We start from the raw sequence: 230,686 nt of genomic DNA, 5'->3' as shown, positions 1-230,686 counted from the left end.
CGCCGCGCTTAGCCGAGTAAGGGATATTTCTTCTCCAGGAGTCCTCCGCTTTGGCGGACAGCTCTTCTCCTTCGCCAAGCTGCACATAAGCAAGCCGGATGACTAAGGCTGCAAATAATACACACAGCAGCATCAATAATATGAACAGTCTTCGTCTGACCGTCACTTTCGAAATTCTCATTGTACTAGCCCCCTGTTCCTTCCAGACTCATCACAAGGATATTCAGGACAAACAGGGGATAGAACAAGCTATGGAGAATCGGAAGCGGTATCCTCACCTTCTTCCTCTACGAGATCAGGATCCGGGCTGTTCGGCGGGCTCAGGACCAGATGAACGGTTCTCTTGCCGTCGGTCTCCCTTACCTCTTGAGATACAACGTAGCCCTCACCCTCGATCGTAACAGCAATACCCATCACTGAGAGAAGCTCCAACGCTTCCCGCAAGGATTGGCCGGTAAGCACAGGTATACTTAGCTGCTGCTGGTCTTCAGTCAGAAGATACATCGGTTGTCCTTGCTTAAGTGCGCTCCCGGCTTTCGGGAATTGAGAAACCAGGGATTGGCCATGGCCCAGTGTAGCGTAAGAAATCCCTTTACTCTTCAAGGTATCCTTCGCATTCTGCAGGGACATCCCCGTCAAATCAGGTGTCTTGACGCTGCTGGACTGCGTTTTCTGGCTTCCTGTCTCCGTCCTGTGAGCCTTGTCCTTGGGCACGCCCAAATACTGAAGCGTCTGGCTTGCAATCTTCTGGAATACCGGAGCAGCCGCAGCCCCGCCGCCAAGCTCGGAGTTCTTCGGCTCATCAATCAGAACTATAATGGCGACCTTAGGATCATCCACCGGCGCATAACCGATAAATGAAACTACTTGTTTGGTGTAGTCATATACACCTTTAACGACCTTTACCGCCGTCCCGGTCTTCCCGGCTACACGGTAACCGTCAATATAAGCATGCCGGCCGGTCCCAATCTTCTGGTCCGATACGACCTGTTCCAGATAGCTTCCGACTTCCTCCGCTTTCTCCGAAGTGAGCACTTGCCGGACTTCCTTGACCGAGGTTTTCATCGTTTCACCGGTCTGCGGATCATTAATCGATTTGACGATATGAGGCTCCAGCAGCTTCCCTCCGTTTGCTACGGCAGAAATAGCTGCCAATTGTTGCAGCGGGGTTACGAGCAATTGCCCGTGTCCGTAGGCCATCGCCGCAAAGTCGGCCTGCTGTACCGGCGTTACTTGCCCCTTCGCCTCTCCGGGCAGCTCGATTCCTGTCTTGCTGCCGAAGCCAAAATGATCGACGTATTGCTTCAACATTTCAGGACCGAGCATCTCATATCCCAGCTTGACAAAGGCAACGTTACTCGAGCGCTTAACCCCTTCCAGGTAGCTGATTTCTCCCCAGCCGGCGCGCTTGAGGTCATGGATGGTCTGGCCCGGCACACGGATGCTGCCTGATTTGTAAGTGGCATCCGGATTGAACAGCCCTTCCTGGACAGCCCCCGCCAAAGTAACGATTTTGAAGGTGGATCCGGGTTCATAGACGGATTTGATCGCATGATTGTAGAAATTTTTCTGTTCTACATCCTCCCAGTACGAGTTGGGATTATAATCAGGGAGGTTGGCCATCGCAAGGATCTCCATCGTATTCGGATCAGCTACTATAGCCGTCATACTAATCGGCTGCAGATCGGCAAAGGCCTCCTCCATCGCTTCCTGAACATAATACTGGATCGTATAGTCGATGGTCAGCTGGATGTTCTTTCCGTCCTTCTCCGGCGTATAGATTTCACTGGCCTTCGGAATTTCAATTCCCCGGCCGTCCCTCTTGTACTCTATTGAACCGTTCTGCCCTTTCAGCTCCTCGTCAAAATAAGCTTCCAGTCCGGAGACAGCCTCCCCCTCCCGACTCAAATAGCCAAGCACATGCGACGCCAGATTGTTCTCCGGATAATAGCGCTTCTGTTCCTTGATCAGATAGATTCCGGAGTCCTCCAGTTTATGTTCTTCCTTCAGCTGCTCGCTGAATGCAGCAACCTGATCACGAAGCTCCTGATCGATCTTCCAGCCTTCATTGCGCACCTCGCGCTGGGAATAATATTCGCCATCCTTCTTCGTGGCCGACACAAGCTGCTCCAATTCGGCCTTGTCCTTGCCAAGCAGCTCGTGAAGTCCATTCACCACGTCATCCTGAATGCCGAACTGCTGGATGAGCTTGGGATTGATGGCTACTGTATAAGCCGGGGCATCCACGGCAAGCACATTCCCGTTGCGGTCCGTTATCGTTCCCCGTGAAGCAGGCAGGATCTTCTTCGTGGACCATTGCTGTTCCGCATGCTCCTGCCAGAAGTCAGCCTGAACCACTTGCAGCATAAACACTCTTATCATGATTAAAGCAAAAAAGAGGGTAATACATCCCCCTATCAGCAGTGTGCGCAGCCGTATTCTTTTAAGCATCATAACAACCCCTTTTGGAATCAGAATTATTTACGGGCTGTCGTCATATCCTCCGAAGTACCGCCTGCATCCGTAGTAGCCGGCACTTCAATCTGAAACATATTCATATCCGGCTTCACATAGCCAAGCTTGGCAGCCTCGGAAGGGATGGACTCCTCAAGTCGTTCCTTTTGAACGGTTAACTCTTTCACTTCCAGCGTCATGGTTTGAATTTCCGAATTCATATTGTACAGCTGCCGCTTGATATTGTACAGATTCGCATTTTGCCACAGCAAACCAGCCATGACCGCCACACAAAAAATAACCGTCATGATATAGAGAAGCTTCTCGCGAACGGGCAGCGATGTACGACGGGTGACTACCTTGGTAGTCTCACGATAACGCGGAGATTGATAACTGCGCTCGGCAGCGCGTTCCTTAACCGCCAAGTTTCCTCTTGTATAAGCCATGTTATTTTTCCTCCGCTCTCGTCTCAAGTTTTTCTGCAACACGCAGCTTTGCCGAACGCGCTCTCGCATTCATGTCCAATTCTTCAGGCGAAGCCACAATGGGCTTCCGGTTAATCAACTTCAATTGCCCCTGTCCCCCGCATACACACATCGGGAAATCAGGCGGGCAAGTACATTTCTCAACATAACTCGCCAGGATTTGCTTGCAAATCCGATCTTCAAGTGAATGGAAGGTGATCACCGAAACCCGGCCCCCCGGCGCCAAACAGCGGACTGCCGCATGCAGGCCCTCCTCCAGCGCGCCAAGCTCATCATTAACGGCGATTCTAAGCGCCTGAAAGCTTCGCTTTGCCGGATGTCCTCCGGTTCTTCTTGCTGCTGCCGGAATTCCTTCCTTGATCAGCTCCACAAGCTGTCCGGTGGTCTCAATCGGGGTGTTCGCTCTTGCTTCGCCAATAACGGAAGCGATCCGTCTAGCGAATTTCTCCTCCCCATATTGGAACAATATCCGAGAAATTTCGCGTTCCGGCCATTCATTAACAATCTCACGGGCCGTCAATGCTGCGGATTGGTCCATTCTCATGTCCAGCGGCGCATCCGCATTGTAGCTGAATCCGCGTTCGCCTTCATCAAATTGAGGAGAAGACACGCCGATATCGAACAAGAATCCGTCAACCTGGGGAACCCCGTTCACTTGCGGTACTCCGTCTACTTCTCTTAGCTTCTGTTCAATATATCTGAAATTGCTCTTCACGAGCGTCAGACGCGGATCATCGGGAGCAAGATTTCTTCTTGCATTATCCAGCGCCCAGTCGTCCTGATCAAACGCAATCAGCCTGCCGCCTTCTCCCAGCCGGGACAAAATGACCGAGCTATGCCCGCCGCCTCCTAATGTACAATCGACATAAATGCCATCCGGCTTGATGCGCAGCCCTTCTGTTGCTTCCTTTTTAAGCACCGTGATGTGATGGAACAAGACTTACGCCTCCAGACGTTAAAAACCTATACTTCGTAATCAAAAGTTGACTTATTGAACAACCTCTTACAATTCAAAATTAAAATCCACCAGCTTCTCAGCAATCTCGTTAAAGGTATCCTCGGATTGCTGGAAGTACTGCTGCCATGTTTCCAGGCTCCAGATTTCAACCCGATTCGACACGCCGAGAACAACACAATCCTTCTCCAGCTTGGCGTACTGCCTAAGAGTTCCGGGTAAATTTACCCTTCCCTGTTTATCCCATCCGCATTCGGTGGCCCCGGAGAAAAAGAACCGGGTGAACGCACGCGCATCGGACTTCATTAATGGGAGCGCCTTGAGCTTCTGCTCCATCACTTCCCATTCTGCTTGCGGGTAGACGAACAAGCATTGATCCAAGCCGCGGGTGACGACAAAAGAGGTCCCGAGGAGATCACGAAACTTAGCCGGGATAATAATCCGGCCTTTCTCATCAATGCTATGTTGGAATTCCCCCATAAACATTGTTGTGTCTCACTCCTTACCCCAATTCCCCACTTTGCACCACTTTCCACCACTTGAATAGTAATTATTCGTCATATGAACGTAAATTCCTGCTCAAATTCAAACTTTTTTTCGAAGGAAATTTTATACAGGTCGTAAGCGCCTTCTTCTGAACTCCGAAAAACTAAAAAAAGAGCCGGAGGATTGTCCCTCGGCTCCTTACTATTCAAATCGTTTCCTTGCTAGCTCAGTGCTCCTGCCAGCTGTCCAGATAGCTGATCTGCTCGGAAGTCAGCGAGTCAATGCTCAGGCCCAGACTCTCCAGCTTGAAGCGCGCCACCTGTTCATCCAGCTCATACGGCACATTTACAACTGTTTTTCCGATCTGCTGATATCTATCATTGACGTATTTCAGGGACAGAGCTTGCAGCGCAAAGGTCATATCCATTATCTCGGCAGGATGTCCATCGCCTGCTGCCAGATTCACAAGACGTCCTTCAGCTAGAATGTAGACTTTACGGCCGTCCTTCAGCTGATATTCTTCGATATTGCGGCGAACCGTGCGAATGCTGCTTGAGCGTTCCGCCAGCTCCGGTTTATTCACTTCCACATCGAAATGGCCGGCATTGGACAGAATTGCTCCATCCTTCATGACATCATAATGCTCACCGCGTATGACGTCACGATTCCCGGTTACAGTGACGAAGAAGTCGCCAAGCTTGGCTGCTTCCATCATCGGCATCACGCGGAATCCATCCATATAAGCTTCCACTGCTTTAATTGCATCCACCTCGGTGACGATTACGTTGGCGCCAAGTCCTTTTGCCCGCATCGCAACCCCTTTGCCGCACCAGCCGTAGCCTACAACGACAACCGTCTTCCCTGCGACAACCAGGTTTGTTGTCCGGTTGATCCCGTCCCAGACCGATTGACCTGTACCATAACGGTTATCGAACAAATATTTGCAATAAGCATCGTTAACAGCAACCATTGGAAATTGCAGTTTGCCTTCCTTATCCATTGCCTTCAGCCGCAAGATTCCCGTCGTTGTCTCCTCTGCGCCTCCGCGGATATTTTCCAGCAAATCCTGCCGTTCTGAATGCAGAATCGTTACAAGATCGCCGCCATCATCGATGATGAGGTCGGGCTTTATTTCCAATGCACGGATGAGCAATTGTTTGTATTCGGCTGGCTCCGGATTGTACTTCGCAAATACCGTAATGCCATCCTCGACAAGGGCTGCGCATACATCATCCTGCGTAGACAGCGGGTTGCTTCCTGTAATCGTAACCTCTGCCCCGCCGGCCTGTACTACTTTAGCCAAATAGGCCGTTTTGGCCTCCAGATGCAAAGAAATCGTTACCTTAAGCCCCTTGAAAGGCTGCTCGGCTTCAAATTGCTTGCGGATCCGTCCCAAAACAGGCATGTGAGCCTCTACCCAATCAATCTTCAAATGCCCTTCCGGGGCAAGCTTCATATCCGTAACAATACTATTCCTAACCGCTTCCTGACTCATCCTGAATCCTCCTACAAATAAAGTATCCGATGCGTTCCCGTTACATCATAAGGAATTCCTGCAAGCTCGTCAATCCAGCTCCATCCATATCGATTTAAATAATAAAACGCATTATATGTCCGCTCTTGCAACCTGCCCATCGGAATGACGGATTGCTCGATACGTTCGAAATGTCTGACTCCGGAATCGTTGCTCTTTGCCAAAGCATCCATCGACTTATTGCGGAGATATTCGATTTGTTCAATAATTTTGTCCCGATTAGCTCCGCCCAGCTTGATCAAGCCTGCTTGCACTGTTCCCAGTTGCTCGATCAACGGATTGTACATGGCTTCAAAGGAAGACTTAATCTCCGCAAATCGTTCCTCCAAATGGAGATGATCCTGTTCCTTCAGCCAGGCCTCACGCTTGTCCGAAAGTGAATCCTTATTATTCACATCGTTCCACTCCAGCCCGTACTTCTCCATATTTCTTTGAACTGCCCCGTCGATCATCGTGAAGGATTCCCGGGGAACTAAAACAGGCATCTGGATGCCGAACGCCTGGAAGGCTTTGCCCGTCAACGCCCAATATGCAATCTCTCCAGCACCAAGTACCGTTCCCAAGACCGGCAGCACCGAGTCCTGCATTAACGGACGGGTCAATACATTATTGCTGAATCGTTCGGGATGCGCATGAAGCTCGGCAAGCAATTCATCAGCCGAAAAAGAGCAGGTCCCTTTCCTGTCGGTAAAGACACCCTTCTGCTTGAAGAGCAGCTTCCGTTCCCCTTCATGAACATAGAACAAATTGGCCCCGCCTTCATGAACATCTGCTTGAAGGGAGAATCCCCCGGCTGCAAGCTCCTTCCCCGCACTAAGGTAAGCCTGTTCCAACTCGTCGTTTTGCTTGATCATTCGTTCAAAGACGGGAACTTCCAGCTTTCGCAGATGCGGGTCAGCAGAATCCATCACAATCAGCCCGAATCGGCCAAACAGTGTCCCGATCAGCTTGGCAAAGCATTCTGTCAATGTGCCCGACTGGGAAGCAAGAGTGCGGTATGCATCCAGCAGCCCCGATTTGAATTCTGTATTCTGAAGCAGGTTATCCAATTCATCGGCAATTTGCCCCCAATCCTCCTGCATCACTTTCACCTGGCTGACAGGGGTTCGCTGCTCTGACCTTTTTGCGATCCGAATTCGTTTGATCTGCTGGTCAGCGGATAACAGATAAGTATGATCCACCTCATCCCAGTCATGATCCTCTCCTGCAATCCAGAAGACAGGGACAACGGGATGGGAGAGCTTTTCTTGTGCTTCTTTCGCCGCTTTAATAATCGATAAAGCCTTATAAATTACAAATAACGGTCCCGTCAATAAACCGCTCTGCTGTCCCCCGACGATCACAGCTGTGCCTTCTTGCTCCAGCAGGTCAATGGATGCCATCACTGCTTCATGCGGATTATGTTCTCTATTAAAATCCTTAAGTACTTGAGTCAGCTTGATGCGGTCGAGGCGTCTACCATCGCTCTGCTTAAGCCAATCTATTCTTCTGACCCATTCTTCCCGGCGGGTCAAATCATACTCATAGAAATACCCAACCTTACTATAATGGTGTATCATTGCCTCTGCCAGCGGCTGTGATGAAGGCAACGGTTGTTGTTCGATATTCATGGGGCTCATAATCCTCCTGTAGTTACTAAACTATCTCTCAATATAGCACAAGTAGCGTAAAATCGCGAAGCTGCTCACAACACTTTGGTAAATGCGCAAAAAGCGGCCATTCAGGAATATTTCCTGAACAACCGCTATCTTAAACAAGGATTTAGCCCTTCTTGGGCATGGAAACCCAATGGCCTTTGGAAACTTCCACAAGCTCCGAGTTGTCCAAGTCGAACAAGCCGCCGCCTGCATGATCACCTTTTCCATGAATCGGACCATTTCCATGATCATCAAGCAGAATCCGCTTCTTGTTCGCTTCAATTTCCGGATCGGGAATTGGAATTGCGGACAATAGCGTCTTGGTGTAAGGGTGGAGCGGATTGGCGTACAGTTCTTCGCTTTCCGCTAGCTCGACGATGCGTCCCAGATACATAACTGCTACCCGGTCACTGATATGCTTAACCATGGACAAGTCATGCGCAATAAACAGATAAGTCAATCCCAGGCGATCTTGCAGATCCTTCAAAAGGTTGACGACCTGAGCCTGAATCGATACGTCGAGCGCAGAGATCGGTTCGTCACAGATAATGAACTTTGGATTTACCGCCAGGGCACGGGCAATTCCGATCCGTTGGCGCTGACCGCCGGAGAACTCATGCGGATAACGGGTAGCATGATCCGGGTTCAGACCAACCATATCGAGCAGATCTTCAACCCGTTTCTTTCTTTCCGCACGCGATCCTGCCATGCCGTGAATGTCCAGGGCTTCACCAATAATATCAGTAACAGTAAAGCGAGGATTCAACGAAGCATAAGGATCCTGGAAAATCATCTGCATATCACGGCGCATATGCTTCATCTTACGCGGAGAAAGCTGATTGATATCTACACCGTTAAAGCGGACACTGCCGCCGGTAGGCTCGTATAATCGCAAAATCGTACGTCCGGCTGTAGACTTACCGCATCCCGATTCGCCTACGAGGCCGAGTGTTTCGCCTTCAGCAATCGAGAAGCTGATATCATTGACAGCCTTCAATACACTGCCGCTGCCGACATTAAAATACTTTTTCAAACCTTCCACTTCAATCAGGTTTTTACTCATGACGACTGTCCTCCCTCTTTGGCCATAGGGTGAAGATCCCAGCAACGGGCCGAATGAGTATCGCTGAATACAGTCGCACTTGGGTCGATTTGTTCGCAGATCTTCATCGCCTGATCACAACGTGCTGCGAATGGACAGCCGATCGGCGGCTTGATCAGATCCGGAGGCGTTCCGATGATCGGAATCAACGGCTCACCCTTCTTTTGATCCAGCCGCGGCATCGATCTGAGCAAGCCTTTGGTATAAGGATGTTGAGGATTTTTAAAGATTTCCCATTTCGTACCGGTCTCGACTACTTCACCGGCATACATAACGATAACACGGTCACACATACCTGCAACCACACCCAGGTCATGGGTAATCAAAATAATAGAAGTACCGAGACGTTGCTGCATTTCCTTCATAACATCCATAATTTGTGCCTGAATGGTTACGTCCAGCGCTGTTGTCGGTTCATCGGCAATCAGCAGGGATGGACGGCAAGCCAAGGCAATCGCAATCATCACCCGTTGGCGCATACCGCCGGAGAATTCGTGAGGATATTGGTTAAAGCGGGCTTCAGCATTTTTAATGCCGACCAGTTTCAGCATTTCAATCCCTTCCTGCTTTGCCTGAGCCGCTGACATTTTCTGATGTTTGATGAGAACTTCTGTAATTTGTTTTCCTACTTTAATAGTAGGATTCAAAGAGGTCATCGGATCCTGAAAAATCATACCAATATCTTTGCCGCGAACTGCTTCCATTTGCTTATTCGTCTTTTTAAGCATGTCCTGTCCCTGGAACAGGATCTCACCTTGCTTGATGATTGACGGAGGGGACGGAATCAGGCGCATGATTGTTTGGGCCGTTACGCTCTTGCCGCTTCCGGACTCACCTACGATCGCAACCGTCTCCCCTTTACCTACTTCAAAGTTCATGCCGCGAACGGCCTTTACCTCGCCGCCTTTCACTTGGAAAGATACGTGCAAGTCTTTGACTTGTAAAATCGGCTCCATCATTCCACCTCCTATTTCTTCAGTTTAGGATCCAGCGCGTCGCGAAGACCATCGCCAAAAATGTTAAATGCCAGCATGGTCAAGCTGATTACCGCGGCCGGGAACATCATCCGCCAAGGGTAGTACAACCAGCCGGTCAAGGCATCATTGATCATCGAACCCAGCGAAGCAACCGGAGCTTGTACACCCAATCCCAAGAAGCTCAGGAAGGCCTCCGCGAAGATTGCATTCGGAACCGACAGTGTAACTGTAACGATAATCGGCCCTACTGCATTCGGCAACAAATGCTTGAACAAGAGACGTCCAGACCCGGCTCCCATCGAGCGGGATGCAAGCACGAACTCACGATTTTTTAATTGCATGATTTCACCGCGCACTATCCAGGACATGTTGATCCAGCCTGTAATCGTGAGCGCAAGAATAATGGTCCCCAAGCTCGGCTCAAGTACAACCAGCAGCAGGATTGTGACCAGAAGGTAAGGAATCGCGTACAAAATTTCCGAAAATTTATTCATAATCTCATCGACGCGGCCGCCGAAGTAGCCCATGGTTCCGCCATAAATGACACCGATAATCAGGTCAATACAAGCAGCAACCAGACCTACAAACAGTGAGATCTGAGCACCTCTCCAAGTACGGACAAACATGTCCCGTCCCAGATCGTCTGTGCCAAACCAGTGCGTCAATGAGGGGCTTTCATTTGTAGCAAGCAGATCATTTGAATAGTAGTCATAGCCGTGAACCCACCCCGAAATGAGAGGACCAAGAACTGATGCAACCACTATAAATGCAAGCACCCATAAGGCTGTCATAGCCAGTTTGTTAGCACACAAGCGCTGCCATGCATCTCGCAAAGCGGAAATACTTTCGCGCTGAATCACTTCTGCTTGTTTTTCGTCTGTACCTATCTTTCTGAAGTCATCTGGCTTAAGCTCAACCGGAGAATTCATAACTTGAACTTGATTGCTATCCACTTCTAGCCCTCCTTTCCTTTGGAAAGTTTAATTCTCGGATCCACAAATACATAAGCAATATCAGTCAAGAACCGGGCAATCATCAGCAGGGCGCCGTAAAAAATGGTAATCCCCATAATCACCGGGTAATCCCGGCCGCTAATGGCATCAACAAACTGCTTCCCGATGCCGCCGATACCGAAGATCTGTTCGATAACGACAGAACCAGTTACAATGTTCGCCGTCATTGGTCCCAGATAAGTAACAACAGGCATAATGCCGTTGCGAATGACGTGTCTAAACAAAATGGCAATCCAGTTAAGACCTTTGGCCTTTGCCGTCTTGATATAATCCGCATGCAAAACCTCAAGCATGCTGGAGCGGGTAAGCCGTGCGATAAATGCAATCGGTTGAGCAGTTAACGCCGCCACCGGAAGGAAATAATAAATCGGGCCTTTAAAGCCCATGGTAGGCAACCAATGGAGCTTGGAAGCAAAAACATACTGTAGTAGTGTTGCAATAACAAAGCTTGGGACCGCAATCCCCAGCACAGCTAAGACCATGGCTATATTATCCAGCAGCTTTCGATGATATAGCGCTGCCAGCATCCCTAGGGTAACACCTACGATAACCGCCACAATAATAGCCACAAGTCCAAGCTTCAAGGATGGAGCAAAAGAACCGGTAATAATATCAGCAACCTCATGATTGATCTTCTTCATCGAAATTCCGAAGTCACCTTGCACGATGTCACCTAAATACTTGAAATACTGCTGATAGACGGGCTTGTCGAATCCATATTGCTCATACAAGCGTTCCCTAATCTGGTCTGGGACCTTTTTCTCCGACGTGAAAGGGTCGCCTGGAATGGCTTTCATCAGAAAGAAGGTGGCCGAGATCAGAATGAACAACGAAACCAACATGTAAAATAACTTATTGGCTATATAACGTACCATGCCCGTTAGCACCTCCTTTTGATAAAATTCGACATTAAGATTTTAAGACAATTAAGAGCTTTTGTCTATTGGATACAATATCCTCAAGCTTCAAGCTCGATTAATAACCTATTGTAGATACGCACAAAAAAATCGGGATATATACGGATAATCACATATATATCCCGATGAAACTATGCAATTTCCAAGCGTACTTGGATTAATGTTCCAGCAGGTAGGCGCGAGAGTAGTCAACCGCACCGCTAAAGTCAAGTATTACGCCTTTCAGATAAGGTTTAGATACGGAAACACTTGTATAGTAGTAGATCGGCAACAGAACTTGGTTGTCCTTGATCAGGTTTTCCTCAGCCTTTTTGAATGCCTCGTTACGCGCAGCAGCATCATCCGTGCTCTTCGCTTGGTTGATCAAAGCATCGTAATCGGCATTAGCATAACCGGAATCATTGTTACCGCCGCCAGTTACCCACATATCGAGGAAGGTCATTGGATCGTTATAGTCCGCACTCCAACCTGCGCGAGCGACTTGGTAGTTCAGGCTTTGACGGTTTTCAAGGAACACAGCCCATTCTTGGTTTTCCAGCTTCACGTCAACACCCAGGTTCTTCTTCCACATGTCAGCTACAGCCAAAGCGATTTTCTTGTGGCCTTCGCTTGTATTGTACATTAAAGTGATCTCCGGCAGTTGTGTATAGCCTTTTTCTTGCATGCCTTGCTCAAGCAATTTCTTGGCTTCTTCATAGTCTTCCTTGAAGTAAGCTTTATCGTCTACTTCGTTACGGAACTCATCGTTCACACCTTTGATACCAGGAGGGACATAGCCATAAGCCGGGAGTTGTCCGCCCAAGGTAACTTTATCTACGATCGCTTGACGATCGATAGCCATTGCAAACGCTCTACGGATATTAACGTTATCGAATGGTTCTGCAGTTACGTTGAATTCATAGTAGTAAGTAGATGCAGTCCCCTTGATTTCAACTTCATCTTTCAGCTCTTGCTGAACAATCGGAATTTGGTCGGTTGGAATTTCGCCGTTCGGATGTCCGGCACGATCCAATTCGCCGTTTCTGTAAGAAGCAAGCTCAGTAGCGCCGCTGTTTACAAGCGACATTGTTACTTTATTCAGCTTGATCTCATCTTTACCCCAGTAAGAATCACTCTTGGTTACTTCGATCGACTGGCCTTTCGCCCAAGTCGTCAAAGTGAAAGCGCCATTTGTGATCATCTTGTTGGCGTCTACCGCCCAAGCTTGGTCATCCTTAACGGATTGATGAACTGGATAGAATGTATAGAAGGAAGTCAGACCCAGGAAGTATGGAGTTGGTGTTACGAGTTCTACTTCCAAGGTATGTTCGTCTACAGCTTTCACACCCACTTGGGAGAAGTCTGTAATTTTCCCTTCATTAAACTCTTGCGCATTTTTAAGGTAATACAATTGGTAAGCATATGGAGGAGCAGGCAACGTTTCAGGACTCAGAACACGTTCCCAAGCAAATACGAAATCATTTGCTGTTACAGGATCGCCATTGCTCCAAGTTGCTCCTTCACGAAGATGGAACGTATACTTGGTTCCGTCGATTTCCCAGGATTCAGCGGCAGCCGGTTGAGCTTCGCCAGCTTCATCCATGCGAGTCAAACCTTCGTACATCAGCTTCAGCACCGTGTTGGCTTGGCTGTCTTGGGCTTGAGCCGGGTCAAATGTTGGCGGCTCGGAGCTCAGGTTGATTCTCAGTGTTTGATCTGCTGCCAGCGTTTCATCACCGCTGTTTGCAGTATCATTGTTCGAAGTTGCGGTGTTTCCACCGTTGCCACTATTTGACGCCGTGTTGTTCTTGTCGTTCGATCCGCATGCAGAGAGCAGCGTACCTACCGCGAGAACAAGCGTCAAAAGAAGCAAAAGACTCTTACTCTTCTTCATCTTGCAAGATCCCCCTTAAAAAAAATAGTGTGGTATATGTTTTTAGATTATACAACCAGCGGTCAAAAAAATCCAACATAAATTTTCAGAAAGTTAATCTAATTTTGATAAAACACATCAATTCGTCAACAAAATTGTCTATTATACAATATTGACTTTTCATTTTCTTAACAATTAACGAATCATGTCATATTATTATGTAGGATTATGCTCATCATCATCAGCAGGATCTATTTTGTACTAAGCGGTCGTAATGTATGTAAAAAAGCTGATCAGGAAAAGCACGATATAAAGAACCCCGGTGCCAGCGAACGTCAGTCTCCAAACCACGCGAACCAGCTTGCGGATGTTGACCTTTCCCTTCATGCGCGTCTGCGCCCCTCCAATTAAGCCCGTAGCAATAAGGATCACCAGCAGGATCAAATAAAATCCGGAGCTTGAAGAAAACACTATATTGAACAAGGCCGAGACAGAGAGAATCAAGAAAAACGTACTTACATCCATAGCAAGCTTGATTGCGGCTTTCTGGTCTTTATTCGCAAAATAGAAGCTTACCAGATAGACTAATACAAAAGGAACGAATGGAATGATAGACAGCACGGTAACTGATGTGAAAATAATATCCAAGTGTTCACACCTCCTCGAAAATTTGGGTGCTGCGTATAATTAAGGATAGCGTAATAATTTTATATGGCTGTCAAGGATGCAAGGACTTAACCAGGAGCCATAGCATTCTATGCATCGGAAGGTCGATTCCAACTGACTCAGCCAATCCAACCAACTGTCCGTTAATCGCATCGATTTCCGTTGCGCGATGATGAAGAACATCTCCCAGCATGGAGGATGTATTCGTCGAGGTAGACCGGCATACGCTTGCTACTAATTCGAATGCATCATCATCCAGCGAAATACCGCAAGCTTTATAGGCTCGCTCCGCTTCTGCACATAACATCCGGACCATCGTCATGCGTTCCTCACTCACAAGCAAATCACCGTTTGGAACACGCAGAATTGCGGTAAGCGGATTAATCACCGAATTAATCAATAATTTGCGGTAGATATCCTTATCGATGTCATTCGACAAAAATGTTGGAAATCCTGCCTTTCTAAGTGTATTCAGCAAAGTTTCAGTTGCTTTATCATGAAGTGCATCAAGGCTACTGCTGGCCTGGACTTTAGATATTCCAAGCCTGCTCTCTCCCAGTCCAGCCCTGCGGACTCCATTATCCGCCAGTCTTGTGGAGCCTTCGGTTGTAATGATCGTATACACGGACCTTCCGTCAAGCCTGCGAGATATTTTATCGATGTGGCCGATACCATTTTGCAGACAGGCAATTCGGGTGTCCGGACCGGCGATGTGTGATAAGGCTGATATCATCTCCTCCTCTAAATGGCTCTGCTTCACCGCAATCAGAATCCACTCAGGCGCCTCCCGCTGCGCAGCAGCATGTTCATCACATTCACTTTGCTTCAAGACACGTGCAGTCCAATGTCCCGCCTCAATTCTTACTGTATTTCCATCGGCTTCTTCAATATAGATGCCTTGCTCAAGCAGCAATTTTCTTTGAGCTTCCTTACGCGTCCAGAAGGTAATTTTCTCCCCTGCTTTGGCCAGATACCCTCCATAGAGCAAACCAATAGCTCCTGCGCCTACAATATGTATGTTCATTCTTTATTCTCCTCTTTCACGCTTGCTTCTTTCTTTATACCAAAGCCTTCCGAGGAATACAAAAAAGAACTGCCCAACAGGGCAGCTCCTTTTGTCAGATAACCTCATTCAATCCGTTCCAGATTTCCGTTGGCATCCATCTTGAATCGCTTCTTCAGCTCTTCATCTTCTTCATTAAGGAAGGCCAGCCTTCTGGCACGATCCATAATCTGAATCAGCGCCTTGTAATCATCGTTTACAACCCGGTAATCGGTCTGAACCTCGCTCACCTGAGCATTCAAATGCTCATTCTCGACACGCAGCCTGGCGAGCTGTTCTTCTTTTTCCCGGAGCTCTTTCTCCAAGGATTTCATATGACGATTACTTTCAACAATCGTGTTCTTCCATCCGCGCAGGAAACGGATTACAGCATCAATGGAGATCGTCTCTTCACTAACGCCTTCTCCCTTATAGCTTCCTGCATCTTCTACTTCCGCCTGAGCCAGTGACGAAATTGCCGGATTCCCCGAGAGAACCCCCTGCTTCTTCATATAGTTCCGCTTCTGCCGTTGTGCTTTCGCGATCCCTATTGCAGCTTCGTATTTTTTGCGGACACAGCTGTTCCACCGAAAACCGCAAGCTGCCGCTGTTCTGCCAATTCGCTCACCGACTTCCTCAAAAGCGGTAAGTTGAGTGCTGCCCTCCCGAATGTGGCGCAGTGTTACCTCTGCCAGAATCAAATCATCTTCAGCACTCCATGCGTCTTGTCTGACTGCTGCCATGCTATAAAAACCTCCCAACGACTTCCTGATATCACTGTAAAAACTGCTTACTCCATTACTATGCCTCTCATAGAGTTCATAGAATCTATTTGATACTAAAATGTATTTCCAAAATAAACCTTCTCCATACCTTTGAAAGCTTGAACAAGAAATAAACATTCAGAACCACAAAATGAACAAGAACAAAAATCACAGTTAGATAATGAATTCAAGCGCAATTTGTGTCTTTTCATTTACACTTTATATTGTTGAGGGTATAATGAGAAATAGTAAACGGTTACGTTATACATAGGAAAGGGGGCAATGTTCTTGGCTCGCATGTTCCGTGTTCTCGGGTTCTTTACCCTGGCAATCGGGTTAATGGCTTTTGCGGGAAACCTCATTGAAATGGCACTGTTATTCTTTTTGCAGACCGCCTTTTTCGTACTGTTCGGTTACTTGAAATTTACGGAGAGAACCTATATTCTTTTGTTTTGGGGATATATGATTGTTACTTTTACCGGTTTTAGTTACTGGACGATCTTTCAGATGGGTCTTCCCCTCTAATTGCAAGTGTGCAAATACTTTAGACGTTTGGTTAATTCGCCAGCGTCTTTTTTTTGCATTTATCCGGAATGAAGAGGACTGATAATTAACTTCCTGTTATCATATATATGAACAAGCAGTTTATGACAAAAGGGGGCTGATCGGGAGTTGAACAGAAACATTATGGCTATTTTTCTCGCAGCCTTGCTGCTGTTTAATCTTCTGCAGCCACACCGTGTCCATGCTGCTGCGATGTCCGATGAAGAGCTCCGTATTTTACAGGACAGTCTGTCTATTATCGAGCTTGACAGAGAGATTGCCAGAATCGAGGTCCAGCAAGAGGAAGCGCATCGAACCGCAGAGCAATTGCAACTGGAGCTCGAGCGGAAAAACGAACAGATCCATCGAAGCCGTGAGCAGGCCGGAAAACGTCTCGCCGCCTATTATATGGGGGAACGCGAATCCTTGATGGCCGCCATATTGTCAGTGAACAGCTTGAAGGACTTCTTTGCAGTTATGGATTACTACCAGATCATCGCGGAGCGGGATCGCGATGTCCTCGATGCCTATAAATCAGAGTATGCCGGAATCAAGGCAACAAAGAAGAAAATAGACAATTTGTCCGTCGAGCTCGCAGGGATGAAGGAAAATTTGCTTAAACAGAGGGCCCGAATCTCTGAACTGCAAAATAGCGTCCAGGGCGTCCTGAGTGCCAGCAGCGACCCGGAGAAGCTGGCTGCACTTATCCGCGAGCTAGGGATGTATTGGGAGAATGTCGGCTTGTACGAGGTTCGTCGTTACTTTCGGGAACTCGCTTCTGCGATGGCGGATTTCCCGGACTTCTTACAGGAGCATAAAGAAAGCCTCACTTCGGACAGAAGCGGTTACACCTTGATTGTCCGTGAAGAGGACTTAAACAGCTTCCTGCACGGAAAGAGCGAATTGTTAAAGGATATGTCCTTTCAATTTGAGAACGGGCTCATTATCGCCAAGGGAAAGCGCGATTCGCTGGAGCTTCAGCTTGAAGGAAGTTACTCGGTAGTGAATGATCCCGAAAATTGTATCAAATTCCATGTTGAACGGCTGATTTTTAACGGTCTGGAGCTTCCTGACACCACGCGCAATGAACTGGAACAGGACTTTGACCTCGGATTTTATCCCAAAAAAATAGTTCCGTTCGTTGAAGCCACCGAAGCGGCGATCAGCGAAGGAACCTTGAAGGTCAAATTAAAATTGGGTTTATAGCTCAGCCTTCCACTCCATGAGAAAGGTGTGCCTATCCTTCCCATCTGCAAGAAACGGCGCAGCAATCTTCGAAAAATGCTGCAGCCATTCCGGAAATCCGGTATCTGCGGGGATTACCCCCGAATTATTAACAAATGATGCAGGAATCCAGGACGGCAGGCCTCCGCGAGTCGATTGATAATATATAGTCTTGAGGACCGGCAGTTTGCCGGTTCCTTCATACCATTGCCGCTGCTCAAACTGGTCAGTCATAGCTGCAATCCATTGCCCGGCCGCATCTTTATTGGCTGATTGGGCTGATACGACATAACTCCGTCCATCAATCCACATCCATCCTGCTGCCGGATCATCAAGGTTCGGATACAAAATTTCCATCCCCGCATCCATGCGGCTGGCAACTTCACTCCAACGAACCAGGGCAAACATGGCCTTCCCCTCATTCAGACTGGAGGACAGCTCTTTCAGCTCCGTACCCTCCAGGTTGAGAAGCAGATGACGTATCCCTTCGATAGAAAGTACCGCTCGCTCCATTGCATCATCCGGCAAAAAAGCTCCGCAGGACTTGTCGTCCTCGTCATTGCCGGACAATTGCCACAACAGGGAGAGCACGGCATAAGGATCAGTAAAATCAAGTGCAAACAAATAGGGTATCCCTTGTTTCTCTTCATAGGCTGAGATCAGCTGCATCCAGTCGTTTGCGTGCTTAGGCATCGACAAGCCAGCATCCTGTACACGATCCTTTTGGATCATCCATACATATGTATCCGCATCCATTGGAACGGACCACATGTAACCATTCCATTCCCCAGGGGCCAGAGAAGCGGTTAATAATTCCCCGGTTAATGACCCTGTGTAATAGCTTTCGGTTGGTGACAAATAGCCTTCTGCTGCGAATCGGCGAACCCAGATATTATTAAGAAGCAGTACATCCGGCGCTTCACCAAGTCTTAGCTCGTTTTGAAGTGAAGTATAATCCGAATCATACGGGAAATTCGTCAATTCCACATCCATACTAAGCTCTTCTGAAATTTTACTGTTCATTTGCTGGAGTCTGGAGAATTCCGACTCTGTCATTTGAACGGCTACCTTTAATAACTTTGGCTCCTGCTCTGTCTCCAGCACTTTCGGCTGGGCAGGCTCGAACTCCCCCGTCCGATCAGAGCGAGGAGGAGTTGCTGTATTGCTGGGTGATAAGTTGATCAAGGCAAGCAAAAGGATGGCAAAAAGGACCCAATGGTTTTTTCGCTTCACACCAGTTCTTCCTCTCCGGATGATAACCCTTTCCCTATTGTAACAACTTTCCCCTTGCTTGTCCTTACAAATCACAACAAAAAGCTGCCTTTTCGGAAGTGATTCCCGTCAAGGCAGCTTGTTTACTCGAGCTCAGGAAGCTACAACAGATCGGCGGCTACCTGTGCCAGTTTGGATCTTTCCCCCTTTTCCAAGGTAATATGTCCACTTATTCCCTCTTCCTTGAAGCGTTCGACCAGATAGGTCAGACCATTGCTCGCAGAATCCAGATAAGGATGATCAATCTGTTCCGGATCCCCCATTAGAATGATCTTGCTCCCTTCTCCTACCCGAGAGACGATCGTCTTCACCTCATGCCGGGTCAAATTTTGCGCTTCATCAATAATAATAAACTGGCCAGGGATCGATCTGCCTCGAATATAGGTTAGCGCTTCAACCTGGATACTCCCAAGACCCATAAGTATTTTGTCAATATCGCCAGATTTTTTGGTATCGAATAGATACTCCAGATTATCGTAGATGGGCTGCATCCACGGACGAAGCTTCTCCTCCTTTTCTCCCGGCAGATAACCGATATCCTTCCCCATAGGCACTACCGGACGGGCAATGAGCAGCTTCTTGTATTTATGGTCATCCTCCACCTTCATCAAGCCCGCTGCAAGCGCAAGGAGCGTCTTTCCGGTCCCTGCCTTGCCCGTGATTGTGACCAGTGGAATATCATCATTCAGTAATAATTCCAGCGCCATTCTCTGCTGAGCATTCCGTGCACTGATTCCCCATACCGGATCATTGCTGAGAAAGAGCGGCTCCAGCCGCGTAGCTTCCTTGTTCACCCGCAGTAGCGCTGACTTCCCTGTACCCATCTCATCCTTCAGAATTACAAATTCGTTCGGATTCAGCGAATAGGACAGCCCAAGAGGCTTAATCGCCAGGCTGCGGTAGCTGTAAAACTCATCAATCACGGAAGGGTGCACTCGGATGGTGACATAACCCGGATACAGTTCATCCAGTCCCGCTGTCCGATCAGACAAGTAATCCTCGGCAGCCAGACCAAGCACATCGGCTTTTACCCGAACCAGCACATCCTTGCTTACCAGAATAACCGAAGCCGGCTGCTCCAGCTCTGCCTGCTCCAGATGGTAATTCAAGGCTACCGCCAAAATCCGGTTGTCGTTCGATATCTCACCAAACATCTCCTGAACCTTGAGGAAGCTGCGATGGTTGAGTTCCACCTTAAGCGTACCTCCATGCTCAAGAAGGACCCCGTCATGAAGATGTCCCCGATCCCTTAATCCGTCAAGCAGCCTCGACACTCTGCGGGCGTTGCGCCCGATCTCCTCTGCATTTCGTTTCTTGGAATCAATCTCTTCAAGCACAATCGCCGGTATGATAACCTCGTGTTCATCAAATGCGAATAAGGCAGTCGGATCATGCAATAGAACATTGGTATCGAGAACAAAGATTTTTTTCATGGCTATCCCCTCCACAAACATCTTGCAGCCTCTAATTCACATACATAGTTTTCTTCCATTCGGGAAAAATGAAGCCAAATCCCGATCGAAAGGATGAACACCCCACATGCGAATATGGCTGTGTTTAGGAATGACGATTTTACTGCTTGCAGGCTGCGGAACCAATTCTAGAACGGCATCACCCTCTCCACAGGATCAAAACAACACGGATGGTTTTAGGACCCAGAGTACCACAGAGAATGTCGAGCAAATGAATACAGGGGGCACCATGACTGCAGAGCAGAGACAGATTCATCTGGAAGAACTGGCTCAGCGTGTTCCCGGAGTTAACGGAGCCCATTGCATCATTATGGGAAAGACCGCAATCGTCGGTATTGATGTCGATGCTAAGCTGGAGCGGGCACGTGTCGGCAGCATCAAATATTCAGTGGCCGAAGCGCTGCGTAAAGACCCGCAGGGTGCAGGCGCTGTGGTAACTGCAGATATCGACATCAATCAGCGTCTTGTCGAGATAGGCAACAAAATCAGGGAAGGGCATCCTGTATCCGGCTTTGCAACCGAGCTGGCCGATATGATCGGAAGAATCGTTCCTCAGCTCCCAAGTGATACGGTCCCTCGCACCAAGGATCAGACCGGCAATCAAAAGAATGATAGCATGGAAATTGCACCCGGCGGGAACAATCAAGGCTCTGAGCATTTAACCGAGCAGCCGCGAGGCTGACAGAATGTCCCAAAATAAAAAGCCCGGCGAATAAATCGCTAGGCTTTTTTCATGGCTACAAATACTTGATTGTCCAACAGCTCTGCTGCACGCTGGTCATACACCTTGGCATAAGCCGGCGCAGAAGCAAGCTGCGCTCCGTAGAAAAGCGCATTGCGCACCGCATCGATCTTCAGATCGAAGCAGCACATTTTAAACGGAACCCCCTCAAGGGGATCCTGGACCGTCACAGCCGTTCCATTAATGGCGTAGATCGTATCTTCGCCGAATACCGTAATTGTAACTCTTGGCTGAAGCTTGATGTTGTTGACAAGTCTTGAACGATGATCCAATGCAAAGCGAAGGGTGTAATGATCCTGCGCATAGATCCAGGAGATCGCGCTGGATGTCGGTCCGCCGGACTCCTGATCAACCGTGCTTAGCAAAACGAAGGTCTCAGACTGAAAGGTTTCGAATAAAGCCTCTGATAATTGGGTCACAAGTTCAGACATACAGCCAGCCCTCCATTACATGATCACTGGATTAATTAATTGTATTATACCATGTTCAAAAACTTGCCTTCAATCGTCACTCGCCTGCCGTTTCCTCCGTTGGGGTATTAGGCTCTGGCTGCTTGGTTCCGGCAAGCTCGTTTTTGAGCGCCAGTTTGGCTTGCTCCAGCTCCGAATCATTAAGGTAAACGTAAGGACTCTTCCACTCGCCGGTCACCGGCATGAAATCCACATCCTCCTTGGAGATGCTCCAGTAGGCAGAGATCATATTCTTCATCTGTTGGGATTCTAGATCTGTCTCCAGATTATCTCCGACAGCCTCAATTACTTTCCCGGCCCCAAGTACACCATTTAAGGATTTGGCCTGTTCAATCAAGCCGTGAAGCACTTCATTCTGGCGCTTGTTACGCGAGAAATCATCTGACGCCTTCGTTCTCGGCTTACAATTGGAGGAGGTCTTCCGGTAACGAACATATCCAAGGGCATCCTCCCCGTTTAGATGCTGGGGACCCTTCTTCAGATTAATATCCGTACCGTCAGCCGTATCGCGATAGCACATGTCTGCATCCACATTCACATCAACACCGCCAAGCGCATCTACAATGTCCCTGAATCCCTGGAAGTTCAATACGGTAACATAGTCTATCGGTATATCCATATATTTCCCAAGCATCGTCTTCATTTCATCCTCGGCTGAAATTCCCGATTTCTTCTCGGCAACCAGGAAATTCGGATAGAATGCATTAAGCTTGTTTGTCTTGTATCCATCCATCGAGAAACGCGTATCCCGCGGTAAAGATACTACGGTGGCAGATTTCGTGTCGGGATTCATCGCAATGATCATAATGACATCGCTCAGATGTGTCCCTGTCTCGGGCCTGTAATCCGTCCCTAACAAGAGCATTGTGATCGGTTTGACCTTGGCAGATTCTTCAGGAGCCACCTCGACGTCACTGCCTGTGTCTTCAATAACCTTGTCCAGCGTAAGGTACAAATAACCAATATAGGCGCCCACACCAATTATAGCCACGATGATGATGCTTAGAAATATCTTCAGAAATGTTTTTCCTGCTGATTTCTTTCGCTTTTTCGATTTGGAAGCTTTATTAGCAGGAGCATTTCTTTGGCTTTGCCCCCGAGGAGGCAAGCCGCTGTTGGAAGAACTCATGAACCTCAACACCTAATTTCATCTGGATTATGTCACATGAATAAGAACGTTGCAGAAGCCTGCAAGGTTACAGCATGTACCACAGACAGACAAGCATTAGTCTTGCTTGCTCACAGCTGTTGACGAAAGGGATTCCTTCCGCTTGCGCCGGCCCTCTACAAAATAGCGGATTCGAACCATCAGCATCAGGATAACCGCTACTAACAAGCACTGAATAATCGGCAGTTTGTCGATTTGAAAAATGAGCAGAAGGAATGAACCGATTGCCATGATCACATACAGCACGATTTCTTTAAGCAATGGAAGCTTTTGCTGTGCCCGAAAGACCTTGTTGTATACGAAAGCCACCAACACAAAAATAAGAATATACGATATTACCGGATTTTGCGCCAGCCAAGCTTGCATAGCGGATTCCCTCCTTCTCGCACTTGCTTATATTTCTATTATAGATTGGCTTCTGCCATTTTGCGATGTTTTTCGGCACGTTCCCGTTCGCTCTTGTTCAAAATTTTCTTTCTCAGGCGAATAGACTTCGGCGTAATCTCGCAATATTCATCATCATTCAAATATTCCAGCGCCTGTTCCAGCGAGAACAGACGAGGCGTCTTCATCTTCACGGTATCGTCCTTCGTTGCGGAACGAATATTGGTTACCTGCTTCTCCTTACAGATATTCACAACAATATCGTTATCTCTTGTATGCTCGCCGACGATCATCCCTTCATAAATCTCGACCCCCGGTTCCAGGAACAAGGTGCCCCGGTCTTCGATCGAAAGTATCCCGTAAAGCGTCGATACCCCATTTTCGCTAGATACCAGAACCCCTTCATGACGTCCGCCAACCTGCCCGCCAACTCGAGGTCCATAGCTGTCAAAGGCATGATTCATGACTCCATAACCCCGTGTCAGTGTAAGAAAATGTGTCGCATATCCGATCAAGCCACGCGCAGGAATCAGAAACTCAAGACGCACCTGACCTGTTCCGTTATTAATCATGTTCACCATCTCGGCTTTGCGTGTTCCGAGACTCTCCATAACAGCGCCCATGCTTTCTTCTGGGACATCAATCAGCAGACGTTCGATCGGTTCCATCTTGACACCATCAATTTCCTTGATAATTACTTCAGGCTTCGACACTTGCAGCTCATAGCCTTCACGGCGCATATTCTCAATCAGAATACCCAAATGAAGCTCTCCGCGTCCCGATACAATGAAGGCATCCGGGCTATCGGTTTCATCCACACGAAGCGACACGTCCGTCTCCAATTCCTTTAACAACCGCTCACGAAGCTTGCGGGAGGTGACCCATTTCCCTTCCCGGCCAGCAAACGGACTATTATTTACGAGGAAGGTCATTTGCAGGGTCGGCTCATCAATCTTTAGCACCGGCAATGCTTCAGGGTGATTCGGGTCGGCAATCGTCTCACCGATATTAATGTCCTTGATCCCGGCGATGGCCACAATATCCCCGGCACCAGCTTCTTCGGTTTCTACACGGCGGAGGCCCTGGAAGCCGAATAACTTCTCGATGCGCGCAGACTTCTTGCCGCCTTCGCGCGTCATTACAGTGACAGGCTGTCCTTGACGGATCACACCGCGATTCACACGTCCGATCGCAATCCGTCCCAGATATTCATTATAATCCATCAAGGTCACAAGAAATTGCAGAGGTTCCTCTACGGTTTCAGTAGGTGCGGGGATTTTTTCAATAATGGTCTCATAGAGAGCAAGCATATTGTCATCCTGTTTCTCAGGATCCAGACTGGAGGTTCCGTTCAATGCGGAGGCGTAGACAACCGGGAATTCCAACTGCTCGTCATTTGCTTCCAGCTCGATGAACAAATCAAGTACTTCATCGATAACTTCTGCCGGACGTGCTGCAGGGCGGTCGATTTTGTTCACTACAACAATCGGGGTAAGTTGATGCTCAAGTGCTTTGCGGAGTACGAATTTGGTTTGCGGCATGCAGCCTTCATAGGCGTCAACCACAAGCAACACGCCATCCACCATTTTCATGATCCGCTCTACCTCTCCGCCAAAATCGGCGTGTCCCGGAGTATCCACGATGTTAATCAGGTAATCCTTGTAAGTGATCGCTGTGTTTTTAGCCAAAATGGTAATCCCACGTTCACGCTCCAGATCGTTGGAATCCATTGCGCGCTCCTGCAAGGCTTCATTTTCGCGGAAGATTCCGGATTGTTGAAGCAGTTTGTCTACAAGTGTTGTCTTGCCGTGGTCTACGTGAGCAATAATAGCGATATTGCGAATGATTGTTCTTTCATGCATGGTCTTTTCTCCAAATCCTTTCGTCTCTATATGTGTTTACTGAAAACAGCTAATCTCAGCCTGAAGCACCATTAAAACAAGCGCCGGTAATTTGACATAACCGACGCTTGGACATATCCCTTATATTATACGCAAATCCATGAAAAATTCAATAACTTTACAAACTTCACCAACTTCGGCGGGTATTCCTGCGTCCGCGTGCAGCAATCAGCCAAATTCCCGCGACAATCATCAAGATGGCAAGCAAGTAGATAAATGCCATCGAGAACAAAGTGAACCCGAACAAAACAAGTGAAACAGCGGTCAGAATCAAGGTGACGATCCATAATCCGTTATGGCGCGTGCCCGACAGCAATAAGTATTCATACAGCCCGGCCGCGATTCCGAGAATGAATCCAGGCCAGATATGCTTCATCGTCTGCCAGCCCCAGATAATGGCGATAAAAAACATAACGCTGTAAAGCACCAGCATGGCTCCCGGGACGAGCAATTCCGCTGGTCCTTTCCGCCAAAAATATAGCATGTGGAGTAACAGCCCAGGGATCAATAACAGGAGCGGCCAGAACGCTCTCCCGAGAAAGCCGAATACACCAAGCTTACCGAGCAGGATGATGATCCCCGCAGCTAAAATCAGTATCCCTGTTGTTAGTTTGTTGTTGTCGGACATCCCATCACACACCTTCCAGTGGACAATGAGGGACAGGCCGCATCAAAAAACGACATTTCCCTTTGTCTTCAGTTTAGCTGAAAACAGCACAAAAAACCACTCTCAACCTATGCCTTGAGAATGATTTTTTGAGGGCGATCAGCGTCGTCCGATATTATATTTTCTAATCCAGCCGAACATAATAACCAACACTGCGAGGATGAAAGGAAGCAATTGTGCAAGTGAAGGCAGTAAGGAAGCAAGCAGCTTGCCCATTTTCGGATCATTCATCAGCATTTCACCTGCGGTATAGGCGAGGATTCCGGCCCCCGCATAGTTCAACAGGGGTAATTTGTGCAGTAAAGCCGCAATCAGATTACTTCCCCAGATGACGATTGGAATGCTGAGCGCAATACCGATCACAATAACGGCTACATCGCCTTTTGCCAATGCGGCTATCGCAAGAACGTTATCCAGACTCATGACGAAATCGGCTATAAGAATTACCTGAATCGCCTTCCACAAGGTACCCGCCTCGCGTGCATCGCTCACCTCGTCGTGAGGCATCAGCAGTTTGAAAGCAATCCCGGCCAGCATGAGCCCTCCGGCAGCTTGGATAAATGGAATTTTCAGCAGAACAAGGGCAATCCAGGTGAGGGCGCATCGAAGCATGATGGCCCCCAACGCTCCCCACCATATAGCACGCTTCCGCTGCTTCAAGGGTAAATCCTTGCTTGCCATAGCAATGACCAGCGCATTATCACCGCTTAGCACCAGATTAATTATCAGTATCTCAACCAATAGCAAGAGCTGCTCCAAGCTTATCCCCCCTCGATCATAATTATGAAACGAAGGGCCAAGCTATGCCTGGCAATCATAAAAGGCTGGACAAATGGTGGCATTAGTTTTTTAATACCTATATACCGAATAAGGAAGTGACATCAATTGGATTTATTTCAGGCAACATTCTGGTTTTCTTTACTCAACATCATCTTTATTGATCTGATTCTTGCCGGCGACAACGCGATCGTAATCGGAATGGCCGCTCGCAAGCTCCCGCACACGGTTCAGAAAAAAGCGATCCTTTACGGGACCGCCGGTGCGGTCGTGCTCCGGATTCTGGCTACGCTCGTTGTTGTGTGGCTGCTGGGTATTCCTTGGCTGCTTGCCGTAGGCGGGGTGATGCTTATATTTATTGCCTATAAGGTGCTGGCCGATGATGGGGATCATGATACCATTGAAGCGAAGGACAAGCTGTGGCCGGCAGTACGAACGATTGTCATTGCAGATGCGGCTATGGGACTCGACAATGTCATTGCTGTTGCAGGCGCCTCGGGACAGCATACCATTCTCGTCGTAATCGGTCTGCTGATCAGCGTGCCGATTGTTGTTTGGGGCAGCACCATTTTCATTAAAATCCTGGGCAGGTTCCCTTGGATTGCCTATATCGGAGCAGCGGTTCTGGCATATACAGCGTCCCACATGATTACCGAGGAGCCCCATTTCCTTCCCTTCTTTGAAGAGCATGTCGTCCTTCGTATTTTGTTCATCGCCCTCGTAATCGCCGCTGTTCTTGTCGCAGGGTATTTCAAAAAAGCGCGGCAAAAGAAGCGGCGGAAAGAAGCCGAGACCGCACGAGGTTCAAGCTCAAGGCCGGCCACCCGGTAAGGTAACAAAAAAAGATCAACCGCAAACAAACCGGTTGATCTTTTTTTATAGCTGCGCTCCATAAATTCAATTCAGAAAATTGGCTCTTCAACGCCGAGATGGTTGATGGAGCCGATGGGTGAATCGATCTCTTAGAACCAGTTATCCGAAACTGCCGCAGCTTCTTCATTTTGCCGAACTACCTCTTCATCCGGACGGATGATCAAGGTCTCCGTATCTGATACCGCAGCTTCAATCAGCTTCTCCAATCCGGCAATACCGGCTTCGATTCGCTCCACGACCCGCAAGTTAGGATTTGTAGTCGGTGACTTGGGGACGAACAGCGTGCAGCAATCCTCATAGGGCAGAATCGAAATGTCATATGTCCCGATCTCCCTTGCTTGGCTAATGATTTCCTCTTTATCGATCATGACAAGCGGGCGCAAAAGCGGAAGGTCGGTTACCCTGCCGATTACATTCATGCTTGCAAGCGTCTGGCTTGCCACCTGTCCCAGACTATCCCCGGTCACGATAGCCAATGCTCCGTTGCGTTCCGCAAGCAGCGATGCAATCCGCAGCATGGATCGGCGCATCAGGGTAATCGTCAGGTTTTCCTGTCCCGTTCCTGCAATCGCCGTCTGAATCTCTGTGAAGGGAACTAGATGAAGCTTGATTTGGCAAGCAAAGCGGGACAAGACCTTGGCAAGCTCGATCACCTTCTCCTCCGCCTTCTTACTTGTAAAGGGGTAGCTATGAAAATGCACGCATTCAATTTCCAGCCCCCGCCGCATGGCAGACCAGCCCGCTACCGGGCTGTCGATGCCGCCGGACAATAGCAATAAACCTTTGCCATTTGTGCCCAGCGGGAAGCCGCCGGCTGCCGGAACCACTTCAGAGTACAAGTAGGTGCCTTGTTCCCGGATTTCCGCGCGCAATTCCAATTCAGGATTATGGACGTCTACCTTCAATTGAGGGCAGAGCTGCAGAACCGGACTGCCGATCAGCCGATTCATTTCCTGGGTGCCGTGCGGGAACTCCTTCCATACTCGCCGGGCACTCACTTTGAACCGCATCTGACGATCTGTCGGCAGGTCGCGGACAAAGAGCTTTGCCGCTTCGATGATATCCTCAAGCCTGGAAGGAACGACAACTACAGGGCTAATCGAGGTTACACCGAAGACATGCTTCAGGATCGAAATCATTTCCTGCGCGGATTCGCCGTTTAACTCGACATAAATCCGGCCATACTCCCTGACGATCTTAACTGCGGGATACTTCTTAAGCAGCACCTTGACATGGGACAGAGCTGCCTTTTCAAAACGGGAGCGGTTCTTCCCTTTTATCGTTATCTCTCCAAAACGGAGCAGAAGCATATCGTAAGCTATCATGTTTTAATTCTCTCCCTTTAATCTACGCACGCGGTCCACAGACTTTCCGATCGCCGCGAGCAGCTCCTGAATATCACCTGCTGCGTGCTCCTCGGCAAGACTGATGCGAACGCCGGACTCGGCCTCAGCCTTGCCGGCTCCCATTGCCAAAAGCACCCGGCTGGGCTCGGCTTTCTTTGAAGAGCAGGCTGACTTCGTAGAGACAAGAAATCCTTGCTCTTCCAGCATATGCAGGAACGCCTCCGCCTTCATGCCAGGATACGAGAAATGTACGATGTGCGGAGCCGCAGCTTCGCCCGAATGAACGATCAGCTCAGGCCAGGCAGCTAAGCCTTGAATCAGCTGCTTCCGCAGGGCATTTAGCTTGCCTGCGCGTTGCTGTTCACCCTCCTTGGCAAGGCGGATCGCCTTTGCCATCCCGACAACGGCCGGGATATTCTCCGTGCCCGGCCGCAGGCTATCCTCCTGTCCGCCGCCCGACATGAGCGGAACAAGCGAAAGACCTTCCCGCACCATGAGCAGTCCGGCCCCTCTCGGTCCCCTTAGCTTATGCGCAGAAAGGCTATACAAATCAATTCCGCTGTCCATGAGAGACAGCGGAACTTTACCAAAGCCCTGGACACCGTCGACATGGAAAATCACGCGAGGATGTTCCTTTTTAAGTCTGCGTCCAAGCTCTTCCACGGGCTGGATGCAGCCTGTTTCATTGTTCACGTGCATCACGGACAGGAGAACCGTATCCTTGCGCACGGCGTCAAGCGCATCCTGCACAGAGATTTGCCCGTTTTTATCCACGGGGAGAAAAGTAACCTCCCAGCCCTGCTTCTCTAACTGAACATAGCATTCCCATACCGAAGGATGCTCGACCTGGGTCGTAATCAAATGCCGGCCGCGGCCAGCATATCGCATTGCTGCTCCCTTTACGGCCAGGTTATTGCTCTCAGTGGCTCCGGAGGTAAATATAATTTCTCCGGGCTTTACGCCAAGCGCGGCGGCGCATACCTCCCGTGCCTTTATAAGCAGTCTTCCGCTCTCCTCGCCAAGCTTATGCAGGGAGGAGGGGTTGCCATAATGAGCAGCCATCACCTCTGCTACAGTTCGCACTACATCTTCATAAGGCGGGGTTGCAGCGGCATGGTCAAAATATTTCATATTCTCAGCCCTCATATTTAGCCCGAGCTGCGGCGATCTTTACAATATACCGTTGGGTCTCGCCCGGCAACAGCTCCAGCTTCTCCATCAGTTGCGAATCCCCGGAAATGCCGAGCTTGGCAAGGCGTCCAGGTCCTGCGTTATAAGCAGCCAAAGCGGTATTTTCATCTCCGCCGAAACGCTTTATCTGAGCAGCCAGATAACGGGTGCCTGCGTCGATATTTTGGGCCGGATCAAATGGATCTGTTACTCCAAGTCCCTGGGCCGTACCATCCATCAGCTGCATCAAGCCCTTAGCCCCGGCAGACGATACTGCCTGAGGATTAAAGGAAGACTCCGTCTCAATAACGGCTTTAATCAAGCTGGCAGATACGCCATATTTTTGTGCGGCTTGCGTAATGAGCGGCTCCAGATCCCCGGCAGTTGCTGAGGAACTCGTGCTTGACCGGGCTGCAAGCAGTTGGCTTAATGCCGCAAATGACTCCGTATCCAATCCGGACAGGCCCTCCCAGGCGTTGTCATCGTTCATCATGCCCGAAGAGAGCGTGCTTAAATCTGCAGCGGTCCACGGAACATTGCTCAAGATATCCTCTTGCCCTGCCGGATCGCCGCTTTCTGCTCTCATTAACTCCTGCAATAATATATCAAACAGCGAACGGTCGGTTTCTGCTTTTGCGCGGCTCTCCGTATTGCTGAAATCGACAGCGCTTCTCGACTGTGTCTGAATCAGCTGCACCATGGTTCTTGGATCAATTTGCATGACGGTAATTCCTCCACCTTGTTATGGACAAAGTCTAATATAGCCTTTATTTTACACTTGTTCCACCAGCTTGACCAGCCGTAAGTCAGTTTCCATTCAAAATGGCAAAAAATCGTGCAAGTGCGCAGCAGTATAAAACAGCTGACGTTTCTGCGTTCCGGGGGTAACGTGTAAAGGTTGCTTGTTTTCTGCTGCTGCACATTTTCCTGCCTAAATGTCGTAGTCGGAATGCTTGTTGCAGTGCAGCCCCTAACAAAACAGGGCCTCCCGCCAGATCAAGTCTGTTGGGACAGCCCTTTCGCAGATCGGCTATGCGGTTTACCGAGTGAACGGAATGAGTACGAAATAACTGAGCGTCGCTACAATACCTAGTCCCGCCGCCCATGCGCCTGAAGTCTTCCGGCCTTGGCTGTATGCGTAGAAGCCCAGTACGGCTGCAATCGGACCTAGAATTATGGACCACATAAACAAAGATGCGATGCCCAGGCCTACGCCGATATAGCCCACTGTTTTCCCCGCTTCTCTTCCCTTAGCTCCTGCGTTATCCGGATTGATTTCCTGCCGTTCGGTCTCCGTAAAGGCCGTTCGGGTAGGAGCAAATTCGGCTGCATATTCCTCGTTGTGCTCCTCGTGCGGCATTCGTGGATAATCAGTACGGCTCTTTAATGAGTTATCCGAACTGTTCGAATTATCAAACTTTCTGGAGTTATCATTCGGACCTAAGTTATCCATAACTGGCACCTCCTGTAGAATGGATCATGCACTTGCTTTTTGCAAATTACGATTTAGGCTTAAAGGTGTGACAGCAAGTTGCTGATGAGGATTCGGCAATATCCTGATGCTCTGTATCGAACGATTCCCCTGCAAATTCCGCGTTGTAATCCCGGGAGGCATGAGTGTCAATGTCGATCATGATCATGTCCGCTTGGCATAAGTTTTTCTCACCCCAATACGTGCAGTTGGAGACGCTGCATTTTACAATCGGCTTATCTTCTTTAGCCATTTATAATCACCTCAAGCTACATTTTTTCCGTCCCGCCGGTTTGATATGCGAAGCGGCTGCTGTTAAATGAATACAAAAAAGATGCCTTTCGGCATCTCAGAATAAAATCTTCCGGTTTTCCTCATTCTAAGCCTGTTCAGACTAGTCTTGAGGAGGCCTTACCTATGAAGCGGAAAAGCTGGGCTCTGCTAGCGCTATTAGCCGCCGGAGTCATTGTCTTGTATACATTTGCATCTGATCCACAGCAGAATTCACATTCGAATAACGCCTCACAACCCGAAACCGCATCAACAACCGGGCCAAAGAAGCTTGGGAATCATCAGGAACACAAGCTGAAACAAATGATGAAGCAGCGTGACATGACAGCTACCGAGCGTTTGGCGCGTCTGGATGCAAAACGTCATGTCCGGCAGTTGGCTGAACAATATGCTGCAGTCCGTAAGAGCGGCGAAACCCCTTCCTATGCCCGGGAGCTACAGAAGGATCACGGTCAATTCTTGTCGATCATCTGGGTAAAGGACGGCCAGGAGCGAGAAACAAAGGCCGCTTCCTATAAGCTTGATCAGAAGGAGCAGAAGCAGCTGCGAGGCTATCTTCAGTATGCCCGAAAGGCTCTCCAGCGGAAGCAAGCCTACGAATCGCCTTCATTCCCTCAGGATCACCCCAAGTATTATGTTGTTGCCGAGCCGTCCGGTCAAGGACAGTCCGGTATGATTGCTGTTATGGACATGGGGATCCTGAGACGGGTGGAAGAGCATCAAGACAAGAACCTGCGGCTGATTCCGTATCCCAAGGAAGGGAAGTACAAGGTGGAATCCATACATGCCGATACACTCAAGGATATGACCGTCAAGACAGGCCATGACAACGAAAAGGCAAGCCACTATTACGAAAATGAAATCGTTGTGACCTTTGCGGAGCCCCCCTCAACAGAAGAGTTGAGTAGAATGACCCAAGAACTGCAATGCGGCCAACCAAAGCGGATTGCCAACACCTACATTTTTCGTTCTGAAACGATGGATATGAAGCAGCTGAAACACTATTTCCAGACGAAATGGAAGCCGAATTATGTGGAGCCCCATTACTTGTACATGACAAATGACAACTTGAGCATGAATCTGACTGATGAATCCCCGGTAATTCCGAATGATTTATTATTCTCTGAATATCAATGGAATCTTCCGGTTATAGAGACTAATCGTGCCTGGAAACTGTCCAAGGGGAGCGATAATGTCATTGTTGCCGTGGTCGATACCGGAGTGGACCTGAAGCATCCCGATTTGAACGGGCGCTTGCTGGAAGGCTATAACGCCATCGAGCAGGAGGAGGAGCCCTATGACGATGTTGGCCATGGGACGCATGTCGCCGGAATTATCGCAGCGAATGTCAATAACAACGAGGGCATTGCCGGCATGATGTGGGGAGGCAAGATCTTGCCTGTAAAAGCGCTTGACAATACCGGCGCGGGAACATCCTACTCTGTGGCTGAGGGCATTATCTGGGCTACCGACCATGGAGCCAAGGTAATCAATCTCAGTCTGGGGAATTATGCGGATGCCCAATTTCTGCATGAAGCAGTCAAGTACGCCTTTGACCGGGACGTAGTTCTGATTGCCGCTACCGGAAACGACAACACCGAGCGGCCCGGCTACCCGGCGGCTTATCCGGAAGTATTGGCAGTATCCGCTACAGACTTTCAGCTCCAGCGCGCTTCGTTCTCCAATTACGGCGATTATGTTGACGTCATGGCTCCCGGCGAGAGCATTGCCAGCACTTACCCGGACAATCAGTATGCCGCTTTGTCCGGTACCTCCATGGCCTGTCCGCATGTCACCGCATTGGCCGCCCTGATCCGCTCCGTCAATCCCGATCTGCGAAATACCGAGGTGATGGATCTGATCCGCAGCAATGTGATCGATCTCGGCCCAACAGGACGCGACAAGGATTACGGCTATGGACAGATCGATGTCTATGCTGCACTGTCCGCTGCAGGAGCAGGGGATTCAGCGCTGCAGCTCTGGCCGCAGGCTGTTCAGCGCAAGATTAACCGGATTCTGGACAAACACAAATAATCTGCTGAAGAAAAAGAGGCTATTCCGTCGGATTCAGGATCTCTCGGGAATAGCCTCATTTCATTCATAAAAAAACATTAATGATATAGGTGGTTGCAGTGAAGAAAGTTTGCCGTAAGCCGGGTTCTGTACTCTTGGCGGTAATCACGGGAACAACCCTCCCGCTTGGAGTGACAATCATCTATCTAGGCCGTACATTACTGGACGGCTCCAGCGACCAACCCGGACGCGCCTCGGGCAAAGGCTGCTTCACGAAGGAAGCTGCGTCCCATTAGGTCTTGCTCCAGATGGGGTTTACCAGGAACGAAGTCACCAGCGTTCCTCGGGGTCTCTTACACCTCGGTTCCATCCTTGCCTGATCCGCAATTGCTTGCGGCCATCGGCGGTCCATTTCTGTGGCACTATCCTTCGGCTCGCGCCGACTGGACGTTATCCAGCACCCTGCCCTATGGAGCCCGGACTTTCCTCCCGCGGCAACAAGGCCGCCGGCGATTGTCTGTCAAACTTTCAATAGCAACACATGTTAGTATACAGGCATCTCCTCGAGATCACAAGTATGAAACTGCAGGAAAAAGTCGTAATGATTAAATAAAGCGGAAGGGCTCCGTATCTATGCCGGAAGCAAATACCTTTGTCTCGTACTTACCCTCTCTCAGCTTTTGCTCAAGCCATTCCGCCACCTTGGCCTTCATAATCTTCTCGGCATTATGACCTGGGTCGATCAAAGCGATCCCCGCCATCTGGGCATCCTGTGCCGTATGGTAATCAATATCTCCCGTCACCAGCACATCCGCCCCTCGGAACATCGACGCTTTCCAGTACTTCCCTCCAGAGCCTCCGACTACTGCGGCTTTACGGAGCGGACGATTCAGATCACCGACAACACGAACGAAAGGCACGTCCAGCTTCTCTTTGACTCGTTCTACGAATTCACCAAGAGTGGCCGGTTCACGCAGCTTCCCCACACGTCCAAGTCCAAAGGTTCTTCCCTTCAAATCCATCGGGTATAGGTCATAAGCAACCTCTTCATAGGGATGGCTTTTGAGCATGGCTTGAATCACTCTTTTTTGCAGGCTCTCGGGAACAATCGTCTCAATCCTCATTTCCTCTACGGTCTCCAGCTTGCCTGGAGTTCCAATGTAGGGATCTGTCTCCGCACCGGGAATAAAGGTTCCCTGACCTTCCGTATTGAAGCTGCAATGGCTGTATTGCCCGATGGCTCCGGCTCCCGCATTGAGAATGGCCTCCAGCACCTGACGGTGATGGTCTTTCGGAACAAACACGACCAGCTTATGCAGCCGGTCCGTATGGATATCCTCCAGAGCTTCGCCAGGCTCAATCCCCAACGCCTCAGCCATCCAGTCATTCATTCCTCCGTCTGTAACATCAAGGTTTGTATGAGCGATATAGACAGCAATATCATGCTTGATCAGCTTCTCATACACCTTGCCCATCGGCGTATCGGTTTGCAACTGCGCAAGGGGACGGAAAATGATCGCATGGTGCGCTACAATCAAATCAGCACCCAGCTTGATTGCCTCATCTACTACTGCCTCATTCACATCCAATGCAGTCAGCACACATTTGATATCCTTTTGCAGGCTGCCAAGCTGGAGACCAATTTTGTCGCCCTCCATCGCAACATGCTTGGGAGCCAATTGCTCCATATACTGAATTACTGCTTGTCCTTTTGCAAGCATTCCATTACCTCCTTCAACTGCCGGGCCAGTTCTGCCAGCTCCTGCTCCTTGATCCTCGACGCCTCATGCGAAGAGGAGGCCACAGAGCTGCGAATCCGCTCCAGCTGTTTGATTTCTCCGTGCCACTTTTCAAACCAGACTGCATTCGGCTCCTTAATCAACCAAGGACCGAGCAATAGCAGCAGCTCCTCCGTTAGCTTCATTTCACTGCCAGGCAGTGCTCGGGGCGCATACAGCTGGGCATTAAATCCTGCGCTGTCAGAAAGACGTCTTGCCGTCAGAATTTCATAAATCTTGCCGTCCTCCTCCAGAATGCTCTCTTCGGTTAAAGCCCATTCATGACGAAGCAGCCAGCGCCGAACTAAATCTTCGCCTACATTCGGCTGAAGCACAAGGGTATGGACCCCTGCAAGCTTCTCCTGACCGGCTTCTAGAATCGAAGCGATTAATGCTCCTCCCATGCCTGCGATCGTAATTGTGTCCACCTCTCCAGGACTGACAACCGCTAGCCCGTCTCCTTTTCGTACAGCAATGGAAGAGGTTAAGCCCGCTTGAGCTACCTGCTGCTGCGCCGCCTTCAACGGCCCCTCATTCACCTCACCGGCAACAGCGCTCAAGGCAAGCCCATTCTTCACAGCATACACCGGAAGAAGCGCATGATCCGAGCCAATATCGGCCAGTTTACAGCCCATTGGCAGCCGTTCCGCAATCTGTATCAACCTTGCTGATAATTTCATGAAGAAATCCACACCACCCATTTTTTTCGTAATCCAAACAAAACGCCCAGGGCCAGCACAATCTTTAATAAAAGAAATAGCCCCATTCCTTGAATCGGTTGCTGCCGAAGCAGGAAATAATCCGCCTCCGGCATGAACCAAAGGGTCACCGACAGGGCGAAAAGCACTCTGGACACCATAACCGAGCGCTGATGAACAAGCCAGACCAACCAGAAAATAATGATGCTGATCGGAAGCCAGACGACCTGTAACCAGATCCATGAATACTCAGGGTGCAAATAATCAAATATAAAAGCGTAGACAAGTATGAAGGCCGCAAAACCGCAATACATCAGAATTCCTATCTTTAGTATAGCTCCTGCGCATAGCCAGATCAGACCACAGCCCGAAATCAAGGCCATAAAGGCGAGACCGCTGCTCCACCCCTGCAGGAGAAGAATCCAGCTTCCGAGGCCAAGCAGGATAATGCTCCCCGTACCGGCTGTCACCAACGAGAACAGGTCTCTCTGCTCACGATAATATCCGGAGATGACGTAACAGATAGCCGGAACCAGTAACGTAATTCCGATTTGCAATGGCCAGGCAAAAAGGCTAAAATAAAAAGAAATAAAGAAAAAGAAGGAAATAATTCCAAAAGAAAGTAACCAAGCCTTCCAGCTGCCTTGACTGAACGAGCCCAACGACAGCATCGGACGGGCAGCAGCTGGCGGCTCGTCATGATCCCGATACAAGTTCTCTAGAAAGTCGCAATACTGCTCGGGCAACAACCGGCTTCGCCGCCAATGAGCGATTTCTCGGAGAATGATGTCTCTTTTATCCGGATTCACATTATAACCTTCCTTCTGAGAGAGTTACTTTTTGAACAACCTCTTTCATCAAAAAAAAGACCTTGCTGCTCTGAATCAGCAGAAGGTCGGGTGCCTTGGACTATTCCAGAAAGTCCTTCAGCCGTTTGCTCCGGCTCGGATGGCGCAGCTTCCGAAGGGCCTTCGCCTCGATTTGGCGTATACGCTCGCGGGTGACGCCAAACACTTTGCCGACTTCTTCCAGTGTTCTGGTACGTCCATCGTCCAGTCCGAAGCGCAGTCGAAGCACATTCTCTTCACGCTCGGTCAGCGTATCCAGGACATCTTCGAGCTGTTCCTTGAGAAGCTCATACGCCGCTGCATCGGCAGGGGCCAGTGCTTCCTGATCTTCGATGAAATCACCCAGATGGGAGTCATCTTCTTCACCAATCGGCGTTTCCAGCGAGACCGGCTCTTGGGCAATTTTCATAATTTCTCGTACTTTCTCAACGCTTAATTCCATCTCGGCTGCGATCTCCTCAGGCGCAGGCTCACGCCCAAGCTCCTGCAGCAATTGACGGGAGACCCGAATCAGTTTATTAATGGTCTCCACCATATGCACAGGAATCCGAATCGTTCTTGCCTGGTCGGCAATCGCGCGGGTAATCGCCTGGCGAATCCACCAAGTGGCATAAGTACTGAACTTGAAGCCTTTCTTGTGGTCAAATTTCTCAACCGCTTTGATCAGGCCCATATTGCCTTCCTGAATCAGATCAAGGAACAGCATGCCGCGTCCTACATAACGCTTGGCGATGCTTACAACCAGCCGCAGATTTGCTTCGGCCAGACGGCGCTTCGCTTCTTCGTCGCCATTCTCGATCCGTTTGGCAAGCTCCATCTCGTCATCACCGGATAACAAGGGAACTCTTCCGATTTCCTTCAAATACATACGGACCGGATCATTAATTTTGATCCCGGGAGGAAGTGTCAAGTCATCGTCGAAGCCGAATTCCCCGTGCTCTCCATGCTCATCATCATTGCGGCGAGTCGCAAGCTCTTCATCGCTGTCACCAGTAATATCAATGCCAAGATCAGCTAACTGCTCATAGAACTCGTCCATCTGTTCAGGATCCTGCTCAAATGGCGACAGCTTCTCCATAATTTCTTTATAAGTCAAAGAAGATCTCTTCTTGCCCTGCTCAATCAGACGATCCTTGACCTGTTCCAGTGTTAATTCGGTTTCTAGTTCAGTATGTTGTTCATTCGTCATTTCTGGCTCCCTCCTCCCTAGAAACTAACCACGGTTCAACGTCTATTGTCTCTCTAGGGCAATAATCTCACTGGCTATTTGTGCTGCACGCAAAAAATCCCCGGCTTTTTCAGCCGATACCATTTCTTCTTTCTTTCGTCTGATTTGCTTCATCTGAGGCACCTTCTTGACTTCCCGGATACAGTCGTCAAGTTCCTGGGTGCTCCATTCTGCAGGAAGCTCCATCATGGCGATTCCAATGACGGATTGCTCAAGCCGTTCATCCTGCAACGAAGCAATAAAGCGGCTTGCATCCGGCGGTTTGCCTTGTGCATAGTATGCGTATAGATAAGCAGCAATGGCTGCATGATCTTCGAGGTTAAATTGGTCTCCAAGCGAGTCACCCACATAACGGGCTACCTCATCATCCTGGAGCATAAATGCAAGAAGCCGGCGTTCGGCAACATGATAAGCAGGCAACAGCTCCGGCATGGAAGCCTGCCCCGTTTTATGCCTACCATTATTCCACCTTTTGCCCTTATTATCCCCTGCATAGTTGTTTTTTTGCATGGATTGGCGCTTCTCATTGCATTCCTGCTTCAGGCTTTCGAAGGAAACCTGCAGTTCAGCCGACAACTCCTTCAAGTAAATCTCTCGTTCGGTTGGTGACGATAAGGGAGCAATTACTTCCATCGCATCTTTGATGTAGGCAACCTTTCCGTCTTCTTCTAGCAGTATATGGTTTTTTCTCAAATATATAAGCTTGAATTTTACAGATGAAACAGCTCCATCCAAAATTTTCCGATGAAACCGCTCTGCTCCGTATTTCCGAATAAAGTCGTCCGGATCGAGCCCTTCGCTCAGCATTGCAATTCTTACCTGAAATCCCGCGTCTTCCAAAATCGGTATGCTCTTCAACGCAGCTGCCTGTCCGGCTTGATCTCCGTCATAGCAGACAATGACCTCATCGGCCAATCCCCGCATCATGGCGGCATGACTCTCGGTCAGCGCCGTGCCCATTGTCGCTACTCCGTTATGCACCCCGGCTTCCCAGGCACTAATCACATCTCCATAGCCCTCAAATAATACAAATTGACGTGATTTTCGTATTTCGCCCTTGGCCATATGAAGATTGTATAAAGTCCGGCTCTTGCTGAACAGCTTGCTCTCGGATGAATTCAGATATTTCGGCTGACCCTCTCCCAGAACTCGTCCTGCAAAAGCAATCACTTTGCCGCTTCGATTATGGAGCGGAAACATGACCCGATCTCGGAATCGATCGACGTAGCCGCTGCCGTCCTGTTTGGACGACAAAAGTCCGCCCTTCTCCATGACATCAAGATTAAAAGAACGCTTCTCCAAAAATTGAACAAGCGTATCCCAACGTGCAGGCGCATAGCCGATTTGGAACGTGTCAATCGCCTTTTCGCTGAATCCTCTTGACTTTAAATAGTCCATTGCAGACTTTCCATACTCCGTATTCTTCAGCAGGAAATGATACAGCTTCGCTGTCCATTCGTGCGCTTGCAGCTGCTGCTCCAGCTCCAGATTCCGCGGAGAATCTCCGGCAGAACCGCCCGTTCCGGCCTCATAGGGAATATGAGCTTCATCCGCCATCAGCCGAACGGCTTCCGGGAATGTCAACCCTTCGAGCTCCATCCGGAATTTGATCGCATTACCGCCCTTGCCGCACCCGTAGCAGTGAAAAATCTGCCTGTCAGGCGTAACAGTAAATGAAGGCGTCTTCTCCGAGTGAAACGGACAAAGCCCCTTCATATACTTGCCTTGCTTTGTTAAATGAACGTGCTTGCTGACCGTATCGACAATATCATGCTGCCGCAGGACGGCCTCGATGACTTCCTCAGGAATGCCTCGCCCGGTATTCATCTAACCACCTTCATCTTTCATAAAACACATTTAATTATAATTCGCTAAAATTGTACATTCTCCTGCAAATCCCGCAAAAGATTTATCAGGCTCGATCGAAAGTGCTGCCGATCTTCTTCAGAAAAGGGGCGCGGACCCCTGGAATGCTTGCCCGACCGTCTTGCCTTTGCCTGGGCATGTCTTCGTTCCAGCAAGTAATCAATATTCCCCGGGTGAAATATATCGCCCCGGGGAGACAGCGCCTGGCAAGCCTTGGCTAGCACAAGCGCGGCCAGACCGTAATCCTGGGTCACCACAACATCGCCGCGCCGGATATGATTGACGATATAAAGATCGGCGCTTTGCTGACTGCGGTCAACCTGAACGACCTCTACACCGGATGCCTCCTTCAGAACATGGTCGAAGGACGACACCATCAGTACGGAAATGCCGAACTGGCTGGCAATCTCAATAATTTCGGCTTTGACAGGACAAGAGTCCCCGTCAACAACAATTCTCGAAGACATGCGGGGACCCCCTTTCATTTAGTCGTGTGCTTATTATGCCCAAACAAGCTTGCCAAAGTCGGCAAATTGCTTCAATTCCTGGTCAATAGCCGAGAGCAGTGCCAGCCGATTCATCCGGATTTGCTCATCCTCGGTCATCACCATAACGCCGTCAAAGAAAGCATTAATCGCTTCCTGCAAGGAAGAAAGCGAAGTCAATGCCCCCGAAGCATCCTTGCCCTCAAGCTGGCGGCGGAACTCAGGTGTGATCTCCGTCAACTTCTGATAAAGCTTGGCTTCCGCAGGATCATGGAGCAGGTCAGAGCGCACCTTAACAGCGGAAGCTTTGGAGGCAAGGTTGCTTACACGTCCAAAGGCTTCGCAAACGGTCTTGAACTCCGGACGTTCAACAGCTTCCATCAATCCGTTGCCCCGGGATACGACAGAGACGACGTCATCATAGCCCGCCCCCATCACAGCATCCACCACATCATAACGGCAGTGATCGGAAAGGGTCTTTCTTACGCGCAAGCCGAAGAACTCCAGCAGATCCTTCATCATTTCTTCCTTACTCCGCTTCAGCTCATGGAAATGGGCATGAGTCTCAATCGCAAGCTCGAACAGTTGGGATAACTGAACCTCCAACTGATGCTCCAGAATAATCTGAACAATGCCTGCAGCTTGACGGCGCAATCCGTAAGGATCCTGTGAGCCTGTCGGGATAATCCCGATGGAGAAGCAGCCTGCAATCGTGTCCAGCTTATCGACAATGCTGACAATGGATCCGACTTGCGAAGCGGGAACGTCATCTCCGGCAAAGCGGGGCTGATAATGCTCAAAGATCGCCCTGGCAACAGCATCCGACTCCCCGGCTTTGCGGGCGTAGTCTTCCCCCATCACCCCTTGCAATTCCGGGAATTCATAGACCATCTGGGTAACCAGGTCGAACTTACAAATTTCAGCCGTACGACTCACGGCTTCTACAGTGCCGCTGTCAGCGCCGAGCAATGCGGTCAGCTTCTCGCTGTTGCGGCGGATCCTGCGCACCTTGTCTCCTACCGTACCCAGCTCCTCGTGGAATACGATGCTCTCCAGCTTGGACAAGGCATCCTTGATCGCCAGCTTCTGATCCTCTTCATAGAAGAATTTCGCATCGGACAGCCGTGCGCGAAGAACCTTCTCATTCCCGCGGGCGATAAGGTCGAGGGAACGGTTGTCTCCGTTGCGAACGGTAACGAAGAAGGGCAGCAGCGCTCCATCTGTATTCAATACCGGGAAGTAGCGCTGATGCTCGCGCATGGAGGTGATCAGCACCTCCTGCGGAATATTCAGGAACGATTCCTCGAACTTCCCGAACAGGACGGTCGGTGTTTCTACCAGGAACAGAACTTCCTCCAGCAAATCTTCCTTTACAGCGATATTCCAGCTTTGCTCTTTGGCAAGGTCTGCAATTTGCGAAGTAATCATTGCCTCCCGTTCTTCGATGTCAGCAATTACATGCTGGGCGCGAAGCGCCTCCACATATTCGCCAGGAGATGCAATGACGGTATCCTGACCAAGGAAACGGTGCCCGCGGGTGACATTCCCGGATTTGACTCCCGCAATCTCCAGATCAATAATCTCGCTGCCGAACAAAGCAACCATCCAGCGGATCGGGCGCACAAACTTGAAGTCATAGCTGCCCCAACGCATATTTTTAGGGAAATTCATGGCATGCAGTATACCTAATAAGCCTTCAGACAGCAAGGACTTCGTCTCAACACCTTCACGGCTCTTGCTGACATAAATGTATTCGGTTCCCGACAATTCGCGGAAGGTGAATTGATCCGGGTCCACGCCCTGACTGCGGGCAAATCCAAGAGCAGCCTTGCTCCAGTTGCCGCTCTCATCCAATGCGATTTTACGGGAAGGCCCCTTCACTTCTTCATGAACGTCCTCCTGCTTCTCGGCTACGCCCTTTACCAATACCGCAAGACGGCGCGGCGTCGCATAGCTGTCAATGCTGTCATAGGAAATGACCGAATCTCCCAGCCACTTGCTCGTGCGTTCCTTTAATTGCTCCACAGCTGCACGGATAAAGCGCGCAGGCATCTCTTCCAGTCCAATCTCAAACAATAAATCCTTAGCCATGGATTTCGCCTCCTTTGTTCAGCATCGGGAATCCAAGCTTTTCGCGCTCCTCCAGATACGTAGCCGCTACTTGACGGGCAAGGTTCCGGACTCTTGTAATATAACCGGTGCGTTCAGTCACACTGATAGCCCCCCGGGCATCAAGCAGATTGAAGGTGTGCGAGCATTTCAGCACATAATCATATGCCGGATATACCAGGTGCTCGGCCATTGCTTTCGCCGCCTCCTGCTCATACATGTTAAATAACGTGAATAGCATCTTTACATCGGAAAGCTCGAATGTATACTTGGAATGCTCAAACTCGGCTTGATGGAATACATCACCATAGCTTGTTCCATCCACCCACTCCAGATGGAATACATTCTCCTTGTCCTGGATGTAAGAAGCCAGCCGCTCCATGCCATAGGTAATTTCCACGGCTACCGGATTCGTCTCGATTCCTCCGACTTGCTGGAAATAAGTGAACTGTGTGATCTCCATACCATCCAGCCATACTTCCCAGCCGAGTCCCCAGGCACCAAGTCCCGGATGCTCCCAGTTATCTTCGACGAACCGGATATCATGCTCCAGCGGGTTAATGCCAAGTCGCTTCAAGCTCTCCAGATAGATTTCCTGGATGTTGTCCGGCGAAGGCTTCAGAATAACCTGGAACTGATGATGCTGGTACAGCCGGTTCGGGTTCTCGCCGTACCGTCCGTCCGCCGGACGGCGGGAAGGCTCCACATAAGCTACATTCCACGGCTCCGGTCCGATGGAGCGCAGGAATGTCATCGGGTTCAGCGTCCCTGCGCCCTTCTCCACATCATAGGGCTGGACGACGATGCAATTTTGCTCGGCCCAGAACTGCTGCAGGGTCAAAATCATTTGTTGAAAATTCATTGAACCTCATCTCCTTGTTTGCTGAATAAATGAGAGTCCGCAACATTCGCGGGCGGTGAGGCGCAAAAAAAGCTCTCGCCGCCCACGTCTGTTGTCAGACGTAGGGACGAGAGCTATTGTCCCGCGGTTCCACCCTACTTGATCTGCCTGACAGCTAACTTGCATGCCGCTCACGAACAGATCCGCTTTTCACGTACCATTCCCATCCTCCCGGGCCGCCGCTTCATGAGTTCCTCCGGCCGGGCTTCCACTACCCCCGACTCGCTGTTCCTGCCGCTTCGAAACATCATTACTTTTCCCGATCAACGCATGGGTCTCCAGAAAGGAGAAATTCTTATTTATAATATCCGATTTCAGATGCCGCGTCAAATCTCGTATTTATCAAGCTGATCCAGAAAGCTGCGCGACTTCAGCTTAAGTCCAAGCTGTATATCCATGAAATCCCGCATGATCCTCTTGAGCTCCGCCTTTGTCTCATCCTTAACTTCAACATTGCCCAGCCTGCGCATATCCATACGCTCAAAATAATGAAGCAGCTTGTAGGTGCCTGCAGACACCTTTTGAGCAGCCGGATCGTGATGTCCGCAAGAAGGACAGAGCGAACCTCCCAGCCGGGGACTTATTTTATAAGTATCCGCCGTGCGTCCGCAGGAGACGCAATTTGAGATGACGGGTCCATAGCCGGCGGCCTGCAAAATTTTCATCTCATATAGTGCGATGACAACCTCGGGATCCTTCTTTGAAGCCAGCGATTCAAGACAAGCCTTTAGCTGTGTGTACCAGAAGCTGCCCACCTCTTCATCCTGCAAGGTCCGATCCAGCAATTCGCAAGCATAGGAGGCATAGGCCGCTAAAAAAAGATCCTCACGTAAAGAAAAGTGAGATTCAATAATCTCACCTGAATTCAATGTGCCCAGACCGTGGTTGGGACGGTAAAATGCAAACTCCCCGAGCGTAAAAGGCTGCGTTATTGCCGCATGACGGCTCTTGACCTTTTTTGCTCCCCGCACCAACACTCCGATTTTACCGTTGCCTTCTGTGCACAGCGTGATGATCTTGTTCCCCTCGCCGTAGTCCATGCTGCGGATGACAATGCCTTCCACCCTGTATAGCATGTCTCTTCCCCCATGTGTGAACCTTGTTATATTTCCTGTTGTTCCTCCGGAACAACCCATTCCTCTGCGGCTTCAGTCATCTCGTCCTCTGGATTGCCAACAGCCTCTTTATAGAGCATGTAAGCATCGACATCTCCAGTCATTGAAAAATACTTCCACGAAAAATCTCGCATTCGTGTTCACCCTTCCCTTCGAAATGACGCCTTTTAAAAAGAGTGTTCAAAAAGTGATAACTTTTGAACTACCACGTTCAAAGGATAGGATGCTCGGGTAAACACGAACTAATGTGATACAAATCCTCCCAATCCGCCTACATGTCGCGATGGAAGCCCAAATCCTTCAAAATCCGTTCCTGGTTCCGCCAGTCCTTCTTCACTTTTACCCATAGCTCCAGGAAGGTTTTGGAGCCCAGCAGATTCTCAATATCTTGTCTCGCCAGCTTGCCGACTTCCTTCAGCAAAGCTCCTTGCTTTCCGATGATAATTCCCTTCTGGGAGTCTCTCTCCACAAAGATGACAGCCGATATATAGACGACCCCATTCTCCTCCACCCGCATATCTTCAATAGTTACGGCAATGGAGTGCGGCACTTCCTCCCGGGTCAGATGAAGAATTTTCTCCCGGATCAGCTCTGCGCATACAAACTGCTCCGGATGGTCGGTCACCTGATCCTCTGGGTAGTATTGCGGGCCCTCCGGCAAATACTTGCCGATCTGCTCGATCAATGTATTCACATTGCTTCCAAGCATCGCGGAGATCGGTACGATTTCTGCAAAATCATACAGCTTCCGGTACTCTTCGATGATCGGGAGTAATTCCTCCGGCTGAATCCGGTCGATCTTGTTCAATACGAGGATAACAGGGGTTCGCACATCCTTGAGACGTTCAATAATAAAACGGTCTCCGCCTCCCAGCCCTTCCGCAGTATCAACGAGGAACAGAACCGCCTCTACCTCCCCAAGGGTGTTCAGAGCTGTCGTGTTCATGTAATCGCCGAGCTTGGACTGCCGCTTGTGGATGCCGGGCGTATCCAGAAAAACCACTTGCATCTCTTCAGATGTGTAGACCCCATGAATTTTATTACGGGTTGTCTGAGGCTTATCGGACATGATTGCAATCTTTTGGCCGATGATATGATTCATCAACGTAGATTTTCCGACATTCGGCCGGCCAACAATGGCGACGAAGCCCGATTTGAATTTGGATTTTGCCATGTAGTGAAAGTTCCTTTCGCATGTTTATGCTATATTTTCATAACCGTTGGGAATCCTTGCATTATTCCTGCTGTTCCTGCAGATTCACAGAGCTAAAATAGTACGGCAGCAGTTCCCCTACCGTAGTTTCTTTGACATCACCCTTCAGGTTGCCAAGCACAACCGGCATTTCCGGACCGCATAGCTCCAGAAGCACCTGCCGGCAAACCCCGCACGGAGAGATCGGTCCCTCGGTATCGCCAACAATGGCGATAGCCTGAAAGGATCCCGGCTTCAAGCCGTCAGCAACCGCGCGAAATACGGCCGTTCGCTCCGCACAATTGGTTGGTCCATAGGCCGCATTCTCAATGTTACAGCCATGGTGGACCTTTCCCGACTGATCCAGCAATGCGGCTCCAACGCCAAACCCTGAGTAAGGGATATATGCTTTCTTCCTTGCCTCAACTGCTTCTTGAAGCAGTGCTTTGTAATCCATTCAATCAGCTCCCCATTCTAAATGAACCGCTGTACTACAGTCCCAGCAATGTCATCACAGGCTTCCAGAACACTAAAAGTCCGATGAAGACGGCAAAAGCCGCGGCGATCAGCACAGCTCCGGCAGAAGCATCCTTGGCTTTCTTCGCCAATTCATGCCACTCCGGTGCTGCCAGATCCACTGCAGCTTCGATCGCAGTATTGATAACTTCGGTTGCAAGAACCAACGCAATGGTCACCAGCAGCAGCGCCATATCTCTTGCGGGCAAACGCAGCAACAGTGCGGCAGTCACCACGACAATTCCGGCAACAACATGAACTTTCATATTACGCTCATGCATCACGGTTTCTCTGATGCCAGACCATGCATCCTGAAACACTCTGCTCCAACTGCGGCGGGGCTTCATTACCGAACCAATCCTACTTGGGCCAGGACCGCTTCCTGTTTTCCCATCATGACCTGTTCGCTGGCGGTATCTTGATGATCATAGCCTAGCAGATGCAGGAATCCATGGACAAACAGGAATCCCAGCTCACGCTCCAGAGAGTGACCGTAGTCTTCACTCTGCGCCTTCGCCCGCTCGACGGAAATGATGATGTCGCCGAGCACGTCGGTCAGCTCGTCCAGTTCTTCACCTTCTTCAAGCTCGTACACGATATCCATTTCCTCATCAAGCGATTCGTTCATGGCAAAGGACAACACATCGGTAGGTCGGTCGATGCCGCGATACTCTTTGTTCAACTCGTGGATAGCCACATCATCCACAAAAGTCAGGTCAACCTCTCCTTCGGCAATGCCCTCCATCTCGGCAGCCGCTTGAAGCAGCTTGTCCAATAGCTCGATCAGACTATCCTCTACCGCCATTTTGTCTTGATCATTGTTCCAAGCCAGTGTTAGGCTCATTCACAGCACTCCCCTTGTCTTTCTCTTCGGTCGCCTTGTTCTTCTTGATTTGATCGGGATATTCAATTCGGGAATGGAAGATTCCCATGACCGTTTCCTTCAATGTCTGGGCAATCAGATCAAGCTCGCGCATCGTCAGATCGCACTCATTAAACTGATGATCATCAAGTCGGCTCTTGATAATCTTCTCAATCATTGTCTCAACCTGCTCCACTGTGGGCTTGCGAAGCGAACGCACAGCAGCTTCTACGCTGTCGGCAATACCGACCACCGCCGCCTCTTTGGATTGGGCCTTCGGACCAGGATAGCGAAAGTCGTTCTCTGTGAAGTCCGGTTCCAGACCTTGCTCCTCAGCCTGCGAGAGCGCTTTGTGATAGAAATAGTGCAGAAATGTCGTGCCGTGATGCTGCTCCGCGATGTCGCGAATCGGCTTCGGCAGCTTATATTCCTTCTGCATGTCCACCCCGTCCCGGGCGTGGGCAATAATGATTGATTTACTAAGTTTAGGATCTATAAAATCATGCGGATTCTCCATATTATTCTGGTTCTCGATGAAGTAGCCCGGGCGTTTCGTCTTGCCGATATCGTGATAATAGGAGCCTACCCGGCAGAGCAGACCATCTGCTCCGATCGCTTCAGCAGCAGCCTCGGACAAATTCCCGACCATGACGCTATGATGATACGTTCCCGGTGTCTCGGTCAGCAGCTTCCGAAGCAGCGGATGATTGGGATTGGACAGTTCTACCAGCTTCAGGGCAGACAGGATGCCGAATGTGACCTCGAAGAATGGCATTAATCCGATAACCAGTATCGTAGTCAACAAGCCTCCGGCAATGGCAAAGCCGATGGCAAGCAGTGTATCGCCATTCTCGGCCCAGCCGTTGTTATGAATGACAATCAGCGAGAAGACGGCCAAGGACCCAAAGAGGCAAATCATGATCCCTGCCTTAAGCAGGGTTGACCGCTGGCTGGCCTTGTGAATAGCAAAGATGGAAGCATAAGAAATGACCAATGCAAACAGCCCGAATTCAAAGTCAAAGATTTGTCCCTGATGAACATTTAGAATAATACTTGCCATAATGCTCAACAGAATGGAGCAGGTATAAGCCAAGGACAAGTCGATCAGCAAGGTGATCAGCATGGCTCCCGTCGCTACCGGCGCCAAATAACCCATATAAGGACGCTGTTCATTTTGCAGGATAGAAGTAATATGTAGTGATAACAGCGTGATAAGCAGAATCAGCAGCAGCATAACAAATTGCGAATTATTGTACTTAAAACGGTTTACCCCTTGGGATTGACGCATAAACAGGATCAGACCGGTCGCCATCAAGGCAGACAGCAGGATAAGCCCCAACTGCGGCCAGTAATTAACCTCATCCTTTAACAGCCCATTTTTCTCCAGCAGACTATACATTTCCTCGGAAATTTTTTCGCCCTTTTGAATCAGAACATCCCCTTGCTTGATATAAACTGTAGGGGTATTCTCTCTGGCCTCTACCTTCGCGGCTTTAGTCGCTTCATCATCGAAAAATTTATTCGCGGTGATCGCCAGTCTTGCGAGCTCCTGTACAACCTCACGGGAGGTCCGTTTGCTTAGCGAGCTGGTGCTGACCATTTCCGCCACTTTCGCCCGGGCGGTCTGCGCGTCGACAATCTGGTCTGTCATCAATCTGGCCACGATATCGGCAGCTACCGGCTTCATTTCGTTAATATCCTCCGCCGTCAGACGGGGAATTTTAATGAAGGTCTCCTCGGAAATGGAATATTGCTGTTCATCCACCTTACGGGTAACTTCCTCGAACAGCGTCGCTGAATAAGCACTGTTCGAGCGATTATTCATAATAAAGTTTTGCACGTGGTCCTTCACACGCTGCGGAAGCTCTTCACGATAAATATTGATTTTATCATCGGTCGATACCTGATCATCCTGATTCAACCGGGAGATGCGATCAAGCAATTGCCCGACCAGCGCCTCGTTGCGAAGCGGCAGGATAGAATAAATCTGTCCCACTTTCTCGGCTGCCTCTTCTTGCGCCTTCAGTGTAGCCTTTGTATTCGGTATATCCATAGGGGATAATATTTCTTTGTCCGCCGGCAGGCCTACGGCAATGTCGTAAGTCTCCGGCAACAGCTTGGGCGACATACTCAAATACAGCATGACAATAAGGGCGCCATACAGTACATACCGTACTGAGGAGCTGTATTTCCAGCCTGCCGTCTTGGATTGGAGCTTGCTCTTTCCCTGCTGATTGCTTGAAGTCATAGAGACAGCCCTCCCGCAAATTGATAAACCCAAAGCAGCCTTACCCGAATGATCTCCGGGTAAAGGCCTCCGGGAATTGACTTACTGACCTTGCTGCTCCGCAGCCCGGTCATACGCGACAATAATTTTCTGAACCAAGGAATGCCTTACAACATCCGAATCATCGAAATGAACAAACCCGATTTCCTCAATCTGTTCCAGAATCTTTCCCGCTTCAACCAGGCCGGACTTTTTGCCGCGCGGCAAATCGATCTGTGTTACATCTCCTGTAATGACCATCTTCGAGCCAAAGCCGAGACGGGTCAGAAACATCTTCATTTGTTCAGGGGTTGTATTCTGGGCCTCATCCAAAATAATAAAGGAATCGTCCAATGTACGCCCGCGCATATAAGCTAACGGTGCAATCTCAATCAGTCCCCGCTCCAGCGCCTTGGCTGTCTGGTCAGGACCCATGACATCATATAAGGCATCATAGAGCGGCCGCAAGTAAGGATCTACCTTCTCCTGCAGGTCTCCAGGAAGAAAGCCCAGACTTTCCCCGGCTTCCACAGCAGGACGGGTCAGGATGATCCGCTTGACCGCACCTTCCTTCAAGGCTGTTATCGCCATAACAACGGCAAGATAGGTCTTCCCTGTTCCTGCGGGTCCGATACCGAACACAATGTACCGCTTCCGGATTGTCGTGACATAATGCTTCTGACCAATCGTCTTGACCCGAAGCGGCTTGCCGCGATAGGTGACCGCAATTACTCCCTTATATAAATCAAGCAATTGATCCGCGCGAAAATCCTTCGCCAGATCAATCGCATAGAGCACATCCCGTTCGGTTAGAATATACCCGTTCCGGATTAATTCAAGTAATACCTCGAACAATTGCTTGGTTTTCTCTACTTCCTGTTCTTCACCGCGAACAGAAATCTCCGATTCACGAAGCGCAATAGTTGCATGTATTCTCTGCTCGGTCAACTTCAGAAAGACATCCTGCGGACCGAAGAGCGCCAAACCTTCCGATGCATTCTGGAGCGGTATTTTTATGCTGTACAGTTGTTCTGACAAATAGACTCATTCTCCTTGATCATATACTATCGGGAGTTCTTCCGCGATGGATTGTTCCACTTCAAAAAGCACTTTCATATAAACTTTACCATTGTCTGTCTTCTCATGCAAAATTTTTTGATTCAAAATCGTAGTGTCAGCGCCGTTTTTAGCCAAAATATCTTCTTTTGCCCGTTCGATCCCATCGGCGGAAGCCTTCTCCTCGCTCAGCTTGAATTCGAGCACTGCCGTCTCCTGAATCTTTTCGCTCATCCAGCCGATCGGGAGCTTGAAGCTTCTCCAGGTCAAGGGATCAAACTCAGTGGTAACCCGGGACGATTCAAACCCCGCATTGCCGTATCCGGTCAACTGGATTGCTGTCCGTCCAAAGTACAGGTAGCCGCGCTCCTTTTCTTCCCCAGTAAATACATTCTGCTTGCGAATAAGCGGAACTTCAATATTGTATTCATGCCATACATTAGCCCGAATTTGTCCCTTTGACACAACAGCTTTTCCGCCTTGATATCCGGACACCAGGATTTGCCCCTTTTTAACCCGGTCATGCTTTTTCACCTCAGGCTGTCCCTTTTCCGCATAAATGAACGTAATGACCCCATCGGCCTTACTGACCAAATGACTCGGGCTGACAAGCTTCTTCTCCGGCTCGGTCGCCTCTACTATTTGAATATGGACCTTGGTTCCGGTTCGTGATACACCGACCCAGGAGATTCCTTTGAGCTTGCGGCTCAGACCGGCTGACAGCTTGTCCTGTGAAGGCAGCGCAAAGGTCCACTGAAAAGGATACAACCCCTCTTCCTTCGCAGCAAGCAGGATATCCTGCTTCGCTATCTTATCATTGCCTGTTACCTCGATATCCCATACCATTCTGGTTAAGCTAAAAAGAACAGCCGCGAAGAGAATAAATCCGGCGGCAAACCACTTGCGGCGCCAGAAACGAAGCAGCATGAACGGCAGCCCAAACCGCTCCTTCACGGAAACCCGGCAGCCTGTCCGCTTTAACAGCGGGCGAAGCGCAAAAAAGCTGTCTACCTTCATACACAGCTCCATTTTCCGGTCATTATTCGGCTTGATATCCCAGATATGGATTCCCGCAGCGTTCACCTCATTAATGAAGCCTTCGATGTCTCCCCCACGAACAACGACCGTTATAGCCCCGCTCCACTTTGTCAATATCGATGATCTCATGAAGATCCCTCCGCTTCACGATAGTTGATACCGTTGATTTTTCCTTCAACCACAATTTCTTCAGGCATGATTTCCCTGATCAGCAATCCGCTTCCATATACCTCCAAGGTCCCTTCCTTTGTGCGCAAATGAAGGGCCTCGGGGGAAAAGTGCATAATACCGCGGTGGTTTTCTATGTATAACTGCCTGCCGCCAACCCAGGTGAGCCTTGGCAAATCAAACACAAGATCATTCGGAAGATCCAGAGCTTCGACCGTCCATTTCCGTATTTTGCGAATCATCCGGCTCATACTGAGGCAAACCTCCTTCTTTTACTTTACACAGTATGCTAGGAGCGGCTTATTTATGAAAAACAGAAAAAACACCCTCTACCAAAGTAGAGGGTGTTGCTGTGATCTAACTATTGCAGAAACTGTTGAACTGCCTGATTAACGAGCTTGCCGTCTGCCCGGCCTTTGACCTTAGGCATTAGCGCGCTCATTACCTTCCCGATATCGGCTTTCGAAGTAGCACCGGTTTCCTGGATGGTCTGCTGTACGATAACTTTAATTTCATCTTCGTTCAGCTGTTCGGGAAGATACTCGGCAATAATCTCGGCTTCCGCCTTAACATTTGCGGCAAGATCGTCACGACCTGCTTTTTCAAATTCTTGGAGGGCATCTTTGCGCTGTTTGATTTCACGACTTAGGATATCAAGCACTTCACTATCGTCCAAAGTTCTTTTCAAATCTATTTCAAGATTTTTAATCGTAGCACGAACCATTCGAATGGTGGAGAGTTTGAACTTGTCTTGACTCTTCATCGCTTGCTTCATATCTTCGTTCAATCGCTCGCTAAGACTCATGGTAGCAATTTCCTCCTAAAACTTTCTTTTACGAGCAGCCTCAGACTTTTTCTTGCGCTTTACGCTTGGCTTTTCATAATGCTTGCGTTTCTTCACCTCAGCCAATACGCCATCTTTAGCGATTGAGCGCTTAAAGCGACGAAGTGCAGCATCAATTGTCTCGTTTTTGCGAACTTTAGTTTCAGACACCAGTTTTCCCTCCCTCCGACCAGACCGTCCAAGAGCCTAACACGGTTCATCAAACTTCATTATAGGGGAAAAATAAATAGGGTGTCAACCTGAGCACCCTATTTTTAATATATGGAAGAAGAATGTTTTCTTCATCAAGCGTGCGAGCTGGAATGTTGGACTAAAGCGCCTAACTTCGTCCCGCCAAGCAGGTGGTAGTGGATATGGTAGACCGCTTGTCCGCTGTCAGGCCCGCAGTTATTAATCAGACGATAACCGGACTCCGCTACGCCAAGCTTCTTTGCCGCTTCCTTCGCGACCAAATGCAGGTCGCCAAGAAGCGCCGCATCCTCTTGCTCCACATCGTTCATCGTAGCGATATGCTTCTTGGGGATAATCAGTACATGTGTCGGTGCCGCGGGCTCAATATCGTGGAATACAAGAAAGCGGTCGTCTTCATATACTTTATTTGACGGAATCGAGCCTTCCGCAATTTTACAAAACAAGCAGTTCTCCATAGGTAAGCCTCCATGATCATATAGTTTTCTCTATCATACAAAAAAATGGCAAAAAAAAGAAGCACCCTAGCGTACTCAGCGAGTTCGCTTCTCGCACGGACGTATTGGACCGAAAATAAAAATTCTCTGTCAGCAATACGTCCGTCGGGGTGCTTGCAAAATTGATGTCGGCTAACTGTAGTATAACAGCGGGTTGATACTGTATCTGTGATCAACATCACTTATTTTTACTTTGTGAAGAAAATAGCATCTGAAGCTTGGACATCATTATTACGTCTTACAGCTGAACGGCATCCCCGCTATCGAGGAAAAACAGCCACTTCTCATCGACAGGCATACCCGTAATTTTCTCCAATGCTTCTGCATACAGCTCGAGCTGGAAGCGGTAGCTCTCGGTCAGGGCAGCGACGCCGCCGCGGTGCGGAAGCACCTTGTCACTCTTGTAATCCAGTAGAATTACCCGTCCGTCCACCTGGAACAGACAGTCGATAACTCCCTGTACCAGTACAGTCTCTTCTCCTTCATTAGGCTCCAGTTCCTTATTGCCTTGCGGTTGCAGCTGATGCAAACGGCGGTGCGCCCGGGAAGCCGGCAAACCAAAGCTGAAGGGCATTTCACGCCGGATCCAGTCGGCTTGTCTCAGCGCCATTCCGAGCGGACTATTTCGGAACTGAATAATATATTCGAGGTTAATTCCTGAAATCTGCTCCGAAGTCATAATCTGGCGTTCTACCAGTTGATTCAGCAAGGAACGCAGACTCTCTGCCGTTTCTTCCCCTTCAAAAGAAATATGCTGCATCAAGGTATGATAGGCTGTTCCACGCTCGGTGGGTGTGAGTCTATTCTGTTCCATAAACCTTGGTCTTCGCAGATGCAGCTGGAATTCCGGCAAAGAAGGCTCGCTGTCCTCTGCGGAAAGTACAGGCGACGGTGTCAAAATATCCACAGCCGGGGACTCGTGGGAATTCAGAGCTTCGTAGGACTTCAGCTCCGTGACGGTGGTCTTCGCCGGAAGTATCGTATCCTCATGATAAGGATACGACCAGCTTAAGGCAGCCTTCACTTGCTCGTCTGCCTCCTTGTTCACATGATGAAGCCAGAACGGGGCTTCGTCGGATAATAACCGATCTAGGGCCGAATATTCCCCCGGCATGAACGGCTGATCTGAAGGAGCTGCTGTCCCGTCCGCCAGCTCAGCTGTGGCCGCAGCCTCCTGGTGATCAATTGCAGCATGGGCAGAATCCGAATCCGTTAAACCGGATTCCGCCCGGATCAGCCATTCGGACGCGGTATCAGCCAGCACGCCGGAAGCTGTCTCCGGCAAGCCTGCCCAGCGGCACAATTCAACTGCCGAAGGGGTACGGATCAGCGAAGGGCCGATCCAATCCAGATAGGAGCGGGCACCTGCAAGCAAATAATCCGGCAGCTGCTCCTCGCGGATATCCATCACTGAGCCCCAGTCTTCAATTGTCTTGCTTAAGTCTTTTACAGCAGATATCAGGATCAGTTTGTCTTTGGGACGGGTGAGGGCCACATACAACACTCTCATCTCCTCCGCTAACAATTCCATTAACGCTCGTCTTCGAATCGCCAGATTCGGCAGCATCGGATAGCTGACTCTTCTGATGCTATCCACGAGCTTCGGACCAAACCCCAACTCCTTATGAATGAGGAAGCGGGCATTCAAATCCTGCCGATTGAACATTTTGGATAAGCCGGCGACAAAGACGACCGGAAATTCCAGTCCTTTGCTCTTATGAATCGTCATGATCTGCACAGCTTGCTCCAGTGATCCGGAAGCCGATGCCGCACCCAGATCTCCGCCGTTCTCGCGCAGCCGCTCCAGATATCTGAGGAATCGGAATAGTCCGCGCGATGAGGTCGCCTTCTCATAGGCAATAGCCCGATCATGCAGTGCTTGGAGATTGGCCTGCCGCAGATGTCCGCCGGGAAGCCCCAATGCCCAATCCTGGAGACCTGTATCCCGATAGATTGCACGGATCAGGTGCCCAAGATCGCCCTCACTGGCCAGGTTGCGCCAGTCATCCAGCTGTTCCAAAAATAATTTTAACTTATCCAGGGCTGTCGCATCCATCTGGTCCCCCGAAGCCGCAGAGAGAACAGCCTCATAGAAGCTGCCGCTCGGCAAGGTCAGACGAACCTGTGCAAGCTCTTCTTCGCTCAATCCAAAGACAGGCGAGCGCAGCACGGCCGCAAGCGGAATATCCTGCAAAGGATTGTCTATAACCTGCAGCAAGCTTAACATCGTCTCCACTTCGGACGCCTGAAAATACCCCTGATTCAGTTCACCGTATGCAGGTATCCCTTCTATTCGAAGCTCTTCGATCATGATGGGTGCCCATGACAAGGTAGAACGAAGCAGAATGACCATATCTCTGTATTCGGCAGGACGCAGCCGCTTAAGCTGCTTGTCATAGACCTGCAGCGGAGGCAGTCCGGTCTGCCCGGTCAATTCGCGAATTCGCCGGGCAATTGCCCGCGCCTCCAGCCGAACGGCCTCCGGTTCGACTTCATTTTCTTCTATGCTCTTGTCATTTGATCCGCTGACTGGCGATCCTGTGTTTGTGAGATCGCCAGCCGCTTCTTCGGACGAGGAGGAGGCTGAAGCCTTCCGATCCAGCAGCAACAGCTCTGGCCGGTAATCACTGCCTTCGTTCAGATTCTCGTAGCCTTCTCCATACACCAGCTCCGCCCTGTTATCATAGGCGATTTCCGCCACACCTTCATTCATGATCTGCCGGAACAGCAAATTAACCGCATCGACAACCTCTCGTCTGCTGCGAAAGTTCCTGGCCAGATCAATTCGTAATCCGGAGCCGGTGAAGTCACCGCCATAGCTGCGGTATTTCTCCAGGAACAGCCCTGGCTCCGCCAGACGAAAGCGATAGATGCTCTGTTTCACATCACCAACCATAAACCGGTTGCCCGGAGACTGCCGTGCAATGAGACGCACGATATCCTCCTGAACCGTATTTGTATCCTGATATTCATCAAGCAGCACTTCCTCATACTGGAGCTGATACTCCCTTGCAGCCTCGGAAGGCATCGTCATTGCCGGCGTCGAATCGGGATGCCGCAAAATTTGCAGGCAGTAATGCTCCAGATCGGAAAAATCAAGCCAGCCGCGCTCCGTCTTCTCCTTCTTGTAACGTTCTCCGAATTCAATGACCAGCTCAGCCAGCCCTTCCATTAGCGGAGCGGCAAGGTAGAGCTCCTCCAAGTAATCCTGAAGCGAGCGGGAAAATAACTGTCCGCGTAGTTCGGTTACAGATTTTTTGACATCGTCCCGCAGCCTTTTTACCCGTTCCTGCAAATCAGGATCTGTCTGATCCTTCTTGCAAGGCTTCAGCTTGCCGAAGCCTGCTCCAAGGAATCTTTCTTGCAGCCCAGTCCATCCATCAGCTTCCGAAGCTGCCGCCTGCAGGCTGGCGATGAGAGCCATATCCTCCCGCAGCGTATCCGCATAAGGGGCTGGCCCGCCGGGAGACAAAGCCAGCGCTGCAGCCTGTCGAAGCACATCGGCAGCGCCGTCCAGAATAATCAAAGCATCCTTCAGCAGGCTCGACAGCCAGCCGCTGCCCTCCAGCTCGGCCAGATCAGCCGGACGAAACGCAGCTGCAGCCTGACGCAGCCAGTGCTCGGGCCAGGATTGACTACGGGAAAATTCATACAGCTTCTGAACGAGCACGAACACCTCAGCATCGCTGCGCTCTCCGCTAAACCAATCTACCAGTGTTAGAAAGTCGCCGCCCTCCTCCTCTTCGGCATACTTTTCCTCGAACAGGCCCTCCAGCACTTCCTGGCGAAGCAATACGGCCTCACTCTCTGACGCAATCCGGAAGCCGGGATCAAGCGGAATAAGCGTGTAATGCCGCTGAATCACTTCCATGCAAAAGGAATGAAGCGTGGTGATCGAGGCTCGGCCAAGCATGGCCAGCTGCCGGGACAAATGCTCGCTTCCCGGGTCACGCTCCAGCTCCCGCTCTAATGCCTCGCGGATGCGCTGCCTCATTTCCGAGGCTGCAGCTTTGGTGAAGGTTGCTACCAGCAGCCTGTCTACACTTAAGGGCTGGTCGGCAGCCGCCAGCTTGCGGATAATCCGTTCTACTAGCACAGCCGTCTTTCCTGAGCCGGCTGCAGCGGCAACCAGCATATCCCCACCGGAGAGAGAGATCGCATTCCACTGATCATCACTCCAGTAGCTATCTTGAGGCTTCGGTATCCTATTCATTGGCCCTGCTCCTCCTCTCTTCCGGGTTGTCCAAGCATGCTCCAAAGCTCTTCCTTGCCCGGCTTGTTAAGCACTTTATAGCTGCCGTCCAGCCCTTCATCAAACCGGCACACCGGTTTGAACTGGCAATAAGCACATGCTGTTTCTGCCGCTATTTTATACGGGGTTATTTGAACCTCGCCATCCGTAATTCGGGTTCCGATATCCACAACCTTATGACGCACAGAGCTTAATAGGCCCTGCCATTGCTCCAGCGTTGCTACGGAGGCCGTGCTATAGAAGCTGCCATCGCTTTTGACGGCTACAGGCAGTATGTCCGAATACCCCTTCTCTAGCTGCCCGTCCATCCGGGCAATGACCTCGCGATCTGCAAGCAGCAGGCCTTTCATTTTGAACCGTTTCAGCATTTCGCTGTAGGCTTCCTCTTCACTAAGTCCGTTACTGCTCTGAAGCAATGGATTATGGACATGAAAATACAACGTTCCAGCCGGAAGCGCCGGCCGGCCGAGCCACATTTCCGCCGAGCTGAGCAACACATCCAGATAGGTCAGCATCTGCAGGGATAGTCCGTAATACACCTCATGCAGCTTCAAATCCGTCTGGCTGGATTTATAATCAATAACCCGAAGCAGCACGCCTTCTTCCCCTTCGGACATATCGACCCGGTCGATTCGTCCTACAATCTCCATCACGCAGCCGTTTGGAAGCTCAAAGGTCAGCGGCGGAAGCGGACGGCCCGGGCCAAAATCGAGCTCGAGTCCGATGGGCTCGAAGCTGCCTCTTCGAGACTGCTCGCCGAGGATAACCGATGCCCGGCCAACAATTTGCTTTAACTTGCGTTTGATATAGCCATAACGCTTCGTACTGAGCAGAATCTCACCCTGGAGCTTGGGAGCGAGGCGCTCCACGACTGCATCCGCCTCTTGAAGACACTCCTCCGGAGTCAGACTTCCCCAGCTGCGGCCTTGCTCCTTAAAGGTGACTGCCAGTTGGCTGAGGGCCGAGTGGAATAACTGTCCAATATCCGGAGCCTTGAGCCGATACAGCTGACGTTCCTTAAGCCTTAGACCGTGGGAAGCAAAATGAGAAAACGGACAAGCCGAAAACTTCTCCATCCGCGACACACTTGTCCGCAGCACTTTGCCATACAGCTTCCTGCTCGTCGCTGGAGCCAGGCTGTATGCGCGGTTGCGATAATCGAGCGAGCCTACGAGCCTTCTCAACACGCCGCTCCATTCCGGCGATTGATTGTACCAATCCAGCGCGCTCCACCATACCGCCGAGACAGGCTGGCCGGTACGCCACGCACGAAGCTGACTGATCAAGCGCGGCAAAGTAGGCGCAGGACTGCTTATATAATTTAGCGCAAGCATCTCAGCATCATCCAGCACGGGCTCGTCCTCAATCTTGCGCTCCTGAAGCATGCCTCCGGGGAAGATCGCTTTGATCTGGCGGATCACTTCGGATGGAAGCAAGGGCTTGCCCTCCTCATCTGCCTGCGGATAACTAAGCCATAAAGAGCGGCTTGCCGAAGATAGCGCGCTATAAATGAGGAATCGCTCATCAAGCAACCTGCGCGTCAGCCCCGGCGCCAGCTCTAATCCAAGCTCGCCAAGCAGGCTGCGCTCCCGGTCACTCAGCAATCCCTCTTCCTGAATCCCTGCAGGCATAATACCTTCGTTAACTCCGAGCAGAAAAACATGCAGCGCACGACGTGTACGGGTCCGATCCGTACTTCCAATCAGAACCTGATCCAATGCGGGAGGCACCAGTCCCAGACTGAGCGATTTGATTCCTGTCTCCAGCACCCCTGCAAATGCTTCAGGCGCGAGCTTCTCTTCCCCCATCATCTCGACAATCTGATCAAGCAAATCCAGCAGCGCCCCCCATAATTGACGATGCTCTGCCGCCTGCTGCGGCCGTCCCTTCTCCAGTGCTTGATGCGCCAGAAGATCAAGCCGGTCCGCTGCCGCGATTGCCTCAAGCAGTCCATAAACGGCGAGACACATCTCTCGTGCCGTCTTGGCCTGCTTAAGCGCCTTGTCAAAGGCTGCAAGCGGCGTGACGACCGCATTCCGGCAGCGTTCGAGCAGCTTCAGCTTATCCGCAGCGGCACTGGTTCGTCTCTCCTCTGTTTCCTCCAACGATTCGCTCGGTTTAGGCTTCCACGGACGACCATCTGTCCAGCGGTAACCCTGAATGCCGCTGGCAAGCACGTAGTTCTCCAATTCGTCCATATCTTCCCGGGTCAGACTATGATCCGCAGGCAGCAAAAATCCGGTTTTCACACTGCGAAATACATCCTCATACCTCCAGAATTTCAGCACAATGTCCAGAGAAGCCCTGATAAATTCAATCAAAGGATGATGAAGCAAGCTTTGCTTCTTGTCCGTAAAATAAGGAATTCCATAATCCTCAAATATCGGCCCCATCACCTGTGCATAGTCATCGATATTCCGTACAAAAACAGCAATATCTCTATACCTGACGCCTTCCTCACGAACAAGTCGGAGGATTTGCCTAGCGGCTCCATCGACTTCAATCCGCCGGCTGCCGGCATTTAACAGAACAACGTCCTGCTCCAATCCTTGCAGAGGCCGTGCGCCCTGCCAAGGCTTTCTTCGTTCGTAAGCCTCCTCGAGATAGGCGAGTGCTTCACTGCCCCGAAACCGCGGGTACGGACGTGAATTCAAGGTGATGGTCGGCTGTATCTCCGCACCCACCGCTTCCGCCAGCTCCCGAAGCTTGATATAGGTGGAGGCTGTTGCATGGAATATATTCAATTCATGAGGCTGTGCACCATCATCATAGGATCGATCCAGCGTCAACGCTACAGTGACGGAATCAACCGTCTTCAGCAATTCACCAAGCGCCTTATATTCACCAGGGGTAAACGAATGAAATCCGTCAATCCACAGCCTGGCCCCACGCAAATAAGCCGAGTCCTTCGCTCCTTCGGCCAGCTTGACAACATGGTCCTCTGCATCGATGTACAGCCCGGACAGCTCGGCATCAAATTCACGGTACAGCAGGCTCAAATCATGCAGCTTGTCTTGTAATAACGCGTTCTCTCCCTGAGTAACCGGAGCCGATGTCAGCGCCTCTCGATAGCTGCTTAAAAGGTTGAAGTCGGCTTGATGCTTCTTCAGCTCGGTATAAAGCGAATTTAACTCATCAATCAGTCCGAGCTGATCACCGCCCTTCCCATATAAACGCAATGCGTCTTTGTGTCTTCGCATAATTTTATAAAGTAGCATCTTCTTGCCTTCATCACTGATCGGAACCAACGCAGCCCCGCCAGTCTCCTGCATAACCCGGAGAGCAAGCCGGCGAAAGCCGAGCACCTGCAATCGAACCGTGCCGGAGATGCCGGGAGCATTCAAAATCGCCTGTTCAATTTGAAATGTCCCTTGTTCCGGAGCAAGCAGAATCATTGGAGGGCCTGTCGGATCCTCGCGCAGCTGTGATGTGATATCCTCCAGAATTTGATGGCTCTTGCCGCTTCCGGAACGGCCGATGATCAATTGCAATGACATGAAGCTGCCTCCCTTGTAGTGACGGTGTACCTGCCCGTTCGTTTTTCTAACTGTAAATCAGTATAACATACCTTCATCGGATAGGAATATACGTTCCCTCTTCCTGTAAGCTGTCATTGCTGCGTACTTGCAGGAAAAATGTGCAGTAGCGGGGAGACAGTTAAATATCGGAGGGCGAAGTAGAGGGGCAACGTGTGAAGTATGCCTACGATCGCTGTTGTTCGCGGATTTCTATGATTTGACTAAGTTCTAACAAGGGGGAAATCCGCTCACAAAGGCGAACGCCTACGCTTCTACAGCACACTTCACACTTATGCTCTGACTACTTCGCCTTTGCTGTTTAACTGCTATTGCAGTTAGCACGTGCCTGCGCCGTAAACTGCACTGCATTAAGCTTGCTATCTGCGGCAGGCGAGCAGGAAAGTGTGCAAAGCATAGGGCAGTTAAACATCGGAGGGCGAGAGGGGCAACGCGGCAAAATCATTGGTTGGTTTTATATTGGCGGTTGCTGCGCACTTGCACGAAACTGCGGCGATGGATACAAAAAGAGAGCGCCCGACGGATTCGCGATCATCGGAGCACTCTCTTTGCTAATCACCTATGGTTAAAACTGCTTGCTTCTTACCTCAAAAATGGCGAACTTCAGATAATGGCCTTCGTCCACGCCAAGAATCTGCGGGTGATCCTTGCCGGCAGCGCGCCATTCTACAAGGCGCAGAATCTTGCCCGCGTCAGCGGCCGCCTCTTGAATCGTCTCCAGAAAAAGATCAGGGCGCATATGGTATGAGCAGCTGGCAGTCACCAGATAGCCGCCCTCATTCACCAGCTTCATGCCGTGCAGATTGATATCCTTATATCCTCTGCATGCGCCCTTGACCGCTCCTCGCGTCTTGGCAAAGGCGGGCGGATCCAGGATGACGACATCCCAGGTTCTGCCGCCTCCGGCCGTCATCGGCACCGAGGTGTCCGCCTTAACGCTTCCCGCTGCCCGAAGGCTCCGCTCATTCAAGCCTTTAACCTGGCTGCGCAAATATTCAAACGCATCGGCAACCACAAATTCGACGCGATCCTCGAAGCCGTTCAGCTCCACATTTTGGCGGGCACTCTCAATCGCATGCTCGGAAATGTCCAGACAGGTGACCTTTTTGGCGCCGTATTTGCAAGCATGAAGCGTGAAGCTGCCCGTATGCGAGAAGCACTCCAGCACGGTTGCCCCGTCCCAATAAGGAAATGTGACCTCCTTGCCATTCCGGTTGACTGGAGCGGTACGCACGGATCCGTCCTCATTAGGGACCTCTTGGAGCTCAATCCCGCTCTTTGCTCCCCAGCCGGTCATAAGCGGGGCTATTGACGCCCGGTTCTCGCGCTGGTCAAAGAAGTAACCGGTCTTCTGTCCTTGCTCAATGTCAACTGAAATGAGCAGGCCGTTCTCTTTTACCGTCACAAAGCGAGGCGGATTGCCGTAGATCGGCCCCTTGACCTGCTCCAGCCCCTCCATTTCCCGGATCGGCACATCGCTGCGTTCATATATCCCTGCAGGGTTCATGACCGAGACAAGCGCTTCTATGATACTGTCCCTGCAACGATCCATGCCGAGGGTCAAAATTTGTACCACAAGCACCTCGCCGAACCGGTCTACAATCAGGCCCGGCAGGAAATCCGCTTCTCCATAGACCAGACGATACGCATCGTCCGCCACAAAGCGGTTTCGGTGCAGCAGACACTCCCGGAATCTGCGCTCGAAAAAAGCGGTATCCATCTCCTCCAATTCCAGATACGATACAGCACGCACCGTAATCTGCGAGGCAGGATTGTAATAGCCCGTCGCCAGAAAACGCTGGCGATGGTCCATGATCCGCACCAGACTCCCCGGCTGCGGGTCCCCTTCCACCCGTTCAATCTCATTGTTGTAAATCCAGGGATGCCCCTGCTCCAACCTTTTCTTTCGAGCTTTATGCAAAATTACCGATGCCACATGCTTCAACTCCGTTCATCCTACTTCAAATCTGATTCTGATAAGCCGCCGTCTTCCTTCCTGCTGCTGCCACCGGGGTAACCGTATCCGACACGGGTGAGCATGCAGCCCTAACCACGATCATAAGCTTAGATATAACTTGTACATCCAGGAGGTATTTCCTTGGTACGCGACATCATTTTTCCTGTAACGTTCGGTCTGGCCCTTTTCCTGTTCGGAATGAAGTTAATGGAGGCCTCGCTGCAGGCCTGGGCAGGTCCCCGGCTCATAGCCGGACTCCGGACCTCGACTAAGACACCCTTGACCGGTATGCTGTCCAGCACTGTCGTTACGGCCTTGCTTCAGAGCAGTACTGCCGTGACCGTGATGACCATCGGGCTCGTAAATGCCGGCCTGCTCAGTTACGCGCGCACACTGGGAATCATTCTAGGGGGCAATATCGGCACCTGTCTGACCACTGAGCTGATCGCCTTGAATATATCACGCTGGGGCCCTGCGCTGGCCGTAGGCTCTATTATCCTATGGATCGCTAGCGTCTTGACGGAAGAGCTTTCGCCGCGAGCCGCGATTGCCGCCTGGAGCCACCTACTTCGCCCGCTGCAGCTTGGCGCGCTGGTGCTCCTTGGCTTCAGCCTGATCCTGATTGCCATCGCCTGGATGCAATCGATAGGTCCCGCGCTGGAGGCGCGCGGGGTCATCGACTGGCTGCTCGGCCATGCCGGAGACAGCCTGCTGTGGGGCGCTGCGGCAGGCGCGGTCATCACCGCGCTTATTCACAGCAGCGCCGCCGCCATTGCGATGACCATGGGGCTCACCGCCACCGGCGTACTTCCGGTGCCGTTCGGGATCGCTATGGTCATCGGCGCCAATGTGGGGACCTGCGTCACGGCCGTGATCGCCGCCATCGGCGGCACAAGGTCCGGCCGGTTTGTGGCCTGGTCCCACGTATTGCTCAATGTTGCCGGCGCTGTACTGTTCCTGCCGCTCACCCCGCTGCTGGCTGAGGCAAGCGCCTGGATCTCATCCGATCCGGCGGCACAGATCGCGCATTCCCAGACCATTTTCAATGTTGTCTGCTCTATACTGGCCCTGCCCGTCTGTTATCTGCCCTTGTGGAGCAGGCTGGACAAGAACATGGTTCCACCCGGGGCATAGGCAGCTAGAGCTGAACGCCGAGCATAACCAGCGCCTTTTCCAGAATAAAATCATTATTATCATAGCCAAATTTCATCTGATTCTCCAAAGCCTCTGCCGGAGAGTACCAGTCGACACTGCGAATCTCCTCCAGTTGGGGCTTCAGCTCTCCGCTCTGATACTCCACCAGATAATAATGCACTTCTTTATTCACCGCTCCATACGCCGGATGCCGGTAGGTATAAGCAATAATGTCGATCAGCTCTTTGATCCGGCCGTTGACGCCCGTTTCCTCTTTGATCTCACGAAGAGCCGTCTGCTCTACGGTCTCACCAGGTTCCCGTTTGCCCTTGGCATACGAAATCCGGCCGTAGCGATCCCGAATCAACTGAATCCGCAGCTCGCCCGCTTCCCGCCAATACACAATGCCTCCTGCGGATATTTCTGTCTCCGGCATCTCTGCTCCCTCCTGGCCTTACCTGACTCCAGAGCCATACCGGCCCTGGGCCCTGATTGGCAACAAGGACTTCAGCCCGCCTGGGCTGAAATCCCTGTAAAATTCAACTTATATATATCCTAATTACACAAAATCCACTTAAGCCAAAGCTTGCGTAATGGCTTGATCCATCACACGCACGAGACGGCCTTCGCTTGTGTTAGCGTCCGCTTTCGTTACCTGAACACGGCACAGCTTGCCGGTCAGGTCCTGCGATCCTTCAAAACAAATCTGCAGATAGTTATCGCTGAAGCCCGCCACATAGCCAGTGCCCCAAGCCCCTTTTTCATCGCGCTCCGGGATGACCTCAAGCACTTGACCAACGAATTTCTCCGCATAGGAAAGCTGCATTTGCTCGGAAAGGTCGATCAATTGCTGAACTCTGGCATTTTTAACTTCCTCATCAACCTGATCTTCCATCCGCGCTGCCGGGGTTCCGGTTCGTTTGGAGTAAGGAAATACATGCATCTCGGAGAAGCCGATGCGCTTGATGGCCTCAAAGCCTTCATTGAACAGCTCGTCAGTCTCGCCCGGGAAGCCGACGATCAAATCGGTTGTAATCGCCACCTCCGGCATGAAGGCACGGATCTTCGCAATCTTTTCCTCAAATTCTTCAATGGTGTATTTCCGTCTCATCCGCTTGAGAACCTCGTTGCTTCCGGCCTGAAGCGGGATGTGGAAGTGACGGCACATCTTGGACGAATGCTTGAGCACCTCAAGCATCCGGTCATCGATCTGACTCGCTTCAATGGAGCTGATCCGGATCCGCCCCAGACCTTCAATCTTATCAAGCTCCCATAACAAATCGGCAAGACTGAAATCCTCCAGATCATCGCCGTATCCGCCGGTATGGATGCCCGTCAACACAATTTCATTATAGCCTGCGGCTACCAGCTGCTTGGCCTGGGCTACAACGTTCTTCGGATCACGGCTTCGCGACAATCCGCGCGACCAGGGAATAATACAGAACGTACAGAAGTTGTTGCAGCCCTCCTGAATTTTGAGAAAGGCCCGGGTATGATCCGCAAAGCCAGGCACATCAAGCTCTTCAAACTGCCGGGTCTTCATGATATTGCGGACAGCATTAATCGGACGACGCTGGGCTTGCAATTCCTTCACATAAGGAATGATTTTGTCGCGATCCTGCGTACCGACAACGAGATCCACGCCCGGGATATCCAGGATTTCTGCAGGCGAGGTCTGGGCGTAGCAGCCCGTTACTGCCACAATTGCATCCGGATTTCTGCGAATGGCGCGGCGAATAATCTGCCGGCTCTTCTTATCCCCGGTATTCGTCACCGTACATGTATTGATCAGATATACATCGGCGGTCTGTTCAAAGTCCACCTGTTCATAGCCTTCATTTTTAAACATCTGCCAGATCGCTTCTGTATCATAGAAATTGACCTTGCAGCCCACAGTATAAAATGCAACGGATGCCACGTTACATCCCCCCCATTTCTCCAGATTCATACATGATGCATGTCAGGGCAGCCATTCCCGCTGTCTCCGTTCTTAAAATCCGTCTGCCAAGCGAAGTGGATACGGCTCCCGCTTCCTCCGCCTCCTGAATTTCCCGTTCCGAAAATCCGCCTTCCGGACCAACCACGACGGCAACACGGCACTTGTTCTCCCGCGGTGTCGCTTCAACCATGGGGCGAAGCACATCTCTAAGCCCGCCGCCATCTTCCTTCTCATAGCAGATGCATACAAGATCATAGGTATCCAATCGACGGAGCAGTTCCTTCCATGAGATTGGAGTCTCTACGGCTGGAACTACACTGCGGTGTGATTGCTCAGCCGCTTCCTTGGCGATTTTACGCCACCGGGCTATCCGCTTTTCTTCCTTCTTGCCATCATACTGTACGACAGTCCGTTCCGAGATAAAGGGCAGAAATCCATCTGCGCCAATTTCCGTGCATTTTTGAATGACCGTCTCCATTTTGTCGCCCTTCGGCAGGCTCTGGACAAGTGTGACTTTTATCCAAGGCTCGCCTTTCTGCTCAAGCATTTCAAGGATCTCCGCAGACACTGTCTCCGGCTCCAAGGATACAATTTTGACAAGGGCATCCCGGGAGGCACCGTCACTGACGATGAACTGATCGCCCGGTTTGGATCTCATAACTTTGCTTATATGGCGGGCGTCTTCACCTGTGATTGTCACAGAACGCTCTCCGAATTGATCGGGCCCAATAAAGTACCGCTGCATAATCACCATTCCTTGCACAAAATAAACCAAAATACATCATACAACTTTTATTTTCCGGATTCCAGTGGCGGTTTTAGGGAGAACTCCGAACTGCCCCCTTAAGCTCAAATTCAAAAAGTCGGCTTTTTGAACGACCTCTTAAGCGCCGAACAGAACACGGAAGAAGATCAGAAAATGCTCCGCCAGCGCATTTGCCGCTCCGTACAACGGCACTATAGTATAGAGCCGAAATGTAGGCACTACCAGAATAATTAAGAAAACCAGGATCGACCATTGCTCAAATCGGTGCAGGATGCCAAGCATCCGGCGCGGCACCAGATCTTCGACGATCCGGTAACCGTCCAGCGGCGGCAAAGGAATAAGGTTGAACAGACACAGAAAGAAGTTCATGACGATAAAAGTGCTGAAAAAGATATGAATCGCCTGCTGCAACTTATCCTCTACCATAAATGGAGATACCGCTCCGAACTGCAAAAGCGCTGCATAGATCACCGAGCCGAGCACGGCCAGCAACAAATTGCTCAGCGGGCCGGCAACCGAGACGATAATGCCCATTAAACGGGGCTTATCGAAGTTATCGCGATTGACCGGAACCGGTCTAGCCCAGCCGAAGCCTGCTATCAACAGCAGGACAATACCGAAGAAATCAAAGTGAACCGTCGGATTAAGGGTAACCCTTCCAAGCATCTTGGCTGTAGGGTCACCGAACCGATAAGCAAAATAGGCATGAGAAAATTCATGGACTGTAAATGCAATCAGCAATGTGACCAGGTAGAACGGCAACTCGCTGATTGGCACATACAAGAGTTTATTTAGAAACTCCATTTATTTACCTCTTTCTCGCTACAAAGGCAACCCAATCCTCTTCACGGGCTGTCTGCGTGATCTCAAAACCGGCAGCAAGCAGCGCGTCTTGCACAGCCTGCTCCTTGTTCTTATAAATACCTGAAGCAATATAAATTCCGCCTGACTCAAGCGCTTCATAGACATCCTCAATGAACAGCAAAATGATTTCGGCCAAGATGTTGGCAACCACAACGCGAACCGGCAGCTTCACAGATATCGGGGTGCTCACACCTTGCTTCAATACCGACAGCAGATCGCTTTCCACAACCTGAATCCGATCTTCCAGGCCGTTCAATCTTGTGTTCTCCGCGGCACTGGAGACAGCTACAGGATCCAGATCCAGCGCCAGCACCCGGGAAGCACCTAATCTGCATGCGCCTATGGCAAGAATTCCGGAACCGGTGCCGACATCTATAACTTCGTCTCCCGGCTGTATTACACCTTCTAATGTGCGTAAGCACAACGATGTCGTAGGATGCGTGCCTGTGCCGAAGGCCATACCCGGATCAAGCTCAATAATCTGCTCTTGATCCGATTGCGGCGTGTACTCTTCCCAGGTCGGCTTGATGGTCAAGCGATCGGACACCTTTAGCGGCTTGAAATATTGCTTCCAGTTATTCGCCCAATCATCCTCGTCCACCTCTCTGATGGAGTAGACAGGCTGTCCGGGATCAATGTCATATTCCCGAAGCTCTTCAACCCTCAGCTTGATCTGTTCTGCCACCTCATCCAAGGCAATTCCTTCCGGAAAATAGCCAAGAATCTTCGCCTCTCCCTCCGGAATGTCGTTCGGAGGAATTTCGAACCATTGGCCGAGCGAGGTGTCGCGGGGCTTGCTATTATCGACATGCTCTTCTATCGTAACGCCGCCTGCACCTGCCTCATGCAGAAAGTTGGTGATCATCTCCACAGCTTCTTCGGTAGTATGTATTGTAAGTTCATTCCATTTCATCGTAAGTTTTCCTCCTTGAAATCATGCATAAGGTTTATTGTACTATAGACCGGGACATTATCGCAAAAAAAAGCCGGGCATCAGCACCCGGCGCTTTCATTACAATTTTCGCTTTCCTTCCTGTCGAGCATTTGCCCGTTCACTGCGCTCCAAGGCTTCCCAGTCCTCCTGATCTGCCAGGTCGTCGGAAAATTCAACGTCTTCATTATATCCTCCGGACAAATTATTCAGGCGTCTATCAGCCGATCCCCTTTTCGTACGCCGATCCTCTGAACTAAATTTGGACATCTTGTACCTTCCCCCTTCACAGATTTGAGTTGCTTGCTAAAGGCTATAGCAATCCGTCCAGATCCTCAATCAGCCGCAATGCCTGATGATGAATGCCTTCATCCACGACGGCGGTAAGCAGGATATCCCTTCCGGTTGGCCCTCCTTGTCCGCCATGACTCATGCCGCTTGAAGCCGGATCAGCAGCGCTAAGAACCCCTAAGGAGTCTCCGAACTCAACAGAGTATTCTTCTCCATAACGGCTGATGCGATCGATCGATACATCCGCCGCTCTTAACGCACGGAGCTTGGCAGCTGCTTCACCGGCTTCCTCAGGGCTTTTGAAATACGCTAGAATATTTTTCTCGCCCATACCGCATTCTGTCCTTCCTTCAATAATGAACAGAACCTTACAAGGTTCCTCGAGGATTAGGATGAGTATCTGGATAAGTATTTATCCTCTGAAAATAAAAAAGAGCGGCCCGGCGTCATCTTGCGATGTCCGGGCAGCCCTCATGCCGCTATAGGCCTATCCTGTTAAATTAATCCCCGCGGAAAGCCCGCTTCATACGGTCGAAGAACGACTGTTCATGCTCATGCGTGAATTCCCCATCGAGCGAAGCGAATTGGCGCAGCAATTCCTTCTGCTCCTCGTTGAGCTTGCTAGGTGTGACCACCACAACCTTGACATGCTGATCCCCTTGACCGATGCCGCGCAGCTTAGGCACCCCTTTGCCCTTAAGGCGGAAGTAGGTTCCCGTCTGTGTACCGGCAGGAATCTTCAGCTTGACCTTCTCCGTCAAGGTCGGAATTTCGATCTCATCGCCTAGTGCAGCCTGGGCAAAGGTCAGCGGAATCTCACAATAAATATCGTCGCCTTCCCGATCGAAGAAATCATGAGATTTCACACGGATAATGATATATAGATCGCCGGCCGGACCTCCGCGCAGCCCGCCTTCACCCTCTCCGGCCATCCGAAGCTGAGCGCCGTCATCCACGCCCGCCGGAATGCGGACATGAATCTTCCGCTGTTTCTTGACCTTGCCGTTACCACCGCAGGTGGTGCACTTCTCCCTGATAATTTGTCCTCTACCGCCGCAGTTAGAGCATGCACGGCGGTTAACCATACGGCCAAACGGCGTATTCTGCACGACCTCCTGTTGGCCTGAACCATGACAGACAGAACAAGTCTCAGGCCGGGTGCCCGGCTTTGCTCCGCTCCCGTTACAAGTATCGCAATTCTCAGTCCGGGGAATCGTGATATCTGTCTCTTTGCCGAATACGGCTTCCTTGAATTCGATGGTCATCGTATACTGCAGATCATTACCTCGCTGCGGAGCATTCGGATCACGCCGATTCCCTCCGCCGCCGAAGAACATATCGAAAATATCGCCAAAACCGCCGAAATCGCCGGAAAAGCCTCCGCCCATCCCCTGGTTAGGATCGACATGCCCATATTGATCATATTGCGCCCGTTTGCCGGAATCACTCAGCACATCGTAGGCTTCCTTCACTTCCTTGAACTTTGCCTCCGCGTCATCCGCCTTGTTCACATCCGGATGATACTGCCGTGCCAGCTTTCGGTAAGCCTTCTTGATCTCTTCCTCGGAAGCTGACTTGCCGAGGCCCAGCACCTCGTAATAGTCCCGTTTCTCTGCCATCCTTCCACCCCCATACTTGACTTGAAGCCCTGCTGTAAAGACCGGCCCTTAATCCGGCAAAAGGAAAGTCAAAGCGCAGGCTTACCTGCACTTTGACCTCCCCAGCTCACCCAAGTCTATTTACTCTATGCATCAAGGCATGTGCCTCGGATTAATTCTTCTTGTCTTCGTCAACAACCTCGTAATCAGCATCGACTACATTGTCTCTGCCGCCAGCAGCTTCGCCCTCCGCACCGCCGGCTTGCTCCCCGGCTTGAGCCGCCTGCTCGTACAGCTTCACCGACAGCTGTTGAACGATCTCGGTCAGCTTCTCGGAAGCAGCCTTGATCACTTCCAGGTCATCGCTTTCCAGCGCTTTCTTGAGCTCTTCCTTGGCAGCATTCGCTTTTTCCGTCTCGGAAGCATCGACCTTATCCCCGAGCTCCTTCAACGTCTTGTCAACGCTGTAGATCAATTGGTCGCCGTTATTCTTTGCTTCAACAAGCTCCCTGCGTTTCTTATCCTCTTCCGCATGAAGCTCGGCATCCTTCATCATGCGCTCCACTTCATCATCGCTCAGACCGCTCGACGAGGTGATTGTGATTTTTTGACTCTTGCCTGTGCCTTTATCGGTTGCAGATACGTTCACGATCCCGTTGGCATCGATGTCGAACGTAACTTCGATTTGAGGAACACCGCGCGGAGCCAGCGGAATGTCGCCCAGCATGAAGCGTCCCAGCGTTTTGTTGCCGGCGGCCATTTCGCGTTCCCCTTGCAGAACGTGGATTTCAACACTTGGCTGATTATCCGCATAGGTGGAGAATACTTGCGATTTGCTTGTCGGAATGGTAGTGTTGCGCTCGATCATCTTGGTGAATACGCCGCCCGCGGTTTCGATACCGAGCGACAATGGGGTTACGTCGAGCAATACAACGTCCTTCACATCGCCTGTAAGCACGCCCGCTTGAACCGCTGCGCCAAGCGCTACCACTTCATCCGGGTTTACTCCCTTATGAGGCTCCTTGCCAGTCAGCTTCTTGATTGCTTCCTGTACGGCAGGGATCCGGGTCGAACCGCCAACAAGCACTACTCTATGGATATCCGCAGAGGTCATTCCTGCATCGCTAAGCGCACGGCGGGTTGGTCCCATTGTACGTTCTACAAGGTCAGCCGTCAATTCTTCGAATTTAGCGCGGGTCAGATTAACTTCAAGGTGCTGAGGCACGCCATCCACTACCGTAATAAACGGAAGCGAGATCGTTGTCGTCAGAACGCCGGACAATTCTTTCTTGGCTTTTTCCGCAGCATCCTTCAGGCGCTGCACGGCTGCTTTGTCCTTGCTCAGGTCAATGCCTTGATCCTTTTTGAATTCAGCAACCAGATAATCAATAATCTTTTGGTCGAAGTCATCGCCGCCCAGGTTGTTGTCCCCGCTGGTGGCCTTAACTTCAAAGAAGCCGTCGCCCAGCTCAAGAATCGATACGTCAAATGTACCGCCGCCTAGGTCGTAAACCAGGATGGTTTGATCTTCTGCTTTTTCAAGACCGTAAGCCAAAGCTGCCGCCGTAGGCTCGTTGACGATCCGCAGCACTTCCAGACCCGCAATCTTGCCGGCATCCTTGGTTGCTTGACGCTGGCTGTCATTGAAATAAGCCGGAACCGTAATGACCGCCTGGGTTACCGTTTGTCCTAAGTAAGCTTCTGCATCCGACTTCAGCTTCTGCAGAATAATTGCCGAAATTTCTTGCGGCGTGAAATCCTTGCCGTCAACTGTTTCTTTATGGTTCGTTCCCATATGTCTCTTCACCGACATGATCGTGCGGTCCGGATTCGTAATCGCCTGACGTTTCGCCGTCTCACCGACAATGCGTTCTCCGTCTTTCTTGAAGCCCACCACCGAAGGAGTGGTGCGGGCGCCTTCCGGATTCGGGATAACGACAGCCTCGCCGCCTTCCATTACGGCTACGCAAGAGTTTGTTGTTCCAAGGTCAATACCGATAACTTTACTCATAGGAATAGTTCCTCCTTAAATGTATGCTGCAAACTGGGAAAAGGGCGATTAACCTTTCACTTTGACCATCGCCGGACGAAGCACTTTATCTTTCAGCATGTAGCCTTTTTGTACTTCTTCGACCACATCGCCTTCCTCATATTCATCGCTCTCCACCTGCATAATCGCCTGGTGGTACTCGGGGTTGAACGGTGTCCCCACGGCCTCCATCGGCGTCAAGCCTTCCGCTTTAAGAATACCTTCCAGTTGGCGGAAGATCATCTCAACGCCCTTGGCATAAGAAGCTGCCTCCGGCACATCGGAAACCGAGCCCAAAGCGCGTTCAAAATTGTCAATGACCGGCAGAAGCTCGGTAATAAGCTTGGCAGATGCATACTTGCCCAGCTCTTCCTTCTCCTTCACGGTCCGGCGGCGGAAGTTATCATAATCGGCCTGTGTACGAAGCAGACGCTGCTTGTGCTCTTCTATTTCAGCCTTCAGCTTCTCCGTCTCAGCCTCAAGGGCTTGATCCTGATCACCCGCTGCCTGTTCCTGAACATCTTCTTCAGGAGTGCCGTCGTCCGTTACGTTGTCCGTATCCGCATTTTCCAGCTCTTCTTTAACTCCAGTCTCCATCTCGTCTTGAATCGGTTGTTGTTCCTTCAAGATGTCACCTCCTTAGACAAAATTGCTGCAATTCATCTGCATCATTTACCCTATTGAATTTAATGAATCCTGGATAAAAATCTGCTCAGGTCTTTTGATAGGATGTCCAGGATTCCAATAACCCGTGCATACTCCATTCGTGTCGGACCAAGGATCCCAATCGTTCCCACCGCTTCGCCGTCAATTGCATAGGTCGCCGTAATCAGACTACAGTTCGCAAAGGCTTCATGGCCATTTTCAGTCCCGATCCTCACCTGTATGCCGCCCGGGCTTGAAGCCGAGGCCATCATTTTCAGCATCGTCGGCGTCTCCTGGAACAAATCGAGAATGCTCTTTACCTTATCAACCTCACGGAATTCCGGCTGGGTCAGCATATTCGTCATCCCGCTAAGGAACAAACGCTGCGTATCCTGCCCATTATCAAGCGCATCATCCAATACACTCATCAGACCCTCGAAATGACTCACATAACGCTCCATTTCCTGACCGATCTCGTTGTAGAGCGCCGTCTTCAGCTTATAAATAGGTACCCCGGTCAATTTTCGGTTAAGCAGGTTCACGAAATGCTCGATCTCCGAAACTGAAATTCCGGCCGGAATGGATACGGTCTTGTTCTCCACTTGACCCGTATTGGTCACGATAATGGCGACAGCCGTATTCTCATTCAGCGGCAGCAGCTGAAAATGACGCAACGACGTATTAAAAACTTCCGGCCCAAGCAGGATGGAAGTGTAATTCGTCATATTGGAAAGAATGGTGCCCGCATGCTGTACGATCTGTTCAATCGCATTCAGCTTCTCCGCAAAAAACGTCTTCAGGGTATGCAATTCCTTCGGCTTGATCAGATCCTGGGGAGCCAGATGATCCACATAATATCGGTATCCCTTATGAGAAGGTATCCGTCCTGCAGAAGTATGAGGCTGCTCCAGAAATCCAAGTTCCTCCAGGTCGGCCATCTCATTGCGGATGGTGGCTGGACTGTAAGAAACATCTCCCCGCTTGGATATGCTCCGGGATCCCACCGGCTCCGCTGAACGGATATAGTCATCAACTATAGCATTAAGTATCATCCTTTGGCGTTCCGTAAGCATGGTAATCCCTCCTGTATCACTTGGATAAAGCTCTGTTTCAAGCTCGTTAGCACTCGTTGTCGTTGAGTGCTAATCACTATTACAAAAATACCAAACCAACCTGACGATTGTCAAGTCAGTTCAGTATCTTGAGCACAGCTATTTCGTCGCAGCATTGCTGCTTCGAACAGTTCACGCAATCCCGCCATACTTTCTCCGGAAAAATCTCCTTTTCCACCACATGATATCCATTCTTTAAAAAGAAGGAGACCTCATAGGTAAGAGCCATCACCCGGGGGAGGGACTGCTTTCTTGCTTCCATCTCCAGCTGCTCAACGAGCATCGAGCCTAGTCCGCGGCCTTTATACCCTTCCGAGATGCCAAGTGAGCGAATCTCCACCAGCTCATCTCCGAGCTTGCATAACGATCCGCAGCCTACGATGATACCGTCTGCTTCCGCAACGATGAAATCTTCGATCTGCCGCTCAAGCACAGCCCGGGAGCGCGGGAGCATGATCCCCTTTTTTGCATATTCATCTATAAGCTCAAAAAGCTGACCGACATCTTCCAGCTTCGCTTGTCTGCATAAGATAACAGCCTGCATACCTTCTCCCCCTCCGATCAACGCTGCAATGATTTACGAATAAATATACATCACAGTGTATAAAAGTTCAAGAGAGAATATACATTCTATTTTCCTTAGCTGGTTAGCGCCCCGACAAATTCACCAAATACTTCGTTGCCGAGTAAAATCCCGCGCTCGCTGAGACGATAACCTCCATGATCAGCATGCGGCTCAAGAAGTCCGGCATTCAGCATTTTTTGAAGCTGGCCCTCAAAGATACTCTCCAGAGAAGCTCCAAATTGATCGCTAAAATCGCTGCTGCGAATCCCGTCCAGCATCCGCAAGCCAACCATCACAAAGTCCTCCATTGCCTCCTCGCGCGAAACCCGGAATTGCTCCAGGCGCGGAAGTCTCGTCTTGGCGGCTTCGACAAAGGGGCTGACCCCTTTAATATTCATATGGCGCTGACCGCCGACATAACCGTGCGCACCGGCTCCAAGACCGTAGTAATCCTCATTTCGCCAATAGGTCGTATTGTGCCGGCTCTCCAAGCCGGGCTTGGCAAAATTACTGATCTCATACTGTTTATATCCTGCTGCCTTCATCCTGGACATCAGAAGCAGGTACATGTTCAACTCATCCTCTTCACTCGGAAGCGGCAACTGATTTCGCTGAAACAGGGTATGGAATAACGTATTCTCCTCCACCTTAAGGCTGTAAATCGAGTAATGAGGGAGTTCCAGCTCAAGGGCCCGGTCTATACTTTCATTTAACATGTCAACCGTTTGATTAGGAAGCCCGAACATCAGGTCGATGGACATATTTGAAATTCCAGCGAGACGAGCATTCTCAAGACTTCGATATACATCATCTGTATTATGAATCCGTCCGATTCCCGTAAGCAGGTCATTCTGGAATGCCTGTACCCCGAAGCTGACCCGGTTCACCCCGCCGGCCTTCATGACCGACAGCTTCTCCAGGTCCGTCGTTCCCGGATTTGCTTCCATCGAGAATTCGATATCATCCGCCCAATCCGGAAAATGCCGTTTGACCGAGCTCAGGAAATACTCCATCTCATCCGGCTTGAGTACGGTTGGCGTTCCTCCGCCTACAAAAATGGACTTGATCGTTCCGGGAGGGGTCTCTCGAACTGTAAGCTCCATCTCCCTATCCAATGCGTGCAGATAGTCCATGACAGGCTGATCCTTCAGCACGTAAGAGTTAAAATCGCAATAGAAGCATTTATTTGTACAAAATGGTATGTGAATATACACCGCCTGCGGTGATGTTTGCTGGCTCATCTTATTCCCTCCTTAATGACTGCAAATTCATGTCTGTGTCCAGCCGAAAGTCCGATATAGCGCGAAAGGAAAGCCTGGCGGCTTTCCTTCCGTCGATCCTGCTATTTATCGTCGATCTTCAGCACTGCCATGAAGGCTTCCTGCGGAACCTCGACATTACCGACCTGCTTCATCCGCTTCTTGCCTTCCTTCTGCTTCTCAAGCAGCTTGCGCTTCCGCGAGATATCCCCGCCGTAGCACTTGGCAAGCACGTTTTTCCGCATGGCCTTGACCGTCTCGCGGGCAATAACCTTTGTTCCGATCGAGGCTTGAATCGGCACCTCGAACATTTGACGAGGAATCAGTTCGCGAAGCTTCTCGCAGATAACCCGTCCGCGATGATACGCGCGCTCCCGGTGCACGATGAAAGACAACGCATCGACTTGCTCTCCGTTCAAGAGGATATCCATCTTGACCAGATTGGACTGACGGTAGCCGGACAGCTCGTAGTCGAAGGAAGCATACCCCTTCGTGCTCGATTTCAATTGATCGAAGAAGTCATATACGATCTCCGACAACGGGACCTGATAGATAATGGTGACCCGTGTCGTATCCAGATATTCCATATTAACGAATTCACCGCGCTTGCCCTGGCAAAGCTCCATAACAGTTCCAACATAATCGTTCGGAACAATAATGCTTGCCTTAACAAACGGTTCTTCCACATACTCAATCTTGCCAACCTCAGGATAATTCGAAGGGTTGTCAATTGAAATCTGTTCTCCGTTGGTCAAGGTGACATGATAAATTACGCTCGGCGCCGTTGTAATCAGTGGAATATTGAATTCACGCTCAATGCGCTCCTGGATGACATCCATGTGCAGCAGACCGAGGAATCCGCAGCGGAATCCAAAGCCCAGCGCACTGGAGGTCTCGGGCTCGAAGCTCAGCGAAGCATCATTCAGTTGAAGCTTCTCCAAGGCCTCGCGCAAATCATTGTAGTCCGAAGTCTCAATCGGATACAAGCCGCAATAGACCATCGGATTGATCTTCCGGTATCCTGGCAGCGGCTCTGCTGTTGATTTCTTGGCATCCGTTACCGTATCCCCGACCCGGGTGTCCCCCACATTCTTGATCCCGGCTACGATAAAGCCGACATCGCCGACGCTAAGCTCGTCCACTACAGTCATCCGCGGTTTGAATGCTCCGACCTCAATAACCTCAAACGTTTTGTCGGTCGCCATCATCTTGATCTTGGAGCCTGCCTTAATATGACCATCGATGACCCGCACATAGACGATAACTCCTTTATAAGGATCATAATGCGAGTCAAAGATGAGCGCCTTCAGCGGCTGATCAGGATCTCCTGTCGGGGCCGGAACCTTCTCAACCACCTGCTCCAGAATTTCCTTGATTCCGATACCCGCTTTTGCAGAGGCAAGCACGGCATCACTGGCATCCAAGCCGATAACATCCTCCACCTCCTGCTTAACGCGGTCAGGATCAGCGCTTGGGAGATCAATTTTATTAATAACAGGCAATATTTCAAGATTGTTATCCAACGCTAAATATACATTAGCCAGGGTTTGCGCCTCGATTCCTTGCGCAGCATCCACGACCAGCAATGCGCCTTCACAGGCAGCCAGGCTTCGGGATACTTCATACGTGAAATCGACGTGTCCCGGCGTATCGATTAGATTGAGTATATACTCTTCTCCATCGTCCGCACGATAAGACAAGCGAACCGCTTGCAGTTTAATTGTAATACCGCGCTCCCGTTCCAGATCCATCTGGTCCAGAACCTGCTGCTGCATTTCTCTTGAGGAAAGCGCTCCAGTATATTCCAGGATCCGGTCGGCCAAGGTCGACTTTCCATGGTCTATATGTGCGATAATACAAAAATTACGAATCTTCTTTTGTCTTTCCCGAATGTCAGTCATTCTTACCCCCACCACAAATCCTCGTAGTCAATCAATTCATTATATCAGTTGAGAGGGGCGGCATCAACGCTTCAATTCCTTTGTCGAGGAGCGGAGGACAAGTTCGGCCGAGACGAGTATCTTCTCCCGAATCTGATCCGGGCAGTCAATTCGCTCAAGCAGCTTCCGGACCGCGCGTTGTCCCATCGACTCCTTAGGCACATGGATTGTGGTGAGCATCGGCGAGCTGCGGAAAGCATCATCAATATTATCAAACCCCGTAACACTAACCCGTCCCGGCACATCGATTCCAGCATGCCGGAGCGCATCCACGACATGAAGAGCAATCGCATCATTCGCACAGATCATCGCGGTTGGCATTGTTCCTTCTCTCAGCCTTTCTTCCGCCCACTGCTGCACAAGGGAGACATACTTTTCTCCCAGCTCGACATTGGCCGGCTGCAGCATGGGGTCATCCTTGCTTGGCATCACCAGTCCGTTAGCCTCCATCGCCTCCCTGTACCCTAGCCAGCGATCCCGGAAGCTTCGGGAGAAGGAAATATCCCCGATAAAATGCAGCTGCTCATGACCAAGCTCTATTAGGTATTGACAGAGACGCATCACACTGTCAGCATTGTTCGCAAACACTGTATCTGTCGGAATCAACGCATCCTCATGATCGACCAGCACCATGGGAATTCCAAGCCGGTGTACCTCCAGCAGAAGAGAGGACTCGATGTTGCCCACGCCGATCAGTCCCAATATCCCCTCGGGGTTGAGGATGTGGCTGAGATCCTCAGCTCTTGATTCGGAGATTGTCATCATTCCGATCCCTAGAGACTCCAGCTCTCTGTCGATTCCCTCCAGAATTTTACCCCAATACAGAGACTCCCTCGTCTGAAACCGGTTGTTCGGCATCAGGACAATGACCGATTGCCTCGACGAGCCGGCTGCAGGCGCGGAAGCCCGCGACAAAGACCCGTGCTTCATATAAGCATTCTTCTGATTAAAATAACCCAGCTGAGATGCTGCTTGAATGACCCGGTCTTTCGTTACTTCATTCACGCCTCCCTTTCCGGACAAGGCTTTCGACACGACAAATTTGGATACCCCCAAATGGTCGGCGATATGTTGCATCGTAACCTTCTTCACTGAATAACCCCCGACATGAATCCGTTAGTAATAATACTATCATTATTATAACAAATAGCTGTCTTTGAGGTACGCCTTGCTGCACAGTTCTTATTCTCCGGAATCAAACCAGGATGAGACCCAATGAATACTCCTGCTGGACAACTGCTGAAGCAGGCTTGCTGTTTTGTCCGCAAACCGGTCAACGGCAGGAGCCTGCGGGTCCGGCAGCAGCAAATCAGCCGGGGTCTGCAGTCCATCCGCTATTTCCTCTACGGAGGTGGGCAGCTGTGGGTCAGCTCCGCCTTGAGCAGAGTCAGTCTGCTCAGGAACCATAAAGTATCCGGTCTTGCCGTCCGGAGTTATGAAGGTATACACCTCCTTGATCGGGTTCGCCGCAGCAGAATTGGCTTGCTGCAACCCGGACCCGTTCTCAGGCCCGGTTGTTGCCTTCGAGTCCTGCGGGCCCGGCTCCGATATTTGCATTCCGAGCGTGACTCCTGCAGCCAGCAGCAGCACATACAGCAGTGTTTTCTTAAGCGATTTCCCCATCAGTAACACTCCTTCCTTCCGGACAGCAGAATTGCATCAGGATTGATGATTGCTTTGAATTTGATTCCCGTTACCGTTACTGCCGCTCTGTGTCAACGAACCCGCCTTCAATGCCTCCTGGTTCTCCCAATACAGGTCGGAAATAATCTGGGCCAGCACCTTTGCTGTCCGTTGGAGCTCTTCCTCCGTATTGTCGATTCCCCCAACCTCGATCAGGATGCTTTGCGGTGACAGAGACTGATTGTACTCGCCATTCCCCTGCGAACTCGTCTTGCCCCAGATTCCTCTTGAGATCCCCGGATAAGCTGCCTCCAAACGATCATGAATCTTATTCGCAAAGGATTCGTTCTTACGCCAGTTTTCATTTCCATGTCCAATGATGAAATACACCTGGGCATAGGAAAGGCCATCAATCGTGGTGGTCGTTTTATCATGCCGCTGTGAATCGCGGTGAATATCAATAAAGTATTCCAGCATCCCGTTTTCAGCCATTGCAGTCTTTACCGTCTCTCTGGAATATTTATATGAATAGTTATAGCTGTAATTGCTAACTGTAGCTGCATAGTTCTTGAACGAATGCAGGGTAGAAATCCCTAAGCGCTCCAGCTCTTCGGCCATAAACTCCCCGACCAATCCGACATTTTTCTTTTCTTCCGCTGAGCTCGGGTTATCTATGTTGGTACCGAGGATAGGATTGTAGGATTCCTGGGGATGAGAATGGTAGATCATGACGACATTTTTGTAGCCTGGCTGGTTTGCCGGCTGCTGATCAGGATTGGTTGGCGGTTGATTCTGTCCATCCGTCCCCGTTGGGGGGATGTCATTCTGGTCTGGGTCGGTGGTCCCCAAGTCGGGTTCTGAATGCTCGGGAGCCGTATCGGATGCCCCTGAGCCGGGATGATAATCCTCCGGCGCCTGTACGGTCTTATTCCCTGAACCAATACGAAGCAATACAGGATTGTCCGCGCCGAGGCCCGGAACCTCACGGGCTACCAGGCTTTTCGGATCCGAAGGATTTACATCCGTCAACAATTGGAAGACAAACCGGGAGACCTGTCCGGCAGATATAGCCGGGCTGTCCGAATCACCTCCTGAATGCGGGAGCTCCATGCCTATCATTTCGATGAAGAACTGGCTGGACAGTGAAGCCGCGAGCCCCTTCATCGACGATACGGGAGAGGTATGCAGATGCTTCTCTGCGATCCCGAACGTACCCAATAGAACAAAAAAGACAACCGACATCGCCGACATCAACAAAAAGGTGCGCCCCATTACAAGCCCTTGCAGCAGATTCGCTCTGATTTTCCCAATATTCCATGCTCTGAACTTCATTATGTGTTATCCTCCTCCAGCCAGTACGCTTAGGCTCTGATCTCATATACTTCAAATCTATGAACCTATCGGAGAGGATAGAACTTGCTATTATCACAAAAATAGAAGTCCGCGAGAATGCGAACTTCATAGAGAGTTAGTGGGTGTAGGCCGATATGTTTTCCTGATTAACCGCCTCATGCAATGCAAGATTCAGGCCGTTGGCGATCACGTTGGCGATATCTTCAATAAATTCGTCGATTTCTTTAGGCGTCACGATCAGATCGTGCCCCAGCGGCTCCAGCACTTCCTTGACCAACCCCAAGCGTTCGCTTTCGCTTAACTCGGTCAATAGCCCAAGAATTTGCTTAGTCTGCACCTGTTGTCCGTCATCCTGCTCCTGATCGAAATGGGTCTTCATCATATCGAATACATTGTTCACGATGGTGGAAGCATAGCACACGGTGGGCACTCCGATGGCGATGCAAGGCACTCCGAGAATCTCACGGGTCAGTCCCCGGCGCTTGTTCCCTATGCCTGAGCCCGGATGGATACCGATATCCGCAATCTGGATCGTCGTATTAATCCGCTCCAGTGAACGCGAGGCAAGCGCATCAATGGCAATAATGAGATCCGGCTTTGTACGTTCCACAATCCCTTGCACAACTTCGCTCGACTCGATGCCGGTAATTCCCATCACTCCAGGAGCAATCGCGCTAACCGGACGGTAACCCGGAGATACCCGATCCGGGGTCAATTCGAAATAGTGGCGGGTGATCAGCACATTCTCAACGACAAGCGGACCCAGCGCATCCGGAGTCACATTCCAGTTCCCAAGCCCGACAATAAGAGCCTTCGCTCCTCTGGCAATACCAAGCTTGTTAAGAAAACCGCTGAATTCTTTGGCGAATGCTTCGGCTACCTTGTCCTGCAGCTCACTATCCTGGCCCCGCAGTCCGGGGACCTCAATGGTAATGTAATGCCCTTTGATTCTGCCGAGCTTGGCTGAAGCAGCCTCATCCAGCACATCAAGACGAGTAATCTTAATACCATCCTGTTCTTCAACCTGCTCCTGAACTCCAGGGAGCGGCCCGCCATGGATGGTCTCGGCAAGCTCCCGGGATTCCACAGCCAGATCGGTGCGAACCGAGTATTTTTGCAAATCCAGTGTCATTGGATCACGCCTCCTTTTTTCTTGCTCGCAGCTATAGTTTGCGAGACAGCGCAGACGATTATTCACGATTAATTCCCCTTAAGAGCGTGCCGAATTGTTTATAGGAACTGATTGCAATTTGCTAGGCATCGTGATAAACTATTTTAAGTTGTGAATCATCTGGGATGATATATGCTTTACAGGAGGTGAATGCAATGCCAAACATTAAATCCGCAATTAAACGCGTAAAAACGAATGACAAGCGCCGTGCGCTGAACGCTTCGCAAAAGTCCGCTCTTCGTACTGTTGTTAAAGCTGCTGACACAGCTCTGGCTAACAATGAAGTGGACACTGCAAAGTCTGCTTTCGCCGCTGCTTCCAAAAAATTGGACAAAGCCGTTACTAAAGGTTTGATCCATAAAAATGCAGCTGCCCGCAAGAAGTCCCGCTTGGCTAAAAAATTGAACGCCCTTACGTCGCAAGCGTAAGCGTCGCTTTTTATAAACTTAAGCTCAAAAAGACCTGAACGATAATCGTTCAGGTCTTTTTGATGATATCAGCAAGTATAAACTTCGGAGCATGAGTTCATTATCCCCTTAAGCGCCTAGTCTGAGCAGGAACAGCTCCAGGCCCAGCACCTTATCAATTCCGCCGCTTTTCATCTGGTAATCAAGCTGCGCAAGATCAGATAAGATCCCCTTAAGCCGCGAAGGCTCAAACTTTCTGGCTTGTTCACCTGCAATTTTAACCGCATAAGGATGCAGGCCCAGCTGCGAAGCAATTTGCTGCTGCGAATAGCTCTGTCTTGCCATATCCTTCACCTGAAGCATAATCCGGAACTGCCGGGCAATCAGGGAAGCAATTTTGATGGGCTCCTCCCGCTGCTTCAATAATTCGTAGAAAATATCCAACGCCTGTTCAAGGCGCAGGTTGGCAATATGCTCAACCATCACGAATACATTCTGCTCTGTTGTCCTGGCAACAAGCTGTTCAATAACCGCAGAGTCAATCATTCCGCCTTGCCCGGCATATAGACAGAGCTTGTCTATTTCAGTAGACAACGGGGACATCTGGACGCCTACCGTCTGAACTAACGCCTCGGCTGCCTCACGGCCGATTCGGCTGCCTCTCTTCTCAATCTCCCGAATCACCCAGTTTGTTAATTCGCTGCCGCCCAGCGGCATAAAGGAAAGCACCGTACCCGCCGCCTTCACAGCCTTAACGATCTTCTTACGCTCATCCAGCTTGTCTCCTTGTACCAAAAAGACAATTACACTGTGCTCCGCTGGATTGGACAGATAAGAGGTCAGCGCCTCAACTTTATGTTCGATCTTGCCGTTATCCTTCCCCGTGCCAAACAGCGACACATCGCGAACCAGAATCAGCTTCCTCTCTACAAGGAAGGGAAGCATTTCGGCTTCTTCCACAATCATCTCAATCGGCGTATCAGCCAAGTCATAGGATGCAAGCGAGAAGTCCCGCTGCTCCGGATCCGTAATCTGCGACTGCAGCAGACTGACGAATTCTTGGATCTGATATTTTTCCGTACCGTAGCATAAATAAATCGGGGCAATCTGCCCTTGCTTGATTTGTTTCAGCACTGTCTTGACGTCCATCATGCAACTCCCTCAGGTTTCTAAGAACATGCTCAAATACCTATATAAGTTGGTCTAAGAAGAGTACGCCGCTGGGGGGGCAACGTGTGAAGTGCTCTTCCGATCGCTGTTGTTCGCGAATTTCTCTGACTGAACTAAGCCATCATAAGGTAGAAATCCACTCACAAAGGCGAACGCTAACGCTTCATGCTTCCGAAGCAGCTTTCTTACAGAAAGCTTTTAGCACTTCACACTTATGCCCATTCCACGTAGCTTCTTTCCAACTCAACTATCTCTATGATACTGTGAAACGACGGATTCGTCCAAGTTTTGCCCGGAAATGCAACAAAGGAACCTTCGCTATGCGAAAGTCCCTTTGTCCCAGAGCATCTATATAAACGCAGGCCGGAAGGCTCTAGAAACAATCCCGCCTGCGGTCATACGACGTTCAGGGTGTAGCTCTTTACCGTACCTTGATATAACCTATTCCATATCTTCTGAAAAGGTGCCACCGGTTGGGGCCCGTTTTCTTTATCTCTGTATTTCTAACGAACAGGCTGAAGGGTATAGGAAGCAGATACTCCGTCTTTCTCTACAATATAAGTAAAGACTGTTCCATCCTCAGACCACTCGCCGCTAACCCAATCGCCTTCTACAGGCAAGTCCGTAACCATGGTTGAGCTGTCGAACTCATTCCGGTACAAATACAAATGCTCATCCAGATATTTCACCAGGAAGAGCCCATCCGGAGAAGTCCACTCATCCGGCATCGCAAACCTGGAGATCCCCATCATCATTCCTCCATCCTGCAAATCTCCTTGCTGTTCAGCAATGCCTTCATTTTCCTGAATCAGAGGAGGATCAGAGGCCCTTTCATCCCTTACGGCATCTTCCGAAGCATCAGCGCGGTTCGCGGCAGATGTATCTTCCTTGTTGGCCAACTTCTCATTTTCTTGGCTGGTTGGCTTTTGTCCTGAAGAAGAGGACGGGCTCTTCGGATTCGGGACTGGGGAATCCGGCTGCTCCGGAGCTGTCCCCGTCGAATGGTCGGAGTCAGCGGTCGGACTGCTGTCTGCCGTGCTTTGTTCATCTGCAGCTGGTTTATTATTATCAGATGCCTCAGGCTCTGGAGTTGCTGATGAGGCATCCTGAGCCGCTTCTTCCTGTGCACTGCCGGATGTCATATGATCTGCATCCGACGACTGGCCCATATCCTGTGCAGAGGATTCAAGCGATGAATTCTCACTCGTGTCCATTACGGAATAAGAAGCTATCTCAGCATCGCGAACGGTACGCGGCTCTACCTGATAAATAAACACACCCAAAATCACTGCCGCCGCCAGACCGAGCGCGCCTGTACGATAAGCACGGCTGCGGCCTGAGGTCCGCTCGCGCCGGCGATTGACCGGCTCAGCAGCCATTGTCGCGGCAGGGATCTCCTCTGACGCGCTGCCTTCTTCCCGGCGACCAAGATCAAGCGCCTCAAGCTGCGGGAGGATCGCATCGACAAGACTGTAACGCGGGGCCAAAACCGGAAGCTCCTCCAACTGGGCAGACAGCTCCTTGAGCATAGCGAACTCTTCCTTACAATCACGGCAGCTCTGAATATGCTCAAGCAGCGCGGAGCTCTCTTCCTCGCTCAGATCATGGTCGATATAACGATGCATCCATTCCACCGCCTCCGAGCATTTCATCCTGATACACCACCTTTCTGATAATCTTGAAGTAATTGCTGAAGCTGCTGTCTGGCTCTGAATAAATAGGATTTCACCGTATTCAGCGGCAGATTCAGACTATCGGCTATTTCATTGTAAGAGAAGTCCTGCAGGTACCTTAGTACAACGACCATTCGATGCTGTTCGGGCAGCTGGTCAATCGCATCCCGGATGTCTTGAGCCAGATAACCGGACATGACCTCGCGTTCTACGCTTTCCTTTCCCTGAAAGACCATTTCATGCTCATCAATGGATACGGTCGGCTTAGCCCGGCGAAATTTGTCGATACAGATATTCGTTACGATTCGTTGAACCCAGGTCTTGAATTGCGCCTTCTCCTCATAAGAATCAATTTTTGTATAAATGCGGATAAGTGCTTCCTGCGCAGCATCCATAGCATCCTGTTCATTTTTTAGAATGTAAAAGGCCGTAGTATATACATGATTCTCAATTTCTCGCAATAGGGTGATTAGAGCGTCGCGATCGCCCGATTGAGCGGCTCTGACGAGTCCTTGCTCCACCACAAAGGCTCCCCCTCTCTTGCAACCTTACAGACGGGATCGTCCCGAAATATGTTGCAATGTTGTTACTATTATTTTTGATAAATTCCTGATTAACTCACCTTAGAATATCAAAAAAAATAGATTGCGTCATCCGCAGGCTGCTGGAAGATCAGTACGCCTCATTTAAAGCCTGCCACTTGCTCCGGACATAGAGTTGCCCCTGTAGAATTCTGAACTGAATTCCTCCGTTTAAATCGGTCCGATAAATCCGGCTGCCTGTTGCTTCAAGCCGTTCGACAACACCGCTGTTAGGATGACCATACACGTTTGACCTGCCCGCTGAAATAATAGAAATTCGAGGCTGCACTTGGCTCAGCCATTCCTGTGTGGAGGAGGTCTTGCTGCCATGATGAGCCACCTTTAAAACATCGCTCCTAAGCTGAAGGCCCTTGATTGCTTGACTCTCCAGCTTCTCCAACATTCGCCGTTCTGCCTTAGCGTCCATGTCTCCCGTAAATAGAAACGAAACCCCATCCATGGTCAGCCGGAACACTACTGATCGCGTATTCTGATCCTTAGTATAAGGAAAATTCGAGGTGATAAGCTCATCCTCCGGAGCCAGAAATACAAGCTGGGTCTTCTGATCCGGCTGTAATACCTGTCCTGTCTTAACAGCATAAATGGGGATATCCTGTTCTAAGGCCGTCCTCATGAGCTGATTCATCGTTGCCGAGTCTGCAAGGCTGCCATTAAGAAAAATCATCCCAACCGGGTAGCTGTCCAGAACCGCTTGCAAGCCGCCGATATGATCCTGATCTCCATGGGTCAGCACCACGGCATCCAGCCGATGAATGCCCCGCTTTTTAAGCAGAGGGACAAGCGTCTTCTTACCTACCTCAAAAGGGTCTATGCGCTGCCGCCAAGTATCGCCGGGCTTCCGGAAAGTGACGGTTCCCCCGCCGTCTACCAAAATATGAAGTCCGGCAGGCGTCGTAATCAATGCGCTATCCCCTTGTCCGACATCCAAAAACTCGACATACCCGGTTCCCTGGCGATAGTCAGATTGGAAGCCGACATAGAGAAGAACGCCCATGATAGCTGCGGCTGCCAGCGACATTCCAATATCGCGCCACGATCGGCGAGGCTCATTGAAGAAGGGAATCGGGCCGGGTGCTGAAGCTGGCCTCGGATCATGACCTGGGTAGGGCGGAAGCGGCACCGTATCCTCCTGCGTCAGAAGGCTGCCTTGATTCCGTTCCTGTTCCTTCGCAATGCCTGCTTCCCGTGACAAAAGCCAATACAGCACAACGTAAAAGGAGAGCATCCAGAGCAAGGAGGGAGATTTCCAATACGTCATGGACCCCATCCAGCTATTCAACCATTCCGTGATGACAAAGGTTAAGCGATTGAGCTGGATTACCGGGTAGGCAATAAAGCGGGCAAGCGGCATCCAGATCAGGCCGACCAGCAGAGCAGCCATCCCGCCCGGAAGAGAAACCAGGCTGACCACTGGAACAAGCACCAGATTTGCTGCCAGGGACAGAATCGAGACCTGATTAAAATAAAAAATCGTCAGAGGGAAGGAGACCAGCTGTGCCGCAACAGTAATGGCTACTGCAGAGCGAAATCGACCGGGCAGCCATTTTAGCCATGGCCTAAGCAACGGTACAAACACGATCAGACCGGCCGTTACGGCAAAGGATAGCTGGAAGCTCACATTTACAAGTAAATAAGGGTCCCAGATCAACATGACCAGACAAGAAGCGGAGACAAGGTGAAGGCCATCCTTCAACAATCCTCTGCGGAGCAGATACAGTCCCAGCATGGTCATCATTCCGGCACGGATGACGGAAGGGGTAAATCCTGTCAGCAGAACATAGAACGGAGTGAAGCCCAGCGCTAACAGCTGCGAGGACTCTTTAGTAAGCCTGCATAACCGGCAAAGCCCTAATAGCAAGCCAATATTGATAGCCACATGACTTCCTGATATCGCTAAAATATGACTAAGCCCCAGGTTCGTAAATTGAGTGTATTTATCAGGCTCCAGTTCATCAGCCAGGCCGATCAGAAGCCCCTTCATATATCCGCCCTGCCAGTCCGGGAATAACGCGTCCACCTTCGCTCCAAGCGCTTGCCGGAGTTTATCAATATTGCCTAGCAGCTGCGGGGTTCCCCAGCCTCCGGTACGATTCAATTGCACTACCTCCGAAGCACCCTTGACCTTCAGAAGCCAATGTATCCGCTTATAGTGGAGATAGTTCCTGTAGTCGAAGCCGCCATAATTACTGGATATGCTTGGCCGTTCAAGCGCCCCTTGAATCCGGACCTCCTGTCCCCTCCCCCATAAGGCTGCTTCGTCCAGTTCCTCTTCCTTTGCCAAAGTTACCTGTACCAAAACTCTCTCGCCATCCACATTAGACAGCTTCGTCTCGGCAGGGAGCTGATCGATATCAGTGTGCTCAAGCTCCAGCTCAACTTCTCCCTTCAAACGGAGCGTAAAGGTTACCCGGTCGCCATCGATGTCCGGAGAAGACACAAGGATGCCTTGCATGGCAGCAGTCGATTTGTCAGGAAGGACGGATTGCCATATCCGTTCAAATGAGCCCGACAGCTTGCTTGTGTTAAGCTTGTCCTGAACCATCCAATATCCGGCAGCAGCTGAGAAAATAACCCCTAAAATCAGAAGCCTCTTCCAGGACAAGGAGCACATCATCCCGTACAACGGCAGCATCAGCACCATGCCTGCCCATAGCAGCCAGAACTCCGTTCCTTGCAACAAGCAGGCGGCTGTGCTTCCCGCAATCCAAAAGCAAGCCGCCTGAACCAAGGGTCTCTGCTTCATAATGAACCTTCCTTTGTCGTTCAAAATAAAAAGAACCCCGCCTGTCTTTAGACAGATGAGGTCCTTCCTGCATCTCAATCAAAAACTTAATCCTGAATCATGACTACGGTCTCCGGGGGAGGTGAATAGGTATCCAGCCTTCTGAAGACGATGCCTTTTTGTTGCATCATTGCGGTTACCTTGCCCGTATCCTTCGGATAAGGACGGTGATACACGATTTCTGTAATTCCGCTGTTCGCCAGCATATTGGCACAGGTCCAGCAAGGCTCGTCCGTAACATAAACGCTGGACCCCTCCCGATCTACGCGATCCGTGAACAGAAGCAGGTTTTGCTCCGCATGAATCGTCCGGATGCATCTTTGCTTCTTGATCACCTTCTCCTGGCCTTCTACAACGGTAACCTCGTAATCCTCCGCGATCATGCACCCGGCCTCCAGACAATCAGGGACGCCGGAAGGGGCACCGTTGTATGCCGTGCCCAGCAGCTTCTTGCCCTGCACCAATACAGCGCCCACATGTCTGCGGCTGCAGCGTGAGCGGGTAGACACCATATAAGCAATATCCATGAAGTAGGTATCCCAATCCTTACGTGTCTCCGGACTTATCATAAGCAAACTCCTCCATTCCTACAGCCCGATATGCGGCTTCATTTTTTCCAGCATTTTATCTCCAATTCCCTTGACCTTCGTTAGATCCTCAACGGCTTTAAATAATCCATGAGATGTTCTGTATTCAATAATAGCCTGCGCTTTCTTCTCTCCGATGCCTGGAATTTCCATTAACTCTGTTATTGAAGCTGTATTAATAGAAATTACATTGGATGCTGCAGCCGGAGTCTCTGATTGAGAAGTCTGCAGCAACGGCATGGCTGAAGACTTCTCAGCAGCGGCTTGTGCTTGGAGCGTATCCGTAGCAGTCGGCCCCGTCTCCGGTGGAGTCGTTGTCTCGACTTTCGGCTCGGCAGCCGTCTCTTGCAGTGATACAGCGGCGGCAATCTCCATATTCAGCGGAATCCAGTCGTCGATAACCCGGTCTTGGCGGTCTCCAGCCGCAAACCATACCAGTGCCGCTCCTGCCATCGCCGAGATCAGTGATGTGATGACGTACCCTTTTCTAATCATTGGCATCCCCCGACCTTAAAATTTCCATGAAATAAGTCATGAATATGCATTCTGTGCGCATAAACCTACTATATCAGGTTATATATTATGAGGTTGCATACGGAAGGGGGAACAAGGATGAAAGTAGCCTTCATCGGAACTGGATCGATGGGAAGCTTGCTGATTGAAGCTTTCCTGCGTTCCGGTGCGTTGCACCCGCATTTTATTTATGCCAGCAATCGTTCCCGGGAAAAAGCAGATGGGCTGGCCAAGCGTTATCCAGGTCTGCGAGCCGTGAGCAGCAATGTGGAAGCCGCTGCAGGGAGCCAGATTATTTTCCTGTGCGTAAGGCCGCTGGATTATCCGCTTATTCTGGCAGAGATCGCTGACGTGCTGGATGAAAGTCAGATCGTCGTGTCAATAACAAGTCCTGTCCAGATCGAAATGCTTGAAGGAAGAATTCCGTGCAAAATTGCCAAGATTATTCCGAGCATTACACACTCTGCCTTGTCCGGGGCATCGCTTTGTATTTATGGACAGCGCATATTGCCCGAGGATCGCTTATTGCTCGAACAGCTCATGTCGTCCATCAGTGAGCCGGTAGTGATTGATGAGTCCGAAACGCGCATCGCATCAGATATCTCGAGCTGCGGTCCTGCCTTCATTGCCTTCATCCTTCAGGAATGGGCCGAGGCCGCTGCAAGACATACCGGCCTTGAGTATCACCACGCGATAAGGCTTGGAGCTGAAATGCTGCATGGCACAGGCAAGCTGCTTACCGGGGGCGGCTTCTCTCCGGAAGAGCTGCAACGCCGGGTAGCGGTTCCCGGGGGAGTGACCGCCGAGGGAATCGCTGTGCTAAGAGCCCGTCTACAGCATGTATTCAGCGCATTGATCGAGACGACACACCGCAAATTTGAGGAGGATCTAAGCAAGCTGGATCAATCGTTTACAAAACAGGCAGGTCAGGTCTAGTTCATCCCGTTGAAGGATGTACGCCTGGCCTGCCTGACCGTGCTTAACCTACTACAATGTTAACCAGTTTGCCTGGAACAGCGATAATCTTGCGGACCGTCTTGCCTTCGGTCGCCTGTTTGACATTCGGCAATCCAAGGCTGTACTCCTGCATGGCCGCTTGATCCATATCTTTGGAGATCTTCGTGCGCTCCACGATTTTTCCGTTAACCTGCACTACGATTTCAACCTCGGCATCCACAGTCCATGCCTCATCATAGACTGGCCAAGGCTCGTAAGAAATGCTCTCTTGATGTCCAAGACGCTCCCACAGTTCTTCAGCCAGATGCGGAGCCAACGGAGACAGCATTTGCACGAAGTTTGCTGCAGCCGCTTTTGGTATGGTGTCCGTCTTGTAGGCTTCATTAATGAAGATCATCAGTTGGCTGATCGCTGTATTGAAACGAAGTGCTTCCATATCCTCTGTGACCTTCTTAATCGTCTTGTGCCAGGTCCGTTTGAACTCGTCACTGCCGTCCCCGTCCACAATTTTGGCATTCAGACTGCCGTTCTCGGCAACAAACAGACGCCAGATCCGGGCCAGGAAGCGATGCGTGCCTTCCACACCGTTAGCATTCCAAGGCTTGGTTGCCTCCAGCGGTCCCATAAACATTTCATACATCCGCAAGGTATCGGCTCCAAATTCGTTCACAATCTCATCCGGATTAATTACGTTGCCGCGGGATTTACTCATCTTCTCGTTATTCGTTCCAAGGATCATCCCTTGGTTAACCAGCTTATGGAACGGTTCCTTCGTCGAGACCACGCCAAGGTCATACAGCACCTTGTGCCAGAATCGGGCGTACAGCAGATGGAGCACCGCATGCTCCGCACCGCCGATATACAGATCGACCGGCAGCCATTCCTGCTGCTTTTCCTTCGAGCAAAGCTCTTCATGATTATGCGGATCAATATAGCGCAGGTAGTACCAGCAGCTTCCCGCCCATTGCGGCATGGTATTCGTCTCGCGGCGTGCCGGCAGGCCGGTCTCAGGGTCGGTTGTATTGACCCATTCCGTCACATTGGCAAGCGGAGATTCTCCCGTACCGGATGGCTTGATTGCATCCACATCAGGCAGAACGAGCGGCAACTGATCCTCAGGCACCGGCTTCATCGTTCCGTCTTCCAGATGCAGAATCGGGATCGGTTCTCCCCAATACCGCTGACGGCTGAACAGCCAATCGCGCAGACGATAGGTTACTTTCCCCTTTCCTTTCCCCTTCTCCTCAAGCCAGGCGATCATCTTCTTGATGGCCTCTTCATTCCGAAGACCGTTCAGGAAGTCGGAATTGACATGCGCTCCGTCCCCGCTGTAGGCTTCTTCGTCCAGATTGCCTCCGGACACTACTTCAATAATTGGCAGCTCGAACTGCTTGGCGAATTCGTAGTCCCGCTCATCATGACCCGGAACAGCCATAATGGCCCCCGTTCCATAGCCCGCAAGCACATAGTCGGCAATCCAGATTGGCAGCTTAGCGCCGTTGGCCGGATTGACCGCATAAGCCCCCGTGAATACGCCGGTTTTTTCCTTGGCCAAATCCGTCCGTTCCAGATCGCTCTTGCGGGCGGCTTGATCCTGGTACGCCTGTACTGCAGCTGCCTGCGCCTCTGTAGTAATATGAGCCACGAGCTCATGCTCAGGAGCCAGCACCGCATAGCTGGCGCCAAACAAGGTGTCCGGACGAGTCGTAAATACCGTCAGCGTCTCTTCGTGCCCATCAATGGCAAAGACCACTTCAGCTCCTTCGGATTTACCAATCCAGTTGCGCTGCATATCCTTAATGCTCTCCGACCAATCCAGCTCTTCCAGATCCTCAAGCAAACGCTCTGCATATTCGGTAATTTTGAGCACCCACTGACGCATCGGCTTGCGGACAACCGGATGGCCTCCCCGCTCGCTCTTGCCGTCGATGACTTCTTCGTTTGCAAGTACGGTCCCGAGTGCAGGGCACCAGTTCACTGGCACTTCGGCTACATAAGCAAGACCCTTTTTATAGAGTTGGATAAAAATCCATTGCGTCCATTTGTAATATTCAGGATCTGTCGTGCTGATCTCACGATCCCAGTCATAGGAGAAGCCCAGCGATTTGATCTGACGCCGGAAGTTGTTGATATTCTTGACCGTAATATCGCGCGGATGCTCTCCGGTATCAAGAGCATGCTGCTCCGCCGGCAGCCCGAAGGCATCCCAGCCCATTGGATGAAGCACATTGTAGCCGCGCATCCGCTTGAATCTGGACACGATATCGGTAGCCGTATAGCCTTCCGGGTGACCCACATGAAGTCCCGCACCGGATGGGTAAGGGAACATATCAAGCGCATAAAATTTCGGTTTTCCCGCTTCTTCACGAGTCTTAAAGGTCTGGTGTTCATCCCAGTATGCCTGCCACTTCGGCTCGATCGTCTGAGCCTGATACACATCATGCGATGTTTGCTTCTCTGTCATTTCTAGTCCTCCCTAGAGTACATAATTCAACCTAGCTATCGAAGGGAATAAAAAAACCTCCCGATCCTTAGCGTATCATCGCTAGGGACGAGAGGAAGTTTCCCGTGGTACCACCCTAGTTAGCGTCGGACATCCTTTGTCTAACGCTCCCTTTACACCCTTAACGCGGGTAAAACGATGATGGTTTGCATCATCACTCCAAGGCGAGTTCATTCTCATTCCCCAACCGGCTTGCACCAGACCGCCGGCTCTCTGGGTGGCAGAACTTGAATTACTACTCCTCATCATTGCTTGTGAATATCCAATTTAATCACAACCATTATATAGAAATCAGTGCTTGGCGTCAATGTCGCCTATGATTTTACTTCTGAGATAGGACTCGTTCAGCCCTTTACCGTAGAAATCGAACTTCGTCCCGAGAACTCCCTGCGCCCGATCAATTATCTGCCCCAAGTGGTATCCGGTATGCTCTACAAGGTGATAAAGCTGGTGCAGATGTTCTTCCTCAAGCGATAGCTCATGCTGTATATACCTGTTCATGATCAAGCTCCACTCTCTTAACTGGCTTTCAAATACGGCCAACAGTTCCCCTGAGGTCATATTGCTATTTGGAAAAAATTCCTCGAAGCCTGTACCGAGTTCATCCTCACGCTCTGTTAATCTCAAGCAATTTCTAGCTACGTGCTCGCACACGTGCATAACAATACCTCCGATGGTATTGCTCTCCTTGTATGCCTCTGTCCATAGCGAATCGGAAGGCAAGGTCTCCAGCACTTCTTTTAATTTTGCGTAATAAAGGTCCACCATGCTTTGCGAAATATCAACCGCGGTATATCTTTGCGGGGTTACCTTGTTATGTAGGAGGCGAGAATATATAATTCCGGTGCCAGCTGCCACATCCAGCTGATTCCATTCCGATGCTATTTGATCGAAGTTGTGACTTTCTTGTTCTTTTCTTGAGTTAGACATGATTTTTTCTCGCCTCCTTATTAAAAGTGAATATTGAAGTGCTGATATCGGTGTATTCCAGAGCCATGCTTGGCTAGATCACGCTGAAGCAGATCCTGACAGGCTTCATGGACTTCCTTAATAAAATCTGAGCTCAAATCTAAATCGTGATGACCTGGCAGTACCTTCGAGATATTATCTAACCGGCTTATCTTCTCAACCGAGTTAACGAATTGAAGCGGATCTGTCGTCGGATAAAAAGCAAACAAGGTGCCTTTATAAATCAAATCGCCGGTAAATAAATACCCCCGTTCCGCTTCATAAATACAAAGGTGTCCCGGGGAATGACCCGGCGTATGGATAAGCGTTAGCACTCTTTTTCCCAGGTCGATGGTGTCATAATCTCTTACCACACCCGCAGGCTCCCCTTTAAACGGCTCGTAGTTCTCTATACAAAAATCTTCAGGAAGCGGTAGCGTAATATCCCGGATTACATCTCTACGAATAACTTCTATCGGCAATCCCGGTATCCCATTCCTCAGCCACTCTTTCTCCAATTCATGAACATAGATTTCGTCAAAAAGCCCGTGGTTCCCGATATGATCCCAGTGGACATGCGTGGTTATGACCTTGATTGGAAGTGAGGTTAATTGATCTACTATCTTTTTGATATTTCCAATTCCGATCCCCGTGTCAATTAGAGCAGCGTGGCTGTCTCCAATAACAAGATAGGAATGGACCTTCTCCCAATGCCCATACTCACTAATGGCATATGTCTTAGAATCTATTTGTTCAACGGTAAACCAATGGTTACATGATTCCAAAGCTACTCCCGCCCCTTTTTTTGCAAAATAACCCGGCCTTAGATTATCTTATCTTAGGGCCGGGTCATCGCTGTTATCTTATGATTATACATCCAGGCAGTGATCGTGCCTATCTTTCCGGGAGAGCTTCCTCACAGTTCAATCAACATGCCCGGCTCCGCCAAATGAACATTCCGGTTTCCTTGTTGTTTGGCATCTTCCAATAAATCCTGCAAATTTCCGTAATGCGGGAGGTGTGTGAGCAGGACCTTTTTGGCCTGGGAATGGTGCGCCAGTATTCCTGCTTCCCTGGATGTCATATGACCCATGCGCGATCCGTCCGTTCCATGATACAAGCTGCATTCGGCGATCAACAAATCCGCCCCTTGCGCAAACGAAATTAAATCTTCCGTAAATAGGGTATCCGAGGTATAGACCATCACTTTATCTTCACAGGTGATCTTCATAGCGTAGGCCTCAACGGTATGTGCATTTTTCTTGAACTCAAACAGGAAAGGCCCTAAGGTCAGCGAGGTAGTGTCGTCGAAGCTATTAAAACGGGAACCCAACATCCCCTCCACCTCTTTGCGGAAGCTCTCGCTTTCCGGCCCATAAATATTTAACACCGTATCCGCTCGCCCAATCTGAGTGTTCACTAACCTTGAATACAAATAAGCCCCAATATCGGCATTATGATCATAATGATAGTGAGACAGCACCACATGATCAATCTTGTTCAAATCAATATAATCCTGTGCTTTAACGAGGACGCCGCTTCCGCAGTCCAGCATAACCGTAAAGCCTTGGTGCTCAATCAAATAACCTGATGTAGGGCCGTTTTGCTTCGGAAAGCCGCCCCACATGCCGATGACTCTACATTGCATAATGATTCTCCTTATCGAACAAAAATGAACTGGAAACCAGTGTTTGGGTATACTCGTCCTTCGGAGCAAAGAGCACTTCCTCCTTTGTCCCTTGCTCCACCATTTTTCCGTGCTTCATTACCATTATAGAATCAGACATATAATTAACAACACCAATATCATGAGTAATAAATAAATAAGAAATCTCAAGCTCTCTTTGCAATTCCAACAGCAAATCGAGAATCTGCTTCTGAACCGACACGTCCAAGGCCGAGACAGACTCATCGCAGACGATAAGCTGCGGCCTCAGCAGCAAAGACCTGGCAATGGCTACCCGCTGTGCTTGTCCTCCGCTAATTTCAGTTGCATGCTTGCTGAGAATGCTGTCCTCCAGCTTTACTCTATGCAGCATTTCCTTGATTTGATGGAGAGCTGCGTTCATATCGAAGCTATCGCTTGCAATTTTCAAAGGCTCCATTAGCACTTCTTTAACCGAAAAAAACGGATTTAAAGACTCCTTGGCGCTTTGGAAAATAAACTGCACATTGCTTCGATATTTCTTATATTCTGCCTTGGACAGTTCCTTAATGTTCTTGCCGTAATATAAAATCTCTCCGGAAGTGGGCTGCTGCAAATTCCCGACAATCTCGGCAAACGTCGATTTGCCTGAACCCGATTCTCCGACTACCCCTACTGTTTTTTTTCTTGGAATCCGAACCGAAACGCGATCCACCGCGGTGAAGAAAGCTTGTTTATCAAAGATGCTTTGCTTCTTTACTTTGAAGGTCTTCACAATATCCTTCGCTTCAATAATCATGTCCATATCCTAATCCTCCTTGCGGAAGCATTTTTCCCTATCGAGGCTATAAGCCTATTTGATGGTCATGGTAGAGTCCAACAATTGCCTTGTGTATGGATGCTCGGGTCGTGAAAAGACTAGCTCGGTGCTGCCGGACTCAACAAGCTTGCCTTTATACATGACGTAAACGCGGCTGCAGTATCTTCGGATGATATTCAAATCATGCGATATAAACAAAATCGGGACACCCTCTTGTCTATTCATCGTATCGAACAGATCCATGACTTGTCTCTGAATGACGGTATCCAGGGCCGTGGTCGGTTCATCGGCAATAATTACTTTAGGGTCGGTCATCAAGGCCAATGCAATATTGACACGTTGCTTCATGCCGCCGGAAATTTGGAAAGGATAAGAATTCATCACCCGGTCCGGGTCCTTGATGCCGACTTTCGATAGCAGACGGCAAGCCTTGGCATAAGCAGCTTCCCTGCTTTTTTTCATGTGATGCATATAAGCATCCCCGATTTGATGCTTGATTTTGATCAAAGGATGCAGGAAGGATACGGTGTTTTGTGGAACAAATCCGATTTCGCGGCCGACCAAGGCACGAATCTGTGCGGCATCCATCCCTTCCACGCTCCGGTCCATCAAGGTCAGTTGCTCGTACTCCGCCTGCAAGCTTTTCGGCAATACATTTAGGAGGGCCTGCGTGGTCAAGGACTTTCCGGAGCCTGATTCCCCGACAATCCCGACAAACTCCTTGTCATTCAATCCCACGGAGACGTTGTCCACCAGGACGGTGCCTGATTGATCCTTAATGGTTAACCCTTTGATTTCCATTAACTTGGAGGTCATACGGATTTTCTCCTCCCCACCGTCGTGTCATTAAGCGCATCCCCGATCAAGTTGAATCCTAAAATCGCAATAACTAAAACGATGCCGGAAGGAATCGCCAAATACGGGTAGCTCAATGTTAATTGACGGGATTCACTCAGCATCAGACCCAGACTCGCATTCGGCGGCTGTACCCCGAGTCCCAAAAATGACAGTGAGGATTCGAGCAAGATCGCTCCGCCAATACTCGATGAAAATTGCGTGATTAATTTGGGCAGCATGGAAGGCAGGATATGCTTCACTATAATCCGCCATGGTGTTGCTCCATAGCTCTTGGCTGCCTTAATATACAATTCGTTCTTCTGATCGATAACAAGCGAATAGGCTAACCTGGCATAGGTAGGTATCATAAAAATCGCAATCGCAAGCACCGCATTCCACAGCCCTTTCCCGGTTACAGCAACCAGCATCAATGCTAGAAGCATCCCCGGAAACGCCATAAAGCCATCAATAACCCGCATAATTACACTTTGCAATACGCCTTTGGCGATACCGCCGATCGAACCGATCACGACACCGATACTGGCGCCGACGGCAACAGATACCAGGCCGACGAGTAAGGCATACCTCGTTGATATCATTATGCGGCTTAATATATCGCGGCCAAACTGGTCCGTACCCAGGAAATATTCCCCGCTGGGGCGATGCAGCCGATCTATCGTATTCATATTATTAGGATCATGCGGAAGATAAATGAATGAAGTCAGACAAAGCAACACAACCATGCTAACCAAAGCAATCCCAAGCAGGACGAGCCGATTGTTTTTCCCTTTACGCATTTCTTTCACCGCCGAATTTGATCATTGGATTGATCACTCGATATAAAATATCCGCCAGAAAATTCACACAGACTACTACGCCGGTAATAAACATAACTGTTCCTTGCAAAAGAATAATATCCCGCTGCTCGACGGCTACCAATAATAGACGGCCAACTCCCGGAAGGGCGAATATACTTTCTACCAGAACAGTTCCGGCGAGCAAGCCCGCGAGCTGCATCAAAATCGTGGTAACCGGAGCGATAACCGCACTTCGCAATGCGTACTTGAAGACCGCTTGTGCGGGCGATAACCCGTTAACGCGTGTCATCAGCATAAAATCCTGCTCCAGAGCACTAAGCATCGAGCTTCGGATGATTCGGATCAGATAGCCGATCAATCCGATCGCCACCACGATTGAGGGGAGCAGCAAGGAATGGAGACTTCTCCACCAGCCCTCTTCAACAGGTATGAATCCCGGGACCGGGAACCAACCTAACTTTCCGGAAAAGAAAACAAGAAAAATTAGAGCAAGCCAAAATTGCGGAATGGCATCTCCCAGCTGCATAACCGTTCGTGCTAATCGATCTATCCACTTGTCCTGATATAAAGCAGAGAAGATCCCTATGATGGCAGCAACCGGTATCGCTAGCAGTAAGGAAAGAACAGCCAAAGAAACGGTTATCATCAACCTTTGCATGATCAGCGTCAAAACATCCTCACCGAAGAACAAAGAGTTGCCCCAATCGCCGGCCAGGAAATGAGTCAACCAGGAGAAATATCGCTCATACCAGGGCTGATTCAGGCCCATGGATTCCCGCAATGCCTCCAGCCGTTCCGGTGTCGCATCCGTTCCGAGCGATAACAATGCCGCATCCCCCGGAATGATGGTGAGTACAAAGAAAGTGATCAACGAAATTACAAATAACACAACAACACCGCTTACCAACCGATTGATTGTGTATTTAACCATCTCAAACCTCTTTTTTCATAGAAGTATGAAAGCTCCTCTATGGCAGAGGAGCTTATCAAACAAAGCTCGATTAATTCGTGAAATAGACATCCTTCATTTCATAAATATCAATCGGATAAGATTGATATCCCGCGACATTAGCTGCCGTTACAGTCAAGCCGATCGGGGATTGAATGTACAGCGCCGGAACATCTTCAGCAAGAATTTGCTGCAATTCCTGATAGAGCTTCAGACGCTGTTGTTCATCGCGCTCTTGCTGAACCTGGGTTAAGATTTCATCGACCCGTTCGTTCTTATAGTTCATATAGTTTTCTTTGCTTTCGGAATGGTAGCGCGCAAGCAATGCATAAGGATCCAGTCTTCCGGTATGTCCGGTAACGGTCAGATCATATTTTCGGCCTGTATATACATCGCTCAGCCAAAAGCCCCATTCTACCGTATGAATATTGATCGTTAACCCTACCTTTTTCAACTGGTCGGCAATCACCTGACCTGCAGCAACGTAGTTTGGATAAGAGCTCGGCAAGTACATTTCCAAAGTTAAGCCTTGAACGTAGCCCGCCTCTTCAAGCAGTTGTTTTGCTTTTTCAGGATCGTAAGTGATAGCCTCATTTGTATCCAGGTACTCTTTCAGCATGGGCGGATAATGGGATCCGATTTCCTGCCCATAGCCCCACCAGACGGTATCGATCAGGGCTTGTTTGTCCACCGCATAATTGATAGCTTGTCTTACGCGGGCATCCGAGAGAGCTTCATTGTCCAGGTTCATTGCCATCACTTGCACGGCATTGGCTTGAGTCTCGATAATGCTATACTCCGAATTGTTTTCAAACTGGGGAACGGCGTCGCCGCTAACGTTGATAATGTCCAGTTCACCGCTTTGCAGAGCCGTAATTTGCGAAGTTGCATCCGGCATCATGATAAAGCTGACCTTTTCCAATTTCGCCGGTGTAAAATAGTCGTTATTTCTTGTGAGAACAATTTGTTGCTGCGGAACCCATTGCTCCAGCTTGAACGGACCTGTACCGACGGGATTGTTTCTCAACTGTTCTACTGCTTCTTCCGGAACTATCGCTGTCCATGGGTAGGCGAACTGGGAGACCAGAGCAACATCAAGCGCTTTTGTTGCAAATTCAATATTGTAATTGTCTACAGCCGTAATACTAATGATATTGGCAAAATCTCCTGCCCGCGGACTTTCCTCGCCCTTTAAGCGTTCGAAGGAGAACTTCACATCTTCTGCGGTCATCTCACGGCCATTATGAAATTTTACGCCCTCCCGCAATTTGAACGCAATCGTTAATCCATCTTCGGATATTTTCCATTCCTCGGCCAAGCCTGGAACAAATTCACCGTCCGAGGATACTTTGACCAAGGTGTCGTAAAGGTTATTTGTGATTTGAAAGGTGGAGGCTGCAGTTGTGCGATGCGGATCGAGTCCATCCGGATCCACGGTCAGAGCCATTTTCAATTCCGTTTTTACCGGCGCTTTAACCTCCGCTTCCGGGCCTCCGGCAGCTGTGTTGTTGGTTGGAGCCGGTGCCGAAGCCGCGCCATTGTTGCTTCCGCATGCTGCAAGAATAGCAACCATCATTAGGACCGATAACGCATTTAAAAGTTTTTTCATCGTAACCTCCATAGCCGTATTTTTAAAATTTGTTCTGCAGCTCTTTAAAATTGAGGTAATGGTCTTCAACCTTTTCAATATGCTCTCGGACTCTTACTTTTCCAAGATAAGAGACTTCATTAACAACTGCATTGCACACAGACACCGCGGCCGTATAGGAATCGACGAAGCTCTTGGAAGCGGACTTGGCGATAAAGATAACGTCGGAAAATTTGCAGATGGGTGAAACCGGTGAATCGGTTATTGCAATGACCTTCAGGTTTCTTTCTTTAGCAAACTCGGCGACTTCTGTAATTACTTTGTTATAGCGAGGGAAGGAGCACAGAAAAACGACATCCCCTTCGGAGAATCGAGCCAAATATTCGGCAACCTCACCCTGTGGGATCAAATAACTGTTTCCCAGCATGTAGTTCAAAATAAAGGACATATAAGACGTAACCGATAATCCCATCCGCCATCCCCCCACCCAGACGGCCTTCGCATCGAGAATGAGTGTTGCGGCACTCTTAATCTCTTCAGTAGAGATTTCTTTACTGGTTTCCAGAATGTTCTCAGCTTCCAGATAAAAGTGGCTGTTTAACCAGGAATCATCCTTCACCGTGGAGATGGATTCCAGATTGTTGATCGCCCGGTTCATTTTCCGCAGATCGTTCCGCAGCTCTTTTTTCAGCAGCATGAAGCTATCGAAGCCAAGATTTTGCGCAAGCCTGTGTACGGTCGCTTCCGATACGCCAGAGGCAGCCGCAATTTTTTGAGCAGAAGAGATGGCCGCATCCTGCAAATTTTCGAGAATGTAATATGCCGTTTTCTTTTGAGAACTGCTCAATTGATCATATTTAGTTTGAATTAGCTCTTTGATATTTTCCATTCAACTATAGATCCTTTATCAAGTTTTACCTCCAACAACGAGGGCGGTTAAATCATGAATTGTGGAAATCACTTCAACATCATTAATTTCTTCAATTCCTTGCTTGGCGTACGGATTGATCAGAATGCCCTCCATGCCGACTTGCCGGCAGCCGATGATATCATCGTAATAATTATCGCCTACCATGAGACACTGGCTTGCCTGAACCCCTGCCAGTTCAAGCGCATGACGGAAAATTCGTTCGTCCGGCTTCTCGATATCAACCTCGGACGAAATAACGACATAATCCAGATAGGGCATAATTCCTGTATTCTCCAACACCTCTCTTGCTGTCAAATTCCAATTGGAAATGAGGCCGATCTGACAGCCTTCCTTCTTCAACTGTGCGAGCGTTGAATGTGCTGCCTCAAACGCCCTCCATTCGGGACGTCCCTTGCGTTCCTGCTTGGAAGTAAGCAATTCCGTATTTTCATCAATTTGCAGGCAGCGGTTGATCATTCTGTAATACGGCTCCTCCCAATGGCTTCGATCTTTTCCGAGCAATCCAGGAAAATGCTTCATAAAATGCTTGTCCGTAAGGTGATAGGCCAACAGCAGCTCATCGATAGATTTTTCAATACCAAGCTGTTGGAGATGCTCCCGATACAGCTCTTCCCGATTCCAGTAAACCAGCGTATAACCTAAGTCGAACCAAATCACTCTCTGCAAATGATCCCCTCCTAGTGAAGACTTTCCTTCATTTGATGTAGACATTGGTTGATTTCCTTCACAATTAGTACTATAAAGGGCTTGTATTAAACCAAAACCATTTTGGGGTAAAGTCATTGTTAATTTTTTTGCTTGGTTAAAGCAGAAAAAAGAGACTTCTGCTGAGGGGCAGTAGTCTCTTTTTACAAAAACGATCCTATTGTTCTTCAATTTTAAATAGAAAGGGGGGCCGCTCTATTCTGAAATGTTTACCTATACTCCTTTCTTTGTAGCGTTGAATCCAGTAACCATTCCTTCAACCCCTCAGTACTTACATAATTTTCGGATTCAATTCGAATTACGGGGAAAAGTTTACCGGAGTATACGCCTGTTGTTCTTAACATGGTATCTTCACTAATAATAATTGCTTTTACCTCAGCTTCGGTCAAGTTCAAATACTCTGCTGTTTCTTTGATCGTCATTAGAGGTTTATATCCACTTCCGTTGACGAATAAACATCGTAATCGCTACTTGCTTATTCATATTTTTCATCAACCTTGATTTTCAATAACAACACAGTCAAACTTTCGTCTAAGATTTGATTAATAGAATTCAAGTCCTGGTAATCGTAGGTTTTTTCATACGATGCTCCTTCTTGAATCAATCCCTTTTTGCTTTTTTTCTCCGGAAGAACGATATCCCGCCAAACCCGCTGATCACTGCAATATAGAAACCTAGATCGTACCACCAACCCGAGTTATTTATTTCATATACTCTTATTTCGCGATTGAAAAATCCTATGATCAATGAAATAGGGGCCACCCATCCATGCCATATGCCCCAGAAAAAACCTGCTGGATCTTCAGTGCTGTTCCTTCCATCACCAGGTACGCAACCTGATAATAGTGCCAAACAAAACATGAAAACAAAGAAAATTATGAGGTACTTTAGGCTCTTTCTCATAAATCATCATCTCCTGATTAATGAAGTTCTTTACTCATAAGTATGGATATTAATTTTGTCTGTCCAATAAATACACTCTTTAAATCGTAAGGCTTAAAACCGAGTTTTGAATAAAAGGCTAATCCTCTGGAGTTCGTATTGTGACAGACCAATTTCAACTGCTCAAGCTTCAGAAGATTTTTAGCTTTATCCATCATGACTTGGATTAAATACTGTGACGCCCCTTGCCCCCGATATTCAGGAGACACAACGACATTCCCTAGCCAGAAACCATCTTCATCCTTATAAATATTTGCATATGCTACCACTTTTTCCGTTTGTTTGTCTATTATCACTGTCGGTTCAAATCTATCTTTTGCTAAACCAATGATTTGGTCAGACGTAAGAGGATATACGAACCTGGGACTCATGAAAAGCAACTCCTCTTCAGATTGAGGGAACGTGCAAATGGCTTCAAGATCTCTGGTCTCAAGCTTTCTATGAAGGTACATCTTCTCAGCTCCTTAATACGCCTATGTAGGTGTTCAAAACTTTATGAAAAGACCTATTCTGAGATAGCTCCTATCTTGGCCGGGCCATGTCCAGCAACAATTCTAATCAGTTATCCGTTATAAATAAAAGGAGAAAGAAGGTGAGGTTTATGAAAAAAGCTGCTGTTCTAATGATACCGATAGCTTTAATCATTGCAGTTGCTGTCGTTTACCTGGTTTCGTTATCTGGAACACGGTTGGACATGGACGACAACAACATAAGGGGAATTCGAATTGAACAGCAACCAGAGTTCTATAATATCGGTCCAATTTCTGTTACGAACGAAGCAGAGATAAAGCTTATTACGGATTATTTGAACGGTTTGGAATTAAAGAGTCCTAACCATAACCCGGACGAATACGTTGGAAGTGCATTTATTTTTACAATTGTAAACAAAGACGGTACTGAGCGTACCATAGTACATTTTGGCAATAAATTTCTCAGAGCCAATGATGAATGGTATGAGCTAAGCTACGAGCAAGCCTCACGTTTTGATGAGGAGATCTATCCCAATTTAGAAGCTACTTATGAGCACTTCCATCATGTAGAATAAGCGTCACTATACGTTACTCAATTTATCAATCGCCTGTTCTTCATCCGATAGGAAAAATAAATCCTTCCCCTTATTACTCTCATATATAAAATCCTTCAAACTTTCGCTTTGATAATTGGCGAAGCTGCCCACAATTGCAATTTTCGTCTGATAATTTATAAATTTCTGAAGGATCTCACCCGCCAATCGCGTCTTCAAGTCAAAAAACTCTTCACAGATCGCGGATTTATTCAAAATGATTCGATGGGTCCCTGTCTGATAATTAATCGTTGCAATAAAATCCAATGCTGACTGGACATCCGTGATTAACACTTCATCACTTCGTACTAATGCGATCTCAATTCCATTCTTGCTAATTAAATTTATGTTCATCCTCTTCCTCCCGGGAACTTTAGTTCTCCAAATTGTACCTATATTGGGTTGTATCTATTATATAAAAAAATCCCCAGCCCAAGATAGCTCCTATCTTAGGCTGGGTCATGTTTTGTTTGACGTTCCTTTTATGCCCACCACATGGCGGAGGGCTGTTCGTGGATCATGATCGATTTCAGGTTAGTAACGGCACGAGTTAAGCCTTCGTCGATGGACATAATTGGATCCTCATGCTCAATGCTGATGACATAGTCATATCCATATACGCGCAGCGCGGAAATGATATCAGACCATACCTTCAAGTCATGGCCGCAGCCGACAGAGCGGAAGGTCCATGCACGAGTCTTTACATCTCCATAAGGCTGCATATCCATTAATCCGTACATATTGATATTGTCCTGATCCAGATACGTATCCTTGGCATGAAAATGGTGAATAGCGCCTGCTTCGCCCAGAATTTTTACAGCAGCAACGGGGTCAATGCCTTGCCACCACAAATGGCTAGGATCCAAATTACAGCCAATCGCTTTCCCGGTCGCTTCCCGCAATTTCAGCATGGTATATGGCGTATGGGCAAGGAAGCCGCCATGAAGTTCAATACCGATCTTTACACCGGCCGCTTCCGCTTCCGTATTAATTCCTTTCCAATAAGGAATCAGCTTCTGCTCCCACTGATAAGTATAGCTGTCATCGTATTCGGTCGGCCAAGGCATGACAGGCCAGTTCACCGTTGTATCGGATGCATTCCCGCCGGCGATGCCGGAGAATCCGTTAACGACCGGAACATGCAATAAGCCGGCTAACTTGATGGTCTTGCGGAGCAACTCATCTGCCTCGGCAGCCACTTCCTTCACTGGCGAGATCGGGTTATTGTGGCAGCTTAGCGCCGAGATTTCCAGTCCTTTATCAGCCAGCTTTGCCAAGTATTCTGCCCGCGCCTCGCTGCTCGCTAACAGCTTATCAATATCCAGATGCGCGTTGCCCGGATATCCGCCGGTTCCGATTTCTACCGTTTGCAGTCCTTTTTTCGCAACCTCGTCAATCATCTCTTCAAAGCTTAAATTGTTAAATAAGGGAGTAAATACACCCAGCTTCATTGAATTTTCCTCCTTAAACTTTTAACTTTTGACGTGCTTCATAGTGTCCATAGGTTGGATAAGCATTTTGAGTCGGCGCGCACCAGCGAACGCCATTTCTAATCACCTGCTGCACCTTTTCATTGTAATAGCTAGGATAAGTTTCATGGCCCGGCTGGAAATAGAAAACTTTCCCGTTCCCTCTTCGGTACGTGCAGCCGCTCCGGAAGACTTCGCCTCCCGGGAACCAGCTCACAAAGATCAGCTCGTCCGGCTCCGGAATGTCAAAGTGCTCCCCATACATCTCTTCAACGTCCAAATCGATAAATTCGCCGATCCCTTCCACGATAGGATGACTCGGATTGACATTCCATATCCGGCAATTGCCTCCATCCTCCCGCCATTTCAAGTCACAAGACGTTCCCATTAATCTCTTGAATATTTTCGAGAAGTGTGCCGAATGCAGGACCACGAGGCCCATCCCTTCAAGAATACGCTTGTGCACGCGGTCAACAATTTCATCCTGAACCTCGCCATGAGCCATATGTCCCCACCAGACAAGGACATCGGTCGCCTTCAATACTTCCTCCGTTAACCCGTGCTCGGGCTCATCCAGAGTTGCCGTTCTCACTATAACCTCGTCTTCGGATAAGAACTTCGCCAACTGCCCGTGAATGCCTTCCGGGTACATCTCCTGAACAGCTTGATTGTGCTTCTCGTGACGGAATTCATTCCATACGGTGACTTTTATCAAGAATAGACCTCCTCAACAATCGCCTCAAGCTGCCGATAACAGATCGCGGTCGCCTCTAAAGGTTGATAAAGCTGAAACTCTTCCTGCTCCACAATGAGCCAAGGCAAAGCGAGTTGTTTCGCGACTTGAACATATTCCTTTATCGGCAGAATGCCGGATCCAACCTCCGTGCTCTTCCGGGAAGAACCATGCATATCCTTCATATGAAAAAGTCCAACGCGGTCTTTGTGGGCTTCCAGCCAAGGCAATACGTCATGTTCTGAGCAGGCCAGCCAATACAAGTCTACTTCCAGATTGATATGCTTGGAGTTATTTACCATGTAATCGAGAATGTCTTGACCCGGGATTTCCGTGAATTCATGGGCATGATTGTGGTAATACAGTTCCATGCCTTCCTGAGCCAATCTCTTCGCGATTCTCTCCATGTCATCAATAAAGCTTCTCCACTCTTCCAGGGTCCGGAAGGATACGCCCGGAACCACCAGGCACTTATTCCCGATGCCCTTTTCAAAGACTATCGTTCCCTCAAGATCTTTTTGCAGTGCTTCATAGGGAAGATGGGAAGCGGCAACCTTCAAATTCAATTCGTCCAGATAGCTTTTCACTTCAGCTGCGCTTTTGCCATAATAGCCGGCAAATTCCACACCATCATACCCGCTTTCCTTCACCTGTTTGAGCGCTGCATAAAAGTTCTCTTTACATGCATCCTTAATACTCCATAACTGCAGGGCGATTTGGGGCTTCATATTTTCTCCTCCTGAATGCTACTCTATTTGTTAAATTCATTATAGCTAAAACCCGGGCAACTTTCTCTCAAATATCGCGCCATCTTTGCTGGACTAAAAGGAGGCGCAAACATAATTTCCTGTTTTACACCTCCTCCGGGGTTCCTGCCTATATTCAAATTTCCTTTTTGGAAAAATGATTTTCAATTCAAGCACAGACTATCCTTTAATCGCCCCAACCATAATGCCCTTCTCAAAATACTTGGACACCACCGGATAGAAGATCAGCACCGGAACACTGGACACGACGACAACCGCATATTTAATCGACTGCTTCAGCGAGTTGACCTCGCTTTGGTTGGCGGTCATGATCGCCTGATTCACCGAATCTCCCATTTGGTTCTGCACGAGAATTTCCCGCAAAATCAACTGCAAAGGGAACAGGTTCCGATCGGAAAGGTAGATCATCGCATCAAAATATCCATTCCATCTGCCTACGCCATAGAACATCATCATCACTGCGATAATAGGCGTGGACAGCGGGAGAACGATTTTAAGAAGCAGCTGCATATCAGTCGCTCCGTCAATAAAGGCGCTCTCCTCCAGCTCAAGCGGAATATTTTGCTGGAAATAAGTACGCATAATAATCATATTGTATACGCTGATTGCTCCGGGAATAATCATGACCCACATCGTATTGACAATACCAAGCGCTTGGTTGACGAGGTATGTCGGAATCAGACCGCCGGAGAAGAACATCGTGAAGGTGAACAGCATCGTAATGATGTTCCGTCCTCTGAAATCCCTCCGCGACAACGGGTAGGCGGCAAGGGTAGTCATGACCACGTTAACGGCCGTCCCCAGCCCGGTATAGATGATTGCATTTTTAAATCCCATCCAGATATCGCTGTTTCCGAATACCCGCTTGTACCCATCCAGCGTAAAGCCTCTTGGCCAGAGCAGCAGTACATGATCGAAAATTTGTCTGGGATCGCTTAGTGACGCAAATACAACGAATAGCAATGGATAAAGAATAATCAACGTTAAAATGCCGACAAGGACCAGGTTGAACCAATTAAAAACCTTATCTCCTCTTGATAACTGATAATCCACGGTTGCCCCTCCTTACCACAGACTGGTCTCACTGAATTTCTGGGCAAATTTATTGACCAGGTACAGCACGATGAAATTGATCAGGTTGTTAAAAAATCCCACGGCGGCCGAGAAGCTATATTCCGCATTCAAAATACCGGCCTTGTACATGTAGGTAGACAATACCTCGGAAGTTGCCAGGTTGGCATCATTTTGCATCAACAGCACCTTTTCAAAGCCTACAGACATGACAGAACCCGTAGCAAGAATCGTACAGATGACAATCGTCGGCATAATCGCCGGGATGGTAATGTACCAGATGCATTTCAAGCGGGAGGCACCTTCTATATAAGCCGCCTCATACTGATCCTGCGGAATACCCGACATCGCTGCGGTGTATATCAACGTCCCCCAGCCAACCGATTGCCAGATGCCCGACCAGACAAATACATGAGGGAACAGCTTCGGATTTCCGATAAAATCAATGGGCTCGCCGCCAAAATACTGGATCACGGCATTAATGACCCCGTCTACCGGGGAGGTAAAAAACATCACCATGCCGACGATGATGATTACGGAAATAAAGTTAGGGATATAGGAAATCGTCTGGACGATCGATTTGTACTTTTTATTGCGGATCTCGTTAAACATAAGCGCCAGAATAATAGGAAGGGGAACGCCAACCGCCAGACTGTACAGGCTGATTCTCAACGTGTTGATGATGACATCCTTAAAATAGAAGGCATTAAAAAACCGCTCAAAATGATCAAACCCCACCCAGGGGCTGTGCAGGATACCAAATGCCGGGGAATAATCCTTGAAGGAAATAATAATTCCGTACATAGGGATGTAATTCCATATGATTAACGAGGTCAAAGGCAGCAGCATCATGATGTACAGCCATTTTTGCTTCAGAAACGATTTGCCTTTTGCGCCAGGAAGAAGTTTCTTTCGCACTGAAGATTCCATAGTTTACCCCTTTCTTTAAAACTTGGGGGAGATTCCCGAGAATCTCCCCATCGCTTCTTGATGTGTTCTTAGCTTTCTTTATAGCGCTTGTATTGCTCTTGCTTGATTTGCAAATATTTATCCGAACCCATCTTCTTCAATTGGGCGATATAGTTGTCCCACTCTTGATCAATATCCTTTGTGCCCGTTACGAACTCCACCCGCATTTGACCCACATAGTTGCCAAGATCGGCCATAATCGAGGAGGATTCATTAGCTTCCTCCTGCGTTGCCGGCAAATCCGGCAGAGTTACGCCTGGCAAGGTTTCTTCCGTCAGATCGGTGTATACCGGCGCTTCCTGCCGGCCGGCAGCCGCTCTGATTTCCGGTGATAATTCAATGTACGGGAAGTACCCGCCATATACATTGTCAACATATTGGAACGCGCCAAGCCCGATGCCGTCCTTGTAGTTCAAGATTTCATCGATATAGACCATGTTGCCGTCTTCCATATTATAGGTAACGCCTTCTTTGCCCAGGTAGCCGAATACACTGCCCTCTTCACTGTAGAAATAGTCCACCCATTTCAGGATCGCTCCCGGGTCTTTCGCGTCCTTCGTGATAACAAGACTGGATGCTCCTGCAACCTGGGAATCCGTCAGTGAAGCAGTAGCTCCGTTCGGTCCTGCAAGGACGTTAATCGGAACAAAATCATTCTTCACGCTCTCGCCAATGTAATCCGGGGCTGCCCAGTTCCAGGCACCCACTGTATCCTTGGCGGCATCCGCCGTCCATTTGTCATAATCCACACCGCTGAAGGCCTGCTTGTTGATCGCCCCGCTCTCATACATCCGGTTTTCATATTTCAGAACTTCTTTATATCCATCAGAGGTAATCGTAAGCTGAATCTCATCCTTGTCATCGACATAGATAAAGTTCCCCAGAGCTTTCCGTCCGCCATTCCCGATGCCGAAGGAGCCCATCATCATCTGCTCAAAGGTCCAGCCAAGCGAGCCGCTAGGCATATACCAGCCCTGTTCGTCGTTAACGCCGTTGCCGTTAGGATCTTGAGTTACGAACGCGTTCAATGCTTCTTCAAGCTCGGCCGTTGTCTTTGGAACCTCCATACCCAGGTTGTCGAGCCACTTCTTGTTAATATACAAGCGGATCGTCCGGTTGCCCTCCGGATAGGGATCAAGGTAAGGGGTGGCATAAATGTGTCCATCGGCGCTGGTCAATCCTTTACGGATATCCTCGTTCTCATCCAGAAGCTTCTGCAGATTGGGCGCATGCTCCTTGATCAAGTCCTCCAGCGGGATAAAGAGGCCTTGCTGGCCGTATTTCAACAGCTCGCCGTTGCTCCAGTCCACTTGGTAGAAGGCGTCCGGCAGCTGTTTTCTCGTCAAAATCACATTTTTCTTTTCGCCGATATCACTCAGTTCTTCCCACTCTACCTGAACGCCGGACATTTTCTCGTATTCCTGCCACATCCATAGATCCTTAGATGCCGGTCTCAAATTGTTCCAGCTTGGTCTCAGAAGTGAAATGGATGAAGCGGTATTTCCGGATTCCGATGACTTATCATTCTCTGTTGAACCTCCTGAATTGCCGCCGCAGGCAGTAACAAGCAATGCCATCATTAACGTACCAAGTAATACAACCTTCCCTTTTCTTGAACGAAACATTTGGATGCCCCCTTATAATTTGATATATCAAATCACTGAACAAAGCCTATTTTGAGGCATACCATATTATTTTGTCAAGCGTTTACATTCTAAAATCTTAAAACATGTAAGCGTTTGTTTCCGGAAACATATTAATCGGTCATGCTAGTCTTGATTAAAAACTTCGTGTCATCCAATAATATTGAGTAAAAAGGACTACTTCTCTTTATCCGCTATGTTCTTTTCTATTGCCGAAACACGGGATCTATCGTATATTCAACGTAATTGTTATTAATGCTCTATAAGTTGAACTACTAAATTTTACGTTCTGGGGGCAACGTGTGAAGTGTGCTTACGATCGCTGTTGTTCGCGGATTTCTTTAATTTCTTTAATTGAACTAAGATATTGCAAGGTAGAAATCCACTCACAAAGGCGAACGCTTACGCTGTATGCTTTCGAAGTAGCTTTCTTACAGAAAGCTTTTAACACTTCACACTTATGCCCTTTCTACGTAGCTTTCATAGTTCAACTTATATCGCCTGTTATTTGCCTAAGATAATTTGACATGTACATAAGTAAAATGGTATACCAATTTTGACGAGGTGAAATGTCTTATGGAGCAAATCCCGCTATATCAACACATAGTAAACAACCTCAAAGCAAAAATTGATTCCGGAGAGCTGAAGGCCGGAGATCAGCTTCCTACCGAAGCTGAGATTTCCAAGCAATTTAGTGTAAGCCGGATCACTTCCAAACGAGCTTTGACCGAACTGGAAAATGCCAATTTAATCTTTCGTGTCCAAGGAAAAGGCAGCTTTGTAAATACTAAGCTCACTCCCGCTCATGCCTTGGCCAAGGGCAGCAAAGAGATTTTGCTCATTCTTCCGTTTTCCCATAACCCGGGGCTTGGTGATTATGAAAAGGGGATCAATGAATTTCTGGCAGCAACGGACTATACCTTGAACATTCAGTCCAATACGCTTGTCGGTCAACGCAAGTTGCTGGAGGCGGCACTGCGCAGCTCCAATGCCGGGTTGATTTTCTATCCGGTTAGCAGCAATTCGGATCTCGGAATTCTATATCAATATCATTTGCAGAAATATCCGCTAGTTACGATGGACAAGACCATTGACGGCATTCCCTTCTTATCCGTCGTCTCCGATAATTCCAATGGAGCTTATATGGCCTGCAAGCATCTGATCGATAATAACCATAAGAAAATCGCCTATGTCTCTTCTTTGAATGTTGAGAATTTCTCGTCGATCCGTGAGCGCTATTTCGGCTATTTGAAGGCTCTTCATGATTACAACCTGAATGATTACAGCGTCAATGACTTAACTGAGCGCTATCTGACCCATGAAGACGGACAAGGCAGAGCGTATTATCTGCAGTTCATTCAGGCTGTTAAGGAGCAAGGCATTACCGGGATTGTGGCGGAGAACGATCTGATTGCGATCGAGATCATACAGATTGCCAAGGAAATCGGATTATCCATTCCAGAGGACTTCTCGATTGTCGGCTTTGACAACATTCATCTGTCCAGCTTTGTTGAGCCTAAGCTGACCACGATCTCGCAGGATTTTGGCCGAATGGGCTATCTCGCTGCAAAACATCTGATTGCAACGATTGAGAATCCGCACCAGCCGCCGCGGGAAAACGTCATAGTTCCCGTACAGCTCATCGAACGGCAAACCGTTAGAAAATTGTAATACTACTTTTTATATCAAGTTAGGAGGTTCTGCATGCTGCATTACATTGATACACGACAAGGCTCCCACAATAAGCATGCTTTTTCACACGGAAACACATTGCCCTATACATCGGTTCCCTTTGGCATGAATCATTTTGTGGTTCAGACCAACCAGGAAGGAAGCTGGTTCTTTAATCCCCATGACCGCGTCTTTTTGGGCTTGCGTCTAACTCACCAGCCAAGTCCATGGATGGGAGACTTCTCCTATTTCTTAATGACACCGATTGCTGACGAGAAAATAAAAGGCTCTCTCTTCTCCTGTCAAAGCTCTTACCGGCCTGAAGAAGCGGTCTTCAAGCCGCATTATGTCAAGGTGAAGCAGCAGCGCTACAATATCATTACCGAGCTTGTTCCGACCTGCTATGGCGCCACGATGAACATCAAGTATAATTCCAGCAAGCAAGCCGGGATCGTGCTGAACGTGAAGAACATCAGCGAATTTCATATCGATGTTCCGAATCGTAAAATTAGCGGCTATATCAGTAATTTCGCAGGCTGTCATGACGACGGGTTCCGCATGTATGTATCCATGAGCTTTAATAAAGAAATTGATCTAAGCACTTCCGGGTATTACGATGCTGAAGGCGTTCTCTGTAATGAAACCCGCCTGAACGGTGTGGATCAGCATGTTGTTATTCGTTTCCATGACTGTGAAACCGATGTTCTGGAGGCCAAGCTGGCCACTTCATTTATTAGCCTGGGGCAGGCCGAGCTTAACTTACAGCGCGATTCAGGTCAGTCGCTCCATGAGCTGAAGGATCAAGCCGCACAGGCCTGGAATCATTACTTGAACAAAATCCAAGTCTCCCATTCAAACGAAGAGTATCTGCGAACCTTTTATGGCTGCCTGTACCGCATGTTCCTGTTCCCGCAGAAGTTCTATGAGCTCGATGAGAATATGGAGCCGATTCATTACGATACTACCGCCAAAGCTGTTAAAAAAGGGGTCTTGTATACCAACAACGGCTTCTGGGATACTTATAAAACGGTGTACCCACTCTATTCCATCATTGCTCCTAAGGAATATGAAGAGATGCTGGAGGGCTTCCTGAACAGTTATCGTGAGACCGGCTTCCTGCCAAAATGGCTGTCTCCGGATGAACGGGGACTCATGCCTGGAACGCTTATCGACGCAGTAATCGCCGATGCGGCAGCCAAGGGGATCGGCCAGCAGCTGATGCCTGAATTACTAGAGGCCATGCTTACCGCCGCAAAAACACAAAGCGAAAAAGACTGCTATGGGCGTCAAGGTACGCTTGACTATATCAAGTACGGCTATGTGCCAAGCCATTATCACGAAAGTGTTAACCATACGTTGGATTACGCTTATAGTGACTACTGTATCAGCCGTGTCGCTGAAATGCTTGGCAACGAGGAAGTCGCTGAGCATTACCGGCACAGCGCGCTGAATTACCGGAATATCTTTGATCCGGAGACCGGCTTCATGCGTGCCAAGGATGCAAACGGACAATTTCGTCCTGACTTTAACAGCACAAGCTGGGGTCTGGATTATGCGGAAGGCAGCGCTTGGCAGAACAGCTTCGCGGTGTTCCATGATATCCAGGGTCTGATTGAGGCCTACGGCTCTAAGGAGCGCTTCTTTGAAAAAATCACCGAGCTGTGCAATAAAGAACCTGAATTTGATGTACTGGGTTACGGCTTTGAAATTCATGAGATGAGTGAAATGGCTGCCATCGATTATGGGCAGTTAGCCATTTCCAATCAGCCGAGCTTCCATATCCCGTATCTGTTCAATTACGTGGGTCAGCCGGCCTCCTCGCAGGTCGTCATCAAACAGCTGCTAGCCAATCTGTTCAACAGCGGCTTTGACGGGTATCCTGGGGACGAGGACAACGGCAGTATGTCCGGTTGGTACGTATTCAGCTCCATGGGCTTCTATCCGGTATGTCCAGGCAGCAATGAATATGTATTGGGAATTCCCTTGTTCGATAGTGTCAAGATCGAGCTCCCTAACGGCAAGCATATGAAAATTGAGACCTCCAACAATAATCCGCAGTCCAATTTCGTGGCTAATGTCAACCTGGATAACGAACCGTATCAAAAGCTGTTCATTACCCATGAAGACATCATGGCAGGGAAATCGCTGGATTTCCGGCTCGGTCTTGCTCCAAGCTACCGAAGCTACAAGCCTGAGGAGCTGCCTTTTTCGATCACAGAACCTAAGAACTGAATATGAGTGTGCTGATGTAATAAAGACTTCCAAACGCAGAAATTCTTCGTTTGGGAGTTTTTTTATAAGCTCTTTATTAACTTTCCCATATGGTTTAGGCTTAGTTTCTTCAGCATTACACTGATCCAAGGAGACTGCTTGGTTGAAGCACTCTGAAAATTGCTTTGAGAAGTATTGAAATTATTTTCCAGAAAACTGTTTTAAGACTAGAACAGCATTATGTCCCCCAAAACCAAATGAATTACTAAGCGCTACTTTAACATTTTGTTGAACTGGAGCATCAATCATGTAATTCAAATCGAATTCATCCTCAAGCAGGCTTGTTCCCATTGTTTGATGAATAAAGCCATCTGTAATAGTCTTTGTACAGACAATAAATTCAATGCCTCCAGCCGCCCCCAAAGAATGTCCTATCATTGATTTTGTTGAATTTATTTTAACTGTTCTTGCAAATTCTTTGAAAATTTTCTTAATTGCTCTTGTTTCTGTGATGTCATTCTGGTAAGTACTTGTTCCATGAGCGTTAATATAATCAATTTCCGATGGGGTAACTCCAGCTTCTTCTATCGCCAGCTCCATCGCTTTCGCCGCTCCCCCACCATCCTCTGAAGGCGATGTCAGATGATATGCATCTGCTGTGCAAGCGTACCCTGCCAATTCAGCATATATTTTTGCTTTTCGCTTTATGGCATGTTCTAGTTCTTCCAAGATAACAATTCCTGCACCTTCGCCAATAACAAACCCATTACGATCTCTATCAAAAGGAATGGAAGCGCGGAGTGGATCTTCTGTTATGGATAATGCGGTTAATGCGGAAAACCCTCCAACACAAGTAGGTGTGATGCAGCTTTCTGTACCTCCGGCAATCATAATATCAGCGTCTCCACATTGAATACTTCTGTAAGCTTCACCAATATTGATTGCTCCTGTTGCACAAGCTGTTGAAATACTAATACACTTTCCTTGAGCACCTAGCTTTATCGCAACATTTCCAGCCGCCATGTTAGGAGTCATTTGAGGAATCATCAGTGGTTTCAATTTTCTGGAACCTTTTTCTTCAATTATTTTACAAGCACTTTCGACAGTCTGCAGACTACCTACACCTGACCCTATCGCCGTTCCAATACGAAACGAATCTTCATTGCTAATGTCTATTTCAGAATCTTCCCAAGCCTCAATTGCCGCAGATACAGCATATTGTGAAAAAAGCTCCATCCTCTTTGCGGATTTCATATCTATTTTTTCAGTAGCTACGAAATTTTTTACCTCTGCCGCAATTTTCACTTTGTATGAAGTGGTATCAAATTTCGTTATTTTATTGATGCCTACTTTCCCTTGTTTAATGTTCTCCCAAAATTCATTTACGGTATTTCCAATAGGAGTTACTGCTCCTAATCCTGTAACAACAACTCTTTTCATTATATGCCGTCCCTTCCCAGAAGCTACTTCATTATCAAAACTCTGAAATAGCACGAGTGTGTATAGTTATTGCGTTCTTTATCGCTGCTTTTACCATCTCTGCAATTTGTGATGTTGACATACCCTTATACTGTTCGTAGTAAAGAGGTTGTAAGAAATGGACTTGCACAGTTATCCGCTTAATAGATTTTGAATCAAACACTTTATATGAATCAATCAATGCCACTGGCACGATGGGACACTCCGCTTTTATTGCACTCTTAAAGCTACCACCCTTAAAATCCAAAAGTTCATTCCTATTTTTACTTCTTGTCCCCTCAGGAAAAATCATGAGATTACGCCCATTCTTTACTTCGGCGGCTACTTGATTAATTGTCTTCAAACTTTGCCGTACATCCTCTCGATCAAGTGCAATTGCCTTAACACACAATAATACCTGCTTTACAAACGGAATACTATCCAGTTCCTTTTTGTATACTGTAGAAAATGGCACTTCTAACCCCTGTGCAATTGCAAATCCATCAAATAAACCTTGATGATTGGGAAAAATCATGTAACCGTTTTCAATTGGCAGATTCTCTTTTCCATAAACCTCCAGATTAATTCGACCGCCCTTTATCATCCACTTCGAGAATTTCCGTATCAATGCGTATTTTTGTTCTTCTGGATACTTATTTGTGTGCTTTGCATAATGGCATAATGTAATCCATCCATAGGGAATAAAAAGAATGTTTCTAAGAATAACTAGTATAATTCTTTTCATTAAATTCTCCTTATATCATCGTTAATCGTTGAGCATTCATAAAAAACAGGTTATACATATTCTACTGATTGAGCATCCCCCTCAGGAGCATGTATAGATAATCCTTATGGTTGAAATCATTTCATCTGCCATAATCGAAACCTCCATATCTCTTTTTCTACTGATTGAAAAATACTAGGGGATTTTCTATCTGAGGTCTGTCTGTGTTGTATCTCATTACTTAACTTGTTACGGTTATATTACTGCCTCTTTATTTGTAAATTGTGAAAGAATTGTTTGAGAATCATTAATTTGAACGATTTACAAATATACTAATCCGGCCCCATATACGATACGCCTTCAGCGGAATGTCGAAACATACAACACCAGATTATTATTTTCTGATTCATTTGCCTGATAATTGGCACATTGTCTTGTACTACATTCATCCTGGTACACTATATTGCATTGTAGAATAGTAAGTGTTATATTATAGCAAGAGGAGGTATTCAATAATAAATAATAGTGATCATTACCGCATAGGAGGGTTTTGAATGAATATACAGTTCAAGAAAGGGGTTCTTGATCTGTGCGTGCTGGCCCTGACCGCACGGGAGGACCGTTATGGCTACGAGCTTGCCGTGGTGATTTCCTCCAAGTTTGAGGTGGCGGTGGGCAGCGTATATCCGCTACTGACCCGTCTGACGCTGGAGGGGTATTTTTCCAGCTATCTGCGGGAGTCCCGCGAAGGACCTCCCCGCAAATATTACAAGCTTACGCCGCTTGGGCGCGATCATCTGAACGAACTGATCGAGGAGTGGCGGTCGTTCACAGTTTCCGTAGATCAATTGATAAAGGAAGGTATCGGCTGATGACACAGGAACAATTTCTGAAAAAGCTCAAGGAACAGATGAAGTCGATTCCCGAGCCGTTGCGAAGCGAGTGGATATTCGATTATGAAGAGCACTTTCGACGGGCGATGGAAGACGGACTAGCTGAAGAGCAAATCGCCAATGAGCTTGGCGATCCGCGCCAGCTTGCCAAAGAAATGCTGCTGGTCTACCGGGTGAATCAGGCGGAGAGCAGCAACGGACGTATTGCGCCTGTGTCGAAGGCAGTTATTGCTACGGTAGGTTTGGGATTTTTTAATCTGGTTTTTGTTCTGGCGCCTTACCTCGTTCTTCTGGCTTTGCTGCTCGGTTGCTGGGCTGCAGCCTTCGCCAGCGTACTGGGCGCATTGACCGCTGTTTACGAAGGATTATTCGGTGGCGGCCTTACCCTTATCCAAAGTATTTTCGCAGCATTGGCGCTGTTGGGATTGGGAATGCTGCTGGCGGCGTTCTCCCGCTGGCTGACGAGGGCGGTTTCCAAAATGACTTTGCAGTATTTGAAATTTAATTCCAGAGTGATGAAGGTGAAGAAGCGATGAAAAAGTGGGTCATTACCGCGGTTATTCTGCTGACGATCGGATTGATTGGCGTTGGCGCGACGTTGTGGAACGGAAAAGGCTTCGATTATAGCAGTGTAGAGATCAACCAGGATCAATCGATTGATGCCGGTGGCGTGAAGGATATTGTTCTTTCAATGGACGGCATGGATGTAACGATGGCGAAAAGTTCGACAAACGAAATCAAGGTTTTTCTGACCGGTAAGGCAAGCAAGAAATTGGCGGATGCAACAAAACTGAACATCGTTCGGGAAGGCGATGCGGTCAGGATTGGCGTGGATACTAAAGCCTCCACATTCGGCATCAGTGTATTCGAGTTACAGGCTCGAGTAGAGCTGCCGGCTCAGCAGTATGATTCCTTGGTCCTCAATACCAAATCCGGGAATTTGAATATGGCGGAATTTGCCGCTCAATCCGTGAGAATTAAATCGTATTCGGGCAAAATCAAGCTTGACGGCGTGACCGCGAGCACAGTTTCGCTCGAACTGGGCAGCGGCGATGCGGAAATCAACCATGTTTCGGCGGATACCGTAGAGCTGAACGGAAAATATGCGAATGTAACGCTCGAAAAGCTGACCGCACAGAAACTGAAGGTGAAGACGGGCAGCGGCGGCATCAGCATGAGAGATGTGGAAGCCGAGCTTGAACTGGAGGCTGATTCGGCCAAAATTGAGGCAACGATGGCGGATATCGCACACCCTATGAAAATTACAACCGGCAGCGGTGATGTTACTCTCTATACGGCTGAACAGCCTTCTTCTGCAACAATCAAATTCAGTCACGGTTCGGGAAAACTTCATAACGAATGGGATAAGCAAGATCAGCCTACTGCCGATAAGCAGGAAACCATCCTATTGGGCGATGGGGGCGTATCGGTAGACATTAAAACAGGTTCAGGAAATTTAACGCTCGCAAAGCGATAAGCGGTCGTATGCACGTTGGAGGTGAGGCGCATGTACGAGCCGTATCGCCTATTTATGAATCTCCGTTCTACCTATAGGAAAAGGTTGAGTTATGATATGTGGAAGGCCACCTTCTTTAATTACTTGTGAAGGTGGCCTTCATGCCGATTTATTGCTGATTCCCATGTTTTTAAGTTTACTTGGTTGTGCTGTCCCAATACTCGCCGGACAAGCGTCCGGTTAAATCATAGATGTAGGTATAGGGCTCGCTTAGATGCTGCTTATTGTATACGAGTCAGAAACCATCTCTGGGCATCCGTTCCGTTATCATTCCACTGCTGCACAACCGCTCCGTCGGCCGTGGAGGAATTGGACACATCCATCACCAGGCCGCTCGCTTTGTTGACGAGCTTATAATAGCCTCCGCCAACATCGACCAGCTTCCACCTTTGAGCGTTGTTCCCGTTATCGTCCCATTGCTGAAGCCGGAGACCTACGGTGCTCGCTCCGCTTGGCACATCCAGGCACTTCCCGCTATGAATAGCCGTCAGCTTGTAGTGCCCATCCCCTGTATCCGTTAGTCTGAACTGCTGGTTCGCTGCGGTATAATTGGTCCACTGCTGCATCTTGGCGCCGCTGGCCGTGGACACATCCACAACATCCAGCACTTTACCGCTAACCTTGGAGGTCAGAGTATACACTCCGTTATTGACAATACTGGAGGAAGTGGACTGTTGATAGACGCGAACATAATCAACAAGCATTTGGGAAGGAAACGGAGTCGAACTGTTCGGAGACCCCGGCCAATTTCCGCCTACAGCCATATTAAGCAGAATGAAAAACGGCTTCTGGAATTCCTCGGTATTGCCGGTTCCGTTCTGAATGAGAATTTCATTGAACTGCACGCCATCTACGAACCAACGGATATAGTTGGCATCCCATTCAATGCTGTACACATGATATTGGCTGAAATCGACTGCTCCTGAAGCTCTTCCATAGGAGGCATAGCCATTCGCATCCCAGTGCACGGTGCCATGGACATTGCCTTCATGATTGATGCGCTCCATGATATCGATCTCACCGCTCTTCGGCCAGCCTACCGAGGTAATATTGTCGCCGAGCATCCAGAACGCCGGCCACAAGCCTTGTCCGGAAGGCAGCTTGATACGAGCTTCAATTTTACCGTACTTAAAGCTCTTCAAGCCTTGAGTCTTAATGCGGGCGGACGTATATTGCATGCCGCCGTAGCTTTCTTTACGGGCCGTGATGACGAGATTACCGCCGGTAACTTGCAGATTCTGCGAACGATTGGTGTAGTATTGCAGCTCATTGTTGCCCCAGCCACCGCTTCCGGTACCGGTTTCGGCAACCCAGTTGGAGGTGTTCAGAGAAGTCCCGTTGAACTCATCACTCCAGACCAGGTTCCAGGTTGCAGCGTTTGCCTTCATTGGGGGCATCATCGACATTATTAACGTAAAGATCACAAATAGCGCAATTACTTTTCCTCTTCTAAGCATCATTTTCCCCTCCATTTTTTAAAATGAGAGCTTCATAGAATGATACATCAAAGCAGAAATCTACCTGGGTAACCTCTCTATCACCTCACATACTTCATCTATCTCAAAGCACGTCGCGCGCCGTACTCTGAAACCTTTATTGGAAGCGCTATCATTAGATTTAAGTCCATTATATACCAATTTCTATATTTTGAATATCTAAATTTTCATAATTTTGTAAAAAAGAAGAGCGTTCCTTCATTCATCTGTGATGATTGCAGAACACCCTTATCTATTCCGAATTCTAGGCGCGTAATACGTCTGCCTCCGGGTTGTCCAACAGCTTCACCTGGTCGCCTAATTGAACCCTTCCTGGCTTTACGACAGAAGCATATACCCCAAACCGAAGAGAGAAATCCTGATGCACCTTTTTCAGCAAAGTAGGATCTCGGTCCAGGTTATCCGGGTCCATCGTAATCATGACACAACGCTCGCAGTAACTGTCTATCTGTAATTCCGCCTCGCCAATGCCAAGACGCTGACCGATCCAGTCTCCTTCAAAGATCGAATCCTCTCTGACAGCTACAACAAAATTCCCCCGGAACCGCCGATGATCAACGGGCTGTCCCCATACCTCCTCCAGCCTTCTCAGGCTTGCATCTGTAACAAGAAGCACACTTGCCTCATCCACGGACAGCAAATGCGGAAATTGCGGGTGAGGGTCCCGCAGCCTGGACATGGTTAGCGGCTTCTTGGACAGCTTTTGAATTTCGTTCAGCAGCTGCTCGTCCCAGCCAAGGACTGTCCCGTCAGGGGTGGTGACCTCGATATCACCATCGATGAATTTGGCATGATAGGATAACAGGCTAGGAATATTTCTTGCCGTTACGAAGCGCGACCAGCCCTCTTTAGTCTCATCATAAAATGCGCAATACCGGTCGCCCGCCAGGCCATAAGACTCTATATCGCATACTTCCAGCGTTTCTCCTGCCAACGACTTTACCGGATAACGGTTGATGTCCCGAATCTTGCCGATGATTGATTGCATAGTTCTACTCTCCCCGTTGTATCGTGTCTTATCCTTCATCTGCTTACAGGTTCGGCAGCGCCCAATTAATCTTCGGCATGCCATGCTGTTCAAGAAAGGCATTTGTTCGTGAAAACGGCCGGCTGCCTAAAAAGCCTCTATGCGCCGAAAACGGGCTGGGATGCGGAGATTGAATCACCATATGACGATTCCGGTCAATAAAGGCTCCCTTTTGCTGGGCATAGCTTCCCCAAAGGATAAACACCAGCGGCGTCTCGCGTTCATTCAATTTCATCATTACCGCATCAGTGAACTGCTCCCAGCCCAGCCCCTTATGGGAATTAGGCTGGCCCTGCCGTACAGTCAATACCGCATTCAGCAGCAGCACCCCTTGCTCCGCCCAGGGCAGCAGATAGCCGTGGTTCGGCGGCTGCAGGCCGAGATCCTGCTCCAGCTCCTTATAAATATTTTGCAATGACGGAGGAATGCGCACTCCCGGCTTTACCGAGAAGCTCAGGCCATGGGCCTGTCCCGGACCGTGATAAGGGTCCTGACCAAGTATGACGACTCGTGTGCTCTCATAGGGCGTTAGCTTCAACGCGGAAAACAACAGCTCTTTGGGTGGAAACACGGTATGTAGTTTGTATTCACGGGCCAGCGCATAGCGAAGCTCCTGAAAGTATGATTTCTCGATTTCATCCTGTAAAACAATATCCCAATCATTACCAAACATCTTTGGCGGCTCCTCTCTTGTAGAACACTCTGCCTATTATTCTATCCGAGAGAGCGAGGGCAAGCAATGAATGAACGAAGCAAGAAGGTGAAGCCGCCTTATTTTCGAAGCAGCTTTCTCTTAATGAGTCCGGTCAGGCAGAGCAGAAACGGTACAACAATCAAATGGAGCAGGGCATAACTGAACCAGACCTTTTGAATGATTTCTCCAACGTACACGGAATTAATATAGGTTTCCCATGCGACCAGAATGATGAGCACAGAAAACGTGTTAATTAACGCCCCTTCTTCCTTCAAGCCAAACACAACTCTCATTCCCTTCAGCATGGAGAAGAATAGCAATGAGATTTTAATGAAAAAAGTCAAAATCCATATCATCACCAGAATCCCTTCCACACGCTGCAGAAAATTCCCCACATTAATCGTCTTGGCCAATGCGTAGGCCGGAAATGAATTGTTCTCTGTCTGTTCAATCCCAAGGACTAGCACACTTAGTAAAACAAGGAGTGTAAGAAATAGTTCTCCTAACAATGCCCCTCCAAGAAAAGCCCGTTCCCCCTTTTTTTTCTCTTGGACTAATGGAATGAACACCATCATAATAATCAATTCCTGAAATACCGCCGCATGGGAGCCTGCCTTAATAATAGGAGCAATCCCGTCATCGAAGATGGGGAGAATGAAGTCCAAGTGAATCTGCGGAATCAGCGTTAGAACCAGCACAAGAAACAGCACGATGATAAATGGAAACACTAACTCTCCAACTCTTGCTAATACAACGATACCCAGCCTTGCACATACAACTGCCGCAATGAGAAACAAGATTTGGGTTGCTTCAATAGGAGTTTCAGGCATCATCTCACTCGTCAGGAAAAATCCAAGATTGCCAAGCAGCGTCCCGGTCAGAATCAATATGTAAAAGAGATACAGCAGAGACAAGACTTTGCCGCACCATTTTCCAAGGATATTTTCGAAGATCTCGAATAAATTGCTGCCGGGGTACAAGCGGGCAAGCACGATATAGATACAGACCATGAACAGGTTGATTGCCGTAGATAATAGGTCAGCAATCCAAGCATCCTCCCGGGCAATTCCGGCAAGCCCGGACGGGGTGACCAAGATCGAAGTGCCCAAGGTCAATCCAAAGGTTAAAATAAAAAATTGGACGGTCGTAATGGATGGTGTTTTCATCGTTATTCCCCCATATATTAGCCAAGCCAGCGGCTTAATGGCCAGGTTGCCGCTCGAATCCAGTCCAAGGGCCGAATCACGGGATATCCCCTCCATTCCGCTAACAGAACGCCAAATGTCATCATCCATAGCAAGGTAAAGACGATACGATCCCTTCGCAATGCCCGTTTTTTGAGTTGCAATCCCTCTTTAATGAGGGTGTATACCATAACTAGCAGCAATATAATATTCCAGTTCATTGTTCGTTCATCTCCCGCTTTACAGGTTGAACAATAGAGCCAATCCTTCTAACAGCCACTTTTGATTTCACGGTGATTTTGCATTGTTTAAATTGCTCATCCCAATGGTCTCTCAGCTTCTTCCACAGCTTGGGATACTTCCGGTGAAGCGCCTCGCCGAAGCCGAATACGTCGGTTCCGTATTTCTCCTGAATAATTCGGAGATCCCGCGTGACATAGCTGTCCACCTTTTGCTCAATTTTCCGGTTGATCCATTCAACCGTGTCAGATTTTTGCAGGTCCACTGTGCTTTGTACCGAATTCAGGTCTGTCTCCATCGTCATCTTAACGGTAAACTCGGGGACATTGTCTTCTCCCAGCTTCACTTTAATATCGCTCTCCGTTCTCCTCACCTCAAAACCAACGATCCCCCCCTCAGGCCCCTCAATATATCCGGAGGTGGTATTGACCTCATTCAGCGCATAGTTAGTGCTCTTGCTTAACGGCTCCCCCAACCAACCGACCAACCGGTCACGATTGAATACCGCAAGACCCACGTGCTTTAGAAGCGTCATCGGCACCACTCTTTTTTTATTTTCATGCGATTCCCCTTCCTTCTTGTTCCCCACGACTTGTACACCGGGCAGCACCGGATTGGAGCCTCGTCTCTCCATCTGGGTAATAAATTGCTGCAGGGTCACCCTGCCGGTAACCGCCCATTTCTTCTCGGACAAGAGGATCGAGGAATAGAGCGAATTGGCCGGAATGTTCTCGAAGGAGGTGACCACGTCAAGAATTTCTGATGCCTTGCCGCCTTTGCTCACAAGCATGAAAAAATCGGTGCGAAGCTGCTGGTTTCTTGAGAGAAAGTCCAGTGCGTCGCTTACCCCTGAGCGGGCCAGGCTCTCGCCGAAGATGAGCACCCTGATATGGGAAAGGTAAGGAACCCGGGGCGCGACGCTTAACATGCGCTGCAGCGCTTCCGGAATCGTCTTGCCGGACGTTCTGTAAGTTATCACCGGCGCTCCGTCGGATGACCCGCCTTCTGACTTCCCAACCTCGCTTGACTTCATGACCTGAATGGACACCTCATAATCGGAATCGTCATAATCGATGCCCATTGCCATGACGATCGCCAGCTCGTTTAGTTCCTTTTTACTCCAGCAGCCTGGAAGAATGGCCAGAAGTATAACCAGTAATAGAAGGAAGCTGATATGACTAACTTTTTGCTTTGTACATAACATAAGCCTTCCCCGCTTTTAGTTTTCTCTGAAGTGCTTTTTGACCATGCGCTGGGATAACCGCAATAGGGTATCCTTCTGGCTGTTGCGTTTTAAGGGGGCCAGTGAACTCATATAGGGAACGCCCAGCGATTGAAGGCTGCATAAATGGAGTGCGATAATGATGAGCGAGATCATGATCCCGTACAGTCCGAAGGAGGCTGCAATGGCCATCAGGAGAAACCGCAGAATCCGGACTGAAATCCCCAGATTGAACGCAGGCAGCGCAAAGTTGGCGATTGCTGTAATAGCCACTACGATTACCATGGCCGCAGATACCAGCCCGGCATCTACCGCAGCTTGTCCGATAACCAGCGTTCCAACGATGGATACGGATTGACCGATGGATTTGGGCAGTCTGATTCCCGCTTCACGCAGAATCTCAAAGGTAATCTCCATAATCAGGGCTTCCACAAAGGCCGGAAAAGGAACCCCCTCGCGCTGTCCGATCAAGCTGATCAGCAAATTGGTAGGGATCATTTCCTGATGAAAGGTAGTGATTGCGATATAAAAAGAAGGGGTCAATAAAGCCAGCACAAAACAAAAGTATCTTAGCAGACGAACCAGACTGGCAAAATCCGCACGCTGATAGTAGTCCTCGCTGGATTGAAAGGCTTGGACAAACAGGGACGGGACAATTAACACAAATGGGGTCCCTTCCATAAGAATGGCAACCCTTCCCTCCAGAATAGCCGATGCGATCACATCCGGACGCTCTGAATTGAATATCGTGGGAAAGGGACTGTAGCGTCGATCCTGAATCATTTCCTCGATATAGCTGCTCTCCAGCACACTGGGCAATTGGATCTGATCGAGTCGGGTACGCAGCTCACTAAGCACTTCCTCATCGGCCATTCCCTCCATATACATGATGGCGATACTTGTTCTTGTCTGCTCACCCAAGCGACGCTGCTCTATTCTAACCATCGGGCTTTGAATGCGTCTTCTGACCAAAGCGGTATTATTTCTAAGCGATTCCGTGAAGCCTTCCCGCGGTCCTCTGACGACGGACTGGGAGCTAGCCTCCTCCACGCCCCGCTGATTCAAGCTTTCCGTTCCTACAAGCAGGCATATGGAATGTCCTTCGACAAAAATGATCGAGCCTCCGGCGAGCAAGGCGCTAATCAGCTCCGTATAATGATCCGTATCTCTTACCCTTCCCATCGCAATCCCCTGCTTCTTGAGTCTTTCATACGCCTGCTCCGGCGATTCCTCTTTGGAAGAAGCCGCAACGTCTACATTCTCCAGCATGCCGTCAATAAGAGATTTGGGATCGGCCATGCCCTCCACATATACGAGCAGCACCGAATTATTTCCATATACAATATCCCTGTAAATAATGTCCGGGCTGTCGCCAAGCCGGTGCTTGAGCGTCTCAATGAATGGAGTGCGATTCTCGTGAATATGTTCTTGCTCCGGTCCGGAAAGCTCTACTCGATTCATACAACCAACCTCCTCCAATACACCCTTAATATCCCTTTTACTAGGCAAATTATTCTTGCTGCCTCCTGCTGATCGAATTCGGTTCAAATCCCGCACAAAAGAAAAACAGCCTTATCCTCATGGGGAGGACAAAGCTGTAATGTTCAGGCCTATTCTATTCATCCGTCAGCAGCTGCATGAATCCTGCCGGAAGCGCAAACTGCTGATTATTGATCATAATCCGGCGGAGCTCGTCGAAATCGCTGTCTCCGTTGGCATCCTTAATATCTTTAATCTCCCGGTGCAGCCGCTCCATTTGAAGATCAAGCGAATTCGCTGCTTCCGCCGCATTCTTCAGTTCATTCAGCAGCCGCTCCGGAATCGCCTGACTGTACTTATAGAAGATTTTATGCTCCAGGCTAGCCCAGAAATCCATCGCAATCGTCCGAATTTGTATCTCCACGCAGACATGCTCACAACAGTCGGACATAAAGACCGGCACCTCAACCAACATATGAAGGCTGCGATATCCGTTGGGCTTAGGATGCTTGATATAATCTTTGATCTCCAAGACCTTCAGATCGTCCTGGTTCGCCAGCATATCCTTGACCGCATAGATATCCGAGATGAAGGAACAGGTTATTCTTAACCCGGCAATATCCTTGATATTATCACGAATTCCGTCGATCGAAAATTCATGATCCTTCCGGAGCATCTTGTTCATAATACTCTCCGGAGACTTAATACGGGACTTGGTGTGCTCGATCGGGCTGTAATCATGCAAAGACTGGAACTCTTCCTTCAAAATATCAATTTTGGTCTCGATTTCATCGAGCGCAAATTTGTATACCAGCAAGAAGCGGGTCAGATCATACTTCATCTTTTTTAATTGTTCGATTGGAAATAATGCATTCATAGTCCAATTTCTCCTTTTGTCAGCTTACCGTTATGCCACATTTAAATTATAGTCGATTCAGCCAGGTCAATTCAATTTTCCTGTGCTGCCCCTATTCCTGATAACCTCAGAAGGATATACTTGTAGTAATGTAAATGATAGGAGAAGGAGGAGACATCATGATTATCGGTGTGCCGAAAGAAATTAAAAATAACGAAAATCGGGTCGCCCTGACCCCTTCGGGAGTATCCTTGCTGACGAATGAGGGGCATCAGGTGTATATTGAGCGTCATGCAGGGGCTGGCAGCGGATTTAGTGATGAGGAATACATTCATGCAGGAGCCGGTATTCTGGAGGTTGCGGGAGAGGTCTGGGCAAAGTCCGATCTGATCATGAAGGTAAAGGAACCGCAGCCGGAGGAATATCCTATGTTGCGCGAGGGTCTGATCCTGTTCACTTATCTGCATCTGGCTGCTGAGCCGGCATTAGCGGAAGTGTTGCGGGAAAAGGGAGTCATCGCTATCGCATACGAAACGGTGGAGATGAATCATGCTCTGCCTCTGTTAATACCGATGAGCGAGGTAGCCGGCCGGATGTCTGTACAGATCGGGGCACAGTTCCTGGAGAAGCCCTATGGCGGTAAAGGAATCCTGCTCGGCGGCGTTCCCGGCGTCAAGCGCGGGAGGGTTACGATCATCGGAGGCGGCGTGGTCGGCATGAATGCTGCAAAAATTGCAGCCGGTCTCGGCGCAGAGGTCACCATTCTGGATCTGGATCCATTGCGTCTTCGCCAACTGGAGGAGCAGTTTGGCGCTTCTGTCCAGACCATGATGTCTAACCCGCAATCCATAGATGAATGTGTGCGGCGCAGCGATCTCGTCATTGGAGCGGTATTAATTCCTGGTGCGAAAGCACCGAAGCTCGTTCGCGAGGAGACCGTTAAAGCCATGGTGCCCGGATCGGTTATTATTGATGTGGCTATTGACCAGGGCGGTATATTCGAGACAATTGACCGCGTCACGCTGCACTCCGACCCGACCTATGTGAAGCATGGGGTTGTTCACTACGCAGTAGCCAACATGCCTGGTGCGGTTCCAAGAACATCGACTATGGCTCTGGTGAATGCTACGGCGCCCTATGCGCTCGAGATCGCAAATAAAGGCGTTCTCGCGGCAATTGCCGGCAACCTGGCCCTGCGCAAAGGGGTAAATGTGGCAGGCGGAGCCGTGACCCACCCTTCTGTTGCCCATGATCTTAATTACACGTATGTACCGGTCGAACAAGCTTTGAAGCTTCCCCCTGTGTAAACACAAAAAAATGGCGCTTGCCTGCAGGGTGCGATTCGCGGAAATTCACGAATTCACCCTGCAGATAAGCGCTTTTTATTGTCATTATTTCGCTTTGGCCTGCAGGTAGGCTTGCTTGTATTGTGCCGATTTCTGGCTGATCAAGCTGTAATCCTGCTTCTTAAGCGCTTCACTTGTCAAGTCCGAACCAATTCCGACAGCTACAGCCCCTGCCTTGATCCACTCCGCTAAATTGTCTAGGGACACTCCGCCAGTCGGCATGACGTTTGCCTGTGGCAGCGGCCCTTTAATGGCTTTGATCATCGAGGGATCATACAGATTACCCGGGAAGAGCTTGACGATATCTACTCCCCATTCCAAGGCTTCCTGGATATCCCGAATGGTCATACAGCCAGGCATCACAGGAATTCGGTAGCGGTTGCATAGCTGAACCGTCTCTTTATTCAAGGATGGGCCAACCACAAACTGGGCTCCGGCGAGAATTGCCGCTCGTGCCGTTTCCGGATCCAGTACGGTTCCCACTCCAATGATAGCATACTGCTCCGGTGAGCTTGCATCCCATGCATATTTTTGCGAAAGAGTCTCAATAGCTTTGAGTGCATAAGGCACCGTCATAGTAATTTCAATAACCTTGATTCCCCCTGCGATAGCCTGCTCGGCCATTTCCACGACCTGCTCCGGCGTATCTCCGCGAAGTACAGCAACAACGCCTTCTTCTACGATTTTTTGAACCAATTGCAGCTTTTTCATTTGCGTCTCTCCCCATTTTGATCTTATACGGAATATCGATTCTACTTTCTCCTACACATAATAAACCTAAATGAACTTTTTTGATAGACCTGAATTTGAGTGAAATGATTATACGACGGGGGCAACACGCAAAGTAATCTTTCGATCGCTGCCGTTCATCCAAGCTCTCTCTTCAATTCAACTTGCAGGCCAGAATTTAAAGCTTGCAAATTCACTAATCATGACATAATATAAACCTAAATGAACAATATGAACATAAACGAACCTAAAAGGAGCGATTGAATCTCATGGAACGACGCTATGCATCCCACCCAAGCCAAGTCAAGCAATTTGACACTGAGCGCCTTCGGCAGGAGTTTCATATTCCGAAGCTGTTCACCCCTGATGCGTTGGAGCTTGTTCTCACGCATGAGGATCGAATGATCATCGGCGGCGCAGCCCCCGTGAACTCGGATGTGAAGCTCGAGACCGACCTCAAGGAACTCGGGGTCGAGTACTTTCTAGAGCGCCGGGAGCTTGGGGTAATCAACGTTGGCGGCCCTGGCATCATTCTCGTCGACGGCACGGCCTACGATCTGGAACGGAAGGACTGCCTGTACATTGGAATGGGCTCCAAAGAAGTTATTTTCCGCAGCAAAGAGGCTGCCAATCCGGCTAAGTTTTACCTCAACTCGGCTCCGGCGCACAAGGAATTCCCGACTGCCAAGACAACGCTCGCCGAAGCGGAATCCGGGGCGATGGGCTCGATTGAGAATTCGAATGAGCGAACGATCCATCGTTTTATTCACGAGAGCGGAATTCAGAGCTCACAATTGGTCATGGGTATGACCCAATTGAAATCAGGCAGCATGTGGAATACAATGCCGGCCCATGTGCATCCGCGCCGAATGGAAGCCTATATGTACTTTGATCTTCCCGAGGACGCTATAGTCATTCACTTGATGGGGGAGCCGAGCGAGACCCGGCACATCGTCATGCGGAACGAGGAAGCGGTAATTTCACCAAGCTGGTCCATTCATAGCGGCGCGGGCACCAACAACTATACTTTTATCTGGAGTATGGCTGGAGATAATAAAAAGTACGCGGATATGGACGCGGTTTCTATGAAAGCTTTAAAATAGAACCGAATGTCATTCTAGAACGGAAGAGTTGAGGTACACGATGAGTTCAATACGACGATACGAGAAAATTATGGAGGTTCTGCTGACGAAAAAGGAAGTCACCGTGGCAGAGCTCAGCGACAAGCTTGGTGTCACCGGCAAAACCATCCGCGAGGATCTGACGCGATTAGAGGAGCAAGGCCTTATTGCCAGAGTACACGGCGGTGCAGTTCTTGCGCAAAGCGATCAGCTTGGCATCCTGTCTTCCAAGGCACCTGTCATCAAGCATGCTGCGGAGAAGGCAAGTATTGCCGCGAAGGTGATTCAGGAAATCCTGCCTCACGATATTATCGCGCTGGACGGCGGCAGCACTACGCTGGAGATTGCCCGGCATCTGGAGAATCAGCCGCTAACCGTCATCACGAATGATGTGTACATCATCAGCGAGTTAGCCTCCAAGGATATGATCCGTCTCGTCGTACCCGGCGGACATCGCGTCCGGAATATGCTCGCCGGTCCGGAAGCCAGCTCATACATCAAGCAACTGAATATCCAAAAGGCTTATATATCCGCAACCGGTATTCATCCCCAGCACGGCCTGTCCATCTATACCGGTGAATTGATCGAATTTAAGCGCGCGCTGATAGAGACCGCCCGAGAGGTGATTGCTGTCATTAACCATCATAAATTCGGACAAACAGCGCTGCGCACCTTTGCTGCATTGGATGAATTAACCCGCATTATCACAGATGATCTGCCGAACGATATCGCCAAGCCTTATAAAGATGCAGGCGTGGTTATCGTGTAACGATTGCTGACTTATCATATTTATAATCGAGGAGTGAACGGAATGAATTTATTTGATCTTTCAGGAAAAACCGCCTTGGTCACCGGAGCTGCCAGCGGACTGGGACAAGGAATTTCAATTGCACTGGCCGAAGCGGGGGCCGATGTGGTATGTGCTTCTCTCGGCTCCAGTCAGGAAACTGTAGACCGAGTTAACGCATTGGGAAGAAAAGCGTTGTCTATCGAAGTGGATCTTAGCGACCACGACCAACTGCAAAGCACCTTTGACCAAGCGCTTGCCCTGACCGGGAAAGTGGATATCCTGGTGAACAACGCCGGCATTATCCGACGTGCACCAGCGAAGGATCACGCGGCTAAAGATTGGTTCGATGTGATCGACATTAATCTGAATACCGTCTTCCTGCTATCACAGATTGCCGGAAGACATATGCTGAAACGGGGCAGCGGAAAAATTATCAACATCTGCTCCATGCTGTCCTATCAAGGCGGCATCAATGTGCCAGGATACACAGCCTCCAAGCACGGTGTTGCCGGGCTCACTCGTGCCTTCGCCAATGAATGGGCTTCGGGCGGAGTTCAGATTAATGCGATTGCGCCGGGATACATGGCTACTGACAATACCGCACCGATCCGTGCCGACGAGAACCGCACCGCCTCGATTACCGACCGGATTCCGGCAGGGCGCTGGGGAACACCTGATGACCTGAAGGGACCTGCGATTTTCCTGGCTTCCTCGGCCGCCGACTATTTGAATGGGCATATCCTCTGCGTTGACGGCGGATGGATGGCTAGATAAAAATAATTGCACTCCATAAGATCAGCCCCCGGAAATAGACTTCTTCCGGGGGCTATTTTATACGATGATCACTGTTTAATTAATTCCCTGCGCTTTCATATTTTCCGAGACCGATCCGCAGCAAGCCGAGCGACAGCCAAACAGCACAGACGGCTACAAGCGGCCCGAGCCATCCCCACCAGCTCCATGGCTCCTTGCCGAACAATACGGCCGCCGGGAAGAAGCTGACAAAAGCAAAGGGAACAACAATGGAAATAAAGAGCTGAAGCCCGAGCGAAAAGATGGTAATCGGATATTTGGCGAACTCGCCTAAATTGTGAATCATGATCGGAAAGGCATTTCCGCTGCTTCGGATCCAGAAGGAGGAACAATTTGCAGCCAGATTGATAGCAATACGGATCGTAATCGCCGAGACAAATAACAGGATTGCCATCAGAACCGTCGACAGATTCCAATCCATCTGCACATGGCTTAGGGATATTCCGATAATCGTCCCGCCGATCAATATATTTCCGATCCCGTTCATTCCGATTCCCGTACAGAATATTTGCAGTACGATCGGAACAGGCCGAACAAGGTAGCGGTCCAATTCTCCTAAATTGACCAGCCGCAGCATCCGCCAAGTCCCCTCAAAAAACAAGGAGCCTACCCCCTCAGAGACATATATGGCCGCATACATAAAGGCAACCTCCCACAAGCCCCATCCTTGAATATCCGGAATTCTGGAGAATACCACCCACAGAAATAAAAATCCGGTTATCTGGGTCAAAGCAGCGGCTCCGATCATGATGTAGAAATCAGCGGAATATTCCAGCATCGCTTTTAGCTGTTGGCTATAAAGACGCCAATATAAATACAGAATTCGGCGCGGCGTATTTCTAATCTCCATCCCACTAACCTCCATGAATCGTGATTTGCCGTACAGCCCGGGACCATAGCCACCTGCCTAGCAGCCAGAGGAGGATAATCCAGACCCATTGCACGCCAATCATCTGCCAGGCTTCCGCTCTTCCCGTCATGCCTAGCGCAATTCGGACCGGTGTATTAACAATTCCCTGAAAAGGAAGCGCCATCGCCAGCGACTCCAGCCACCCCGGAAAGAACGTCAACGGTACAAGCGCGCCGGATAACAGATTCGTGATGGAGGTTCGGGCCCAATAGATGCCAAAGCTGCTCGTCGTCCAGAAGCAGAGCAAGGCGGACATATATACGATGCAAAATTTCACAAAAATAGACGACAGCATGCTGATTCCAAACTGGAGCATACCCACTCCGTCCTGCGGCAGTGAGATCCCGAGCGTAAACACAGCTGCGGTGCCGATCAAGATGCAGCTTAGCAGACCTTCCAGCACACAAGAGCCCAGTGTCTCTGCGAGCCGGGCCTTCTGAAACTGGATCGGACGAAGCAAATCCATCATGACGCTGCCATCAATGATTTTCCCGGAAATACTGGATTCAGAATAATAGGACAGCATGGAATTTACGAAAAAGGTCACGAGCAGATAGGCCTGCATTTGTTCCCACGTAAACCCGGATAGCTGATCTCGGCCGGTATACACCGCCTGCCACAGACAATACATTGCGATAAGTCCGATAAAGCTGGCTAGAAAATTCAATATAAAAGATAGTCTGTAAGCAAGCGTATTCTGCATGGAGCAGAGGGCCAAAGTAATGTACTTCTTGAAAGATGCCACAGACACCCTCATTCCCTCCCCTTCCCCGCTTCCGACAACGCTGCAGAATCTAATTGTCCTTCATATACACGGGTAATGATCTCCTCAATGCTCGGCTCATCGATTCTGAAATCGACAACCTCTCCGTGATTCATGACCCGCTTCACAATCTCGCTTGCCGTACAACGAAAACGGTCGAACTTGATGGACAATGAAGGAACACTGTCTCCTTCTTTTTCATCGCCAGCGCTGCTTTCAACCGCCACTTCAGGCATATCGGCAAACAGCTCCTCCGCCCCAACGATCGGCGCACTGAGCTGAGTATGTATGGTTCGTTCCCTGGCAAAGGCGTCCTTCACCTTCTGCAACTTGCCGTCGTAGATAATCCGGCCTTGATCAATAATGACCAGCCGTTCACACAGATTCTCGATATCCCCCAAATCATGCGTGGTCAGCATCATAGTTGTGCCTTTGTCCCGGTTCATTTCCTTGATAAAATCGCGAATCCGGTGCTTGACCGCCACATCCAGCCCGATCGTCGGTTCATCGAGATAGACAATCTTCGGATCATGAAGCAATGCGGCCGCCAGATCGGCACGCATCCTCTGCCCCAAGGACAGCTTGCGCGCCGATAGATGAAGGAAGGACTCCATTCCTAACAGCTCGGTAAATCCATCCAGATTTTTCTTGAATACAGCCGGAGGAACCTGATAAATATCCCTCAATAAAGTCAAAGATTCACGTACCGGAATGTCCCACCACAGCTGGGTACGCTGTCCGAATACCGCACCGATATGCTGGGCATTCTCCATCCTCTGCTTGTGCGGAACCCGGCCATCTACGAGAATCTCTCCGCCTGAAGGGACAAGTACTCCGCAGAGCATCTTGATTGTCGTTGATTTCCCCGCTCCATTGGGACCAACGTAGGCTACCGTCTCCCCTTCCTCAATCGTCAAATCAATTCCCTCTACCGCATATTTCTCCCGATACTGTTGTGTTAACAAATGCTTGATCGCCCCACCTAATCCAGGGTCCTTGACTGCTTGCTTGAATACCTTTTTCAGCCCGCGTGCCTCGATGATACTCACTCGTTTCGTGCCTCCCAACCTTCCAATATCTTACTACTATATAGCAAAATATCTCGTCTTCCTACCCTTTAAATTAGAGAACAAATTAGGGAACAATTTAGGAAACAGCAAAAAGCCGACCAATGATTCTGCGTGCCGCAGGTAACGTGTGAAGTGTGCTTACGATCGCAGTTATTCGCGATGTTTCACAACATGACGACGGTTTGTAGACCCCATGCAAATACGGATCACACCGATACAGTGAAAAAGTTACTCTAAATTTAGGTGAAATGGTGGAAATGCGGATATAGTGAAATTCTTTCGCTTAAAAGTGGCTATACCGTGGATTTAACTAGATACTGGCGATCTAAGGTAAGTTTTTTCACTAAATGTGGGTTCGAGCGCCGAATGAAGAATTTAAGGTAAGAAATTTCACTGGAGCATAACCGGAATGAACTGAACAAGTGGGATGAGTAAAGCTCGGAGCAAGACTGGAATACCCAGTCGGTTACGAAGTTCCGTGTTCCGCGTAAGCCCGAAGCCACGTACAACTGGGCGCAACTTCAGGCGCCAGTGTTCCATTGGGCTGTGCGTAAAGTGAATCGCGCAGGTTCCCATTCGTGATGCCTAGCCTAAGGCGAGGCTGGCAGCAAGGGGAAGCTGGTAGAAGGCTATTGGCGCTCGGAGTATGCTGCTGCATGCTGCAGACGACAAGCGGCAAGTTCAATGCAGTGCAGTTTACGGCGAAGCCAAGTGCACTGCATTTCAGTTAAACTGCAAAGGCGAGGTTGTCAGGGCATAAGTGTGAAGTGTGCTGAAGAAGCGGAGCGTTCGCCTTTGTGAGCGGATTTCTCCCTTGTTAGAACTTAGTCCAATCATAGAAATCCGCGAACAACAGCGATCGTAAGCACACATCACACGTTGCCCCCTAATTCGCCCTCCAATGTTTAACTGTCCTTTGCTTTGCACACTCCCCTGCCAAGAAATTCTGTGCCGCGCTAGTCTCTGAACACAAACAGGGCCCTACCGCCGGATCAAGTCCTTTGGGAGAGCCCCTTTGATAGAATTTCCTAATTAAAGTGTAAACTTGGACATCAGCTGCTCCATCTCCCGAGCACTGTTCAGCGTCTCTTTGGCTTTGGCAGCCTCTATTAAGGTTTTTTCCACAATATCCGAGTTCTTCTCGGCAATGTCCTGTACCCCGGCAGCGCCTTCATTCATGGTAGCGGCCACTTCGTTGACAGCAGTGGAAATACCCGATACGGTCGAATGCAATTGAGAGGCAGAGGTATCAAACTCGCTCATCAGTTCATCGATGGTGTCCGCGTCCTGGCTATATTGCACACTGACATCTCCCAGCTTGCGAAAATCGTTCAGTACACTATCATTAATGAACGCCAGCATAGCTTCAGATTGAGTCTTCATCTCACTGACGGAGGAAGTCACATTTTCAACAATATCCTTAATGCCTGAAGCAGTATGAGAGGATTGCTCCGCCAGCTTTCGAATCTCGCCAGCAACCACGGAGAAGCCCTTTCCGGCTTCGCCTGCTCTAGCCGCTTCTATAGCCGCATTCAGTGCCAGCAGATTCGTCTGGCCCGTAATGGCTAAAATTGTAGCTGCAAGCTGGTCAATCTCCTGGATTGCTGCCGACTGCTGAATCGCATGCTCCATTTTATGTCTGACTTCCCCATACATTTGTTCAGTTCTTTCCGACGATTCCATGGCATCCTTCCGCAGATGCTGGGCACGCTCCGTAATTTGCCCCGAAACCTCGACACCCTTTCTAACCTGATCTGCAATGGAGCTTACATTAGAGTTAATTTCCTGAATTGCTGCAGTCATTTCCTCCGAAGCGGCTGCCGTCTCTTGCATCCCTGCCGACAGCTGCTCCGTTGTTGCCGCGTTATCATGGGCATTTTCCCGGACATCCGTAGACAATTGCTCCAGTGCTACAGTATTATTTACGACTTTAGAGGAGATTTCAGAGAGACCTCCAACGGTCTCTCGCAAGACGTCACGGGTTTTTAGCGTTGCTGCCGCCATCAAGCTGATTTCATCCTTGCCCTTGGCAAGACGGTCATAGCCGTCCAATCTCTTCAGATCGAGATCCGCTGTCTTATCAATCAAGCTCGTCAGCCTGATAATCGGAATGGAAATCCCGCGTGCAATCAAGCCTGCCGCAATAATGGTAACTACAAGGCTGATTGCTCCTATGATCCAAATAAACTGAATCATCCTATTAACCGGAGCGACAATATCCTGCTCATCTCCCGTCAAGACCAGGGTCCACCCAGTTTCAGGTATCGTGGTGTAGTATGCGGATTTTTCCACACCATCCAGTATGTAATCATAATGACTTGGGGCAACCTGTTCTCCGGCAGCTAATTTGCTTACCACTTCTACGATTTTTTCAACCTGCGTCACTGTACCAATTCGGGCCGGGTCCGGATGAAAGATAAGTGTTCCCGTCTCATCCGCCAGATAGGCATAAGAAGATTCCGCACTCAGCACAGTTGAATTGGCCAGATAATGGACCATGCTGTCGCTGCGGACGGCAGAGGCAACAAATCCGATCATTTGACCATCTACCTTTACCGGCTCTACAAAGGCTACCACAAAAGCGCCCGTAGATTTGGATTGCAGCGTTTCACTGATCACAGATTGTTGAGTTTCTACCACCTTCTTAAAGTAACTCCGTTCACTAAAATCAGTACCGATCAACGCAACATCACTGTCTGCGATCCCAATACCATTCATATTCCCTACGAAAATATGTTCCAGGTTCCCCGCTTCTTCCACCCATTCCTGAAGCTTAGTATTGAGGTTATTTAATAACTCCTGATTCTCGCTTGCCCCTGTTCCTCCTGAGGATTGCAGCAGTTGGGTAATGTCGCGATAATCCGCAACCATTTTAAGAAAATTGGATTCCTTGGAAATCAAAGCGCGGATCGTCTCAATTTTCCCCTCCGCCATTTGTCGCATAGCTGTTTGCGATAGCTGATTAATCTCATCCGTGGACTTGTTTCTCGTGAAAAAGACCATCAGCAAGGTTGAGAACATAGTAACTGCGATAATGACAATAGTTAATTTGGCCTGAATTTTCATTTCATTTCCCTTCCTTCTTAAAAATGCTATATTTTCGATTCATTCTTCTACCGCTTTAATATGACCTTAGTCACATATAATATCGGAATAAAAGGGGACTAATTGTATAGTTTTCGATAAAAAAGACGAATGTTGTCGAAGAAAGTAATTAGTATGAAATTTTCAAAATGTATGCTGGTATTTTTCATTTATGGGACTTCCGAGCCCTTATGATACAATGATTTCAATGAAAGAAAGGATGTTGCAGCATGGATCTGTCATCAATTTCTGCGGCCGTCGTACCGCTTCATTTAAGGAGCTGTCTCATTTACCGTCAAGAAAAGCTAATTTTCGAGCATTATCGACATCAACAAGTCGAATATGAACTAACCAAAATCAACTCGTGCACGAAGAGCTTTCTTTCTGCGCTAATCTGTATTGCCATGGATCAAGGACTCTTTCCTCCGCCCGATACTAAGCTTAGCGAATGTGTTCCGATGCTGGACAAGGAAAAGGACGACTGGAGAAAAGACATTACCCTCCGGCATCTGTTAACAATGTCTGGCGGTTGGAGATGGAAGGAATTTGGCGGCATCAACTCCTTCCCGCAGATGACTCGCTCACAGGACTGGGTGGCTTTCGCTCTGGAGCAGCCTATGGCTACTCCACCAGGCGAGGTGATGGAGTACAATTCCGGAAGCTCTCAAATTCTGTCCCAACTGCTTGTCCAGGCGATCGGCGGCTCCCTGGTTTCATTTGCCGAGACCTATTTATTTGGCCCCCTCGGGATCAACGATTATCACTGGGAGCAAGATCCTCAGGGCATTCATACGGGAGGTTTCGGGCTGTCTCTCCGTCCGGCCGATCTGCTGAATTTCGGGCGGCTCTACTTGCAGCAAGGGCAATGGGAGAACCGGCAATTAATCTCTTCCGAGCTAGCGGTCCATTCCGTTCAGCCTGCTATCCGAGTTACAGCTCCCTGGAGCGGCTCTTATGCCTGGCATTGGTGGTGCGACAGTTTCGAGGGGGACGGGAAGCCATCCTTCGATTATTTCTACGCGCGCGGGTATGGAGGACAATTCATTTATGTCATTCCCAGCCTGGAAACGGTTGTTGTGCTCACCGATGACCGCAGGAAAAGAGAACGTCCGCCAGTCGATGTGTTCCCGCGGTTGATTGCCCCGCATCTTTAACGCTCATTCCGTATTCTTACCGCTTTTATGCGACAAAACACAAAAAAGGAGCTGGATCGGAGAGTCCGTCTTAATGACTTTCCGATCAGCCCCTGAACCATTCCATGCTATTTAACTTCCAAAATTGAAGGCATGATATGAGGCGCACGCCCCACTTCCTTCATGAAGTATTTTCTCATACTCTTATGCACCGAACGGAGCCATACCGCTTTATCAAAGGCTTGCTTCTCAGCCATCTTGGCCAGATTCCGCTTCAGCACCGTCTCCGCCCTCCGCAGCAGCGGACGGGCATCCTGCATGTAGACAAAGCCGCGGGTCACGATATCCGGACCGGCCAGAATCTGTCCGGTTTTACCGTCCACCGTCATCACAACGATCACAATACCTTCTTGCGACAGCTCCAGGCGTTCCTCAACCAATTGTTCCTCTTGGGCGCGCATTTCGCCATTGCTCACAAATACTTCGCCCGACGGAATCGTACGGCCGCGCTTGGCCCGGTTCCGGTAGATCGAGACGGTCTCGCCAAGGTTGAGCAGAAATACCCGATCCTCGGTCAAGCCAGTCTGGATCGCGAGATCCTTGTGTCTGAGCAGCATCCGGTACTCCCCATGAATCGGAATGAAGTACTTCGGACGGATAAAGCTCAGCATCAGCTTCAAGTCTTCTCGATTGCCATGACCGGATGTATGAATGTCAAAGATCGAACCGTAAATAACATTCGCATCCGCACGCATCAAAGTGTCAATTACGCGGTTAACGTTTTGACCGTTGCCCGGAATCGGGGAGGACGAGAAGATCACCGTATCGCCCGGATAAATCTGCACCGTGCGATGGGCGCCTGAGGCTATCCGGCTGAGCGCGGCATTGGGTTCGCCTTGGCTGCCGGTACAGACGATCAGGATCTGCCGGTCCTCGTACCGGTCGATGTGCTTCACATCAATCAGCATCCCGTCCGGAATCCGGATATATCCCAGGTCCTGCCCGATGGAGAAGGCCTTGTCCATGCTTCGGCCGATGACCACGATTTTGCGATTGCACAGAATAGCCGCATCAACTACCTGTTGCAGCCGATGGACATTCGAAGCAAAAGTGGCAAACAGGATTCGTCCTTCGCATTGACGGAACGTTTCGAGAATCGAAGTACCGACCTTGCGCTCGGAGGGAGTAAATCCCTCCTTCTCACTGTTCGTACTGTCTGCCAGCAGCGCCAGCACGCCCTCCCCGCCGACCGCAGCCATCTTGAACAGATCAGCCGGCCGGTCCTCCGGTGTAAAGTCGAACTTGAAGTCTCCCGTATGCACTACAGCACCATATGGAGTATCAATCACGATTCCGAAGGCATCGGGAATGCTATGGGTTGTTCGGAAGAAATGAACGGCCAGATGCTGAAATTGAAAACGGTCGCTCTCTTCGTACACATGGAGCTTGACCTCGCCAAGCATTCGATATTCCTCCAGCTTGGCTTTTACAAGTCCAATCGTTAACGGTCCTCCGTATACCGGCACGGACAATTGACGAAGCACAAATGGCAGGGCCCCGATATGATCCTCATGGCCATGAGTCAGAAACAAGCCCTTAATTTTATGACGATTTTCAATCAAATAAGTAATATCAGGAATGATGTAATCAATGCCCGTCAATCGGGACTCCGGAAATTTGAGTCCGGCATCGATAATAATGATTTCATTCTTGTATTCCACACCATACATATTTTTCCCGATTTCCCCCAGCCCACCCAGGGAATACACCCGTACTGGCGGCGGAGAAGAATTGGAACGCCGATTATTTTTGGCAACTTGGGTTGGTTTTTCAGTAGCTTCATTCATGATTCATATAATCTCCTCTGGGAAAAATACAGGCTTAACAAAGTGTCCGACATTATTTCAAAAGTCCATGCTGATCAGCAACCGACATCCAACGCTCCGCAATCAAATGATGCCCTGCCGCAGTGGGGTGTACCCCGTCCCACAACCAATAAGCAGGCTCTTTCTGCTTGGCTGCCTCATTGAATCGATCCTGAAGCGGCACGTGCACAGCATTAAACTGCTCGGCAAGCTCACGTGTAATGCGTTGATAGCGGCCAAGGAGTGCCTGCCACTCCTCCCACTTGTCCGCCGTAGCGCCAACGGGAAGAATAAACGGCTCGCATAGCATCAGACGGGTCCTCGGCAGCACCTCAGCCGTCTCCGCAAGCAAATGCATATAAGCACGCTCGAATCTGTCCGTAGCGCCGCTTGGCTCGCCAGCCATGATTCTCCAGGCATCATTCACTCCGATCAGAATGCTGAGGACCTCGGGCTGCAGACTGATGGCATCCTCATTCCAGCGCGCATACAGATCGGATACCCGATCCCCGCTGACACCGCGATTGACAAAGCTCAAATTCCGCTCGGGATATTTTCCTCCAAGCATGCCTGCAATAATATAAGCGTACCCATGCCCTAAAATATGATTCAAATCCTGCCCACGATCCCGATTCCCATCGGTAATCGAATCTCCTTGAAACAAAATCAGCCGGTTTTGTGACATCACAATCCACCTCAACAGTTTTATTTCACAGCAACAAAGAACAGCCTTGCGGCATCCTCAATCGGCGCATTCCAGCTAAAGTCGCCATGGCAGGATACGCTTTTGAATCCGCATTGAAGCAGCATCTTCCTCATCCATTCGGGATCATACGCACGCTGGATATGCGTCTCTTCAAATCTTCGGTAGAGGCCGGCTCCCGCTTCTTCTTCTCTTGCAAAAATCGTCAGGTGATGCTCGATCTCATTCCTTTCATCATTCCGTTCACAGGTCCATATGTAAGCCAAGGAGGGCTCATCCCAAATAAAGGGCTGTTCTTCCTCATAGCTGCGCAGCGTGTCCGGATGATGCACGTCAAAGATAAACGTTCCGCCAGGCTTGAGCGCATTCCAGGTAGCTTGAAAAGTACGGATAATATCTTCTTCCTCAAGCAAATAGTTCATACAATCACAGAAGGAAATGACCGCATCCACCGGCTCAGGCAGGGTCCATGACGTCATATCCTGCCGGGTCAATTGCAAGCTCCCCTCATGAAACAGCCTTGCTCCCTGTGAAGAACGCTCCAGCTTTTGACGGGCAACAGCCAGCATATCCTCCGACAGGTCAAGTCCAGTTACCTGGTAACCGGCCACTGCGAGCGGAATGGCAATACTGCCGGTTCCGCAGCCAAGATCCACCACCGTCCTGGGGCTGCTCGTCTCTGACCACGCATGCTCGGCAAAGGCAATCCATTCCGGATACGGCATGTCCTCCATCAATTCATCGTATACATAAGCAAATTTTCGGTATGCAACCATCGTTCCTTCACCGCTTTCCAGCATACGCCGCAGTGGGCTGCTTACTCTGCTTCGTGATTCTCTTTATCCTTCAAGGCACCTGCAAGATAGGTCCAGTTCTCGCTCTGCGTAACCTTGCCTTCCTTCATCAGCTTGCCTAAAGCCCGTTTAAAGGCAGACTTGCTGATTCCGAACCGCTGCTTGATCAAGTCCGGAGCTGTAGCATCAGAATAAGGCATTCCTCCGCCGGGACGGCTTTCCAGATAGCTGAGAATCCGTTCGGCGTCCTCTCCCATTCCAATTTCTTTGCGGGCGGCCATCGACAGGTTGACCCGTCCGTCCTCGCGAACAAATGCGACTCGAACCTTCACTTGCTCACCAAGCCGCAGCAGTCTCGGGCGTTCCGATGCATGAACCATCCCAATTGCTCCAAAGCCGAGCACGCCTCCGTCCACAATGACAAAGGTACCCATTTGCAGCGGCTTATACACGATGGCTTCCTTCCATTCATCCTTCCAGGATTCAGGCGCATGGAAACAGAGTGGTGCCAGCTCCTGCTCCCCGGCCAATTTGGCCCGCAGCCGTCCTTGCTTGTCATGCTCCATGATAACATACACCCGGTCGCCTACCTTGGGATGCAGTTCCCTCAGCTCGGGCAGTTCACGGATCGGCAGCAAAAGCTGCCGTCCGAGCCCCATCTCAAGGAAGCAGCCCAGACGGGGATGAACATCAGCCACTTCCAGAAGGGCCAGCTCGCCCAGCGTCAGGAAGGGCTTCTTCATCGTCGCCGCAAGCCGATCCTCTGTGTCATAGAATAAAAATACCTCTACCGTATCTCCGGGCTTTACTTCGCGGGTCAGCTCCGAATAATGCAGCAGCACATCCTGTGTTCCTCCGCTGAGGAAGTAACCGTAAGGAGATACTTCTCTGGATACAGGGAGTGAAAGAACCGTACCGGCAATCAGGCTCATACGTTCTCCACGACTTTAGCGTCCGACCACAGACGCTCAATATTGTAATACTCGCGCTCATCGCGATGGAATACATGGACTACGACGTCTCCAAGATCCATCAGAACCCAACGGGCAGAATTCAGCCCTTCGATTCCGCGAATTGTTGCACCGGCCTCCTGTGCCTGTTTACGAATCTCCGTTACAATCGCCTGAACTTGTGTGTCTGAATTCCCGTGGCAGATTACGAAATAATCCGCAATCAGGGATACCCCCTTCAGATCGAGGGTCACAAGATTCATCGCTTTCTTGTCTTCTGCAGCCGCGACTGCAATACGCAGCAATTCATTAGGTGCTACTGCCATTCATTCAACCTCCTGAAAATAGTATTATCGTTCTTTCTGTTCATTCAACTCACGGATCAGGCTATTTCGCGCGATTACCGTTAGCGGAAATATGATCTTCCCTTGCTGTAAGAGAAAAGAAATCGTGGAATCAAAGCCGCAAATCAACGCCTTCTCCAGATTATGCTCAGCCAGCTCCCGGATCTGGTCTACGCCCGGGAAGTTGCGGCCAGGCTCGATATAATCCGCCAGACAGACGATTTTATCCAGCAGTGTCATCTGCTCTCTGCCTGACGTATGGTAGCGAACAGCATTGAGAACTTCCTCATCCTGAATTCCGTATTCTTGCTCCGCGACATACGCTCCGATCTCCGCATGAAGCAATTGCCGGTCATACTGAAGCAATTCGGGCTGCAGCCCATGCTCGAGCATAACCGCTTCCTGCCGCTCCATCGGCCAAAATTTGGCCAGGTCATGCAGCAAGGCTGCCAAATCCGCCTTTTCCGGATTGGCCCCATAACGCTTTGCAAGAGATACGGAGGTTGCCATGACACCCTCGACATGTCTCCAGCGTTTTTCCGGCATTTGGCCGGAAACCATAGTGATCAGTTGTTCACGCGAGTACTTCATACAATCTGCTCCCCATGATATATTCATATACCGGCTCAGGCACCATATAGCGTACGGTGAGTCCGCGGGAGATTCGGGACCGGATCAGACTCGAGGAAATATCAACCAGCGGCATATCCGCAAGCATTACAGCATCCCGGATCAGCGGCGGAAGTGTATCCAGCTCCAGGAAGCTTCCGGGACGCTGGAGGCCGATGAACCGGAGCATGCCCACCAATTCTTCAATCCCTTCCCACTTGGGCAAGTAATTCACCATATCTGCGCCGATGATAAAATAGAGCTCCAGATCAGCATGCTCGGAGCGAAGCGCGCGGATGGTATCTACCGTATAGGATACCCCGCCCCGGCGCAGCTCAATATCAAGCGGCTTGAAAGCGGGATGACTATGCGTTGCAGCCTTAACCATCTCCAGCCGTTGCTCTCCGCTGCCGCCCGCCTGATGCTTGTGCGGCGGAATATGCGAAGGCATGAACCAGACTTCCTCCAGTCCATATTTCTCCCGTGCTGCCTCGGCTGCCAACAGGTGTCCGATATGGATCGGGTCAAAGGCTCCGCCCATAATACCGATTTTCTTCATATCTCAACTTCCCCTTCCCTGTTAAGCGAGTTCAGAAAGTCGGCTCTCAGCTGACTTTTTGAATGAACTTCTGTTAAGGGAGCTCGATCTGCTTATAATCCCGGGACTCCTTGTACAATACAATCGTTCTGCCGATCAGCTGGACCAGCTCTGCTTCCGCTCCTTCTGCCAATTCTTCCGCAATCCCCTTCGGATCATCAAGATTGTTATTCAGAATTGAGACTTTAATCAGTTCCCGGCGTTCCAGCGCTTCGGAAATGTGGCGGATGATCTGCTCGTTCGTTCCTCCCTTGCCGACCTGAAAGATCGGTTGAAGATGATGAGCAAGGCTCCGTAAATACCGTTTTTGTTTTCCGCTAAGCATGTAGTTCATAACCCCTTAATATTGTTTAATGGTGTTCTTTATTTAATTCACCGGCAACTGCAGCTCGCATCTCGGCGACCGGCGCACTGGCTTTTGTCCATAATTCAAAGGCATAAGCACCTTGATAGATAAACATGCCCAGTCCGTTGTGAATCCGGCAGTTCTTTCGCTTCGCCTCCGTAAGCAATACGGTCTCCAGCGGATTGTAAATCAAGTCGCTGACGATGATCCCGGAAGGCAGCCAATCCGGTTGAACAGGGATATCCTCGATATGCGGATACATCCCTACTGTAGTTGTATTAATAATAATGTCTGCTGTTTCCAGGGCACTGCGGACATTATGATATGCACAGGCTGACAGGCTTCCTAGATGTCCCCATTCTGATACCAGTCCCTGAGCCGTCGCCTCCGTCCGGTTTGCGATGGTGAGGCATTTAGGCTTCTCCTGCAACAGCGCATAAATGATAGCGCGGGAAGCGCCGCCCGCTCCAAGCACAACGATGTTTGCTCCGTTCAGCTTGGCTCCCGTCTCTTCCTTTAACGAGCGCAGATACCCGATTCCATCGGTATTGTAACCGATTAGTCTGCCGTCTTCATGCACTATTGTATTGACAGCGCCAATTGCAGCCGCTGCCGGATCAATCTCGTCAAGATAATCCATCACCCGGATCTTATGCGGCACCGTTACATTTACCCCATGAAACCCGAGCGCCCGAATTCCCTGAATAGCCCTCTCCAATTGATCTGCCTTCACATGTAGCGGGACATAATTTCCAGGGAGACCTGCGGCATGAAGAGCAGCCTGATGCATAACCGGCGATTTGGACTGAATCACAGGATCCCCCATCACTCCAAGCAATAGATTCATGGTTACTCTCCCCCTTATTCCCTGCTAAAATCCTATTTTCCTAGATCAGCGACGGACGCTCCAGCACCTTAACTCCCTTCGGCACATGAACAGCCAATACGGCTCCGCTTTCATTATTCACCTTGATCCAGCCCAGACCGGAAATAAACAGATCCGAGTGCCGGCCCTTTGGTATCCGGAAGTCATGTCTTGTCCACTCAGGCAGCTTCTCCAGACTGCTTCGGTTCGGCGGAGACAGAAGCTCCCCGGCATGCTCCGCATACAGCTCGTCGGCCCGTTCCAGCTTGGTCCGATGCAGCGGAATACGGCTGCTTGCGAAGAAGGTGAAGGACTGACGCTCGCCCTGGATAAAATCAAAGCGGCCAAACCCGCCCAAGAATAAGGTTTGTCCTTCATTTAACTGGTATACCGCCGGTTTAAGAGGCTTATCCGGCATGATCACGCTCAGGTCCTGCGGGCTAACCAGCTCGCTATATCGGGAAGGATACACGATCCCAGGCGTATCGATAATCGACTTGCCGTCATCCAGCGGGATATGAACCATATCCAGCGTGGTTCCCGGATATCTCGACACGGTAAGCTCCTGATCCAGATCGCTGTAATCCCGGATCAGCCTGTTGATCAGCGTAGACTTCCCTACATTGGTAGCACCAACTACATAGACATCACGGTCTCCCCGGTAGAGCGACAGCATCTCCAGCAGACGGTCAAACCCGCTGTTCTGCTTGGCGCTGCACAGCACAACGTCGACCACCTTCAAGCCCATCTCTTTGGCTTCCTTCTGCACCCAGTTCCTGATCTTGTTCCAGTTCGTAACCTTTGGCAGCAGGTCGGTCTTGTTCACGGCAAGCAATACCGGGTTGTTGCCGATAAATCGCTGCAAGCCGGAAATAACGCTTCCATGGAAATCAAACAAATCCACGATGTGGATAACAAGCGCATCCTTGCTTCCAATCTGCCCAAGCAGCCGAAGAAATTCATCCTGCTGCACCGTCACAGATGAAGATTCATTATAGTTCTTAATCCGGAAGCACCGCTGACAGATAACGGGCTCACGTTCCAAAGCCTGTGCCGGAACATAGCCCGGCTTGTCCTGTGCTTCCATCTGCAGCTTGATGCCGCAGCCGCTGCAATGGGCTTCGTCCCTTCTATTTTGCAGATCCGTCATTTATGTTTGTCCTCCTCAAGCCATAATCCAGACTTCCCCAGCCGGGACTTCACGATACGTTCCAGACGCCGATTGATGCGTGTGCCGAATCCTTCATCCTGAACCGAGATCGGCAGCACAAGCACTGTAAAGAGCCCCTGGCGATTGCCGCCGTATACATCCGTCATCAATTGGTCCCCTACCATGATCGTCTCCTTCGGACTAAGCCCCATCAGCTTCATTCCTCGAAGGAATGAAGCTCCGGTCGGCTTTTTGGCTTTATGGACGAACTCAATATCTAAAGGGGTAGCAAATTTGGATACCCTGTCCAGATTATTGTTGGATACGATCACAAGTTTAAATCCGATTTTCTTGACCTTCTCGAACCAATCCACCAGCTCTGGCGTGGCAAGCGGAGCCTTCGCCCCCACCAGCGTATTGTCAAGATCCGTTATAATTCCGCGGTAACCCTGTTCATATAGACCTTCAAGATCAATATCGAACACATGATTCACCCGCAGCTTAGGCATAAAAATCTCAAACAAATTTTGTTCACCTCAGTTTTTTACATACGACAAACTATACCATATTCTACCCTGAACTTCCTTATATTTATCTTCTTTTGCCTGTATTGCGGAATAATTCTTTGCTCAAATCTCTTACATGCCGCCAGCGCTCTTCCCCATATGCATCCCGGCTGTAGCTTGCCAGCTCGAATTCCTGCAGCAAATCGTCCAGAATCGAAGACAAATTAGGATTGGCAGCACTCCATTGGGCAAAGGTCTCTCTTAGGGTCTCTTCCTCGCTTCGTTCAAACCCTCTCCACCTCAGGGCACGAACAACCCGCATCGTCTCCAGAACGGTTTTCTCAGCTGCCGATAGCTTGTGGCCGATTCGCATCCGCATGAAAACAAAATACAGCGAGGAACGGAAACGGTACACTGCCCAGACCAGGATAACCGCTGCTGAAATCATCGAGATGATCCGAAGCGCTTGGGGTGAGACACGATCCATAAAGCCGCCGCTTGCCGCTTCATGATCCGACATGTCAGGCTGTTCTATATCTGCAAAAGCTACTACACTGTCGTCCTGCTTGTACAATACCGGGGCGTTGAATCCAGGCGTAGGCTCAAAAGGAATCCAGCCATAATCGCCAAAGTGCAGCTCCACCCAGGAATGAGCATCGGCGTTGTTGACCTGATAGGCCATGCCCCGCTCCGGAAATCTATCCAGTGTCTCCGGGCTCGGCTGGCTGCCCGGTGCATAGCCCTTCACCCAGCGTGCCGGAATGCCGAGTGTGCGTGCCATCATGACCATGGATGTGGAGAAGTAATCACAATATCCCTGCTGGATTTCAAACAAAAAGCTATCCACAAAATCGTCGCTTTGTTTACGGGATATATCAGGCTTGTTTGTATATTCGAAATTTTGCCGCAAATAAGCCTGCAGAAGCTCCATCTTCTTGTAAGGGGTATCCCCCTCCGAGGTAATCTGTTCTGCCAATAGGCGAACCCGCTCCGGAAAGTCCGAAGGCACCTGCAGATACTGTTCATCCCGTGAACCTTCGGGGTACAGTTCCTGATATGCGGCTTCACGCACCTCTTCCAGCGGAATCAGCGGAATATTGGCAGTGATGGCGTATCTTCTTGGATAGAGACGTGTTGGCTCAGCACTGCTGGACAGTACAGCCACATGAGATGGATCCCAGCGCAGCTCCGCCTCCTCCGGATACCAAGTAGCACTTGAGCTAAAGGACGCGGAAGACTCCTCATCCAGATACTCTACCTTCGCGATCGCATACCCGCCGAACAAAATCGGATAAATCTGCTCGTTCTGCATCGTAATTGTCTGTACAACCTGCATGGTCTCGGTCTTCGGCGCAGGGTCATTCAGCAGAAACTCTTCACTTCCGCCTCCGCCCCTATTATTTCTGCCTTCGCTTAAGTAATCCAGCCAGCCTGTGCCTGTGTATAACCGGCGTGTCTCTCCCCGCCAATAGGATCTTACGGAAGAGTCGATGGACATCACCGGACTATAGCTGAACTCAAAGCCGCCGCCAAGCTCCTGATCATCTCTGCTATAACCGGACACAACCACAGCTTGTTCAAAGTTGGGAGCAAGGGTCGAAATGGACGATGTAGCCGTCTCTACTGTCCCTTCGCCTCCGCCGCTGCCGCTATTTCGGTTCACCCAGGCCGTATACGGGTCTGTTAACAGCGGCGATACCGTAGGCATATTGGTTCCGATTAACAGAACACAGGCAAATACGACAATGATATTGCCGGCAATTTGTAATGGATGACTTTTCAACACGCCCCAGCCTTGAGGAAATTTCAATTGATACTCTCGGAAATGACAGCCGGCCAGCCAGCTTAAGCCTGCAAATACGATCCATGCTACGTTCATCCATAAATGGTAAGGTGTGAAAGAATCCAGGGCAGCAAATACAATAAGATGGCCTGCTAAAAACAGCATAATCCGAGCTTTCCCCTTCACCGCCATCAGGATAAGCTCAAAAAGAAACCAGGCAGCAAGCGAAAACCATATATAGGGCTGGAACGATAATGACATATCACGCAACTGGTCAGGGTAGAGCGGCCCGCTCGGAGTGTATACTCCATACCCCACCAGGACCACTCTCCAGGAGGCCATTACAACAATCAGCTTCATCGTCCAGCGCCAGCCCGCTTGAAGCGGAAGGAGCTCCACTGCTCCCACGATCAGCAAAGTAACCGTAACAAGTGTCGTTGTTGCCTGAAACCATAGCGGAACCGTAAAATCAATCCACTGAAAAGCAATAATCCAGATGCAAATAACGGATAGAATATGATACCAGGAATAGGTGCGCTCAGAAAGCTTCATTGAACACCACCTCCAAGCGCCGCAGGCAGTTCGGACAGCGAGGATGCGGAAATCCCCCGAATCCCCCGCTCATGCAGCATGCTCTTAACTAGGCTTTTACGAGTAGAACCCGTCGTGCTGGCAGCAATATGAATGTGATATGGCGTCATGTGATGACTTTTGGCCCAACGCAGGATGGAGAATAAGTTCTCGTCGCTTAGCGGACTGATCAGAATAAAAAAGGCTCCTGGTGATTGCAGCATCCTTGCCTTCTCCAGCTTCGGGATATGCGAGCCGTATCCGTCGGCATGAATATCCACCAAATGATGCAGCATCTCAAGGCGCTCCAAATGCCCCTCGGAAGGCGCAAAGCCTCTAAAGTCTTTGCCCAGTGTGCACAATCCCATATTAATCCGCTGTCTTGCGCCAAATTCAAGGAGCGAGGCGGCGGTAGATACCGCGAGTTCAAATTGCTCAGGCTTCATATAGCCGATGGAATGCCCATCCAGCACAAGGAATGTCTTCGGGAGCGACTCATGCTCGAACTCCTTGGATTTCCAGGTGCCTGTCTTGGCGGTTGCGTTCCAATGAATCCTTGAAATCCGGTCACCGTACACATAGTCCCGCACCCCGTTAATCTGGGTCGTCTCTCTTCGCGACATGGATACCGCCGTTTCTGTCCCGGCAAGCCGGGAGTTCCGGCTCTGTAATTGCCAATGAGGAATGAAGATGGTGCGCGGAAGAATCCGGAATTCGCCTCCAGCCATAAAGCTGCTCCTATGCTTCATCCATCCGAAGATGTCCTCGGAATAGCATTCCGTATCCTCAAAGCTGTATCTGCCTCGCTCCAGTGGAGGGGTCTGATAGGCCAATGTGCTGCTTCTCTGCATTTTTGGAATGATACTCTCCTGAAACACCCACGCATCCCCATTATGCCTGTGCAAATGCTCCTTAAGGACAATATAGGGAAGCGGAAGGAACCGCGGTGTCTGAATTTCGAGGCGTATCTGAACCGCGTCACCGGCCTTCAGCAAAACAGAGCGTTCTCCGTCTACAGACAAGCTTCTTGTCCCTCGAATTCTGCGCATGCCTCCCCAGCCTCCTATAATCCAGTAGCAGGATAAGACGAGGGTCATGGCCAGCAGCATCAAAGAAGTTTTGCCCCCCTGGAACAATACATACAGCAAGCAAATGATCCAAAGAGAGGCCATTTTCCAAAAATTAAAGGAAGACAATTCAGCTTTGACAGCTCCCATTACGGTACGCATAGCTTATATTCCCGCGCTAACCGGAACCTGAATCTGCAACAGAATCTGCTGCACGATCTGTCCGGCATTCCGGCTGTCCAGCCGGGCTTCCGGCCGAAGCAACATGCGGTGTCCGAGCACATAAGGAGCAAGCACCTTGATATCATCCGGCAAAGCATAATCACGCCCCTGCAAGAATGCGTAAGCTCTCGCAGCATTCATGAAAGCGAGCGATGCGCGCGGCGAGGCCCCCAGCAGGACAGACTCATGGCTCCGGGTTCTTCTCACGATTTCCAATAGATAATCAGTCAGAGCATCGCTGATATGCACCCGGGTAATCTCTTGTTGGATTCTCGCGATATCAACCATATTTGTCACCGGGCGAAGCTGATCAACCGGCTGTCCGGCAGCATGCGAACGAAGCATGCTTTTCTCGGTAGCCGCGTCCGGATACCCCATGCTGATCTTCAACATGAAACGATCCAGCTGCGCCTCAGGAAGCAAATATGTACCTTCAAAATCAATCGGATTCTGAGTCGCACATAGCATGAAGGGCACCGGCAAGTCATAGGTCACCCCATCCGCCGTCACGCTTCTCTCTTCCATTACTTCAAGCAGTGCCGATTGCGTCTTGGTTGTGGCACGGTTGATCTCATCCGCAAGCAAAATATTGGTCATGACCGGCCCCGGACGGAAAACAAAGCGTTCCTCATGCGGGTGAAACACAGATACACCTGTTATATCGCTTGGTAATATATCCGGATTACACTGGATTCGTCTGTATTCTCCGTCCATGGATTTGGCCAGAGCCTTGATTAATTGCGTCTTTCCCGTACCGGGAACATCCTCGATTAGGACATGTCCTCCGGCAAGAAGGGCGGTAAGCAATAGATTAATCTCAAAGGTTTTCCCTAATATGCATGATTCCAGATTGCTCTTGACTGCGTTCAGCGCTGAAATTGACTGCTCGTCGATTGGCATGCTCTATCCCTCCAGGCGTTTAGTCATCTTGTCGCTCTATGCTGAATTGTACCGATGTGTACTAGTTCTATTGTACATGATGATTCCTATGGAAGTAAAAAAAACAGACCGCATCTTCGGGCAAAATTTCTGCCTCCAGACACAGTCTGCTGCTCATTTCGTCTTCATAATGCTCATCCCTTCGGCCTTACAACCAAAGCGGCCAGAAAGGAGAAAATAATAGCCGCCGAAATCCCTGCGCTCGTCACATCGAATATTCCCGTTATGACGCCAATCCAGCCATCGCGGTGCAATTCGGTCAAGGCACCGTGAACAAGGGAGTTGCCGAAGCTTGTGATCGGCACAGAGGCTCCGGCTCCGGCAAACTTCACAAGCGGGTCATACCAACCCAGAGCATCCATGACTGCGCCGATCACGACAAGTGTGCTCATCGTATGAGCCGGCGTTAACTTGAAAATATCAAACATGATCTGACCCACCACACATATTAATCCCCCAACGACAAAAGCCCAGAAATAGATCATATTTAGTTTTCACCCCTTTCAATAGAGACTGCGTGGGCAATGCACGGGATACTTTCCCCTTGCTGATATGACAGTGGAGACATCAAGGCTCCGGTCGCAGCGATCAGTACCCGATTTAATTCCCCCCGCTTCATCCTCTTTAAAATATGACCGTAGGTTACGACCGCCGAGCAACCGCAGCCGCTGCCGCCTGCAAACACAAAGGGCTGCTTCTCCCGGTCATAGATCATCAACCCGCAGTCATTAAAGGCCGTCTTTTCCATGGTGACTCCATCCTGCTTCAGCAGATCGCTGACGATGGCATGTCCGACAGAAGCCAGATCGCCTGTCACAATGAGATCATAGTCCTCCGGCGTTCGGCCGGTATCCTTGAAATGCGCGACTAATGTATCCGCTGCCGCCGGAGCCATGGCCTCTCCCATATTAAAGGGATCCTTGACACCAAGATCCTGGATTTTTCCGATCGTTGCATGGGTTATTCGCGGGCCTGAACCAGATGAAGCCACGACCGCTGCTCCGGAGCCAGTAATCGTATACTGGGCTGTTGGCGGCTTCTGCGATCCATACTCCGTAGGATATCTGAACTGCTTCTCCGCTGTGCAGTTATGGCTTGCTGTCGCCGCCAGCGCATACTGTGCGCCGCCTGCATCCACCACCATCGCCGCTACCGCCAGACTTTCCATCGAAGTGGAGCAGGCTCCGAATACGCCAAGATAAGGCGCTCCGATGGTCCGCGCCGCGAAGGTCGCGCTGATAATCTGATTCATCAGATCACCTCCGACAAACAGCTGCAGTTGGTCCTTGGAGATTCCGGCATGTACCAGGGCTAATGACGAGGCATGCTCGAGCAGCTTGCGCTCCGCCTTCTCCCAGGTTTTTTCGTCAATTTCAAGATTGTCGTATACGAAGTCAAAATCAGAAGAAAGCGGACCTTGCCCCTCTTCCGGGCCGACGACGGTCGCCGCGCCGAGAATGACTGGCTTGGATTTGAACTCCCAGGTCTGGGCGCCGATCAGCATCAATGATTCCCCCCAAGTCCGAAGATCACATGAATCACGCCAATGATGAAAGCGGCGACAACCCCGAACACAATGACCGAGCCGGCCAGCTTGAACATGCTTGCCCCCACGCCCAGAACCAGCCCTTCTGCTTTGGCTTCCAGTGCCGAGGAGCACATGGAATTCGCAAAACCGGTTACCGGAACTGCCGAGCCCGCTCCAGCCCATTGGGCGATTTTATCGTAAATTCCGAAACAGGTGAGGATAACGGATATAATGATCAGCACCGCGACAGTGGGGCTGCTTGCCTCCTTCGACGACATTCCGGCAAAAGTCATAAACAGTTGCTGGATGCACTGGCCAATCAGGCAAATCGTACCGCCAACGAGAAATGCTTTCAGACAATTGGCGAGCACTTTGGGCTTCGGCTTATGTTTTTTCGCGATCTGCTTATATTCTTGTTCTGTCAGCGACGTAGAACTCAGCTTCATTCTGGCGCCGGGTTTTGATTTTGCTGGCACAGGCGCTCCTCCTTTTCGGGCCTCAATTTTTTCCTGAGCTGTATATACATTATTTGCTCCTAATGGCTTTGTTATGTTTCGGAAATGTTTACCACTTGATTCCAGCAAAAAAAACCGGCGTCCCCGAGTGGAGCACGCCGGTTTTCGGTTGATGAAAATCGCTTGAATCACAGCAGCTGCAAAATAATGACCAATAAGATAAACAGTATGATAATTAGAAGCCAATCCTTGGAATGCCTTTCGAGCATGGCTTGAGCGCCTCCCTGAAACGGTGTAATGCGTGGTGAATTGATGTATTATATGTAGAGTGCGTCCTATTGGTGCCCACGCATCGTAGACAATCTAATTAGGGCGGTACATACTGAGTAGCATGGAAGGAGAGAACGATGATGAATACCCAAACAAGAGAACTTTTTAAGCAATTAACGGAATTTCCTGCCGCACCCGGCTTTGAACGGGAATTGCGCAGCTGGTTTAAGGAACAGATGTCCGCTTATACGAGCGAATTTGTCCAAGACCGGCTTGGAAGCCTGTTCGGAGTGCTTCGCGGTGATGATCAGGGGCCGCGTGTTATGGTTGCCGGACATTTTGATGAGGTAGGCTTTATCACAACTGGTATTACTGACAATGGCATGGTGAAATTTCAGCCGATCGGCGGCTGGTGGAGCCAGGCTGTTCTGGCCCAGCGTCTGCAGATCATTACGCCTAAAGGACGCATTATCGGTATAGTAGGCTCCACACCGACCCATTTGCTGGATGAGGCTCAGCGCAGCAAGCCTGTGGATCTCAAGACCATGTATCTGGACGTTGGTGCTGACAGCCGCCAGGAAGCCGAGGAGGCAGGGATTACTCCAGGTCAACAGATCGTGCCGATCTGCGAATTCACGCCCATGGTCAACCCCAAGAAAATTATGGCTAAAGCCTGGGATAACCGCTATGGCGTCGGCCTTGCTCTGGAAGTAATGGAAGCCCTCCATAAGGAACAGCTTCCGAATACTTTATATTGCGGCGCAACTGTTCAGGAAGAGCTGGGACTGCGGGGAGCGCGGACATCTGCCAACCTGATTCAGCCCGATATTTTCCTCGGTATGGATGCAAGTCCTGCGAACGATACAACAGGTGATAAATCCGCCTTCGGTCAGTTGGGTCAAGGGGCCTTGCTGCGGATTTATGATCCGACGATGCTGACCCATCGCGGAATGGTGGAGTATATTCGTGATACGGCGGATACCCACAAGATTAAATATCAATACTTTGTCTCCCAAGGCGGTACGGATGCCGGACAGGTCCATTTGAGCGGTATTGGGGTGCCTTCTGCGATTATCGGTATTTGTTCCCGCTACATTCATACTTCCTCATCCATCATTCATACCGATGACTATGAGGCTGCCAAGGAACTGATGATCAAGCTCGTTAAGGGGCTGGACCGCACCACGCTCAACACCATTTTGGAGAACAGCTAATCTGTGCAAAATAGGGGCCTTCGGCAAGACTTGATCTTGCTGGAGGCTTTGCAGCAGCTAAACATAAGAAGGCGCGTTAGGGGCAACGTGTGAAGAATCGCTATGATCGCTGTTGTTCGGGGATTTCTTTAATTGGATTAAGTTCACTCTTTTTGTACGAATTTTCGTATATATCTGCTCCTTGATGCCATCGACTGGAAGAGTTTGAACGATATTTCGTACAAATTACCCTCGTCCCCTCGCTTCACGGGCGATTTTATACGATATTTCGTTCAAAATCCTGGATTCGGGCGGTGCGGGAGTGATATTGTGCGATTTTTCGTATAAAAGTCCGGCAACACTGGGCATTTGATTTGACGACCTTTCGGGACAATACTAGTCAAGGTTTTTGTAAGGTTGGAGGTCGGGTGAATTTCCCTCGCTCCTCATTTGATCTAGAAAGCCGCAGTGGACGCAAGAAACCAAGGATTCAAGCGAGAGTAGGCCGCTTAGCTCCTTGGTTTCTATATGAATATCGCTCTATTTTGATATTAAAGCCTCACTTCTCCTTGTACTGTATCGTCAAGAGATCAGCTCTCCAGAATGACAACACCTCGTCCAGGAACAGTAACCGAACCCGATACGGAGGAATGCGCAAGCAGGTCCTGCCGCGGATTATCCCCGATATTTACCTCTGCCGCTTCAGCACTGTGATTCAGCAGGAATAAATATTCTTTGCCATCCTTTACACGACGGGCCGTCTCTACACCTTCCGGCGCCCGTTCCGGCAGCAGTCCCTTAATCCCCTTCTCTTCGCACAGATTAGCGAGGAAGCTCTCCATAAACGCTTCATCCGGGCTGCTAGCTACATAATAGGCTTTACCCGCCCCATAGCGGTTGCGAGTCAATACCGGCATACCTTGATAGAAGTCCTGACCATATTCCGCCAGTACCTCTGCTCCTTCCGAGTGGATGAGATCGCAAAGCACACCGCACTCATAGGTACCTGACAGGCCGTTCCAGTCCTGCTTCATGACGATCTCATTCTTCTGATCCGGGAATAACGCATCAATTTCCTCCGCCCAGATACCAAGTAAAGAGCGAAGCTCTCCCGGATATCCTCCTGTCGTCACCAGATCATTCTCATTTACTATACCGCTGAAGAAGGTCGTGACAAAGGTGCCGCCAGCCGATACAAATTGCTCCGCACGATTTGCAAAGCCTGGCTTCACCATATACAGCACCGGCGCAATCACAATATCGTATTTACTGAAATCCTCTTCAACCGAGACCATGTCCGCCTCTACATTCATCTTGAATAAAGCATCATAATACTTATGCACTTCATTCACATAGTTCAACGCAATGGTCGGACCGCTTGATAATTCAAGAGCCCAGCGATTCTCCCAATCATATACAATGGCCACGCGAGCCTGAGTCCGCGCATCCAGGAGCTTATCGCTGAGAGACTGCAATTCTTGTCCCAGCTCCGCACATTCGCGGAATACCCGGGTATGCTCGTGGCCGACATGCTCAATCACAGCACCGTGATATTTCTCGCAGGCTCCGACAGAGCGACGAAGCTGGAAGAACATCACTGTATCCGCGCCGCGCGCCACCGCCTGATAGCTCCACAGCCTCATCACGCCAGGCCGCTTCAAGGAATTATAAGGCTGCCAGTTCTGCTGGCTTGGCGTCTGCTCCATCAGCATGAACGGATCTCCGCTCTTCAATCCGCGCATCAGGTCATGCGTCATTGCCGTGAAGCTGACCGGCGTATTCAAGGACGGATAGTTATCCCAAGATACGATATCCATATGCTTGGCCCACTCGAAGTAGTCCAGCTCCGGATAGAAGCCCATCAGATTTGTCGTCACCGGAATATCCGGTGTATGCTTCTTCAATGCAGCCTGTTCCAGCTTGTAGCATTCCAACAGACTGTAGGACATGAACCGGCGGTAATCCAGCGAAATTCCTTGGAAATTCGTACGGTTGCCTCCCCATTCCTCACTCAGTTCATTAGGAACGACGATCTCGTCCCAATCATAGAAAGTGTGCCCCCAAAAGCGGGTATTCCAAGCCTTATTCAGCGCATCCAGAGTGCCATAACGTTCCTTGAGCCAGGTGCGGAAGCCTGCTGCACAGTTCTCACAATAGCAGTAGCCGCCATACTCATTGGACACATGCCAGATCAGGAGACCTGGATGATCTTTATAACGCTCGGCAAGCTTGGCAGCGATCTGAACAGAGAATTTTCTGTAGGAAGGAGAGTTGGGACAGGAATTATGCCGTCCTCCAAACTTACGCTTCCGGCCTTGAACATCCACACGCAGTACGTCCGGATATTTTCTCGCCATCCAGGCAGGATGAGCGCCTGTACTGGTTGCAAGGCAAATATATACGCCTTCCTTATACAATCGGTCCATCGTTTCATCCAGAACAGAAAAGTCATACGTATCTTCATCGGGTTGAGTTAACGCCCAGGAGAAGACATTCACCGTCGCAACATCAATCCCGGCGAGCTTGAACATCCGCTCATCCTCTTTCCAGATTTCGCGGTCCCATTGCTCTGGATTATAGTCTCCGCCATACCAGATTTTAGGCAGCTTTTGATTGATCAATCCAAGCACATCCTTTATTATGTGATATAATTATAATCCCATTGTAAATCAGTTAGATATCGCTTTATATATAATAAATTTGAATGACCATATAATAATATGGAATATCTTTCAGGAGGTATAATATATGTCAATTCCAGCTTACCGCCGCTTTGTCTTCCCCTCCTCTGCCAATCCGCATTTACCCCTTATCGTTGAGAGCATCGGCTGTAATCCGGATCAGGAGAAGGTGAACAGGCCGGAAGGTTATCCTTGCTACCACTGGCTTCAAACCGATGACGGAGAGGGCAGAATCACGTATGGCGGCGAGTCGATTATACTGAAGACGAATAGCGGCATACTGCTTCCTCCAGGGATGCCCCATGCCTATGAAGCGATTGACCGAAATAAGTGGGGGACGTATTACCTTACTTTTGGCGGAGAAGCGGCCGGAGCTATCTTGTCCGCCTATGCTATTCACGAGCCTGCGCGTTTTGATTGGGAAAGCGACTCCATCCTGTCTGATATTCTGGCGTCTATTGTAGAACAGCTTCAACTAGGCAACGATCCCTTCGGGCTGGAGGTCTCTTCAGCCGCTTACCGCTTTCTGGGATTGCTGAGCAAGTATGGTCAAGCAAGCCGAATTCCTGTTACCCGGGGGATTGAAAAGCTGCAGCCTCTACTGACCTGGATCGACCAAAATTATGATAATCCTGATATAGGTCTGGATACACTGGCTGAAGTGCTGAATACTTCCGGACGTCATCTGAATCAATTATTTCAGTCCATATTCGCGATCTCTCCCTATGCTTATCTAATCCAACACAGGATACACAAAGCAAAGGAGCAGCTTGCCGGACAACCCGACCTAACGGTTATCCAGATTGCCGGTGAGAGCGGATTTCGGGATGCCAGTCACTTCGTAGCGACCTTTCGCAGGCATACCGGTATGACTCCCCAGCAATTTCGCAAGCTGCACATTTAAATACTATAAGTGCGTGTCTTAATCATCTAGGGTTACATTCACACAGCATCCTGGCTCCATTTTGAAACGGTCATCCTGCCATTCCAGCGTGCCTTTGCCAGCAACGGCTATTCTCAGCTTCTTGCCTGCATACCGGACATGACACCACCCGCTGCGGGAAGAAGTTACTCGAGCGAGCGTTAATTCCCCTTCCTCCCACACGATATCGACGGTATATCCTCCCCTTGCCCGAATTCCCTCCACACAACCATTAGGCCAAGCTGCAGGCAAAGCCGGGAGAAGATGGATGTCATCCAGATGGCTCTGCATCAGCATCTCGGCGATGCCGGATACTCCACCGAAATTACCGTCGATTTGGAACGGCGGGTGATCGTCAAACAGATTCGGATAGGTGGATCTGGCGAGCAAGGTGTGCACAAATTTATACGCGTGCTCACTGTCCGCGAGCCGGGCATACAGATTGATCAACCACGCACAGCTCCAGCCGGTATGTCCACCGCCGCTTGCAATGCGCTGCTCCAGCGATTTGCGGGCCGCTTCCGCAAGTTCCGGCGTATGCTCAGGCGTAATCGCATTTCCCGGATAAAGGCCATATAAATGGGATACATGCCGATGCCCCGGCTCTGCTTCAGGGAAGTCCTCCAGCCATTCTCTAAGCCGTCCGTCCGGAGCGACCTCAGGCTTGGCAAGCTTCTCCAGCACCCTGCGGACTGATTGAGCCCACTCGCTATCCATGTCCAGTAGGTTAGCCGCTTGGATACAGTGCTCAAGCAGCTCCCGGATCAGCGATAAATCCATCGTGGAACCGGCGCTAATACTGCACGCTTCTCCTTGAGCGGTCAGGAACTTGTTCTCGGGTGATGTGGAAGGCGCCGTAACGAGCCGCCCGGCAGGATCCTCGATCAGCCAGTCCAGACAGAACTCCGCCGCCCCCTTCATCAGCGGATAAGCCTCATCCCGCAAAAAATCAAGATCCTTTGAATAAGCATATCGCTCCCACAGATGTCCGCACAGCCATACACCGCTCATCGGCCAGAAGGCCCAGCTGGCATCTCCGTCACTCGGTGTGGAGGTTCTCCACAGATCCACATTATGATGTGCGGTCCAGCCTCTTGTCCCATAATGGATCTTGGCCGTTCTTGCTCCTGAAATGCTCAGATCCTTGATCATATCAAATAGCGGCTCATGACATTCGGGCAAGTTGCCTACTTCGGCCGGCCAGTAATTCATTTCTACATTGATATTTGTTGTGTAATTACTGTTCCATGGCGGTTGCATGTGAGGATTCCAGATGCCTTGAAGGTTGGCAGGCTGAGTGCCCGGTCTGGAGCTGGCCATCAATAAATAGCGTCCATATTGAAAATACAGGGCCTCGAGCGCCGGGTCTTCCTCTCCCTCCCGATAGCGAACCAATCGTTCATCTGTGGGCAGCTCCGATTTAGCCGATGATCCGAGATCCAAATATACGCGGGAAAAGAGGGCTCGATGATCATCCAGATGCCTGTTCAACAATTCCTCATAGCCTTTGACGAGAGCAGCATCCAGCCAATCGAGACATCTCTGGCGGAGCTGTTCTTCCGAAATGCCTCCCGGCACAACATCAAATCCGGCGAAATCGGTAGCCGCTGTAAACAGAATCAGAACCGAGCCGGCTTCGGATACGCGAATCTCATTCCCTTCCTGTGCTACACTTCCACCCTCTGCCAGAACCCTTATATGCGCCTGAAAGGATAGACCTCTTCCATCCTCATTGAGGATGGATTGCGGATGGTCGCCCCTGTAATTGTCGGCGATATGGCTGGGAGCCTTCCCTTTCATGACCAATGTCCCCTGGCTGCCCGCTTCAATCTGATGCTGCAGCGGGGAGTCCATGGCAATACGCAGGCTTAATGAGCCTTCCATGGAGGTGTATCTCAATACCATGACCTGGTCCACCGCGCTGATGAATCCCTCGCGCTCGAAGCGCTGTCCCCCGCCGGAATATTGAACAGATGCCAGACCCGTCTGCAAATCCAGCTCACGGCTATACTCTCCGACCGGCTTCATGCCAAGCTGCTGTATCCGCAAGTTCCCTAGCGGCTGATAGGATTCCGTACGCCGCCCAAGCATACGCAGATTAATTAACTCCTCAGCCTCTTTGTATTTCCCGGAAAATATCAATTCCCGCGCACTCTTTAAGTGACGTAAAGCATCATAGTTTTGCGTATCTCTTGGAACTCCCGACCATAAGGTATCTTCATTTAAGGCTATAACCTCCTCTTGAAGCCCCCCATAGACCATCGCGCCAATTCGGCCATTGCCGATCGGCAATGCTTCTTCCCAACGGGCGGCAGGCTGCTTGTACCACAGTCTCCAATTTCCTTGTTTCCGGTGGTTTTCGCTCACGGTGTACTCCTCCACTCCTATAACTTAAGGAAAAGACCCGTTGAACCCGGGCCTTTTCCTTTGTATTTAGAACTATTAGATTTTATTGTACATCCTTACCTGTGAAGAGCGATACTCTCTTCTTCACAAGCGCTGTATATTCCGCTTCCATTTCTTTAGCGCCGGCTTTATCCAACTCGGCAAGGAAGTCGTCAAAGACCTTGTCGAATTGGTCTGGCTTAGCCAATACGGCTTCCGGAATCCGTTTGCGGATAATGTCTTGTGTCTTTTGGTAGATTACTTGATAATCGCCATCGGTTGGAACCGGCATGTTGTACAGAGCGCCCCATTCCTTCGGCTCGAAATCGCTTTCTTGCGGGAACAGATCCTTCCAGGTTGTGGCGCCGTAAGCAGCCAAGGTTTCTTTTTCAGCTTCCGTATAGCCCGCAACGATTTGTTCAGGGAAGTTCGTCGTGTAGTAATTGCCTGATGGATCCTTCACACCGTCGCCATAATGAACCGTCATTGCTGGGTACAAGCTGATGCCTGATTCTTTATTAAAGTTGTTGGCATCGTTCACTTTTCTATCCTGAATTTCTTGCGGAACTACGCGAACGCCATTCTCAACATTGTAATGCTTGCCTTCAATACCCCAGTTCATCAGCACTTGACCTTCATCAGATGCGAGCCAATCCAGGAATTTGATCAGTCGCACCGGATCTTTACAAGCCGTCGTAATCGCGATACCGGAGCCATCGAGACCAGCAGACTGGAAGGAATGGTCTACATAATCTTCATTCAGTGTAACCGGGAAGTGAGCGTAAGTGTACTCATCCTTGCCTGCTGCCTTCAGAGCGTTCTCGCCGTCCTGGTATTCCCATTCCTGACTGATCAGGCCAAGCACGCGGCCGCTGGCAATTTTCGCTTTGTATTGGTCGTCTTTTTGTACGAAGGTTTCCTTGTCAAGCAGTCCTTCATTGTACATATGGTTCAACCAGCGGAAGTATTCTTTTTCCTCAGGACGCTTGTAATGCAATTGCGCTTCATAGGTCTCAGGGTTTACATAGTATTCGCCATCATCCGGAGCGCCGGTTGTCAGGAAGGCAGGGTTTGTTACGGTGATCATGATCTTCCAGTCATCGGCATTCAATGTAAGAGGAATCGTAGGTTGTCCATCGGTCTCAGGATATTTTTCCTTGTACTTTCTGAGAATGTCCTCGAAATCCTTCACTGTGCGAATTTCAGGGTAGCCGAATTCCTTCAGGACTCGCTGCTGAATTTCAAAACCGCCGCTTGCATCAAAGGATTGTTGATCAACGCCCATATTCGTAGTAATTTGATAAATCGAAGGGTCCTCATTACTGTATCTCATACGATTCATATTATCGCCCAATATTTTCTTGATGTTAGGCGCATGTTCTTCAATCAGATCCGTCATATCCATGATGAGTCCGGCATCCACAAGCTTCGACAAGCTGCCCTTAGCAAAAATAAAGTCAGGCACATCGCCGCTAGCCGTCATAAGCGCGATTTTTTGTTCGCCGCCGCCGCTGCCTACATCGTATTCAGCTTGAATCGTAACGCCGGTTTTTTCAGTGATGACTTTACCTACTTCATCCTGCATATTGTTCCAGTTCGGACTCGCGTCCGCACCGAAGAAGGTGAAGGTAATCGGGCTGGTGTCTTCCGCCGCGTTTTGCGAATTTTCCGCATTATTGCCAGTGTTGCCTGTGCTGCCTGTGTTGCTTGAAGCGTTGTTGCCGGAGTTGCCGCAACCGCCGATAAGCAACGTAGTGGCCAGCAAGAGAGCTGCAAAGGTTTTTGGAGTTTTCCACTTCATGTCTACTTTCCCCCTGATTCATTATTTTTGATGCATATCGTATATCAGGCATGGCCTGTTTATACCGTGGTTTATCTGCACGCCTTGTCAAGTAAGGGCTTACATAGCAGATTTAAAAAAAGGGTGCACTGATCTCCTTCCGGTTCCGCAGAGCTTGATTGACGCTCTGCGGAGTAAGGGAAGCAAAGACTTAGGCCTTAACTGCACCCAAGGTCATACCCGATACAAAGTATCTTTGAAGGAACGGGTACACCAGAAGGATCGGTAATGTGACAACAATTGTAATCGCCATCTTGATCGATTCAGGTGAGACCTGAGCCATCAGGTTCGCCATATCATTGGCGTTAACCATCCCGGAACCCTGGTTGGTGCTGGCGAGCACTTTCATCAATTCGTACTGCAATGTCGTCAGATGAGGTTTGTTTCCGTTATACAGATAGGTGTCAAACCAGGAGTTCCATTGTCCTACCGCCAGGAATAGCGCGATCGTTGCCAATACCGGTTTGCAGAGCGGCAGGATGACCCTATAGTAAATCGTGAAATCATTCGCACCGTCCAGCTTCGCTGATTCCTGCAAAGCGTAAGGCAACCCATCGATAAAGGACCGGATAATGAATACGTTAAACGCACTTACGATACCCGGTAATACATAGATCCAGAAGGTGCCAATCAGATCCAGTTGACGCATCAGCATGTAGCCTGGAACCAGACCGCCCGAGAAATACATCGTCAGAGCCAGAAAGGTCGATACGAACTTACGGGAACGGAAGTCGGGACGGCTGAGTGTATAAGCCAGCATTGAGGAGCTGATCAGCCCGAATATTGTACCGACAATTGTTCTTAGCACGGATATTTTAAAGCCCTGGATCAGGCCCGTGTAATTAAAGATCGTCTTGTAGTTCTCCAGAGTGAACTCGCGAGGCCACAGATAAATTCCGCCCCGTACGGTATCCGTCGAATCGTTCAAAGAAATCGCAAGCACGTTCAGGAACGGATACAAAGTGACGATTAGGATAACAGTCATTAAAATGACGTTAATGAGATCAAACACTTTTTCTGATCTTGTAGCGTTAAATGCTTTTGAAGCCGCCATTTTGTCCCCTCCTTTACATGATGCTTTCCTTGGTCGTTTTCTTCATGATGCCGTTTGCCGTGAGCAGCAATATAACACTTACGACAGAGGTGAACATACTGATAGCCGTACCATAGGAGAACCGGCTTATTTTTATCCCATAGTTCAAGGCATAAAGATCCAATACCTCGGAATAATCCAACACGAGCGAATTTTGAAGCTGGAACTGCTTCTCGAAGCCGATCCCGATCAAATGCCCGATCGACATAATCAGCAATACCGAGATCGTTGTCCGAATGCCCGGAAGGGTAATATTCCAGATTTGACGCAGTCGTCCGGCACCGTCCACGCGGGCCGCTTCATACAATTCCTTGTCGATCCCGGTGATCGCCGCCAGATAAATGATGGCATTCCAGCCGGTTTCCTTCCATATATCAGCACCGGTTACAATCCCCCAGAACCATTTCCCCTGTGCCATGAACTGTATCGGTTCATTGATTACGCCAATTGTGAGCAGCAGCTCATTCACAATCCCGCCGTCGACCGACAGCATCTTGGTGATGATCCCGCCTACGACAACCCAGGACACGAAGTGAGGGAGATAGGATACGGTTTGTACCGTTCTTTTAAAGATCGTCCCCTTCAGCTCGTTCAGAAATACAGCGAAGAAGATCGGTACTACAAATCCGAAGACCAGTCCCATAAGACTCATCGCCAGGGTATTTCTTAATACAAGATAGAACCGTTCATCCTGGAACAGGTCTATAAATTGCTTGAATCCGACCCATTCTTGTTCGCCAAATGACCTGGACGGTTTGTAATTTTGGAAGGCCATCGTCCAGCCCCAAATCGGTAAATAGTTAAATACAAAACACCAGATTACAAATGGCAAGGACATGAGGTAAAGATACTTTTGTTGGACGAGAATCTGCCAGAAACCTTTCTTCCGCTTTTTTGGCGGAGAAGGGGTTACGCTTAAGAAATTAGATTCGTTCTTGGCTGACAGCGTTTCCATGTGTCCAATCCCCCCTTCTTTTTATAGTTTAATCTTAGATAAAAAAAGCGTTTTCAAATACCCGATAGATTGATGCAAAAACCATGTAAAAATTAGAGATTCAATGGTAGTGTGAAAATAATTAGCGTGCCTTCTCCATATCTGCTTTCAATATTCAGCCCATGTTCCTCTCCGTAAGTAAGCACCAACCGCTGATAGACGTTCCGCAATCCGATGTGGTTTTTCTCCGATTCCTCCGAGGCCATGATAGACTCCTTTACTTCTTCAAGACGTTCAGGCGTCATTCCCATTCCGTTGTCCTTGATGCTGACTTCGAGCATTTCTTCCAGCCTCCGAATGCTGACCGTTACCTTTACACCGTCCACCTTGTCTTCAACCCCATGAACGACTGCATTCTCCACGAGAGGTTGAATAATTAACGGAGGAACCCGAAAATCCATGACCGAGTCATCCACTTCAATTTCATATTGGAGGCGATCCTCATAACGAAATTTCTGAATATCCAGATAGGAGCGAACCATCTCCAGTTCTTCCTTCAGCGGGGCCTTTTCCCGGCCAATCTCCAAGTTTTTGCGCATAAGGCGTCCAAGCAGACGCACAACATTCGCAATCTCCTTTTCCCCTTTCATATGGGCATTCATCCGAATCGATTCAAGCGCATTAAAAAGAAAATGCGGATTAATCTGGCTCGCCATCATCTTTAGCTTGATCTCACGCTGAGCCAGCTCCAATGCGGTAAATTGCTCGTTCTTCTCCACCACCTGATCCATCAGCAAGCGGATGCTTTCCACCATATAATTGAACTGCCGCGACAATTGTCCGATTTCATCATTGCCGTCAATCACGGACGTAACATGCAGATCCCCTAGCGCAAGACGATTGAAATGCCGGCTAAGCCGCAACAGTCGATTGGTCGTAAGCAGGGATACGATATACACAAAAAGCAGGGCGATCAGCAGAACCAACAAGATAATAAGCAGCCCGATGTAACTGACCTTGTTCGCATCCTCTACAATAGATTCCGTGTTAAATACAGATATGATTTTCAACCCGCTCATACTGAGCTCCGTTAGTAGTTCATCCACGATAATATAAGAGGGCTCCCCCTTGACCTGAAGCTTGTACGTTCCTTTTTCCTGTTCTTTCAGATCCATACCATAATCTAGATTTTCCAGAGTTTGACCGACATAGCCTGGATTTTTCGCAGCGACAACATATCCTCTTTCATCAGCAATCAATGTCTCGAAGGGTTCCTGCAGCAACATGCTGTCAAGCTCTTTCTGGTCAAGCGATACGACAATGACGCCGCTTGTCATCCGGTCGGGAAAAGGAAGCTGGCGAACCAAGCTCAATGTATTGAGGGGGAACTCTTCCGGGTCATTAAAATAAAGCCACCTTACACTTTTGTTGCGCATAGCTTCCTGATACCATTCCCTTTCCGAGATCGGTTCATCTACAGGAATCAGCTCCATGTTGTTGATCAAGGTTGGGTTCTCATAGTACAAACGCACCCCTGCAATTTCTCGGTGAACTCTTTTATATTGACTGAGCCCCCCATATTGTCTGAAGCCATTGTAGTTAATATATTCCTTCGTCAACTCAAGCACGCTGTCATAACGCGTCGTTGCCAGCCGCTCCAGTTCCTTATCCAGTATCAGTGAGTCGGAAACGTCCATCGGAATCCGCAGCATATTGCCAAGTCTGGTTTTGATCTTCTCTACGTTGTTGGTCGCCTGTTCGATTGCCCTGCTCATCGCCTGCTCCCGGAAATACCCAACTACACTCCCGCCCACAATCATCACAGGAATCATGACAACCACAAGATAGGTAACGATCAGTTTGTGTTTTAGCTTAAGATTATTGATAAGCAACGCGGCCTTTTTTAGCATGGCATATTCTCCTTTTGGCTTCCCGTCTTGAAACCGGTCTCATTTTTATATCGCAAAAAGGCCGAATATCCCCTTCATTTTGAAAGGGGATATCAGGCCAAAGAGCAACATAACATGATTCGTTATTTAAACCTTTAATGAATTCTGGAACAAGAAGCAATTTCGAGCCTATTTCAATGTAAATTCTACGGTTGTTTTTCCGCTAAAGCCTGTAACAGCCAACAAGCCGGATTCTGTCAATTCCGCACCTTGAGCAGATACAGCTTCACCCATGCCATGGAGCGACAGTGTAAAGGCTTTACCTGCACCCTCCGCTTGTACGGAGATGGTCTTGCCGTTCCGCACCGCCGTGACGGTCAGTTCTGCTTCCCCCTTCATATTGCGTACGGTGCGCGAGACGGATACGCCTTCTTCCAGCTGATACAATCTCAGGTTAACTCCATCAGCAAAATCGTAATCCGGACGCAGATCATTGGCGCCAATCGGAAGAATGCTGTTTGGACGAACGAACAATGGCAAGCTCATGAAATCGTAGGTCTCTTTATGCCATTTGCCGCCTTCAACCACTTTACCGGAGAGCAGGTGAGTCCATGCTCCTTCCGGCAGGTAGTAAGAAACCTCACCATCTTCACTGAATACCGGAGCAACCAGCAGGGAGTCCCCCAGCATGTATTGACGATCCAGTGTTTCTGCTGCAGGGTCGTTCGGGAATTCCAGGAACATTGCCCTCATCGTTGGAACTCCTTTTTCCGTTGCATAGACAGCCGTGTCGAACAGATACGGCATCAGGCTGGATTTCAGCTTCGTGAAGAAGCGGGTTACATCAACGGCTTCCTCGTCGTATGCCCAAGGCACCCGATAGGAGCTGCTTCCATGCAGCCGGCTGTGGCTGGAAAGAAGACCAAAGGCCAGCCAGCGTTTGAATACGTGAACCGGTGCCGTATTCTCAAAGCCGCCGATATCATGACTCCAGAAGCCGAAGCCTGATAATCCGAGCGACAAGCCTCCGCGCAGGCTTTCAGCCATCGACTCATAATCCGCGTAGCAGTCGCCGCCCCAGTGAACCGGGAATTTCTGTCCGCCGACGGTGGCCGAACGAGCGAACAATGCCGCTTCATTCTTGCCCAGCTTCTCTTCCAGGACATCGAATACTACCTTATTGTACAGATACGTATAGTAATTGTGCATCTTCACTGGATCAGAACCGTCGTGGTATACGACATCGGTCGGAATCCGCTCGCCAAAGTCTGTCTTGAAGCTGTCGACTCCCATGTCCACAAGCTCCCGAAGATAGCCGGCAAACCATTCGCATGCCTCGGGATTCGTGAAATCAACCAAAGCCATGCCAGGCTGCCAAAGGTTCCATTGCCATACGTCTCCATTTGGCTTCTTCACCAGATATCCGCGTTCCTTGCCTTCCTTGAACAAGCGCGAACGCTGCCCGATATACGGATTGATCCAGACGCAGATCTTCAGCCCTTTATCCTTCAACCGTTTCAGCATGCCTACCGGATCCGGGAATACGCGCTCATCCCACTTGAAATCCGTCCAATGGAACTCTTTCATCCAGAAGCAGTCAAAGTGGAATACGTGCAGCGGCAAATCGCGTTCAGCCATGCCATCCACAAAGGAATTTACAGTAGCTTCATCATAATTCGTCGTAAACGAAGTGGTCAGCCACAATCCGAATGACCATGCCGGAGGCAGCGCCGGCTTGCCGGTCAAGGCAGTGTATTTATTCAACACTTCCTTCGGCTCCGGACCATCAATGATGAAGTACTCCAGCACCTCGCCTGTCACGCTGAACTGAACCTTTTTCACCTTTTCAGAAGCGACTTCAAAGGATACGCCGCCCGGATCATTGACAAATACGCCGTAACCCTTGTTCGTGATGTAAAACGGAATGTTCTTATAAGCTTGCTCAGAGCTGGTCCCGCCATCCTTGTTCCAAATGTCAACGATTTGGCCGTTCTTCACAAAGGAGGTGAAGCGCTCGCCCAAGCCGTATACCCATTCTCCTACACTAAGATCCAGCTCCTCACGCATGAACGTCGTACCGGTCGCCGTTTCGGTAATATGTGCCATCGATTTGAAGCCGCTGCCTGTAATGCGCTGCGAGCCACGATAGAAGTTAACTGACCATTGATCTCCCTTGGAAATGCGTACGCTAAGATCGCCGCTCTTAAGCTCCGCATACTCCTCAGTCTCGGTAATCACGGCGTGATCTCCGCTCTTCGTCAGTTCAAAATTAGGTCCATGATCCACGGTTCCATCAAAATGAACCAGCTTGACGCCGATAACCCCCGGCAGCGGGGAATGGAAAGAAATCGTAAGCAGCGTTGAATTGATCATATCCCCACGACCGCGCAATGGCGCCGTTGACGCAGAGGCCGTCAAGGTGTGTCCTTCGTTTATAAAATCGTAGGCTTGAACTGCTGTCGACAAAGAATATCCATCTCGAATCAACCAGTTGCCGTCTGTAAATTTCATGGTTTATAAGCCACCCTTCGTATCGCTTGTATTAGTACCGCAATTTAGTTTACAATTGCATTATACTGATTAAAAAACAACGAAACTAGCAAAATACAACGATTACTTAACACAATTTTGATGAAAGGAATGTTTTTCTAATGGATCAGGCAATGCGCAGCTCCTTGAAGGAGAGCAAAATGCACGGAAATGAGTATCTGCCCCTTGGCACGTACTGGTATCAGTATGGACCCGGTGAGCATGTGATCGATTGCCATTGGCATGAAGAAGCTGAGTTCTTCTACTGTCTGCAAGGCGAGACCATGTTCCAGGTGGATACCGATTATTTTCTCGTTCGCGCCGGAGAAGCCGTCTTTATCGACGGGGGTGATATCCATGCGGCCCATGCCCACGGAGAGCAGGGATGCAGCTTCTTTTCGCTCGTGTTCGATACCCAGCTGCTGGCGAGCGCCCATTATGATGCTGTCCAGGAGAACCTTATTCTCCCTCTTCAGGAGAAAAAGGCGACCTTTCCCCGTCATATTCAACCGCATCATCCCGGAATGAATGTGCTGCTGGAGCAGATCCATGCCATCATGCAATGCTGCAACGATAAGGCGCTTGGTTATGAAGGCGCTGTCAAAGGACATTTGTATCTCATGATTGCAGGAATGACGGCATCTGGCCAAGCTTGCAACCGCCAAGCAGGCAGCCGGAGCGATTCCTTCAAAATTGCGCGTTTGAAAACAGTGATTCATTATATCCAGGAGAATTTCAGTCATCCGATCAGACTCGCTGAGCTTGCCGCCTTAATACCTATGAGCGAAGGACAATTTTGCCGTTTCTTTAAGTCCATGACCCGCCAGACGCCAATGGATTACATTAATGCTTACCGGATCCGTCAGGCAGCCGAGATGCTGCGCAACCCGGATCGGAAAATATCGGACGTAGCCCTTGAAGCCGGCTACGACAATATCAGTTATTTCATTCGTGTATTCAGAAAAGCAATGAACTGCTCCCCTTCCGAATTCCGCAAACGATTGCTGGAGCAGATCGAAGCATGAGCCGCAGGAGCTTGAACCTGCTCCTGCGGTGCTTGACTTTCTGCCTCTTTGCTGTTTGCTGTTCTGCTGTTCTGCTTGTTCTGCCTGTTCTGCCGTATTTAGCTCAGCTTGAACCAGCTTATCCGGATCTCCCCCTGAAGCTTCAAATAGACATCATGTCGTCCGCTAATAGGATTGAATTCAGCAGTTACTGTAGTCCAGGCCTGGCTGCCTCCGGTTGGAATGACTTTCAGCTCAGAAGCGGCCTGCCCATCCGGTTGATCCAGCACGATCTGAATACCGCCGCCTTTGATTCCTCCGGATACTCTTGCCTCAAAGGAGGAAGCACCCGCTCCCAGCTCCACATCCCGGAACAGAATCCATCCCTGTTCTTTGGACAAAGCAACACTTTCCCCGCCCTCACGGCACTCGTCAATATATACCTGCTCGTAATCATCATAGTTAACCGCACGTGTCGGCTGCTGCAGCGAACGAGGCGGGATCACCTCGCCATCGACTCTGAGCACGGTATCCGCTTGAATGGAGCCTGCCGAGCTTCCGATCATAATCGTGTAGTTGCCTTGCTCTACCACATATTTATCCCGGGTTACATCCCACATGGCCAGCTCGGATGCCGGAAGCTTAAAGTCCAGCCTCTTCGCTTCTCCTGCCTCAAGATGGATTCGTCTAAATCCGGCAAGTGTCTTAATCGGCCGTGTAACACGAGATTGGTCTGCTCTGACATAGAGCTGAACAACCTCCTCTCCCGCCGTACCGCCGATATTGCGGACCAGAACAGAGACGGTTGCTGTCTCTTCTGCTCCCATGTTCTCCTTATCGAGGCTCAATTCTTCATAGGCAAACTTCGTATAACTCAACCCGTGTCCGAAGGGATACAGTACGTCTCCATCAAAATATTGGTAAGTCCGCTTGCCCTTGATAATATCGTAATCCATTAAATCAGCCAGTTGATCTGTTGATTTATACCAGGTCATATTGAGCCGTCCCGCCGGATTGTATTGTCCGAAAAGCACGTCACCGACAGCCCGTCCGAGCTCCTGCGCAGAATGGGAGGTATACAGAATCGCCGGCACATGCTCTTGCTCCCAGTTCACAGCAAACGGATAGCTGCCAACGATAACGACAACGGTATTCGGGTTAGCCTCATGGACCGCTTTGATTAAGGCTTGCTGATCAGCAGGCAGCACGATATCCGGCCGGTCGATGGTTTCTTTTCCATTGATAAAAGGACTGTTGCCCACAAAAATCACCGCACGCTCGGAAGCCATCGCTGCACGAACAGCTTCGGCAATGCCATCCTCAACGCGCTCGATCAGGAATTTTGCTCCGTCCGCACCAGGCTCAGAGGAGACTGCCAATTGGGCTCCGTCCAGAATAATCGGCTTCCCTTCCCAGGATTTGAGGACGAAGCAGCCATTCTCCGCAGGTTCAAGCCGGAAGGATTCCTTAACAAACCAGCCGCGCGCCTCCTCGGCCGTGACCTGCAGTCCCTTTTCCCCTTCGGTAATATACTTGCCCGTAGTTACAGCACGAAAAGTAGTATTCCCCCAACCCCAGTCATTACGCTCAAAGGTCTCGGCGGATTCGGCTGCCTGACCATCGGCAACGAGCATAGCTGCTTCTCCATTCATAATGCGAATATACGAGCCGCTCTCTGCCTCGCGGATTCTCACCTTATCCAGCCCCGTATGGAAATGGGCCTTGCTCTTCTCAGACAGCTTCTCCTGAATGCCTTGAAGGGGGGTGATCCGGTAAGGCGGAGTGCCGCTGTACCAATCCGTGTAGGCTTCATTCGCAAGCGGCCCCAACACAGCGATAGACTCCAGATCCTGATGCAGCGGAAGAATTCCGTTGTTCTTGAGGAGAACCACTGATTTCTGTGCTGCCTTGCGCGACAAATCCGCATGCTCCGGTGCGCACAGCTTGGATTCCGGAACATGTCCGTAAGGATTCCGGTCAATCGGATCAAATTCTCCCAGGCGGAAGCGCACACGGAAGGTATTGCGCAGGGCATGATCCAGATCGCTCTCCTCCAGCAATCCCTGCTCCAAGGCATCCCGGAGCGCGCGGAATGAAATGTCTTGCTCGTCCGTAATGCTGTCGATTCCTGCTTTGACAGATCCAGCCACGGCCTCGGCGTAGGATTGGACATATCCATGATCCATTACAGTCCCCAGCACGTCTCCGGCATCTCCGACGACGAATCCATCCATGCCCCATTCTTTTTTCACAATCTCGTTCACTTCACGATTCAGGTTGCACGGCGTACCGTTCACCCCGTTGTAAGCTGTCATCATCGACCCGGCCTTCCCCTCACGAAATGCAGGTTCGAAAGCCTTCAAATAATATTCCCGTTTATTCCGCGGATCAATACTGACCGAAGCGCTGCCGCGATCTATTTCATTATTATTTCCATAAAAATGCTTCAAGGTCGCGACCGTCTTGTAATAAAAAGGATGATCTCCCTGCATTCCCTTTACAAGCTCCGTTGAAAGACGTCCCGTCAAATACGGATCTTCTCCATAGGCCTCCTCGGTGCGCCCCCAACGCGGATCCCGCTCCATATCGACGGTTGGCGCCCAAACGGTCAGTCCGTTCACAGCAGGGTCCCTTTGATAATAAACCCGGGCCTCCTCGGAAATGACCGATCCAATTTCACGCATCAGTTCGGGATCCCAGGTACAGGCAAGTCCAATATTTTGAGGGAACACCGTTGCTTCACCCAGCCAGGCAACGCCGTGGGCCCCCTCTGTGCCGTGCTTGTATTTTTTGACTCCTAATCGCGGGATCTCGGATTGGTATTGGCACATTAATTCGATTTTTTCATCCAGAGTAAATCTGGAGATCAGATCATTAACCCGTTCTTCCAAAGGAAGATCAACATTTTGAAATGGGAAATTCATGTAATAAACCCCGTTTCTATCTTGTTTTTTGAAAGCGCTATTATAACTCTTCGCAATTATCATAACTTGATTCGCAAGGGCTTTAATACTCAAGAAATTTGCACTCTTTTCATATGAAAATCAGTAGAACTAAAAAGAAGAGGGCCGAGTAGTACGGCCCCTTTTTCTAATCTATATAAGATGAACTATATAAGTTGAACTGGAAAAGTACACAGAAGGGCATAAGTGAGAAGTGTTCTGAAGAAGCGATAGCGTTCGCCTTTGTGAGCGGATTTCCACCCTTTTATGGCTTAGTACAGTCAAAGAAATCCGTGAACAACAGCGATCGTAAGAACACTTCACACGTTGCCCCAGGTGTACAATCTTTAGTTCAGCTTATATAGATTAGTTCGGCTTATATAGGCTAACTATTTGATGTTTTCCGGTAAGCAGAAGGGGAGGTCCCCACATATTTCCGGAACTTGCTATGGAAGTAATCGACATTGGTATAGCCCACTCGTTCGGCAACCTGGTAAACCTTCAACCCTTCCTCCAATAAGCTCTTGGCCTTCTCAATCCGCACCTTATCCAGGTACGTGTTAAAGTATTCGCCTGTCTCATTTTTAAACAGCTTGCCCAGGTATGCGCTATTGTAGTTCAAGATGCCCGATAAGGTTTCCAGCTTGAGGTTCTCATTAAAATTACGATGGATCAGTTCCAGCATCATCTTGACTTCCTGATGCTTACTGCATGCTTTCGAGCCAAGCTCGTTCATCATTTGCTTAAGGAATTGCTGTGCCTTTTCATAGAGCTCTCCCAATGTCCACGCCTTATAAATATCAGACAAGTATTCCGAAAACTCCCTGTTCCGCTGCTGAAGCTCCGGGGACTGCTTGATCCCTCTTCCCAGCAGTGCCGTCAGCATCTCGGCAAAGTGAAGCTTGATCTGCTCCTCCGTAAGTCCTTGGGAGATGTAACAAGTCCCTTTTTGTTCAATGAGCTGCTTCACCAGCTCATGGTTTCCAATCTCGACAGCGTAATAGATTTGTTCATCCAACTCATGAACCGAAACGCCTCCATCGTGCGTCTGCTCTACAAGCAGTTCCTCTGTCAGCAACTTATCATTGCCTAAAAAGAAATGGTTCTTGTTCAGTCTGTTGGCCACGCCATAGGAATAGGCAACCTCCTCGATCTTGCACACCTTCGGACCAAGAGCTAGCGAAAAATCGATGCCCAATCCTTCAACGACATGTCGAATATTCGAATATAGTTCAGACCATTCCACCGGAAGAATCGGATCATTCAACAAAACACCGATTTGCGAATGATGGGAAAATACATACCCCCGCCCTTTCGCTTCCAGCAACCGGGTCATCGTATTTCTGACTGCAGCAAGCTTTTCTCCATAATCCTCCTCATCAAGAACCGTTGATAGCAACAGCACCTGATAGGACCTCCAGGCTAGTCCGAGCTCTTCTGCCCGGCTCCAAAGCAGCTCCGGATCACCCGGATGCTCCATCAAAAGCGAAATGATAAAAGACTCTCTGCCCCATTCTCTTGTTGTAAGTCTCCATTGTTCCGCTTGACTCGCTTGATCAATCTGGGACTTGATCGTATCCAAGTAACCAATCAGTTCATCTTCATCAACCGGCTTAAGCAAGTAACCGTCAGCACGCTGCTGTATTGCCTTCTTCGCATATTCAAAATCGGCATAGCCGCTCAAAATCAAGATGTGCAGGGAGGGGTCCAATTCCCGAAGACGACCGATTAATTGCAGCCCATCCATCCCCGGCATGCGAATATCAGCGATAACCAGTCCTGGTCTGAGCTGTTGGTACTTCTCCAATGCTTCGTTGCCGTTAGACGCTGTATCTACCACACAGTACCCATGAGCTTCCCAATCAATAAACGAGCGAAGACCCTCACGGAGCTTTGGTTCGTCATCGACAATCAGCACTTGAATCATCGCTGTTCTCCTTTCCGCCGAAGTAGACTCGGCAGCCCAGTTTTATGTAAATTATGCTCTTTTTTTGAGGAATAGATCCTATGATTAGTATAGCGTTTACATCCTCTGTTACTTTCAATTATAACTTTTATCAAAATTACAACAAACATAATTCTGTTAAAATGTTGCACAATATTGCGTTTGGCATTGCGCTCGTCCCCATGCAAACGCCGTATAAAATCTAAACATAAAGCAGGCACGCTAGAGAGGCAACGTGTGAAGGGTGCTTACGATCGCTGTTGCTCGCGGATTTCTCTGATTGAACTAAATCTTCACAGGGAAGAATCCGCTCACAAAGGCGAACGCTCACGCTCTATGCTTCCGAAGTAGCTTTCTTACAGAAAGCTTTTACCTTCACACTTATGCCCTAGCCACTTAGCCTTTACAGTTTTGCTACAAGGCAGTTGGCACATGGCTGCTCCGATCCTTCATGCCTGCTTCATCCGCTGCGTACCTGCTGCGTGCGTTGGAGCGTCGTTGCCCCTCCTCGTGCCACAGCTTTGCTCCTAGCATCAGATGAAATGGAATCAAAGCCTACCAGCCTCAGCGGTTAGTATCCTTCTTGGGTAATATCCTCCTGGGTTACATCTTCCTTCGGCTACTTCCTTCTTCGGTTACTTCCTTCTTCGGTTACTTCCTTCTTCGACTACATCTTCCTTTGGTTTTCTAACGGACATTTTGGATCGTTAGCAGGCCTTTTCAGACTATTTTGATCGCTAACGGACATTTTCGCCACTTAGAACACCCGATCATCCCACTTTCCTCTAGATCTACTCGCTAAGTGTACAAAATGTCCGTTACACTTCCATCGTCATCAAAAGTTAGCTCTAAGAAGACGTAATGTCCGTAAGAATCAGGTGAAAAGGTGAAAGAGACTCAACCGGAACAGTGTGCATGTCCCTTTGATCCTCGAAGTTGGAACTTTGGGGCTTTGGGCTTTGGGCTTTGGGGCTTTGGGGCTTGGGGGCTTGGAACTTCGGAGCTTTGGAGCTTCTGGCCTTGGAGCCTCGGTCCTCGGAGTCCTGGAGCCTTTCGGCCTCAGGGCCTCAGAGCCCTGGAGCTTTCGGGCTGAAGTTGCCTCCCGTGACAAATTTTCACCGCCTCCGCCTGAGTAATTGCCCTGCCAGGTCGGGCGCACACCACCAATTGCCCATTCTGGGCGCACCACCACCGAAAAAGGACCGCCCGGTTCCCCGGACGGTCCTTTTGAAACCCGTTCACTTACTTCATCTCGCTATGATCCTTTATCGGCACCCCGAAATCCGGTGTCCCGTCTTCCTTCCACCCAAACAATTGGGCACGAGTGTGCCGGTTCGGATCGTAGAGCGGGTCCCCGACAATCTCCTTGTAGTTCCGGGCATGGTAGACAAGAACATCCCTTCCGTCCTCCGAGACCGTAAAGCTGTTATGCCCCGGGCCATACTGGCCTGTCTCCTCATTGGTCTGAAATACCGGAACCGGCGACTTTGTCCACGACGCAGGGTCCAGCAAGTCCGCATCTTCATCCGCGGCAAGCAGGCCCATGCAGTAGTTGAAGTCCGTCGCACTCGCTGAATAAGCGATGAAGATACGTCCATTTCGTTTCAATACGGCAGCGCCCTCATTAACGAGAAAGCCGATCTTCTCCCAATCATACTCCGGCGTAGAGATCATGGATTGCTCGCCCGCCAGCGTCCACGGATTGCTCATTTTGGAAATGTATAAGTTGGAATTTCCTTCGATCTCAGGATCCTTTTGCGCCCAGACATAGTATAGCTCTTCCCGGTGTTCAAACACAGTCGCATCAAGAGCAAAGGACTCCCAACGGGTATGCACCTGCCCCTTCTCGATCCACGTCCCCTCTAGCGGATTCTCCGCCTCCGTCTCCAGCACATACATCCGGTGATCGAACAAGCCTTCCTGCGTCTCCGTCGTTCTGGCGGCCGCAAAATAAATGTACCATTTGCCTTGAAGGTAATGGATCTCCGGTGCCCAAATGTTGGCGCTAAGCGGACCGGAATCATATTTATGCCACACCGCCTTGGGTGCCGCGCCTTGCAGTCCCTGAATCGTGGCGGACCGGCGCAATTCGATCCTGTCGTATTCCGGAACCGATGCCGTGAAGTAGTAATATCCGTCTGTATGCTTATAGATCCATGGATCCGCTCGCTGCAGAACAATGGGGTTTTTGTATTCTCTCTTTGTATTCATATCGGTTTCTCCTTTATCCTTTTTATTCCTATTTCTACTAACCCTTCACCGCTCCTGCCGTCATTCCGTCAATGAAGTACTTCTGGAAGGCCATAAACAGAACAAAGATCGGAATGATTGAGAAAAATGAACCCACGATGAGCAGATCATAATTGTTCCCATACGGTGTAAGCAGCGTCTTCAAGCCGATTGGCAGCGTATATTTATTGGAATCGCTAAGCACCATAAACGGCCACAAGAAGTTGTTCCAGCTATTCATGCCGTTCAAAATAGCCATGGCGGCGAATGAAGGCTTCATGATCGGCAAAATCAGCCGCATGTATATGCCGTACTCCGACGCTCCGTCTACACGGCCGGCGGCAATAATCTCCCTTGGAATTCCGCTGAGGTATTGCCGGAAGAAAAAGATCGTGGCGGCTCCGGCTATGCCCGGCAGAACAATTGCAGAATACGTATTCATAAGCCCAAGATCGTTCGTGAGTTTGTACAAGGGCAGCAGCAATATTTCGAAGGGAACCATCATGATGAGCAGCACGCAGATAAACAGAAAGTTCTTTCCTCTAAATTCATAGGCCGAAAACCCGTATGCCACGGCGGCGCTAACAAATAAGGTAAGCACAACCTGAACGATCGTTAAAAAAACCGAATTGAAGAACCATGTAAAGTAAGAATGACTGCCGGTAAATAGAAAAACATAATTATTCAGACTCATTCGGCTTAGGTCGAAGCTTAAGTTCAGACCATTTCTTACGAGGTCTCCCCCGGGCTTGAAGGAAGCCAAGGCAACCGCATAGAACGGAATCAGTACCAGGATGCAAAGGATAGCGAAAAATAGAAAGAGGACCGCTTTGAACGCAACGTCTTTTCTCATCAGTTCTCCTCCTTTTTAAAGAGGCCGCTGAACGCCAATTGCGTCAAATTAATGATCATCGTAACGGCAAGCAGAACAATGCCCACCGCTGCCGCATAGCCCAGATTGTTCTTCTCAATCCCCTGGCGGTACAAGTATCCGACGATCGTAAGACCAATATTTTTGGGAGAATTATTTCCGTTCCACAACATCATACTCTCAATAAACATCGCTAAACCGGCGTAAATACTGATCGTAAGCACATAAATGGTCGTTGGCTTAAGCAAGGGCATGGTGATTTTTGTGAACTGCTGAACCTTGGAGGCACCGTCGATGGCCGCCGCTTCATAATAATCATCCTGAATATTCTTCAGCCCGGATAAGAAATACAGCATATTAACTCCTGTCCAGCGCCAGGTAGCAAGCACCAGAAGCGCAATGTAACCCGTAACCTGGCCTTTTAGGAATTTAACCGGATCCAACCCGAAAAAGCCAAGGACACTGTTAATCAGCGAGGTATCCATTTCACCAAACATAAGCCGGAAAATCGTACCTGCGACGACAACAGAGGTTAAAGCGGGAAAGAAGAAGGAGGATTTGAAAAACTCTCTTCCCCACATGAATTTACTGTTAATCAACACCGCAAACAGCATTGGAAAAGGAATTAGAATGAGCAAGGTAAGCACCATATAAATAACGCTATTAGTTACCGCCTTGAAAAAAACTCCGTCCGTTATCAGCTTGGAATAATTGTCAAAACCAACCCATGCGGCTTCCTGGCCAAGCGTCAGCTTCTGGAAGCTCATGGAGAATGAACTCGCCAACGGATACACCCAGAAAATCAAAAAGACAGCGATAAAAGGAAGTACGAACACATAAGGAGCAACCTTTTGCGAGTACAGGAACCTTTTAATCATCGTCCTCTCCTCCCTTTTAAAGAGAGCTGCTCCGGTTAGAGCAGCTCTCAAGTCTTATTTCCATGAGGCCTACTTTAATTCCTGTTCGATTTGAGCCTGGGCTTCGTCAAGCGCTTGTTTTACGTCCTTGCCGTCTTCAAAGATCTCATTGAGTGTTACGGTGCAAAGGACATTGTTAATGGTCGGAGATGATGATGTAGATTTAATCAGCATGATTTCGTCTTTTATTTCATTCAAAACCTCAAACGGGTTATTGGCAAAATACTTCACAAATTGGTTGTCTGGATTGTGTGTCACATCATTCATATTCCACACGTCCATATTTACGGGGTCAAAGCCGAGCGTGTTCCAAATCTCGATATTCGCGTCTTCAGACAACTTGGCGAAGGCGAGGAAATCTTTTGCTAATTGAATGTCTTTCGCCGTCTTGGTCACAACAGTACCTGTACCGCCGCCGCCGACCGATCTAGGCATCCCTTCTTCCAACACCGGAATCGGGGCAATTGCGATTTTCCCAGATAAATCAGACATATAGTTCGTATATCTGGACATTTGCCAGAGCGGCATGAAGGCCGTAGCATAGTTCCCGGAATTGAATTCACCGTAAGCCTCTTCCGTATCCGGCTGTCCGCCTGCAATCGTAGCAATCACGTTATTGTCCTGCAGATCTTTAAGCATCGTTAGCGCCTTGACGGCCTCTTCAGAATTCACAATCGGATTACCTGAGTCGTCTGTCAGATCTGCGCCTTGCTGAGCTAGCAACTGCGTAATCTGCCAAGTTGCGCTGGTATCAGCCGTCCCCATGTACTTGCCGGTCTGTTCATATACTTGCATCCCTGCTTGCTTGAAATCCTCCCAAGTTACGATGCTCTTGTAATCAACTCCGGCAGCCTCAAGGATTTCTGTATTGTAGAAGGCTACAGAAGCACCGACATGAGTTGGAATCCCGTAATTTTGGCCGTCTTTGCTGTACAAATCAATTCTTGATTGAACGATAGTGTCTCTGTAAGGATCAATCACATCATTCAAAGGCTCCAATTGAGGCTCACCCTTCAAAAAATCGGGGAACTTGCCTAGTTCGATATCGGAGATATCTGGAGCCCCCACTCCCGTCTGAACCGCGATGGATAGCTTATTATGCATGTCATCATAAGGCATCACGGTAACATTAAGCTTGATTTGACGGTCCGGATACTCTGTATTCCATTTGCCCAGCATTTTCTCAAAATGCTGTCCATGCAATTCTACGAAAGTCCAATAGGACAATTCCGTCGCATCTTCCCCGGCACCGCTGTCCAGCACAGAAGTTTCACCGCTGCTGGAAGAAGATGAATTTCCGCCGCACGCCCCGAGTACCGTCGCCATTACGAGCACCAAACAGATCGTGAACCATTTTCTTTTCATACCTTGACCTCCCACATGATCATTTTCGGCTTAAGCCTTTTTCAAACGGATAACATTCCAGGAGGCTTTGGATAAGCGGGCATGCACGAAGCCGTCCCGGCATTCCGCCCCTCCCCGGGAATGAGGTTTGACTGATTCCAATTCCGCTGTATTTACCGCTTTCAAATCCTCATGTTCAAGTACAATATGCTCTATGATTCGGTAGTCTTCGAAGCCGCGGACATCACACTGTAATTCGAGCGCTTCATCCAAATGACGATTGACAGCAAAGATGGTAAGTTCTTCTTCCTCCGCGCGGTATACAACCGCACTATCAAGATAAGGAACATCGGTATAATCCTGCGCATCATATTTCGGCGAATCAACGATGGGCAGCAACGACTCGCCCCGGCCGTATCTGGATGCATGCAGATAAGGAAAGAAGATGGTCTGTCTCCAGGCGCGTCCTCCGTTTTCCGTCATAATTGGCGCTATGACATTCACTAGCTGAGCCAGGCAAGCCATCTTGACCCGGTCTGCATGACGAAGCATCGTAATCAACATACTCCCGACCAGCAGAGCATCTTCAAAGTTGTACACATCTTCAAGCTGCGGCGGACCAATCGTCCATGGATCAATCTTGGCATCGGTATCATTGGAGTGATACCAGACGTTCCACTCATCAAAACTGAGATACATCGTCTTCTTACTGCGTTTCTTAGCTTTGACGTAGTCGCAGGTAGAGGCTACCGTTCGTATGAAATGCTCCATGTCCATCGATCTGGCTAGGAAATTAGCCGAATCATGATCCCGGTTGCCATAATATTGGTGGAGGGATACATAATCAGCGACTTCATAGGTGTGATCGAGCGTAATCGCTTCCCACTCCGGGAAGGTCGGCATCGCCGTGCTGGAACTGCCGCAAGAAACAAGCTCAATCGTGGGATCAACCAGGCGCATCGCCTTTGCCGTCTCATAAGCGATTCGGCCGTACTCTTGGGCCGTCTTCTGTCCGATTTGCCATGGACCGTCCATCTCATTGCCCAGACACCAGGTCTTGATCTTATGCGGCTGTTCGTATCCATGACTGCGGCGCAGGTCACTCCAATAACTCCCGCCTGGATGATTGCAATACTCCAGAAGGTTTCTTGCCGCATCGACTCCGCGAGTTCCGAGATTGACCGCCATCATCACTTCAGAGCCGATCTCCTTCGCCCATCGGGCAAATTCGTTCGTGCCAACCTCATTCGGCTCGATCGTTCTCCAGGCCAGCTCCAGCCGTTTGGGACGATCAGCCAACGGTCCTACGCCATCCTCCCAGTTATATCCGGACACAAAATTTCCGCCTGGATAGCGGATAATCGGTACATTCAGCTCTTGGATCAGCGTCTTGACATCATTGCGGAAGCCATAGGTATCTGCCGCAGGATGAGCTGCTTCGTAAATCCCCCCGTATACGGCTCTGCCGAGATGCTCCACAAAAGAGCCATAAATCCGCGGATCAATTTCGGCAATTTTAAATGCTTTGTCTACAACCATTTTTGCTTTGAGCCCAGTTGTTGCGGATGACAAATGATCACCTTCCATCCCTATTTTAAATAACGTTAAAATGTTTCCCATCAACTTGAATGAATCCGCTTACAGATATAAAATAACATACAAGAACACTGCTGTAAATATATAAATATAAATCTTTTCATGTTTTTATAAACAAAATCAATCACATTATCAGAAAAATTCAATGTTTATTAGTATTTAACTAAGATAATTCATAATTAGACTCTATTTAATTTTATAATTATATGAAGTATACAGGCGTTTATAACCATATTTTATATAAAATTTTATTCAAATCTATGTTTTTTGATTTAATACTTTTGTAAACGATTGAGTTGGTTTATAATTATATAAAACAAACCTAAGTTTGATTACTTTTTCTGGAAGAGGGATATGACGCATGATTTATATTAAAGATCTAATGAGCGGCATCGATATTTTTAAAGCGTTAAGCTCTGAAATCAGAATCCAAATCCTCGAACTGCTCGCAAAGAATCAAGCGCTGAACCTGAATGACCTTGCTAACAAGCTGAATCTTAGTAACGGGGCTATCACGATGCATATTAAAAAGCTCGAAGAAAGCGGGCTAATTGAGATCAATACCACCGTCGGCAAGCATGGGATTCAAAAAATCTGCTACTTGAACAAAGATAAGTTAATGGTTGATCTTCGTAAAAAAGATGTAGAAAATCTCTATGAAGTAGAGATTCAAGTGGGACATTACAGCAATTACCAGGCATTACCGACATGTGGGCTAGCAACGAAAGACAGCATTATCGGCGACTTTGACGATCCGCGATACTTCGCTGATCCTCAGCGTATCGACTCCGAAATCATTTGGCTTGCCGAAGGCTTTCTGGAATACCGGATTCCGAATTATCTTAAGCCCAATCAGAGCTTTCGAGAAATTCAGTTCTCCATGGAGCTGGGATCGGAAGCCCCGGGCTATTGCGATAACTATCCTTCCGATATTCATTTCTACATTAATGATATCGAGATCGGCTACTGGACCAGCCCCGGCGACTTCGGCGATATTCGCGGAACCTTCAATCCGGAATGGTGGCCGCCTCATCTGAATCAGTACGGGATGCTGAAGCTCATTCGAATTAATCACGAGGGCAGTTTTATTGATGGCTGCAGAATATCGGATGTGACACTGGATCAAATCCAGCTGGATTACAAGAGCGATTTAACCTTGCGCATCGCCGTAACCGACAACTCCGTGAACAAGCGGGGATTAACCATCTTCGGCAAAAATTTTGGCAACTATGGGCAGGATCTGCTGGCACGTGTTCTTTACGATGTAAATGAAGAGTAACAAATAAAGCGTGAAATCCGGGTTTACTTGCTGGATCTCACGCTTTACTTATATGCATAGATCGAGCAGGTTCCTAGAAACCCTACTCGCACTAAATATTATGGAGAGGCAAGCTGACTGCCAATGATTTCTCCGGAACCAAAATTCCCTGAAGGATCTGCAAGATCATGCTCAAACAGAAACTTAGCTGCCAATTCGGCTTTTCCCTCCTCTTCTTCAAAGGAAGCTTCCTGTGAAAGCCGTTTGACTAATGCATCGGTCAATGAAGTATTATAAATTCGCAATTCATCCATTTTGCCTTCGAAAGGACGATCCCACCAATTCACACCAAGGCTGAATATCCCCGAATGATCTTTAAAAATATCCGGGAAGCCTTTACCCGTATATTTCTGCTCACCGTTAACGAACACCTTCACACTGCCCTCATTTACGATAAAGGCGAGATGATGCCAGTCTTTTGTTCGAATTCTGGAGCCGGTTGAACCATCATACCAAGCTTCACCAGACCATAGCATTGTATGGTTATCCCAAGAATCCGGCACAAGGCTGATCCAGCTTGATTTGGATTGCGCCCCAAAGAAGGTGGTCGAGAACTGGTTATGCTCCTCCGGGTATACCCAAAGCGATACAGAGTATTCATTTCCGGAGATCAGGCCATCCGGGAGGCGGATGCCGGATTCGCCGTCAAATACGGCTGCATTCCCGGTGACGCCTTTTGAAAAGGCTATATTACCATTACCATTCAGCTCATCAATCAATGGCCCAGTAACTTTGCCGCGCTCATAGTTGTCTGTCGAATCGGACAAGTCATCTTCAAAGGCATAATGAGCAACTAAGCCCTCATTCAAATCCAACGGAATGACGCGGACCTGGAATTTTTTCGCGGCGCTAAAGGCTCCCTTTGTGATCACTGCCGTAAGCTCTGCGGTCAGCGGTTCTTCCCATGGATCAGGGGGGCTGATAACACCTGTGTCCGAAATAACTGAAGGATCAGAGCTTACCCATTCGATCTTAGTTCCACGCACACCTTTCACAGGTAATTGAAGATGATCGATCACTCGGCTTGTATCTCCAAGCGAAAGCGCCTGTTCAACGGCTCTGACCGCCTGTTGATCGGTTATATCCGGCTGCTTGATTCCCCAAATGGTCTCTCCCTTGGCCGAAACAGCTGTAAAGGTTAATGTGTTTTGCTGCAGAAGCGGATCCCAGCCTTGGACAAACACCCCATGATAAGCTTCGCCGTTCACCACAATCTCAGCATCATATCCGCCTTCCAGACCCCAGCTGCCTTCCAAGTCACCCGTGATCTTCTTATCCTTTTCAAGCGTGATTGATACAGACTCCGTAACTGCCCCGGAATAGGACAGGCCGTGATTTACAAACTTATAATCTCCGGAAATGCTGGCCTCCTTAACTGCCGCTGCCGTCTCCCCGGAATATCTTTCAGGCGCCGTCACAAGCCAGCCATCCTTGTTCATGAACATCTGATGGACGCGAAGCTCATGCACCTCTCCACGCTCAGGGAAGCGGGTATGGAACAATAGAAAGTACTTTCCTGCAGCCTCATCGTAGAACACCGAGTTATGACCTGGAGATACATATCCATAACCGTCCTCCGGACCAGCTTCCCCAATCTCTTGCTTGAAAAGGAAGTTGCCCATCAGCTTGATGCCGATCAGATCATTGGCTGTATTCTGGTCTGTCAGGACGGCATTTTGCCCGGATGCATCGAGATAGGGGCCGGCCGGGCTGCTCGCGCGGAACTGCCTCATGTTATAGCCGCCGTCCGCTCCAAGCCAGCCATAGGTCACATTTAGATAATAGTAGTCCGTAGACGGATCATAGAAAATATAAGGACCCTCGCCCGATTTGGTAAAGCCGCCGGCGATTTTCACTCCGAAATACCGATCGATCAGCCTGCCGTCTTCGGTAACTCCATCCTGTCCAGGATACTTCGGCAAGCCTGTTTCCGGATCAAGCTCAAGCAGGAAAATCCCGCCGGACCACGAGCCATAGGTCATCCACAGCTTTCCTTCTTTATCAAAAAATAAGGTGGCATCGATTGCGTTCGGGTATATCGTATTGTTGTATTCTCCTGTACTTTTGAACCATTCCGGATTTTCTCCGTTCAGTAGTCCAGCTTCGATAAGCTCAGGCAGATGGGTCTGAGTCCACTTCTTATTGACCGCACTATTGTCATCCCTTGCATCATGAAGTGTGAAGCCGGAAAAGACAACCGTATCTCCATACAAGTACGGGCCTTCGATATTTTGGGACACAGCAAACCCGATAGCTGATCGGATATAAGTGGAAGAGGCGCTGTAATACTGCATAAAGGCTCCGGTTGTTCCATCAGGATTCTTGTAATATTTATTCCAGATTACATCCGGCGCCCATACTGCATATCCTCCCTTGCTATCGGCATCATCTTCTCCTGCCCACTTGAATGAATCCGCCAAATTTTCTGACAGATCCCCGTAAATCACGTTTCCGGGTGTCGTATATCCATTCGTGAATTTGGTCCAATTCTGTAAATCCGCAGATTTGGCAGCATCAATATGGGATCCAAAAACATAATAAGTCGAAGCATCCTTAATCACAGAAGGATCATGGACTGAGACATTAGTCTGATATGGACGAAGCGTTCCATCCCCGTATCCTTGCATATATCCTGCGGCGACAGCCTTTCTGAGCTCTGACAAGGAGGACTCATTCACATCCTGATCCCGGAAGTTCCATTCACCTTCATTGATATATTGAAAGACTTGATTAATCCAGGCGGCAAATTCTACTCTCGTAATCCCTGAAGCCGTGTTTTCCTGAGCATAGCCTGTGGCCGGAATCAGCAGGGCAACTAATAACAGCAGCGTCAATCCTCTCTTTAACGATTTCATGGAATTCTCCTCCCCTAGTTCAGACACAGCGTGACTGCCGACATCGCCGGAAGCCGTAGTTTCAATCCTGCCTTATCCGCAACTACTTGTTCAAAGGGGGCCGGGGCAACGGTATTAGGTTGCTCGAAGGTGTTATGATCGTTCATATGCTTGGCAGTTAAAATCCTCCCAACAGGCTGCAATTCTACAGCATCCAATCCGCGCACCTCTACATAAATCTCTGCTTCCTGACCAAGGTCAATATTGACCAGGCTAAGATGAATTCTTCCCTCATGATCCTTGGAAGCCGATACCGTCACTTGCGGCAGTTCCTGGCCTTGATGCTCGAAGTTGCCTAGGGTTGATTCGACCGATAGCAGTTCAGCATCCTGATGGACCTTGAACATATCAAAGATATGATACGTCGGCGTCAGAATCATGTTATCCCCTTCCGTTAAAATCATGGCTTGCAGCACATTAACGGTCTGGGCAATATTCGTCATATGCACCCGATCCGCATGCTTGTGGAAAATATTGAAATGCAGCGCAGCAACGAGAGCGTCCCGAATCGAATTTTGCTGATAAAGGAAGCCCGGATTTGTTCCCGGTTCTACATCGAACCAAGTCCCCCACTCATCAATGATCAGACCAACACGTTTATCGGGGTCATATTTATCCATAATTGCTCCATGCCTTGAAATGAGCTCATCCATATGCAGCGCTCTCTTCATCGTGGCGAACCATTCATCTGTGTCGAAGTCCAGCGCCGATCCCTTACCCAGCCAAAAGTCACCAGGTATAGTGTAATAATGCAGGCTTAAACCATCCATCAATCCGCCCGCATGCTTCATCAGCACTTCCGTCCAGTTATAGTCATCCACGTTGGCTCCGCCGGCAATTTTAAAAATCCGGTTGTTTCCATAGTTACGCACATAGGTCTGATATCTCCGATACAGATCAGCATAGTATTCAGGACGCATATGGCCGCCGCAGCCCCAATTCTCATTGCCAACGCCAAAATACGTTAGTCTCCACGGCTTTTCTCTCCCGTTCTCTTCACGCCAGTTAGCCATAGGCGATTCACCGTCAAAGGTCATATATTCAACCCATTCGGACATCTCCTGGACCGTACCGCTGCCAACATTTCCGCAAATATAAGGTTCGCACTCCAGCAACTCGCACAGCAGCATGAATTCATGGGTCCCAAAGTGATTATTTTCAATTACACCGCCCCAGTGGGTATTGACCATTCGCTTACGGCGCTCGTACGGTCCTATTCCGTCCTTCCAATGATATTCATCGGCGAAGCATCCCCCCGGCCAACGCAACACAGGAATACGGATCGCTCTTAATGCCTCCAGCACATCCTTTCGAATCCCCTTTGTATTCGGGATGGAGGATTCTTCACCTACCCAGATGCCCTCATAGATACATCTCCCGAGATGTTCCGCAAAGTGACCGTAAATATGCTTACTAATTCGAGCTTGGGAAATGTCTGCATTGATAAGGATACGATTGCTCATCTATTGTCCCTCCGGCTTTCTTAATAGTCCCGTTGATCATCCTTTAATGCCTGAATTCAGGTTAATCGATTGAATGAAGTATTTCTGCGCGAATGCAAACAGCAACAAGGTTGGAATAATAGCTATGATGGCTGAGCCCATTAGCTGGCCGATCATGCGGTAGTTGCCGTAAATATCCTGAAGCAACAACAACCCGGCGGTAATCGGCATTTTATCAACATCGGTATAAACAATGACTGGCCATAAAAAGTCATTCCATGAGCCGACAAAGGAAAACAGTCCGCACACAATCAAAACGGGTTTGATCAAAGGAAGAATAATTGAGGCATATATTCTGAAATCTCCCGCCCCATCCACTCTGGCGGATTCATCCAGCTCATGCGGAATTCCCTTCAGGAACTGACGAACCAGGAAGATATTCCCCATCCCCGCCAAGCCTGGAATAATCATCGCCCAGGAAGTATTCACCCAACCGAAAATATCAATAATTTTATAGGAAGGAATGATGTTCACTACACCCGGAAAGAACGAAATCCCCAGCAAAGTGAAAAATAAAGTATCTCTACCCTTGAATTTCATTCGGGCATAACCGTAGCCGGTCAACGAAATTACGACAATAACCAGAAAGGTATGCAGAGAAGCTATGAACACCGAGTTGAATAACCATCGCATGATCGGTGCAGTCGAGGTATTGCCCAGAATTGTCACATAGTTCTCCAGTCTCCACTCTGCCGGAAACAGACGGAAGCCCGATTGCACAATCTCCGACTGTGTTCTGAAAGAGGTAGATATGCCGAAGATGACAGGAATGATCCACGTGATGCATAGAGCCCAAAGAAATAAATTCGCCAGATATTTGGATATGTTCAATTTACTCATTTGAAGAACACCTTACCTCTCGCTTCCTTAGATTCGACTCCCTGACAGACAGCTTACTCATTGGCATTCCGGTTCATGACATAGTATTGCAATGCCGAAATCACCAGGATGACTATCCCCAGCAGTACAGCCATCGCTGATGCCATTCCTGCAATGGATTCACCATGCCCGAAAGCCAACTGTCGAATGTACATCATCAATACATGTGTCGTCTGTCTAGGACCACCGTCGGTCATCATCAGAGGCTGACCGAATACGTTAAACGCCCCCGCAGTCGTCATAACGAAGGTGTAGATCAACGGAAACCGAATCGAAGGCAGAGTAATGCTGAAAAATTTACGACTCGCACCTGCTCCATCCATTTCAGCAGCCTCATACAAATCCTTTGAGACGCCTGCGATGGAAGCACGGTAAATAATCATGTTTCCGCCAACGCCGCCCCATACCGTAATAACGAATATGATAATCCACGCGTAAGGCTGGGTAGCAGGCCAAGCAACTTGCGAGTTGAATATATTCCCTGCTATACCGAGCTGCTTGTTAAATAGCAGTAACCAAATCAGCGCCGCCGCTGAAATAGAGATCAGGCCCGGAATATAAATAATGGCTTGAATAACACCCTTCAGCTTCACCTTCCGATGCTCTAATGAAACTGCAACGAGGAGCGGAATTACAATCAAGAGCGGAACGCTTATAGCTACGAAAATAAATGTGTTCGTAAGACCATTAAAAAATTGGGTATGAAAGGTAGATGTGGTGTCAAGCAGTATCGTCTTATAGTTGGCGACACCAACCCATTGCGGGTCGTTCATGAGGTTCCACTTGGTGAAGGAAGCATAAATCCCGTAAATGGTTGGAATAAGAATAAAGATTAAAAACAAGACCAGATGAGGGCCAACAAAGAAAACCGGTGCGAATGATTTCTTTCTCATAGCCAATGCATATCTCCTTTTGACGAAAGGATGTGCCAACCGTCCTTATCGGCACATCCTTTCAGCTTTCTGTTCCCGACTTTAATTCGCTTCCGTCTTGCTGCTTTCTGAAATCTTATCCTCAACGAACTTCTGCATGGTTTGCAGCGTTTCATCCAGATCCACATTGCCGCGTACAATATCTGCACAGTAAGTATCTACCGCTTCAGCTACATAAGGATAATATTCATAGGTATAGATATATAGGGATTCGATCTCCTTCTCGTTAGAGGTGAAGAAGGATTGCATGTATTGTGAGTAGTCCGGGCTTTCAATCACTTCTTTACTTGCAACAATTTGTCCAGCCTTCGCCCATTCAATTGAATTTTGACGAATAAATTCCAGGAAAGCACCGATACCTGCTTCCTTCTCATCAGATCGTTTATCATTCTTGAGCATAGCGAACAAATGGGAAGAGGCCCGGTTCGTAAATTTATCCGCAGTTGCAGAGTAAATATTGGTCACCCCGAAATTGAGTCCCTCTACTGCAGCATGAGCTGTAGAGCTCCACGTTCCGTCTGTAGAAAAGAAAACATTGCCGGATTGGAACATCAGGTATCCATCTTCACCGAACGGAGTCATCAGACCCGCATCGGCAATCTTCTTCACTTCCTCGAAGGCTTGCTTCATCACCGGCGTATTTACCGCAGGCTGCCCATTTTCTTCAATAGCTCCTCCAAGATTCTGGATTTGCGCAAGAATGACCCATCCAAGGAGCGCATCATTTACTACATAATCTCCTTCGTCCAGCTTGCCTTGAAGAGAGAGCATCTCATCGATCGTCACAACATCATCATCCAGGAAATATTCCACATCATATTTCTTAAGCAAATCCTTGTTGTAATACATGGTGTTGCTATGAATATCAAGCGGAACTGTATACTGCGTTCCACCAATGTTTCCAGTTGTCCAAGCTTGAGGCAAATAGTTTTCTTCTTTAATTTCAGGCTGGCCGGCGATCGCCGAATCAATCTGTTCGAGCATCCCTTGCTTTACAAAGCCGGGCACCCGGTCAGCATGGATAATTGCCAGGTCAGGCACACCTTTGCCGGAGTTAAGCACCGTTGATATTTTTGTATACATATCCGCTGTGATCACATGTTTAACTTGAATTTCCGGGTTGGTCGCATTGTACTCCTTTACCAGCTGGTCCATATAAGCGCCGTCATCTCCGGTCAAGGGAGTCCAAAATGTAATTGTCTTGCTGTCCGAACCGCCTCCGCATCCCGATAACACGATACTCAGAACAAAAATAGTAACCATCATGATTATTCCGTGCTTTTTCAAAACCTTCGCCCCCTAAATTTTAATAAAGCTTGATAATGGCATGCAGATAACTCAGATTCTACTTTCTTTCTCAACTTGTACGTACATCTTTAGATAAATTAATAAATTTATAGCTTCAACACCTCCCAGTCCTGCAAATAGGACTCCCTTATACTGGTCAACCATAACGCCATCAATTATTTTATTAATATATGAAATAATTGACGAATGATTAAATGAATTCGCTTACAGGTATAAATTAACATAGGATTTCAGCGTTGTAAATACGTCATTTTAAATCTTTTCATTGTTTTATAAAAACAATATAATCATTAAGTTTAAACAATGTAAAATCAAAGAGATGAGGCCTAAAAACGCCTGCTTTCTTTTATGTATTTATAAACCATAGCGTCAAAATAGTTCAATTTTTTCTTTAATTCGTGCCTTTACCTCTCTTCACTTTGAAATCTCTTCCAATTAAATGTTCATTGGTTTATAATAGTATAAAATAAATATAATTTTAACTTCGTTATTGGAAGAGGGTTAGAACCGGATGATTTATATCAAGGATTTAATGAGCGGCATCGATATTTTTAAAGCGCTTAGTTCGGAGATCCGAATTCAAATGCTGGAGCTGCTGGCCAAGAATCAGGCCTTGAATCTGAATGAGATTGCAAGCAAGCTGGGACTAAGCAACGGGGCCATTACAATGCACGTAAAAAAGCTCGAAGAGAGCGGGCTGATTGAGATCAACACCACGGTAGGCAAGCATGGCATTCAAAAAATATGTTATCTGAATAAAGACAAATTGATGGTTGATCTTCGCAGTAAAGATATGGAGAATTTGTACGAGGTTGAGATTCAGGTGGGTCATTACAGTAATTATCAAGCCGTACCTACATGCGGGCTCGCTACCAAAGACAGCATTATCGGCGACTTTGACGATCCGCGATACTTCGCTGATCCTCAGCGTATCGACTCCGAAATCATTTGGCTTGCCGAAGGCTTTCTGGAATACCGGATTCCAAATTATCTTAAGCCCAATCAGAGCTTTCGAGAAATCCAGTTCTCCATGGAGCTGGGTTCTGAAGCCCCGGGCTACTGCGATAACTATCCTTCAGACATTTATTTTTATATTAATAATATAGAAATTGGATGTTGGACCAGTCCCGGCGACTTCGGCGATGTTCGCGGAACCTTTAACCCGGAATGGTGGCCGCCTCACTTGAATCAGTATGGCATGCTGAAATTAATCCGGATCAACCGGGATGGCAGTTATATAGATGGCTGCCGGATTTCTGACGTTACTTTGGATCAGATTCAATTGGATTACAAGAGCGACATTACGTTTCGCATTGCCGTTACTGACCGTCCTTTGAACAAGCGAGGATTAACGATCTTTGGCAGAAATTTTGGCAATTATGGACAGGATCTGCTTGCGCGCGTGCTGTACGATGTGAATCAAACATAAAATGAAAGAGTCCTTCGTTCCACGTCTACGAGTGGTGATGAAGGACTTTTTGTCCTGTAAATTAAAAAAGACAATCTGATGTGCAAAAATCCCTTGTAAGCATCTATATAGTATTGTACTATATAGAACAGTTGGAGGTGAGAAAACTGGTCGCTAAGACAAGTGGCGGATTTTTGATCAGCAAAATCAAACAAATTCAAGGCAGATTGCTTGAAAAAGCACTTATTGAACATGGGATTACGCAGTTTAATGGCGCACAAGGACGAATCCTGTTTGTTTTGTGGGACAACGATAACATCCCCATAAGTGAGCTGTCTGAAAAAACAGGACTGGCTAAGACAACCCTGACTAGCATGCTGGACAGATTGGAGAAATCCGGACATATTCAGAGAGTACATGACCCAACTAACCGCAGAATAATCAGAATTAGGCTCACAGAAGCCGCAAGAAATCTGCAAGAACAGTATAATAAGGTCTCGGAGAAAATGAATGCTATTTTTTATGAGGGGTTTAGTGACGATGAAATATTCACCTTTGAAAATAGCCTTAGGAAAGTGCTTGAAAATCTTGCGAAAAAGGAGAAGGATTATGAATAGTGTCATTAAATCGGAGATTCGTGCGTTGCGTCAAAATGCGCATGTTGCGTATATAGGCTCAGTTAACGAAAACGGCTTTCCTCAAATAAAAGGAATGCTTGTGCTTGAACACGCCAGCATGAAAACTCAGTATTTTTCTACCAATACTAGTTCAAAACGCGTGAAGCAATTTCTCAACAACCCTAAAGCTTCTGTATATTATAGCGATGAGACAAGAAACAAATATAAAGGGGCTTTGTTTACCGGGACAATGGAGGTTTGCACCGACCATGACACTAAGGCACTATTATGGCGGGACGGCTTTGAAATATACTATCCTAAAGGCATTGATGACGAGGATTATTGCGTTTATAAATTCACAGCGGAGACTGTTAATTACTATCATGGATTGAGCAATTTAACATTGCCTATAGATGATCTGTAATACATACATAGCACGTCCGAGCGTTAGGACGTGCCATGTAATATTAGGTCAGCCAGAGGCCTCCGGCTGGCCTATATTTGCGGTTGTTTTTTCCTGAAAAGACTGAAGCCTTTACGAAGGATACTCCGTTAAGCCGTTACGTTTAATTCCACAGATATCGTATCCCGGCTGTTCCCGCCGACCTGCACGCTTACCTTGCATGGCTCGGCCGCAAATTTCATTTCCCGGTTCCAAATACCGAGTTCCTCCCGGCCCATCGTAAACTCTACCGCCCGCCGTTCTCCCGGTTTAAGCGTCACCTTGGCGAAGCCCTTCAATTCAGCAAAACGCCGGGTAATGCCGGATTCGCTGGCTTGAATATACAGCTGTGCCGTTTCCGTTCCCGCCAGAGCGCCTGTATTCGTGATCTCTACACGGACCTTTACCTCTTCCCCGCCCTCCAGCTCTCCCGCAGATATCGCGGTATGTGATAAGGACAGATTTTCATAGGCAAAATTCGTATAGCTTAAGCCGTAGCCGAACGGATATAATGCCGCCGATGGCATATCAACATATACGCGCGGCCGCGACGGTGTCTTCTGATTGTAGTAAACCGGCAATTGCGCTGAGGAACGCGGCAGCGAGACCGGCAGCTTGCCGCTTGGCGGCTCCTGTCCGAACAGGATTTCAGCCACGGCCTGCCCACCCTCTGTCCCTGGATACCAGGCACAGAGAATGGCTCCGCAAAGCTCCTCAATGTCGGTTAGCGCATGCGGCCGCCCCTGAATGATCACAGCCACGACCGGTGTGCCGGTAGCCGCTACCGCTGCAGCCAGCTCACGCTGAACGCCGCCGAGCGATAGATCCGCCAGATCGACACCTTCGCCGCAATCCATCTCAGAGGGGCTGCCCTCGGAGAGGATCGCCGCACCGTTGCTGTCGAAGTCGCCGCCAAACTGGCGAGCACTGCTTCCGCCCAATACCAGTACGGCAACGTCAGCTCCCTTCGCCGCCTCCACCGCTTCAGCGATGCCCGCTGTGGAGAGATCACGAATGCCGCAGCCCAGCGCATGCACGATTTCCGTGCCTTCCGGAGCCACGGAACGAATGCCTTGCAGCACCGTCGTTCCGCTTCCCTCCGGCTGTACGCTGGTGTAATCGCCTAATTGATTGTACAGACGATCCGCATTCGGACCAATGACCGCAATCCGGCGAGGCGAGGAAGAGAGCGGCAGCAGGTTATCTTTATTCTTAAGCAATACCAGCGATTCTCTGGCAATTTGCAGGTTAACCGCCTGATATTCCGGTCTTCTGGCAGCGGAGCCTGACTCGGAAACATAGGGCTGTTCGAACAAGCCCAGTCGGAACTTAAGGCGCAGGACACGCGCCACGGCCCGGTCCAGCTCCTCTTCCTTCACCAAGCCCTGCTTCACCGCCTCCTCCAGCGTTGAGAAGGCGGTGTCCCACAGGCTGAGATCAACACCGGACTTTAAGGCCAATGCCGCGGCGGACTCATAGCTGCCGGTCAACGTCAGCAAACGGTCCACGGCCTGCCCGTCCGCCATGACAATGCCATCAAATCCCCATTCCTCGCGCAGAATGCCTGTCAGAAGATCCGGGTTAGCATGACAAGGCACGCCGTCAATCTCGTTGTATGCCGCCATGAAGCCTGCCGCACCAGCCAATGCCCCGGCCTGGGCCGCAGGCAAATGGATCTCCCGAAGCTCACGTTGCCCGATGGCAGCCGGTCCGGCATTCCGCCCTCCTTGGGCAGCTCCTTGAGCACATAGATGCTTCAGTACCACTGCCAGCTTATCCGTCCCTGCCAATTGCTGCGGATCATCCCCCTGCATGCCGCGCACCGCCGCTTCGGCAAATTGCGAGGCAAGGTAAGGGTCCTCACTGAAGCATTCCTCCGACCGCCCCCAACGAGGCTCTTGCAGCATATCAAGCGCTGATACAAGGCCGATGTGAGCGCCGCGGCTGCGAATTTCCGCCGCCATCAGGCTATAAGCTTGCTTCATTAATTCCGGGTTCCAGGTAGCCCCTACACCCAAATTAACCGGAAGCAGGGTACCGTCCAGCGCCTGGTGGCCATGGGGACATTCCTCGGTCAGCAGCACGGGGATACCCAGACGCGTATGCTCGAGCACGTACCGCTGCACCTGATTGGCCGCCTTGGCGCTCTCCGTTGCGGTAATGCCGTTGCTATAATTGACTCCCGACCAGGGATCGCTGCGGAACAGGCCGTACAAAGCCCCCATCCCGCCGCCACGGGCTACCTCGTCCTTGAACGCATCGGTCAGCTCGAAGCGTTCTCCTTGACGTACGTAAGCATCCCAACCGTACATCCGCTGGTTAAGCTGCCCTACCTTCTCAGCGAGCGTCATGCGCTCCAGCAAATCCGCGATTCGCTCCTCCAAAGGAACGGATGATTGTTTGTATTTCTCCATGTTCTGCTTCCTCCCGCCTGCCGATACTCCGCGCAGTTGTTTATTTGTCCTCTGCCGATGGATTGCGTTCTTGCGTCTCGGCACTTTCCGCTGCCGCGTCCTTGCCGACGCGCAGGCCCCGATACTCCTTCGGCGTCATGCCTGTATGCAGCTTGAAGACCGAAACAAAATATTTGTATTCCTTATAGCCTACCTTATCCGCGATTTCGAACACCTTGTCATGGGTTGTGGCCAACAGGTCTTTGGCCTGCTCGATTCTCATCTCGTTCATGTACTCCGTAAATCCTCTGCCCGTGCTTTGCTTGAAAATGTAACTAAAATAACTCGGCGTAATCTTCAGCCAAGCGGCAACCTCGGAAGCCTTCAGATCAGTACGATAATGATCGATAATAAACTTCTTGGCCTTCTCGACCACCCAATAGGACTTGTCCATCCCGGTCTTGTCGATCAACTGCTGCAAGGCCTGCATATCTTCCATGACCACAGCCTCCAGACCAGCGTAGGAATTGTAGATATTCGGGTCCGGCTGTCCGGGATGGCCATAATCAAGGCCCGTCATGCCGCTTTGACGCAATCGCTGGCGCAGAAGGGCAAAGACCTCCTCATAAATCTTCCAGATTTCCGGCAGCAAGTAACCCGAGTCACGGAAGAAACCGAACATCCCGGCAACCAGGGCCTGCACCTCCTGCTGATCCTGCTTGAACAACGCAGCAACCAACTGCTGCACCGTGTCCGCAATATCCAATCCGGGAAGCTTACGCTCCCTCATGAGCTTATCATAACAGCCCGCAGTCAGCACCTGTCCTTGGCCCAGCACATGAAGCCCCAACAGCCGAATCGCCTCCGCACAGCACTCCGCAGTCTCTTCCAGATGGGCATATATCCGGGATGCGCCTCCATAGATGTGCCCCTCCCCATCAGGAGATAACGCAGTCACCGCCCGGTCCAGCAGCTCATCCCATTCGCCAAGCTCCAATTCTTCATCCGCAACCAGCAGGGTAATTAATAGATTCTCGTGGTCAAATACAGAAAACGCCCGAAGGCTTTGCCGCTCCAGAGACTGCCTCAGGCTCTCCAGCCAAGACCGCTGGACCTGCTCATAAGATTCACCCTTTACGCTCGCAAAGCGCTGATGGAATTCGGCAAACTGCGTGGCCAGAATCCGAAATTGAACGCCGCGAAGCGATGCAGGAGGCTCCTGCCCGTAAGCCAAACCGTGGCGGGCTGTGCCCGAAAGCCACAGCTGTATATCCTGCATTGCCCCCTGCTTGTCCTTCTGGCAGATACGCTGAACAATTCTCCCGACAACGGCGGTCAATTCCTCGATATCAACCGGCTTAAGCAAATAATCGTTGACTCCCAAACGAATGGCTTGGCGCGCATAGCTAAAATCTTCATAACCACTAATCATGACGACCTGTACATGAGAATGATGCAAACGAAGCTGCTCCGCAAGCTCCAGACCGTCCATTCCGTCCATGCGAATATCCGAGAGCACCAGATCCACGCCATGCTGCTCCACCAGCCGCAGCGCTTCCCTGCCTTCACGGGCCTCTCCAACCACTTCAACTCCTAGCTCGACCCAATCAATAGTATAGCGCAAGCCTTCGCGAATGACCGCCTCATCATCAACGATAAGCATTTTTATACGATTGTTCTCCCCCACGAATGTCATTCTTGCTTCAAAATCAGGACTCATGTGGTTCACCTCCTGAATGAGTGGTCTCGGTGTAAGGGATGCGAAGACGAATCCAGGTCCCCTTGTCCGTTGTCTCTACAATCTGCAATCCGTAATCCGGTCCAAAGAAAATCGACAACCGCTCATGAATGTTGTTCAGAGCCCCTTCCCTGCCCACGCCCGTTGGCCGCTGATCCAGAGCCATGCGAATTTCCTCCGCCCGTTCAAGGGTCATCCCTTTGCCATTGTCGATCACATCAATCCAAATCTCGCCTTCTTCGGCATAACACCGGACCGCCACTTTATTGACCAGATGGCTTTGGTGCAGCCCGTGCTTGATAAAATTTTCGACCAAAGGCTGGATCGTCGCTTTCAAAGTAATTGCCTCTTCAATTCCAGCTTGTATGAATAGGGTATACTTTAACCGCTTCTCTCCCAATCTGCGTTGCTGCAAATACAGATAAGAGCGGGCAAACTCCAGTTCCTTGCGCAGGGTCGTCTCATAGCTGCCCATGCCTACACTCGAGCGAAAGAACTTGGACAACATTTCAATCAATTGGCTTGATTGCGTCGCCTTCTCCAATCGAGCGGTCCAGCGAATCATATCCAATGTATTGTAGAGAAAATGCGGGTCCATCTGGTTCTGCATCAGCTTGAGCTCTGACTCGCGCTCCCGCAGCTCCAGCTTGTACTTATGCTCAATCAACTGCTGAATCGTCTGCACCATCTCGTTGAATTTCCGGTTAAGCTCAGCTATCTCATCCTTGGAGTTAACCGGTACCCGTGCATTGAAATCCCCGAAGGCCACTTTGTTCGTTTCCTTCTTGAGCCGCAGAATAGGTTGAATAATAGTATAATGGAACCCGATCAGGGCCGTTAAGCCAAGCAGCAGAATAGCCCCCAAAATAAACAGCATCATCAGCTTGACTCCACGAAATTCCTCCGATACCTCCGCTTCAGGAATCATGGCGATCACCTTCCACTCCGTATTCTCCATCCGATCGTAAACGGTCAGATAGCGAATATCGTCCACCTCATAGGTCAGGTCCCCCCTGTCGGAAGAAAGCTTGTCCAACAAGGAACGATCCGGCTTGAAGCCTTCCGGCATCTGATTCCGGGAGCCCAGAATGATCTGCCCCTTGGGACCTACGATAAACACGCTGCCGGTCCCTGCTTTGAATATTCCTTTTTCTAATGAATTCACAATGCTCGCTTCATCCAAGCGAATAATCAGCCGGCCGAGCGGTCTTGTAATCTGGCTATAGGAATTAAGCACTCGAAACATGGACAATACACGGACCTCTCCATTCCAGCCGCTCTGAAGCTGATACCCCTCCGTCCAAACGATCCCGCCCTTGCGCTCCTTGGCCTCCTGCTGCCATCTCTGCTCATCCCCGCTAAACGGCTCCCCCATCTCGATAAAGCTGCCGTTAAAGCCAGTGATTTCAATTGCCCGGATATACCCCTTGGACATCAGTTGAAAGGTGAGAAAATCCTCGATATTACGCTTGAGGTTCGTCTGCTGCTCACTGGTAAGCGGCGGAGCCGACCTAAGAAAGTTGCGCATGTCCGGACTCAGAATTAAATAGTTGGCAATGTCCTCGACCATCTTGGTTTGCTCGCCAAGCTGGTTAACGACATTGTCCAGATTGCGTTTAGTAGAATTGATAAACTGGTCTCTTAATACAACATTAAATTGATACTGAACCACGACGCCAACCCCAATGGTCGGCAAAATGACAAACAGCAGGAAAATAACAAGCGCTTTACGTTTCAAGCTAAAGCTGCCAAGGACTCTTCTGTTGCCTGTCATCATGCTGTCGCCTCCACCTGGTCTTTGATGCAAATTGACCGCCTGTCCGCCGCCCCCAACACTTTGCAAGGACGGCTAACAGCCGGTTTATGTTATGTTATCCTTTTACCGCTCCCGCCGTCATACCGGTAACGAGTTGTTTTTGCAGCAGCAGGTAGAAAATAACGATTGGAATCAATGCCATCGTTAACGCCGACATTTGCAAGGTCAGGCTTGCTGTCTCGATGCCGACGAAGTTTGCAAGCCCCAGCGGCAACGTCTTCAACTCGGAGGAACTGATCAGCACCAGCGCGAACAAGTATTCATTCCAGTTATATATGAAATTGAGGATGATGACGGTCGCCATCGCCGGTCTCGTTATTGGCAAAATAATTGACCAGAATATCCGGAAGATGCCGGCGCCGTCCATCACGCCCGATTCCTCGAGATCCTTCGGGAACCCCCGCATGAAGCCCTCCAGAATAATGATCGTTAATGACAGGTGAAATGCCGTATACGGCAAAATCAGTGATAAATGCGTATCGAGAAAATGCAGCTTCTGCATAATCAGAAAAATCGGAATCAGCGTAGCATGTATCGGTACGAGCATCCCTAGCAGGAACACTCCGTAAGTCAGCCCGCGAAGCTTGAACTCAAAACGCGAAAGAAAGTACGAGGCCAGCGCCCCGAGAAGCACGGTCACGATCAGGGAAGCAAAGGTCACGAATAAACTGTTCAGAAAATATACGTTCATGTTCGCGATCTTCCAAGCTTCCGCGTAATTGGAAAATTGCAGCGTCTCCGGCAACGAGAACGGGTTGACTGCATATTCCTGCTCTGTCTTGAAGGAGTTGACCACCATCCAGAAAAGCGGAACTATATTCATAATAGCGAATAGACTCAAAAATGTGTATGCAAATATGCGAAACCCCAGCGACTTCCTATTCACGGCGAACCCCTCCTTCCTCAAGCATCTTTTTCTCTACCCAAGCGATTGACCAGCGTAATGACTACCAGGCTGAACAGCAGAATCAGAATGGACACCGCACTGCCGTAGCCGTAACGCATGTTCATAAAAGCGCTGTTGTACATATGGATGGTCATGACCTCCGTCTGATGCGCCGGACCTCCGCCCGTCAGAATCTGAATCAGGTCAAACACCCGGAAGGAATTACTGATGCTGTACACGACACCGACCATCAAAGTGCTGCGGATCATCGGAATCGTAATGCGGAAGGTGCGTTTGAAGCCGGTCGCTCCATCCAGCTCGGCAGCCTCGTTCACCTCGTCGGGAATATTTTGCAGAGCCGCCAGGAAAATAACCATATATAAGCCGCAGTTTTGCCAAATATACGCGACACTAATCGACAGCATGGACAAGCGGCTGTCACCGAGCCAATTCTGCTGCCAGCTCTCCAGTCCGAACATGCCCAGCAGGTTATTCAACATGCCGTATTCCGTGTTGTAGATCATGCCCCAGATCAAGGACACCATAACCGATGAAATAACAACCGGCATAAAGCCGACGGTACGGAAAAATCCGGAGCCTTTTAGCCCGCGATTGAGCAAGAGCGCAAGCAGCAGACCCAGCGGGATTTGCCCCACCAGACCGGTAACCATGATAATGACGTTATTCTTGACGGACAGCCAGAAGATATCGTCGCTCAAAATTCTTGTGAAGTTCTTGAGCCCCACAAAATCCATGGCTCCGATGCCGTTCCAATCCATTAATGAATAATACAATGACAAGCCGATGGGAACGATCGCGATCCCCAGGTAAATGATCAGTGCCGGCAGCAAGCCGATAAATATCGCCAGCTTCGTTCCACGCAGCGTTTGCATGTCGGTCCCCTCCTTTATGTCGAAGCCTTGCTTCACACCCGATGAATGAAGAAAACCCGGGGTTCGGGTTTTCTAGCAAACATCGATTTTGAAGCCTCGTGCCTGTCTTGCCGTTTAAGTGCAAGTTCGATTTTCCGAACTGCCTCTGCAAGTGTCGGCTAGTTCATATTGTCCAGCGCTTCTTGTACGTCTGCAGCCAATTCCTCCGGTGTGGTATGGTCCATCATCAAGGCTTGCAGCCCGTTTTGGAGAACATCGACCACCTGAGTCGGAATCAAGCTGTCGAATACCGGGGAAGTACCGTTTCCGGTCAGAGCAAGCATTTCCTTCAGATAAGGACTGGCATCCTCCGGAATTTCAACCTTGGCCGGCACAACGACGCCATTACGGATCAGTTCCTTATATAAATCTTCGTTAACGAAAAATTTCAGGAATTCTTCGGCAGCCTGTTTCTTCTTCTCATCCAACCCGCTCTTGATCGCAATGCCGTATTGCAAGACGCCGGCACTCTTCTTCGGCTCACCCCTGCCGCCCTCTACGCTCGGGAACAGGGCAATGCCAAACTTGTCGCCTTCTTCGTTATTGATGCGGACACGGCCGTCTACCGTAGCCGAGGAAATATGCATGGCTGCTTTGCCTTGAATGAAATAATCCTGGGCTTGCACGGAGTCCATGTTGTTGGCATCCGTATTGAAGGCATCCAGCTTCGACAGCTCCTCGATAACTCCCAGCGCCTTGACGAACTCGGGATCGGTGAATTTGGCCTTGCCTTCCAGAACGGCCGGCAAGAAATCGCTTCCCGTAAAGCGGTCGCCGATAATGGAAATGTAAGAGGATTGCAGCGGCCATTGCTCTTTATTGCCCAGCGAAATCGGGGTAATTCCCGCCGCTTTTAGCTTGGTTACCGCATCGATGAATTGATCATAGGTTTCCGGGAACTGATCGTAGCCTACTTGCGCGAACATCTCTTTGTTGTAATAAATAATGTCGACGAAATTCTGCTTTGTCGGAATAGCATATTGCTGTCCGTCTACGTTAAATCCGCTCAAAGCCGCTTCCGGTAAAATCGAAGTCCAATTTTCCATCAGATGGTTGATCGGCTCAACAAGGCTGCCGGCTACCAGCGGAGCTAAATCGGCCCCCGGCCAAACGACGTTGATGTCGGACAAATTATTGGCCGCCGCCAGCGTGCGAAGTTTGGTCTTGTACTGTGCGGACGGAACCCCATCCTGCTTGATCACAATATTCGGATGCTGCTTCTCAAATTCGGCGATTCTAGCCTTATACACTTCGTTATCCACGTTAGGCGAAGTCCAAGGATGCATCATGTTCAAGGTGATTGTTTCTTCTTCACCCGAGCCCCCGTTCTTGCTGTTGCTCGCCGCATTATTATTGCCGCAGGCTGCGGTGAACAAGGTCAGTACCGCGATCAGACCAAGCAATACTGCTTTTTTAGTGCTGTTTCTTTTACTCATAATCAACCCTCTTCTCATATGATTTGGAATCGCTCCACCACCATAACAGATGATGTTCTTTTATATATCTCTACCTGTTATATTATCTATTATAAAAGCGTAGACAATTCGACTATATCCCATAAAATTTCGATTATATCCGAAATATATCAATAATTTTGTCTTAATCACTTGTATTTCGAGGTTTAAATGTTAACTATTATTACATGAAAATTGAAATTGTTTCTTACTTTCGCCTCCTTTCATTTCATTTTCTTTCGGTAAGCGTTTGCAAGAATATTAGGGTGTCCCAAAAGTAAATTTTGGAACATCTTCTTCAGGTGTTATGTGGCGTTCGTACGGAAAGGGGGTTGTCCCTCAGTTCAGTAATCATAAGATGACTGAGCTGAAGACTTACGGGACAGCCCCATACATTGAACTGGCACTCCGCAATAAATGAATCTGACTAAGCTTGCGAATCTTGCAAAATATGATCGACCAATTCCTCAACCGGTACGGTTGCCAGCGCAATTGCCGTATCCGTGACTCCGTAGTAGATGTACAGCAGGCCGTCCTTCACCACATTCCCTGTCGGGAATACCACGTTCGGAATCTGGTAGCCGAATTTCTCGTAATACGTCTCCGGCTCCATGATGAAGTTATGTGTTCTCGCGATTACTTTCTCCGGATTCTCCAAATCCAGCAGCAGCGCCCCTACCCGGTAGACCACTTCATCATCCACCCCGTGGTACAAGACCAACCAGCCCCGGTCCGTCTTTACCGGCGGCGTCGAGCCGCCGATCTTCCGCGATTCCCAGGCCATATTCTCCGCCTTGGCCAGCAGCTTCGGCTCTTCCCAGTGGATCAGGTCTTCCGAATACGTGATCCACATCGCGGCCTTCTCCGTTCCGTATTCCTCGCCGATATATTCCTCAGGACGGCGCAGCAGCACGAACTTCCCGTTGATCTTCTCCGGGAACAGGATGTTGTCCCGGTCGTTGATATCCAGCGGCGTCGTATCCGCAACAAATTCCCAATCGATCAGATTCTTCGAGGACAGGATTGACGAACGCGTCAGCCAGTGCCCTTCTTCTTCTCCCCAACCGTCCGGATACTCCGGAATCGAACGCTCCGGAACTCCCCGCCCGGTCGGATAATAGCTCATCGCGCAAGGCCGCAGCGCATAGTTCAGGTAATACGTATCGTCAATCTTGACGATACGCGGGTCCTGTACGCTTCCGTAAGGGAAGCCCAGCATGTCCGGCGTTACGATCGGCTCGTCCTTCACATGCGTGAAATGCACCCCGTCCTCGCTCTCCAGCAGGCCCAGATAGTTCTTGCATGGCGTCAACGATCCCGCCGTTCGCTCAATCATATAGAACTTATCGTTATCCAGGATTACCGCCGGGTTAAACACCGTGACCATTCTCCACTCATATCCACCGGGTACCACGATCGGATTCTCCGGATGTCTTGTGATTTTCATCTATTATGCCTCCTCATGTAAGCCCTTTATTTCTTCATTAATGTTATTATAGCCTTGGTGTCCGGGATGAAATATCCCATGAAGTTTAGAAAACATCTGAATATTGCCGATGTTTTTGTACCGCCACAGCCCGGCACACTCTATTGTGGACACGGCGCTATAATTTTAGTAAGCATGAAAAAACTCCCCATACGGCAACAGGTTTTATTATTTCACCTGTCCGCCGTATGGGGAGCGTACACCTTTTGGGTTAACCCCTTCTGTATTTACTGCTTCACGGCCCGATGCTAGGCCTCGTAATTCACAATGTAACTCTGCAATTCGGTATGATAAAAACCCACACTATACTCAATCAGTTTTCCAAATTCATCCCGCGAGGTTCTGGAGCGCCGCAATACAGGCGTATTGATCTCCAGTCCCAGTGCTGAGGCGGCCTCAGCCGGAACCTGAACCGCTCCGAATTCATCCTGGAGCTGATCCAGGGACAGCCCCTGCTCCTCCAGCAGTTCATATAACGATTGCTCGCTTAGATCCATGAGCTCCAATCCCTCCAGGAGCGGAGTCACATAATGAATATAGTAGATAAAGGGCTGCCCGTTGAGCAAATACATGCGCACCAGACGAAGGCACCGGGAACCGAACTCTGCCGTCAGCTTCTGCTTCTCCTTCGCACTCAAGAGGTCTCCCAGCCCCGCATCAGCTCCGTCGGCATCCAGCGCGATCAGCTCCACGGCAAGCCAGCGCTTTTGAATCCGATGCCCGGATTCCACGAGAATTTCCGTGAAATGCTTCCACTTGGACAGCTTGGAGGCAGCCTTGTTGCGGATGACACGGGTGCCGCGGCCGCTGCCCTTTTCCAGATAACCTTCCTGGACCAGCTCCTGAATGGCTCCGCGAACCGTAATCTTGCTCACACCGAATTCCCGTTCCAGCAGCGGCTCGGAAGGAATATTACTGCCCAAGGCATACTCTCCATGGAGAATACGCTCTCTGATGATCTGTTTGATTTGTAAATATAACGGCCTTTCCTTTCGGGACAAGCTCACGTGTAATTCACTACCTTTCCACATCTTCCTGTTCGGGCAGCCTTTAATGATCTATCGTTCCACATCTCCGGCAGTGCTGTGCATGGCCTTGAATACATCCTGCTCCGAGGACATCGGCGTGTCACCGCTCACCGTGTGAGCCAATAGAGCCGCAGCCGCTGCAAAGTTGACGGTCTTCTCCGGCTCATAATCCGAGAGCTCTCCGTGCAGAATCCCGCTTGCATAAGCATCGCCTGCTCCGATCCTGTCATGGACGGAAAAGGTCAGCTTCTCCGAGAACGTAAATGCACCCTTTTTCAGCATAAACCCTTGCAAGGAATGACGATTATCTCCGTGAATATGACGATGCGTTCCCGCAAGGACCTTGATCTGATAATCAGCAGCCACCTGCGGAAGCAAATCGTATAATTGATCAATACGCTCCTCAGCCGCTGTTTTCCTGCCAAGTGTGAGCATAACATCCTTCTCGTTCATGAATACGATGTCAGAAAGTTCAAGCATTTGCTCATACAATGGCTTGGCCTTCGTATACCCCTCGGCTCCCCATAAGGATGGACGATAGTTGCAATCAAACACTACCAGACCGCCATGCTGCTTGACGGCCCGGGCCAGAGCCAGCATATGCTCCCGCACCTGATCGTTCATAGCAAGCGTAATTCCGCAGAAATGAATCGCATCGATCCCGGAAGCTATTTGCTCCAGATCATAGGTCCCTTTCGGAGCCGTGTTGAAGCTGCTCTCCTGGCGGTTGCTGTAAGTTACCCGGCTTGGGCGCATACCGAACCCGTTTTCCAGAAAATAAAGACCCAAATAGCTGCCGCCTCTAGTGATATAATCGCTTCTGATCCCCAGTCGGTGCAGACTGGACAATGCTGCATCGCCAAGCGGATTATCCGGCAACCGTGACACGAGATAACCTGTATGGCCGAAGCGCGACAGCGCCGAGGCTACATTAACGCCCGTGCCGGAGAAAGAATAATTCAGCGTATTGCTCTGCGAGAGTAGATCAACCCCCGGCACCTGGAGGCGCATCATGACTTCCCCAAATGCAGCAATGGTCTTAGGCATAGGTTTGTGCCAGCCTTTTCACGATATCAAGCAAGGTACGTACATCTTCCGGTCGGGTATTCCCGGATTCGGAATCAATAATTGAAGAGTATACGTGAGGGATGATCTTCTCCACCCCTGCTTCAAGCGCGATTTTTACAATCGGCTCAAAGTTGTCCAGATCAATCCCGCCTGTCGGCTCCAGGGCCAGCCCTTCCTCCGCACAAGCCTTGGCGACTTCACGGTATTCTTCTTCACAAGCCAGACCCTTCATCGGAAAATACTTCAATGCATTCCCGCCCATATCCTTGACGAGTGCAATGGCCGCCCTTACCGGAACGATGGCATGAGCTCCGTTCGCTGCACTTATCGGTCCTGTCGAGATGTTAACATAGCCAACTTTGCCTGTCGGAGACACCAAGCTGTTGATCCAGCTGTCCCGTTCTCCAAGATTAGCCCGTGTCGCCCCTACAGCCGGGAATACCTGATTGATGTGGCTGCCCGGATAATGCTTCGCAATCTCCGCCACGACGGCTGCCTGACGGTTATCACCCGCACCCAGGCCGATGGATACGGCATCCTCAATCGCCTCTCCGTATTGCCGCATGGCAATGACCGCTTCCTCTACCGTCGGATATGCTTTGGACAGCACTCCAACGAGTACGTGGCCCTCTGCTGCTTCAAACACCTCTTTGGCATTGGCAATATCCTTCGCCAACACATTCAACGCAATCCTTCCCTGATAAAAACGCTTGTCAATTCCCGCCATTTTTATTTGCCTCCCAACAAGTGCTGAATTTGAGCTACGATAACATCCATATCATCGCCGAGCAACGGACGCGGATCAATGTCAAAGAATCCTTGCCGCACCCCGTAATCGCGGGTATACACCGCTATATCGCCTTGCTGCAACGCTTCTGCCAATTGCTTGGCATTCATTGGGGCCGCGCCGGGATCAATATGTATGCGCCCCCGGAATATGGCTCTTCCCGCCTCATCCTGAACAATACTTACCTTCACTCCAGGCAATTCGCCAAGCGGCAGCAGCGCTTCCAACGCCGCACGCTCTTGCTCGCTTTTGTCCACTTTATTCATGTATTCATCCAATGCCTGCAAGAGGCCGAAGCTTGTCTCCTTACCTACCTTCATACTACGGCCAATGCCATGAAGCTGCACCTTGAGCCATTCAATATACTGGCGTTTCCCTGCGACAATACCGGAGGTAGGCCCTTCAATCGCTTTGGAGCCGCTATAGATTGCCAGATCCGAGCAGGTAACATACTTCTTTACATCCTCTTCAGCCGCAGCATCGACAATCAGCGGGACGCCTTGCTCTTTTGCAATAGCCCATGCCTCTTCAACGGAGATCATGTTTTTCTGTACGGCATGATGAGATTTCACATATAGAATCGCTGCTGTACGCTCATTGACCGCATCCCGGATATGCTCAGCTTTTCCTTCATTGGCATAACCAACCTCGATCAAACGGCCTCCGCCGAGGTAAACCATGGTCTCCACAGGGGCTCCGTATTGTACATTATGCCCCTTGAGAATAATGATTTCATTGCGGGCAATCGGCTCCTGATGCAGCCGTTCGCTAAGCCGCCGGTTCCCTTGCGTGACGATGGCCGCCACGGAAAGGGCAATCCCGCTAGACGCGGAGTTAACGATTACTGCCGCTTCCGATCCGATTAGACCTGCGATGTAATCTCCCGCCTTATTGGTCAAGTCCGCAATCTCCACATAGCTCTGCCCGCCTTGCTTCATGGCCTCCATCACCGTATCCGTCGGTGCGGATACGCCAAGGATGCTCATCCGGCCGCTGGCATTGATTACCCGTTTAAGCCCGTATTTTGCTTGCAATGTATTCCCCATTTGCCACAACTCCCTCCGCTTGAATAAATTGGTCTGCGACTCGCTCTTCTCCCTCAGAATCAAGGAGTACAGCTTGTTCCCGCACTATTCTGAACAAAGTCAGGTTAGCTTCATCTCCAACTTGAATTCTCCCCAGCTCCGGTCTTCCAAGCCAGGCGGCTGCACGCACTGTAACGGTATCAATGACTTGCTCCAGCGAGTAGCCGAGCAGCAAAAACTTCGATAGCACACTTGCCATGTTGTGCACCGGTCCGTTAAGCCGGTTCCCGCGGTAAATATCCGTACTGATCGTATCCGGAGCAATGCCATGCCTTCTGGCAGCCTCGGCAACTTTGAACGAGAAGCTTGCCGTACCATGCCCGACATCCAGATGAACACCCCGTTTTACGGCATCCGTAAGCACCTCAAGCGGCTTCCCGGCCTCATCAAACAAATTGTTCCGTTTTCCATTCAGATAGTGTGTCACAATATCCCTGCGCTTCAAAAAAGGGAGTACCTCCCGTATATCAGGCGGTCCGGAGCCAATATGAACCATAAGCGGCAAGCCTGTCTCATTCGACAACTCTCTAGCTGCCTTCAACGGTTCAAGGCCTTGGTCCAGTACCACACTGCGGCTGATCCGTGCCTTGAGTCCAACGATATCCGACCGATACCGCTCAATGGCCAGTCCCAGCTTCTCCCGGTCAATCCACTCCATAAGCGACAATTCATCCAGCCTCGATAATCCAATCCGTGAAATGTTCAGAAAAGCCAGCAGCCGTGTCTTCGCTTCCTTGCCATCGGCCAACAGCTCCTTGATCCGGTCGGCTCCACAGCTTCCGGCATCCACTACGGTCGTCACACCTTGATGAACACCAATCTCATCGATATCATCACCGTAAGGATCAAACGCCGAAAAAGCGTGAACATGCATATCGATCCATCCACTGGATACGTAAAGCCCGCGACAGTCTATTGCTTGCATATCACTGCCGAATACCGCTTGCTCCGTTTCTGTAATCGCTGAGATCCGCCCATCCTTAATTATAATATCGCTGATCCCGGATTTCCCCATGATCTGAACTCCGCTCAGAACGTAGGACTTATCCATTCTCTCACCGCCTCGAAGAAAACGTTATAATGTTCGGTTTTACTTTATCACGATATGTAACGTATGTAAATATAACGTTATAATGTTTAAGGTGAAAAACAACTATATAGGTTTAACTGAAATGCTACGTAGTAAAGGCATAAGAGTGAACACTTCACACGTTGCCTCCAACGTACATCATTAATTCAACCTCTATAAGATTCACATGAGAACGTTTGAAACGGGGAATTATGACTTAAGAGAATAACAAAGGAGTTGATCAGCATGTATAAGCAAGGAGAGAAATTTCGCAGTTGGGGAAAGGGCGTACTATGGATCAGCGCGTTTGCCCTCTTACTAGGAACCGGCTATGTGGTGTACATTTTATTCTCGGTATTTTGGGAGAAATAAAGAGCGGCCCGCTGCTTGGTCAGAGGTTAAAGCCGAAAGTTAAAGTCGAAGGTTAAAATAGTCTGAACAAAAGTACAATGACCGCAATAATCCCTGTCAGGATAAGCAAATTGGAAACTTGTCTCCATAGGCCCGGTACGCCTTCGCGATGGAGCTTGGCGGCATTGACATCATAATTAGCCTTGGCGCCATGAGGATCAGCAGAATCAGCAAAGGGTTGGTGCTGTTGATCTAACATAAGCTAGGCTCATCTCCTTCTGAATTCCCGATTCGTGCAGAACGGGGATATTAAATCAATTATACTTTAAATAAAGCTATAAAAACAGGCTCTATTCAAACGGAGAAAGACTCGGTTTGAAATAGAGCCTGTTTGAATTTGAATGGATAAATCGTCGTGTCGGTTTGAGTCTTCCACTACTCGGATTTGTTGCTGCCATCCGTGTATGCCTCCGCCAGCATATAGACGACGCATGCACCCACAGCGCTAATGATACCTGTCACCTTCACTGTTGTATCGTCTGAAGCTCCTGCAGCAGCAAGCACCGATGTTCCCACCGCAACCACCATGGCCCAGAATTTTCGTGAAGACAGCTTTCGTTTCCAATCAATCTTCATTATTAACCCTCCTCTCTTCTAATAACTAGGACTTCTGCGTCTTGGACTCAAGCAGACCAAGATTATATAGCATCTGTAGAGCGACCAATTCAGGCACTCCCTTATCTGCGGAGGTTGTGATTGCACCCGACTGCTTGCCCGCAATGACAGCAGGCTCCGCCCATTTAGGGAGCGGTTCTGTGCCGGACATGTTCAGCCTCCGCTCCAGAGCGGAAATTCGGGATTCCAGCAAGCTGTTGCTATCCGTTCCCTTGCTCTCTGAAGGCTCTGTATGAAGCTGGCAGAAACGCTGCAATTCTTTTACCGTACCGCTGAATTCGTTCAGATCCACATTTCCCGTAATGCCGGGGATGGATCCTGTATCGCTGTATTGCCAGAAGCTCCAGGTATTCCAGCCGGGGACGTCATAAGGTGCCTGATTACTGTACCTTGCTACCCACAGCGGATATCTTCCAAGCTCGGCATCGAATTGTTGGGCAAAGCTGTTGCCGGTATAAATGATCGGCGTTCTGCCGGTAAGCCGTTCGATTTCAGCTAAAAAACTCTTGGCAATCTCATTGATGCTCTGCTTGCTCAACCGTCCCGGATTGCTCTCGTAATCCATCACCGGCGGCAAATCAAACTCTACGTCTGCAGTTAATAGAGTTTCATAGAAATGCTGAGCTTCCTGTCTTGCTGCGCCCGGTGTGATTGCGTCCAGAAAATGATAAGGCCCTATCAGCAGCCCCGCTGCCTTGGCCCGGGAAGCATTTATTTTGAAATTAGGATCAACCCGGGATGTCCCTTGACTCGCCTTCATAAACACAAAGCTTTTACCCGAAGAGTACACCTTATCCCAATCAATGGTGCCTTGCCAGTGGGAGACATCAATGCCCTGTGCATGATTGTTGCCTCGATTCTGCATTTCTCTCACTCCTAATATAAAATATTCGATTTAATAGACATTGCTTGTACTTATGTCCCTGCCAGATTAATGGCTGCAAAAATAGCCGTGACCAGCGCCCCGCCCACAGCAACGATTACCGCACCGTAAAAAGTTCGCTTGAACCAGTTCTGCTCATCCTCGGCCTGATCCAGTCGGTGAAGCGCCGCCTCCGCTTTGCGCCTCGCATCATCGGCTACGTCCTTCGTCTGCCCAAGCCCATCCAACCGCTGATGCGCAGAGGCCGCCGCCTGCTGCGCATCCCGCGCCGTCTCCTTGACCGCCTCCAGTGTCGCCGTCATCATCGGCACCGTCTCGAGCGTCTTTTCAATTCGGGCAAGTTGGATCTGTATTTCCACCAGAAGCTTCGGCTCCTGATCCGTTGCCTCACTCATGCTTGTTCACCTCCGATCGGGTGGGGAGTGAAATTGCGGTGGGAAAGAGAAAGCCCCCGATGGGTCGGGGGCAATAAAAAGTATAAAAATAACCGCCATCATTACGATGCGGTTTCTTCAGTCACTTCTTCGTATTTTCCAATCAGTTGCTCGTAATCGCACACGCTTATCTTTCCATTGCTTTCCTTGCAAATGAACTGCCCTACCTTGGCGACTAACATCTCATTAGGGCTTTTGATTATCCCTGCCACAACATTGCCTTCAGTATCATAGTTGACTGTTACCGGGAACTCGGTGAACTGAATGACTCTTTTTATTGTCGCCATCTCGCCGTCTACTAGTTTGATGGCTTCTGCGCTGTCTCTTGATCTAAACATTCTGATCATTGTCAACACCCTTCTGTTTTTATGTGTCTCGAATACTGTTAAATGTAGATTAGATCGCCTTTAAAACCAATGCTCGAGTTACGGGGGCCACCCCCAGATCCAACGTATGATTCTATCGTTATAGTGTTAGTAAAATTAATGTTGGATATAGTTCCCCGAACCACATTTTTTTCTCCTTCATCTTCATAATCCCGTGCATACGCAACCCAAATTTGTCTGGATGCAACATCTATACAAAATGAATGCAAAGACATACTGTGGTATCTACCAGCCCTTGAAATTATGTTGAATGACATCCCGCCAGCATCGACAAGGCGAATTGCCTGATCAGCTACCTCGGTTATAATATCCCATGACATGCCCGTTCCACTTGACAGGAACACAATATAGTCACACCCACCAGGAATTGTGCCTATTTTATGAGAGCCGTATTCATATCCGCTTCCAGTTCGCGAATAATTAAAAGTAACTTTATTAAAAGTTTTCAAAGTTCCTACAACACCAAAAATATTAACCCCACTTTTGATGTTGCCCGGGGCCAGGTCAGCGTCACCCAAAACAGTGATGGCGCTGCTGTAATACCCCGCAGCCTTAGATTGGTTGGTTGTGCCTGGTGTGATTGTGCCTCCAGCGCCCCGGTTTGGCATCGTACCAGTAATAGGTCCATTTACATTCGATGCCGTTTTGCCCGCCAATAAATCAGCAGCTGTTGCATTACCCGTAGCCTTTATAATCGTAGCCATCTTTGCTATTAGCGAATCCCATGAATCCGAAGTGGATGCCGATACCCCAAGGGCAACAAGCGCGGCAACCACTTCCGCTTTACGCTCATTGCCAGCTGTAAAAGCCTGGTCTGCTTTGGTCTGCGCCGCCCCAGCTGCTAGATTGGCAGCATTGGCTGCCTGCATAACCAGCCCAACCGCCTTCTCCGATCCAGCCACATTGCTCCGCGTTCCGTTCGTTGCATCAGAGAGTGGGATATCTATTTCTTGCATATCCTCCTCCAGTTGCCCCACGGCCGCATCAATCTTATCCCAGTTCTCATTCAGCATCGTTTCGATATTGAACGTATCATTTCCATCCGCGACAGGGTCTTTTTTTAACAAATCTAAGTTAGGCGTATTACTAGCCAATTGGACCACCTCCTGCAAATTTGGATAAAGGTAGTTGCTCTATGTCATGGAGCGATAAAATACCGTGGATATCCTTGATCAGCAAATAGCTGAATTCATACTCCACCGCTAAATGAGCCGGCTTAATTTCTTCGATCACGGCCTTCAAGTCATCCAGGTTGGGAGGAATACCAACAGTGTCTATAAATTTGATCGTGAAGCTCCATTCCGCAGGCTGGATAGATACATCCACCGTTCCGCCGTCGTAAGCCTCTGCTACGCTTTTGACGAGCCGACCGGAGAACTGGCCAGCTCCACGAAGCTTGGATTCAACCAGAGCGCGTCGTTGCGTTATCGGTTTAGAATGATCTGTATCAATTCCAAGTTCGCGCTCCCACTGATCCAAGCCCCAGGTAGCATTCCGTACAAAGAACTGATCCAGCGTTTCATTCAATGCTTGATACAACGCATCCAGTTCTACCCCTTTGGCCTGCATGTCGGCACGTATGACCCTGGATGACTCATAATAGCCGGGAAAATAGGAAAACATCTCTTTGCCAATCGGACTCGCGATCACCAACTCACTCATGCACATCCACCGTCCCAAGCACGGCAACCTGTCCGAAATTGATATCAATATTGGTGTCGGAAGTCCCGTTCACGGTTAGGTTCGCGTAGTCGATAATCGATGGGATATCAAGGAGTACGGCAGCAATTCGAGTTACCCGCACCGAAGTGTCCACAAAGGCAAGTTGCTTCAAATAAGCTGTTACCCCATTCTCGATTTCGGTCTTTACATCCGCCAGAGAAACCCCAGAGGCCAATGTGATCCTAACAGAGATATTAATGGGTACTTCTTCCGCCGCCATCACGGTAACGATCGGACCGGCCGGCGCCATGCCTTCCCCTTGTCCGTCCATCGTTGGATCGATGTAATTCTGAGTCGCTTCAACAATCTCAGTATTGGCCGCACACTTTTCGCTATCTAAGAGATAAATGCCTACCGTCCCCGGCCCTTGCCATAATGGCTGTACTTGCACAGCCCCCACACCTGGTACCTCACCAGCCCACTGAATGTACTGAGCCTTGTTGCCGCTTGTTCCCTGATTCCGAACACGGGCATAAAATCGCTCCAGGAGTGACTCATCCGATTCGATGTCTGTCCCGCCAGTAGTTGCTTCCGGATTGACGACTGCCGTTATTCCGCTGATCGGTGTGGCCATAACTGTAATTACACCCGCAGGGACATTCCCCGTTCTACCAGCCTCAACTGCACGAATCGGGGCTTCTCCCACTCCTTCACCATCCAAAGTAACCTCCGCCGTTGTCACATACTCAATCGACGACTCTGAGGATATTTCATCTGCTGGCGTCGCTAGCCCCACTCCTGAAGGAATCGATTTGCCTGGTGTGCCGGTAAACCGGACCATGCCATGTGCCGCAACTGCCCCGCGCCGAGTAACCCCGTGCTCCGCAACGCGAAGATCGAGGTACTCCCCGAATGCCGTACCGGCAAACCCTCGCTGCAACACCTGCTGCGCCCATCCCGCCGCCTCCGCCAACACAAATGCCACCGGAGCCTGCGCATCCCAAATAAAAGAGCCCTCCGATTTATCAATATCCGAAGGCACTCGTTCCAGCATTCGCTGCATAATATTCTCTTCCGTCTGCTCCTGCAAAAAAGCCGGTATTTCAGCCATCACCCACACTCCCTTCCAGCCTTAAAACTTCATCGTAAATATTCGTGACCTGACAAGTGAAGCTGCACCCCGCCTCCTGCCAGGAAAAATAAAAACCGTCCACATCCGCCGTACGCGGATCTACCAGTAAAGCTTCGCTTACCATCCGCTGAATTTCACTCTCCAGAACGGCTCGGCTATAGCCTTTTCCAATCAATTCATCCAGTTCCTGTCCATAGCTCCAGGAATAGATTAAATGGCGGTAACGCGGAGTACGAATGGCTTTCCGGCACCACATCACCCAGGCATCCGTACCAGTGCAGGAAGCGATTTTACGTGTAGGGGTCAGAACAAACTCCCCTTGATCAAAGTCAAACCTCCAGCTTCTACCGAACGAAATCTCTGAACTCTCATTCTCCGCTTCAATTCCTTCATTCCAGGAATCCTTCATACTCTCGGGAAACAACGAATCAGCCACTTCTACCCACCACCTTACAGATCACAAGTGCTTCATGCCCGCCTTCTAGCGGAATGACCAGTACACGATCGCCAGGTTGATATTGCACGAGAAAAGAAGCCTCCTCTGTCTCCGATGGATCGAAGCTGAACTGACCTTGCCCCCGAAGCCTGCTGCCAGCGCTGTCCTCCAACAGATCGATACGGCCTGCAAGCTCAAGCTGCGGCATACGAAGCTGCCCCGGGAATTCGGCGGTCATATAATCACTGATCTCATGCTTAAACCGATCCAGCTTCAGCCCCGAAGAAGTAATTGTCCCCAGCTCTAAAGCGACTCCGCTTAGTCCCTCCTGTAGTTGATCCCGGGAGTTGTCCCTAAGTGCAACAACGAGGGCCGTATAGGGATCGATGCTCATAGATAATACCTCCTCTTTACATCCTCAAAGACAGCTAACTCCAGGCTCATTTTTCCCGGATCACCTAGTTGGTGAGTTACAGATACCGCGATCAGTGCCGTCCCATTCAGGATTACCTTATCCCCGGCTCGCAAGGTATTCAGGTCAGGGCAAGTTACACTATAGGTTGTGCCGACTCCTCTAAGCTTCGACTGTGCTAACCTTTTTGCAGCACTTGCTGTCTTCACATCATCTTCCTGTACAATGATCTGAAGAACGCCATATTCCGCAGTTTGCCCATCAGCTATAGCAAGAACCTTGGCAGGGGCCTCTCCGCTATTGGTCTCCGTTCCGAGCACCTTTACGCGAGTTGCCGCTTCTTCCAGAGTTCGACTCTGGGTAATCTCTTCGATCGCCTCTAATTTCCAGACAGGCTCATTCCCTGCAATTTTCACCAAGCTCAATCCCGCGGCAGTCATTCGAGGAACATATAACTCTCCGCCCCCCTTGGCTGTCTCCTTCAGATCAGCTTGAATCATGCTGTAAATTGTTTGCGGACGGTACATCGCCCTTTTCAAGCTGATTTCCGTATCCGGAACTTCTGCCAGCTTGATTCCCCAATTTGAAGCATGCTTACGCAGGCGTTGTGCTGCTGTGGTGTTAGCTGCAAACAAACATTCATCCTCCGATTTGGCCAAATAAATCGTTCGGTCATACACGGTGATGGAGATATGCTTGGCTGTGCTGGCCGTACTGCTCGTTTCCCACACTACACCCGGATTCAGCAACGGAACCTTTGACCCGACGCTTCCATATGGAATACCGCTGATTCGAATTTCATCCCCCGGCGTAATTACCGGGAAGTCTGGGGTAACCACCAGGCTGATCGTAGCCATATAAGCGATCTGATCGAGCGAATCGATCAGGCTTATATTTTCTACCAGCGGGCTTAAATCATATTTGTTCTGTAAAATAACGCTGTAGCTCATGAAGGCAACACCAGCTTCTGGCCTGGCTTTAATTTGTTGGGATCGCTGCCGATTGTCCCTTTATTCAGACTATAAATTTGCTGCCACTTCGCACTGCTCCCCAGCTCTAGCTTGGCGATCTTGGACAAGGAGTCTCCTGATTTTACAGTATAGGTCTTGGCCTTCGGCTTGGTGTCGGTACGTGAACTATCCGTAGATGAAGTACCCGAGCCAGCTGAGTTAAGGGTATGCACCTTCATATCTCGCCACGTACGTGCAGTCACGTCAAAATAAACATCTCCGGGCTCGCCGCCGCGAAACGTGGAATGATGCGCAGACAGCATGACCAACACATTTATAGCGGTATCTGTAATGATTAAGCGAACCGGTTTTTTATCGTTCATCATGCGGGTAAGCCGGTTCATCGCTTCCTGCGGATCGGGAAGATTGCTGTAATTACAATATCCGGAATCATAAACCGCCGGAAAAAAAGAAGAGAAGGCGATTTCCTTCACCCTCTCCCCAGCCGGAAGATCAAACTCTCCCAGCGATAATATCAATATCGTCTCTAACGCCTTATCACGGGTGATCCTGATCTCTTCAGGATTAACCGGAAGATGGAAATCAGCACCGTTCCCATCTACAAAATGAATCTCCATAGCTCCTCCCTCCTTCTATTGAACGTTTTGCATCGCAAGCCGGATCTCATTAGCAATCTTTCGGGCCGACACGTTTGCGACCAGATCATAATTGATCTCTTCCTTTTGGACCGTCAAGTTGACCGTTCCAGGGGAGAGTGTGATTTGAACAGGAGAATTTCGATTTGAAGATCGGGTAGTGACTGAAGCAAAGGGTGCTTTGCTCTGATCCTCTAGAATGGCTTCCGGAGCTTTCGTTGCTACCGACTCTTTCTTCTTGTTTTTGAGATTATATACCCATCCCCCGATTTTTTCTCCGGCATATCCTCCTACAACAGATAGGGCAGCCCCTAATAAAGGGGTTCCAATAGCAGTTCCTACTCCGCCTAAAATTGCAGCGCCTGCCACGCCCCCGACAGCTTTATAACGTTCTTCACCGGGTTTTGCCGTCATAATCGTTACTCCATCCATAATTCTCCCGACTGGACCGGCAAATTTACCTGCTGTTTTAAGTAGCTTTGCTGATCCTCCCAAGCCCCCTATACCGCCCATTGCTAGAAAAGAGTTGTTCTTTGGTTTTTTAAGTGAATCCCAAATCTCGGACAGCCCTCCCCCTTTGGAAAAGAATTTCTTTACGCCGCCCTTTTCCGTAAAAGGCTTGAGCACCTTTGATTCACCAGCCCACTTTTTAACGTTTTCTATTGGCTTCGAGAAATCTGTTTTCTTGGATATCCATTTCTGTGCTCCTGTTTTTGCATCCTTTAATCTTTCCGAAATTGAAGTTCCTTTACGAGATGAACCGGCAGGGGACTTCTCAGCATTCTTTTTGGGGCTGGAGTTCTTCTTTGAATCTGTCTTCTTAGAACTAGAATTCTTTTTTGAGTCTGTTTTCTTAGAACTGGAACTACTGGAGGAAGAGCCTGACCCTCCTCCAAATTTCTTCGATAATTTCCCACCTATCCAATCACTTAACAGATTACTCGCTGCCCCTACGAGAATATCCCTTCCTGCACTAATAAGTTCTTTTCCCAGATTGAATCCTTCTTTATCGCCATCATCCTTGGCAGCAGGCTGAGCTCCCTCTAAACCTTTGCTGATCTTATAGGCTAATTTCCCCTCATCAAACGCGGACAGAAATGATTCAAAGAACTGCTCCCCCGCGCTAGCCCCCATATCTTTGAAAATGGTCTCCATATCCCCAACCACCTCATCCCACTTCACCCCCTCAACCGATAAACGCCACGGATTAGCGGTCAAGCTCAGCATCGACGCGCGAATCTGTTCGACACCCGCGGTTACCTGATCGATTAAAGTGACGGTTGGATAGACCCTTGTTCGGTTCAACCGCATCAGACTGCGTTCGATCCGATCCAGAGCAGTCGTCGCCCGACGCTCCAGCAGAATGAATGGCGCTACACTTATCCTGCCAAGTGCGGCGGCGCGGCGCTGGGTTTGTTCGAGCAGCTTGTCCAGTCTCCCCATGGCCTCCTCAGCCAGCTCAATAGCGGAAACGTCCACTTCAATTTTAAGTTGCTTTTCTTCATTGCTTGCCATGTTCCACCTCCCTATTGCACAAGATCAGCCTGCATAAGCAGGGAGAGCAGCCTCAGCCTTGCAGCTCAAGCTCTCTCTCCGCAAAGGCTCGAAGCAGCAGGCGTTCCCCTTTGGGCAGCGACCAAAATTCTCCGGGACGCAAGCTGTGCCGTGTCCACAAATGATACAGCAAGGCCGTTACGCCTCCGGAGTCGATCAGTTTTTTACATCATCGATATCGACGCCAAAGCCGGATATTTCCAGGACCTTATCGCCAACCGCGTCCAGCTCCCCGGCAAGCAGCAGCCGGCGTACAGCCTCTTCTCCGCCGGAAAGCTTCAAGCGGCTAACGAGGCGGGCATCATCCCAACCGCTCAGCGGAACCACCTTCTCGCCATCGCTCAGCTTCTTTACAACCTCCAGCTTCGAGGTTGCTTCCTTAATCAATGCGGCATTGAACAACTCGCTGTCCACCTTCTCCGACATCTGCCCTTTGGTGGTCTTGCGGATCGTACAGCGTTCGCGGATCAAGTCCACTTTACTGGAGGTCAGCCCTTGCAGGGTGACTCGCAGACCAAGGCGCCCAATAAAAATGGCCTCTTCCGGCAGATTCGTTGCCGTCTCGAAGAGGCCGTCCAGTATATCCTGTTCACTCCATGTTTCTTTGCTCATTCTATTCATCCTCCCTGATAAATCTAAAATTCATATACTGCTTCCGTTCCGTTAACTCCATTTACGGCCCAGTGACAGGGTCGAGCAGCTCGTACGATTCGAAGGTAAACGGCGTCTCCTCCGTAACCTCCTCGCCGGCGGTCCAATTGGCCAGCTGGATTTTATCCGCCAGACAGCCATTCAATTGAATACGTTCAAAGCCATAGGCCTCCGGATCATCGAGCTTATGAATAATCGAGAACTTCTGAAAGCCCCGAGAGATCATTTCCGAAGTCACCTTGTATCCGCTCATCGTACCGGTTCCCTTTTTAAGCCCCAGCTTAAATACGGTATACTCGGTCCCCACCAGGTTCATCTCCCGCTTGTCCATTTCAACGCTGGCCTCGAGATGATTCAGATTGGATTGCCATACCCCATCGATAAAAATCTGGCCGAACGTCCCCATCATAATGCGGCTTGGGTCAAGATATTGTGCCATGCTTAATTCCTCCTTGAAGGTTTATTATTGTTGGTGAAATTTATTGTACATAGAAGGTGCCGAAAATTTGTTCCATGACGTCGGTGTCGTCCGCTGTCCATACCAAGTACACCTGATCATCTTCAGGTTCAAATTGCGAACCTGTGCCGTAAAATCTTGGATCCAGTGCTACGTCGTAGCCGGTAGATTCAATGACATTTTCCAGCGCCAAGGCCTGCAAATATTGCTTGCCTGCACTAATCAGCGCCAGTCTTCCTTCCTCCGTGTTGTTCACCTTGCCAATGTAATTGTCCTCGGCTGTCCGCTGAAGGTCGGCGTTGATCTGGTCAATCACCCGGATTTTGCGGATTTTCTTCCAGCCCTTGTTCTGGCCCTCACGCAAAGTGACCAGGCTGTTCACCCCGCGAAGCACCTTGACGCGTCTGCCATCATGAACCAGCAAAAGAACACCGCCCTGCACCCCTGCTTCCTGCTCGGAACGCGTCCAGCGACGGGTCACATCTTCAAACGGCGATACCGCGTAAGTAGCCGATTCCTTCAAGGATTGCCCGGCAATCAAGCCTGCTGCCCACGCCGCAACCTGTGCAGAGGAATAGCTTCGACCGTTTAGCTTAGCCCCGCTCCCCACATGGATGACCCCCTCGTAATCAAAGGAGGCACTGCGTTGAACCGCCTGTTCGACGGCATTGTCGGCTGTATCCGAGGCTGCGCTTCCGCCAAGTGTAAGCAGAATCCCCTTCCCTTCCTCGCGGACCCGCTTGAGCCACGCTACAAGACTTGTATGCAGGGCCGGATCACTCACACCATCGAGCGTAAGCACATGAAAATCCCTTGTCTCAAAATGAAGCGTCGCAGCCATGTAATCCGCATGGGTAATGCCGGAAATTCCGCTCAAGCCGCCGGAGAAAATCTTGCCTGTGACGTCATCAACGACTCCATCCGCCAGCTTTTCAGCAACAATCCACTTGTTGCCGGAATCCTGATTGATCGCCATCACCGCTTGCTCGGCTTCTCCATCTCCCAATGAAATCGTCCGAAGCAGCGTGCCTCCTTCATACAGCTTCAATTCCTTGATGCCTGTCATCAGGGAATTGGGCTGGATCGATACGGTAAAACGATTGCCGCGCTCTCCCGGATATTTGGCGGACAGCCGTACACAGTCTACAGGCGAAGTCTCTGTATTCTTCAAAGCAAGCTGAGCTGGGGCTGCAGTGCTGTCAGCCATCCGGTAAGCAAGCAGCTTATTCGGCCCTCCAAGCAGGGCCAGATACAGCGTGGTAAATGCTGTTGCTCCTCCAGCCTCGTCCTCCGTAAACAGCTCCCGAATGGCCGTCTCACTGGTAACCTCTACAAACTCCCCAACGGGTCCCCAGTGCGCTTTGACCGGCGCGACAACAACGCCCCGAGCCCCCGGCTGAATCGCCGCTCCTGCTGCACCTACAAAATTCATATACAAACCGGGAAGTACCGGCTGATTCGTTAAACTCCATGTTCCTCCTGCCATTTATTGCACCTTCCTTTTCAATTAGTTTTGTGTTGCGTGGTGAACCTGTCTCATAAGCGGAGCAGCTTCCTTTGAAGAAGCCGCAGACTCATTTCTTGTCAGGGTTACACCCAGCACGCCCTGATCCGATAAAGCATACCCGTCATTAGCGGATGCCGGATTAAGCCGGACATCGCTCACAGTCGCATATTTTCTCGTCGCCGGATCCAGAGCCAACTTGGCCGTTGAGACCAGATGCTCGCTCAGCTTCAACAATCCATAGACCTCTTCTTCCTTGTCTTCTGCCAAAATAAAGGCGTCAAACTGCTTCGCGCATCGGTAACCGGCTCGTCCAATCGGAGTCAAGCTCATGTCTGAGGCGCGCCACAGTATACATGGCCTCTCAGGCTTCACCGGCCAGTCGCTTCCATACACCTTCCAATGTTCCCCCAGAAGATCAGAGCTCCACTTCATCAGCGGCTCCAGCCAAGGATCCCGAGTCCCTTTCCCTGCTTCACCTAATGGTCTTGGAGAAATGGCGGCCAACGATAACGTTCTGATTCTTACAGAAAGTTCGCTGTTGATTCTGTCTTCAATGGAGGCTTCCTGAATCAGAGTCATCCAGACCCCCTGCCCGGATTGAAGCAGCGCCTGATCCAGTACCAAAGCTGTTTTGGCCGTGATTTGATCCAGTTCCTGCTCCTCTGCCGCAGAGCGCCTCACCCAAAGCTCCAGCGTACTCTCCTCCCGCCAGCCCTTCCAAGCGCTTGATGAGTTAGGCTGACGAATAATAACCGCTACGGGTCCTTCCACGAGTGATTCCAGCGGAAATGCTCCGATGAATATCCGCTCAATTTCCGGAACGCTTTCCAGCAACCTGTCCCGAATATGCACCAAGGATGAATCAGATATAACCGTTCACCTCCTGTCCTTGCAGCGATTCCCTTACAGCAATACATCTGGGCAGACTGCAAAATTGACTGCTGCCCTCGAAGCGTCCCCAGACACAGCCTCTGCAGGATGCTGGCTGGCTCCAATCGGGTTCGCTCTGCTCAAAGCGTCTTTCCTCTGGCGGATTCTTGTTATTTTTTCTCACTGCTCCTTGCGCTCCTTCCATAAAGAAAGACCGCTGATAATTCAGCGGCCCTTCCTTTGATCCGGATAATCGGTAGATGATTCTGGGTGTCCATCCGACTTCCACAATATCAATTTAACACGGAAAAAACGCCCTGCATGGACAAGTCCGGGACAATCGAAGGTCAAAAACAGGAACATGTGTTCTGTTTTTATACGAAAATCAGTACAAAAGTTTCCTTACGGCACACGGATATTGAACTTTTGTACGATAATCCATACAAATTTCCCTCTCTAGCCCTTGAATCTGCAGATTTTGTGTGGAAAATCATACAAACGGCATCATTTTTAGTCCAACCGCATCACCTTATACGGAAAAACGTACAAAACCCTCTCTTTGCTTTCGCAATGCCAATACCGACCAAGTGTTTGGCAGCATAAATAATCGCGTAGGCAGACTTCCTGCCAAAAATAAAAAAAACCGGCATATGAGCCGGTCCGGACAATCAATATTTGGAAAAATATTCCCCTATTCCTGATCTGTTTCTATTCTTAATCTGTCTCTATTCTTAACTGCCTCTACTCCTTCTCTTCATCCTTCAGATAGACCTCCAGATTCATGGCCACCGCAAGCAGCTTAATCGCCTCGGCCTTGATTCTTCGATATGTCCGGTCGCTGATTCCCATCTCTCCGCAGCTAATGAAGTCATACTCTCCCTCGGGATCAAAGTAGCTCCGTTCAATCACCTCCCGCTGCATCTTGTTAAGGGACTCCATGGCTTTATCCAGAAGCTCGGACTTCTTCCGCAGCTCCATTTCCCGATCCGCATTCCCCACAGCAGCCTGCTCCGCAGGCCGGCCCACAACATGGGTGGCTCCATGGAATCTCGGCTCATAGCTGAATGTCAAAGCGGCTTCCCTTCGAATCAGTCCGAATTGACGGAACTGACGGATCTCTTCAAGACGTTCTTCTACCGCGGCCCGGGTAGCAGGGATATCAATCGGCAATCCATGGAACACCATGGTCATATGGTAGCTGCGTTTTCTGCTCATCGCTAACCCTCCTGATTATCATCACTCGATCTAATTACCATTTTGGTAATATTAATTACCGAATTGGTATTTTTCTTCATTCTATGTTACCATTTTGGTAATGTCAACTCCCGATTAACCTAAAATAAGGAAAATCCATTTACCAATTTGGTAATCCAGTGATATAATCATCTAAATTAGAAATGAGGAGATAGTATGGCCAATCTGGGAGAGCGCATCAAGCTGAGAAGAGAACAACTGAATAGGACACAGAAGGAGCTGGCGGCCAAGGCCGGCCTGACCGTGGTTCAGTTTTCTCGATACGAAACCGGTGACCGCAAGCCGGATCCCGAAGCGTTAAGAGCCATTGCCGACGCGCTGGATACAAGTGCGGATTATTTACTGGGGCGAACCGAAGAACCCTTGAATGCGGCAAACAAGGCTGAAATGAATCTGTCTTTTTACGGAGGACCGGACGGCTACACGGCTGATGAAATTGCGATGATGGAGGCGGCGCTCAAAGCCTATCGCGAACAAAAGAAAAAAATCCTGGCCCAAGACCAGGAACAAAATTAGAGGAATTCACGTCTATATGTCGAATACTTATTTTTGAGGCATAAGAAGTGATGCCTGAAAGGCCCTTTCGATCAGGGCTATTCTTTTACGCTTTCTCCCGAACATACATTCCCTTTTGGCGGTGATATCATGTTATACTCCTACTATCAGGAGACAGAGCTGGAACAGTGGATTTCCGCAAAATATCTCGAGCACGGAATTGTTAGCTTGGCAGAGCATGATATTGAGCACATTGCCCGAGCATTTGACATAGAACTGGTTTATGAGGATTGTCCCTCTTTTTCCGATAATGAAGACCGGGTTATTTTTCTGAACAAGCATGCGGATGACCTGACGGCAAGAGTCGTCTTCTTTCACGAGCTTTGCCACGTGCTGCGGCATACAGGCGATCAGCGGTCTATGCCTGCCTTATTCCGATGTGCTCAAGAGATCGAAGCCGATCAATTCGTCCTGTATGCGGCAGTGCCGTTCTATATGTTCGCCAAGCTGAATCTTCCGGATCAGCGGCCGGAGGCCATTCCTTTTCTGGCTGAGCATTTCCGCATCCCTTATTATCTGGCCGAACAACGCCTGGACCAGATCCAGCGCCGCGTACTGCATGGAAGCCTCGTGGCGGCAGCAAGAGAAGCAGACCGAAGACGCCAGTTAACAGCTCCTCAGGGCTGGTCTAATGAGACCCGCAAGGTAATGGAGCAATTAGAACGCCAGGTTGGCGGACTTAGGAGGAACAGTTAGGATGCGTATGGCGCTCTACTGCGATTTTGTGACGGATGAGACTCGTCCTCTTCAGCTTATTCTGCGAGCAGATTACGATTTCGGCGGCTTTGATTGGTCCAACATATTGTATTTACCGCTGTCCGGTCCATTTGAACGATTCGAGCCGGAGGAATTCGAGGATCAGCTTGGCGTGTCCGTGCTTCTGGAGGATCTCCTGGTACCGAAGGAGCACCGGGCTGCCTCGGAAGGCACGAGAGCAGACGGAACTCCCCCGCTCCCGAACAAGCTGGGCATCGACCTCCCTCGAATCGCTAACCGACACCCTGGAGCAGAGATCACAATACTCATTATCCAAATTCCGGATGCGGAGGAGGTGTTGGGTTACGGCTGGAGGACCTGGCTGCAGCTCTATCATTGAAGTCCTTCATATTCAGCGCAGGCCTGAATAAAGGCGCCTACTCCTTTAAAATCATTTGTAATTATCGGCTCGCTAATATAGTAAGCAAAGGTGCCGTCACGCCGATCCGAGCCGCCAAGGCCTGCCACCTGACAGTTCTTGTTAAGATTCACCCAGCCTTCCTTTGTCTCAAGGACGAATTCCGTGATCAAGCCCTCAAAGGCCTTGTCTACCGTGCTCCGCCATGCTTCCTGCCCTAGCACTCCAAGCCGAATGCCCTTGGCGAGCGCATACACGATCATGCTGGAAGCCGATGCCTCCAAATAATTGCCTTTACGTCCGCCCAAATTGATAACCTGATACCACACGCCGCTTGCTTGATCCTGATAATTTCTCAAGGCCGTCAAGGCATCCCGAAATATCCTTACCAGCTCGTTATAGTCGCGATGCTCCTTCGGCAGCAGTTCCAGCGTATCCGCCAGAGCCATGACAAACCATCCCATGGAACGGCCCCAGAAATTCGGAGATAATCCGGTGGCAGGATCGCACCAGGGCTGAACCTTCTTCTCGTCCCAGGCATGATAGAGAAGCCCTGTCTCGGGATCCCGTGTATGCTTCTCGCACAGTATAAATTGCTTCGTTACATCCTCCAGTCCGTTCCCGCCTTCAAAGGTCAGCAAGTATTCCAGATAGAACGGAGCTCCCATATACAAGCCGTCCAGCCATATTTGATAGGGATAGACCTGCTTGTGCCAAAATGCTCCTTCCGAGGTCCGGGGATGGGTGGCCAGCTGCCCTCTCAACAGATCGGCTGCTTTTCGGTATTTCTCCAGCCCTGTCTCCTTGTACAGCAAGAACAGCAGTTTTCCATTATTGATATGATCGATATTGTATTCGTCCTGCCGGTAGCCCTTGATGCTTCCATCTTCTCCGATAAAATGATCCATTTGCTCCCGAATGAACCGGAAATACTTGCTTTCCCCCGTCATTTTCCACATGAGAGCAAAGCCCTTCAAGATGACGCCGTAATCATAAGACCACTTGCTGTCATATCCGTTTTCATACAATTTCGGAGTCCGTTCCATGATCGATCTGACCGTTTTGCTTGCCCAATTCATTGCTCCGCAGCCTCCTGTCAAAGAATGACGGTCCTTGCCATAGATCATGGAAGGACCCAATTCGATTTATAGAAATTACGAATTTGCGTCTTTATAAGCCGCTTCGTACTCGCTGATGATTTTGCTGCCGCCTGATTTCTTCCATTTCTCGACCTCGGCCTTGAAGCCCTCCAGGTCGATGGAGCCAAGAATGTACTTGTAGGTGGCATCCGTAATAATCTTTTGAAGCTCCGAGCCCATCATCGTAAATGTTTCTGATTCCAGGGAATAGGCTGGATTGTAGACCGCATATTTCTCATTTTCCAGAATCAGCCTGGAGGATTCCACTCTCAGCGGATCTGCCTCGTGAATGCGGTACCCGGGCTCCTTAGGACGAGAAGCGGAGTAAGGCTGAACCTCTTGCTCCCATTTTTCCTGATCAATGATCGTCACGGCTCCTTCTTGATCCAGCGAATAATGCACGCCTTCAACGCCATAAGTCATCAGGGTGAAAACATCCTCTTCCATCAGGTCATTCACAAATTTCAGCAGCCGTTTTAATTCCGCTTCATCCTTCACCTCGGATTTCGGGAAGGCCATTAATCCTCCGATTCCCCCAGCACCAGCCCAGATTGCCCGGTCACTCTCATTGCCGGTCGAAGTGATATCGTTAATCATCGTTAACTCCATCATGTCTTGAATTCCTTTGGCTCCGTTCAGCAGGTTCTTGCTATCGAACAAAGCGCCAACATAAATCCCCGCTTTGCCTTGATTGAAGCCTTCCTGCTGATCCTTCTTCGCAGTGACCGCAAAATCCTGATTGATATAGCCGTTGTCATACAGCTCCTTCATGTAGTCCATCGTCTTGACATAGCCTTTGGTCTCGAACTCCGGCGTAAAGGTGCCGTCTTCATTCAGCTGCCATACGTTTGGCGTGCCGAAATAGGAGCCGATCGTCTTGAATACGCCGTAGACCAGATCATTCCGGTCAATAAAGCCATAGGTATCATTCTTCCCGTTACCGTCCGGATCCTGCTCCTTGAACGCTTTGGCTACAGCCATCAGTTCATCGGTTGTTTTAGGAACCTCAAGGCCCAAGTTGTCCAGCCAGTCCTGCCGGATAATGACGCCGTTACGCGCTACGTCCTTAAGAAAAGGAACGCCATACAGCTTCCCGCCGATCGATGCTGCCTGCAGCTTCTCCTCAGATATCGCTGCCAAGTTAGGGAACTCACTCAGATAAGGTCCTACTTCCCAGAACATGCCCGCTTTCAAGGCATTACGTACAGACGCATTTTCAAGGATAGTCAGCGTAACAATGTCAGCTAGGGAATTGGAAGCAAGCGCCGTGTTGATCCGCTCTTCCTTGCTGGCATCAGGAATCCAGGAGAACTTGAGCTTGGTATTCGTTTTTTCCTCAATAAGCTTCTGAATGTCGCCCGTTGGCGTAGATGGCGTGTGCAGCAGGTTCATCCAGGTAATATTGAACGGCTCTTCCGCAGCAGGCTCTCCATTGGTTCCCTGCTTCTGGGTGGTATTGTCTTTAGCGGCACCGTTCCCGCCGGAATTGGAACCACAAGCGGAAAGTAATAGAAGAATAACCAACATAACGATGCTAAGCTGCTTCCCATTCAATTTCATCACTTTTCTACCCCTTCTTCATTTGAATTCGAATTGAACGTTAGTAGACGCCTTCTTCTCCGAACTTCTTGGCCAGCTTATTAGAGAGCATGACCAGAATCAGGCCGACCAGCCCTTTAAACAGCCCGACCGTCGTACTGAAGCTCAATTGTCCATTTTTCAGACCGGCTGTATAGATGTAGGTGTCGAAAATTTCCGCTACCTCACGGTTCATGGAGTTAAGCAGCAAATACATATGCTCAAAGCCCAGATCCAGCGTGCTGCCGATTTTCAGAATCAGCAGTGTAATGATCACGGGACGGATGGCCGGCAACGTAATATGCCAGGTTTTTCTCCAGCGGCCGCCTCCGTCGATTTCAACGGCTTCATACAACTGGGGATCGACAACCGTAATGGCTGCCAGAAAAATGATCGTTGACCATCCCAGCTCCTTCCAGATGATTTGTCCGATATACATCGTTCTCAGCCATTCGGGTGCCGTTAGGAAGCTGATTTTATTGAATCCAAGTGAAGCCAGCATTTCATTCACAACACCGCCGTCCATATTCAGAAATACATATGAGATCGATACGATAATGACCCAGGACATAAAGTGCGGAAGATACATCATGGTTTGCACCGCATTTTTAAACCACTTGCTCTGAACCTCATTCAGCATCAATGCCAAGATAATCGGTAATGGAAAGAAGAAGATAATGTTCATGGCGAAAAGAATTAATGTATTCTTTAACAGCATTAGAAAGGTGGGTTCCGTAAATAACCGGATGAAATGCTTGAGTCCTACCCATGGGCTTCCCGTGATCCCGAGAAAGGGCTGATAATCCTGAAAGGCAATGATCAGTCCTCCCATCGGCAGGTATTTAAAGACAATGAAATACACGAGCCCGGGAAAAATCATGAGATACAAAAGCCTGTTGCGTATCAAGCCTTTAAGAACCGGAGAAGACCGCGGTTTGAGTCCGGGATCCAACCTCATTGATGCGGTGCTTGATGCTTTCACTTGATAACCTCCTTGAGCATTCTTGTTTACGTCCCCTAGCGTAATTGAAGGAGGGCATTCCGTATATAATCCTCAGATGACAGCGATTTCAAAACCGTATAGAATAAGGCCTCTCGGGATTTTCATCTTATGCGGTGATTACAAACTAAGCTGAGGAGCATGCTCATTTGGGATGCCGTTTTCAACGTTTCCAAAGACCTGCTTCAAGGATTATATACGGAATCCTTCTTTCATTGTTAAGGTGAAATTGTTAATCGACTAACAAGGAGGATAATCAAGTGGCACAAAGTCTGCACAAGAAACATTCCATCGGTGAC

Annotated in this window: 213 protein-coding genes, 1 other RNA gene and 1 other annotated feature (2 of these 215 cut by a window edge); of the genes, 31 read left to right on the top strand and 183 right to left on the bottom strand. The window is 49.4% G+C overall.

All coding sequences use genetic code 11. The features are described from left to right. From KI362_RS01740 to KI362_RS01670, 15 genes are all read right to left on the bottom strand, one after another. Nucleotides 1-181, bottom strand: partial view of a stage V sporulation protein D gene (locus KI362_RS01740; protein ID WP_301624399.1) — the beginning only. Its footprint begins 1,784 nt before the window's first position; the window shows 181 of its 1,965 coding nt (coding positions 1-181); the start codon lies at nt 179-181; its stop codon lies off the left edge, out of view. A 68-nt stretch (nt 182-249) separates the two neighbouring features. Beyond that, nucleotides 250-2,382 carry a penicillin-binding transpeptidase domain-containing protein gene (locus tag KI362_RS01735; protein WP_301624398.1) on the bottom strand — a complete coding sequence of 711 codons (2,133 nt, stop codon included), beginning with the start codon at nt 2,380-2,382 and terminating at the stop codon, nt 250-252. A 95-nt stretch (nt 2,383-2,477) separates the two neighbouring features. Continuing rightward, nucleotides 2,478-2,900, bottom strand: coding sequence for a hypothetical protein (locus tag KI362_RS01730; protein ID WP_301624396.1), 423 nt, complete (start codon nt 2,898-2,900; stop codon nt 2,478-2,480). Between the two features lies 1 nt (nt 2,901). Beyond that, on the bottom strand, nt 2,902-3,876 hold the full coding sequence (gene rsmH, locus KI362_RS01725; RefSeq protein WP_212942168.1) for a 16S rRNA (cytosine(1402)-N(4))-methyltransferase RsmH: 975 nt from the start codon (nt 3,874-3,876) through the stop codon (nt 2,902-2,904). Nucleotides 3,877-3,942: 66 nt separating this feature from the next. After that, entirely contained in the window at nt 3,943-4,380 is a 438-nt protein-coding gene (gene mraZ / locus KI362_RS01720) for a division/cell wall cluster transcriptional repressor MraZ (protein WP_044479287.1), read from the bottom strand. 226 nt (nt 4,381-4,606) lie between these two features. After that, nucleotides 4,607-5,875, bottom strand: coding sequence for an adenosylhomocysteinase (locus KI362_RS01715; protein WP_301624392.1), 1,269 nt, complete (start codon nt 5,873-5,875; stop codon nt 4,607-4,609). 11 nt (nt 5,876-5,886) lie between these two features. Then, the gene (bshC, locus tag KI362_RS01710; RefSeq protein WP_301624390.1) at nt 5,887-7,524 is read right to left on the bottom strand and encodes a bacillithiol biosynthesis cysteine-adding enzyme BshC; all 1,638 of its coding nucleotides are present in this window, start codon (nt 7,522-7,524) and stop codon (nt 5,887-5,889) included. A gap of 151 nt (nt 7,525-7,675) precedes the next feature. Further along, nucleotides 7,676-8,614, bottom strand: a complete 939-nt coding sequence (locus KI362_RS01705) for an ABC transporter ATP-binding protein (RefSeq protein ID WP_044479290.1) — start codon at nt 8,612-8,614, stop codon at nt 7,676-7,678. Continuing rightward, nucleotides 8,611-9,609, bottom strand: coding sequence for an ABC transporter ATP-binding protein (locus KI362_RS01700; protein ID WP_044479291.1), 999 nt, complete (start codon nt 9,607-9,609; stop codon nt 8,611-8,613). Before KI362_RS01700 ends, KI362_RS01705 begins: the two co-directional genes overlap by 4 nt. Before the next feature lie 11 nt (nt 9,610-9,620). Further along, complete coding sequence (locus KI362_RS01695; protein ID WP_187375158.1) at nt 9,621-10,559, bottom strand: ABC transporter permease; 939 nt, start codon at nt 10,557-10,559, stop codon at nt 9,621-9,623. Between the two features lie 26 nt (nt 10,560-10,585). Next, entirely contained in the window at nt 10,586-11,518 is a 933-nt protein-coding gene (locus KI362_RS01690) for an ABC transporter permease (RefSeq protein WP_044479293.1), read from the bottom strand. A gap of 199 nt (nt 11,519-11,717) precedes the next feature. Beyond that, nucleotides 11,718-13,433, bottom strand: a complete 1,716-nt coding sequence (locus KI362_RS01685) for a peptide ABC transporter substrate-binding protein (RefSeq protein ID WP_301624387.1) — start codon at nt 13,431-13,433, stop codon at nt 11,718-11,720. Nucleotides 13,434-13,673: 240 nt separating this feature from the next. Then, entirely contained in the window at nt 13,674-14,060 is a 387-nt protein-coding gene (locus KI362_RS01680; RefSeq protein ID WP_044479295.1) for a DUF3397 domain-containing protein, read from the bottom strand. A 70-nt stretch (nt 14,061-14,130) separates the two neighbouring features. After that, entirely contained in the window at nt 14,131-15,102 is a 972-nt protein-coding gene (locus tag KI362_RS01675) for a ketopantoate reductase family protein (RefSeq protein WP_301624385.1), read from the bottom strand. Between the two features lie 104 nt (nt 15,103-15,206). Next, complete coding sequence (locus tag KI362_RS01670) at nt 15,207-15,863, bottom strand: RsfA family transcriptional regulator (RefSeq protein WP_044479297.1); 657 nt, start codon at nt 15,861-15,863, stop codon at nt 15,207-15,209. A 309-nt stretch (nt 15,864-16,172) separates the two neighbouring features. On the opposite strand from KI362_RS01670, the gene KI362_RS01665 reads away from it, so the two are divergent. Both KI362_RS01665 and KI362_RS01660 read left to right on the top strand, forming a co-directional pair. Continuing rightward, entirely contained in the window at nt 16,173-16,409 is a 237-nt protein-coding gene (locus KI362_RS01665; RefSeq protein ID WP_301624383.1) for a DUF2626 family protein, read from the top strand. A gap of 147 nt (nt 16,410-16,556) precedes the next feature. Further along, entirely contained in the window at nt 16,557-17,633 is a 1,077-nt protein-coding gene (locus KI362_RS01660) for a coiled-coil domain-containing protein (protein WP_301624382.1), read from the top strand. Here KI362_RS01660 and KI362_RS01655 read toward each other — a convergent pair. Further along, nucleotides 17,628-18,884 carry an ABC transporter substrate-binding protein gene (locus KI362_RS01655; protein WP_301624381.1) on the bottom strand — a complete coding sequence of 419 codons (1,257 nt, stop codon included), beginning with the start codon at nt 18,882-18,884 and terminating at the stop codon, nt 17,628-17,630. The two genes, KI362_RS01660 and KI362_RS01655, sit on opposite strands and share 6 nt — an antisense overlap. 140 nt (nt 18,885-19,024) lie before the next feature. Next, complete coding sequence (locus tag KI362_RS01650; protein ID WP_301624380.1) at nt 19,025-20,356, bottom strand: PhoH family protein; 1,332 nt, start codon at nt 20,354-20,356, stop codon at nt 19,025-19,027. A 106-nt stretch (nt 20,357-20,462) separates the two neighbouring features. On the opposite strand from KI362_RS01650, the gene KI362_RS01645 reads away from it, so the two are divergent. Beyond that, nucleotides 20,463-21,077: a YhcN/YlaJ family sporulation lipoprotein gene (locus KI362_RS01645; RefSeq protein WP_301624379.1), complete on the top strand. Its 615-nt coding sequence runs from the start codon at nt 20,463-20,465 to the stop codon at nt 21,075-21,077. Nucleotides 21,078-21,115: 38 nt separating this feature from the next. On the opposite strand, the gene KI362_RS01640 is transcribed toward KI362_RS01645, so the two are convergent. The 6 genes from KI362_RS01640 to KI362_RS01615 form a co-directional block, all read right to left on the bottom strand. Further along, nucleotides 21,116-21,568, bottom strand: a complete 453-nt coding sequence (locus KI362_RS01640) for a pyridoxamine 5'-phosphate oxidase family protein (protein WP_301624378.1) — start codon at nt 21,566-21,568, stop codon at nt 21,116-21,118. Nucleotides 21,569-21,644: 76 nt separating this feature from the next. After that, nucleotides 21,645-22,736: an LCP family protein gene (locus tag KI362_RS01635; protein ID WP_301624377.1), complete on the bottom strand. Its 1,092-nt coding sequence runs from the start codon at nt 22,734-22,736 to the stop codon at nt 21,645-21,647. A 96-nt stretch (nt 22,737-22,832) separates the two neighbouring features. Then, the gene (locus KI362_RS01630; RefSeq protein WP_044479304.1) at nt 22,833-23,141 is read right to left on the bottom strand and encodes a YlaH-like family protein; all 309 of its coding nucleotides are present in this window, start codon (nt 23,139-23,141) and stop codon (nt 22,833-22,835) included. A 38-nt stretch (nt 23,142-23,179) separates the two neighbouring features. After that, the gene (gene typA, locus KI362_RS01625) at nt 23,180-25,021 is read right to left on the bottom strand and encodes a translational GTPase TypA (protein WP_301624376.1); all 1,842 of its coding nucleotides are present in this window, start codon (nt 25,019-25,021) and stop codon (nt 23,180-23,182) included. A gap of 166 nt (nt 25,022-25,187) precedes the next feature. Beyond that, the gene (locus KI362_RS01620) at nt 25,188-25,688 is read right to left on the bottom strand and encodes a hypothetical protein (protein WP_301624375.1); all 501 of its coding nucleotides are present in this window, start codon (nt 25,686-25,688) and stop codon (nt 25,188-25,190) included. A 138-nt stretch (nt 25,689-25,826) separates the two neighbouring features. Continuing rightward, nucleotides 25,827-26,486, bottom strand: coding sequence for a TerC family protein (locus tag KI362_RS01615; RefSeq protein ID WP_301624374.1), 660 nt, complete (start codon nt 26,484-26,486; stop codon nt 25,827-25,829). Between the two features lie 126 nt (nt 26,487-26,612). Here KI362_RS01615 and KI362_RS01610 point away from each other — a divergent pair, with 126 nt between their 5' ends. Then, complete coding sequence (locus KI362_RS01610; RefSeq protein WP_301624373.1) at nt 26,613-27,335, top strand: TerC family protein; 723 nt, start codon at nt 26,613-26,615, stop codon at nt 27,333-27,335. A gap of 131 nt (nt 27,336-27,466) precedes the next feature. Here the strand turns inward: KI362_RS01610 and thiI are convergent, their stop codons facing one another. The 5 genes from thiI to KI362_RS01585 all read right to left on the bottom strand — a co-directional run bounded on the left by thiI (nt 27,467) and on the right by KI362_RS01585 (nt 31,617). Beyond that, nucleotides 27,467-28,699, bottom strand: coding sequence for a tRNA uracil 4-sulfurtransferase ThiI (gene thiI / locus KI362_RS01605; RefSeq protein WP_301624646.1), 1,233 nt, complete (start codon nt 28,697-28,699; stop codon nt 27,467-27,469). Between the two features lie 6 nt (nt 28,700-28,705). Next, entirely contained in the window at nt 28,706-29,854 is a 1,149-nt protein-coding gene (locus tag KI362_RS01600) for a cysteine desulfurase family protein (protein WP_301624371.1), read from the bottom strand. A 4-nt stretch (nt 29,855-29,858) separates the two neighbouring features. Next, the gene (locus KI362_RS01595; RefSeq protein WP_044479310.1) at nt 29,859-30,614 is read right to left on the bottom strand and encodes a lytic transglycosylase domain-containing protein; all 756 of its coding nucleotides are present in this window, start codon (nt 30,612-30,614) and stop codon (nt 29,859-29,861) included. A 318-nt stretch (nt 30,615-30,932) separates the two neighbouring features. Further along, on the bottom strand, nt 30,933-31,346 hold the full coding sequence (locus KI362_RS01590; protein ID WP_301624368.1) for a hypothetical protein: 414 nt from the start codon (nt 31,344-31,346) through the stop codon (nt 30,933-30,935). 46 nt (nt 31,347-31,392) lie between these two features. Further along, entirely contained in the window at nt 31,393-31,617 is a 225-nt protein-coding gene (locus tag KI362_RS01585; protein WP_044479312.1) for a DUF1540 domain-containing protein, read from the bottom strand. Between the two features lie 164 nt (nt 31,618-31,781). Here KI362_RS01585 and KI362_RS01580 point away from each other — a divergent pair, with 164 nt between their 5' ends. Next, nucleotides 31,782-33,689 (top strand): S8 family peptidase, encoded by a 1,908-nt coding sequence (locus tag KI362_RS01580; RefSeq protein ID WP_301624366.1) that lies wholly within the window; start codon nt 31,782-31,784, stop codon nt 33,687-33,689. A gap of 100 nt (nt 33,690-33,789) precedes the next feature. Here the strand turns inward: KI362_RS01580 and rnpB are convergent. The 25 genes from rnpB to KI362_RS01455 all read right to left on the bottom strand — a co-directional run bounded on the left by rnpB (nt 33,790) and on the right by KI362_RS01455 (nt 63,048). Then, nucleotides 33,790-34,197, bottom strand: an RNA gene (rnpB, locus tag KI362_RS01575) — RNase P RNA component class A. Between the two features lie 76 nt (nt 34,198-34,273). Continuing rightward, entirely contained in the window at nt 34,274-35,389 is a 1,116-nt protein-coding gene (locus KI362_RS01570) for a Nif3-like dinuclear metal center hexameric protein (protein ID WP_301624364.1), read from the bottom strand. Further along, nucleotides 35,365-36,126, bottom strand: coding sequence for a tRNA (adenine(22)-N(1))-methyltransferase (locus KI362_RS01565; RefSeq protein WP_301624363.1), 762 nt, complete (start codon nt 36,124-36,126; stop codon nt 35,365-35,367). Before KI362_RS01565 ends, KI362_RS01570 begins: the two co-directional genes overlap by 25 nt. Further along, complete coding sequence (locus tag KI362_RS01560) at nt 36,123-36,953, bottom strand: hypothetical protein (protein WP_301624361.1); 831 nt, start codon at nt 36,951-36,953, stop codon at nt 36,123-36,125. Before KI362_RS01560 ends, KI362_RS01565 begins: the two co-directional genes overlap by 4 nt. Before the next feature lie 100 nt (nt 36,954-37,053). Further along, nucleotides 37,054-38,181, bottom strand: a complete 1,128-nt coding sequence (gene rpoD / locus KI362_RS01555; RefSeq protein WP_301624359.1) for an RNA polymerase sigma factor RpoD — start codon at nt 38,179-38,181, stop codon at nt 37,054-37,056. Nucleotides 38,182-38,223: 42 nt separating this feature from the next. Continuing rightward, nucleotides 38,224-40,047, bottom strand: coding sequence for a DNA primase (gene dnaG, locus KI362_RS01550; protein ID WP_301624357.1), 1,824 nt, complete (start codon nt 40,045-40,047; stop codon nt 38,224-38,226). Between the two features lie 44 nt (nt 40,048-40,091). Beyond that, entirely contained in the window at nt 40,092-40,553 is a 462-nt protein-coding gene (locus KI362_RS01545; protein ID WP_044479319.1) for a YaiI/YqxD family protein, read from the bottom strand. Nucleotides 40,554-40,586: 33 nt separating this feature from the next. After that, a complete protein-coding gene (glyS, locus tag KI362_RS01540) occupies nt 40,587-42,662 on the bottom strand; it encodes a glycine--tRNA ligase subunit beta (protein WP_301624355.1) in 2,076 nt (691 codons plus the stop codon). Then, the gene (glyQ, locus tag KI362_RS01535; protein ID WP_044479321.1) at nt 42,655-43,542 is read right to left on the bottom strand and encodes a glycine--tRNA ligase subunit alpha; all 888 of its coding nucleotides are present in this window, start codon (nt 43,540-43,542) and stop codon (nt 42,655-42,657) included. Before glyQ ends, glyS begins: the two co-directional genes overlap by 8 nt. Before the next feature lie 365 nt (nt 43,543-43,907). Then, a complete protein-coding gene (gene recO / locus KI362_RS01530) occupies nt 43,908-44,657 on the bottom strand; it encodes a DNA repair protein RecO (protein ID WP_301624353.1) in 750 nt (249 codons plus the stop codon). Nucleotides 44,658-44,683: 26 nt separating this feature from the next. After that, nucleotides 44,684-44,830, bottom strand: coding sequence for a YqzL family protein (locus KI362_RS01525; protein WP_071784189.1), 147 nt, complete (start codon nt 44,828-44,830; stop codon nt 44,684-44,686). 137 nt (nt 44,831-44,967) lie between these two features. Next, nucleotides 44,968-45,870, bottom strand: a complete 903-nt coding sequence (era, locus tag KI362_RS01520; protein WP_301624350.1) for a GTPase Era — start codon at nt 45,868-45,870, stop codon at nt 44,968-44,970. Nucleotides 45,871-45,931: 61 nt separating this feature from the next. Further along, a complete protein-coding gene (locus tag KI362_RS01515) occupies nt 45,932-46,345 on the bottom strand; it encodes a cytidine deaminase (RefSeq protein ID WP_044479325.1) in 414 nt (137 codons plus the stop codon). A gap of 34 nt (nt 46,346-46,379) precedes the next feature. Further along, nucleotides 46,380-46,751 carry a diacylglycerol kinase family protein gene (locus tag KI362_RS01510; RefSeq protein WP_301624347.1) on the bottom strand — a complete coding sequence of 124 codons (372 nt, stop codon included), beginning with the start codon at nt 46,749-46,751 and terminating at the stop codon, nt 46,380-46,382. Then, complete coding sequence (gene ybeY, locus KI362_RS01505; RefSeq protein ID WP_301624345.1) at nt 46,751-47,248, bottom strand: rRNA maturation RNase YbeY; 498 nt, start codon at nt 47,246-47,248, stop codon at nt 46,751-46,753. Before ybeY ends, KI362_RS01510 begins: the two co-directional genes overlap by 1 nt. Continuing rightward, entirely contained in the window at nt 47,220-49,514 is a 2,295-nt protein-coding gene (locus tag KI362_RS01500) for an HD family phosphohydrolase (protein ID WP_301624344.1), read from the bottom strand. The genes ybeY and KI362_RS01500 overlap by 29 nt, the downstream gene beginning before the upstream one ends. Before the next feature lie 81 nt (nt 49,515-49,595). Then, nucleotides 49,596-50,570 carry a PhoH family protein gene (locus KI362_RS01495; protein WP_301624342.1) on the bottom strand — a complete coding sequence of 325 codons (975 nt, stop codon included), beginning with the start codon at nt 50,568-50,570 and terminating at the stop codon, nt 49,596-49,598. Nucleotides 50,571-50,576: 6 nt separating this feature from the next. Beyond that, nucleotides 50,577-51,755, bottom strand: coding sequence for a sporulation protein YqfD (gene yqfD / locus KI362_RS01490; RefSeq protein WP_301624340.1), 1,179 nt, complete (start codon nt 51,753-51,755; stop codon nt 50,577-50,579). After that, nucleotides 51,752-52,045 (bottom strand): sporulation protein YqfC, encoded by a 294-nt coding sequence (gene yqfC, locus KI362_RS01485; protein WP_301624338.1) that lies wholly within the window; start codon nt 52,043-52,045, stop codon nt 51,752-51,754. Before yqfC ends, yqfD begins: the two co-directional genes overlap by 4 nt. Nucleotides 52,046-52,155: 110 nt before the next feature. Continuing rightward, nucleotides 52,156-52,599 carry a GatB/YqeY domain-containing protein gene (locus KI362_RS01480; RefSeq protein ID WP_044479332.1) on the bottom strand — a complete coding sequence of 148 codons (444 nt, stop codon included), beginning with the start codon at nt 52,597-52,599 and terminating at the stop codon, nt 52,156-52,158. A gap of 15 nt (nt 52,600-52,614) precedes the next feature. Next, nucleotides 52,615-52,788, bottom strand: a complete 174-nt coding sequence (rpsU, locus tag KI362_RS01475) for a 30S ribosomal protein S21 (protein ID WP_005547957.1) — start codon at nt 52,786-52,788, stop codon at nt 52,615-52,617. A 134-nt stretch (nt 52,789-52,922) separates the two neighbouring features. Then, a complete protein-coding gene (locus KI362_RS01470; RefSeq protein ID WP_301624337.1) occupies nt 52,923-53,285 on the bottom strand; it encodes a histidine triad nucleotide-binding protein in 363 nt (120 codons plus the stop codon). Between the two features lie 277 nt (nt 53,286-53,562). After that, entirely contained in the window at nt 53,563-57,537 is a 3,975-nt protein-coding gene (gene addA / locus KI362_RS01465; RefSeq protein WP_301624335.1) for a helicase-exonuclease AddAB subunit AddA, read from the bottom strand. Further along, nucleotides 57,534-61,073, bottom strand: a complete 3,540-nt coding sequence (gene addB, locus KI362_RS01460; RefSeq protein WP_301624333.1) for a helicase-exonuclease AddAB subunit AddB — start codon at nt 61,071-61,073, stop codon at nt 57,534-57,536. The genes addA and addB overlap by 4 nt, the downstream gene beginning before the upstream one ends. Nucleotides 61,074-61,677: 604 nt before the next feature. Then, nucleotides 61,678-63,048, bottom strand: coding sequence for a class I SAM-dependent rRNA methyltransferase (locus tag KI362_RS01455; protein ID WP_301624331.1), 1,371 nt, complete (start codon nt 63,046-63,048; stop codon nt 61,678-61,680). 162 nt (nt 63,049-63,210) lie between these two features. Here KI362_RS01455 and KI362_RS01450 point away from each other — a divergent pair, with 162 nt between their 5' ends. After that, the gene (locus tag KI362_RS01450; protein WP_044479336.1) at nt 63,211-64,203 is read left to right on the top strand and encodes a Na/Pi cotransporter family protein; all 993 of its coding nucleotides are present in this window, start codon (nt 63,211-63,213) and stop codon (nt 64,201-64,203) included. A 4-nt stretch (nt 64,204-64,207) separates the two neighbouring features. Here KI362_RS01450 and KI362_RS01445 read toward each other — a convergent pair whose 3' ends face one another. The 18 genes from KI362_RS01445 to gpr all read right to left on the bottom strand — a co-directional run bounded on the left by KI362_RS01445 (nt 64,208) and on the right by gpr (nt 82,250). Further along, on the bottom strand, nt 64,208-64,639 hold the full coding sequence (locus KI362_RS01445) for an NUDIX hydrolase (RefSeq protein WP_044479337.1): 432 nt from the start codon (nt 64,637-64,639) through the stop codon (nt 64,208-64,210). Between the two features lie 138 nt (nt 64,640-64,777). Further along, the gene (mtaB, locus tag KI362_RS01440) at nt 64,778-66,121 is read right to left on the bottom strand and encodes a tRNA (N(6)-L-threonylcarbamoyladenosine(37)-C(2))-methylthiotransferase MtaB (protein ID WP_301624644.1); all 1,344 of its coding nucleotides are present in this window, start codon (nt 66,119-66,121) and stop codon (nt 64,778-64,780) included. A gap of 1 nt (nt 66,122) precedes the next feature. Next, on the bottom strand, nt 66,123-66,887 hold the full coding sequence (locus KI362_RS01435) for a 16S rRNA (uracil(1498)-N(3))-methyltransferase (protein WP_301624642.1): 765 nt from the start codon (nt 66,885-66,887) through the stop codon (nt 66,123-66,125). 138 nt (nt 66,888-67,025) lie between these two features. Next, on the bottom strand, nt 67,026-67,712 hold the full coding sequence (locus KI362_RS01430; RefSeq protein WP_301624329.1) for a site-2 protease family protein: 687 nt from the start codon (nt 67,710-67,712) through the stop codon (nt 67,026-67,028). A 4-nt stretch (nt 67,713-67,716) separates the two neighbouring features. After that, the gene (prmA, locus tag KI362_RS01425) at nt 67,717-68,685 is read right to left on the bottom strand and encodes a 50S ribosomal protein L11 methyltransferase (RefSeq protein WP_301624327.1); all 969 of its coding nucleotides are present in this window, start codon (nt 68,683-68,685) and stop codon (nt 67,717-67,719) included. A gap of 99 nt (nt 68,686-68,784) precedes the next feature. Beyond that, nucleotides 68,785-68,973, bottom strand: a complete 189-nt coding sequence (locus tag KI362_RS01420; RefSeq protein WP_301624325.1) for a YfhD family protein — start codon at nt 68,971-68,973, stop codon at nt 68,785-68,787. A gap of 43 nt (nt 68,974-69,016) precedes the next feature. Next, nucleotides 69,017-69,325 (bottom strand): hypothetical protein, encoded by a 309-nt coding sequence (locus KI362_RS01415; protein WP_301624323.1) that lies wholly within the window; start codon nt 69,323-69,325, stop codon nt 69,017-69,019. A gap of 169 nt (nt 69,326-69,494) precedes the next feature. Further along, a complete protein-coding gene (gene dnaJ, locus KI362_RS01410; protein ID WP_044479344.1) occupies nt 69,495-70,613 on the bottom strand; it encodes a molecular chaperone DnaJ in 1,119 nt (372 codons plus the stop codon). Between the two features lie 151 nt (nt 70,614-70,764). Continuing rightward, on the bottom strand, nt 70,765-72,603 hold the full coding sequence (gene dnaK / locus KI362_RS01405; RefSeq protein ID WP_044479345.1) for a molecular chaperone DnaK: 1,839 nt from the start codon (nt 72,601-72,603) through the stop codon (nt 70,765-70,767). Nucleotides 72,604-72,651: 48 nt separating this feature from the next. Next, nucleotides 72,652-73,248, bottom strand: coding sequence for a nucleotide exchange factor GrpE (gene grpE, locus KI362_RS01400; RefSeq protein WP_044479346.1), 597 nt, complete (start codon nt 73,246-73,248; stop codon nt 72,652-72,654). A 59-nt stretch (nt 73,249-73,307) separates the two neighbouring features. Next, nucleotides 73,308-74,339: a heat-inducible transcriptional repressor HrcA gene (gene hrcA / locus KI362_RS01395; protein WP_301624319.1), complete on the bottom strand. Its 1,032-nt coding sequence runs from the start codon at nt 74,337-74,339 to the stop codon at nt 73,308-73,310. A gap of 115 nt (nt 74,340-74,454) precedes the next feature. Further along, nucleotides 74,455-74,922: an N-acetyltransferase gene (locus tag KI362_RS01390; protein ID WP_044479348.1), complete on the bottom strand. Its 468-nt coding sequence runs from the start codon at nt 74,920-74,922 to the stop codon at nt 74,455-74,457. Nucleotides 74,923-75,017: 95 nt separating this feature from the next. Then, nucleotides 75,018-76,184: a radical SAM family heme chaperone HemW gene (hemW, locus tag KI362_RS01385; protein ID WP_301624318.1), complete on the bottom strand. Its 1,167-nt coding sequence runs from the start codon at nt 76,182-76,184 to the stop codon at nt 75,018-75,020. Between the two features lie 101 nt (nt 76,185-76,285). Then, complete coding sequence (lepA, locus tag KI362_RS01380) at nt 76,286-78,103, bottom strand: translation elongation factor 4 (protein ID WP_044479350.1); 1,818 nt, start codon at nt 78,101-78,103, stop codon at nt 76,286-76,288. Nucleotides 78,104-78,166: 63 nt separating this feature from the next. Continuing rightward, nucleotides 78,167-79,234 (bottom strand): LacI family DNA-binding transcriptional regulator, encoded by a 1,068-nt coding sequence (locus KI362_RS01375; RefSeq protein WP_301624317.1) that lies wholly within the window; start codon nt 79,232-79,234, stop codon nt 78,167-78,169. 90 nt (nt 79,235-79,324) lie between these two features. Beyond that, nucleotides 79,325-79,765, bottom strand: coding sequence for a hypothetical protein (locus KI362_RS01370; RefSeq protein ID WP_301624316.1), 441 nt, complete (start codon nt 79,763-79,765; stop codon nt 79,325-79,327). A gap of 36 nt (nt 79,766-79,801) precedes the next feature. Then, the gene (locus tag KI362_RS01365) at nt 79,802-81,097 is read right to left on the bottom strand and encodes a stage II sporulation protein P (RefSeq protein ID WP_301624315.1); all 1,296 of its coding nucleotides are present in this window, start codon (nt 81,095-81,097) and stop codon (nt 79,802-79,804) included. 136 nt (nt 81,098-81,233) lie between these two features. Continuing rightward, nucleotides 81,234-82,250, bottom strand: a complete 1,017-nt coding sequence (gene gpr, locus KI362_RS01360) for a GPR endopeptidase (protein ID WP_301624314.1) — start codon at nt 82,248-82,250, stop codon at nt 81,234-81,236. Between the two features lie 194 nt (nt 82,251-82,444). Here gpr and rpsT point away from each other — a divergent pair, with 194 nt between their 5' ends. Then, nucleotides 82,445-82,717, top strand: a complete 273-nt coding sequence (rpsT, locus tag KI362_RS01355) for a 30S ribosomal protein S20 (RefSeq protein ID WP_044479353.1) — start codon at nt 82,445-82,447, stop codon at nt 82,715-82,717. Between the two features lie 108 nt (nt 82,718-82,825). On the opposite strand, the gene holA is transcribed toward rpsT, so the two are convergent. The 6 genes from holA to KI362_RS01325 all read right to left on the bottom strand — a co-directional run bounded on the left by holA (nt 82,826) and on the right by KI362_RS01325 (nt 90,005). After that, nucleotides 82,826-83,845, bottom strand: a complete 1,020-nt coding sequence (holA, locus tag KI362_RS01350) for a DNA polymerase III subunit delta (RefSeq protein ID WP_044479354.1) — start codon at nt 83,843-83,845, stop codon at nt 82,826-82,828. 524 nt (nt 83,846-84,369) lie between these two features. Further along, entirely contained in the window at nt 84,370-85,518 is a 1,149-nt protein-coding gene (locus KI362_RS01345; protein ID WP_301624313.1) for a zf-HC2 domain-containing protein, read from the bottom strand. Further along, the gene (locus KI362_RS01340; protein ID WP_044479356.1) at nt 85,515-86,063 is read right to left on the bottom strand and encodes an RNA polymerase sigma factor; all 549 of its coding nucleotides are present in this window, start codon (nt 86,061-86,063) and stop codon (nt 85,515-85,517) included. Before KI362_RS01340 ends, KI362_RS01345 begins: the two co-directional genes overlap by 4 nt. 148 nt (nt 86,064-86,211) lie before the next feature. Continuing rightward, nucleotides 86,212-88,884, bottom strand: a complete 2,673-nt coding sequence (locus tag KI362_RS01335) for a ComEC/Rec2 family competence protein (protein WP_301624311.1) — start codon at nt 88,882-88,884, stop codon at nt 86,212-86,214. A gap of 86 nt (nt 88,885-88,970) precedes the next feature. After that, nucleotides 88,971-89,489, bottom strand: a complete 519-nt coding sequence (locus KI362_RS01330) for a deoxycytidylate deaminase (protein ID WP_044480028.1) — start codon at nt 89,487-89,489, stop codon at nt 88,971-88,973. Nucleotides 89,490-89,510: 21 nt separating this feature from the next. After that, nucleotides 89,511-90,005, bottom strand: a complete 495-nt coding sequence (locus KI362_RS01325; protein WP_301624309.1) for a ComEA family DNA-binding protein — start codon at nt 90,003-90,005, stop codon at nt 89,511-89,513. Nucleotides 90,006-90,122: 117 nt separating this feature from the next. On the opposite strand from KI362_RS01325, the gene comER reads away from it, so the two are divergent. Continuing rightward, nucleotides 90,123-90,959, top strand: a complete 837-nt coding sequence (gene comER / locus KI362_RS01320) for a late competence protein ComER (RefSeq protein ID WP_301624307.1) — start codon at nt 90,123-90,125, stop codon at nt 90,957-90,959. 43 nt (nt 90,960-91,002) lie between these two features. Here comER and leuS read toward each other — a convergent pair whose 3' ends face one another. From leuS to KI362_RS01250, 14 genes are all read right to left on the bottom strand, one after another. Continuing rightward, the gene (leuS, locus tag KI362_RS01315) at nt 91,003-93,444 is read right to left on the bottom strand and encodes a leucine--tRNA ligase (protein ID WP_301624306.1); all 2,442 of its coding nucleotides are present in this window, start codon (nt 93,442-93,444) and stop codon (nt 91,003-91,005) included. An 80-nt stretch (nt 93,445-93,524) separates the two neighbouring features. Continuing rightward, nucleotides 93,525-93,741 (bottom strand) — a binding site (T-box leader). 33 nt (nt 93,742-93,774) lie between these two features. Next, the gene (locus KI362_RS01310; RefSeq protein ID WP_301624305.1) at nt 93,775-94,413 is read right to left on the bottom strand and encodes a class I SAM-dependent methyltransferase; all 639 of its coding nucleotides are present in this window, start codon (nt 94,411-94,413) and stop codon (nt 93,775-93,777) included. 20 nt (nt 94,414-94,433) lie between these two features. Continuing rightward, on the bottom strand, nt 94,434-95,216 hold the full coding sequence (locus tag KI362_RS01305; protein WP_301624303.1) for an MBL fold metallo-hydrolase: 783 nt from the start codon (nt 95,214-95,216) through the stop codon (nt 94,434-94,436). A gap of 131 nt (nt 95,217-95,347) precedes the next feature. Next, on the bottom strand, nt 95,348-96,079 hold the full coding sequence (locus tag KI362_RS01300; RefSeq protein ID WP_301624301.1) for an MBL fold metallo-hydrolase: 732 nt from the start codon (nt 96,077-96,079) through the stop codon (nt 95,348-95,350). Further along, complete coding sequence (locus tag KI362_RS01295; RefSeq protein ID WP_301624300.1) at nt 96,069-96,881, bottom strand: ABC transporter ATP-binding protein; 813 nt, start codon at nt 96,879-96,881, stop codon at nt 96,069-96,071. Before KI362_RS01295 ends, KI362_RS01300 begins: the two co-directional genes overlap by 11 nt. Nucleotides 96,882-96,929: 48 nt before the next feature. After that, nucleotides 96,930-97,712, bottom strand: a complete 783-nt coding sequence (locus KI362_RS01290) for an ABC transporter ATP-binding protein (RefSeq protein ID WP_301624299.1) — start codon at nt 97,710-97,712, stop codon at nt 96,930-96,932. Then, nucleotides 97,709-98,530 carry an ABC transporter permease gene (locus tag KI362_RS01285; RefSeq protein ID WP_301624298.1) on the bottom strand — a complete coding sequence of 274 codons (822 nt, stop codon included), beginning with the start codon at nt 98,528-98,530 and terminating at the stop codon, nt 97,709-97,711. The genes KI362_RS01290 and KI362_RS01285 overlap by 4 nt, the downstream gene beginning before the upstream one ends. Then, complete coding sequence (locus tag KI362_RS01280) at nt 98,523-99,482, bottom strand: ABC transporter permease (RefSeq protein WP_301624296.1); 960 nt, start codon at nt 99,480-99,482, stop codon at nt 98,523-98,525. The genes KI362_RS01285 and KI362_RS01280 overlap by 8 nt, the downstream gene beginning before the upstream one ends. Before the next feature lie 70 nt (nt 99,483-99,552). Beyond that, nucleotides 99,553-101,109 carry an ABC transporter substrate-binding protein gene (locus KI362_RS01275; protein ID WP_301624295.1) on the bottom strand — a complete coding sequence of 519 codons (1,557 nt, stop codon included), beginning with the start codon at nt 101,107-101,109 and terminating at the stop codon, nt 99,553-99,555. Between the two features lie 22 nt (nt 101,110-101,131). Next, entirely contained in the window at nt 101,132-101,977 is an 846-nt protein-coding gene (locus tag KI362_RS01270; protein WP_301624294.1) for a MurR/RpiR family transcriptional regulator, read from the bottom strand. 18 nt (nt 101,978-101,995) lie between these two features. Further along, a complete protein-coding gene (locus KI362_RS01265; RefSeq protein ID WP_301624640.1) occupies nt 101,996-102,676 on the bottom strand; it encodes an HAD family hydrolase in 681 nt (226 codons plus the stop codon). Nucleotides 102,677-102,933: 257 nt separating this feature from the next. After that, complete coding sequence (locus tag KI362_RS01260) at nt 102,934-103,146, bottom strand: hypothetical protein (protein ID WP_301624293.1); 213 nt, start codon at nt 103,144-103,146, stop codon at nt 102,934-102,936. 178 nt (nt 103,147-103,324) lie between these two features. Beyond that, nucleotides 103,325-103,627, bottom strand: a complete 303-nt coding sequence (locus KI362_RS01255; RefSeq protein WP_301624291.1) for a hypothetical protein — start codon at nt 103,625-103,627, stop codon at nt 103,325-103,327. A 17-nt stretch (nt 103,628-103,644) separates the two neighbouring features. Then, a complete protein-coding gene (locus tag KI362_RS01250; RefSeq protein ID WP_301624289.1) occupies nt 103,645-104,118 on the bottom strand; it encodes a GNAT family N-acetyltransferase in 474 nt (157 codons plus the stop codon). A 149-nt stretch (nt 104,119-104,267) separates the two neighbouring features. On the opposite strand from KI362_RS01250, the gene KI362_RS01245 reads away from it, so the two are divergent. After that, a complete protein-coding gene (locus KI362_RS01245) occupies nt 104,268-104,711 on the top strand; it encodes a hypothetical protein (protein ID WP_301624285.1) in 444 nt (147 codons plus the stop codon). Between the two features lie 6 nt (nt 104,712-104,717). Here KI362_RS01245 and KI362_RS01240 read toward each other — a convergent pair whose 3' ends face one another. From KI362_RS01240 to KI362_RS01210, 7 genes are all read right to left on the bottom strand, one after another. Next, the gene (locus KI362_RS01240) at nt 104,718-105,083 is read right to left on the bottom strand and encodes a DUF4180 domain-containing protein (protein WP_301624283.1); all 366 of its coding nucleotides are present in this window, start codon (nt 105,081-105,083) and stop codon (nt 104,718-104,720) included. A 128-nt stretch (nt 105,084-105,211) separates the two neighbouring features. Then, entirely contained in the window at nt 105,212-106,180 is a 969-nt protein-coding gene (locus tag KI362_RS01235; RefSeq protein WP_044479372.1) for a sugar phosphate isomerase/epimerase family protein, read from the bottom strand. Between the two features lie 13 nt (nt 106,181-106,193). Next, nucleotides 106,194-106,913 (bottom strand): ThuA domain-containing protein, encoded by a 720-nt coding sequence (locus tag KI362_RS01230; protein WP_301624281.1) that lies wholly within the window; start codon nt 106,911-106,913, stop codon nt 106,194-106,196. Next, on the bottom strand, nt 106,910-107,659 hold the full coding sequence (locus KI362_RS01225) for a sugar phosphate isomerase/epimerase family protein (RefSeq protein WP_301624279.1): 750 nt from the start codon (nt 107,657-107,659) through the stop codon (nt 106,910-106,912). The genes KI362_RS01230 and KI362_RS01225 overlap by 4 nt, the downstream gene beginning before the upstream one ends. 198 nt (nt 107,660-107,857) lie before the next feature. Beyond that, complete coding sequence (locus KI362_RS01220; protein ID WP_301624278.1) at nt 107,858-108,751, bottom strand: carbohydrate ABC transporter permease; 894 nt, start codon at nt 108,749-108,751, stop codon at nt 107,858-107,860. Nucleotides 108,752-108,763: 12 nt separating this feature from the next. After that, entirely contained in the window at nt 108,764-109,687 is a 924-nt protein-coding gene (locus KI362_RS01215; protein ID WP_301624276.1) for an ABC transporter permease, read from the bottom strand. Between the two features lie 80 nt (nt 109,688-109,767). After that, entirely contained in the window at nt 109,768-111,363 is a 1,596-nt protein-coding gene (locus KI362_RS01210; RefSeq protein WP_301624275.1) for an extracellular solute-binding protein, read from the bottom strand. Nucleotides 111,364-111,957: 594 nt separating this feature from the next. Between KI362_RS01210 and KI362_RS01205 the strand changes: the two genes are divergently transcribed. Both KI362_RS01205 and KI362_RS01200 read left to right on the top strand, forming a co-directional pair. Then, nucleotides 111,958-113,052 (top strand): GntR family transcriptional regulator, encoded by a 1,095-nt coding sequence (locus KI362_RS01205; protein ID WP_301624273.1) that lies wholly within the window; start codon nt 111,958-111,960, stop codon nt 113,050-113,052. Between the two features lie 33 nt (nt 113,053-113,085). Next, on the top strand, nt 113,086-115,284 hold the full coding sequence (locus tag KI362_RS01200; protein ID WP_301624271.1) for a GH92 family glycosyl hydrolase: 2,199 nt from the start codon (nt 113,086-113,088) through the stop codon (nt 115,282-115,284). Nucleotides 115,285-115,464: 180 nt separating this feature from the next. Here the strand turns inward: KI362_RS01200 and fabF are convergent, their stop codons facing one another. Both fabF and KI362_RS01190 read right to left on the bottom strand, forming a co-directional pair. Next, the gene (fabF, locus tag KI362_RS01195; RefSeq protein ID WP_199558829.1) at nt 115,465-116,703 is read right to left on the bottom strand and encodes a beta-ketoacyl-ACP synthase II; all 1,239 of its coding nucleotides are present in this window, start codon (nt 116,701-116,703) and stop codon (nt 115,465-115,467) included. Between the two features lie 34 nt (nt 116,704-116,737). After that, entirely contained in the window at nt 116,738-117,466 is a 729-nt protein-coding gene (locus KI362_RS01190; RefSeq protein WP_301624268.1) for a lysophospholipid acyltransferase family protein, read from the bottom strand. 533 nt (nt 117,467-117,999) lie between these two features. Between KI362_RS01190 and KI362_RS01185 the strand changes: the two genes are divergently transcribed. The 3 genes from KI362_RS01185 to KI362_RS01175 are packed head-to-tail and all read left to right on the top strand — an operon-like array spanning nt 118,000 to nt 119,815. Then, nucleotides 118,000-118,317, top strand: a complete 318-nt coding sequence (locus tag KI362_RS01185; protein WP_044479380.1) for a PadR family transcriptional regulator — start codon at nt 118,000-118,002, stop codon at nt 118,315-118,317. Then, entirely contained in the window at nt 118,317-118,874 is a 558-nt protein-coding gene (locus KI362_RS01180; protein ID WP_044479381.1) for an HAAS signaling domain-containing protein, read from the top strand. Before KI362_RS01185 ends, KI362_RS01180 begins: the two co-directional genes overlap by 1 nt. Then, a complete protein-coding gene (locus KI362_RS01175) occupies nt 118,871-119,815 on the top strand; it encodes a DUF4097 family beta strand repeat-containing protein (protein WP_301624261.1) in 945 nt (314 codons plus the stop codon). The genes KI362_RS01180 and KI362_RS01175 overlap by 4 nt, the downstream gene beginning before the upstream one ends. Before the next feature lie 260 nt (nt 119,816-120,075). On the opposite strand, the gene KI362_RS01170 is transcribed toward KI362_RS01175, so the two are convergent. From KI362_RS01170 to KI362_RS01135, 8 genes are all read right to left on the bottom strand, one after another. After that, nucleotides 120,076-121,314, bottom strand: coding sequence for an RICIN domain-containing protein (locus tag KI362_RS01170; protein WP_374705606.1), 1,239 nt, complete (start codon nt 121,312-121,314; stop codon nt 120,076-120,078). Nucleotides 121,315-121,594: 280 nt separating this feature from the next. Beyond that, nucleotides 121,595-122,338 carry an MOSC domain-containing protein gene (locus tag KI362_RS01165; RefSeq protein ID WP_301624257.1) on the bottom strand — a complete coding sequence of 248 codons (744 nt, stop codon included), beginning with the start codon at nt 122,336-122,338 and terminating at the stop codon, nt 121,595-121,597. A 43-nt stretch (nt 122,339-122,381) separates the two neighbouring features. Next, nucleotides 122,382-123,050, bottom strand: a complete 669-nt coding sequence (locus KI362_RS01160) for a uracil-DNA glycosylase (protein WP_301624255.1) — start codon at nt 123,048-123,050, stop codon at nt 122,382-122,384. A 98-nt stretch (nt 123,051-123,148) separates the two neighbouring features. Continuing rightward, nucleotides 123,149-124,237: a GerAB/ArcD/ProY family transporter gene (locus KI362_RS01155; protein ID WP_301624253.1), complete on the bottom strand. Its 1,089-nt coding sequence runs from the start codon at nt 124,235-124,237 to the stop codon at nt 123,149-123,151. Between the two features lie 17 nt (nt 124,238-124,254). Beyond that, the gene (locus KI362_RS01150; protein WP_044479388.1) at nt 124,255-124,476 is read right to left on the bottom strand and encodes a hypothetical protein; all 222 of its coding nucleotides are present in this window, start codon (nt 124,474-124,476) and stop codon (nt 124,255-124,257) included. Continuing rightward, a complete protein-coding gene (locus KI362_RS01145) occupies nt 124,473-125,699 on the bottom strand; it encodes a Ger(x)C family spore germination protein (RefSeq protein ID WP_301624252.1) in 1,227 nt (408 codons plus the stop codon). The genes KI362_RS01150 and KI362_RS01145 overlap by 4 nt, the downstream gene beginning before the upstream one ends. A 15-nt stretch (nt 125,700-125,714) precedes the next feature. After that, nucleotides 125,715-127,178, bottom strand: coding sequence for a spore germination protein (locus KI362_RS01140; RefSeq protein WP_301624250.1), 1,464 nt, complete (start codon nt 127,176-127,178; stop codon nt 125,715-125,717). Nucleotides 127,179-127,332: 154 nt separating this feature from the next. Then, entirely contained in the window at nt 127,333-128,073 is a 741-nt protein-coding gene (locus KI362_RS01135; RefSeq protein ID WP_301624249.1) for a GTP pyrophosphokinase, read from the bottom strand. 158 nt (nt 128,074-128,231) lie between these two features. Between KI362_RS01135 and ald the strand changes: the two genes are divergently transcribed. Continuing rightward, on the top strand, nt 128,232-129,359 hold the full coding sequence (gene ald, locus KI362_RS01130; protein WP_301624247.1) for an alanine dehydrogenase: 1,128 nt from the start codon (nt 128,232-128,234) through the stop codon (nt 129,357-129,359). An 84-nt stretch (nt 129,360-129,443) separates the two neighbouring features. Here ald and KI362_RS01125 read toward each other — a convergent pair whose 3' ends face one another. Further along, nucleotides 129,444-130,109, bottom strand: coding sequence for a bifunctional 2-keto-4-hydroxyglutarate aldolase/2-keto-3-deoxy-6-phosphogluconate aldolase (locus KI362_RS01125; protein ID WP_212938304.1), 666 nt, complete (start codon nt 130,107-130,109; stop codon nt 129,444-129,446). Between the two features lie 287 nt (nt 130,110-130,396). On the opposite strand from KI362_RS01125, the gene kduI reads away from it, so the two are divergent. From kduI to kduD, 3 genes are read left to right on the top strand one after another with little or no spacing between them, the layout of a single operon-like run. After that, entirely contained in the window at nt 130,397-131,230 is an 834-nt protein-coding gene (kduI, locus tag KI362_RS01120) for a 5-dehydro-4-deoxy-D-glucuronate isomerase (RefSeq protein ID WP_301624244.1), read from the top strand. Nucleotides 131,231-131,270: 40 nt separating this feature from the next. Then, nucleotides 131,271-132,017, top strand: coding sequence for a DeoR/GlpR family DNA-binding transcription regulator (locus tag KI362_RS01115; RefSeq protein ID WP_212938302.1), 747 nt, complete (start codon nt 131,271-131,273; stop codon nt 132,015-132,017). Nucleotides 132,018-132,059: 42 nt separating this feature from the next. Then, complete coding sequence (gene kduD, locus KI362_RS01110) at nt 132,060-132,812, top strand: 2-dehydro-3-deoxy-D-gluconate 5-dehydrogenase KduD (RefSeq protein ID WP_301624241.1); 753 nt, start codon at nt 132,060-132,062, stop codon at nt 132,810-132,812. 79 nt (nt 132,813-132,891) lie between these two features. Here the strand turns inward: kduD and KI362_RS01105 are convergent, their stop codons facing one another. The 4 genes from KI362_RS01105 to KI362_RS01090 form a co-directional block, all read right to left on the bottom strand. Further along, the gene (locus KI362_RS01105; protein WP_249412865.1) at nt 132,892-133,701 is read right to left on the bottom strand and encodes an ABC transporter permease; all 810 of its coding nucleotides are present in this window, start codon (nt 133,699-133,701) and stop codon (nt 132,892-132,894) included. A gap of 4 nt (nt 133,702-133,705) precedes the next feature. Continuing rightward, complete coding sequence (locus tag KI362_RS01100) at nt 133,706-134,518, bottom strand: ABC transporter permease (RefSeq protein ID WP_374705605.1); 813 nt, start codon at nt 134,516-134,518, stop codon at nt 133,706-133,708. After that, the gene (locus tag KI362_RS01095) at nt 134,515-135,573 is read right to left on the bottom strand and encodes an ABC transporter ATP-binding protein (protein ID WP_301624235.1); all 1,059 of its coding nucleotides are present in this window, start codon (nt 135,571-135,573) and stop codon (nt 134,515-134,517) included. The genes KI362_RS01100 and KI362_RS01095 overlap by 4 nt, the downstream gene beginning before the upstream one ends. Before the next feature lie 1,053 nt (nt 135,574-136,626). Beyond that, a complete protein-coding gene (locus tag KI362_RS01090) occupies nt 136,627-138,660 on the bottom strand; it encodes a methyl-accepting chemotaxis protein (RefSeq protein WP_301624233.1) in 2,034 nt (677 codons plus the stop codon). Between the two features lie 248 nt (nt 138,661-138,908). On the opposite strand from KI362_RS01090, the gene KI362_RS01085 reads away from it, so the two are divergent. Further along, entirely contained in the window at nt 138,909-139,832 is a 924-nt protein-coding gene (locus KI362_RS01085) for a serine hydrolase domain-containing protein (RefSeq protein WP_301624231.1), read from the top strand. Nucleotides 139,833-139,939: 107 nt separating this feature from the next. Here the strand turns inward: KI362_RS01085 and rnjA are convergent, their stop codons facing one another. From rnjA to spoVAC, 17 genes are all read right to left on the bottom strand, one after another. Further along, a complete protein-coding gene (gene rnjA, locus KI362_RS01080; protein ID WP_301624229.1) occupies nt 139,940-141,658 on the bottom strand; it encodes a ribonuclease J1 in 1,719 nt (572 codons plus the stop codon). Between the two features lie 52 nt (nt 141,659-141,710). Then, nucleotides 141,711-142,361: an SGNH/GDSL hydrolase family protein gene (locus KI362_RS01075; RefSeq protein ID WP_081671708.1), complete on the bottom strand. Its 651-nt coding sequence runs from the start codon at nt 142,359-142,361 to the stop codon at nt 141,711-141,713. A 20-nt stretch (nt 142,362-142,381) separates the two neighbouring features. Next, a complete protein-coding gene (locus KI362_RS01070; protein ID WP_301624638.1) occupies nt 142,382-143,155 on the bottom strand; it encodes a class I SAM-dependent DNA methyltransferase in 774 nt (257 codons plus the stop codon). A 41-nt stretch (nt 143,156-143,196) separates the two neighbouring features. Further along, the gene (locus tag KI362_RS01065; protein WP_044479414.1) at nt 143,197-144,105 is read right to left on the bottom strand and encodes a CvfB family protein; all 909 of its coding nucleotides are present in this window, start codon (nt 144,103-144,105) and stop codon (nt 143,197-143,199) included. Then, nucleotides 144,102-144,449, bottom strand: a complete 348-nt coding sequence (gene rsfS / locus KI362_RS01060) for a ribosome silencing factor (protein ID WP_301624225.1) — start codon at nt 144,447-144,449, stop codon at nt 144,102-144,104. Before rsfS ends, KI362_RS01065 begins: the two co-directional genes overlap by 4 nt. A gap of 24 nt (nt 144,450-144,473) precedes the next feature. Then, entirely contained in the window at nt 144,474-145,058 is a 585-nt protein-coding gene (yqeK, locus tag KI362_RS01055) for a bis(5'-nucleosyl)-tetraphosphatase (symmetrical) YqeK (protein WP_301624223.1), read from the bottom strand. Beyond that, nucleotides 145,042-145,635 (bottom strand): nicotinate-nucleotide adenylyltransferase, encoded by a 594-nt coding sequence (locus KI362_RS01050; protein WP_212938290.1) that lies wholly within the window; start codon nt 145,633-145,635, stop codon nt 145,042-145,044. Before KI362_RS01050 ends, yqeK begins: the two co-directional genes overlap by 17 nt. Nucleotides 145,636-145,708: 73 nt before the next feature. Next, nucleotides 145,709-145,999, bottom strand: a complete 291-nt coding sequence (gene yhbY / locus KI362_RS01045) for a ribosome assembly RNA-binding protein YhbY (RefSeq protein ID WP_044479419.1) — start codon at nt 145,997-145,999, stop codon at nt 145,709-145,711. 25 nt (nt 146,000-146,024) lie between these two features. Next, nucleotides 146,025-146,867 (bottom strand): shikimate dehydrogenase, encoded by an 843-nt coding sequence (gene aroE / locus KI362_RS01040; protein ID WP_301624220.1) that lies wholly within the window; start codon nt 146,865-146,867, stop codon nt 146,025-146,027. Between the two features lie 40 nt (nt 146,868-146,907). After that, complete coding sequence (gene yqeH / locus KI362_RS01035) at nt 146,908-148,035, bottom strand: ribosome biogenesis GTPase YqeH (protein ID WP_301624218.1); 1,128 nt, start codon at nt 148,033-148,035, stop codon at nt 146,908-146,910. Beyond that, complete coding sequence (locus KI362_RS01030) at nt 148,032-148,559, bottom strand: YqeG family HAD IIIA-type phosphatase (protein WP_044479422.1); 528 nt, start codon at nt 148,557-148,559, stop codon at nt 148,032-148,034. The genes yqeH and KI362_RS01030 overlap by 4 nt, the downstream gene beginning before the upstream one ends. Before the next feature lie 67 nt (nt 148,560-148,626). Then, the gene (locus tag KI362_RS01025) at nt 148,627-150,876 is read right to left on the bottom strand and encodes a DUF4129 domain-containing transglutaminase family protein (protein WP_301624215.1); all 2,250 of its coding nucleotides are present in this window, start codon (nt 150,874-150,876) and stop codon (nt 148,627-148,629) included. Next, nucleotides 150,873-151,943 carry a DUF58 domain-containing protein gene (locus KI362_RS01020; RefSeq protein ID WP_306432804.1) on the bottom strand — a complete coding sequence of 357 codons (1,071 nt, stop codon included), beginning with the start codon at nt 151,941-151,943 and terminating at the stop codon, nt 150,873-150,875. Before KI362_RS01020 ends, KI362_RS01025 begins: the two co-directional genes overlap by 4 nt. A 183-nt stretch (nt 151,944-152,126) precedes the next feature. Then, nucleotides 152,127-153,083 (bottom strand): AAA family ATPase, encoded by a 957-nt coding sequence (locus KI362_RS01015; RefSeq protein WP_301624212.1) that lies wholly within the window; start codon nt 153,081-153,083, stop codon nt 152,127-152,129. Between the two features lie 173 nt (nt 153,084-153,256). Further along, nucleotides 153,257-153,607: a stage V sporulation protein AE gene (spoVAE, locus tag KI362_RS01010; RefSeq protein ID WP_044479426.1), complete on the bottom strand. Its 351-nt coding sequence runs from the start codon at nt 153,605-153,607 to the stop codon at nt 153,257-153,259. A 2-nt stretch (nt 153,608-153,609) separates the two neighbouring features. Beyond that, entirely contained in the window at nt 153,610-154,626 is a 1,017-nt protein-coding gene (gene spoVAD, locus KI362_RS01005) for a stage V sporulation protein AD (protein WP_301624209.1), read from the bottom strand. Then, a complete protein-coding gene (gene spoVAC / locus KI362_RS01000) occupies nt 154,626-155,096 on the bottom strand; it encodes a stage V sporulation protein AC (RefSeq protein WP_044480038.1) in 471 nt (156 codons plus the stop codon). Before spoVAC ends, spoVAD begins: the two co-directional genes overlap by 1 nt. A 419-nt stretch (nt 155,097-155,515) precedes the next feature. On the opposite strand from spoVAC, the gene KI362_RS00995 reads away from it, so the two are divergent. Then, complete coding sequence (locus KI362_RS00995) at nt 155,516-156,589, top strand: M42 family metallopeptidase (protein ID WP_301624207.1); 1,074 nt, start codon at nt 155,516-155,518, stop codon at nt 156,587-156,589. Nucleotides 156,590-157,158: 569 nt separating this feature from the next. Here the strand turns inward: KI362_RS00995 and KI362_RS00990 are convergent. Further along, nucleotides 157,159-159,189 carry a beta-galactosidase gene (locus tag KI362_RS00990; RefSeq protein ID WP_301624205.1) on the bottom strand — a complete coding sequence of 677 codons (2,031 nt, stop codon included), beginning with the start codon at nt 159,187-159,189 and terminating at the stop codon, nt 157,159-157,161. 127 nt (nt 159,190-159,316) lie between these two features. Between KI362_RS00990 and KI362_RS00985 the strand changes: the two genes are divergently transcribed. Further along, a complete protein-coding gene (locus KI362_RS00985; RefSeq protein ID WP_301624203.1) occupies nt 159,317-160,153 on the top strand; it encodes an AraC family transcriptional regulator in 837 nt (278 codons plus the stop codon). Between the two features lie 18 nt (nt 160,154-160,171). On the opposite strand, the gene KI362_RS00980 is transcribed toward KI362_RS00985, so the two are convergent. The 6 genes from KI362_RS00980 to yicI all read right to left on the bottom strand — a co-directional run bounded on the left by KI362_RS00980 (nt 160,172) and on the right by yicI (nt 170,823). Further along, nucleotides 160,172-162,538: a glycoside hydrolase family 95 protein gene (locus KI362_RS00980; protein WP_301624202.1), complete on the bottom strand. Its 2,367-nt coding sequence runs from the start codon at nt 162,536-162,538 to the stop codon at nt 160,172-160,174. Between the two features lie 82 nt (nt 162,539-162,620). Next, nucleotides 162,621-164,357, bottom strand: a complete 1,737-nt coding sequence (locus KI362_RS00975; RefSeq protein ID WP_301624200.1) for an ABC transporter substrate-binding protein — start codon at nt 164,355-164,357, stop codon at nt 162,621-162,623. Between the two features lie 190 nt (nt 164,358-164,547). Then, nucleotides 164,548-165,450 carry a carbohydrate ABC transporter permease gene (locus KI362_RS00970; RefSeq protein WP_301624198.1) on the bottom strand — a complete coding sequence of 301 codons (903 nt, stop codon included), beginning with the start codon at nt 165,448-165,450 and terminating at the stop codon, nt 164,548-164,550. A gap of 13 nt (nt 165,451-165,463) precedes the next feature. Then, complete coding sequence (locus KI362_RS00965) at nt 165,464-166,444, bottom strand: ABC transporter permease (protein WP_044479434.1); 981 nt, start codon at nt 166,442-166,444, stop codon at nt 165,464-165,466. Between the two features lie 92 nt (nt 166,445-166,536). Beyond that, nucleotides 166,537-168,333, bottom strand: a complete 1,797-nt coding sequence (locus tag KI362_RS00960) for a sensor histidine kinase (RefSeq protein WP_301624197.1) — start codon at nt 168,331-168,333, stop codon at nt 166,537-166,539. A 168-nt stretch (nt 168,334-168,501) separates the two neighbouring features. After that, complete coding sequence (yicI, locus tag KI362_RS00955) at nt 168,502-170,823, bottom strand: alpha-xylosidase (protein WP_301624195.1); 2,322 nt, start codon at nt 170,821-170,823, stop codon at nt 168,502-168,504. A gap of 140 nt (nt 170,824-170,963) precedes the next feature. Here yicI and KI362_RS00950 point away from each other — a divergent pair, with 140 nt between their 5' ends. After that, nucleotides 170,964-171,866 carry a helix-turn-helix transcriptional regulator gene (locus tag KI362_RS00950; RefSeq protein ID WP_301624193.1) on the top strand — a complete coding sequence of 301 codons (903 nt, stop codon included), beginning with the start codon at nt 170,964-170,966 and terminating at the stop codon, nt 171,864-171,866. A 98-nt stretch (nt 171,867-171,964) separates the two neighbouring features. Here KI362_RS00950 and KI362_RS00945 read toward each other — a convergent pair whose 3' ends face one another. The 7 genes from KI362_RS00945 to arfA all read right to left on the bottom strand — a co-directional run bounded on the left by KI362_RS00945 (nt 171,965) and on the right by arfA (nt 183,632). Continuing rightward, entirely contained in the window at nt 171,965-174,769 is a 2,805-nt protein-coding gene (locus KI362_RS00945) for a glycoside hydrolase family 3 protein (RefSeq protein ID WP_301624191.1), read from the bottom strand. Between the two features lie 403 nt (nt 174,770-175,172). Beyond that, nucleotides 175,173-176,714: a response regulator transcription factor gene (locus KI362_RS00940; RefSeq protein ID WP_301624189.1), complete on the bottom strand. Its 1,542-nt coding sequence runs from the start codon at nt 176,712-176,714 to the stop codon at nt 175,173-175,175. A gap of 1,260 nt (nt 176,715-177,974) precedes the next feature. Then, the gene (locus KI362_RS00935) at nt 177,975-178,943 is read right to left on the bottom strand and encodes a glycoside hydrolase family 43 protein (RefSeq protein ID WP_301624187.1); all 969 of its coding nucleotides are present in this window, start codon (nt 178,941-178,943) and stop codon (nt 177,975-177,977) included. A gap of 37 nt (nt 178,944-178,980) precedes the next feature. Continuing rightward, entirely contained in the window at nt 178,981-179,814 is an 834-nt protein-coding gene (locus tag KI362_RS00930; protein WP_212938268.1) for a carbohydrate ABC transporter permease, read from the bottom strand. Continuing rightward, the gene (locus KI362_RS00925; protein WP_301624184.1) at nt 179,814-180,710 is read right to left on the bottom strand and encodes a carbohydrate ABC transporter permease; all 897 of its coding nucleotides are present in this window, start codon (nt 180,708-180,710) and stop codon (nt 179,814-179,816) included. The genes KI362_RS00930 and KI362_RS00925 overlap by 1 nt, the downstream gene beginning before the upstream one ends. Before the next feature lie 69 nt (nt 180,711-180,779). Next, complete coding sequence (locus tag KI362_RS00920) at nt 180,780-182,114, bottom strand: ABC transporter substrate-binding protein (RefSeq protein ID WP_301624182.1); 1,335 nt, start codon at nt 182,112-182,114, stop codon at nt 180,780-180,782. Between the two features lie 30 nt (nt 182,115-182,144). After that, a complete protein-coding gene (gene arfA / locus KI362_RS00915; RefSeq protein WP_301624180.1) occupies nt 182,145-183,632 on the bottom strand; it encodes an arabinosylfuranosidase ArfA in 1,488 nt (495 codons plus the stop codon). A gap of 418 nt (nt 183,633-184,050) precedes the next feature. On the opposite strand from arfA, the gene KI362_RS00910 reads away from it, so the two are divergent. Continuing rightward, nucleotides 184,051-184,968 (top strand): ArsR/SmtB family transcription factor, encoded by a 918-nt coding sequence (locus KI362_RS00910; protein ID WP_301624178.1) that lies wholly within the window; start codon nt 184,051-184,053, stop codon nt 184,966-184,968. Between the two features lie 98 nt (nt 184,969-185,066). Here KI362_RS00910 and KI362_RS00905 read toward each other — a convergent pair whose 3' ends face one another. The 5 genes from KI362_RS00905 to KI362_RS00885 form a co-directional block, all read right to left on the bottom strand. Continuing rightward, complete coding sequence (locus KI362_RS00905) at nt 185,067-187,862, bottom strand: LamG-like jellyroll fold domain-containing protein (protein ID WP_301624176.1); 2,796 nt, start codon at nt 187,860-187,862, stop codon at nt 185,067-185,069. Between the two features lie 14 nt (nt 187,863-187,876). After that, nucleotides 187,877-189,364 (bottom strand): alpha-N-arabinofuranosidase, encoded by a 1,488-nt coding sequence (locus KI362_RS00900; RefSeq protein WP_301624174.1) that lies wholly within the window; start codon nt 189,362-189,364, stop codon nt 187,877-187,879. A gap of 36 nt (nt 189,365-189,400) precedes the next feature. Next, complete coding sequence (locus KI362_RS00895) at nt 189,401-190,243, bottom strand: carbohydrate ABC transporter permease (RefSeq protein WP_301624173.1); 843 nt, start codon at nt 190,241-190,243, stop codon at nt 189,401-189,403. A 53-nt stretch (nt 190,244-190,296) separates the two neighbouring features. Further along, nucleotides 190,297-191,175, bottom strand: coding sequence for a carbohydrate ABC transporter permease (locus KI362_RS00890; RefSeq protein WP_301624172.1), 879 nt, complete (start codon nt 191,173-191,175; stop codon nt 190,297-190,299). 81 nt (nt 191,176-191,256) lie between these two features. Further along, nucleotides 191,257-192,480, bottom strand: coding sequence for an extracellular solute-binding protein (locus tag KI362_RS00885; RefSeq protein WP_374705613.1), 1,224 nt, complete (start codon nt 192,478-192,480; stop codon nt 191,257-191,259). Nucleotides 192,481-193,033: 553 nt separating this feature from the next. Between KI362_RS00885 and KI362_RS00880 the strand changes: the two genes are divergently transcribed. The 3 genes from KI362_RS00880 to KI362_RS00870 all read left to right on the top strand — a co-directional run bounded on the left by KI362_RS00880 (nt 193,034) and on the right by KI362_RS00870 (nt 194,971). Then, complete coding sequence (locus KI362_RS00880; protein WP_301624170.1) at nt 193,034-193,951, top strand: ArsR/SmtB family transcription factor; 918 nt, start codon at nt 193,034-193,036, stop codon at nt 193,949-193,951. A 137-nt stretch (nt 193,952-194,088) separates the two neighbouring features. After that, on the top strand, nt 194,089-194,547 hold the full coding sequence (locus KI362_RS00875; protein ID WP_301624169.1) for a MarR family transcriptional regulator: 459 nt from the start codon (nt 194,089-194,091) through the stop codon (nt 194,545-194,547). Next, nucleotides 194,540-194,971: a pyridoxamine 5'-phosphate oxidase family protein gene (locus KI362_RS00870; protein WP_301624168.1), complete on the top strand. Its 432-nt coding sequence runs from the start codon at nt 194,540-194,542 to the stop codon at nt 194,969-194,971. Before KI362_RS00875 ends, KI362_RS00870 begins: the two co-directional genes overlap by 8 nt. A 128-nt stretch (nt 194,972-195,099) precedes the next feature. Here the strand turns inward: KI362_RS00870 and KI362_RS00865 are convergent, their stop codons facing one another. The 12 genes from KI362_RS00865 to KI362_RS00810 form a co-directional block, all read right to left on the bottom strand. Beyond that, the gene (locus tag KI362_RS00865; RefSeq protein WP_301624167.1) at nt 195,100-197,403 is read right to left on the bottom strand and encodes a glycoside hydrolase family 3 N-terminal domain-containing protein; all 2,304 of its coding nucleotides are present in this window, start codon (nt 197,401-197,403) and stop codon (nt 195,100-195,102) included. 40 nt (nt 197,404-197,443) lie between these two features. Beyond that, nucleotides 197,444-199,102, bottom strand: coding sequence for a response regulator (locus tag KI362_RS00860; protein ID WP_301624166.1), 1,659 nt, complete (start codon nt 199,100-199,102; stop codon nt 197,444-197,446). Further along, nucleotides 199,092-200,894 (bottom strand): sensor histidine kinase, encoded by a 1,803-nt coding sequence (locus KI362_RS00855; protein ID WP_301624165.1) that lies wholly within the window; start codon nt 200,892-200,894, stop codon nt 199,092-199,094. The genes KI362_RS00860 and KI362_RS00855 overlap by 11 nt, the downstream gene beginning before the upstream one ends. A 97-nt stretch (nt 200,895-200,991) precedes the next feature. Next, nucleotides 200,992-201,822 (bottom strand): carbohydrate ABC transporter permease, encoded by an 831-nt coding sequence (locus KI362_RS00850; protein ID WP_301624164.1) that lies wholly within the window; start codon nt 201,820-201,822, stop codon nt 200,992-200,994. Between the two features lie 17 nt (nt 201,823-201,839). Beyond that, nucleotides 201,840-202,715 carry a carbohydrate ABC transporter permease gene (locus KI362_RS00845; RefSeq protein ID WP_301624163.1) on the bottom strand — a complete coding sequence of 292 codons (876 nt, stop codon included), beginning with the start codon at nt 202,713-202,715 and terminating at the stop codon, nt 201,840-201,842. A gap of 158 nt (nt 202,716-202,873) precedes the next feature. Then, nucleotides 202,874-204,190, bottom strand: a complete 1,317-nt coding sequence (locus KI362_RS00840) for an extracellular solute-binding protein (RefSeq protein WP_301624161.1) — start codon at nt 204,188-204,190, stop codon at nt 202,874-202,876. Nucleotides 204,191-204,635: 445 nt separating this feature from the next. After that, nucleotides 204,636-205,655: a glycoside hydrolase family 130 protein gene (locus tag KI362_RS00835; RefSeq protein ID WP_044479457.1), complete on the bottom strand. Its 1,020-nt coding sequence runs from the start codon at nt 205,653-205,655 to the stop codon at nt 204,636-204,638. Nucleotides 205,656-205,942: 287 nt separating this feature from the next. Then, nucleotides 205,943-206,701 (bottom strand): GntR family transcriptional regulator, encoded by a 759-nt coding sequence (locus tag KI362_RS00830; protein WP_301624160.1) that lies wholly within the window; start codon nt 206,699-206,701, stop codon nt 205,943-205,945. A gap of 51 nt (nt 206,702-206,752) precedes the next feature. Continuing rightward, the gene (locus KI362_RS00825; protein ID WP_301624158.1) at nt 206,753-207,769 is read right to left on the bottom strand and encodes a sugar kinase; all 1,017 of its coding nucleotides are present in this window, start codon (nt 207,767-207,769) and stop codon (nt 206,753-206,755) included. Continuing rightward, nucleotides 207,762-208,517 carry a 2-dehydro-3-deoxy-phosphogluconate aldolase gene (gene dagF / locus KI362_RS00820; protein ID WP_301624157.1) on the bottom strand — a complete coding sequence of 252 codons (756 nt, stop codon included), beginning with the start codon at nt 208,515-208,517 and terminating at the stop codon, nt 207,762-207,764. Before dagF ends, KI362_RS00825 begins: the two co-directional genes overlap by 8 nt. 2 nt (nt 208,518-208,519) lie before the next feature. Then, on the bottom strand, nt 208,520-209,623 hold the full coding sequence (locus KI362_RS00815; protein ID WP_301624155.1) for a DgaE family pyridoxal phosphate-dependent ammonia lyase: 1,104 nt from the start codon (nt 209,621-209,623) through the stop codon (nt 208,520-208,522). Continuing rightward, nucleotides 209,589-210,713 carry an amidohydrolase/deacetylase family metallohydrolase gene (locus KI362_RS00810; protein WP_301624154.1) on the bottom strand — a complete coding sequence of 375 codons (1,125 nt, stop codon included), beginning with the start codon at nt 210,711-210,713 and terminating at the stop codon, nt 209,589-209,591. The genes KI362_RS00815 and KI362_RS00810 overlap by 35 nt, the downstream gene beginning before the upstream one ends. 264 nt (nt 210,714-210,977) lie before the next feature. Here KI362_RS00810 and KI362_RS00805 point away from each other — a divergent pair, with 264 nt between their 5' ends. Then, nucleotides 210,978-211,103, top strand: coding sequence for a hypothetical protein (locus KI362_RS00805; RefSeq protein WP_262362635.1), 126 nt, complete (start codon nt 210,978-210,980; stop codon nt 211,101-211,103). A gap of 52 nt (nt 211,104-211,155) precedes the next feature. Here the strand turns inward: KI362_RS00805 and KI362_RS00800 are convergent, their stop codons facing one another. The 19 genes from KI362_RS00800 to KI362_RS00710 all read right to left on the bottom strand — a co-directional run bounded on the left by KI362_RS00800 (nt 211,156) and on the right by KI362_RS00710 (nt 224,962). Then, nucleotides 211,156-211,341 carry a hypothetical protein gene (locus tag KI362_RS00800; protein ID WP_301624151.1) on the bottom strand — a complete coding sequence of 62 codons (186 nt, stop codon included), beginning with the start codon at nt 211,339-211,341 and terminating at the stop codon, nt 211,156-211,158. A gap of 176 nt (nt 211,342-211,517) precedes the next feature. Next, entirely contained in the window at nt 211,518-211,718 is a 201-nt protein-coding gene (locus tag KI362_RS00795; protein ID WP_044479464.1) for a hypothetical protein, read from the bottom strand. A gap of 25 nt (nt 211,719-211,743) precedes the next feature. Then, entirely contained in the window at nt 211,744-212,622 is an 879-nt protein-coding gene (locus tag KI362_RS00790) for a glycoside hydrolase family 25 protein (RefSeq protein WP_301624150.1), read from the bottom strand. Between the two features lie 50 nt (nt 212,623-212,672). Further along, nucleotides 212,673-213,035: a hypothetical protein gene (locus KI362_RS00785; RefSeq protein WP_044479465.1), complete on the bottom strand. Its 363-nt coding sequence runs from the start codon at nt 213,033-213,035 to the stop codon at nt 212,673-212,675. A 101-nt stretch (nt 213,036-213,136) separates the two neighbouring features. Further along, the gene (locus KI362_RS00780; protein ID WP_301624147.1) at nt 213,137-213,421 is read right to left on the bottom strand and encodes a hypothetical protein; all 285 of its coding nucleotides are present in this window, start codon (nt 213,419-213,421) and stop codon (nt 213,137-213,139) included. Between the two features lie 38 nt (nt 213,422-213,459). Continuing rightward, nucleotides 213,460-214,554 (bottom strand): hypothetical protein, encoded by a 1,095-nt coding sequence (locus KI362_RS00775; protein ID WP_301624145.1) that lies wholly within the window; start codon nt 214,552-214,554, stop codon nt 213,460-213,462. Further along, nucleotides 214,547-215,122, bottom strand: coding sequence for a YmfQ family protein (locus KI362_RS00770; protein ID WP_301624144.1), 576 nt, complete (start codon nt 215,120-215,122; stop codon nt 214,547-214,549). Before KI362_RS00770 ends, KI362_RS00775 begins: the two co-directional genes overlap by 8 nt. After that, complete coding sequence (locus KI362_RS00765) at nt 215,115-216,233, bottom strand: baseplate J/gp47 family protein (RefSeq protein ID WP_301624142.1); 1,119 nt, start codon at nt 216,231-216,233, stop codon at nt 215,115-215,117. Before KI362_RS00765 ends, KI362_RS00770 begins: the two co-directional genes overlap by 8 nt. Beyond that, nucleotides 216,226-216,663, bottom strand: a complete 438-nt coding sequence (locus KI362_RS00760; protein ID WP_301624634.1) for a DUF2634 domain-containing protein — start codon at nt 216,661-216,663, stop codon at nt 216,226-216,228. The genes KI362_RS00765 and KI362_RS00760 overlap by 8 nt, the downstream gene beginning before the upstream one ends. Nucleotides 216,664-216,682: 19 nt before the next feature. Then, complete coding sequence (locus KI362_RS00755; protein WP_301624141.1) at nt 216,683-217,084, bottom strand: hypothetical protein; 402 nt, start codon at nt 217,082-217,084, stop codon at nt 216,683-216,685. Next, complete coding sequence (locus KI362_RS00750; protein ID WP_301624139.1) at nt 217,081-218,052, bottom strand: XkdQ/YqbQ family protein; 972 nt, start codon at nt 218,050-218,052, stop codon at nt 217,081-217,083. The genes KI362_RS00755 and KI362_RS00750 overlap by 4 nt, the downstream gene beginning before the upstream one ends. Then, the gene (locus tag KI362_RS00745) at nt 218,049-218,690 is read right to left on the bottom strand and encodes a LysM peptidoglycan-binding domain-containing protein (RefSeq protein WP_301624138.1); all 642 of its coding nucleotides are present in this window, start codon (nt 218,688-218,690) and stop codon (nt 218,049-218,051) included. The genes KI362_RS00750 and KI362_RS00745 overlap by 4 nt, the downstream gene beginning before the upstream one ends. A 15-nt stretch (nt 218,691-218,705) precedes the next feature. After that, nucleotides 218,706-220,223: a hypothetical protein gene (locus KI362_RS00740; protein ID WP_301624136.1), complete on the bottom strand. Its 1,518-nt coding sequence runs from the start codon at nt 220,221-220,223 to the stop codon at nt 218,706-218,708. Between the two features lie 195 nt (nt 220,224-220,418). Next, nucleotides 220,419-220,874 (bottom strand): phage tail assembly chaperone, encoded by a 456-nt coding sequence (locus KI362_RS00735; RefSeq protein WP_301624134.1) that lies wholly within the window; start codon nt 220,872-220,874, stop codon nt 220,419-220,421. A 61-nt stretch (nt 220,875-220,935) separates the two neighbouring features. Beyond that, on the bottom strand, nt 220,936-221,352 hold the full coding sequence (locus KI362_RS00730) for a phage tail tube protein (protein WP_301624131.1): 417 nt from the start codon (nt 221,350-221,352) through the stop codon (nt 220,936-220,938). A gap of 40 nt (nt 221,353-221,392) precedes the next feature. Continuing rightward, nucleotides 221,393-222,856: a phage tail sheath family protein gene (locus KI362_RS00725; RefSeq protein ID WP_301624130.1), complete on the bottom strand. Its 1,464-nt coding sequence runs from the start codon at nt 222,854-222,856 to the stop codon at nt 221,393-221,395. 21 nt (nt 222,857-222,877) lie between these two features. Next, complete coding sequence (locus KI362_RS00720) at nt 222,878-223,732, bottom strand: hypothetical protein (RefSeq protein ID WP_301624128.1); 855 nt, start codon at nt 223,730-223,732, stop codon at nt 222,878-222,880. Between the two features lie 7 nt (nt 223,733-223,739). Next, nucleotides 223,740-224,036 carry a hypothetical protein gene (locus KI362_RS00715; protein ID WP_301624126.1) on the bottom strand — a complete coding sequence of 99 codons (297 nt, stop codon included), beginning with the start codon at nt 224,034-224,036 and terminating at the stop codon, nt 223,740-223,742. A 452-nt stretch (nt 224,037-224,488) separates the two neighbouring features. Then, the gene (locus KI362_RS00710) at nt 224,489-224,962 is read right to left on the bottom strand and encodes an ArpU family phage packaging/lysis transcriptional regulator (protein ID WP_044479483.1); all 474 of its coding nucleotides are present in this window, start codon (nt 224,960-224,962) and stop codon (nt 224,489-224,491) included. A gap of 195 nt (nt 224,963-225,157) precedes the next feature. Here KI362_RS00710 and KI362_RS00705 point away from each other — a divergent pair, with 195 nt between their 5' ends. From KI362_RS00705 to KI362_RS00695, 3 genes are all read left to right on the top strand, one after another. After that, nucleotides 225,158-225,517 carry a helix-turn-helix domain-containing protein gene (locus KI362_RS00705; protein ID WP_044479484.1) on the top strand — a complete coding sequence of 120 codons (360 nt, stop codon included), beginning with the start codon at nt 225,158-225,160 and terminating at the stop codon, nt 225,515-225,517. 129 nt (nt 225,518-225,646) lie between these two features. Further along, nucleotides 225,647-226,252, top strand: a complete 606-nt coding sequence (locus KI362_RS00700; RefSeq protein WP_301624122.1) for an ImmA/IrrE family metallo-endopeptidase — start codon at nt 225,647-225,649, stop codon at nt 226,250-226,252. A 1-nt stretch (nt 226,253) separates the two neighbouring features. Further along, nucleotides 226,254-226,652: a hypothetical protein gene (locus tag KI362_RS00695; protein WP_301624120.1), complete on the top strand. Its 399-nt coding sequence runs from the start codon at nt 226,254-226,256 to the stop codon at nt 226,650-226,652. Here KI362_RS00695 and KI362_RS00690 read toward each other — a convergent pair. The 3 genes from KI362_RS00690 to KI362_RS00680 all read right to left on the bottom strand — a co-directional run bounded on the left by KI362_RS00690 (nt 226,646) and on the right by KI362_RS00680 (nt 230,267). After that, entirely contained in the window at nt 226,646-227,749 is a 1,104-nt protein-coding gene (locus KI362_RS00690) for a glycoside hydrolase family 88/105 protein (RefSeq protein WP_301624118.1), read from the bottom strand. The two genes, KI362_RS00695 and KI362_RS00690, sit on opposite strands and share 7 nt — an antisense overlap. A 75-nt stretch (nt 227,750-227,824) precedes the next feature. Then, complete coding sequence (locus KI362_RS00685) at nt 227,825-229,369, bottom strand: extracellular solute-binding protein (RefSeq protein ID WP_301624116.1); 1,545 nt, start codon at nt 229,367-229,369, stop codon at nt 227,825-227,827. A gap of 40 nt (nt 229,370-229,409) precedes the next feature. Beyond that, nucleotides 229,410-230,267, bottom strand: coding sequence for an ABC transporter permease (locus KI362_RS00680; RefSeq protein ID WP_374705612.1), 858 nt, complete (start codon nt 230,265-230,267; stop codon nt 229,410-229,412). A gap of 380 nt (nt 230,268-230,647) precedes the next feature. Here KI362_RS00680 and KI362_RS00675 point away from each other — a divergent pair, with 380 nt between their 5' ends. Then, nucleotides 230,648-230,686 carry the start of a carbohydrate ABC transporter permease gene (locus KI362_RS00675; protein ID WP_283248945.1) on the top strand. It continues 846 nt past the right edge of the window, so only the first 39 of its 885 coding nucleotides appear in the window; the start codon lies at nt 230,648-230,650; its stop codon lies off the right edge, out of view.

This window comes from Paenibacillus apis (genome assembly GCF_018333295.1).
In the GTDB taxonomy this organism is placed as follows: Bacteria; Bacillota; Bacilli; order Paenibacillales; family Paenibacillaceae; genus Fontibacillus; species Fontibacillus antibioticophila.
This window is presented reverse-complemented; position numbering and strand designations above follow the sequence as displayed.

Coding starts and splice junctions, on each gene's coding strand:
- KI362_RS01735 (WP_301624398.1), bottom strand. CDS start 2,382: ATGATAAGAGTGTTTATGCTGCAAGTGGTTCAGGCTGACTTCTGGCAG.
- KI362_RS01730 (WP_301624396.1), bottom strand. CDS start 2,900: ATGGCTTATACAAGAGGAAACTTGGCGGTTAAGGAACGCGCTGCCGAG.
- mraZ (WP_044479287.1), bottom strand. CDS start 4,380: ATGTTTATGGGGGAATTCCAACATAGCATTGATGAGAAAGGCCGGATT.
- KI362_RS01715 (WP_301624392.1), bottom strand. CDS start 5,875: ATGAGTCAGGAAGCGGTTAGGAATAGTATTGTTACGGATATGAAGCTT.
- bshC (WP_301624390.1), bottom strand. CDS start 7,524: ATGAATATCGAACAACAACCGTTGCCTTCATCACAGCCGCTGGCAGAG.
- KI362_RS01705 (WP_044479290.1), bottom strand. CDS start 8,614: ATGAGTAAAAACCTGATTGAAGTGGAAGGTTTGAAAAAGTATTTTAAT.
- KI362_RS01700 (WP_044479291.1), bottom strand. CDS start 9,609: ATGGAGCCGATTTTACAAGTCAAAGACTTGCACGTATCTTTCCAAGTG.
- KI362_RS01695 (WP_187375158.1), bottom strand. CDS start 10,559: ATGAATTCTCCGGTTGAGCTTAAGCCAGATGACTTCAGAAAGATAGGT.
- KI362_RS01690 (WP_044479293.1), bottom strand. CDS start 11,518: ATGGTACGTTATATAGCCAATAAGTTATTTTACATGTTGGTTTCGTTG.
- KI362_RS01685 (WP_301624387.1), bottom strand. CDS start 13,433: ATGAAGAAGAGTAAGAGTCTTTTGCTTCTTTTGACGCTTGTTCTCGCG.
- KI362_RS01675 (WP_301624385.1), bottom strand. CDS start 15,102: ATGAACATACATATTGTAGGCGCAGGAGCTATTGGTTTGCTCTATGGA.
- KI362_RS01670 (WP_044479297.1), bottom strand. CDS start 15,863: ATGGCAGCAGTCAGACAAGACGCATGGAGTGCTGAAGATGATTTGATT.
- KI362_RS01650 (WP_301624380.1), bottom strand. CDS start 20,356: ATGAAAAAAATCTTTGTTCTCGATACCAATGTTCTATTGCATGATCCG.
- KI362_RS01645 (WP_301624379.1), top strand. CDS start 20,463: ATGCGAATATGGCTGTGTTTAGGAATGACGATTTTACTGCTTGCAGGC.
- KI362_RS01640 (WP_301624378.1), bottom strand. CDS start 21,568: ATGTCTGAACTTGTGACCCAATTATCAGAGGCTTTATTCGAAACCTTT.
- KI362_RS01635 (WP_301624377.1), bottom strand. CDS start 22,736: ATGAGTTCTTCCAACAGCGGCTTGCCTCCTCGGGGGCAAAGCCAAAGA.
- KI362_RS01630 (WP_044479304.1), bottom strand. CDS start 23,141: ATGCAAGCTTGGCTGGCGCAAAATCCGGTAATATCGTATATTCTTATT.
- typA (WP_301624376.1), bottom strand. CDS start 25,021: ATGCATGAAAGAACAATCATTCGCAATATCGCTATTATTGCTCACGTA.
- KI362_RS01620 (WP_301624375.1), bottom strand. CDS start 25,688: ATGTCCGACAACAACAAACTAACAACAGGGATACTGATTTTAGCTGCG.
- KI362_RS01600 (WP_301624371.1), bottom strand. CDS start 29,854: ATGAAATATTTTGACCATGCCGCTGCAACCCCGCCTTATGAAGATGTA.
- KI362_RS01595 (WP_044479310.1), bottom strand. CDS start 30,614: ATGCAAATTGATCCAAGAACCATGGTGCAGCTGATTCAGACACAGTCG.
- KI362_RS01590 (WP_301624368.1), bottom strand. CDS start 31,346: ATGGATAACTTAGGTCCGAATGATAACTCCAGAAAGTTTGATAATTCG.
- KI362_RS01585 (WP_044479312.1), bottom strand. CDS start 31,617: ATGGCTAAAGAAGATAAGCCGATTGTAAAATGCAGCGTCTCCAACTGC.
- KI362_RS01580 (WP_301624366.1), top strand. CDS start 31,782: ATGAAGCGGAAAAGCTGGGCTCTGCTAGCGCTATTAGCCGCCGGAGTC.
- KI362_RS01570 (WP_301624364.1), bottom strand. CDS start 35,389: ATGCTTGCAAAAGGACAAGCAGTAATTCAGTATATGGAGCAATTGGCT.
- KI362_RS01565 (WP_301624363.1), bottom strand. CDS start 36,126: ATGAAATTATCAGCAAGGTTGATACAGATTGCGGAACGGCTGCCAATG.
- rpoD (WP_301624359.1), bottom strand. CDS start 38,181: ATGACGAATGAACAACATACTGAACTAGAAACCGAATTAACACTGGAA.
- dnaG (WP_301624357.1), bottom strand. CDS start 40,047: ATGAATACCGGGCGAGGCATTCCTGAGGAAGTCATCGAGGCCGTCCTG.
- KI362_RS01545 (WP_044479319.1), bottom strand. CDS start 40,553: ATGTCTTCGAGAATTGTTGTTGACGGGGACTCTTGTCCTGTCAAAGCC.
- glyS (WP_301624355.1), bottom strand. CDS start 42,662: ATGGCTAAGGATTTATTGTTTGAGATTGGACTGGAAGAGATGCCTGCG.
- glyQ (WP_044479321.1), bottom strand. CDS start 43,542: ATGAATTTTCAACAAATGATTTTGACCCTGCAGCAGTTCTGGGCCGAG.
- recO (WP_301624353.1), bottom strand. CDS start 44,657: ATGCTATACAGGGTGGAAGGCATTGTCATCCGCAGCATGGACTACGGC.
- KI362_RS01525 (WP_071784189.1), bottom strand. CDS start 44,830: ATGCGAGATTTTTCGTGGAAGTATTTTTCAATGACTGGAGATGTCGAT.
- era (WP_301624350.1), bottom strand. CDS start 45,870: ATGGCAAAATCCAAATTCAAATCGGGCTTCGTCGCCATTGTTGGCCGG.
- KI362_RS01515 (WP_044479325.1), bottom strand. CDS start 46,345: ATGGATTACAAAGCACTGCTTCAAGAAGCAGTTGAGGCAAGGAAGAAA.
- KI362_RS01510 (WP_301624347.1), bottom strand. CDS start 46,751: ATGAAGCCCCGCCGCAGTTGGAGCAGAGTGTTTCAGGATGCATGGTCT.
- ybeY (WP_301624345.1), bottom strand. CDS start 47,248: ATGAGCCTAACACTGGCTTGGAACAATGATCAAGACAAAATGGCGGTA.
- KI362_RS01500 (WP_301624344.1), bottom strand. CDS start 49,514: ATGACTTCAAGCAATCAGCAGGGAAAGAGCAAGCTCCAATCCAAGACG.
- yqfD (WP_301624340.1), bottom strand. CDS start 51,755: ATGAGATCATCGATATTGACAAAGTGGAGCGGGGCTATAACGGTCGTT.
- yqfC (WP_301624338.1), bottom strand. CDS start 52,045: ATGAGCCGGATGATTCGCAAAATACGGAAATGGACGGTCGAAGCTCTG.
- KI362_RS01480 (WP_044479332.1), bottom strand. CDS start 52,599: ATGAGTCTTAGCGAGCGATTGAACGAAGATATGAAGCAAGCGATGAAG.
- KI362_RS01470 (WP_301624337.1), bottom strand. CDS start 53,285: ATGGAGAACTGCTTGTTTTGTAAAATTGCGGAAGGCTCGATTCCGTCA.
- addA (WP_301624335.1), bottom strand. CDS start 57,537: ATGAATAGGATACCGAAGCCTCAAGATAGCTACTGGAGTGATGATCAG.
- addB (WP_301624333.1), bottom strand. CDS start 61,073: ATGTCATTGCAATTGATCATCGGCCGTTCCGGAAGCGGCAAGAGCCAT.
- KI362_RS01445 (WP_044479337.1), bottom strand. CDS start 64,639: ATGCCGGAGACAGAAATATCCGCAGGAGGCATTGTGTATTGGCGGGAA.
- KI362_RS01435 (WP_301624642.1), bottom strand. CDS start 66,887: ATGCAGCGGTACTTTATTGGGCCCGATCAATTCGGAGAGCGTTCTGTG.
- KI362_RS01430 (WP_301624329.1), bottom strand. CDS start 67,712: ATGGAGTTTCTAAATAAACTCTTGTATGTGCCAATCAGCGAGTTGCCG.
- prmA (WP_301624327.1), bottom strand. CDS start 68,685: ATGAAATGGAATGAACTTACAATACATACTACCGAAGAAGCTGTGGAG.
- KI362_RS01420 (WP_301624325.1), bottom strand. CDS start 68,973: ATGTCCAAATTTAGTTCAGAGGATCGGCGTACGAAAAGGGGATCGGCT.
- KI362_RS01415 (WP_301624323.1), bottom strand. CDS start 69,325: ATGGGCGAGAAAAATATTCTAGCGTATTTCAAAAGCCCTGAGGAAGCC.
- dnaJ (WP_044479344.1), bottom strand. CDS start 70,613: ATGGCAGAGAAACGGGACTATTACGAGGTGCTGGGCCTCGGCAAGTCA.
- dnaK (WP_044479345.1), bottom strand. CDS start 72,603: ATGAGTAAAGTTATCGGTATTGACCTTGGAACAACAAACTCTTGCGTA.
- hrcA (WP_301624319.1), bottom strand. CDS start 74,339: ATGCTTACGGAACGCCAAAGGATGATACTTAATGCTATAGTTGATGAC.
- KI362_RS01390 (WP_044479348.1), bottom strand. CDS start 74,922: ATGCAGGCTGTTATCTTATGCAGACAAGCGAAGCTGGAAGATGTCGGT.
- hemW (WP_301624318.1), bottom strand. CDS start 76,184: ATGAGCCAGCAAACATCACCGCAGGCGGTGTATATTCACATACCATTT.
- lepA (WP_044479350.1), bottom strand. CDS start 78,103: ATGACTGACATTCGGGAAAGACAAAAGAAGATTCGTAATTTTTGTATT.
- KI362_RS01370 (WP_301624316.1), bottom strand. CDS start 79,765: ATGGGGAAATCGCTTAAGAAAACACTGCTGTATGTGCTGCTGCTGGCT.
- KI362_RS01365 (WP_301624315.1), bottom strand. CDS start 81,097: ATGAAGTTCAGAGCATGGAATATTGGGAAAATCAGAGCGAATCTGCTG.
- gpr (WP_301624314.1), bottom strand. CDS start 82,250: ATGACACTGGATTTGCAAAAATACTCGGTTCGCACCGATCTGGCTGTG.
- rpsT (WP_044479353.1), top strand. CDS start 82,445: ATGCCAAACATTAAATCCGCAATTAAACGCGTAAAAACGAATGACAAG.
- holA (WP_044479354.1), bottom strand. CDS start 83,845: ATGGACGTCAAGACAGTGCTGAAACAAATCAAGCAAGGGCAGATTGCC.
- KI362_RS01345 (WP_301624313.1), bottom strand. CDS start 85,518: ATGAAATGCTCGGAGGCGGTGGAATGGATGCATCGTTATATCGACCAT.
- KI362_RS01335 (WP_301624311.1), bottom strand. CDS start 88,884: ATGAAGCAGAGACCCTTGGTTCAGGCGGCTTGCTTTTGGATTGCGGGA.
- KI362_RS01325 (WP_301624309.1), bottom strand. CDS start 90,005: ATGATTAGAAAAGGGTACGTCATCACATCACTGATCTCGGCGATGGCA.
- comER (WP_301624307.1), top strand. CDS start 90,123: ATGAAAGTAGCCTTCATCGGAACTGGATCGATGGGAAGCTTGCTGATT.
- leuS (WP_301624306.1), bottom strand. CDS start 93,444: ATGACAGAGAAGCAAACATCGCATGATGTGTATCAGGCTCAGACGATC.
- KI362_RS01310 (WP_301624305.1), bottom strand. CDS start 94,413: ATGTCTAACTCAAGAAAAGAACAAGAAAGTCACAACTTCGATCAAATA.
- KI362_RS01300 (WP_301624301.1), bottom strand. CDS start 96,079: ATGCAATGTAGAGTCATCGGCATGTGGGGCGGCTTTCCGAAGCAAAAC.
- KI362_RS01295 (WP_301624300.1), bottom strand. CDS start 96,881: ATGGACATGATTATTGAAGCGAAGGATATTGTGAAGACCTTCAAAGTA.
- KI362_RS01290 (WP_301624299.1), bottom strand. CDS start 97,712: ATGACCTCCAAGTTAATGGAAATCAAAGGGTTAACCATTAAGGATCAA.
- KI362_RS01285 (WP_301624298.1), bottom strand. CDS start 98,530: ATGCGTAAAGGGAAAAACAATCGGCTCGTCCTGCTTGGGATTGCTTTG.
- KI362_RS01280 (WP_301624296.1), bottom strand. CDS start 99,482: ATGGTTAAATACACAATCAATCGGTTGGTAAGCGGTGTTGTTGTGTTA.
- KI362_RS01275 (WP_301624295.1), bottom strand. CDS start 101,109: ATGAAAAAACTTTTAAATGCGTTATCGGTCCTAATGATGGTTGCTATT.
- KI362_RS01270 (WP_301624294.1), bottom strand. CDS start 101,977: ATGGAAAATATCAAAGAGCTAATTCAAACTAAATATGATCAATTGAGC.
- KI362_RS01260 (WP_301624293.1), bottom strand. CDS start 103,146: ATGACGATCAAAGAAACAGCAGAGTATTTGAACTTGACCGAAGCTGAG.
- KI362_RS01255 (WP_301624291.1), bottom strand. CDS start 103,627: ATGAGAAAGAGCCTAAAGTACCTCATAATTTTCTTTGTTTTCATGTTT.
- KI362_RS01250 (WP_301624289.1), bottom strand. CDS start 104,118: ATGTACCTTCATAGAAAGCTTGAGACCAGAGATCTTGAAGCCATTTGC.
- KI362_RS01245 (WP_301624285.1), top strand. CDS start 104,268: ATGAAAAAAGCTGCTGTTCTAATGATACCGATAGCTTTAATCATTGCA.
- KI362_RS01240 (WP_301624283.1), bottom strand. CDS start 105,083: ATGAACATAAATTTAATTAGCAAGAATGGAATTGAGATCGCATTAGTA.
- KI362_RS01235 (WP_044479372.1), bottom strand. CDS start 106,180: ATGAAGCTGGGTGTATTTACTCCCTTATTTAACAATTTAAGCTTTGAA.
- KI362_RS01225 (WP_301624279.1), bottom strand. CDS start 107,659: ATGAAGCCCCAAATCGCCCTGCAGTTATGGAGTATTAAGGATGCATGT.
- KI362_RS01210 (WP_301624275.1), bottom strand. CDS start 111,363: ATGTTTCGTTCAAGAAAAGGGAAGGTTGTATTACTTGGTACGTTAATG.
- KI362_RS01205 (WP_301624273.1), top strand. CDS start 111,958: ATGGAGCAAATCCCGCTATATCAACACATAGTAAACAACCTCAAAGCA.
- KI362_RS01200 (WP_301624271.1), top strand. CDS start 113,086: ATGCTGCATTACATTGATACACGACAAGGCTCCCACAATAAGCATGCT.
- fabF (WP_199558829.1), bottom strand. CDS start 116,703: ATGAAAAGAGTTGTTGTTACAGGATTAGGAGCAGTAACTCCTATTGGA.
- KI362_RS01190 (WP_301624268.1), bottom strand. CDS start 117,466: ATGAAAAGAATTATACTAGTTATTCTTAGAAACATTCTTTTTATTCCC.
- KI362_RS01185 (WP_044479380.1), top strand. CDS start 118,000: ATGAATATACAGTTCAAGAAAGGGGTTCTTGATCTGTGCGTGCTGGCC.
- KI362_RS01180 (WP_044479381.1), top strand. CDS start 118,317: ATGACACAGGAACAATTTCTGAAAAAGCTCAAGGAACAGATGAAGTCG.
- KI362_RS01175 (WP_301624261.1), top strand. CDS start 118,871: ATGAAAAAGTGGGTCATTACCGCGGTTATTCTGCTGACGATCGGATTG.
- KI362_RS01170 (WP_374705606.1), bottom strand. CDS start 121,314: ATGATGCTTAGAAGAGGAAAAGTAATTGCGCTATTTGTGATCTTTACG.
- KI362_RS01165 (WP_301624257.1), bottom strand. CDS start 122,338: ATGCAATCAATCATCGGCAAGATTCGGGACATCAACCGTTATCCGGTA.
- KI362_RS01160 (WP_301624255.1), bottom strand. CDS start 123,050: ATGTTTGGTAATGATTGGGATATTGTTTTACAGGATGAAATCGAGAAA.
- KI362_RS01155 (WP_301624253.1), bottom strand. CDS start 124,237: ATGAAAACACCATCCATTACGACCGTCCAATTTTTTATTTTAACCTTT.
- KI362_RS01150 (WP_044479388.1), bottom strand. CDS start 124,476: ATGAACTGGAATATTATATTGCTGCTAGTTATGGTATACACCCTCATT.
- KI362_RS01145 (WP_301624252.1), bottom strand. CDS start 125,699: ATGTTATGTACAAAGCAAAAAGTTAGTCATATCAGCTTCCTTCTATTA.
- KI362_RS01140 (WP_301624250.1), bottom strand. CDS start 127,178: ATGAATCGAGTAGAGCTTTCCGGACCGGAGCAAGAACATATTCACGAG.
- KI362_RS01135 (WP_301624249.1), bottom strand. CDS start 128,073: ATGAATGCATTATTTCCAATCGAACAATTAAAAAAGATGAAGTATGAT.
- ald (WP_301624247.1), top strand. CDS start 128,232: ATGATTATCGGTGTGCCGAAAGAAATTAAAAATAACGAAAATCGGGTC.
- KI362_RS01125 (WP_212938304.1), bottom strand. CDS start 130,109: ATGAAAAAGCTGCAATTGGTTCAAAAAATCGTAGAAGAAGGCGTTGTT.
- kduI (WP_301624244.1), top strand. CDS start 130,397: ATGGAACGACGCTATGCATCCCACCCAAGCCAAGTCAAGCAATTTGAC.
- KI362_RS01115 (WP_212938302.1), top strand. CDS start 131,271: ATGAGTTCAATACGACGATACGAGAAAATTATGGAGGTTCTGCTGACG.
- kduD (WP_301624241.1), top strand. CDS start 132,060: ATGAATTTATTTGATCTTTCAGGAAAAACCGCCTTGGTCACCGGAGCT.
- KI362_RS01105 (WP_249412865.1), bottom strand. CDS start 133,701: ATGGAGATTAGAAATACGCCGCGCCGAATTCTGTATTTATATTGGCGT.
- KI362_RS01100 (WP_374705605.1), bottom strand. CDS start 134,518: ATGAGGGTGTCTGTGGCATCTTTCAAGAAGTACATTACTTTGGCCCTC.
- KI362_RS01090 (WP_301624233.1), bottom strand. CDS start 138,660: ATGAAAATTCAGGCCAAATTAACTATTGTCATTATCGCAGTTACTATG.
- KI362_RS01085 (WP_301624231.1), top strand. CDS start 138,909: ATGGATCTGTCATCAATTTCTGCGGCCGTCGTACCGCTTCATTTAAGG.
- rnjA (WP_301624229.1), bottom strand. CDS start 141,658: ATGAATGAAGCTACTGAAAAACCAACCCAAGTTGCCAAAAATAATCGG.
- KI362_RS01075 (WP_081671708.1), bottom strand. CDS start 142,361: ATGTCACAAAACCGGCTGATTTTGTTTCAAGGAGATTCGATTACCGAT.
- KI362_RS01070 (WP_301624638.1), bottom strand. CDS start 143,155: ATGGTTGCATACCGAAAATTTGCTTATGTATACGATGAATTGATGGAG.
- KI362_RS01065 (WP_044479414.1), bottom strand. CDS start 144,105: ATGAGCCTGATTGCCGGTACGGTTCTTTCACTCCCTGTATCCAGAGAA.
- rsfS (WP_301624225.1), bottom strand. CDS start 144,449: ATGGCAGTAGCACCTAATGAATTGCTGCGTATTGCAGTCGCGGCTGCA.
- yqeK (WP_301624223.1), bottom strand. CDS start 145,058: ATGAAGTACTCGCGTGAACAACTGATCACTATGGTTTCCGGCCAAATG.
- KI362_RS01050 (WP_212938290.1), bottom strand. CDS start 145,635: ATGAAGAAAATCGGTATTATGGGCGGAGCCTTTGACCCGATCCATATC.
- yhbY (WP_044479419.1), bottom strand. CDS start 145,999: ATGCTTAGCGGAAAACAAAAACGGTATTTACGGAGCCTTGCTCATCAT.
- aroE (WP_301624220.1), bottom strand. CDS start 146,867: ATGAATCTATTGCTTGGAGTGATGGGGGATCCTGTGATTCAGTCCAAA.
- yqeH (WP_301624218.1), bottom strand. CDS start 148,035: ATGACGGATCTGCAAAATAGAAGGGACGAAGCCCATTGCAGCGGCTGC.
- KI362_RS01025 (WP_301624215.1), bottom strand. CDS start 150,876: ATGAAGCTTTCTGAGCGCACCTATTCCTGGTATCATATTCTATCCGTT.
- KI362_RS01020 (WP_306432804.1), bottom strand. CDS start 151,943: ATGCGCAGAATTCGAGGGACAAGAAGCTTGTCTGTAGACGGAGAACGC.
- KI362_RS01015 (WP_301624212.1), bottom strand. CDS start 153,083: ATGCCAATCGACGAGCAGTCAATTTCAGCGCTGAACGCAGTCAAGAGC.
- spoVAE (WP_044479426.1), bottom strand. CDS start 153,607: ATGATCTATTTCTGGGCTTTTGTCGTTGGGGGATTAATATGTGTGGTG.
- spoVAD (WP_301624209.1), bottom strand. CDS start 154,626: ATGCTGATCGGCGCCCAGACCTGGGAGTTCAAATCCAAGCCAGTCATT.
- spoVAC (WP_044480038.1), bottom strand. CDS start 155,096: ATGAAGCTGAGTTCTACGTCGCTGACAGAACAAGAATATAAGCAGATC.
- KI362_RS00995 (WP_301624207.1), top strand. CDS start 155,516: ATGAATACCCAAACAAGAGAACTTTTTAAGCAATTAACGGAATTTCCT.
- KI362_RS00985 (WP_301624203.1), top strand. CDS start 159,317: ATGTCAATTCCAGCTTACCGCCGCTTTGTCTTCCCCTCCTCTGCCAAT.
- KI362_RS00975 (WP_301624200.1), bottom strand. CDS start 164,357: ATGAAGTGGAAAACTCCAAAAACCTTTGCAGCTCTCTTGCTGGCCACT.
- KI362_RS00970 (WP_301624198.1), bottom strand. CDS start 165,450: ATGGCGGCTTCAAAAGCATTTAACGCTACAAGATCAGAAAAAGTGTTT.
- KI362_RS00965 (WP_044479434.1), bottom strand. CDS start 166,444: ATGGAAACGCTGTCAGCCAAGAACGAATCTAATTTCTTAAGCGTAACC.
- KI362_RS00960 (WP_301624197.1), bottom strand. CDS start 168,333: ATGCTAAAAAAGGCCGCGTTGCTTATCAATAATCTTAAGCTAAAACAC.
- yicI (WP_301624195.1), bottom strand. CDS start 170,823: ATGAAATTTACAGACGGCAACTGGTTGATTCGAGATGGATATTCTTTG.
- KI362_RS00950 (WP_301624193.1), top strand. CDS start 170,964: ATGGATCAGGCAATGCGCAGCTCCTTGAAGGAGAGCAAAATGCACGGA.
- KI362_RS00945 (WP_301624191.1), bottom strand. CDS start 174,769: ATGAATTTCCCATTTCAAAATGTTGATCTTCCTTTGGAAGAACGGGTT.
- KI362_RS00940 (WP_301624189.1), bottom strand. CDS start 176,714: ATGATTCAAGTGCTGATTGTCGATGACGAACCAAAGCTCCGTGAGGGT.
- KI362_RS00935 (WP_301624187.1), bottom strand. CDS start 178,943: ATGAATACAAAGAGAGAATACAAAAACCCCATTGTTCTGCAGCGAGCG.
- KI362_RS00930 (WP_212938268.1), bottom strand. CDS start 179,814: ATGAGAAAAGACGTTGCGTTCAAAGCGGTCCTCTTTCTATTTTTCGCT.
- KI362_RS00925 (WP_301624184.1), bottom strand. CDS start 180,710: ATGATTAAAAGGTTCCTGTACTCGCAAAAGGTTGCTCCTTATGTGTTC.
- KI362_RS00920 (WP_301624182.1), bottom strand. CDS start 182,114: ATGAAAAGAAAATGGTTCACGATCTGTTTGGTGCTCGTAATGGCGACG.
- arfA (WP_301624180.1), bottom strand. CDS start 183,632: ATGGTTGTAGACAAAGCATTTAAAATTGCCGAAATTGATCCGCGGATT.
- KI362_RS00910 (WP_301624178.1), top strand. CDS start 184,051: ATGATTTATATTAAAGATCTAATGAGCGGCATCGATATTTTTAAAGCG.
- KI362_RS00905 (WP_301624176.1), bottom strand. CDS start 187,862: ATGAAATCGTTAAAGAGAGGATTGACGCTGCTGTTATTAGTTGCCCTG.
- KI362_RS00900 (WP_301624174.1), bottom strand. CDS start 189,364: ATGAGCAATCGTATCCTTATCAATGCAGACATTTCCCAAGCTCGAATT.
- KI362_RS00895 (WP_301624173.1), bottom strand. CDS start 190,243: ATGAGTAAATTGAACATATCCAAATATCTGGCGAATTTATTTCTTTGG.
- KI362_RS00890 (WP_301624172.1), bottom strand. CDS start 191,175: ATGAGAAAGAAATCATTCGCACCGGTTTTCTTTGTTGGCCCTCATCTG.
- KI362_RS00885 (WP_374705613.1), bottom strand. CDS start 192,480: ATGATGGTTACTATTTTTGTTCTGAGTATCGTGTTATCGGGATGCGGA.
- KI362_RS00880 (WP_301624170.1), top strand. CDS start 193,034: ATGATTTATATCAAGGATTTAATGAGCGGCATCGATATTTTTAAAGCG.
- KI362_RS00870 (WP_301624168.1), top strand. CDS start 194,540: ATGAATAGTGTCATTAAATCGGAGATTCGTGCGTTGCGTCAAAATGCG.
- KI362_RS00865 (WP_301624167.1), bottom strand. CDS start 197,403: ATGGAGAAATACAAACAATCATCCGTTCCTTTGGAGGAGCGAATCGCG.
- KI362_RS00860 (WP_301624166.1), bottom strand. CDS start 199,102: ATGAGTCCTGATTTTGAAGCAAGAATGACATTCGTGGGGGAGAACAAT.
- KI362_RS00855 (WP_301624165.1), bottom strand. CDS start 200,894: ATGACAGGCAACAGAAGAGTCCTTGGCAGCTTTAGCTTGAAACGTAAA.
- KI362_RS00845 (WP_301624163.1), bottom strand. CDS start 202,715: ATGCAAACGCTGCGTGGAACGAAGCTGGCGATATTTATCGGCTTGCTG.
- KI362_RS00840 (WP_301624161.1), bottom strand. CDS start 204,190: ATGAGTAAAAGAAACAGCACTAAAAAAGCAGTATTGCTTGGTCTGATC.
- KI362_RS00835 (WP_044479457.1), bottom strand. CDS start 205,655: ATGAAAATCACAAGACATCCGGAGAATCCGATCGTGGTACCCGGTGGA.
- KI362_RS00825 (WP_301624158.1), bottom strand. CDS start 207,769: ATGCCTAAGACCATTGCTGCATTTGGGGAAGTCATGATGCGCCTCCAG.
- dagF (WP_301624157.1), bottom strand. CDS start 208,517: ATGGCGGGAATTGACAAGCGTTTTTATCAGGGAAGGATTGCGTTGAAT.
- KI362_RS00815 (WP_301624155.1), bottom strand. CDS start 209,623: ATGGGGAATACATTGCAAGCAAAATACGGGCTTAAACGGGTAATCAAT.
- KI362_RS00810 (WP_301624154.1), bottom strand. CDS start 210,713: ATGGATAAGTCCTACGTTCTGAGCGGAGTTCAGATCATGGGGAAATCC.
- KI362_RS00805 (WP_262362635.1), top strand. CDS start 210,978: ATGTATAAGCAAGGAGAGAAATTTCGCAGTTGGGGAAAGGGCGTACTA.
- KI362_RS00800 (WP_301624151.1), bottom strand. CDS start 211,341: ATGTTAGATCAACAGCACCAACCCTTTGCTGATTCTGCTGATCCTCAT.
- KI362_RS00795 (WP_044479464.1), bottom strand. CDS start 211,718: ATGAAGATTGATTGGAAACGAAAGCTGTCTTCACGAAAATTCTGGGCC.
- KI362_RS00790 (WP_301624150.1), bottom strand. CDS start 212,622: ATGCAGAATCGAGGCAACAATCATGCACAGGGCATTGATGTCTCCCAC.
- KI362_RS00785 (WP_044479465.1), bottom strand. CDS start 213,035: ATGAGTGAGGCAACGGATCAGGAGCCGAAGCTTCTGGTGGAAATACAG.
- KI362_RS00780 (WP_301624147.1), bottom strand. CDS start 213,421: ATGATCAGAATGTTTAGATCAAGAGACAGCGCAGAAGCCATCAAACTA.
- KI362_RS00770 (WP_301624144.1), bottom strand. CDS start 215,122: ATGAGTGAGTTGGTGATCGCGAGTCCGATTGGCAAAGAGATGTTTTCC.
- KI362_RS00765 (WP_301624142.1), bottom strand. CDS start 216,233: ATGGCTGAAATACCGGCTTTTTTGCAGGAGCAGACGGAAGAGAATATT.
- KI362_RS00760 (WP_301624634.1), bottom strand. CDS start 216,663: ATGAAGGATTCCTGGAATGAAGGAATTGAAGCGGAGAATGAGAGTTCA.
- KI362_RS00755 (WP_301624141.1), bottom strand. CDS start 217,084: ATGAGCATCGATCCCTATACGGCCCTCGTTGTTGCACTTAGGGACAAC.
- KI362_RS00750 (WP_301624139.1), bottom strand. CDS start 218,052: ATGAGCTACAGCGTTATTTTACAGAACAAATATGATTTAAGCCCGCTG.
- KI362_RS00745 (WP_301624138.1), bottom strand. CDS start 218,690: ATGGAGATTCATTTTGTAGATGGGAACGGTGCTGATTTCCATCTTCCG.
- KI362_RS00740 (WP_301624136.1), bottom strand. CDS start 220,223: ATGGCAAGCAATGAAGAAAAGCAACTTAAAATTGAAGTGGACGTTTCC.
- KI362_RS00735 (WP_301624134.1), bottom strand. CDS start 220,874: ATGAGCAAAGAAACATGGAGTGAACAGGATATACTGGACGGCCTCTTC.
- KI362_RS00730 (WP_301624131.1), bottom strand. CDS start 221,352: ATGGCACAATATCTTGACCCAAGCCGCATTATGATGGGGACGTTCGGC.
- KI362_RS00725 (WP_301624130.1), bottom strand. CDS start 222,856: ATGGCAGGAGGAACATGGAGTTTAACGAATCAGCCGGTACTTCCCGGT.
- KI362_RS00710 (WP_044479483.1), bottom strand. CDS start 224,962: ATGAGCAGAAAACGCAGCTACCATATGACCATGGTGTTCCATGGATTG.
- KI362_RS00705 (WP_044479484.1), top strand. CDS start 225,158: ATGGCCAATCTGGGAGAGCGCATCAAGCTGAGAAGAGAACAACTGAAT.
- KI362_RS00700 (WP_301624122.1), top strand. CDS start 225,647: ATGTTATACTCCTACTATCAGGAGACAGAGCTGGAACAGTGGATTTCC.
- KI362_RS00695 (WP_301624120.1), top strand. CDS start 226,254: ATGCGTATGGCGCTCTACTGCGATTTTGTGACGGATGAGACTCGTCCT.
- KI362_RS00690 (WP_301624118.1), bottom strand. CDS start 227,749: ATGAATTGGGCAAGCAAAACGGTCAGATCGATCATGGAACGGACTCCG.
- KI362_RS00685 (WP_301624116.1), bottom strand. CDS start 229,369: ATGAAATTGAATGGGAAGCAGCTTAGCATCGTTATGTTGGTTATTCTT.
- KI362_RS00680 (WP_374705612.1), bottom strand. CDS start 230,267: ATGATTTTTCCCGGGCTCGTGTATTTCATTGTCTTTAAATACCTGCCG.